We start from the raw sequence: 230,686 nt of genomic DNA, 5'->3' as shown, positions 1-230,686 counted from the left end.
CCGGCCGCGCAGCTCCAGGAAGCGCACCGACTCGGGCAGGCCGCGCCGGACGACGACGGCGTACACCGCCGGCACCGCGCCCAGCGCCAGCGCCCACCGCCAGCCGTCGTCGCTGCGCGGCACCACGAGGTAGCCGATCAGCGCGGCGAGCACCCAGCCCACCGCCCAGAACGCCTCCAGGGCGACGACCAGCCGGCCGCGGATCCTGGCCGGGGCGTACTCGCTGACCAGGGTGGAGGCGACCGGCAGCTCCGCCCCCAGACCCAGCCCGATGAGGAACCGGAACACCAGCAGCGCACCCACCGACCACGACAGCGCGGCCGCGCCGGTGGCCACGCCGAACACCAGCAGGGTGAGGGCGAACACCTGGCGGCGGCCGATCCGGTCGGCCAGCAAGCCGCCGAGCGTGGCCCCCAGCGCCATCCCGACGAACCCGATCGAGCCGATCCACGACAGCTCCGTCGTCGACAGCGACCACTGGGTGGCCAGCGCGGCCATGACGAACGAGATGAGCCCGACGTCCATGGCGTCCAGCGCCCAGCCCACGCCGCTGCCCACGACCAGCCGGCCGTGCTCGCGGTTCAGCGGCAGCCGGTCCAGACGCTGGGCGCGGGACAGCGGGGCGGGGTCGGCGGTCACGGGATGCTGTGTACCCGGTGGGCCCCGCCGGCGCACCGTGCTGGGCTCGCCGTGCGCGCGGTCAGGCGGCGGAGCCGCGCACGTGCGCGGTGACGAGCTCGCCGATCCGGTCCGCGGCGAGCTCGGGAAGCCAGTGGTCGGCGTCCTCGAGCACCTCCAGCGCGTACGCGCCCTCGACGTACCCGCGGGAGGCCTCGATGGCGGCCCGGCCGAGGAACGTGTCGCGGGCACCCCACACGTGCAGCGTGGGCACCCGCACCGTCCCGATCGGCGTGCCGGAGGCGAACGGCAGCGCCCGGTACCAGTTCAGCGCCGCGGTCAGCGCGCCCGGCTCCCGCATCCGCTGGACGTACCGGTCGACCAGGTCGTCGGGGAGCCCGCCCTGGCGCAGCGACCGGCGCAGCAGCGCGCCGCCGTTGGCGAGCAGCACGGCCTCGGGGACGGCCGGCACCTGGAAGAACGCCATGTAGCTCGAGCGGAGGGCCTGGTCGCTGTGCACCAGCGCCTGGGTCATCGCCGCGGGGTGCGGCACCGACAGCGCGGTGAGCGTCCGCACCCGCCACGGGTGCCAGGCCGCGAGCGCCCAGGCCACGATCCCGCCCCAGTCGTGACCGACCACGTGGGCGCTCTCCAGCCCCGCGGCGTCCAGCAGGGCGAGCACGTCGTCGACCACCTCGCGGGTCCGGTACGCCGACCGCCCGGTCGGCCGCGCGCCGGGGGAGTAGCCGCGCTGGTCGGGGGCGAGCGTGCGCAGCCCGGCGGAGTGCAGCGCCGGGGTCAGCCGGTCGAAGGAGGAGGCGTCCTGCGGGAAGCCGTGCAGCAGGACGACGGGCTCACCGTCGACCGGGCCGGAATCGTGGACGTCGAAGACCAGGGGACCGCGCCGGAAGGTGTCCATGCCGCTGTTCCTGCCCCGTCCCCGGCGCCCTTACTGCTGGAACGGCGACCCTGGGGGAGGATGGGGGGGTGGTGGCACCCCCGACGGTGGAGATGATCGTCCTGGTCGACGAGTCCGGGACGGCGATCGGCGCCATGCCCAAGGCCCAGGTGCACCACGGTGAGACGCCGCTGCACCGGGCCTTCTCCGCCTACCTGTTCGACGCCGACGGGCGCCTGCTGGTGACCCGCCGGGCGCCGGACAAGGCCACCTTCCCCGGGATGTGGACCAACACGGTCTGCGGGCATCCCGGACCGGGCGAGGACGACGCCGACGCGATCGCCCGCCGGGCCCGGTTCGAGCTGGGCCTCGGCGTCGCCGACCTGCGACCGGCGCTGCCCTCCTACCGGTACCGCGCGGAGTTCCGCGGGGTGGTGGAGAACGAGGTCTGCCCGGTCTACCTCGGCCGCTTCACCGGCACGCCGCAGCCCGACCCCACCGAGGTGGGGGAGTGGGCGCTGCTGGACTGGGCGGAGTTCCGCTCGCGGCAGGAGATCGAGCAGCGCGACGCGTGGTCGCCGTGGTGCCGCGAGCAGGCCCGCCTGATCGAGGCCGCCGGGCTTGTGCCGCCCAGGTGACGTGCCGGAGCGGCCCCGCTGCAGGGTCCCCCCGCGAGCGTGCGAGTGGAGGGGGCAGCGGGGTCCTGCTAGGCGTTGACGACGAGGCGGACCGTGCACCCGGCGCCCGACTCGTCCGCGGGCCCGGCGGTGAGCCGGTCCACCGACCGCCGGGCCAGCCACAGCCCCATGCCGCCCACCGCCATGTCGCCGTGCGCCGGGCCGTAGCCGACCAGCGGGTCGTCGAAGGCGGTGCCGCGGTCGGTGACGGCGCACAGCACCCGCTGCGGTGAGCACCACAGCTTGACGTCGACCGGCGGGATGCCGTGCTCGGCGGCGTTGGCGGTGACCTCGTCGATCGCCAGCACGAGGTCCTGCGCGGCGTCGGGGGACAGGGAGGTGTCGGCCAGCACCCGGTTCAGCGCCCGCCGCAGCGTCCGCATGTCGTCCAGGTCGATGAGCGCCAGGTCGGGCTCGGTGGACTCCAGCGGGTCGGGCGTGAGGGTCTGCCGGGCCTCGCGCAGCAGCTCCGCCGGCGGGCGGTAGTCGGGGTTGCGCACCGTCCCCTGCTCGGTGAGCACCCACGGGTGGGTCGCCCGGACCACCGCGTCCGGGTCGCGGTCGCCGTCGTCCGCGGGCTCGAGCAGGCAGAGGTGGTCGACCGGTCGGTCGGCGAGCACGTGGTTCAGCAGCGCCTCGACCTCCGTCCAGGTCGACCAGTCGTCGAGCTGGCCCGGTCCGACGACGAGGTGCAGGCGCCGGCCGTCGGCGGGCAGCTCGCCGTCCACCATCCGGCCGATGGCGGCCAGCGCGTCCGGCGGACGCTCCTGCAGGGCCTCGGGCGAGGCGACGCGCACGTCCGCGGGGTCGCCGAGGGCGGCCAGCAGCGTGCCGGTCAACGGCTCGGCGCAGGCGATCACGACCGGCTCGCCGGCGGCGACGGCCCGGCGGAGCACCGGCCCGACGACCGCGGTGAGGTCGTCGTCCGGTCGCAGCACGTAACCGACGTGCCGGTAGCCGTCGTGCGCCTGGCGTGGGTGGTCCACCGTGTCCGCTGCCCCTCGGTCGTCTGCTCCGACGTCGGCTCTGTGCCCGCCGACCCCTGGCCGGAACCATCCACCGGGGGATGTCACACGGCGGCCCGGGGTTTCGGTCGGGGACGTCCGGGTCAGCGACGAGGTCATGAGCGCCCCGCCGACCGAGCTCCTCGTGCGCGCCGGGTGCCCGAAGCGGATGGTGTTCGGTCCCTGCGGCGGGGTGCGGGACGACGGCAGCTGCGAGGTCGCGGCGCACCCGTGCGTGTTCCTGGAGCCGCCGCTGCCGCGGTGGACCGGACCCGCGCCCGCGGTCCCCGCCCCGGCGGCGGGCGGGCTGATCGAGCGGGCCCGGCGGCATCCCGTCGTCCTCACCGACCTGTCGGTGCGGCCCTTCGACCGGGCGTCGGTGCGCGCGGTCGTCGGAGTGCTCGCGCCGGTGAGCGACGGGCTGCTCGTGGGCGAGCACGCGGGGCGCCCGGACCTGCCGCCCACGTTGCTGGCCGCGGAGGTGCTCGCCGCCGGCGGCCGGCCGTGGACGACGCTGGCCTGCCGGGACCGCAGCCGCGTCGTGCTCGAGCAGGAGGTCGCCGGGCTGGCCGCGATCGGGGTCGACGGCGTCCTCTGCGTGACCGGGGACGCGCGTGGCCCCGGCGTCCGGCCGGACACCACCCAGGTCTTCGACCTCGACGGCACGCGGCTGGCCGCGCTGGCGGCGGCGGCCGGGCTGTCCGTCGCGGTGCCCGAGTCGCCCGACTCGCCACCGGTCGGGCTGCGGCCGGCGCGGGTCGCGGAGAAGCAGCGCGCCGGGGCGCGGCTGTGCGTGCTCAACCACGTCCGCGACCCGGCCCGGCTGGCCGCGTTCACCACGGCCGCGCGGACGGCCGGGGCGACGCTGCCGTTCGTCGCCGCGGTCGCGGTCTACACCGACGAGCCCTCGGCCCGGGTGCTGCAGCGGTTCCCCGGGCTGCACCTGGACGCGGGCGTCGTCGAGCGCGTGCTGGCCTCCCCCGACCCGGCGGCGGCCGGCATCGCGGCCGCGGTGGCGGAGGCGCGGGCGCTGCTCGCCGTCCCCGGGGTGGTGGGGGTGAACCTCTCCGGGCTGGCCTCGGCCCGCGGCGAGGAGACGGCGGCCGCGGTCAAGGCGGAGGTCGCCCGGCGGATCAGGGAGGAGGCGGCATGAGCGAGCTGTCCAGCGAGGCGATGGAGTCGGAGTTCGGCACGGTCGCGGGATGGACGGAGGAGGCCGTCCGCGCCCTCGGTGCGGAGCACGCCGTCCCGGCCGGCTGCCGGGGCAGCGGCAGCGAGGGGGCGCTGCGCTGGCTGGCCGACGCCCTCGCCGTCCGGCCCGGACAGCGGGTGCTCGACTCCGGCGCCGGGGTCGGCGGCCCGGCCGGGTGGCTGGCCGCCGCGCGGGGGGTGCGGCCGGTCTGCGCCGAGCCGATGGGCGAGGCGGTGCACGCCAGCCGGGCCCTGTTCGGGCTGCCGTCGGTCGTCGCGTTGTCGCAGGCGCTGCCGTTCCGCGACGGGTCCTTCGACGCGGCCTGGTGCCTCGGGGTCGTGTGCACGACGGAGGAGAAGGCCGAGCTCCTCGGGGAGCTGCGCCGGGTGCTGGTGCCCGGCGGCCCGCTCGGGCTGCTCGTCTTCGCCGCCGTCGCGCCGCTCCCCCCACCGCTGCCCGAGGGCAACAGCTTCCCGACCCCCGACGAGCTCGACGCGCTGCTCGCCGGCGCCGGGTTCACCGTCACCGCGACGGCCACCGCGGACCTGTCCGACAGCCCGCCGGAGTGGCAGGAGCGGGCGGACGCGGTCGACGCCGAGGTGGAGCGGCGGCACGGCACGGACCCGCGGTGGGCGGAGGCGCAGGAGCAGTCCCGGCGGGTCGGCCGGCTGATCGGGGACGGCGTCCTGGAGCCCCGGCTGATCGCCGCCGTCGCCTCCACCTGATCAACGCCGCGGCGGGTGGGCATGGGCGCGCGGCCGCCGGCGTTGCAGTGGGGATGAAGACGGACGTCGTGGTCATCGGAGCGGGGCAGGCCGGGCTGTCGGCCGCCTACGAGCTGCGGCGGGCCGGCGCCGACTTCGTCGTGCTCGACGCCGACGCCGGACCCGGTGGCGCCTGGCAGCACCGCTGGCCGTCGCTGCGTCTGGACCGGGCGCACCGGATCGCCTCGTTGCCGGGCATGGACCTGCCCGCGGCCGACCCGGCGACGCCGGCCAGCGAGGTCGTGTCCGAGTACTTCGCCGCGTACGAGCGGCGCTTCCACCTGCCGGTCCGCCGACCGGTCCGGGTCCGCGCGGTACGCCGGGACGGCGACGGCTTCGTGCTGGACACCAGCGAGGGGCGGTGGACGGCGCGGGCGCTGATCAGCGCGACCGGCACCTGGACGCGCCCCTTCTGGCCGGCCTACCCCGGCCGCGAGCTGTTCCGGGGGCGGCAGTTGCACGCCGCCGACTACCGGGGTGCCGAGGGGTTCCGCGGGCAGTCGGTGGTGGTCGTCGGCGGCGGTACCTCGGCGGTGCAGCAGCTCGTCGAGATCAGCGAGGTCGCGGACACCACCTGGGTCACCCGACGGCCGCCGGTGTGGCGGACCGACCAGTTCGACGAGGACGCCGGCCGGGCCGCGGTCGCCCTCGTCGAGCGGCGGGTGCGGGCGGGGCTGCCCCCGGGCAGCGTGGTCAGCGTGACCGGGCTGGTGGAGACCGACGCGGTGCGGGCGGCCCGGGCACGCGGGGTGCTGACCCGGCTGCCGGTCTTCGACCGGCTGACCGCCGTCGGCGTCGCGTGGGACGACCCGGCGAGGGAGGTGCGGGCGGACGCCGTCCTCTGGGCCACCGGGTTCCGTGCCGCGCTGGACCACCTGGCCCCGCTGCGCCTGCGCGCCCCCGGTGGCGGCATCGCGATGGACGGCACCCGGGTGGTCGCCGAGCCGATGCTGCACCTGGTGGGCTACGGGCCCTCGGCGAGCACGATCGGCGCCAACCGGGCCGGGCGCAGCGCCGTCCGGGAACTGCTCCGCGCGCTGGAGGGCCAGGCCGCCGCCTGAGCAGGGTTCACCGGGTCCCCGGCTCGGTAGGACAGGGGCATGAGCGAGAGCCCCGACAGCGTCCTGCCCGACACGGCGATGGCCACCGGCAACGACGAGGGGGTGCCGGGCGAGCGGAACCCCGCAGCGCTGGACTCCGAGGAGCGGGAGATGCTCGAGGCGCTCGAGCACCCGGAGGGTGGGCCCGCGCAGCCGGCGGTCGAGGACTCCCCGGAGGTGGCCTCCGCCGTCGCCGACGACGCGCCGCTGCCCCCCACCGGGGACCGGGTCGGTCCCCAGGACGACGGGCTGACCCCGACGTTCACCGACGAGTGAGGGGGGACGGGAGCTCCTGTCACCCCCGGTTCCCGGCCGTTCAGGACGGTGGCCGGCGCGGGTCCGGGGTGGGAGGTGCGGTCCCGCCGGTCAGTGCTGCGGGGCGAGACGGACGGCGATCAGCGCGACGTCGTCCTCGTTGCGCTCGGGCAGCAGCCGGGCGAGCAGCTCCTCCGCCACGCCCTCGACGTCCCGGGACCCGACCGCGGCGAGCTCGGCGGCGAGCCGCTCGACACCCACGTCGAACACCTGGTCCCGCCGCTCGACGAGCCCGTCGGTGTAGAGCAGCACCGTCGAGCCGCGCTCGACCGTCACGACGTGGTCGGTCCGGGCCGCGCCGGGCCGCACGCCGAGCAGGAGCTCGGGGCGGTCGCCGGACAGCACCCCCACCTGCCCGTCCGGGGCGAGCACCACCGGCGGCGGGTGGCCGGCGTTGGACCAGCGCAGCCGGGTGACCCCGCGCTCGAACTCCTCCGGGGTCTGCTCCAGCCGGGCGACCAGCACGGTGGCCATGGTCCGTAGCTGGAGGCCCTCGATCGCCCGGTCCAGCCGGCCGAGGACGGCCGCCGGGCCCTCCGCGCTGTCGTAGGCGATCCCGCGCAGCAGCCCGCGCAGCTGGCCCATGCACGCAGCGGCCTCGGTGTCGTGCCCGACGACGTCGCCGATCACCAGCATCGTGCTGCCGTCGGGCTGCTGGAACACGTCGTACCAGTCGCCGCCGACCTGGGCCTCGCGCGCGGCCGGGACGTAGCGCACCGCGAAGCGGAGGTGGTCGGGGTCCGGCGGCTCGGACAGCAGGCTGCGCTGGAGGGTGACCGCCGCCCGGGCCACCCGCCGGGATCGCGCGTACAGCGCTTCCAGCAGGTTGGCGCGCAGGTCACCGGTCTCGGCCAGCTGGGCGGGGCTCCACGGCTCGGAGCGGTTGCGCACGACCTCGCGCCAGCGGTCGAAGGACCTGCGCGGCGACAGCCGGATCCTGTCGCCCTCGCGCTCGGCGATCGCCTTGTTGTGCGGATCGCCGCCCCAGTCGACGGAGTGCACCTGCTCCGCGCGGGTCCAGAGGACGAACTGCCCCTCGGGGAGCGGCAGGGCGAGCACGCCGCAGGCCAGGTCCGCCGGGATGCCGAGCTGCGGCGCGGCCAGGGGCAGCCGGTCGGTGCTGACCACGTCGCGGCCCTGGTCCGCGGCCCAGCCGGCGAGCGCGGTCACGACGTCCGCGGGCAGCGGCACCCCGGCCGCCCCGGTGCTCCCCTGCAGGCTGACCACCACCGAGTCGGCCGGGACGACGTCGAGCAGACCGGGCCGGCCGAGCAGGGTCTCGGCGAGGGGGCGGTCCTCGTCCAGCGCCGCCGCGGTCAGCCAGGCCATGGTGGACCGCACCTGCAGCGCCCGCCGGTGCTCCTCGTCCTCGGCCCGATCGACCAGCCGCAGGGACAGCGTGGACCCGAGGAACTCCGCCGCGGCGCGCGTGGCGTACGGCGGGGCGTGCGGGCCGGAGTAGTGGTGGCAGGCGATGAGCCCCCACAGCCGGTCGTCCCGCAGCAAGGAGATCGACATCGACGCCCGCACCCCCATGTTGCGCAGGTACTCGCAGTGGATCGGCGAGACGCTGCGCAGCGTGGAGTAGGTGAGGTCGAGCGGCTGGCCCGTGGCGGGCAGGTCGACCGGCTCCAGCGGTGCGGGGGTGTACCCGACGTCGGAGATGAGCCGGATCCAGTTCTTCTCGTACAGCGCCCGGGCCTGGGCCGGGATGTCGGAGGCGGGGTAGTGCAGGCCGAGGAAGGAGTTGAGCTCGGGCAGCTTCGCCTCGGCGACGACCTCGCCGTTGTAGTCGGCGTCGTAGCGGTAGACCATCACCCGGTCGAACCCGGTCAGGGTGCGCACCGCCTCCGCGGTGATGTCGTGGAGCTCCTGCAGCGAGGTGGCCCGGTTCAGCTCGCTGATCGTGCCGCGCACCGCCTGGTAGGTGTTCGGGAACGAGAACGGGCGCGGTCCGTACGCCGGCTCCAGCTCCACGACCAGGGTGCTCGCCGGGGTGACGGCGGGCAGGCCGCTCACCGGCGGCCCGGCGTCGGCCGGCGGCAGGCCGACGGTCTCGGGGCCGTGCGCGGCCCGGTGCAGGATCGCGTCGACCGGGCGGGGGGTGCCGTCGCAGTCGAGGACCAGCTCCACGGGGTTGCGCTCGCGCAGGTCGCCGAAGGCGCTCGCGGAGCGCGCGACGGCCTGCGCCGGGACGACGCCGAGCACCTCGGCCAGCGGCCGGCCGAGCGCCGCGTCCCCGGCGACGCCGACCACGTCGGCGAGGTTCCGGGACACCTGGCGGACCACCATGTCCGGTTCGCTGACCGCCAGCAGCACCCCGCGCGGCTGGATGCTGCCCGGGACGTGGATCGGCTCCCGCTCGCAGTTGCTCAGGTCGACCGGCTCGCCCGGCGCGAGCCACGGGCCGGACTGCAGCCGGCCGGTCACGGCCGGCCCGCCCGCGCCCCGCACCAGACGGCGAGCGCGCGGAAGGTCCCCTGCGCCGCGCCGACCAGGCGGTCGACGTCCCCACCGGCGGCCACCCGGTCACGGGTTGCCTGGCGGAAGGCGCGCCACTTCGACCCGGTGTCCTCGCCGTACGGCGAGAAGGCGGCGAGCCGGCCGGCGCCGGCGAACTGGGGGAGCCCGGCCAGGTGCCGGTCGATGAACACCCCGCCGAGCGAGGAGCCCTCCAGCACGTAGAGCCGGCCGAGCGCCTCGTCGGTGTCCGCCACCGGCGGCAGGTCCGGCGTGGGGCCGGGGTCCGACGTGCTCCCGAGGGAGGTCAGGTCGGCGGCGAACAGGTGGCTGCGCCGGCGGCGGGACCAGTCGAGCCGGGCGGCGTCGCCCGGGTGGGCCCGCGCCCAGGCGTCCAGCCCGGCCTCGGCGGCGCGCCAGAAGCCGTGCATCGCGGTGAGCACCTGGACCAGCCGGTCACGGGTGAGCCGCGGGTCGAGCAGGTCCAGGGTCTCCTCGACGGTCCGGTGCTCGGCCGCGGTCGCGGTGCGCAGCCGCCGGAGCACGTCCGTGCCCGCGGCCGGCGCGTGCGCCGTCGTCGTATCTGCCACCCGGTTCCCGTCGTCGCCGGCGCCGGCCCGCATCCGGGGAGCGCGTCCGTCGCTGAGCTCATCAGCGACGACGAGCCTAGGCCACCGGGGAGTTGGGCTCGTCAACCGTCGACGGCCGCCAGCCGGGCAGCGCGCACCCCGAGGTGCAGCAGCAGCCGGTCGGCGCCGTCGGCGAGGTCCAGGCCGGTGAGCTGCGCGATGCGGCCCAGCCGGTAGTACAGCGTCTGCCGGTGCACGCACAGCCGGGCGGCGGTGCGCTGCGGGCTGCCGGCCGAGTCCAGCCACACCGCGGCCGTCTCGGTGAGCACGGGGTCGGTCAGCAGGGCGCCGAGCACCGGGTCCGGCCCCGGCAGGACGGCCACCTGCCGCCAGGCCCCGAGCTCGGCCCAGGACGCCGCAGGGGCGAGGCGGGGGTCGACCGCGGCCACCCGCGCCGCGGTGCGGGCCTCCCGCCACTGACCGGGCAGGTCCGCGCAGCCGCGGCGGGCCGCCGCCACCCCGGCGGTGCTGCCGGTCGGCAGCCCGGTCAGCGCGGAGGCCGCCAACGCCCCGGCCGGGCGCACGTCGCGGTCGTCGGCCAGGGGGAGGAGCACCGCCACCGCGCGGCCGCCGTCCAGCACGGCGCTGATCGCCCCCGCCCCCGGCGGCCGCCAGCCGGCGGGGAGCCCGGGCACGGCCGGGCGCAGCGCCACCACGCTCACCGGTGTCCGCGACCCCAGGGCCGCGTCGAGGGACCGCGCGGCCCGGCCGCCGACGCCGGTCAGCACGTCGGCGAGGTCGGCGGCGAGGTCCGTCGTCCCCGGCCGGCCGGCCGCCAGCAGCCGGCCCGCCTCGGCAGCCAGCGCGACGGCCTCCGCCAGGCCCGGGGCGGCGGGGTCGGTGACGTCGGTGCGCCCGCCGTCGAGCAGCCACAGGTAGCCGTGCAGCTCACCGGCGGCGCGCACCGGCAGGCACAGCCGGGTGAGGATCCCCGCCGCCGGGTCGGCCGCCACCCGCAGCGGGGCGGTGGCCGTGGTGATGCCCCGGCCCTCGAACCACGCGCGGACCTCCGGCGTCGACCCGCGGCCGAGGATCGACCGGGTCCGGACGGCGTCCATCGTGGTCTCGGCGGGAGCCGGGCCGGACTCGTGGGCGCAGAACGCGAGGAGGGTGAAGTCCCGGTCCTCCAGCGTCGCGGGCGCACCGAGCACCCGGGACACCTCGTCCACCAGTTCCTGCAGGTCGTCGCGCACGAGTCCTCCCCGTCGTTCAGACGATCGTACGAAGATGGGGGCCAGAGTCCCGACATCTGTCGCTGGTGCGGCGTGACCCGCCGTCCCTACCGTCGGAGGGACAGCCAGACCAGCCGGAGGTGCCACCGTGCTCACCCAGAAGGCCCTGCTCGCCGCCTCCCGCCGCCCGACGCTGCGGCGGGTGGTGACCGGCACCCCGGTCACCCGCCGGGTCGTCGACCGGTTCGTCGCCGGCGAGACGCTGCCCGAGGCGCTGTCCGTCGTCCGGACGCTGACCGGCGGGGGGCTGGCCGTCACGCTCGACCACCTCGGCGAGGACGTCACCACCCGCGCCGAGGCGCAGGGCACCCGGGACGCCTACCTCGCCCTGCTGGACGCCCTGGCGCCGCTGGACCTCGGGCGCCGGGCCGAGGTGTCGGTGAAGCTGTCGGCCTTCGGGCAGGCGCTGCCGCTCGGCGGGCACGACGTGGCGCTGGAGCTGGTGCGCCCGGTGGCCGAGGCCGCCACCGCGATGGGCACCACCGTCACCCTCGACATGGAGGAGTCGGGCACCGTCGACTCGACCCTCGCCGTCCTCGCCGAGCTGCGCCGCGACCACCCCGGCACCGGGGCGGTCCTGCAGGCGATGCTGCACCGCACCGAGGACGACGCCCGCGCGCTGGCGACCCCCGGCTCCCGGGTGCGGCTGGTCAAGGGCGCCTACGACGAGCCGGCCGCCGTCGCGCACCAGGACAAGGCCGCCGTCGACGCCGCCTACGCCCGCTGCCTGGAGATCCTGGTCCGCGGGCCCGGCCACCCGATGGCCGGCACCCACGACCCCCGCCTGATCGAGCTGCTGCTGACCCTGGTCGCCGAGACCGGCCGCGACCCGGACAGCTACGAGTTCCAGCTGCTCTACGGCATCCGGCCCGAGGAGCAGCAGCGCCTGGCCGCCGCCGGGCACACCGTGCGGGCCTACGTGCCCTACGGCGTCGACTGGTACGGCTACTTCATGCGCCGGCTGGCCGAGCGCCCGGCCAACCTGCAGTTCTTCCTCCGCTCGCTCGCCACCAAGAACTGAAGAAGGACCACCCTTCCCCCCACGCCGCGCACGCTCGGCGCGGGCCCTGAAGGGTGGCCGTCCAGTACGTCACCAAGGAGCCCCCGATGTTGGACGCCGTCACCCAGGTCCCCGCGCCGCGCAACGAGCCCGTGCGGGACTACGCCCCCGGCTCGCCCGAGCGGGCGGCGCTCGAGCAGCGCCTGACCGAGCTGGCCGCCGCGCCGGTCGAGCTGACCGCCACGATCGGCGGCACCCAGCGGATGCCCGCCGGTGAGCGCTTCGCCGTCGTCGCCCCGCACCGGCACGCCCAGGTGCTCGGCACGTCCGCCCACTCGACCGCGACGGACGCCGCCGACGCGGTGCGCAGCGCGAAGGAGGCGGCGCCCGGCTGGGCCGACCTCTCCTTCGACGACCGGGCCGCGGTGTTCCTCAAGGCCGCCGACCTGCTCGCCGGGCCGTGGCGGCAGACGCTGAACGCCGCCACCATGCTCGGCCAGAGCAAGACCGCCTACCAGGCGGAGATCGACAGCGCCTGCGAGCTGATCGACTTCTGGCGCTGGAACGTGCACTTCGCCCGCCAGGTGCTCGCCGAGCAGCCGGTCTCCGGCGCGGGGGTGTGGAACCGCGTCGACCACCGCCCGCTGGAGGGCTTCGTCTACGCGGTCACGCCGTTCAACTTCACCGCGATCGCCGGCAACCTGCCCACCGCACCGGCGCTGATGGGCAACACCGTCGTCTGGAAGCCCGCGCCCACCCAGCAGCTCGCCGCCTGGCACACCATGCGGCTGCTCGAGGCGGCCGGGCTGCCGCCCGGCGTCATCAACATGCTGCCGGGGGACGGGATCGCCGTCTCCGACGTCGTCCTCGCCGACCGCGACCTGGCCGGGATCCACTTCACCGGGTCCACCGCGGTGTTCCAGCACCTGTGGCGGACTGTGGGGCAGAACATCTCCGGCTACCGCGGCTACCCGCGCATCGTGGGGGAGACCGGCGGCAAGGACTTCGTCGTCGCGCACCCGTCGGCCGACGTCGACGTGCTGCGCACCGCGCTGATCCGCGGCGCCTTCGAGTACCAGGGGCAGAAGTGCTCCGCGGCCTCCCGGGCCTACGTCCCGCGCAGCCTCTGGACCCGGATGCGGGACGACCTGATCGGCACCACCGAGTCGCTGCCGATGGGCGACGTCACCGACTTCTCGAACTTCATGGGCGCGGTCATCGACTCGCGGTCGTTCGGGAAGCTGTCCAAGGTCCTCGAGGCGGCCCAGAGCGACGACGCGCTGACCGTCGTCGCCGGGGGGACGGCGGACGACAGCGAGGGCTTCTTCGTCCGGCCGACCGTCATCGAGGGCACCGACCCCGGGCACGAGGTGTTCACCACCGAGTACTTCGGCCCGGTGCTGGCCGTGCACGTCTACGACGACGGCGACTACGACACGGTGCTGAAGCAGATGGAGTCCGCGGCGCCCTACGCGCTCACCGGCTCGGTCATCGCCCAGGACCGGACGGCGATCGCGCACGCCCAGCGGTTCCTGCGGAACGCGGCCGGCAACTTCTACGTCAACGACAAGCCGACCGGCGCGGTCGTCGGCCAGCAGCCCTTCGGTGGCGGCCGGGCCTCCGGCACGAACGACAAGGCGGGCGCGGCGCAGAACCTGATGCGCTGGACCAGCACCCGGTCGATCAAGGAGACGTTCGTCCCGGCGACCGACCACCGCTACCCCCACATGAGTTGAGCAACTCCGGCCGCGGAGCGGCCTCCGGCCCGACGACGGGGGCCGGAGGCCTCCACGAGGAGGGGCGGGCAGCGGCTCAGCGACGGTCGGGGACGGCACCTGGCCGCGGTGGAGGCCGGTAGGCCGACCAGGAGTTCAGCTGGCGGCCTCGCCGCGCTCCGCGCGGAGGGTGGTCAGGAGGTCGGCGACGGTCTGCGCCAGCGGGCCGTCGCCGGGGACGACGCCGCCGGGCTCGTCCTCGCCCAGCGGCTCCAGGGTGGCCAGCTGGCTGCCCAGCAGGGACGGCGGCATGTAGTGCCCCTGCCGGTTCCGCAGCCGCTCGGCGAGCACCGCCTCGGACACGTGCACGTGGGCGAACCACACCGACGGGTGGCCCTCGCGCAGCAGGTCGCGGTAGGCGCGCCGAAGTGCCGAGCAGGTCACGATGACCGAGGAGCCGGCTGCCTCGTGGGCGCCGATCTCCTCGGCGACCCGCCGCAGCCACGGCCACCGGTCCTCGTCCTGCAGCGGGGTGCCGGCGGCCATCTTGGCCACGTTGGCCTCCGGGTGGAGGTCGTCGCCCTCGATGTACTCCCAGCCCAGCTGCCGGGTGAGCTCCTGCGACACGCTGGTCTTCCCGGAACCGGACACCCCCATGACGACGATCGAGGTGGTCGCCGGGATGCTCGCCTCTGGTTTCATGACCCGACCGTAGGGGTCGGCGGGGAGAGCGGGGGAGCGGGCGTGAGGACGGCGGAGCAGCGCGGCTCGCTGTGGCGGCTGCCGGCGGTGCGGTCCCTGTTCGGGCTGAACGCGCTGGGCTTCCTCAGCTACTCGCTGCTGCTCTCGGCGCTGCCCGCGCACGCTGCCGCGCTCGGGTACGGCCTCACCGCGGCCGGGTCGGTGACCACGGTGTTCCTGGTCGCCACGGTGCTCGCCCAGGGCGCGGTGCCCGCGCTGGTGCACCGGTTCGGGCTCGGGCCGGTGCTGCTCGGCGGGCTGCTGGCCCTCGGCGTGCCCTCGCCGCTGTACCTGCTGGCCGAGGACGTGCGCTGGTTCGCCGTCGTCTCCGCGGTGCGCGGTCTCGGGTTCGCCGTGCTGACCGTGCTCGGGTCCATGGTCGCGGCCCAGGCGGTGCCGCCGGAGCGGCGCGGGGAGTCCATCGGCATCTACGGGCTGGCCGTCGCCGTCCCGACGATCGTCGCCGTGCCCGGCGGCGCCGCGCTGACGCTGGCCGGGCACTTCGGCTGGGTCGCGGCCCTGGCGGCGATGCCGGTGGTGGCCTGCGCCTTCGTGCCCGGGCTGGTGCGGGCGGTGGGCGCGCGGGCGGAGCCGGGGCGGAGCGGCACCGGGTCCCGCGCCGCGGTGCGGGCCTCGGTGGCGCCGTCGGTGCTGCTCCTGGTGATCACGCTGGCCGGCGGCGGGTTCGTCACCTTCCTGCCGATCGAGCGGCCTGACGGCTCGCTGGCCGCCGTCGCGCTGCTGCTCTTCGGCCTCACCAGCGCGCTGGGCCGGTGGCAGGCCGGGGTGCTGGTCGACCGGCTGGGGGCGCGGCTGCTGCTGCCCGGGAGCATGACCACGGGGGTGGTCGGCCTGCTGCTCGTGGGGCTGGGCCTGGTCACCGACGGCGGCGCCGGGGTGGCCGCGGTGCTCGCCGGGGCGCTGACTCTGGGCGTGGGCTACGGCGCCGTGCAGAACCTGACCCTGGTGCTCGCCCTGGCCCGGGCCGGGGACGGTTCGACGGCGACCGTCAGCGCCGTCTGGAACGCCTGCTTCGACACCGGGACGGCGATCGGCGCGTTGGCCGTCGGCGCGGTGGCCGCGGGGCTGGGACTCCCGACGACGTACGCGCTCACCGCCGTCCTGCTCGCCGTCGTGCTGCCGCTGGCGATCCCGCTCGGCCGGACTGCGCTGCGCCCCTCAGCCGGCTGAGCCCAGCCGCCGCCGGGCCGCCTCGGCCAGCCGGTGCAGCGTCCGGACCTCCTCGGCCGCCTCGCGCAGCCAGGACCGCAGCCCCTCGGCGTCCCGGCGGTTCCGGTCCCGCACCTGCCCGAGCAGCACCTGGCGGGTGCTCGCCTGGGCGCGCATGGCGGTGGGGAGGGTGCGGCCGGTGCTGCGGGCCAGGGCGGTGAACGCGGCGCCCACGTAGACCAGCTCCCGGGTGTCCTCGAGCCCCGCCAGCAGCGTCTCGGCCTCGGCGGTGCGCCCGGCCGCCACGTGGTCCAGGTACTCGCGGGCGCGGCGGGCACCCAGGGCGGCGGCGTCGACGGCGTCAGCGGGCTCGGTCACGGGTCCACTCTCCCTGCCGGTCACCGGCCCGACCACCGCGGGGGCCGCTTCTCCAGGTGGGCCGCGATGCCCTCTCGGCGGTCCTCGCTGAGGTAGGGGTTGGGGCCGACGTCCAGCCGCAGGCCGGTCGCGAGGGGGAGGTCCAGGCCCTTGACCGCGGTCTCCTTCATCCGGCGCACCGACAGCGGCGCGTTGGCGGCGATCCGCTCGGCCAGCCGCAGCGCCTCGGGGAGGACGTCGTCGGCCGCGACGACGCGGTTGACCAGCCCCCACCGCGCCAGCTCCTCGCTGTCGACGTAGTCGCCGGTGAAGAGCAGCTCCAGCGCCAGGCCGGTGGGGATCCGCTTGGGCAGCACGACGGAGCCGTAGTTGGCGCCCATGCCGATCTTGGCCTCGGGCAGCCCCATCTTGATCCCGGGCGCGGCGATCCGGATGTCGCAGGCCAGGGCGAGCTCGAAACCGCCGGCGACGGCGTGGCCGTTCAGCGCGGCGATGACCGGCACGTAGGTCTCGCCCAGGACCTCGAACAGGTTGCGGCCGGGGCGGTTCATCGGCGGGCGGAACGGCTCGCCCCGGCGGTCGGCCTCGCGGATCTCCTTGAGGTCGAACCCCGCGCAGAACGCCGGGCCGGTGCCGGTCAGCACGACCGCCCGCACGTCGAGGTCGGTGGCGCAGGCCAGGAACTCCTCGACCAGGTCGGCCTGCAGCGCGCCGGACAGCGCGTTGCGCCGCTCGGGGCGGTCGAGGGTGAGCACGCGCACGTGCCCCCGGGTCTCGGTGGTCAGGCCGGAGTCCCGCCGCTGTGGTCCGCTCATGGCCGCGATCCTGCCGTCCGGGCGCCGGCCGGGTCATCCGGGCCGGCGGCCCTGCCCGTCGACGGAGGGGCGTCGCTACGGGATTTTCGACCCTGAGGGCAGACCCCCGCCGCCCAGGAGGGACGCGGGGAAGAACGCGGCAACCGCCCCGCGCTCGATCCTCGAAGCCCTGCGCAACCCTCGCCAGATCCTGCCGGGCTGGGCCACCCGGTCACCCGCTGCACCTGCCCGCCCACGACCATGACCTCGACGGGACGTCGGCCACCGGGTCCCCCCGATCCCGTCGAGCCGGACCGCTGCGGTCGGTCCCTCCACGGCCATCCTGAGCACCACGACGACAGCCGCCGCCACACCCGTCACCCAAGGAGAACGCCATGGCCTACTACCGCCAGCTCGGCCCGGTGCCCCAGCAGCGTCACACCCTGTTCAAGGACGCCGACGGCAACGTCCTCTACGAGGAGCTCATGGGGGAGGAGGGCTTCTCCCTGGACTCCGCCCTGCTGTACCACAAGCACATCCCCTCCGCGATGGTCGGCGCCCGCACGTGGGAGGTGCCGGACCAGACCCTGACCCCCAACGACCCGCTGCTGCCCCGGCACCTGAAGCTGCACGACCTGTTCACCGAGGAGCAGACCCCCGAGGTCGACGCCGTCACCGGCCGGCGGCTGGTGCTGGGCAACGCCGACGTGCGCCTGTCCTACGCCTGGGTGGGGAAGACCTCGCCGCTGTACAAGAACGGCATCGGCGACGAGTGCGTCTACGTCGAGCGGGGGTCGGCGCTGGTCGAGACCCAGTTCGGCCCGCTGGAGGCCACCGAGGGCGACTACGTGATGATCCCGCGCTCCACCATCCACCGCTGGGTGCTGCGCGAGGGCGAGACCGCCCGGCTGTACTTCATCGAGGCCAACAGCCACATCGCCCCGCCCAAGCGCTACCTCTCCCGGTACGGCCAGCTGCTGGAGCACGCCCCCTACTCCGAGCGCGATCTGGTCGGTCCGGCCGAGCTGCAGCTGCGGGAGGAGACCGACGTGGAGGTCTACATCAAGCACCGCGGCCGCGGCACCTCCGGGATCCAGGGGAGCGTCCACGTCCTGCCGCAGCACCCCTTCGACGTCGTGGGCTGGGACGGGTGCCTGTACCCCTACACCTTCAACATCAAGAACTACATGCCGATCACGGGCAAGGTCCACCAGCCCCCGCCGTCGCACCAGGTGTTCGAGGGCCACAACTTCGTGATCTGCAACTTCGTGCCCCGCAAGGTCGACTACCACGAGCTGGCCGTGCCCGTGCCGTACTACCACTCCAACGTGGACTCGGACGAGATCATGTTCTACGTGGACGGCGACTACGAGGCGCGGAAGGGCTCGGGGATCGCCAAGGGCTCGATCTCCATCCACCCGGGTGGGCACCCGCACGGCCCGCAGCCCGGGGCGATCGAGGCCTCGATCGGCGTGGAGTACTTCGACGAGACCGCCGTCATGGTCGACACCTTCCGCCCGCTGGACCTCGGCGAGGCCGCCCTGGCCACCGACGACGGCAGGTACGCCTCCTCCTGGAGCGGAGGCCGGTGGCTCGCCGAGGTCCTGCGGTGACCACCTCCACCACGGACCTCGTCCAGCAGTTCACCGGGTTCTTCGACGACGCGGCCACGTTCCCGCCCGGGCTGGCCCCGCTGGAGGAGGCCGTGGCCGACCACGTGGCACGGTGGGCCGCCCCGCTGGCCGCGGCGGTCGGCCCGGCCGTGCTCAAGCTCGAGGACCTGCCGCGGGCGCGCCGCACCGCCTCCGGTCTGGACCTCGGTGGGCGTGCGGTCGAGGTGTCCGCCGTCGTGCCGGCCGGGCAGCTGACGGCCGCCCTCGACCTCGCCGAGCAGATCGGTCCCGAGCTGCGGATCGTCTCGGTCGAGCTCAAGACCGACCCGTCCGACCAGGAGGTGTGGACGGCGCAGCTCCGGGAGGCCGCCGCGGTGGCGGGCCTGCCGGTCTACGTGGAACTCACCGCCGGGCAGGTCACCAGCGGAGCCCTCGAGCTGCTGCGGGGCACCGGGCTGCGCCTGAAGTACCGCACCGGCGGAATCGCGGCCCACCTCTTCCCGACGCCGGAGCAGCTGGCCGCGGTGCTGGTCGAGGCCGTGGCCGCGGGGATCCCGTTCAAGCTCACCGCCGGGCTGCACGAGGCCGTCCGGTACACCGACCCCGCCACGGGCTTCACCCACCACGGGTTCCTCAACATCGCGATGGCGACCGGGGCCGCCCGGGCGCACGAGCCGGTCGAGCACGTGGCCCGGCTGCTGACCGAGACGGACCCGGCGCCGCTGAGCCGACTGGCGCGGGCCTCGGACGGGTCCTGGCGCGAGTTCTTCACGTCCTTCGGGACGTGCAGCGTGGGCGAGCCCGCCGCCAGCCTGGAGCGGCTGGGCCTGTACCCACCCGGCCTGGCCTGAGCGCCGGCGTCCTGCCACTCCCGGGAGCCCGGGGCGGCCGTGACCCTCACGGCCACGGCCACGGCCACGGCCACGGCCCCGGGCCCCGGGCCCCGGCGGCTCCGTCATCGACCTCGGGGAGTGCACCGCCACCGTCCTGCCCGCGGCGACCGGGACGGCGGCGTCCGCCGGGGACCGCGACGGGCCGTGCGCACCGTCCGGGCGTGACCGTACGGACGCCGGGTGACGGAGTCCCCGGCCCGACGGGCCGTCTCCGTCGCCGGGGGCCCGGACGCCGAACGGCCCCGTCCGAGGGGGACGGGGCCGTTCAGGTGGTGCGCCATCAGGGACTCGAACCCCGAACCCGCTGATTAAGAGTCAGCTGCTCTGCCAATTGAGCTAATGGCGCGTGTCGTTGGCGCACAGCCCGGCGACGTGGGAGAACTGTACACGGCGGTCCCGAGTGGTGACCGTGGGGGTGGGCCACGCGCCTGTGGGCCGACGAACAGTGAACTGTCAGCCCCGACGTGGACACTGGACCACGGCGCTCGGTCCCCGGGAGGGTCCCGGTCGGACAGGTGCCCGTGCTGGAGGCAGGTCTTCGTGGTGTCGTCGGTCAACGGTCGGGGCGGCGTGCGGCGGGTGGCTGCGGTGCTCATCGCCGTGCTGCTCGCGCTCCTCGCCGGGTGCCAGGGGTCGCCGCCCTCGGCCGACGACGCCCCCGCCGGGACGCCCGAGCCGTCGGCGGCGCCCGCGGAGCTCGCGCTGAGCGTGGCCGACGGCAGCGTCGACCTGTCGCCGGCCACCCCGGTGTCGGTGGACGTGACCAGCGGGGAACTGGGTGACGTCGTCGTCACCGACGCCGCCGGGGCCGCGGTCCCCGGCGCCGTGGCGCCCGCGGAGGGCGACCCGACCACCTCGGTGTGGACGCCGGAGGGCCAGCTGGCCTACGGCACGAGCTACACGGTCACCGCCACGGCGGTCAACGAGGACGACGCCGAGACCACCGCCACCAGCACCTTCACGACGGTCTCCCCGGCCACCCTGTCCACCCCGAGCGTCGGCCCGCTCGACGGCACCACGGTGGGCGTGGGCATGCCGATCCGGGTCTTCTTCGACGACCCGGTCGCCGACCAGGCCACCGTCGAGCGCAACCTGCACGTCACCACGTCCACCCCGACGGACGGGGTGTGGAGCTGGCTGTCCGACAGCGAGGTCCACTTCCGGCCGTCGACCTACTGGCCGGCCAACACCGAGGTGACCCTGGAGGCCGACCTCTACGGCGTCGACTTCGGGAACGGCGTGTGGGGCGAGAAGGACCGCACGGTCTCCTTCACCGTCGGCGCCAAGCACGTCTCGGTCGCCGACGCGGGCGCGCACACGCTGACCGTCTACGACGGCGACCAGGTCGTGCAGACCTATCCGATGAGCGCCGGCAGCGAGGAGAACCCGACCCGCAACGGGCCGCACGTCGTCCTGGAGAAGTTCGCCGACATCACCATGGACTCCTCGACCTTCGGCCTCGCCGTCGACGCCCCGGGCGGCTACCGGACCGACGTCGAGTACGCGACCCGCATCTCCAACAACGGTGAGTTCGTGCACGCGGCGCCGTGGTCGGTGGGCTCCCAGGGCTCGGCCAACGTCTCGCACGGCTGCATCAACCTCTCCACCGAGCGGGCGCGGTGGTTCTACGACTTCTCCCAGCCCGGCGACGTGGTCGAGGTGGTCAACTCCATCGGGCCGACCCTCTCCTGGGTCGACGGCGACATCTACGACTGGGCGATCTCCTGGGAGGACTGGAAGGCCGGCAGCGCGCTCTCCTGACCCCCGCTCCCGGCGCGGCCGTCACAGCCGGATGCCGCCGTCGGTGCGCCGGTGGTCACCGGGCAGGGCGGCGGTCACCAGCGTCTCCACGACCGCGTAGACGGCCAGCGCCAGGGTGATGAGCACGGCAGGCGGGACGACGACCGGCGCGGCGAGCACCGAGATCACCAGCACGAGGGGGGCGTCCCGCCACCAGCCCGCCCAGTGCCCGGTGGCCGCCGATCCCCAGCGCACGCCGGTCCACATCAACCAGCGGCGCACCGGGGGCACGTCGAGCTCCCGGAGCACCCGGCGGAACAGGCCGTCGGCGTCCCGGGCGGACACCACGCCGGCGGCCAGCCCCTCCGTGATCAGCCAGTCGTGCAGCACCGCGGCCAGGGTGTAGCGCCCGAAGCGTGGGATCAGCCAGACGACCGGTCGCGGCACGGTGGCGAAGTCGGTGCGGAAGCCGGCCGGGACGACGAAGGTGTCCGAGCGGCCGTGGTAGGCCAGCGGCTCGACCACCTCCCACAGCTCGTCGGACACCCGGCGCACGGTGATGGTGGGGGAGACGAACGGCACGGCGGTCTGTTCCCCCTCCCGGGCCGGTCGGACACCTGCCCGGGCGGACGGCGGTGGATCGATGCCTGCGGACCGCCCCCGGTGGGTAGGCCACCGGGCACGGTGATGCGGGAGCCCGGGTTCCCACATCACCGAGGTCCGGCGGTCCAGGAGCGCGGCCGCCGGACCGTCCTGTGCCGGCCTCCTCCGCCGCGGTCCGCCCGTGCGGCAGCTCGACCGGGCGGCGCGCCAGGTGCGGTCGCGGCGGTGTACGCCGTCCCGGGCCTGACGTAGAGTCCGACCCCCGAACGCCGGGCCGCTGACCGAGACGCAGGAGTTGGAGTGAGTGGATCCGCGGCCTCCCCGATCGGCGCGGAGGCCCTCGCGACCGCCCTCGAGGTGCTGCCCACCCCGGTCGCCGTCCTCGATCGCGACTGGACCATCGGCTACGTCAACCCGGCCGCCGCGCGCCTGCTCGACCGGACCGTCGACGAGCTGATCGGCCGGGACGTCCGGCTGGCGCTGCCCGAGCTCCCGGGCACTGCCCTGCACTCCTTCCTCCTGCACGCCCGCAGCGCGGGCACCCCGGTGACCTGGTCGGGCGACCACCCGCCGGCCGGCTGCCGGCTGGAGGTCACCGCGGTCGTCGTCGACGGCCTGCTGCAGGTGTCCGCCCGGCCGGTCGACGACCGGTCCGGTGGGCCCGTCGCCCCGGCCGGAGGGGCCGCCGGGCGCACCGGGGACGCCGCCCGGCTGCGGTTCCTGGCGGAGGTGTCCGAGGCCATGATCGCCACCCTGGACACGGGGGAGTCGGCCACCCGGCTGGCGGAGCTGGCGTCGTCCTGGCTGTGCGACTGGGCCGTCGTCGCGCTGGCCGGCGAGGACGGCGGCCCGGGGGAGGAGGCGTGGGCGCACCGCGACCCGGCCCGCCGCGCCGACCTGGACGCCTACGTGGCGGGGCGGCTGCGCAACACCGGCGACGACGCCGCGATGGTCGAGGCGCTGCTCACCGGGAAGCCGGTGCAGCTGACCGCGATGGACCAGGACCTGGTCGCGCCCTCGCTGCCCACCGAGGGGGTGCGGGCGGCCTGGCGGCGGCTGGACGCCACCTCGTGCACGATCGTGCCGCTGCGCGCCCGCGGGGAGACCTTCGGCGCGCTGGCGCTCATCAACAGCGGGAACCGGCCGGCCCACACCGAGGCGGAGATCGCCGTCGCCGTCGAGACGGCCCGCCGGGGCGCGCTCGCGCTGGACAACGCCCGCCTCTACGGCCGGCAGCTGAAGGTCGCCGAGACGCTGCAGCACAGCCTGCTCAGCACCCCACCGCCGACCGACGAGCTGGAGATCGCCGTCCGGTACCGGCCGGCCGCGGTCCACCAGCAGGTGGGCGGGGACTGGTACGACGCCTTCCTGCAGCCCGACGGCGGGACGCTGCTGGTGATCGGGGACGTGGTCGGGCACGACGTGGACGCCGCCGCGGCGATGGGCCAGATCCGCAGCATCCTGCGCGGCATCGCCTTCGACCGGCCGGAGAGCCCCGCCCAGGTGCTGACCCGGGTAGACCGGGTGCTCGACGGCCTCCACGTCGGCACGATGGCCACCGCCCTGGTGGCCCGGATCGAACGCCCGGCCCGGGCCGGGCGGCGGATGCTGCGCTGGTCCTCCGCCGGCCACCTGCCGCCGGCGCTGCTCCGCCCCGACGGCACGGTGCAGCTGCTCGACGGCCCGCCCGAGCGGCTGCTCGGCGCGGAGTGCACCGTAGGGCGCAGCAACTCCGAGGTGGGCCTGCACCCCGGCGACACGGTGGTCTTCTACACCGACGGGCTGGTCGAGCACGGTCGCTCCGGCATCGACGACGGCCTCACCCGGCTCTGCGCCGAGTTGGCCCAGCTCGCCGGGGTGCCGGTGGAGAAGCTGTGCGACCAGCTGCTCGACCGCATCGTGACCGGCCGGGCCGACGACGACATCGCCCTGCTCGCCGTCCGCTCCCTTCCAGAGGACGCCGGCCCGCCCGCCTGACCGGGTCGATCAGCGCGGCAGCCGGGCGCCCAGCTCGGCGGCGGGCATCGGCGCGCCGATGAAGTAGCCCTGGGCGGAGTGGCAGCCGAGCTCCCGGAGCCGGGCGAGCTGTTCCGCCGTCTCCACCCCCTCGGCCACGGTCAGCAGGTCCAGTGCCGAGCTGAGCCGGATCACCGCCTCCACGATGGCGGTGCTGGTCGGGTCGTCCCCGAGCCGTTGGGTGAAGCTCTGGTCCAGCTTCACGATGTCCACCGGGATCTGCTGCAGCCAGGCCAGTGAGCAGTACCCGGTGCCGAAGTCGTCCAGGGACACGTGGAGTCCCAGCTCGCGGATGGCCCCGACGGTCTCGATGGTCCGGGCCAGGTCGGCCACCGCAACCCGCTCGGTGATCTCGATCTCCAGCTTGCCGGGGTCGACACCTGTCTCGACGAGCGTGGTCCTGACCAGCTCGAGCATCGTGGGGTCGATGAGCTCCTCGGCGGAGAAGTTGACCTGGACGCCGATCCCGCGGCCGGTCCGCGCCCAGGCCGCCACCTGCTCGGCCGCCGTCCGGAGCACCCACGCCCCGATCGGGAGCAGCAGCCCGGCCTCCTCGGCCAGCGCCAGGAAGTCCGCCGGCCGGAGCAGACCCCGCTCGGGGTGCTCCCAGCGCAGCAGCGCCTCGGCGGAGAACACCTCGTCGTCGGCGAGGCGGAGCTTGGGCTGGTAGAGCACCCGGAGCTGGCCGCCGATCAGGGCCCGGCGGAGCTCGGCCTCCAGGCGGAACCGCTCGCTCACGCTCTCGCTGAGCGCCCCGGAGTAGAGCTGCACCCGGCCGCCGCCCCGGTGCTTGGCCTCGTACAGCGCGGTGTCGGCCTCCCGCACCAGCTGCTCGGCGTCCTGCGGGGGGTGCCCAGACAGGGCGACACCCACCGAGGTGCCGACGAGGAGCTCCGCCCGCCCGTCCTCGAGCCGGTACGGGCCCGCGACCGCGGACACCACCCGCTCGGCCAGGTGGCCGGCCTGCTCGTCCCCGGTGAGCTCCGGCAGGAGGACGGCGAACTCGTCACCACCGAGCCTGGCCACCGTGTCGGCGGGACGGACCGCCCCGCGCAGCCGGGAGCCGACCTGCCGGAGCAGCGCGTCGCCGGCGACGTGGCCGAAGCTGTCGTTGACCAGCTTGAAGCGGTCGAGGTCGCAGAAGAGCACCGCGACCCGGTGCCGGGGGTGCCGGGCGGCGGTGGCGAGCGCGAGCTCCAGGTGGTCGATGAACAGCGTCCGGTTGGCCAGCCCGGTCAGGGCGTCGTGGGTGGCCGCGTACTCCAGCCGGGCACGCAGCTCCACGGGCACGGTGACGTCCCGCCAGTTCACGACGACGGCCTGCACGCCCGGTGTCCCCAGGTGGTTGGAGCCGCGGCCGTGGACCCAGCGCACCTGGCCGTCCTTGCTGCGCACCCGGTGCTCCGCCTCGATCACCGATCCCGGGGGTGCCGCCACGACGTCGGCGAAGGCCTGCTCGACCTGGGCACGGTCGCGGGGGTCCAGCATCAACCGGAAGTGCCGGCCGACCAGCTCCTCGGGCGTGTAGCCGAGGACCTGGGCGGCACCCGGGCTGATGTACCGGGTGATGCCGGAGGCGTCGAGGACGTGGACGACGTCGACGGCGGCCTCGACCAGCGCGCGGAACCCCCGTTCCTGCACCGGCGGGGGGAGGCCCTCCGGGCAGATCAGCCCCACCACCCGGTCGCCGACGCCGACGGCGTCCACGCAGGCCGGGCTCCCGGGGTCCTCGCCCGACGGGAGGGTGAGCCGGGACCAGCCGCCCTCCGTCACCAGCCGGGCGAGTTCCGGCACGAGGTCCTCCGCGTCCGGCCCCGCCAGCTGGCTGATCCGGGTGCCCGGCGCCAGGGCGGGTCCCAGCAGCCGGGCGGCGGCGCCGGTGAACCGCTCGACGACGAAGTCACCGGCCGCGCCCCGCCGGCCCGGGAGGGCCTGGAAGACGACGGCGCCGTGCGCGGGGTGCACCTGCAGAGCGGCCAGCACCGCGGCGTCCGGGTCGCCCTGGTCGGCCATCACCACCTCCCGGGAGACGGGGCCGGCCCCACGCTCGCACAGTTCGGCTGCCGGTTGCCCCGTTCCGACCGCGCGCCCCACCCCCGGCGTCTGTTGCAAACCTTTTGCAATGAGCTGCGGTGCAGGTCAACGGGAGCAGATCCGGCGGAGCGGGGACGACGGGCGGCACAGTGCGTCGCCATCAGGGCGGGTGTCGCGCTCGTGGGGACCGCCTGCGGGGGCGCCGGCACGGACTCCGGCGCGCAGGGGACCGCACCGACCGAGCTGCGGCTGGCGATCGGCGGCGAACCGGAGGACGGCTACGACCCGACGCTGGGCTGGGGCCGGTACGGCTCGCCGCTGTTCCAGTCCACCCTGCTGGACCGGGACGAGCACCTCGACGTGGTCCCGGACCTGGCCACCAGCTGGTCGACCAGCGCCGACGGCCTGGTGTGGACGGTCGACATCCGCACCGACGCGCGCTTCACCGACGGGGAACCGGTCACTGCCGCGGACGTCGCCTACACCTTCACCACGGCCGCCGAGAGCGGCGGACTCACCGACGTCACCGCGCTGGCCGAGGCCGTGGCGGTCGACGAGGACACCGTGGAGCTCCGACTGGAGCGGCCGCGGAGCACGTTCGTCAACCGGCTGGTGTCGCTCGGGGTCGTGCCCGAGCACGCGTACGGCGCGGACTACGCGCGCGACCCCGTGGGATCGGGTCCCTTCCGGCTGGTGCAGTGGGACGTCATCGACCAGCGGCTGCACGCCGATGCGGTGCTCTTCGGCTGGGGCAGTCACGACCCGGCCGAGATGTACAACCTCTACTCCTCGACCCGGGCCGGCGTGGAGTACTGGAACCCGGGCTTCTACGCCTCCCCGAGGGTCGACGCGCACCTCGAGGCCGCGATGACCGCCACCGACGAGGCGACCGCCGTCGAGCACTGGCGCGCCGCCCAGCACGACGGCGAGGGGACCGGCTTCGGTCCCCGCGGCGACGCCGCGTGGGCGTGGCTGGTGAACCTGGACCACACGTACCTCGTGGACGAGTGCCTCGACCTGGGGACCCCCCAGATCGAGCCGCACGGCCACGGCTGGCCGGTCACCGCGGGGATCACGGGCTGGCAGTGGAGCTGCTGACCCGCGGGCCGGCGGTCCTGCGGGCCGCCGGCGGCCGGGCACTGCGGCTGGCCCTCCTGCTGGCCGCGGTCGCGACCGCCTCGTTCGTGCTGATGGTCAACTCGCCGGTCGACCCGGTGGACGCCTACGTCGGCGGGGACATCGCGGCGATCGGGCCGGACCAGCGGGCGCTGATCGCGGAGCGCTGGGGACTGGACGACCCGCCGCTGGAGCGGTTCACCACCTGGCTGGGGCAGGTCGCGCAGGGGGACCTCGGGCAGTCGCTGACCTTCAACCAGCCCGTTGCCGAGGTGATCGGTGAGCGGTTCTCACCAGCCTCGCCCTGATGGCGGTCGCCTGGCTGCTGTCCGGGCTGCTCGGCTTCGCGCTGGGCGTCGCGGCGGGGGTGCGGTCGGGTCGCCCCCTCGACCGGGCGATCTGCTGGTGGGCCTACACCCTGGCGTCGGCTCCGACGTTCTGGGTCGGGCTGCTGCTGCTCTACGTGTTCTCGGTGTCGCTGGGCTGGACGCCGGTGTGCTGCTCGGTCCCGGTCGGCGCGCTCGCCGACGAGGTCCCCCTGCTCGACCGGCTGCACCACCTGGTGCTCCCCGCGCTGACCCTCTCGACCGTCGGCGTCGCCCCGGTGGTGCTGCACACCCGGAACGCGGTGGTGGAGACGCTGGCCAGTGACCACGTCACGTTCGCCCGGGCCCAGGGGGAGTCGACCGCCGGCGTCGTGGTGCACCGGCTGCTGCGCCACGCGGCGGGCCCCCGCGGTGCTCCTGCAGTTCGCCGCGCTGGGGGAGCTCTTCGCCGGTGCGGTGCTGGCCGAGCAGGTGTTCGCGGCGCTCGACCCGGAGCTCGTCGCGCCCTCGTGGCTCGACCGCCGTCCGCACGAGCTCAGCGGCGGCCAGCTGCAGCGGGTGGCCCTCGCCCGGGGGCTGCTCGCCCGCCCGCGCTTCCTCGTCGCCGACGAGATCACCTCCGGCCTCGACGCCGTCACCCAGGTCCGCGTCTGGCACCTGCTGCTCGAACGGTGCCGCTCGGCCGGGATCGGCGTCCTGGCGATCTCGCACGACCGGCCCCTGCTGGAGGCGGTCGCCGACCGGGTCGTCGACTGGCCGCCCCCGTCGGAGGACACCGAGCCCGGCCTCCGACGACCCCTCGAGGTGGCGCAGGCCGGGAAGGCGGCCCGCTGATCGGGGCAGGGATGACCGCACGCGCCGCGCTCCTCGCTGCTGCTGTCCGTCGACGCCGGCGAGCTGCCCGCCGAGCACCTGGGCCCGGCCACCGGTCGCGGACCGGGCTGGCGATGGTCCTGGCCACCGGCGTGCTCGATGCGTGGACCGGCCGGGGCTGAGCCCCGGGAACGGACGAGGTCGACCCGCCACCTCCGCCGGCGAGCGCAAGAGCGCCGGCGTCGCGGGTACTTCCGCTGGCCAACCGGGGGGTCTACGGTCTGTTCCGGTGCGCCGGGAAGCCTGGTCGGCAGTCGTGTCCCCGACTGCCAGGAGCCCGCCATGGCCACCCCCACCTCGTCCGTCCCTGCGCTGCGCGCTGTCGGGCTGAGCAAGCGGTTCGGCACCACCGACGCCGTGGTGGACCTGTCGCTGACCGTCGCCCCCGGAGAGGTGTTCGGCTTCCTCGGTCCGAACGGTGCCGGGAAGTCCACGACGATCCGCATGGCGCTCGGGCTCCTGCGGCCGACCACGGGCACCGTGGAGGTGTTCGGCGTTGCGGCCGCCGACGTCGAGCGGGCGCACCGGCAGCTGGCCTACGTGCCGGCCGACGTCGCGCTGTGGCCGTCGCTGACCGGACAGGAATGCCTGGACCTGCTCGCCGGTGTCGGCCCGGGCACCGACCTGGGCTACCGGGCGGAGCTGGTGGAGCGTTTCGCGCTGGACCCCGACCGGCGGGCGCGGACCTACTCGACCGGCAACCGGCAGAAGGTGGCGCTGGTCGCGGCGTTCGCGACCCGGGCGTCGCTGCTGGTCCTCGACGAGCCCACCAGCGGGCTGGATCCGCTGATGGAGCGGGAGTTCCGGGCCTGCATCGCCGAGGCGGCCGCTCGCGGCCAGGCGGTGTTCCTCAGCTCCCACCAGCTCGCCGAGGTCGAGGCGGTGTGCTCCCGGGTCGGCATCCTGCGCAGCGGGCGGCTGGTGGAGGTGGCCGGGCTCGCCGCGCTGCGCCGGCTGCACCGTGCCGAGGTGGTTGCCGACCTGGCCGCGCCGGCCCCCACCTTGCAGGGGCTGGCCGAACTGCCCGGCGTCACCGATCTGCGGTGGCCCTCGCCGGTACGGGTGGAGCTGTCGCTGACCGGCCCGCCCGGGCCGGTGCTGCGGGCGCTGGCCGACGCCGACGTCGCCCACCTGGAGGTCCGGGAGCCGTCGCTGGAGGAGATCTTCCTCGACTACTACGGCCAGGCCGGAGCATGACCACGCGGACCACACCCGGCCAGGCCGCGCTCGCCGCGCCGCGCCCGGCGCCGGCCTGCTCGGCCGGCCGCACGGCGACCGTGGCCGCAGCCCGGCAGGTGCGCCGCGGCACCGCGATCGTCGCGGCCGTGTGCGGCGGGATGACGGCACTGGTCGTCTCGCAGTACCGCGGGCTGGACGGCGCCCTGGGCGCGGAGTCGCTGGCGGCGCTGGCCGAGAACCTCGCGATCCGCACCCTGTTCGGGCCGCCGGTCGGGCTGGACGACCCGGGCGGCTTCGCGGTCTGGCGGACCGGCACCGTGCTGGCCGTCCTGGTCGGGGTGTGGGCGGCGCTGACCGCGACCGGGCTGACCCGCGGCGAGGAGGAGGCCGGCCGGGTCGACCTGCTGCTGGCCGGGCGGCTGGGGCTGCGGTCGCTGACGGTACGCATCCTGGTCGCCGTGCTGGCCGCCAGCGTGATGGTCGGCGCGGCCGGCGGACTGGGCCTCGTGCTGGCGGGTGCCTCGACCACGGGCTCGGTGCTCTTCGGTGCAGGCCTGGCGGGAACCGGGATGGTCGGTGCCGCGGTCGGCGTGCTGGCCGCGCAGCTGTTCACCGACCGACGCTCGGCGTCCGGGTTGGCGGTCGCCGTCGTCCTCGGCGGCGTGCTGGCCCGCATGGTGGCCGACGGGGTGCCGGCGCTGGCCTGGCTGGCATGGCTCAGCCCGCTGGGGGTGCTGGGCCGCACCGCGCCGTTCGTCGACGACCGGGCGGCACTGCTGCTGGTCCTCGCCGTCCTCGTCGCAGTCCCTGCCGTCGCTGCCGTCGTGCTCGCCGCGGACCGCGACGTCGGCAGCGGCCGGATCGCCGGGCGCAGGCGGCGGACCGCGCACAGCCGCTTGCTGCGCAGCCTGCCCGGACTGGCGGTGCACCGCATCCGCCGGCCGACGATCAGCTGGGCCGCCGGGCTGATGTCCTACTTCCTGCTGATCGGGCTGCTGGCCACGTCGATGACGGACTTCCTCCGGGACAACCCGTCCTTCGCCGAGCTGGCCGCGCAAGCCGGCTTCGCGCGGCTCGGGTCGGTGGAGGGCTACGTGTCGGCGCTGTACACGCTGCTGGCGGTACCGATCGGGGCGTTCGCCGCCGTCCGGATCGAGGCACTCGCCGCGGACGAGGCCGCCGGGCGGCTGGCCCTGCTGTACGGGCTGCCCGTCGGCCGGGTCCGGTGGGCGGCCACCGAGGCCGCCACCGTTGCCGCCGCCTGCGTCCTCCTGGCTGCCGCGGCCGGTGCGGCCACCTGGGCCGGCACGCTCTGGGTGGACGCCGGGCTCGGCTTGGCCGACGCGCTGGCCGGAGCGCTGGGCGTGGTGCCTGTCGCGCTGCTGTGCCTGGGCGCGGCCTTGGGGGCGCTGGGGTGGGCGCGATCGGCTGTACTCCCGCTGGGGGTGCTACCCGCGGCCGGCGGGTACCTGCTGCTCGTGCTCGCCGACACCTTCGGCTGGCCGGCGGCGGTGCGCTGGTGGTCGCCGTTCGCGCACCTGGCCGCGGTGCCGGCCGAGCCGTGGCACCCCGCCGGGGCGGTCGGCATGCTCGCGGCCGCGGGGCTGCTGGCGGTCGTCGGATGCCGCCGCTACAGCCGCCGGGATCTGACCGCCTGACCGGGTTCTTCGTGGACCGGCAACGCCGCAGGCCAGCGCGCCTCGCGCGACGCCGCACCTCGCCGCTACGGATCCAGCAGCCATGCGAACCGGACCGCGCGGGCGTTTGCCGATGAGCGGAGGCTCTGCGGCGTTGCGGGGTCCGCCACCGATCAGCGCTCCGGGTGCAGGTTCTCGGCGCGGTCCTCGACGGCCCCGTGACGCAGCAGGCTGGCGACGGCCAAGCCGAGGCCTCCCCAGATCACGACCATCGCCACCACCATCATCACGATCGCGGCCGTGCTCATCGGTGTCCTTCCTCGTCGTGACCGGTCTCCCGGTGGTCGCCGGGGCTGGGGTCCGTCGTGGCGGTCGCGTGCAGCGGCGCCGCCGGGTCGGAGCCGGGCGGCGGCCCGTCCAGGTGGGTCCCGGCACGCCACGGCAGCCGGGCGAGGAGGAAGCCGACGAGGGGCAGCGCCGCGACCATCAGCCAACCGAAGACCAGCAGCAGCCAGGTGGGGTAGCCCTCGTAGGGGGCGGCGAGGTCGTCCCGCAGACCGAGAACGAGCACGATGGCCAGGCCCGCCGGTGCGACGACGCTCGTCAGCACGCGCCAACCGGTCCCGACCCGGGGGCGGCCGTGGACGTTGAGGTGCTCGCCGAGGCCGACCAGCGCCCGGAGCCCCCAGGCGACGACCAGCATGCTGACCAACGCCACGACGAGGATCCCGTACTGGTTGACGAAGTGGTCGACGACGTCGAGCACGTAGATGCCGCTCGTGGTGCTGAACAGCACCAGGCTCAGGACCGCCACGGGGACGACGACCCCGAGGGTCGCGGTGAGGCGCCCGGTGTCGAGCTTGTCGCGGACGGCGGAGATCACCACCTCGATCACGCTGACCAGCGAGGTGAGGCCGGCGATGACCAGCGACCCGAAGAACAGGACGCCGAGGACGGCGCCGGCCGGGGCCTCGTTGATGATCGCCGGGAAGGCGATGAAGGCCAGACCGATCCCATCGCTGGCGACCTCGCCGACCGCGACGCCGTTGGCCTGGGCCATGAAACCGAGGGCGGCGAACACGCCGATCCCGGCGAGCAGCTCGAAGCTGGAGTTCGAGAAGCCCACGACGAGGCCCGAGCCGATCATGTCCTCGCGGCGGCGGACGTACGAGGCGTACGTGATCATGATGCCGAAGCCGACCGACAGCGAGAAGAAGATCTGACCGAACGCGGCGGCCCAGACCGAGGGCTCGGTGAGTGCCGACCAGTCGGGTGTGAACAGCGCGTCGAGGCCGGCCCCTGCGCCAGGCAGCAGCAGCGCCTGCACGACGAGGGCAGCGAAGGCGAGCACCAGCACCGGGATGAAGACCAGCGAGGTCGCACCGATCCCGCGCTGGACGCCGAGGGCCATGATCACGAGAACGAGCAGCCAGACCAGCGCGAGGGGCACGAGCACCCCCGGCACCACGTCGGCGGTGACCCGGACGTCGCCGGCTTGGAGGAACTCACCGAAGAAGAAGCCCTCGGGATCGGAGCCCCACGCCCGGTCGACCGAGAAGACGGTGTAGCGCAGCGCCCAGGCGAGCACCGCCGCGTAGTAGATGGCGATGACGAAGCAGATGCCCACCTGCCACCAGCCGAGTCCCTCGGTGCCGCGGCGCAGTCGGGCGAAGGAGAGCGGTGCAGAGCCGCGGTGGCGGTGGCCGATGGCGTAGTCCAGCAGCAGGAACGGGATGCCGGCGGTCAGCAGGGCGACCAGGTAGGGCAGCACGAAGGCGCCGCCGCCGTTCTCGTAGGCGACGTAGGGGAACCGCCAGATGTTGCCGAGCCCGACAGCCGACCCGATCGCCGCCAGGATGAACACGCGCCTGGAGCTGAACCCGCCGCGGCGGCGCTCTACGTCCGCCTGTTCCGCAACGTGCCCCGCCGACGCGCCCATGTGACCTCCTGAGTCGTTTTCCGCCGAGCCGGCAACCACCTGGACCGCCGGTCGACGTCGCACCGGTCCAGAGAGGATGGCAGGGCTCAGGCGTCTCCGCTGTCGGAAGTCCGAGACCAACGGTCGAGCCGTGGTCCGACGCCGCGAGCCGGCCGTGCGACGAACTGCGCGGCCCGGTCACCGACGTGGCAGGGCAAGTGGCAGCGGGCGGCAGGCCCGCGCGGCGCTTGCGCCAGGACACGCGGTGCTGCTCGCCGCGCTCCTCGATCCAGGGGGTGGGGGCTCGACGGGCACGAGGTGGACTCCGTGCGGTTGGTCGGGATGGACCAGCCGCACCGTCGGGAGCCGCGCGCTGCGCAGCCGCCCCACCGTTGGCCCCAGCGAAGGGGCAGCGGCGTCCCGATTGCCGTCGTGCACCGCGCCGGAACAGATGGAGGCCCTGGCCAGCGAACTGCCCAGGGCCTCCACCTCGTGGGGTGAGTGACGGGACTCGAACCCGCGACATCCAGGATCACAACCTGGCGCTCTACCAGCTGAGCTACACCCACCGTCGCTCGCCGCCACCGGGGTGGCCGCGCGAACCGACGCAACGATACCCGGCCCGGTTCAGCTCGCGGCCGGGGCCTCCGCCTCCGGCGTGCCCTCGACGGTCGCACCGGCCGCGAGCACCGGGGCGAAGGCCGTGACGGCGGCCGCCGACGCGGCCTGGGCCTGTTCGCTCGAGGGCCCGGGGTCGGGCACGAACAGGGTCTGCCGGTAGTAGGCCAGCTCGCGGATGGACTCGAGGATGTCGGCGAGGGCCCGGTGCGCCAGGCCCTTCTGCGGCTGGGCGAAGTACACCCGCGGGTACCAGCGGCGGGCCAGCTCCTTCACCGAGGACACGTCGACCATCCGGTAGTGCAGGTGGTCGTCGAGCTCGGGCATGTCCCGGGCGAGGAAGCCGCGGTCGGTGCCGATCGAGTTCCCGCAGAGCGGGGCGCTGCGCCGCTCGGGCACGAAACGCCGCACGTACTCCAGGACCTGGGCCGAGGCGTCCTCGAGCGTCACCGTCGAGGCACGCACCGCCTCGGTGAGCCCGGACCTGGCGTGCATCTCGGCGACGACGTCGACCATCCCCGCGAGGTCCTCGTCGTCGGCGTGGACCACCAGGTCCAGCCCGGGGTCGAGGACGTTGAGCTGGGAGTCGGTGACCACGACGGCGACCTCGATGAGCTTGTCGCGGACCAGGTCCAGTCCGGTCATCTCGCAGTCGATCCAGACCAGGTTGCTCGGCGGGGTGTCAGCCACGTCGCGCCACCCTACGCACCGGTGCACCCCGACGCTCGGGCCCGCGGGTGCAGCCCGGGGTCCCGGTCGGATGCGGCCGGCGGATCACCGCGCCCACCGCGCGGCGCGCCCCCGCGGTGGGCCCGGGGCGCGGGGCCGATGACGTACCGTCGTCCGGGTCCGCCCGTGGGCCCCGTGCCGGGCGGCGACCGTGTGGCCGGGGTCGCGCCCGGGCTGCGCCGCCCCTGTCGTCTGCGCCCGGGAGAGTCCGTGCTGATCCTCACGCCGACCCCGCTGGAGACGGCGGCAGAGCGTGCGTTCTTCGCCGAGCTCGCCGACTGGGACACCGGCGGCGGCGTCCGGGGAGCGGTGATGGCCTCCCGTCCGGTGGTCGAGGGGCCGATGCGCCGCCGGCTGTCCGACGCCGTCCTCTTCGTGCCCGAGGGCATCGCCGTCGTACGGGTCGTCGAGGTCGAGCGCCAGTCCGGCATCGTGACCGCGACCCCCGACGGAGCCTGGACGATCGGCCCGGGGAACGTGCCCGGCGACGTGCTCCAGCTGTCCGGCGGCGGCTCCACACCGCTCGACGGGCTCATGCGGGCGGGCATGGAGGCCGCGGTGACGCTCCGCCGCGCGGGCCTGGGTCCGGGGCGCATCGCCCGGTTGACCGTCCTCGTCGGCGCCGTCACCGGCATCGACCCGCCGGACGGCGACCTCGGCGAGGGTGACCAGGTGGCGCTGCTGGACCCCCGCTCGCTGCTGCTCGGCGTCGCCCGCGCCAGCCGCTACTCCGGCACCGACAACCCCCGGCTGTGGACGACGGCCGACGTGCGGGCCGCCATCGAGGCCCTCGGTGTGCCCGGCCGGACGCCGACCGTGGAGGAGCTGAACGGCGAGGGCTTCCCCTACTCGCCCTACGTGCTGCGCCGCCCAGACCTGCTGACCCCGGCGACCCTCAACGCCAAGCCGGCCCGGGTGGCCGCCGAACCCGCTCCGGACGCCCCGGACCGCGCCGCCCCGGCCGGCCCGATCGTCGACCCGGCCGCCGCGGCCCGGGTCGCCGCCGCCGCGGTGGCCGCGCAGGCCGAGGCGGAGGCCGCGGCCGCGCCGGCGCAGGAGGACGCGACCCCGGTCGTCATGACCCCGCCGATGACCACCCCGGGTCCGCCGACGGGGCAGGACCGGGTCGCCGCTGCGCCCGCGCCCCCGGCCGTTCCGCCGCCGACCCCGCGGGTGCCCGTGACGGGTGCCCTCCCGACGCAGCTGCAGCAGGGCCGTTCCGGCGACACCGTCGCGCTGGTGTCCGAGCCCGGCGGCGCGCGCCCGGGGGAGGAGACCGGCGGCATCGGCGGGCTGTTCGCCGCTCCGGCACCGGAGGCCGCCGGGTCCGTGCCGCCGTCCGTGCCGCCGTCCGTGCCGCCGCCGGTGCAGCGCGAGCTGCCCCCGGAGCTGCGGCCCCGCCGCACGTCTCCCTCGGCCGACGACCCGGCGGAGCAGGAGCGACCCCGGCGCACCCGCTCCGTGCTCCTCGTCGCCGCCGCGGTGGCCGTCGTGCTGGTCCTCCTGGTGGTCGGCGTCCTGACGTACACCGGCGGGGACGACGACGCCCCCGCCGACCGGGCCGGCGCCACCACCGCGGCCCCGGACACGTCCGCGCCCGCCGCCGGGCCGACCCCGGGCGCGGTCGAGGTGGTCAACGGGATCCCGTTCACCCTGCAGGCCCGGCAGAGCGACACCAGCTGCCAGGGGCACTCCTACAGCTCGGTGGCCGCGTTCTTCGGCAACACCGACTGTGCCGCGCTCGACCGGTCGCTCTGGTCGGCCGATGCCGACGGCCGCCCCGCGGTCGTGTCGGTGGCCCGGGTCGAGATGCCCGACGCGGCCGGGGCCGGCGCGCTGCGGTCGCTCGCCGACACCGACGGCAGCGGCAACGTCAACGACCTGCTGCGCGAGGGGGTCAGCTGGGACGGCGGCCCGGACCGGCTGCGCAACGCCGAGTACGCCAGCTCCCAGCAGGGCAGCACGGTCACCATCGTGGAGACGTCCTGGACCGGTGAGGCTGGGGCGACCTCCGCGCTCGACGCCCTCGCCAGCGCGGCGCTGTCCCTGCCGCCGACCGCCGGCTGATCCCGCCGTCGACGGGGTCGCTCAGCTCACCGGCGCCGTCGCCGCCGCCTCGGCCATCCCGGTGAGCAGCCGGGCCATCGCCGGCCGGGCCAGCCGGCCGGCGCTGTGCGGCGTGGAGTTGATCAGGCCGAACAGGGCGTGCGCCCGGGCCCGGCAGGCCGCCGTGGACGCCCCGGGGTGCAGCCGGGCCAGCACGCCGACCCACTCCTCGACGTAGCGGCGCTGCAGCTGGCGCACCCGGCGGGCGTCGGGCTCGCTCAGCACGCCCAGGTCCCGGTCCTGCACGGTGATCAGCGCGGGGTTGTCCAGGGCGAACTCCACCTGGAACGCGATCAGCGCGCGCAGCTGGCCGGCGGCGTCGTCCCCGGCGGCGGCCACCACCTCCGCGCTCCCGGCCAGCAGCCGCTCGCTGATCCGCAGCAGCATCTCGGCGAGCATCGCGTCCTTGCTGGCGAAGTGCCGGTAGATGGCCGGGCCGGTGACGCCGACGGCCGCGCCCACGTCGTCGACCCCCACCGCCCGCGCGCCGCGCTCGGCGAACAGCTGGGCGGCGGCGCGCAGGATCTGCTCGCGGCGGGAGGGCCGCGCGGCGTCGTCGGACAGGGCGGTGTCCGGGGTGGACGGCACCCGCTGAGGTTAACCGCTGTTCACATCGGGGCGGGAGTCGTGGTTGACTCCGCTCGTGGACGCACCGGTGCTCTCCACCGCCTCCCCGGCGGACCCGGACGCGGCTGCCCGCAACGCCGGCCACCACCGGCGCCTGGCCGCCGACCTGGCCCAGCAGCTGGCCCGGGTCGCCCAGGGCGGCGGGGACCGTGCCCGGCAGCGGCACGTCGGCCGCGGCAAGCTGCTGCCCCGCGAGCGGGTGGACGCCCTGCTCGACCCGGGCAGCCCGTTCCTCGAGCTGTCGCCGCTGGCCGCGCACGGCCTCTACGACGACGAGGCGCCGGCCGCCGGGATCATCACCGGGATCGGCCGGGTCGCCGGCCGTGAGGTCGTCGTCGTCGCCAACGACGCCACCGTCAAGGGCGGCACCTACTACCCGATGACGGTCAAAAAGCACCTGCGCGCCCAGGAGGTGGCCTGGGCGAACCGGCTGCCCTGCGTCTACCTGGTCGACTCCGGCGGCGCCTTCCTGCCGCTGCAGGACGAGGTCTTCCCGGACCGGGACCACTTCGGGCGGATCTTCTACAACCAGGCCACGCTGTCCGAGGCGGGGATCGCCCAGATCGCCGCCGTCCTCGGGTCGTGCACCGCCGGCGGCGCGTACGTGCCGGCCATGAGCGACGAGGCGGTCATCGTCCGCGGCCAGGGCACGATCTTCCTCGGCGGCCCGCCGCTGGTGAAGGCGGCGACGGGGGAGGAGGTCACCGCGGAGGAGCTCGGCGGCGGCGAGCTGCACTCCCGGGTCAGCGGGGTCACCGACCACCTGGCCGAGGACGACGCGCACGCGCTGCAGATCGTCCGGCAGATCGTCGGCACCCTCGGCCCGCGCACCCCCCGGCCCTGGGACGTCGAGCCGGTCGAGGAGCCGCTGCACCCCGCGGAGAGCCTGTACGACGTCGTCCCCGTCGACACCCGCACGCCCTACGACGTGCGCGAGGTGATCGCCCGGCTGGTCGACGGCAGCCGGTTCGCCGAGTTCAAGCCGCTCTACGGGGCGACGCTGGTGACCGGCTTCGCCCGGCTGCACGGCCACCCGGTCGGGATCATCGCCAACAACGGGGTGCTGTTCAGCGAGTCCGCGCTCAAGGGCGCCCACTTCATCGAGCTGTGCGACCGCCGGAGGATCCCGCTGCTGTTCCTGCAGAACATCAGCGGGTTCATGGTGGGCCGCGACTACGAGGCCGGCGGCATCGCCAAGCACGGCGCCAAGATGGTCACCGCCGTCGCCTGCGCCCGGGTGCCCAAGCTGACCGTCGTCATCGGCGGCTCCTTCGGCGCCGGCAACTACTCGATGTGCGGGCGGGCCTACGCGCCCCGGTTCCTGTTCACCTGGCCGAACTCACGGATCTCGGTGATGGGCGGCGAGCAGGCGGCCAGCGTCCTGGCGCAGGTGCGACGGGACGGGCTGGCCGCCCGCGGCGAGGAGTGGACAGCCGCGGACGAGGAGGCCTTCAAGGAGCCGATCCGCGCCCAGTACGAGGACCAGGGGCACCCGTACCACGCCACGGCCCGGCTGTGGGACGACGGCGTCATCGACCCCGCGCAGACCCGCACCGTGCTCGGCCTGGCGCTGTCCGCCTGCGCCAACGCGCCCCTCGAGGAGGTCGGCTATGGCGTCTTCCGCATGTGACCGTTCGTCCGGCCATGTTGGCCAACATGGCCGGACGAACGGGTCAGGCGCCGACGCCGGCGATGGACGGGGCGGTCGGGTCGGCCGCCTCGGGCTTGACCTCGCGCAGCACGTAGTCCTCGATCGTCTCCAGGTCGTGCGTGGAGCGCTTCACGATGGCGAGCAGGTCGCTCATCTTGCTGACCTCCTCGACCTGCTCCTTGATGAACCACTGCATGAACTGGTCGGAGGCGAAGTCCATCTCCTGCCGGGCGACCGCGGTGAGCCGGTTGATCTGCTCGGTGACCCGCTTCTCCTGGTCCAGCGCGAGGGCGACCGGGGCGACCACGTCGGGGAAGTCGGTGATCGGTGCCGGGATGCCCGGGATGGTGACCAGGGCGTCGGCGTCGAGCAGGTAGCGCACCATCATCATCGCGTGGTTGCGCTCCTCGACCGCCTGGTCGAAGAACAGCTGGGCGGTCTGCGGCATCGTGAGCTGGTCGAAGTAGATGGCGCAGGCGACGTACTGCTGGTGCGCGGCGAACTCGTGGCCGATCTGGGCGTTGAGCAGGTCGATGAAGGCATCGGCGGCCATCGGGACTCCCGGGTCTGTCGGACTTCGTCCCGCGCACGGTATCTGGCGACACGCCCGAGGCGGTGGCCCACCCACCAAGGCATGGCTAACCTCACCGCGTGCCCAAGGACAAGCGCGCGGCGGCGAAGCAGCGCATGCCCAAGAAGAAGTGCTGCGAGGACAAGCCCCGGTGCAAGCGCTGCCCGCTGCGGGCCCTCGCTGAGGGCAACCTCCCCGACGGCTACACGGTCAAGAAGCGCCGGCTGGTCCGGCTCGAGAAGGCCGACGCCGTGCTCGCGAAGAGCACCCGCAAGGCGGCCTGACCCCCTCCCTCCGGACTTCGGGGCGGTAGAGGCCGCTCCTCACTCCGGCCATCGGGGCGGTAATGGCCGCTCGGGCGGGGGATGGTGAGCGTGTTCGACACCGTCCTGGTCGCCAACCGCGGGGAGATCGCCGTCCGGGTGATCCGCACGCTGCGGGAGCTGGGCATCCGGTCCGTGGCCGTGTACAGCGAGGCGGACGCCGGCGCGCTGCACACCCGGCTCGCGGACGTCGCCGTCCCCATCGGCCCGGCGCCCGCCGCGCAGAGCTACCTGTCCATCGATCGGGTGATCGACGCCGCCCGCCGCACCGGCGCGCAGGCCGTGCACCCCGGCTACGGCTTCCTGTCCGAGAACGTCGACTTCGCCCGCGCGTGCGAGCGGGCGGGGATCGTCTTCATCGGCCCGCCGGTCGCCGCGATCGAGGCGATGGGCGACAAGATCCGCGCCAAGCAGACGGTCGCCGCCGCGGGCGTGCCGGTGGTGCCGGGACGCACCGAGCCGGGCATGGACGACGACGCCGTCGCCCTCGCCGCGGTCGAGATCGGCTTCCCCGTGCTGCTCAAGCCCAGTGCCGGCGGCGGGGGCAAGGGCATGCGGGTGGTCCGCGACGCCGGGGAGCTGCCCGGGCAGATCGCCGCCGCCCGGCGCGAGGCCCGCGGCTCCTTCGGCGACGACACCCTGCTGGTCGAGCGGTACCTCGGCCGGGCGCGGCACATCGAGGTGCAGGTCTTCGGCGACAGGCACGGCACGGTGATCCACCTCGGCGAGCGGGAGTGCAGCCTGCAGCGCCGGCACCAGAAGGTCGTCGAGGAGGCGCCGTCCCCGCTGCTGGACACCGCCGGCCGGGCCGCCATGGGGCGCGCCGCGGTCGAGGCGGCCCGCGCGGTCGGGTACACCGGCGCCGGCACGGTCGAGTTCATCGTCGACGCCGACCGGCCGCGCGACTTCTACTTCCTGGAGATGAACACCCGGCTGCAGGTCGAGCACCCGGTCACCGAGTGCATCACCGGCCTGGACCTCGTGGAGCTGCAGCTGCGGGTCGCGGCGGGGGAGCCGCTGCGGATCGACCAGAGCGACGTCACCCTCGACGGGCACGCCATCGAGGCCCGGGTGTACGCCGAGGACCCGGCGCGCGGGTTCCTGCCGCAGACCGGCACGGTCGTCGGCCTGGTCGAGCCGGCCGGCACCGGGGTACGGGTGGACAGCTCGCTGGCCGTGGGCTCCGTCGTCGGCACCGACTACGACCCGATGCTGGCCAAGGTGATCGCCTGGGGGCCGGACCGGGAGACCGCGCGGGCGCGGCTGGTGAGGGCACTCGGGGACACCGCCGTCCTCGGGGTGGTCACGAACACCACCTTCCTGCGCGACCTGCTGGCCGACCCCGACGTCGTCGCCGGCCGGCTCGACACCGGGCTCATCGAGCGCCGGGGCGAGGCGCTGACCTGGTCGGAGCCCCCGCCGCCGCACGTGTACGCCGCCGCTGCGCTCGCGCTGCAGCTGGAGGCCGAGCCCACGGGGTGCCTGGTCGACCCGTGGGAGGTGCCCTCGGGTTGGCGGCTGGGCGAGCCGGCGTGGACGCGGCTCCGCCTGCAGGCGGCCGGCGGGAACCCGGTCGACGTGCGGGTGCGCGGCCTGGCGGCCGCCGCCGAGGTGCGGGTGGGGGACGGCGAGCCACTGCCGGCGTGCGCCTCCCGGGACGGTGACCGGCTGAGCGTCACCGTCGGCGCGGTGAGCACCCGGTTCACCGTCGTCCACTCCGGCGGGACGGTGTGGCTCGCCGTGGACGGGCACGTCGCCGCGCTGCGCGAGCACGAGCGGCTGGCGTCGACCGCCGCGTCGGCGGCGTCCGACGGCGCGGTGACCGCCCCGATGCCCGGCACGGTGACGCTGGTGCAGGTGTCCCTCGGCGACCAGGTGGAGGCGGGGACCCCGCTGCTGGTCGTCGAGGCGATGAAGATGGAGCACGTGCTGACCGCCCCGGTCGCGGGGACGGTCACCGAGCTCCCGGTGACGGCGGGCCGACCGGTCCGGCTGGACGAGCGGGTGGCCGTGGTGACCCCACTGCCGCCCGGCGGAGGGGAGTGACCCAGTGCTGGACTACCGGCTCGACGAGGAGACGGAAGCGCTGCGGAAGGTGGTCCGCGAGTTCTCGCTCGACGTGGTCGCCCCGCAGATCGGCGGCTTCTACGAGCGCGACGAGTTCCCGACCGAGATCGTGCGCCAGATGGGGGAGCTGGGCCTGTTCGGCCTGCCCTTCCCCGAGGAGTACGGCGGCGCCGGCGGCACGTACTTCACCCTCTGCGTGGCGCTGGAGGAGCTCGCCCGGGTCGACAGCTCGGTCGCCATCACGCTCGAGGCCGGCGTCTCGCTGGGCGCGATGCCGCTCTACCGGTTCGGCACCGAGGAGCAGAAGCAGCGGTGGCTGCCCCGGCTGTGCGCCGGTGAGGCGCTGGGGGCCTTCGGGCTCACCGAGCCCGGCGGCGGGTCGGACGCCGGGGCCACCCGGACGACGGCGCGCCTGGCGGACGGGCACTGGGTGCTCAACGGGTCGAAGGCGTTCATCACCAACGCCGGCACCGGCATGACCGACCTGGTCACCGTCACGGCGGTCACCGGCACCAAGGCCGACGGGGGCAAGGAGATCTCGACGATCGCCGTCCCCAGCGACACCCCCGGCTTCACCGTCGGCCAGCGCTACAAGAAGGTCGGCTGGAACGCCTCCGACACCCGGGAGCTGGTCTTCAGCGACTGCCGGGTGCCCGAGGAGAACCTGGTCGGCGAGCGCGGTCGCGGCTACGCGCAGTTCCTGTCGATCCTCGACGAGGGCCGGATCGCGATCTCCGCGCTGGCCGTCGGGCTCGCGCAGGGCTGCGTCGACGAGAGCGTGAAGTACGCGGGGGAGCGGGAGGCGTTCGGGCAGCCGATCGGCCGCAACCAGGCCGTCCAGTTCATGATCGCCGACATGGAGATGCGGGCCTCCACCGCGCGGCTGGCCTACTACCGGGCGGCGGAGAAGATGCTGCGCGGCGAGCCGTTCAAGCGGGAGGCCGCCGTCGCCAAGCTCTACAGCTCCGAGGTCGCGATGGACAACGCCCGGTACGCCACCCAGGTGCACGGCGGGTACGGCTTCATGACGGAGTTCCCGGTCGGCCGGTTCTACCGGGACGCCAAGATCCTGGAGATCGGCGAGGGCACCAGCGAGGTGCAGCGGATGTTGATCGCGAGGTCTCTCGGCCTCGGCTAGGCCGAGTGAGCAGTTCCGGTCGTCCAGGACGGCGCGCTCACGCATGTCGGCGGCCGGAACCGCTCGCTCGGCCTCGGCTGGCGACCCTGGTGGTTCAGTTTCTCGCACCACTCGTCGAGGGAGGTCGCATGTCCATCACCGCCAGCGAGGCTCGGCAGCGACTGTTCCCGTTGATCGAGGAGGTCAACGACGACCAGATCGCCGTGGAGATCGTCTCCAGGAGGGGACGGCGTTCCTGGTCTCCGCCGACGAGTACCGCTCGCTGAAGGAGACGGTCTACCTGCTGCAGTCGCCCGCCAACGCGCAGCGGCTGCGGGAGAGCCTGGCCGAGGCCGCTGCCGGCCGTGCGGAGCCGCACGAGCTCACCGAGTGAGGATCACGTCCACCTCGCACGGCCGGGCCGACTACACCAGCTGGGCCGGGGACCGGAAGACGCGGCTGCGGGTCAACCGGCTGATCAGCGAGGCTGCCCGTGACCCCAGTAGCGGAACGGGCAAGCCCGAGCGGCTCAGCGGCAACCTGTCCGGCTGCTGGTCCCGTCGCATCGACCAGGAGCACCGGCTGGTCTGCACGGTGGACGGCGACCAGCTCGTCGTCCTGCAGGCGCGCTACCACTACTGACCGGACCGCGTCGTTCAGGCGGTGACGTCGACGAGCACCTTGCCGACGGCGCCGTCCTGCACCGCCTGGTGGGCCCGCGCCGTCTCGGCCAGCGGGTACACGTGCAGCGGCAGCCCGGCCTCCTCGCCGACCCGGACGGCGCCGTCCAGCACCGCGGCGTTGACGTCCTCGACGCCGATCTCCTTGGCCCGCGCCGGCTCGGTGTAGACGAGCACGAACTGCCAGCGGGCGTTCGGGTTCATCTGCGAGCGCACCGGGACGGTGACCTCCGCGCCGCCGTCGTCGGCGTACATGGCGACCGCACCGTGCAGGCCGATCACCTGCGCGTCGGCCGCGGCGTTCTGCGCGGCGTTGACCTCGACGATGGTGTCGACGCCCTTGGGCGCGACCTTGCGCACCTCGGTGACGACGTCCTGCTGCCGGTAGTCGACGACGTGCGAGGCGCCGGCCGCCGCGGCCAGCTGCGCCTTGCGCGGGGAGCTGACCGTGGCGATGACGGTGGCCTCGGCCCAGCGGGCCAGCTGGATGGCGGCGTTGCCGACCGCGCCGGCGCCGCCCTGCACGAGCACGGTCCGGCCGTGCAGCGAGCCGGGGCCCAGCCGGTCGGGCAGCGACTCGGCGACGGTCAGGCAGCGGTGCGCGGTCAGGAAGGGGATGCCGAGCGCGGCACCCAGCTCGAAGGAGGGCCCCTCGCCGAGCAGCACGGTCTGCCGGGCGGGGACGACGGTGTACTCCGCGGCCGTGCCGTGCGGGCGCTGCCAGGCCGCCTCCCACACCCACACCCGCTCGCCCCGCAGCACCGGGTCCACGCCCCGGCCGACCGCCTCGATGGTGCCCGAGCCGTCCTGGTTGGGGACCTTCCCCCCGGGCCCGGGGTCGGCGGTGCTCCGGGCCTTCCAGTCGGTCGGGTTCACCCCGGAGAAGGCCAGGCGCACCCGCACCTCCCCGGGGCCGGGGTCGGGGGTGGGCCGGTCGACGAGCTGGAGGACGTCGGGACCGCCGGGCTGGGTGTAGGTGATCGCTCGCACCGGGCCTCCCTACCCCCGATGCCGCTCCTCGACCACCCCCGGCTCGTCGCGCTCTCGGGCCGCCCGAGCCGTCACCCACTTCGTGACGCGGCCGAGCACCGCGGGCTCGACCGGGCGGCGGACCTCCTGCTTGTAGGCGCGCAGCGACGCGGCGCCGGGCTGGGTGCGCAGCAGGTGGCTCACGTCGGGGGCGCACCAGGTCTCCACCGGCCCCGGCACGGCCTCGGCGATCGCGGCCAGGTCGGCCGGGTCGACCTGCAGGTCCTTGCTGCCGGTGACGGCGAGCACGGGCAGGTCGAGGCGGGACAGGTCGGCGCGGGGGTCGTGGTCCAGGTACTCGCGGAACCACTTGGCGTTCACCGTGGGACCGCCGATGCGGGTCACGTCGGTGGTGGTGGCGCGGATCTTGTCGTGGTTGCGGCTGACCTTGCTGATCAGGTCGACCCGCAGCAGCCGCAGCAGGGCGCGGACCGGGGCGGGCAGCGTGGGCGCGATCACGGCCGCCTGCCGGCGCAGCACGGCGTCCCCGCGCTGCGCGGCGCCGGACAGCAGCACCACCCCGGCCGGGCGCGGGCCGGACGGCCCGGTGAGCAGCCCGGCGGCGGCGTGCGCGACCAGCAGGGCGCCCTCGCTGTGCCCGACGATGAACAGCCGGCCGGGGTCGGCCTCGGGCCGGGTGGCCAGCGCGGCGAAGGCGGCGGCGGTGTCCGCGGCGTTGTCGAGCAGACCGACCCGCTTCCAGCCGTTCCGGCCCTCCGTGGTCCCGTCGCGCAGCGACCGGCTCTCCCCGACGCCGCGCTTGTCGTAGCGCAGCGAGGCGATGCCGGCCGGGGCGAGGGCGTGCGCCAGCTGCCGGGTCGAGTCGATCGGCATCCGCGGCGCGTTCGAGTTCCGGTCCAGCGGGCCGGAGCCGCTGACCAGCACCGCCGCCGGGAACGGGCCGTCCCCCACGGGCACGGTGAGGGTGCCGGCCAGGTCCCGGTCCGGGCCGGGGAAGCGCAGCTGCACCTCGCGCGGGCTCACCGCGCGGCCCGGATGCGCGCCGCGAGGTCCTGGGCGTCGTCGTCCCCGAGCAGGACCGAGGCCAGCCGGTGCCCGGAGAGGGTCAGGCGCACACCGGCCTGGCCGCGGTGGGTGGTGACGAACTCGGCGCCGCCGCGGGTGCGCCAGGTGCCGATCTTGCGCCGGCCGGGCAGCTGCAGGCCCGGGGCACGCAGGCCGCGGGTGGCCGTCAGCGCGTCCGGGACGACCTCCACGTCGGTGATGGCGGCCAGCGGGATGCGGACGTCTCCGTGCAGGCCGGCGATCTTCTCGGCACGGGTGAGCTCGACGCGGAGCTCCTGGTCGGTGAGGTGGACAGCGCTCATGCAGTGTAGTGTTCTCAATGACAAGAACGATGTCAAGGATGAGAACAGTCAGGACGATGTGACGCACATGACGACGGCGGAGTTGCTGCTGCACCCGGTGCGGCTGCGGATCGTCCAGGCGTTCCTCGGCGACCGGGAGCTCACCACCGGTCAGCTGCGCGAGCTGCTGCCGGACGTGTCCGCGGCGACCCTCTACCGCCAGGTCGCCACGCTGGCCGCGGCCGGCGTGCTCGAAGTCGCGGGAGAGCGACGGGTGCGCGCCGTGTCCGAGCGCACCTACCGCCTGCACGCCGAGGCGGCCTCGATCGGCCCGGCCGAGGCCGCCGAGCTCACGCCCGAGCAGCACCGGCGGGCCTTCCTGACCTTCGTCGCCGGGCTGCTCGCCGACTTCGACCGCTACCTCGACCGCGGTGAGGTGGACCTCGGCCGGGACTTCGTCAGCTACCGGCAGATCGCGCTGCACCTCACCGACGAGGAGATGCTGGAGCTGCTCACCGAGGTCCGCGGGGCGTACGCGCGCCGGACGTCGCTGCCCCCCGAGGGGCGCCGGCGGCGGCTGCTGACCACGATCCTGCTGCCGGCCGACCCGCCCCCCGGCCCCTGACCTCCCCGGCGGATCACATCCGGGCCAGCTCGGCGGCCAGCGGGGCCAGGCCCAGCGGGCCGAGGTCGAGCGCGGTCCGGTGCCAGGCCTTGAGGTCGAACTCGTCGCCGCCGCGCCGCTGCGCCTCCTCGCGGCAGGTCAGCCAGACCCGCTCGCCGACCTTGTAGACCGGCGCCTGCCCCGGCCAGCCGAGGTAGCGGTGCAGCTCGTCGACCCGCATGGCGTCCTCCATGTTCACGTGCGAGCGGAGGAAGTCCAGCGCGACGTCGTAGGTCCACCGGTCCCCGGCGGCCCGCCCGGCCGGGATCGGCAGGTCCAGGTGGACGCCGATGTCCAGCACGACGCGGGCGGCCCGCAGCTCCTGGGCGTCGAGCATGCCCAGCCGGTCGCCGGGGTCCTCGAGGTGGCCGAGCTCGCCCATCAGCCGCTCGGCGTACAGCGCCCAGCCCTCGCCGTGCCCGGAGCACCAGCACAGCAGCCGCTGCCAGCGGTTGAGCAGCGCGGCGTTGTAGACGGTCTGCGCGATCTGCAGGTGGTGGCCGGGGACGCCCTCGTGGAAGACCGTCGTCGTCTCCCGCCACGTGGTCATGTCGCTGACGCCCTCGGGCAGCGACCACCACATCCGCCCGGGCCGGCTGAAGTCCTCGGTCGGGCCGGTGTAGTAGACGCCCTCGCCCGAGGTCGGGGTCAGCCGTCCCTCGATCCGCTTGATCGGGGCGGGGATGTCGAAGTGCACGCCGTCCAGGGCGGCCATCGCCCGGTCGGCGGTCCCCTGCAGCCACTCCTGCAGCGCCTCCCGACCGCGCACCTGGCGGGCCGGGTCGGCGTCGAGTGCGGCCATGGCGCCGGCGATGCCCTGCCCCGGGGCGATCCGCTCGGCGACCGTCTCCTTCTCGGCGACGATCCGGGCGAGCTCGTCCCACCCCCACGCGTAGGTCTCGTCGAGGTCGAGGTCGATGCCCGCGTGGTAGCGGGACTCCAGCGCGTACCGCTCCCGGCCGACGCCGTCCCGCTCGGGGGCGCCCGGCAGGAGTTCCCGCTCGACGGCGTCGGCGAACTCGACCAGCGCCCGGGCGGTGGCCTCGGCACCGCGGTCCAGGTCGGCCCGCACCCCGTTCCCGACCTCCGCCCGGCCGACGAACTGCGCGTAGAAGCCCGGCTTCTCCGGGGTGCCGGCCCAGCGCCGGGCGATGCCCGCGGCCAGCCGCACCTGCCGGGCGGCGGACACGTGCCCGGCGTCGGCCGCGGCGCGCAGACCCTGCCGGTACCCGGCCAGCGCCGCGGGGAGCGCGGTGAGCCGCCGGGCGATCGTCGCCCAGTCCTCGTCGGTCTCGGCGGGCATCAGGTCGAACGTGGACCGGAAGTCCTGCAGCGGGCTGGCGATCGTGTTCAGCGAGGACGAGGTGAGCCCGGCCTCGTGCAGGGCGAGCTCGGCGCCGAGGCGCTCCAGCATCGCGCTCCGGGCGACGTCGTCGCGGCGCTCGGCCGGGTCGGTCCGCTCCACGGCGGCGACGGTGCGGCGCAGCAGCTCCGCGGTCGCGGCGTGCCCGTCGGGGGTGAGGTCGGGCCACTCGTCGTCGTGACCGGGAACGCCGATGTAGGTGGCGACGGTGGGCTGGTCGGCGGCGTACTCGTCGACGAAGCGGTCGGCCAGCTGGTCGAGGTCGGACGGCGGACGCGTGGGCTCGCTCACACCCGGACGCTATCCGGGTCAGGCCGGTGCTGCCGGGGCCACCCGCGACGGCAGCTCCGCCTGCACGCGGCGCCAGTGGTAGACGTACAGCGGCCCGGCGATGAGCAGCGTGGTGGCCCCGCCGACCATGTCCAGCACCGACTGCCGCTGCTGGGAGTCCCGGGCGAGCTCCTCCTGCCGCTGCTGCTCCTCCTCGGTGAGCTCGTCGCCGGGCGCCTCGTAGTAGTAGCCGTGGTAGCCCGGGTCCGGGTACAGCAGCGACACGGTGCTGCGCACGAACTGCACCGCGGCGAAGATCGACACCACCAGCGTGATCAGGCAGACCAGGTAGAGGTAGAGGCTGCGCAGGTTGAAGCGCTCGGGGAGGGCCACGGTTGCTCCTGTCTGGGTGCGCCGATGCCGGTCGGGGAAGCATGGTGCCGTCGCCGGGCCGCCCGGCCCACACCCCGGGCCCTCACGCTGCGCAAGCGTTATCGAACGGTCCCGCGGGGCGGCGCCGACGGGACGAGCCTGAGGACGACGAGCAGCCAGGGCACGGCGAACGCGACGCTGCCCATCACATCGGTGGGGAAGTGGGCGCCGCGGTAGATGCGCGCGACGGCCACCACCGCCACGACGACGATGGCGGCAGCCAGCACCAGCCATCGCCACCAGGCCCGGGTCGCGGCCAGCACCAGTGCCGCGATCCCGCCGTAGAGGCAGATGGCCGCGGCCGTGTGCCCGGACGGGAAGCTGGAGGTGGGCGGGAGCTCGGCGTCGAGGTGCACCACCGGCGGCCGCGGCCGGTCGATCAGCGCGGTCGTGGTCAGGAAGATCGCCAGCTCACCGCCGAGGGCGAGTGCGAGGACCACGGCCGGACGCCAGTGCCGGACCGCGAGCGACCCGGCCGCCGCGGCGACCACGCCGACGCCGAGGACCACGGCGGTGTTGCCGAGCTCGTCGAGCGTGTCCGAGGCGGCGTCGAGGGTCGGCGTCCGGCGGTCGGCGAACCACTCGTCGGCACCGGAGTCCACCTCCTCCACCGCCGTCCCCGTCTCCGCCCGGGTGACCAGCAGGCCGATCCCCACGGCCAGACCGAGCAGGAGGACGGCGGCGAGCAGCAGCCCCAGGGCCGTCGTCGCGGGACGACGGCCGACCGCACGGCGAGACCTCACCGACGGAGGGTGGCGCATCCGCCCGCTTCCCGGGGCATCCCCGGCGCCGGTGCGCGGCGGAGCGGCTCAGGGCTCGGCGTACCAGGCGAACCCGAGTCCCGGCACGACCAGCCCGCCGTGCTCCACCCGCAGCGGGCCGTCGCTGCCCAGCACCAGGTCATAGGTGCCGAAGCCGGTGACCGTGTCGGCGTCCACCACCTCCAGGTTCGGGAGAAGGGAGCCGCAGACCTGGCGACTGCGCGCCGGTCCTGCTCTGATTGAACGCCGTCGGCGCGAGGCCCGGCCACCGGTACCGCCCCGCTGCCGCGGAGCCACGGGCCGGGCCGGCGCGAGCGAGCTGCGGGCTGAGCGGAGGCGGTCGGCATGACGATCCTGGAGTCGGGCAGCGAGATCGCAGGGTACCGGATCGAGTCCCTGATCGGCCGTGGCGGCATGGCGGTGGTCTACTGCGCGGAGGACGTGCGCCTGGGCCGCAAGGTCGCGTTGAAGCTCCTCCCGCCTCAGCTGTCCGACAACGAGCAGTTCCGCAAGCGCTTCATCCGCGAGTCACGGCTGGCGGCATCGCTGGAGCACCCGAACATCGTGCCGATCTACGGGGCCGGGGAGGCCGAGGGGCAGCTGTTCATCGCCATGCGGTACGTCCTGGGCAGCGACTTGAGGGGCCTGCTCTCGGAGCAGGGCGGGCCCCTGCCGCTGGACCGGATGCTGCGGCTGTTCGGCCAGATCGGGGACGCGCTGGACACCGCACACCAAGCCGGGCTGGTGCACCGGGACGTCAAGCCGGACAACTTCCTCATCGCCGCCGGCCACCACCGCCCAGGTCAGCCGCCGGGCGACCACTGCTACCTGACCGACTTCGGGATCACCAAGCGCACCACCGAGCTGTCGGGCGGGCTGACGGCCAGCGGGCAGTTCCTGGGCACCGCCGACTACGTCTCGCCCGAGCAGATCCAAGGCAGACCGGTGGGGCCGACGGCTGACATCTATGCGTTGGGCTGCGTGTTGTACGAGTGCCTGACCGGGCAGCAGCCGTTCCGCCGGGACGACGAGGCCGCGCTGCTCTGGGCGCACCTCGTCGACATGCCGCCGCCGATCACCGGGATCCGCCCCGAACTGCCGGCGGCGGTCAACGCCGTGCTGGCGCGGGCCATGGCCAAGGAGCCCGCGGACCGCTACGCGTCCTGCCAGCAGCTGGTGAACGAGCTCGCGCAGGCCCTCGGCAGGCAGCCGCCCGTGCCGTCGGCGGGTGGCCGGTCGACGGGGAACGGCGGAGTGGCCCCGCCTCGCGACCAGGCCACGCCGGACGTCCTCCGGGCGGCACCGGTACCGGGCGTCGGGGACGTGCCCGGCCCGGGTCTGGACCCGCCGTCGCCCCCGGACCGGCCCGCGCGAGCGCGCGTCTCGGCGGACGCCTCACCCGGGACCGCCCCACCGGCGGTCGCCGCAGCGGAGGTCGAGGACCCGCTCGACGTCCCGCTGGAGGTGCGCGTCGGGGACCGGCGGTGGGTCGTACCTCCGCAGGAGACCGTCACCCTCGGTCGCGACGCGGAGGTCGGCGGACCCATCACGGACGGGCGGGTGTCCCGTCGCCACGCGACCGTCCAGCACGGCGCGGCGGGGTGGGTGCTCAGCGATCACAGCCGCAACGGCGTCTTCCTGGCGGGCCGGCGCACACCGCAAGTCGTGCTCACCGGTTCCACGGTCGTCATGCTCGGGCACCCCGTCGAGGGTGTCGCGGTCACCTTGACCCCGCTCGCCAGCACGCGTGACGTGCCCGGCGGGGCGCCTCCGACGCATGCGGCGCTGTCCGCCGTGCACCACCTCCCGCCGGAGCGGCTCGCCATCGGGCGCTCGCCGGACAACGACGTGGTGGTGGACGACCTCTTGGTCTCCCGTCACCACGCCGTTCTCGAGCGGACCCCGGGAGGCTGGCGGCTGCGGGACCTGGACAGCGCGAACGGGACGTTCCTGAACGGCCGGGGGATGGACGAGGCGCTCGTGGCCGAGCGGGATCTCATCGGCGTCGGACGCACCCTGCTGCAGTTGGCCGGTGATCGGCTGGTGCAGTACGAGGACCGGGGGGACGTCGACATCGAGGCCGACGGCCTGGTCGTGATCCGGGACGGCCGACGACTGCTGGACGGGGTGGGCTTCCGCCTGCCGGGCCGGAGTCTGATGGCGGTCCTGGGTCCGAGTGGCTCGGGGAAGTCGACCCTGCTGGGCGCGCTGACCGGGACCCGCCCGGCTGACTCGGGCGGCGTCAGCTACGGGGGCCGCGACCTCTACGACGAGTACGAGGAGCTGCAGCAGCGGATCGGGGTCGTCCCCCAGGACGACATCCTGCATCCGCAGCTGACCGTGCGTCGAGCGCTGTCGTACGCCGCCCGCCTCCGCTTCCCGCCAGACGTCCCGGCCATGGTCCGGGAGCAGCGCATCCAGGAGGTGCTCGACGAGCTGGGGCTGGCCGAGCGCGCCGACCTGCGGATCGACCGCCTGTCCGGTGGCCAGCGCAAGCGGACGAGCGTGGCCCTCGAGTTGCTGACCCGCCCCTCCCTCCTCTTCCTCGACGAGCCCACCTCGGGACTGGACCCAGGGCTGGACAAGCAGGTGATGGGGAGCCTGCGGGACCTCGCGGACGGTGGTCGCACCGTGGTCGTGGTCACGCACAGCGTGGCCAACCTGGACGTGTGCGATCGGCTCCTCATCCTGGCCCCGGGAGGTCGGGTCGCCTACGACGGCCCACCGCGCCGGGCGCTCGACCACTTCGGCGTCACTGACTTCGCCGACGTCTTCACGCAGCTGGAGGACGACTCGGCGACCGATTGGGCCGCTCGGTTCCGCAGCTCGGACATCGCCCCCCGGCAACCCGCCCGGTCGGTGCCTCGAGCGGCTCCTGCCGCCCCGGCGCCACGACGGCGATCGGGCTTCGCCCAGTTCCCCGTCCTGTGCCGTCGGACGTTCGACGTGATGATGGCCGACCGGACGTACTTGATCTTCCTCGCGTTGCTGCCGGTCCTGCTGAGCGGCGTGGCGCATGCCCTGCCCGCCCCCCATGGGCTCTCGACCGCGCCGGGTGATGTCACCGCGACGCAGCTCCTGCTGGTGCTGACGATGTCCGGCACATTGATGGGCACCGCCTCATCGATCCGTGAACTGGTCAAGGAACGGACCATCTACGAGCGCGAGCGATCGATCGGGCTGTCCAGCACCGCCTACCTCGCCGCCAAGCTCACCGTCCTGGGTCTGGTGACCGCTGTCCAGGCAGCCGTGTTCTGCGCCGTGGCGCTGCTGGGCCGAGCAGGTCCCGACGGCGCGACGACCCTCGGGTCGGGGCGCCTGGAGATCGGGGTCAGCGTGGTCGCGGTGACGTGCGCGTCCATGGTGCTGGGCCTGGTGATCTCCACGGCGATCGGCAACGCCGATCGAGGCATGCCACTGCTGGTCCTCACGGTGATGGTGCAGCTGGTCCTGGCGGGCGGGCTGTTCCCCCTCGTCGGTCGGGCCGGTCTCGACCAGCTCTCCTGGCTGCTCCCGTCGCGCTGGGGCTTCGCGATGGGAGCAGCGACCATGGACCTGGGCAAGGTGCCTCCGCCGGTCGACGACCCGCTGTGGCGGCACAGCTCCAGTGCCTGGACCGCCGATCTGCTCGTCCTCGCAGCACTGGCCCTCGTGATGACCTGCGTGGTCGCGTGGGGCCTGTGGCAGTCCGATCCCACCCGACGGCGTCGTTCGGCCCGCCCACGCCGCAGGTTCACGCGGGCCGACTCCCGACCCGGAGTGACCGCGGCGTAGCCGAGCGGCCCCGTAGTGCGACGGCCTGACCGGGCGAAGACGTTCCGTTGCGGCCGTCGCGGCTCCGAGGCGCGGATGCACCTTCCAGAACTGGACACTCGTGCCGGCCGACGACCATGCCAGCCCGCGGCGCGATGAGCGGCACCGAGGTCTCTGGAGGAACCGTGGACCCACAGACCTTCGGTCCGTACCGGCTGGAGGCACTCATCGGCCACGGCGGTATGGGCGAGGTCTACCGGGCCTACGACACGGTGCGCGAGCGGACGGTGGCGCTCAAGCGGCTACGCCCCGAGCTCGTGGCCGACGAGCGGTACCGCGCCCGGTTCCTCAGGGAGTGCCACGCTGCCGCCGGGCTGACGGAGGCCCATGTCATCCCGATCCACGACTTCGGGGAGATTGACGGCCGGCTCTACCTTGACATGCGACTGATCGAGGGCCAGGACCTCGGTGAGCTGCTGGCAACCCTGGGTCCGCTGCCGCCTGACTCGGCGGTCGACGTCGTGGCTCAGGTCGCGGCCGCGCTCGACGCCGCACATCGCGCGGGACTCGTGCACCGCGACGTAAAGCCGTCGAACGTGCTGCTCGGTGGAGACGCTCCCGTCCGCCACTGCTACCTGGCCGACTTCGGACTGACGGGCAAGGTCGGCCACGGCAGCGTCTCGCTGACCGCGACCGGCACCACGGTCGGGACGCTGGACTACATCGCGCCCGAGCGGCTGATGGGTCGCCCCAGCGACCACCGGGTGGACGTGTACTCGCTGGCCTGCCTGCTGCACGAGGCGCTGACCGGGCACCCGCCGTTCGAGGCCGACGAGCTGCCCGCGATGATCCACTCGCACCTGAACCTGCAACCGCCCCGGGCCTCGGCGCTCGTGGCGGGGGTACCGGCGACCCTGGACGCGGTCATCGCGCGGGGCATGGCCAAGGACGCTGACGCCCGCTACGCGAGCGCCGGTGAGCTGGCTGCTGCCGCTCGGGCGGGCCTCGGTGGACATGCCGCGCCCTCGCCGATGACGGATGCAGTGGAGGCGGGGGCCGCCGGGTCCGGGTCGGTGCTGCCGCCGGCGACCGGCTCGGCCGAGACTCGATCCGCCGAGCTGGGGGCGGTGATCTCGCCGACGTCCGGCTCGGCCGAGACGGGGATCGCCGAGGTCGTCCCCGCGAGAGCATCCCGTGTCCGGTCACCCGCTCCGCGGCGCCGGCGCCGGCGCCTGGTGTCCAGGTTGCTCGTCCTCGGTGTCCTGGTCCTCGCCCTGGGGGCGGTCATCGAGGCGGTGACCCTGTTCGGTTCGGATGACCCCACGGTCGTGCGGGCCGAGGCCGCCGGCGAACCCGGGGAGGCTCCCTTCACTCCACCCGCCAGCCAGGAGCAGCCTCAACCGGCGGCCTCGCCCGGGGCGAGCGGCAGCGTGTCCGGCGATGCTCCGGGTCTCTACGGCGGCTCGGGGACCGAGGAGTGTCACCCCGAGGACATCGCCTCGTTCCTGGACGCACATCCGGATCGGGCGGCGGCCTGGGCGGAGGCGCAGGGGATCGAGACCAGCCAGATCCGGTCGTTCCTCGGCCGGCTCACCTCGCTCACACTCCGCGCCGACACGGCCGTGACCAACCACGGTTACCGGGACGGTGTGGCCACCTCGTTCCAGTCCGTCCTGCAGGCAGGAACGGCGGTGCTCGTCGACGAGCGCGGGGCACCGCGGGTGCGGTGCGCGTGCGGCAACCCGCTCGGACCTCCGGCACCGCGGACGGCGGTCCGCTACGAGGGTGAGACGTGGTCGGGCTTCTCGCCGCGGGCCGTCACGGTCGTCCGGCCGGCTCCGGCGCCGGTCCAGGAGTTCGTCATCGTGGAGCCGGACAACCAGACGGTCGTGGCCCGTCCCTGCGCCACCACGGGCCAGCTGGACCACCCCGTCGATCAGGCAGCGGTCGAGGCCGCGCTGGCCATGTGGAGCCGCTTGGAGGAGGAGGACTCACGTCCGGCCACCGACGGGTCGAGCTCGCAGTGGGACGAGGACGAGGAGTCGTCCGACGAAGAGAACGAGAGCAGGGAGAACGGGGACGACGGGGGCTCCACCACATCGGGATCGGACGGGGATCCTGTGCCGCCGCCGGACGGGGATCCTGTGCCGCCGCCGGACGGGGATCCTGTGCCGCCGCCGGACGGGGATCCTGTGCCGCCGCCGGACGGGGATCCTGTGCCGCCGCCGGACGGGGATCCTGTGCCGCCGCCGGACGGGGATCCTGTGCCGCCGCCGGACGGGGACCCGGCGCCGCCGCCGGAGGAGGACCCGGCGCCGCCGCCGGAGGAGGACCCGGCGCCACCGCCGGAGGAGGACCCCGCGCCACCGCCGGAGGAGGACCCGGCGCCGCCCCCGGAGTCCTCGCCGGTGAGCGGGCCGACGACCGGGACCGGCTGATGAAACACATGTACACCGACAGCCTCCGGCGGGTGTGACGCCGCCGACGGCTGCACCGACGGTGGCTCAGGGCTCGGCGTACCAGGCGAACCCGAGTCCCGGCACGACCAGCCCGCCGTGCTCCACCCGCAGCGGGCCGTCGCTGCCCAGCACCAGGTCGAGGGTGCCGAAGCCGGTGACGGTGTCGGCGTCCACCACCTCCGGGTCGGGGGAGAAGTTGGCCAGCCCGACGAAGGCCCCGCTGCGCGGGTGCCGGCGCCGCCAGGCCAGCACCCGGTCGCTGCCGGCGTGCAGGACCGACGGCTCGGTGCCGCCGCGCAGGGCCGGCAGCGACCGCCGCACCTGCCCGAGCCGGAACATCCGGGCGTACACCCGGCCCTCCAGGGTGGTGGGGTCGTGCCGCCGACCGGCCGCCGTCCAGTCCATCAGCGGGCGGTGCATCCAGCGGTTGTCCGGCGCCCGGGACGGGTCCTCGAGGTACCGGTCGTCGTTGAGCAGGGCGATCTCGTCGCCCATGTACAGCAGGGGGACGCCGCCGTAGGCGAAGGCGACGGAGTACAGCAGCACCAGGCGCCGGATGCCGGCCTCCACGGCGTCGTCGTCGCCGCGCTCCAGCGCTGCCTCGATCCCGCACAGCGACGCTGCCGACCCGGAGATGCGGGCGTCGCCGGTCAACGCGTTCTCCTGGAACAGCGCGCCCCGGGACGACGACGCCGGGTAGTGCCCGGCGAAGAAGTCGTTGAGGAACCGGCGGTGCGAGTGCCCGCCGACGCCGATCGCGGCGGCGTCCTCGTCGGTGACCGCCCAGCCGATGTCGTCGTGGCCCCGCACGTAGGTCACCCAGCTGGCGCGGGAGGGGATCGGCCGCATCCGGCGCAGAGCGGTGCGGGCCAGCCGGGCGTCCTGGGTGGCCAGGCTGCTCCACAGCAGGACCATGAGCTGGTTGTGGTAGGCCAGCTCGCACTCGGGCCGCTCCCGCTCGTGGCCGCCGAGGTAGGGCACCAGGTCGTCCGGCGCGACGATCGCCTCGGCCTTGAAGACGACGGCCGGCGCGGCCATCCGGGTGAGCCCGTGCAGCAGCTGGACCAGGTCGTGCACCTCGGGCTGGTTCTGGCAGCTGGTGCCCATCCGCTTCCACATGAACGGGATGGCGTCCATCCGGAACACCTCGACGCCCCGGTTGGCCAGCCAGGTGATCTCGCCGAGCATGGCCAGGGTGACCTCGGGGTTGGCGTAGTCGAGGTCCCACTGGTAGCTCCAGAACGTCGTCCACACCCAGCCGCCGGCGCCGCCGCGGGCCTCCGGTACCCAGGTGAACGACCCCGGCGCCCGGTCGGGGAAGACCTCGGGGATGGTCGCCTCGTAGGCGTCGGGCATCGCCCGGTCGGGGAACGCGGTGTAGAAGCCGGCGTAGGCCGGGTCCCCGGCCAGCCAGCCGCGCGCCCAGGGGTGCTCGGCGGCGGTGTGGTTGAGCACCAGGTCGATGCACAGGCTGATGCCGCGCTCGCGCAGCGCCGCCGCCACCGTCTCCAGGTCCGCCATCGTGCCCAGCCGCGGATCGACCTGGCGGTAGTCCGCGACGGCGTAGCCGCCGTCGTTCTCGCCCTCCCGCGGCCGCAGCAGCGGCATCAGGTGCAGGTAGGTGGTGCCCAGCTCCGAGAGGTGGTCCAGCCGGTCGGGCAGCTCGCCGAGCGTGCCGCTGAAGTGGTCGACGTAGCAGACGTAGCCCTGCATCCGCTCGTGCTGGAACCAGCCGGGGTCGATCTCGCGGCGTCGGTCGAGGCGCCGCAGCTCCGCCGGTCGTTCCGCGGCGGCGGCCAGGACGGTGCGCAGGGCCCGGGCGAGCAGCTGGTCGGGATCGGCCGGGTCGCCGTAGAGGGCGACGAGGGGCCCGTGCACGTCGGCCAGCGCCACCTGCACCCGGGTGAGGAAGACCTCGGCCTCGTCGGCGCCGAGCGCGGCGACCGCGTCGACGGCCAGCCCCGGGGACAACCGCTGCCACGCCTCGTCGGCGAGCTGCCCCGCCGACCGCCGGCCGGTCGGGGCCGGAGGATCGGCCGGCCGGGGCGGGGGCTGCACGCGGGCAGTATGCCGTCCGCCGGGCTCCGCCGTGACCTGGACCACGGTCGATGCGTAACAGGGCGGCCGGAAGGGGTAGGTCCGGGATCCCGTAGCCAGTGCGGGTGCCCTGCGACGAAGGAGATGGCCATGAGCACCAAGGTCGAGGAGTCGATCCAGGTCGACGTCCCGGTGAGCACCGCCTACAACCAGTGGACGCAGTTCGAGGACTTCCCCCACTTCATGAGCGGGGTGAAGGAGGTCCACCAGCACGACGACCAGCGCCTGCACTGGACGGCCGAGATCGCCGGCGTCCGGCGGGAGTGGGAAGCCACCATCCTCGAGCAGGTCCCCGACCAGAAGATCGCCTGGGCGGCCACCGAGGGGGCGACGAACGCCGGCGCGGTCCGCTTCGTCTCCACCGGACCGATGTCCACGACCGTGTACCTCACCCTCGAGTACGAGCCGGAGGGCATCGTGGAACAGGCCGGGGACAAGCTCGGCATCGTGGGCCGCCAGGCCAAGGGCGACCTGCAGCGGTTCAAGGAGCTCATCGAGAGTGAGGGCTACGAGAGCGGCGCCTGGCGGGGCACGGTGAACGCGGGCGCCGGCGTCGGGACCCCGGGCGTCGAGGCCGCCGCGACCTCCCGCGGGGACAGCGGCAAGGCGGGGATCTCCCCGACGGCGGTGGTCGCCGGCGCGGCGGCCGCGGCGGTGGCCGGCGTCGCGGCGGCGGCCGCGGCGAAGAGCGGCGGGAGCTCAGAGGGCGAGGCGTCGACCGAAAAGGTCGCGGAGTCCCGGCCGGTCACCGTCACCGAGGAGGTCACCGTCGTCGAGCAGCCGCCGCCGGACACCGTCCGCACCGACGTGCTCGTGGACGAGTCGGGGACGGCGGGCTACTCCACCCCGTCGTCCACGGAAGGCGTCGAGTCCGCGACCCAGCGCCCCGACGACGACCCGATGATCGGCGGCGGCAACCGCTGATCGCTCGCGGCCGGTGGGGGAGCCGCCCCCACCGGCCGCCGGCCTCAGACCAGCTTGAGGGTGAGGGCCCGGCGGCCCGCCTCGGAGCGGGCGGTGGCGAGCCGCTCGGCCGACGGGGTGCCGTAGTCGGTGGTGCGCTGCCGCGCCGGCCGTCCGATCGCGGCGGCCATCGCCTCCAGCTCGGCGACCGTCTTCAGCGAGCCGTTGCCCGAGCCGGCCATCCGGCTGATCGTCTCCTCCATCAGCGTGCCGCCCAGGTCGTTGGCGCCGCCGGTCAGCATCGCCCGGGTGCCGGCGTCGCCGAGCTTCACCCACGAGGTCTGGATGTTGTCGATCCGGCCGTGCAGCAGCAGTCGCGCGACCGCGTGGACGGCCCGGTTCTCCCGGTTCGTCGGCCCGGGCCGGGCCACGCCGGCGAGGTAGATGGGCGCGTTGTGGTGCACGAACGGCAGCAGCACGAACTCCCGGAACCCGCCGGTCTCGTCCTGCACCGCGGCCAGGGTGCGCAGGTGCGCCACCCAGTGGGCGGGGGTGTCGACGTGGCCGTACATCATCGTCGACGTCGTCGGCAGCCCCACCCGGTGCGCGGTCGTGACGATCTCCAGCCAGGTGGCGGTGGGCAGCTTGCCCTTGGTGAGCACCCAGCGGACGTCGTCGTCGAGGATCTCCGCGGCGGTGCCGGGCAGGGAGTCCACGCCCGCCTCCTTCGCGGCCAGCAGGAAGTCGCGGAAGGACAGCCCGGTGCGGGCCGCGCCGTTGACCACCTCCATCGGTGAGAACGCGTGCAGGTGGATGTCCGGCTGCCGTTCCTTCACCGTGCGGGCCAGGTCGAGGTAGGCGGTGCCGGGCAGGTCGGGGTGGATGCCGCCCTGCATGCAGATCTCGGTCGCGCCGCCGGCCCACGCCTCGTCGACCCGGTCGCCGACCTGCTGCATCGACAGCGTGTAGGCGTCGGAGTCGGTGCGCCGCTGGGCGAACGCGCAGAACCGGCAGCCGGTGTAGCAGACGTTGGTGAAGTTGATGTTCCGGTTCACCACGTAGGTGACGTCGTCGCCGTTGACGTCCCGGCGGACGTCGTCGGCCAGCGACGCGAGCGCGGCGAGGTCGGGCCCGTCGGCGCCCAGGAGCGCCAGGTACTCGGCGTCGCTCAGCCCGGCCGGGTGGGCCTCGGCGTGCCGCAGGGCGGCGCGCACCTCCGGATCGCCGACGGTCAGCGCGGTGGACCGGCCGTCCCGCGCGGCGACGGTCCGCTCGCGCAGGTCGGCCCAGTCGCCGTAGACCGCGTCGAAGTCGCTGCGCCGGTCCCCGGTCCGGCCGATCGTGTCGACCTCGACGTGCAGGTCGACCCGGCCCGAGGAGGTCCACGCCTCGTCCGGCTCCTGCCACGGCAGCCCGGTGGGGGTGCGGCCCTCGACGGCGAGCCCGTCGGGGCCGGCCAGCGCGGCGACGTGCGGGCGCACCCGCGGGTCCAGCCACGGCTCGGGCTGCTGCACGAAGCCGGGCTGGGCGGCCAGCCGCTCGCGCAGGGTGAACCCGGCCTCCGCGGACAGCACCGCCAGCTTGTCGATGTTCGGCCAGGGCCGCTCGGGGTTGACGTGGTCGGGGGTGAGCGGGCTGACCCCGCCCCAGTCGTCGACGCCGGCCCGCAGCAGCAGCCCGAGCTCGGTGGAGTCCGACAGGTTCGGCGGCGCCTGCACCCGGGCCCTGGGGCCGAGCAGCAGCCGGGTGACGGCCACGGCGGCGACGTACTCCTGCAGGTCCAGGTCGTCGTGCCCGGCCATCGCGGTGCGCGGCTTGGCCCGGAAGTTCTGCACGATGACCTCTTGCACGTGCTGGTGCCGCCGCGCCGACGCGCGGATCTCCAGGACGGCGTCGACCCGCTCGGCGTAGGTCTCGCCGATGCCCAGCAGCACGCCGGTGGTGAAAGGGACGGCGGAGCGACCGGCGTCCTCGAGCACCCGGAGCCGGACGGCCGGCTCCTTGTCCGGGCTGCCGAAGTGCGGGCCCCCCCGTTCCGACCACAGCCGGGTCGCCGTCGTCTCCAGCATCATGCCCATCGACGCCGACACCGGCTTGAGCCGCTGCAGCTCCTCCCACGACAGCACGCCCGGGTTCAGGTGGGGCAGCAGCCCGGTCTCCTCCAGCACCCGGACCGCCATCGCCCGCAGGTAGGCCAGGGTCGAGTCGAAGCCGTGCGCCTCGAGCCACTCGGCGGCCACCGGCCAGCGGTCCTCGGGGCGGTCGCCGAGGGTGAACAGCGCCTCCTTGCAGCCCAGCGCCGCACCTTCCCGGGCGATGGCCAGCACCTCGTCGGGGGAGAGGAACGGCGCCCGGCCGGCCGCGCGCAGCTGCCCCGGGGTGGTCACGAACGTGCAGTAGTGGCAGCGGTCCCGGCACAGGTGGGTGAGCGGGATGAACACCTTGCGGCTGTAGGTGACCACGCCCGGTCGGCCGGCCGAGGCCAGCCCGGCGTCCCGCACCCGCCCCGCGGCGACGAGCAGCCGGTCCAGCGGCTCGCCGTCGCCCAGGCCGCGGGCGTGCAGCAGCACCTCCGCCTCGGTGGCGTCCAGGGGCTGACCGCGCTCGGCGCGCACCAGGGCACGGCGCAGCGCGGACTCGGACGGGATCAGTGGCGCGTTCATCGAGAGCTGACGCTATCGCGGCCCCCTCGCAGGGTCCCGCCGCGAGCGTGCGAGCGGTGGGGGGCGAGGGGGTCCTCGTTCAGACGTCGCGGCGGGCGAACGACAGAGCGGCGAGCCCGCCGACCATGAGCAGCCAGAGGGCGACCCAGACCAGGTAGGCAGCGCTCAGCGACCCCGCGCTGAGGAACGGGAACGCCTCGCCGCCCGGGCCGATCTGGACCAGCGCGGTCGGGTCCTGGAAGGCGTGCATCGCGCCGCGCCACAGCCCGTCGGTGGGCAGCAGCATCCGGGAGACCTCACCGACGCGGGCGACGCCGTCGTTGTCCAGCGCCTCGCCGACGCCGCCCACGACCCCGGCCACCCAGGTCGCCCCGAAGAGCCCGACGGCCACGATGCCCGAGGCCATGGGGGACACCGCCGTGGCGAGCAGCAGCGCGAGGGTCATCAGCACCGTCGTCTGCACCGCGAGCAGCAGGACGCCGACGACGGGATCGGGTGGCCAGTAGCCGACGGTCGCCCGGACGACGAGGCACTGGGCGAGCCCGGCGGCGACGATGAACCCGCTGCCGAACGCCACCAGGCCCAGCCACTTGCCCAGCAGCACGGTCTCCCGGCGCACGGGCCGGGCGAGCACGGCCAGTGCCATCCCGGACTCGACCTCGCCGGCGAGCGTGGGGCCGGCCAGGAACGCCGTGCCCAGGGCGGCCACGAGGCTGTAGCCGAACATCACCAGGTTGAGCAGCTGCGAGCCGACCAGCCGCGCCTCGCCGCTGGTCAGCTGCCCGGCGCCGGTGTCGAAGGACGCCAGCTTCCAGAACCCCCAGGCGCTCAGGAGGAGCAGCACGACGGTGAGCACCGACAGCGCCCGCAGCAGCTTGCGGCGGGCGGCCTCGCGGAGGGTGAGGCCCGCGACGGTCAGCACCACGCGGGCGGTCGTGCCCGGTGCCGCCGCCGGGGCGTCCTGCGCCACCGCGGTCACGCCGGTGCCTCCTCGTGCCGCAGGATGCCCAGCAGCCGCTCCTCGAGGCTGATCCGCCCCGGCTCGACGGCGTGCACCCGCACCCCGAGGGCGACGAGGTCGGCGACCAGGGTGGGCACCGCCGTCCCGTCGTCGTCGGCGGGCAGGGTGACGGTGTACTGCTCGCCGCTGCGGGTGAGCGCGCCGGTGGCGGCCAGCCGGCGCTCCGCCGCGGCCCCCACCCCGCCCAGGTGCAGCCGCAGCTCCCGCTGACCGAGCAGCTCGCCCAGCGTGCCGGCGGCGGCCACCCGGCCCCGGTCGAGCACGACCACCCGGTCGCAGACCCGCTCGACCTCGCCGATGAGGTGGGAGTTGAGCAGCACGGCCACGCCGCGCTCCCGCAGCGAGAGCACGATGTCGCGGACGTCAGCCCGGCCGAGCGGGTCCAGGGCGCTGGTCGGCTCGTCGAGGACGACGAGCTCCGGGCGGGCCACCAGCGCGACGGCCAGGCCCAGGCGCTGCTGCATGCCCTTGGAGAAGCCGCCCACCCGGTCGCCGGCCCGGTCGGCGAGCCCGACCAGCGCCAGGCACCGGCGCTGCTCCTCCGGTGGGACGTGGCCGCCGGCCAGCCGCACGTGCAGGCCGAGCACCTCGGCCGCGGCCAGCCACGGCTGGTACCGGAAGAGCTCGGGCAGGTACCCGACGCGCTCGCGGGACCGGGGGTCGCGCCCGGGTCGGCCGAGCAGCAGCACCTCGCCGTCGTCGGGCCGCACCAGCCCGAGCAGCATCTTGATCACGCTGGTCTTGCCGGCGCCGTTGGGCCCCAGCAGGCCGACGACCTCGCCGCGGCCGACGGTGAAGGAGACGCCGTCGACCGCGGTCCGCCGTCCGTACCGCTTGCGCAGCCCCGAGCACCACACCGCCGGCGAGGGCGGCAGGTCCGCGAGCAGCTGCTCGGCGGCCCGGACGGCGGCGGTGTCCACGGTCAGCGCAGCCCTCGCGCGACGGTGAGCACCTCGTCCTCGCTCAGCGACCCGGCGACGCCGGTGACGACGCCGTCCTCGACCCACACCACCCCGGTCATCGCCCCGTCGCGGGAGGCCAGGACGGTGGCCTCCTGCCCGTCCACGTCGGCGGTGGAGGTGGTGACCAGCTCGGCCGGGACCGGGAGCGGCAGGGTGCTGCCGTCGGCCGTGAACGCGCGCAGCTGCTCGGCCAGGCCGTCGGGCAGGCCCGGCAGCTCCAGCAGGTAGTCGCGGACCGTCTCGAACGGAACGCCCGAGGAGTACGCCGTCGGGGCGGTGACCCGGGCGACGACCAGCGCGGGCAGCCCGGTCGAGCTGTTCCAGACCTCGGCCAGCCCCGGCCCGGCGACCAGCCGGAACCGGCTGCCGTCCAGTCCGGCCGGCGGGGGCGGCAGCGTCTGCCCGGCCTCGGCGGCGGCCTGGGCCGCGCGGTCGGCGGAGAAGGTGAACTCCGCGACGACCTGGCCGCCGGCCATGAACTGCGGCTCGCCGGTCACCCCGGCCGGCAGCGTGGCCACCTCGGGCGCGTCGAGCCCGGTGATCTCGGCCGCGGTCGCGGCGTCGGCGACCTGCTGCACCTCCGGCTCGTCGACGACCTGGAGGTCGCCGAACGCGGAGAGGTCCGGCAGCGCGACCAGGTCGCCGGTCTGCACCTCGACGGCCTCGACCTGGTCGACCTGGAAGATCTCCAGCCAGTCGGCGGCGGCCGCTGCCCCGGCGCCGCCGAGGACCAGGGCGACCCCCAGCGCCGCCGCGACCGGGCTCTGGCGCAGGGAACGGCGGCGACGCGACCGGGCCGGCACCGGGGCGGGTGGGGCGCTCCCGGCGGTGGCGGTGAACCGCCGCCAGGCCCGGTCGACGTCGGGGGTGGCGGGGGTGGACAGCGCCGCGGCCGCGGCGGTGGCGTCCGCGCGGGCGGCAGCCAGGCCGGCCAGGCAGGTCGGGCAGCCGGCGACGTGGGCGCGGTCGGCGTCGGGCACGCCGGCCGGCTCGTCGACCAGGCGGCGCAGCGTGCCGTCGCCGAGGTGACGGTCAGTTCGTGGACGCATCGGTGCTCAACTCCTTGCGAAGGGCGGACTCGGCGCGGCGGAGTGTCGTGCCGACGCTGCCGGGGGACAGGTCGAGGGCGGCCGCGACGTCGGCGTAGCTCAGGCCGCTGTGCCGCAGCACGAGGGCGACGGCCTGCGTGCGCGGCAGCCGGGCGAGCGCGGCGCGGACCCGGCCGTGCTCGTCGCGGGTGAGGACGGTGTCGGCGACGTCTGGGGTGACCGTGTCCCCGGAGGCGACGGCCTCCTCCCGGCTGGCGCGGCGCCGGTCGGAGCGGAGGTGGTTGAGCGCGGTGTGCGTGGCGGCCACGCAGAGCCAGCCGGTCGCCTCCTCGGCCGGGACGGTGCTCCGCCCGAAGGCCAGGAAGACCTCCTGGGCGACGTCCTCGGCCTCGTCGCGGGAGCCCAGCACGCGGGCCGCCACGCCGACGACCCGGGGGTAGTCCTCCCGGAAGACCCGCTCCAGGTCGGACCGAACGACCCCCGGCGAGCCGGTCACCGCGGCGCTGCCCCTCCGTGCGGTCCGCAGCGCGGCGAGGGGTGCCACCCGACCCTGCCCGACGACGTCCACATCCCTAGAGCACCACCGGCGCCCCGGATGTGACACCACCGTCCGGCAGAATCGCGACTTCGGCCGCACCGAACGGCTCAGGGACGGCGGAGCGGGCCCCCCGACCCGTCGGCCCAGCGCCCCCGCAGCCGCAGCAGCGGGTCGCCGTCCCCCAGCGCGGGCACTCCCTCCACCGCGAGCAGGACGACGACGTGGTCACCCGCTCCGACCACGGAGGCGACCCGGCAGTCGAGCGCGGCCAGCCCGTCGTCGAGCACGATCGCGTCGCTGACCGGGGCGCGGTGCCACGGCACCGACCCGAGCAGGTGCCGGGCGCTGGGCCGGCCCGCGGAGGCGAAGCGGCTGGCCAGGATCGCGTGCTCCGCGGCCAGCACGGTGACCGCGCCGGTGCCCACCGACTGCAGCACCTCCGCCGGGTAGCCGCCGGCGGCCAGCCCGATCGCGATCAGCGGCGGATCGGCGGAGACGCTCATCAGCGAGGTGACCGTCGTCCCGACGTCGTCGATGTCGTCCCGGACGGTCAGCAGCACCACCCCGGCGGCGTACTGGCGCAGGGCGGCGGCGAACTCACCGGGCTCGACGGGCACGGGTGCCAGTCGACCACAATGCCCAGGTGACCACTGCGGAGCAGACCTTCGACGTCGTCGTCCTGGGCGCCGGCTCGACCGGGGAGAACGTCGCCGACATCGCCGTCCGGGGCGGGCTGAGCACCGTCCTGGTCGAGAGTGACCTGGTCGGCGGGGAGTGCTCGTACTGGGCCTGCATGCCGAGCAAGACGCTGCTGCGCGGCAGCGAGGCGCTGGCCGAGGCGAGGTCGGTCCGCGGCGCCGCCGCGGCGGTCACCGGCGAGCAGGACGTCGCCGGCACCCTCGCCCGCCGGGACGGCGCCACCCATGACTGGGACGACGCCGGGCAGGCGCGGTGGGTCGAGGGCGCGGGCATCACCCTGGTGCGCGGCCGGGGTCGGCTGGCGGGGGAGCGGCGGGTCACCGTCCGGACGCCGGACGGCGATGTCGTGCTCACCGCCCGGCACGCGGTCGCCGTCTGCACCGGCTCGCGCGCCGCGATGCCGCCGGTCGAGGGCCTGGCCGAGGTGGACCCGTGGACGCCGCGCGAGGCGACCAGCGCCGGCGAGGTGCCGGGCCGGCTGCTGGTGATCGGCGGCGGCTACGTCGGCTGCGAGATGGCCACCGCCTGGCAGCAGCTGGGCTCGACGGTGACCCTGCTGCAGCGCGGCGACCGGCTGCTGACCGGTGCCGAGCCGCAGGCCGGGGCGGCGGTCGACGAGTCGATGCGCCGGCTCGGCGTCGACGTCCGGCTGGGCACGCAGGTGCGCGCCGCGCGGCGGGACGGCGCGGAGGTCGTGCTGACGACCTCCGCCGGTGAGCTGCGCGGGGACGAGGTGCTGGTCGCCGCCGGGCGGGCGGCCAACACCGGGGAGATCGGGGTGGACACCGTCGGCCTCGAGCCCGGGGAGTACCTGGACGTCGACGACTCGCTGCAGGTCCGCGGCCTGCCCTGGCTGTACGGCGTCGGCGACGTCAACGGCCGGCGGCAGCTCACCCACATGGGCAAGTACCAGGCGCGGCAGGCCGGCAACGCGATCGTCGCCCGCGCCCGCGGCGAGCGGGTGGACCTCACCGACTGGTCCCCGTTCGTGGCCACCGCCGACGCCCGGGCCACGCCCAGCGTGGTCTTCACCGACCCCCAGGTGGCCGCGGTCGGGATGACCAGCGCCGAGGCCGCGGCGGCCGGGCTGCCGCACCGGGTCGTCGAGTACCCGATCGGCGACGTCGCCGGCGCGAGCGTCTTCGCCGACGGCTACACCGGGACGGCGGTGGCCGTGGTCGACACCGAGCGGGAGGTGCTGCTCGGGGTCACCTTCGTCGGCGCGGGGGTCGCCGAGCTGCTGCACTCGGCGACCGTCGCGGTGGTCGGTGAGGTGCCCATCGCCCGGCTCTGGCACGCCGTCCCCTCGTACCCGACGATCAGCGAGGTGTGGCTGCGTCTGCTCGAGACGTGGCGGGGCTGACCGTGCGCGACGGCAACCGGATCGGCCTGGTGCTGCACCCGCAGCGCGACTGCTCCACTGCGGCGGCGCAGGTGGCGGGGTGGGCCGACCGCCACGACGTCGAGCTGGTCGCAGCCGCCGGCGACGTCGCCCGGCTGGGGCTGCAGGGGGTGCGGCCGGTCGGCGTGGAGGAGCTGGCCGGCAGCTGTGACGGGCTGATCGCCCTGGGCGGGGACGGCACGCTGCTCGGCGCGATGCGGCTGGTGGCGCGGCGTCCGGTGCCGGTGCTCGGGGTCAACTTCGGCCGGCTGGGTTTCCTCACCGAGGTGGAGGGGCGGGAGCTGACGGCGGCGCTGACCGCGATGGCCGAGGGCCGCTCGACGATCGAGTCGCGCAGCTGCCTGGTGGTGCGGGGACCGGGCTGGGAGACGGTCGCGTTCAACGACGTCGTCCTGGCCCGCGTGCCGGGGGAGGGCCTGGTCGACGCGACGCTGTCGGTCTCCGGACGCCGGTACGGGCACTACCGCAGCGACGCGCTGATCGTGGCCACGCCGATGGGCTCCACCGCCTACAGCTACGCCGCCGGTGGCCCGGTGATGTCCCCGGGCGCGGAGGGCGTGCTGGTCACGCCGTCCGCGCCGCTCAGCGGCATCGACCGACCGCTGGTCCTCGGTCCCGACGAGCCGCTGCACCTGGCCCTGCCCGCGGGAGCCGGGCGGCCGGCCGTGGAGGTCGACGGACTGGTCCACGGCCGGCTCGGACCCGGCGACGAGCTGCACGTGTCGACCCGCCGGGACGCCGGGCTGCTCGTCCGGCTCGACGACTGGGTGGCCGCCGACCGCAGCCGGGTCAAGCTCTCGCTGCTGGACCTGCCGCTGCTGCCCGAGGAGCTGCTCGAGCTGCTCCCCGAGGACCTGCGCCGCCGCCAGCCCGCCGGCGTCCCGGAGCCCGGCAGCGCGCCGGACGCACCGGGCCCCCGCTGACCGTCGTCAGAAGACGCGGACGGCGACCTCCGCCGGTGCCGCCAACAGCTGCTCGATCTCGTCGTCCAGCCGAACGAGGGTCAGCGAGGCGCCGGCCATGTCCAGCGAGGTGCAGTACTCGTTGACGTAGCTGCGCCCGACCGTGATGCCCCGCTCCTCCAGCTGCTGGTGCGCCCGGCGGAACAGGATGTACAGCTCGCTGATCGGCGTGCCGCCCAGGCCGTTGACCATCAGGGCGACCCGGTCGCCGGACCGGTAGGGCAGGTCGGTGACGACGGCCTCCAGCAGCTCGTCGGCGATCTCGTCGGCGCCGGCCAGGCTCCGCCGCTCCCGGCCGGGCTCGCCGTGGATGCCCACCCCGACCTCCATCTCGTCGGGGCCGAGGTCGAACAGCGGTGAGCCCTTCGCGGGGGGCGTGCAGGCGGTGAGCGCCAGGCCCATGGTGCGGGTGACGTCGTTGACCTTGCGGCCGATCCGCACCAGCTCGTCGAGGTCGGCGCCCGCCTCGGACGCCGCGCCGACCGCCTTCATCACGAAGAAGTTCCCGGCCACGCCGCGCCGGCCCACGGTGTAGGTGGAGTCCTTGACCGCGACGTCGTCGTTGATCGTGAGGATCTCGACCTTGATCCCCTCGGACTCGGCCATCTCCCGGCCCATGTCGAAGGCCATCCGGTCGCCGGTGTAGTTGTTCACCAGCAGCAGCACGCCCTTCGGCGAGGCGAGCAGCTTGGTGGTCTCGTACACGTAGTCCATCGGTGGGGCGGCGAAGACGTCGCCCGGGCAGGCGCCGTCGAGCATGCCGCGACCGACCACCATGACGTGCGCCGGCTCGTGCCCGGAGCCGGACCCCTGGACGATCGAGACCTTGTCCTCCCGCGGGGCGTCCGCCCGCATGATGAGGTTGTACTGCGGCACGTACCTCAGGGTGTCCGGGTTGGCACGCGCGATGCCCTCCAGCATCTCCGGCACGAAGTTCTTGGGGTCGTTGACGAACTTCTTCATGAGGACGCTCCCTGTGTCTCCCAGGCCTTGCTGACCCGATCGGTGATCACGGCCACCGCCATCGCCCCGGCGTCGACCGAGCCCCTGCTGCGCTCGCCCGTGTAGGACGCGCGTCCCCGCTTGGCGACCATCCCGAGGGTGGCCTCGGCCGCCTGCCGTGCCGTCTCGGCGGCGGCGGCCAGCGCCGCGGCGCCGTCGGCGCCGGAGCGCAACTCCTGCTCCAGCCGGTCGGTGAAGGGGATCAGCGCGTCCAGCAGGGTCTTGTCACCGAGGTCGGACTGGCCGCGGGCCTTGATCCCCTCGGCGGCCGCCCGGAACATGGCCACGACCTGGTCGCCGTCCAGGTCGGTCGCGTCGCCGGCCGCCATGCCGGCGCGCATGAACGCCGTTCCCCAGATCGGGCCGGAGGTGCCGCCGATCCGTGAGGTGATGACCATCCCGGCCTTCTTCAGGAACATGCCCGGGGTGCTGCGGTCGAGGTCGTCCCAGCCCTCCAGCAGCTTCTCGAAGCCGCGGGCCAGGGAGTAGCCGAAGTCGCCGTCGCCGACGACGGAGTCCAGGTCGCCGAAGTACCGCTCGTTCTCGACGGCGGTCTCGGCGATCGTGCGGACGACGATTTCCACCCGTTGCTGGGCGCTGGTCACGCGGGTCCTCCCTCTGCCGGTTCCTGCACCTCTCCGCGGGGCGGGCCGGAGCCGGTCGGCACCGCTTCCGGGACGAGGCACGCCCGGAGGTCGTCGAGGGTGATCAGTGCGCCCGGGTCCGCGGCGCCCCGGTTGGCGAGCACCTCCACCGTTGGCCGGCCGGGGTCCCCGAGCTCGGAGACGACGAGCACGGCTTCCGCGAAGTCCTCCTCGCGGGTGTAGCCGTTGACCGTGACCAGGCAGCGCAGCCCGGCGCGGGTGGCGGCCAGGAGCCCGTTGCGGGAGTCCTCCACGACCAGCGTGTCGGCCGGGTCGAGCCCGAGCCGCTCGACGGTGAGCAGGTAGATGCCGGGGTCGGGCTTCTTGGCCGGTACCACGTCCCCGGCGAAGACCGGCACCTGCGCGGCGGCGTCCGCCCCGACGGCGTGGGCGAGCACCGCGCGCACGGACTCCTCGGCCGAGGTGGAGGCCACCGCCACCGTCCAGCCGGCGTCCAGGGCTCCCGCGATCACCCGCGCGATGCCGGGGCGGGCGGGGATCCGGCCGTCGGCCACCAGCTGCTTGAACTGGGCCGTCTTGTACCGGTGCCAGCCGGCCAGCAGCTCGGCTCGCGCCCTCTCGTCGTCCGGGACGCCCACCGCGCGGGCGAACTCCGGGTCTGCGAAGAGGCTGGCCATCCGCTCCTTGCCGCCGCCGATCCGCAGCTTCTCCGCGTAGTCGTCCTCGCTCCACCGCACCGGGAGCCCGAAGTGCTCGAAGGTCGCGTTGAACGCCGGCAGGTGCCCGTCCCGCTCGGTGTCGGCGAGGACGCCGTCGCAGTCGAAGACGAGCGCGGTCACCAGGCCCGCCCCGAGCTGCCGAACAGCCTGATGTGCGAGCGGGCCATCTCCACCACGGCGGCCCGCTGGTGCCGGAGGAGCGAGGGCGGGTCCCACTTGTCCTTCTGCTCGGCGCCCTTGAGGAACTCCAGCGCCGACTTCATGAACGCCTCCTTGAGGGCGGTGGAGATGTTCACCTTGGCGCACCCGCGGGCGATCAGGTCGGTGAACTGCTCGTCGGACAGGCCGGTCCCGCCGTGCAGCGCCATCGGCACGCCGGTGGCCTCGACCAGGTCGGACACCCGCTGGGCGTCCAGTGTCGGGGCGGCCTTGTACTGCCCGTGCGCGTTGCCGATGGCCGGGGCGAAGCAGTCGACCTCGGTGCGCTTGATGAAGTCGACGGCGACCTCGAGGCTCTGCACCCGCGAGGCGGCATCGGAGCCGACGCCGTCCTCGACGCCCTGGATCCCCTCGATCTCGCCCTCCACGTGCGCCCCGTACCGGCGGGCCTCGGCGACGACCTCCTGCGTCTGCCGCAGGTTCTCGGCGACGTCGAGCTCGTGGGCGTCGAAGAGCACGGAGTTCCAGCCGCCGGCGAGGCAGTCGCTGATCACCGACCGCTCGGGGCAGTGGTCGAGGTGGAGGGTGACCGGGACGGGGACGTCGTGCGCCAGCGCGGTGAAGATCCCGAACAGCTGGTCGCGGCCGTACTGGCGGACGGTCTTCACCGAGGTCTGCAGGATGACCGGGGCCCGCTCCTCGGTCGCGGCGGCGAGCACGGCCTCGACGGTCAGGTCGTTGAGGATGTTGAACGCAGCGACGCCGTACCGGTCGGCCAGCGCTCGGTCGAGCATCTCCTTCATCGGGACGACGGGCACCGCGGCCTCCTGGGTCTCCGCGGGCCGAGGTGCCTGGGGTCCGGCCTGGGCTCGGCCACGCAGCCCGGGACCGTATGACCCGGGTCACAGCCGGTACAGGTCACCGTCCAGCAAGGCGGACACGCTCGGCGCTGCGACAGCGCTGCGTGCCTGGGAGGCGACGGCGCGCCAGGGAGTTCGTCCTGCGGGGCTCAGGCCAGCGCGAACGGCTCGTCGCTGGGGGCGGGCAGGTCGCCGTCCACCGTGGCGGTGACGGTGATCGACCCGAACCGCGCCTGCCCGCCGAACAGGGACAGGAAGGCGGTGTCCGCCGCGTCCCGGCCGGAGCAGATGCGGACCAGGGACGACGTGGGCGCCAGCCGGGTGGCGTCGACGGTCTGCCAGACGCCGTCCACGTCGGCCTCCACGACCGCGTGGAAGTCCATCGGGTCCAGGCCCGGCGCGTAGACGGCGACCAGCCGGGCGGGCACCTCCAGCGCGCGCAGGAGGGTGATCGTCAGGTGCGCGTAGTCCCGGCAGACGCCCTGGCCGAGCAGCAGGGTGTCGACGGCGGTGTCCACCGGGCGGCTGGAGCCGGCGGTGTAGACCAGCCGGTCGTGCACCCATCCGGCCACCGCGGCGACCAGCTCGGCCCGCGGCCGGGTGCGGTCGAACTCGGCGGCGGCGTACCCCTCCAGCTGGTCCGAGGGGCAGTAGCGGCTGGGCCGCACGTACTCGGCCCAGTCGGCCGGGGTGACCTCCCGCGGGCGCCCCGTGGAGTCCACGCGGCCGGTGTAGGTGATGGTCGTGTCGCCGGCCGGCAGCCGGAGGCGGTGCACCCGGGCGCCGGGAACGGCGATCTCCTCCGCGTCGACCGGCCGGCCGTCGGTGAGGACGGTCAGCTGCTCGCGGTCGGGCGCGGCCAGCGCGACCTGCAGCAACGCGGTCGCCGGTGCGGGGGAGGAGACGGTCAGCGTGCAGGCCACGTCGGTGCGCATGACCGCCGATCCTGACGCCGTCGGATGTCGGGCGCGCGACGGGCGCATGTGTGTTCGCGCACGCTTGTGCTCTGAGTCGCCTGCCGACTCAGAGCACAAGCGTGCCGGACCCCACGTGCGGGGCCGGTCCGCGGCGTGGTGCAGTGGAGTCGTGCAACCAGGCAGTGACCGACGTTCGTGGCAGCGCTACATCGCGGTGGGGGACTCCTTCACCGAGGGCCTCAGCGACCCCGATCCCGGCACCCCGGACGCCTTCCGCGGCTGGGCCGACCGGCTGGCCGGGCACCTGGCCGCCGCCTCGCCGACCGGCACCGTCGAGTACGCCAACCTCGCCATCCGCGGGCGGCTGCTGGCCCAGGTGCTCGACGAGCAGGTGCCAGTCGCGCGCGCGGCGGAGCCCGACCTGGTCAGCCTGGTCGCCGGCGGGAACGACCTGCTGCGCCCGGGCGTCGACCCGGACCGGCTGGCCGCCGACCTCGAGACCGCGGTCGCCGCCTTCCGGGAGGCCGGGGCCGACGTCCTGCTGGCCACGGGGGTCGACCCGCGGCAGACGCCGATCATCCGGCGCACCCGGGGCCGGGTCGCGGTGTTCAACAGCCACCTGTGGTCGATCGCGGCCCGGCACGGCGCCGTCGTCCTCGACCAGTGGGGCGCCGCCTGGCTCCAGGACCTCCGGATGTGGGACCCGGGCGACCGCATCCACCTGACCAGCGAGGGGCACCGCCGCACGGCGCTGGCCGCCGCGGCCGCGCTCGGCGTGCCGGTGGCCGGGGACGACGGCTGGCGGACCCCGATGGAGCCGGCGCCGCCCCGGCCGGCCCGTGAGGTGGCCGCCCAGGAGCTCGCCTGGGTGCGCGGCTTCGTGCTGCCCTGGATCGGGCGGCGGCTCACCGGCCGCTCGTCCGGGGACGGCCGCACGGCCAAGCGGGCCACGCCGCAGCCGTTGTCCGCCGGGCTGACCGTGGAGGACGTGGTCCGCTGAGCCCGACGGTCAGCGCTCGTCGCCGGAGCCGGGGCCCCAGAACGGCGAGCGGGTCGGGCGCTGGAACGACGGGTCGGACCGGGGCTGCGGCTCTGCCTCACCGCGGTCGCCGGACTCCGCGGCGTCCCGGGGCTCCGGCACGCCACCCTGGCGCGAGGCCGCGGACAGCAGCGCCTGCAGCTCGGAGAAGGCGGTCGAGTCGGAGAACACCGTCGGGTCGAACGAGCGGGCCGGCTGCTCCGCGGTGGCCGGGGCGGGCAGCAGGTCCGGCACGACCCGCAGCCGGGGGAAGCCGGCCGGGGCGGGCCCGTCGGCGGGGTCGACCTCGTCCTGCGGCTCGGCGAAGTCGCGCGGCGCCGGCTCCGGCACCAGCCCGGCCGACACCGGGCCGAACGGGCTGGGCGGCAGGACGGCGAACGCGTCCAGCTGCGGCACCGCGGCGGTGCCCGGCTCGACGTCGATCTCGGCGTCCAGGTCCAGCTCGAGCTCGTCGTCGAGCTCGCCGTCCCCGTCGGCCGGGAGCTCGGTGACCGGGGCCTCGTCCTCGTCGTCCTCCGGCTCGTCGACCAGGAGCGCCGGCAGGTCGACCAGGTCCTCGAGGTCGGCGTCCTCGGTGATCTCGTCCAGCTCGCGGGCCGGCAGCGGCGCCGGGCGGCCGAACGCGTAGCCCTGGGCCATCGCGCAGCCGTGCTCCCGCAGCCAGCGGGCCTGCTCGCCGTCCTCGATGCCCTCAGCGATCACCTGCAGGCCCATCCCCTGGCCGAGCTGGAGCAGCCCCTGCACGAGCGCGGCGGTGGCCGGCTGGGTGACCACGTCGGCCACGAAGGACCGGTCGATCTTCACGGTGTGGATCGGCAGCCGGTGCAGCGCGGTGATCGCCGAGTAGCCGGTGCCGAAGTCGTCCAGCGCCAGGGTCACGCCGCTCTCGGTCACCGTGTCGACGGCGTTCAGGGTGGCGTCGGCGGCGAACAGCGCCGTGGACTCGGTGATCTCCAGCTCCAGCCGCTCCGGCGGCAGACCGGACTCGGCCAGCGCGTCGGCGACCAGCTCGGCGAAGCCGGGCTCGGCCAGGTGCCGCGCGGAGATGTTCACGTGGACGCGCAGGTGCGGCTCCCAGCCGGCGGCGTCCCAGCACGCCTGGTGCAGCACCCACTCGCCCAGCCGGGAGGTGAGCCGGTTGTTCTCGGCCGCGGACAGGAACGCCGCCGGGGGCAGCAGCCCCCGGCTCGGGTGCTGCCAGCGGATGAGCGCCTCATAGCCGAGCAGCCGCTCGTCGTCGAGGGAGACGATCGGCTGGTAGAACAGCCGCAGCTGCCCGGTCTCCAGCGCCTGCCGCAGCTCGGTCTCCAGCTGCAGCTGGTCGACGTAGCCCTCACCGAGGGCGCCGTCGTGCACCTCGACCCGGCCGCGACCGCCGCCGGCCTTGGCCCGCGCCAGGGCGCTGTGCGCCTGGCGCAGCAGCGCCTCGGGGGCGAGGTCGGAGCCGAGGGTGACCCCCACGCCGGCGGAGAGGATGACGTCGCGGCCGCCCACGTGGAAGGGCTCGTCGAGGACGCTGAGCAGCCGGTCGGCGAGGGCGCGCAGCCCGTCGACGTCCTCGATCTCCTCCGCCAGGACGAGGAACTCGTCGGCGCCGAACCGGACGGCGGTGTCCTCCACCCGGGTGCTCCAGCGCAGCCGGTCGGCGACCTGGCAGAGCAGCTGGTCGCCCCCCTCGTGCCCCAGCGAGTCGTTGACCGCGGTGAACCGGTCGAGGTCGAGGTGGAGCAGTCCGACGCTGGTTCCGCGGCGCCGGGCGATCGCCAGCGCGCGCTGCAGCCGCTCGGTCAGCGCCCGCCGGTTGGGCAGCCCGGTCAGCGGGTCGGTGTAGGCCCGCCGGACGAGGTCCTCCTCTGCCCGGCGCCGGTCGGTGGTGTCGACCAGGGACAGCAGGAGGAACTGGGGCTCGCCGTTGGTGCGGTGCACGAGCTCCTGGCTCTGGTGCACCCAGATGCTCTCGCCGTCGGCCCGACGCAGCCGCCGTTCACCGGTGACCTCGAGCTGGGGGTCGAGCAGCGGCGTGCCGGGCACGTGCTCGGTGGCCCGGTCCTCGAGGGGGACGTCGTCGGGGTGGGTCAGCAGGTCCAGGTGCCGACCGACCAGCTCGCCGGCGGTGCGGCCGGTGAGCTCGCAGAAGGCCGGGTTGACGACGAGCATCCGGCCGTCGGGGGCGACGACGGCCTTGGCGATGGGGGCGGCGAGGAACAGGGCGCGGAACAGCTGGCCGCGGTCGGCCAGCAGCACGTCGGCCGCCGTCAGCCGCTGTCCGGGGGCGCCGTGGTGCCCGGAGGCGCTCGGCGACTCGGGTGCTGAGGTCGTCACGCCCACAGGGTCGCTCATCGGACGCCCGGGATCGCGGAACCCGCACGGCGACGTCGTGTTCGTGCCGTCACAGAGGGTGAGGAAACGGGTCAGGCGGTGGCATTGCGGCGAGCGAGACGCATGGTGCGCTCGACCCGGGGATGCAGCTCGCGGCGGGCAGCCAGGTCGATCGCCGCCTGGGGTGCCTCCGTCCCGGTCAGGCAGTCGAGCCCGGCGAGGGCGAGCAACCGGCCGACGCACCGGCTGGCCCGCAGGACACGCAGGTCGCGTCCGCCCGCCTGCAGGAGCCGGCGGCCCACGACGAGCGCCCGCAGGCCGCCCGCGTCGCAGAAGGTGACGTCGGCCGCGTCCACGCCGAGCTCGCGATGGCCGGTGACCGCCAGGGCCTCGAGGGCGTCGAGCAGGTGGTGGGCGGAGTCCCGGTCCAGTTCGCCGGACAGCAGCACGACGCCGCGGGGCCAGTCGACGGTGACGGCCAGCGCGGACGACGCGGACGTGGTCGGGATGTGCACGGCATTCCCCCTGGAGCGCATCGGAGGGGAACGGAGCGGCGAGCCCCGCACACCGACCGACGCCTTGGCGTGCGGTGTGAGGCCGGAGCTTCGACCTGTGGCAAGACGCTAACGCGCTGTGCCCGGCCTTGTCGAGACCTCCCAGGGTCAGGCGGAGCTGGGTCCGAGGTGGCGTGTCGCCGGGAACACGGAGGCCGGCGGCGACGCTGCCCCGGTCCGGAGCGAGAGAGGTGAGGGCCCATGGAGAAGCGGATCGGCTTCCTGTCCTTCGGGCACTGGCAGCCCGTCCCCGGGTCGCAGGTGCGCACCGGGCGGGACGCACTGGTGCAGAGCGTCGAGCTGGCGGTGGCCGCCGAGGAGCTCGGCGTCGACGGGGCGTACGTGCGGGTGCACCACTTCGCCCGGCAGCTGGCGTCCCCGTTCCCGCTGCTCGCGGCGATGGCGGCCCGCACGAGCCGGATCGAGTTCGGCACCGGCGTCGTGGACATGCGCTACGAGAACCCGCTGTACATGGCCGAGGAGGCCGCCGCGACCGACCTGCTCGGCGACGGGCGGCTGCAGCTCGGGGTGAGCCGTGGGTCGCCGGAGACGGCGCTGCGGGGCTCGGAGGCGTTCGGCTACGTGCCGGCCGAGGGCAGCAGCGACGCCGAGCTCGCCCGCGAGAAGACGGCGCTGTTCCTCGCCGTCATCAGCGGGGCCGCGGTGGTCGACGCCGATCCGCGGATGACCGGTCAGCGCGGCGGCCGGCTGGCGGTCCAGCCCCAGTCGCCCGGGTTGCGCGAGCGGATCTGGTGGGGCTCGGGAACCCGCGGGACCGCGGTGTGGACGGCGCAGCAGGGGATGAACCTGATGAGCTCCACGCTGCTCAGCGAGGACACCGGGGTGCCCTTCGACGAACTGCAGGCCGAGCAGATCGCGCTCTTCCGGGCCGCGTGGAAGGAGGCCGGCTGGGGATGGGAGCCGCGGATCTCGGTGAGCCGGTCGGTCCTGCCGATCACCACGGACCTGGACCGGCAGTACTTCGGCGACGACCGGGAGAGCCGCGACCAGGTCGGGCTGCTCGAGGGCGTGCGGGCCCGGTTCGGGAAGAGCTACGCCGGCGAGCCCGACCAGCTCGCCGAGGAGCTGGCCAAGGACGCCGCCGTCCGGGAGGCCGACACGCTGCTGCTGACCGTGCCGAACATGCTCGGCGTCGAGTACAACGCCCGCCTGCTGCAGACGATCACCGAGCACGTCGCCCCGGCGATCGGCTGGGTCCACCCCGCGCGGCGGACCGCGGGCTGACCTCCCGCTCCGCCCCGGGGTCAGCCGGCCGGGAGGTCGCTGCAGACACACGCGGTCGATAGCCTGCCGGGGGTGGTGGCCCGCGAGCTCGTCGTCCTCGGCACCGCGAGCCAGGCGCCGACCCGCCACCGCAACCACAACGGCTACTTCCTCCGCTGGGACTCCCTCGGCCTCCTGTTCGACCCGGGGGAGGGCACGCAGCGGCAGATGCTGCTGGCCGGGGTGCCGAGCAGCGCGGTCGACCGGATCTGCCTGAGCCACTTCCACGGTGATCACTGCCTCGGGCTGCCCGGTGTCGTGCAGCGCCTGTCCCTGGACCGCGTGGCCCACCCGGTGCACGCGCACTACCCGGCCTCCGGGCAGGAGTTCTTCGACCGGCTGCGGCACGCGTCGGTGTTCCACGAGGTCGCCGACCTGCGCCCGGCGCCGGTCGCGGACGACGGGACGGTGGCCACCGGCCGGTTCGGGACCCTGGAGGCGCACCGGCTCAGCCATCCGGTCGAGTCCTTCGGCTACCGCCTCGTCGAGCCGGACGGGCGGCGGATGCTGCCCGAGCGGCTCGCCGCGCTGGGGATCGCCGGTCCCGACGTGGGCCGGCTGCAGGCCGCCGGCTCGCTCGCCGTCGGAGGCCGCACGGTGCGGGTCGAGGAGGTCAGCCTGCCCCGGTCCGGGCAGCGGTTCGCGTTCGTCATGGACACCCGGCTCTGCGACGCGGTGTTCGCGCTGGCCGACGGCGCCGACCTGCTGGTCGTCGAGGCGACCTTCCTCCAGGAGGACGCCACGCTCGCCGAGCAGTTCGGCCACCTGACCGCCCGCCAGGCGGGCCGGGTCGCCGCGCGGTGCGGGGTGCGGCGGCTCGTGCTCACCCACTTCTCGCAGCGGTACCGGGACCCGGCACGGTTCGCCGAGGAGGTCCGGGCGGAGTTCGACGGGGACGTCGTCGTCGCCGAGGACCTGCAGGTCGTGCCCGTGCCGCGCCGGGTCTGACGCCGTCCGCAGTCCGGGTCAGCCGGCGCCGGCCAGCCGGACCGGCGTGCCGCAGCGGGCAGACCGGTCGGCGGCCTCCGCCAGCGCATGGGTGCGCAGCGCCTCGTCGTAGGAGACGCGGACAGCGCTCCCGACGCCGCGCAGCACGTCGAGGAACTCCTGGTCCTCGCGGGCCACCGGGTCCTGGTCGGACGGCAGGACCTGCTCACCAGCAGGCGTGCGCACCCGCAGCTCGTGGTCACCCAGGCCCCGCTCGAGCAGCTCCACCACGACGTCCTCCGCGACCAGGTGCAACCCCACCCGGTGCCGCCAGGCGAGCGCGCAGGTCGAGGAGATGGTGCCCAGGGCGCCGGAGGAGAACCGCAGCGTGGTCGTGCTGGCGGTCGGCACGTCGGCGTCCGGCAGGCGAGCCCGCGGGACGGTCACCTCGACCGCGGACACCGCCTCGACCTCGCCCACCAGCACCCGGGCGAGGTCGAACAGGTGCGTGGTCTGCTCGACCACCTGGCCGCCGGACCGGTCGCGGCGCGCCCACCACGGCGCGGCCGGCGTCCCGTCGAGCCAGTGACCGACGGCGAGCTGCACGGTCCGCCCGGCGAGGGCGTCGGCCGCCTGCTGCACCACGTCGAGGTGCCGCCAGTGGTAGCCCACCGCGGTGAGGAGGCCCGTCTCGCGGACGCGTGCGGCGATCGCCGTCGCGGTGTCCAGGTCGGTCGCGAGCGGCTTCTCCACGAAGAAGGGCAGCCGCCGGGCGATCGCGGCCTCCTCCAGCGCGCCGTGCGCGAAGGGCGGGACGCACAGCCAGACGGCGTCCAGCTCCTCGTGCGCCAGCAGGTCGAGCCCGTCCTCGTACGCCCGCGCCCCGTACCGGTCCGCGGCCTCCCGGGCCCGGCCGTCGGCCGGGTCGGCCACGGCGACGACCTCGACGTCGGGGAACGAGGCGAGCGCCGCCAGGTGCCGGCCGGCGATGAACCCGGTGCCGACGCAGCCGACCCGCAGCCGGCTCACCCGCGGTCCACGGACACGCCGGCCAGCGCCTCGTCGTACACCGCGAGCGTCTGGGCAGCCATCCGCGCGCTCGTGTGGTGCCTCAGGTAGTGCTCGCGCCCGGCAGCCGCGTACCGGCGGCGCAGCCCCGGATCGGCGAGCAACTCGCCGATCGCCTGTGCCAGCGCGCCCGCGTCCTGGGGCGGGACCAGCAGTCCGGTCTCCCGGTGGACGACGACCTCTGCGCTGCCGTAAACGCGGGTGGCCACCACCGGCAAGCTGGCGTCCATGGCCTCCAGTGCGGCCAGCGGCATCGCCTCCTGCCGGGAGGGCAGCGCGAAGACGTCCGCGGCGTCGAGCAGCATCCGGGCGTCGGCGCGGTAGCCGGGCAGGTGCAGGTGGTCGGCCACGCCGAGCTCCGCTGCCTGCTCGCGGAGCCGCTCCCGAAGGGTGCCCTGCCCGATGATCACGACGGCGACGTCGGGGAAGCGGCGGACGAGCTCGGGCAGGGCCTCGACCAGGTAGCGGTGACCCTTCTGCCCCATCAGCCGGCCGATGGTCAGCACGACGGGCCGGGTGTCGTCGAGGCCGAGGGAGCTCCGGGCGGCGGCGCGGCCGGGGCCGGGTCCGCGCGACCGGATGCCGTTGGGCACCGTGCGGAGCAGCTCCCGCGGGACGCCGATCCGCTCGTACGTCCGCCGCTGCAGCTCGGAGACGGCGATCAGCCGGTCGACGGGCTCGATGGAGGCGAAGAAGGGGACGCGGTGCTTCGGGCTGCCCATCGCCCAGGGCAGGTGCACCGTCTCCACCACGGCGCCGACGCCGGCCGACCGGGCTGCGCGGGCGCCGTCGAAGTCCTCCCGCCCGGTGCCGACGTGGAGGTGGAACACGTCCACCGGGTGCTCGCGCAGCCGTTCCTCCACCGTGCGCCCGAACGCGGGGTCGCGCGGGTGCGGGAGCGGGACCGGTGTCGCGCCCACCGCCGACGCCTCGGCCAGCAGCCGCTCGCCCGCCGGCGTCCGCCACGCCATGACGGTCACGACGACGTCCGGCTGGTACTCCGCGGCCAGGTCGACCATGTGGGAGCCCATCCCCGAGGGGTCCACCGAGGGGGTGTAGAGGCACACCGACAGCCGCCGGCGGTGGCTGCCACCGGGAACGGGCCGCCCGTCCTGGGCTCCCGCCGGAGCGGACGGCGGTACGAGCACGGCGGCACCCGTGGACGGTGGCGGCACCGGACCCCCTCTCCAGGACCGCACCGGCCGGATCGCGGCGCACTCGTCGGTGGACCTCGACGGGGGTGCCGTCCAGGTGGTGCGGTGATGGTGGTCGGTGCGCCGCGGTCGGGCAAGCCGGGCGCCGCGGTGGACCCGCGACGGGGAGCCCTCATCGTCCCGTCCGCCCTGCGCGCGCGGCTCGGCGGTGCGGTGGGTGTGCCGACGGCAACGCAACGTGAGCCGGCGGCGGGGCTGTCAGCGCGCCCGGCAGGGATCGAACCTGCGACCAAGTGCTTAGAAGGCACCTGCTCTATCCGCTGAGCTACGGGCGCTCGGCCCTGATCATCGCACCGGCTCCTCGGCGCTGTGGGGCAGGTGAGGCCTCATCGGCCCGGTCTGCCGCGCTCCGCCGGGCTGCGGCGCGGCGGCCTACCGGAACGCGGCGGGGGAGGGCCGGTCGCCGTCCACAGCCGGGGGCGGTGTCCACAGAAGCCGTCGTCGGGCCCCGTGGAGGAGGTCCGGCCAGCACGGTGGTCGCAGCCCGGCAGGCGCCGCGGCACCCACCGCACCCGAGGAGCACCGTGTACGAGACAACCATCCACGTCGTCGGCAACGTCGTCGACGTCCCCCGCCGCACTCGGACGAGCAACGGCACCGTCACCAACTTCCGCATGGCCTCCACGAGCCGCCGCTGGGACGAGGACGCCAAAGGCTTCGTCGACGGTGCGACGCTCTGGATCGACGTCGCCTGCTGGGGCGAGCTCAGCGGCAACGTCTCCCGCAGCGTCAGCAAGGGCGACCCGGTGCTCGTGGTCGGCAACCTCGCGACCGAGTCGTGGGACAGCGAGTCCGGCCGGCGCAGCGCCAACCGCATGAAGGCCATCGCCGTCGGGCTGAACCTGGCCCGCGGGTGGGCGGAGTTCAAGCGGCCCGCCCGCGCGGAGCAGGCGCCCGACGTGCCCGGACCCCAGGAGTCGGACGGGAACCCGTACGCCGCACGGTCGACGGACTACATCGGGGGGGAGGAGACGTTGCACATGACGGACTCCGACGTCAGTGAGCAGGAACCGGCGCTGACGTGAGCCTCCCGAACTGGGAGGATCGGAGGTGAGACCGCCGGGGGCGGGGCCGGTACGCACACGGCTGCGCCGGCCCGTCCCCGATCGCGACCTGACGGAAGGCTCGACACCCCAGTGGCCCAGTACATCTACTCGATGGTCCGTGCCCGCAAGGCGCACGGCGACAAGGTGATCCTCGACGACGTCACCCTGGCGTTCCTCCCGGGCGCCAAGATCGGTGTGGTCGGCCCGAACGGCGCCGGCAAGTCGACCGTCCTCAAGATCATGGCCGGCCTCGAGCACGCGTCCAACGGCGACACCACGCTCGCCCCGGGCGCGACGGTCGGCATGCTCCAGCAGGAGCCGCCGCTCAACGAGGACCTCGACGTGCGGGGCAACGTGGAGGAGGCCGTCAAGGACCTCCGCGCCGCGCTGACCCGCTTCGAGGAGGTCAGCGCTGCCATGGGCGAGCCCGACGCGGACTTCGACGCGCTGCTCACCGAGCAGGGCGACCTGATGGAGGTCATCGAGAACGCCGACGGGTGGGAGCTCGACAACCGCATCGAGCAGGCGATGGACGCCCTGCGCTGCCCGCCCGGCGACGCCGACGTGAAGGTGCTCTCCGGTGGTGAGCGCCGCCGCGTCGCGCTGTGCAAGCTGCTGCTCGAGGCGCCGGACCTGCTGCTCCTCGACGAGCCCACCAACCACCTGGACGCCGAGAGCGTCGCCTGGCTGGAGCAGCACCTGGAGAAGTACGCGGGCACCGTCATCGCCGTCACCCACGACCGGTACTTCCTGGACAACGTGGCGCAGTGGATCATGGAGCTCGACCGGGGGCGGGCCCACGGGTACGAGGGCAACTACTCGACCTACCTGGAGACCAAGGCCGCTCGGCTCAAGGTCGAGGGGGCCAAGGACGCCAAGCGCGCCAAGCGGCTGGCCGACGAGCTGGAATGGGTGCGCTCCGGCGCCAAGGCCCGTCAGGCCAAGAGCAAGGCCCGTCTCGCCCGGTACGAGGAGATGGCCGCGGAGGCCGACAAGTTCCGCAAGCTCGACTTCGAGGAGATCCAGATCCCGCCGGGTCCGCGGCTGGGCAGCGTGGTCATCGAGACCCGCAACCTCGCCAAGGGCTTCGGCGACCGCCTGCTGATCGACGACCTGACCTTCACGCTCCCCCGCAACGGCATCGTCGGGATCATCGGGCCCAACGGCGTCGGCAAGACCACGCTGTTCAAGATGCTGGTCGACGAGGAGAAGCCCGACGACGGCGAGATCAAGGTCGGCGAGACCGTCAAGATCAGCTACGTCGAGCAGAGCCGTGGCGGCATCGACCCCAACAAGTCGCTGTGGGAGGTCGTCTCCGAGGGGCTGGACCACATCAAGGTCGGCAACGTCGAGATGCCCTCACGCGCCTACGTGTCGGCGTTCGGGTTCAAGGGCCCGGACCAGCAGAAGAAGGCCGGCGTGCTCTCCGGTGGCGAGCGCAACCGGTTGAACCTGGCGCTGACCCTCAAGCAGGGTGGCAACCTGCTGCTGCTCGACGAGCCCACCAACGACCTGGACACCGAGACGCTCACCAGCCTGGAGAGCGCGCTGCTGGAGTTCCCCGGCTGCGCCGTGGTCGTCAGCCACGACCGCTGGTTCCTCGACCGCGTGGCGACGCACATCCTCGCCTACGAGGGCGACTCCAAGTGGTTCTGGTTCGAGGGCAACTTCGAGGACTACGAGAAGAACAAGGTCGAGCGGCTCGGTCCCGAGGCGGCCCGCCCGCACCGGGCGACCTACCGCAAGCTCAGCCGCGACTGAGGAAGGTAGAAGGACCCCTTGCCCCCGGCACTCGCGAGCTCGCGCCGGGACCCTGCAAGGGGGCCTTGCCCACGCCTCGCAGGCCCGCGGCGGGACCCTGCGGAGGGGCCGTTCCAGGCCGTCACGATGGCCGGTCGGAGCAGTCGCTCCCGCCGGCCGTCGGCGTGTCAGGGGGTGAACCGGACGACGAAGCCCCGCTGGGCGGGGGTCTCGACCGCTCGTCGCCGGTAGTGCTCGCGCACGAAGGCCACCGCTTCCCCGGGCGGGACGCCGTCGAGCACCGCCAGGCAGGCCAGCGCCGTCCCGGTGCGCCCGGTGCCGCCCCCGCAGGCCAGCTCCACCCGCTCGCCGGTGGCCCGCTCCCACGCGTGGTGCAGCGCGGTGCGCAGCTCGGCCGGGTCGGCGGGCAACCGGAAGTCCGGCCAGCGCACCCAGCGGCTCTCCCACGGCTGGGGATCCGGCCGGCCACCCAGCAGGTACACACCCAGCTCCGGCACCGGCCCCGGCGGCAGCGGATCCCGCAGCCCGCGGCCGCGCACCCGCCGTCCCGAGGGGAGGGTCAGCACGCCCGGTGCGCCCGGGTCCCAGGCCTGGCCCATGCCCGCGAGGGTAGGGCCGCGTGCGGCAGGCCACGCGGCGGTAGGGCAGGGTGACCGCGTGAGGCACACCGTCGCCGTCCCGATGCGCTGGTCGGACATGGACGCCTACCAGCACATCAACAACGTCGCCTTCCTCGGCTACTTCGAGACGGCCCGCGTCGACCTGTTCTTCGACCACCCCACGCACGACGCGGCGACCGGCCTCCGCCGCGGCCTCGTCGTCGTCGCGCACGAGATCGCCTACAAGCGCTCCGTCGAGTACGACGCCGAGCCGCTGCAGGTGCAGATCTGGGTCTCCGACGTGCGGGCGGCGTTGTTCCAGTGCCACTACGAGCTGTTCGACCACGGGGTGCTGGCCGTCACCGGCAGCACGCGGCTCGCGCCGATCGACTTCGCGCTCAACCGCCCGCGCCGGCTCACCGTGGAGGAACGGGACTTCCTCGCGAAGTACCACGACGACTGATCGCCGTTCCAGCCGGAACGGCGATCAGGTGGGCAGCGGGACGACCCGGGGCACAGGTCGGTCGGCTCCGGTCGGCGCTCCGCGGCGCGCGGCCTCGGCGTCGTCCACCGGCCGGACGGCGTCCCCCTCGGCGACCGTCCCCCCGGTGAACACCGCCGCGTTGATCCCGCCGCGCGGGGCGAGCGGCTTCACCAGCCGCATCCCGGTCAGCCGCTCCAGGTGGGCGCACGGCGGGCAGCGCTTGGTGCCGAACAGCAGCACGTCCCCCACGAGGAACCAGCGCCCCACCAGCGCGGGCAGGTCGATGCCGCGGGTGACCACGTTGCGGCGGGTCTGCCCGGGGGACAGCTCGACGCCGGCCACCCGGGCCACCTCGGCCACGTCGTCGGCGTCGATGAGCGTCACCTGCTTCTCCTGCGCCGGGTACCCCGCCCACGTGCCGCCGCCCAGGGCGTAGCGGTCACCGGCCAGGCCGCTCCCCGGCAGCGCCGCCACCGCGGGCCGCCGCACCATCGGCGCCGCGGCGGCCGGCGCGGTCCAGATCTCCAGCACGGACCCGGTCACCCGCGCATCCTCCCCGACCGGGCCTCGTCGTCGTCGGCGCCCCGCGCGTCCAGCGCCTCGGCCGTGGTGTGCGCGAGCTGCAGCACCTGCACCAGCAGGGGCACCACGAGCGTGACCAGCCCGCGCACGCCGCGCACCCTCCCGCCACGGGCGGCCTGGGCCTCCCGCACCCGGTCGGCCCGCTCGGCGACCAGGGGGATGAACCGCAGCGTCAGCGCGATCAGCAGCCCGATCCGGGCGGGTCGCACGCCCACCAGCCGCAGCGGCGCGCACACCCGCTCCACGACCGCGACGAGTTCGCTGACCCGCGACGTCGCGGTGACCACCGCGGCGGCCAGCACCAGCGCCAGCAGCCGCAGCGTCACCAGCGCCGCGCTCGCCACGCCGCCCACGACCGCGGTGACGACGGCGAGGGCGACCAGCCACACCCACACCGCCCGCACCTGCCGGGCCAGCACCGACACCGGGAGGCGGGCGGCGACCACCCCGACGGCCAGGACGGCGGCGAGCGCACCGGCCGCCACCGGCACCGTGGGGACGGCGAACAACAGGACGCTCAGCCCCGCGAGGGCCAGCAGCTTGAGCCCGGCGGGGGACCGGTGCACCGGGCTGGTGCCCCGCACGTAGAGCGCGAGCGCCGTCACCTCGGGGTCCCGTGCGGTGCGCTCACCGGCCGGCCATCAGCGCCCGGTAGGCGGCCACCGCGGGTGCCGGGGCGTCGTCGGCGACCACTCGGCCGCCGTCGACGACGAGCACCCGGTCGAAGCCGTCGAGCAGGTCGAGCTGGTGGGTGACGACGACGACCTGCTGCTCGAGCTCGGCGACCACCTGCGCCACCCGGCGGGCGTTGACCAGGTCCAGCAGCGTGGTCGGCTCGTCGAAGACGATCCGCGCCGGCCGCATCACCAGCACCCCGGCGATGGCCAGCAGCTGCTTCTGCCCGCCGGAGAGCAGGTGCGCCGGGTGGTCGGCGTGCCCGGCGAGCCCGTAGCGCTCCAGCACGGCCGCGACGCGCTCGGTCCGCTCGGGCGGCGGCACCCCCTGGTTCTCCAGTCCGTAGGCGACGTCCTCGGCGACCGTGGGGTGGACGATCTGCGCGTCGGGGTCCTGGAAGACGAACCCGACCCGGCGGCGGACTGCCCGCACTTGAGTGGCGGTGTCCAGCCCGTCGACCAGCACCTGCCCGGCGCTGGGCTGCACCAGGCCGTTCAGCAGCCGGGCGAAGGTGCTCTTGCCCGATCCGTTCGCGCCGATGACCCCGATCCGGTGCTCGGTCAGCTGCAGGTCCAGGTCGGAGAGCACGGTCCGCTCGCCGTAGCTGTGCCCGACCCCGCGCAGCTCGATGCCGCGTGCCGGGTCCGCGATCGGCTCCGCCCGCCGGCCGGGCAGGCGGCGTCTCACGAGGTCGCGGCCGCCCCGCGGGGCCGCTCGATGACCGGGTAGGCGCGGCGCACCTGAACGGCGATCAGCGACGCGACCGCGACCTTGATCGCGTCGCCGGGCAGGAAGGCCAGCGAGCCGGTCAACGACTGCGCCAGCGTCACCTCGTCGGCGTACACGGCGACGAACGGGATGCCCACGGCGTAGATCACCAGCACCCCGCCGACCACGTTGGCCAGCGCCGCCCACGCGAGGTTGAACCGCCGCCAGGCCAGCTCGGTCACCAGGCCGACGACGAACGCGCCCAGCGGCCAGGCGTACAGGTAGCCGGCCGTGGGGCCGACGAAGACGCCGAGCCCACCCCGGCCGCCGGGCAGCAGCGGCAGGCCGACGGCGACCAGCAGCAGGAACAGCAGCAGCGCCAGGAAGCCCCGCTTGGCACCCAGCACCGAGCCGGCCAGCATCACCCCGAGGGTCTGCGCGGTGACCGGCACCGGGCCGACGTTGATCGCCGGCAGCAGCCCGAGCACCGCCGTCAGCGCGGCGAAGACGGCGATGTAGGCGAGGTCACGGGTCTTCACGACGTCTCCTCCACGGGCCACGGGCCACGGGCCGGTGCCCGCGCGTCCCGGCGGAAGGTACCCGAGGCCGGCGGACGGCCTCCCGCTCCGGTACCGCCGATCACGTGGCGGTCGGTGTCTGCTCGCTCACCAGGAGGAACGCCCGTCGGTTTGCCTGCCCTGCCCGGGACGTGTTGTCTGGGGTTCCTGAGCCCCTCGGCGAAGGCGGATCAACGGCATGGCAACCGGGTGGTGGGCGTCGCTGTGGTCGCGGGGGCGCTCGCAGCCGCAGGACTCCTCCCCGGAGCCCTCACGGGAGCGGGAGCCGGAGCGGGAGCCGGACAGGGTGCCCGACGACGGCTCCCGGTCGGCGGAGCAACCCACGCCCGACCCGTCACCCGCCGGAGGCCAGGCGGCTCCCGACCCCCCGGCCGGTGCGACGCACGCCAGCGTGGCCCTGCCGGAGCGACGGAGTCCCGTGTCCGCCCGGACCTCCGGGCCGACGCGGCCATCAGGGTCACACCCCGACCCGGTGCGCAGCACCCCGCTGCGTCCCCCACCGAGAACGACAGGAGACCCCACCGTGGCACAGCTCGACAACGTCATCGCCGACCTGCTCGCGATCGAGGGCGCCACCGGCGCCGCGATCGTGGACGTCGACAGCGGGATGGCCCTGGCAGTCGGCGGCACCCCCGGCTTCGACCTCAACGTCGCGGCGGCCGGCAACTCCAACGTGGTCCGCGCCAAGCTGCGCACGATCTCCGACCTGGAGCTCAAGGACGAGATCGAGGACGTCCTGATCACGCTGCAGGGCCAGTACCACCTGATCAACGTCCTCCGCGGCCAGGGCAACGCCGGCCTGTTCATCTACCTGGTGCTCAACCGCGTGACGGCGAACCTGGCGCTGGCCCGGCACAAGCTGCGGGCCGTCGCCGGTACCGTCAGCGTCTGATCGAGGCCCCCGCTCTCCCCACCCCTCGCAGGCCCGCGGTGGGCCCTGCAGCGGAGCCGGCCGCGCCGGCGCCCTTCCCGGAGGGCGTCGGCGCCCCGCCTCAGGCGGCGGTGGCCGCGACGATCCGGTCCCGCACGGTGTCCAGGGCCTGGTCGCCGGTGTCGATCCAGCGCTCCACCCGGCCGCCGGACACGACGCCGATCCGGTCGCAGCACTCGGCCAGCTCGTCGGGGTCCACCGACACCACCACGACGGCCTTGCCCAGGGCGGTCGCGTCGTCGAGCAGCTGGCGCACCTGCTGGCGGGCGCGGACGTCCAGGCCCCGGGTGGGCTCGTGCAGGACGACGACGTCCCGCGCCGCGTTCGCCATCCACCGGGCCAGCGCGAGCTTGTGCTGGTCACCACCGGACAGCGCGCCGACGGCGGTGCGGATGCTCAGCGTCTTCACGTCCATCCGGTGGACGGTGCGGATGACGCCGCGCAGGGTGTCGATCTCCTTGCGCAGGTCGGTGAGCGCGCCCCACCGCTCCTGGCTGAGCGTCCGGGCGATCGTCTCGCCGGGGTCGACCCCGTAGGCGTCCTCGTCGGGGCGGTAGGCGGGCAGTCGCAGGGCGTCGTCCTCGGGCCGCGCGGCCAGCAGCCGGGGCTCGCCGTGCAGCAGCACCTCGTCGGTGATCGCGGGCAGCTCCCCGGACAGGGCGGCGGCGATCTCGGACAACCCGGAGGACCGGGGCCCGGTCAACCCGACGACCTCGCCGCGGTGCACCAGCAGGTCCACGCCCTCGACCGCGCCGGGCACCCGCAGGTTGCGGACCAGCAGCGCGACCTCGTCCGAGCGCGCCGGTCGGGGCACGGCCGGTGCGCCGGCGTCCGCGTCCCCGATGGGCTGCGGCACCGGGGCCATCCGTCGCGCGGGCGGCGCGACCGGCCCGCCCACCGTCTCCGCGGCCAGCCGGACCGGGTCCAGGGCGCCGGCCGGGCTGTCCAGGGCGATGCGGCCCTCGCGCAGCACGAGCACCCGGTCGACCACCTCGAGCATCTCCGGCAGCCGGTGGCTGATGTAGAGCACGCCGCGGCCCTGGCGGCTGAGCCGGCCGGCGACGGCGTGCAGGCCGCTGACCTCCCCGGGCAGCAGCGCCGCCGACACCTCGTCGAGCACCACCAGGTCGGTGTCCTCGGCGAGCATGCGCGCGATCTCCACCAGCCCGTGCACGAAGTGCGGCAGCTCGCCGACCGGGGTGTCCGGGCCCAGGTCGAGACCGACCTCGGTGAGCAGGACCTGCGCCTGCTCCCGCAGCTCGGCCTGGGGCCGCCCGGCCTGAGGCGTGCCCCGGAAGACGGCCTGCGCGACGGTGAGCCCTGGGTCGATCCGCACCAGCTGCTCGATCCCGCCGACGCCGAGGTGCCGGGCGTCCGCCGCCGACAGCGGCGCGTACGGGTGGCCCTTCAACGTCATCGTCCCGGCGTCGGCGGCGGTGATGCCGGCGAGGATGTCGCCCATGGTCGACTTGCCCGCCCCGTTGGTGCCGACCAGCCCGACGATCTCCCCCTCGTCGATCCTGAAGGAGACGTCCCGCAGGACGCGACGGGCACCGAAGGACTTCTTCAGGCCGTCGACCTGCAGCACCGTCATGGGCGCGCGAGCCTCCCCGGAGAAGGTCCCCGACACCGGTCGGCGGACGACGATCCCAGCGTCCGCACGACGCTGTGTCACCGGCCCGATGCTACCCGCAGCCCGGGAACGGGGCTCCCGGGACGGCGAGTCGGAGCGCGCGGAGAGCTGGGTCAGATCGGGGACAGGTCCCCGCCGGCGGCCTCCGCCCAGCGGTTCTGCATGCTGCGCGCGGCCATCTCGAGGTAGCCCCACAGCGTGGCGTCCTGCTCGGGGGTCAGCTCGAGCGAGTCGACGGCGTCGCGCATGTGCCGCAGCCACGCGTCGCGCGCCGCCTCGTCGACCGCGAAGGGCGCGTGCCGCATCCGCAGCCGCGGGTGCCCGCGGTTCTCCGAGTACGTCCGCGGGCCGCCCCAGTACTGCTCGAGGAACAGCCGCAGCCGGGTCTCGGCGCCCTCCCAGTCGTCGGCCGGGTACATCGGCCGCAGGATCGGGTCCTCCCGCACGCCTGCGTAGAAGCGCGTGACGAGCGCCCGGAAGGTGGGCGCGCCGCCGATCTCGGCGTAGAAGGTGCTCGCCGAGGGCAGCGACCGGCTCGTCTCGCTCATGTCCCCGATCGTCCCTCAGCGCGGGCCTCGGCGGCCACGTGTCCCAGGTCTCCCCCCGGTCCGGGCTGCCCGCCGGCCGGCCGGGTGCGGTCCAGTGCCAGCAGCGGGCCGACCACGGCGACCAGCCCGAGCGCCCCGCACAGCACCACCACGGTGCTGGGCAGCAGCCGCTCGGCGGCGAGGCCGGCCAGGATCGCGCCGACCCCCTGGACCCCGGACAGGCCCGCGACCGCCACGCCGAACGCGCGCCCCCGGTAGGCCGACGGCACGGCCTGCACGAAGGCCACGTTGAGCGGGATGGAGCAGGCGCTGCCCACCCCGCCGAGGAAGAGCAGGCCGAGGACGACGGCGAAGCCGGCGCGGCCGGTGCCCAGCACCAGCGGCGCCAGGCCCGCCAGCAGCACCGCGCCGACGGACAGCACGACCAGCGGCGGGAGCAGCCGCTCGCGCATCGCCGGCGGGCAGAACCGGCCGACCAGGATCCCGCCCACGGTGGCGCCGGCCGGGTTGGCGGCCAGCAGCAGCCCGGTGGTGCCGATCCCGCCCAGCAGCTGGACGGCCAGCGGAGCGGAGATCGCCTCCGGCGCGCTGCTGAAGAGGGCGGCCACCCACAGCACGCCGACGATCGCCCGCAGGCGGGGAGCGCCGGCGACGAAACGCAGCCCGGCCGCGGTGTCGTGCCACAGGGACCGGCTCTCCCCGCCGGTCGGCGCCGGGGCCGGACGCCGCCGCAGCCGGGCGGTCAGCCAGGCGGCGGAGACGGCGAACGTGGCCGCGTCGATCAGCAGCGCCGCCGACGGCGACAGCGCGATCAGCAGCGTGCCGCCCAGCAGGTAGCCCAGCAGCTGCGCGACCTGCTGGGTGACGCCGGTGACGGACGTGGCCACCGCGTAGCGGTCGCCGTCGAGCACGTCGGCCATCAGCGCCGACCGCGCGGCCTCGAACGGCGGCGCGCACATCGAGACGATGAGCAGCAGCACGAGCAGCACGCCGAGCGGGACGCCGGGCAGCGCCATCACGGCCACCAGGACGGCGCGCACCACGTCGCTGGCGATGAGCACCCGGTGCCGCGGCAGCCGGTCGGCCAGCGCGGCCAGCACCGGCCCGCCGAGCAGCCAGGGGAGGTAGCTGATCGCGAAGGTGACCGCCGACAGCAGCGCCGAGTCGGTGCGCTGGTACACGAGGATCGTGAGCGCGACCCGGGCGAGCTCGTCGCCGATCGTGGACAGCAGGTAGGAGCCGAACAGCGGCCGGAACTCGCCGACGGCGAAGACCTCGCGGAACGTGGCCGGGCGGTCGGCCACGGCGCGGGTCAGCGGGCCCCCGCGTCGGTGCGGGACCCGGGCGGGCCGGCGGTGCCCCGGACGAGGACGGCGACGTGCCAGACGGCCGCGGGCACGACCGGTGCGCTGTCCATGGCGCGGTAGTCTCCCAGGTTTTCCGTGACTGGTCGATCACTCCACGCGTTGACCCGCACACGATCGGGCGTGTCCGGCTCCCCGCGCACGTGCGGTCAGCCCCGCGACGGCTCCAGACCGGTGTGTGCGGCGAGGAAGGCCAGCTGGTCGGCGGCCAGCCCCACGGTCCGGCTGACCGCCCGGGCACCGTGACCGACGGCCAGCTCGCGGCGGAGCACGATCGGCGCCTCCGCCGTCGTCGCGTGCTGCAGCGCCGCGGCGAGCTTGCGGGCGTGCAGCGGGTCCACCCGGGTGTCGGACTCGAAGGTGGTGAACAGGACGGCGGGGTACGCCGTCCCCTCGACCACCCGGTGGTAGGGCGAGTACCCGAGCAGCCAGCGCAGCTGCTCGGGATCGGCGGCGGTCCCGTACTCGTCGTTCCAGGTGCGGCCCAGGCCGAACAGCTCGTACCGGACCATGTCCAGCAGCGGCGCGCTGCAGACCACCGCGGCGACCAGGTCGGGGCGCTGGGTGGTCAGCGCGCCGACCAGCAGGCCGCCGTTCGAGCCGCCCATCACCGCCAGCCGCGGCGGCGTCGTCCAGCCGTCGGCGACCAGGTGCTCGGCCGCGGCGGCGAAGTCGTCGAAGACGTTCTGCTTGCGCTCCCGCATCCCGGCGCGGTGCCACTCCTCGCCGTGCTCGGAGCCGCCGCGCAGGTTGGCCACGACCCACACGCCGCCGGCCGCCACCCAGGCCAGCGCCTGCGCCGAGTAGGCCGGGGTGAGGGGGACGTTGAACCCGCCGTAGCCGTAGAGCACGGTCGGGCGCGGGGTGTCGGGGGTGCCGGCCGAGGACAGCACGAAGAGGTGGACCGGCGTCCCGTCCGGAGAGGTGGCGTGCGTCTCCACCACCCGCACGTCCGGCACCTCCCCGGCCACCGGGGCCTGCTCGTAGGAGGCGAGCGCCGCCGGGTCGGCGGCGTCCCACCGCAGCACCGAGGGCGGGGTCGCGTGGTCGGTGAAGCCGACCCACGCCGAGGTGCCGCCCTCCGGCGGTGCGCTGACCGCGGAGACGCTGCCCGGGCGCAACGCGGTCACCTCGGCCAGCCGGCCGCTCCCGTCGCCAGCCCACAGCGAGAGCCGGTCGGTGGCGTCCACCGCGTGCACGGCGAGCACGCCGAGGCCGCCGTCCGGGCCGTCGACCAGCGCGACGTCGGACAGCACGCCGTCGGCCTGCTGCGGGACGACGTCCCGCCAGGCCGCCGGCACCCACGTCGCCGGGTCGGCCGGGTCGGTGACCGCCAGCCGCCCGCGCGGCGCGTCCCGGTCGGTGTGCAGCCACAGCCGTCCGTCCCGGGCGACCCAGGCCGACAGCTGCGCGTCGACGCCGACCTGGAGCTCGCGGAGCACGCCGTCCCCGGCCAGGTCGGCCAGCCACACGTCGTCGCGCGGCGCGGTGCCCACCGACGCCGAGACCACCAGCCAGCGGCCGTCGGCGCTGGTGCGCGCGCCGAAGTAGGTGGCCGGGTCGGCGCCCTCGCCGTGCACCAGCACGTCGGTGTCCGGGTCGGTGCCGACCCGGTGGCGCCACACCCGGCGGTGGAACTGCTCCTCGCCGGCGGGCACGAGGTCTGGCGCGAGCCGGCGGACGTGGAACAGCTCCTCACCGCCGGGCAGCCAGGCGACCGGGGAGTAGCGGCACCGGTCGATCGGCCCCTCGAGCACCTCGCCGGTGGCGACGTCCAGCACGTACAGCTGAGACTCCTCGTCCCCGCCGACCGAGAGCTGGTAGGCCAGCCGGTCCCCCTCCCACGACGGTGACCACGCGTCGAGCGTGGTGGTGCCGGCCGGGTCGAGCGCCATCGGGTCGACGAGCACCCGGACGCTGCCGTCGGGCTCGGTCACCCGCAGGACGGCGTGCTCCTGCCCGGGGTCGCGGCGGGTCGAGAACGCCCGCCCGGCGCGCCAGACCGGGACGCCGACCGCGCCGGAGCGGACCAGCTGATCCAGCCGCGCGGCGAACGCGGGGCGGCCGGGCAGCCCGGCGAGCAGCCCGGCGGCCAGCTCGTCCTGGGCGGCGGCCCACGCCTGGGTGCGCGGGTCCTCGGCGTCCTCCAGCCAGCGGTACGGATCGGCGACCCGGAGGCCGGAGAGCTGCTCGACGAGGTCCAGACGGGGGGCGTCGGGGTAGCGCACGTGCCGACCGTAGCGCCGCTCGCCGGGCCGCCTCCCCGGGTCCCTGCGATACCACACCGGTACGGTGCACGATGAAGGGGCCCGGGAGACGTCGAAGCCGTCGGCGTGCCGGGCGCTCGGAGGTGTCCCGTGTCGATCACCGTCCTCGGGTCCCCGTCCGTGCCCGGCCGTCCGGGCACGCACGCCGACCCGTCCCCAGGTCCGTGCGCGCCTGCCCCGCCGCCGGTGACCACCGCCGCCACCCTGCTCCTGAACGCCACCTACGAGCCGTTGTGCGTGGTCTCCAGCCGCCGCGCGATCGTGCTCGTGCTCGGCGCGAAGGCCGAGGCGGTCGACGTCACCGAGGACTACGTCCACGCCGAGCGGCTGGCACTGGCCGTGCCGGTCGTGGTCCGGCTGACCCGCTACGTCCGGGTGCCGTACCCGGTGCAGGTGCCGCTGTCCCGGCGCGCGGTCTTCACCCGCGACGGGCAGACCTGCGTCTACTGCGGGGCCTCGGCCACCAGCATCGACCACGTCGTGCCGCGCAGCCGGGGCGGCACCCACACGTGGGACAACGTCGTGGCCGCCTGCCGCCGCTGCAACCACCAGAAGGCGGACCGGTCCCTGGCCGAGATGGGGTGGTCGCTGCCGCACCCTCCACGGGCGCCCAGCGGCGCCGCGTGGCGGCTGCTGGGCCACCGGACCGTCGACCCCCGCTGGCGCGAGTGGCTGGGCGTGCCCGACTCCGTGAGCGCCTGAGCGGGTGAGCTCACCCGCGACCGCCCGCCGCCTGTGGGCGCTGGGCGAGCCCTTCCATGCGCTGACCTACTTCGCGGCCGAGGCCCGGGAGGCCTTCGCGGCAGTGGGGCTGCCCGGCTTCTGGGCCGGCTACTTCGCCGGCCGCGCCGCGCCGCTCGGTCCGGTGGGCGCCGCGGTGGTCACGGCGACGTTCGGCTCCTTCGCGCCGGGATTCGTGGCGCGGCGTGTGCCGGAGGTGTGGACGGCGGTGACACCGGCCGGCGCCCTGGCCGCTCGGCTCGCCGGGGTGGACGCCGCGGTGCAGCGGGTGCTGCCGGGGTGGGCGGGGTCCAGCGACGCCCGGGAGGCGGCGGCCCTGGCCCGGAGGGCCGCGGAGGCCGTCGACGTCCTGGGACGACCGCTGGCCGCGGCGAACACCGCGGTCGGCTGGCCCGGCGAGCCGCACCTGGTGCTCTGGCAGGCGCTCACCACGCTGCGCGAGCACCGCGGCGACGGGCACCTGGCCGCGCTGCTGCAGCGGGAGTTGCTCGGACTACCGGCGCTCGTCCTCGCTGCCGTGGCCGGCACGACCTCGGCCGAGTGGCTGCAGCGGGCGCGGGGCTGGACGCCGGAGGACTGGGCCGTGGCCGCCGAGTCGCTCGCCGAGCGCGGGCTCCTGGCCGACGGGGAACTGACCGCGGAGGCGCTCGCCGTCCGGGCCGCCGCCGAGGCCGACACCGACCGGCTCGCGCTGCGTCCCTGGCGGGTCCTCGGCGACACCGGCTGCGCGCGGCTGGCCGAGTTGCTGGTCCCGGTACGCCGGGCGGTGGTGACCGCCGGCGACTGGCCGGCCGGCAACCCGATCGGCGTCCCCGACCCCCCGTGACCTGATCGCCATTCCAGCTGGAATGGCGATCAGGTGACGCGGCTTCGCTCGGTCGGGTACTGCTGCCAGCTGCCGTCCTCGAGGAGCGCGCGCAGCCGGTCCATCGCGTCCCAGACGTCGACGAACCGGGTGTAGAGCGGCGCGGGCCCCAACCGCAGCCGGTCGGGCGTGCGGAAGTCCGGCACCACGCCGCGGTCGATGAGGGCCTGGGTGAGCTGCCACGCCCCCGGGTGCCCCAGGCTCACGTGCGAGCCGCGGCGGCCGGCGTCCCGCGGGCTCGCGACCGTCACGCCGTGGCCCGCCGGCCAGGCGTCGGCCAGGCCGACCACCAGGTCGGTCAGCCGCCGGCCCTTCTCCGCCAGCCGCTCGACCCCCGCCTCCGCGGTGAGCCGCGCGCCGACCTCCACCGCCGCCATGGCGAGCACCGGAGGAGTGCCGACCGCGAACCGGTCCACCCCCTCGGCCGGGTCGTAGGCCGCGCCCATGGCGAACTGGTCGCGCTGCCCGAACCAGCCCCAGATCGGCTGCCGCAGCTGCGGCTGCAGCTCCCGGCGGACGTAGAGGAACGCCGGCGCCCCGGGCCCGCCGTTGAGGTACTTGTACGTGCAGCCGACGGCGAGGTCGGCCCCGGCCGCGGTGAGGTCGGCGGGAACGGCGCCGGCACCGTGGCTGAGGTCCCAGACCACCAGCGCACCGGCGTTGCGGGCCAGCCGGGTCACCGCCGCGATGTCGACCAGCGCGCCGGAGCGGTAGGCCACCTGGGAGAGGACGACGACCGCGACCCGCTCGTCCAGCGCCCCGGCCAGCACGTCCAGGTCCAGCCCGGCGTCGATGTGCGCCGCCACCTCGCGGACCGTCATGCCGCGAGCGGCGGCGACCCCGGCGGTGACGTACCGGTCGGTCGGGAAGTCGTCGGCGCAGCACACCAGGACGTCGCGTCCCGGCCGGGCGTCCGCGGCCGCGACCACCAGCTTGTAGAGGTCCACGGAGGTGCTGTCGCCGACCAGCACCTCGCCGGGCCGCGCCCCGAGGACGCCGTCGGCCAGCAGGTCGCCGATCCGGCGGGACTGCTCCACCCAGGTGTCCCAGGAGCCGACGAGCCCCCGGCCCCACTCCTGCTCCACCACCCGGGTGATCGCGGCGGGGGTGTCCACCGGCAACCGGCCCAGCGAGTTGCCGTCCAGGTAGAGCAGCCGGTCGGGACGGTCGTCGTCGGCGCCGGTGAAACGGGCGCGGAACGCGGCCAGCGGGTCGGCGTCGTCGGCGGCCGCGGACGCGGCTCGGGTGAGGTCCACACCGCGATCCTGCCGGGGCGGCGCTAGCGTCCGGCGGTGACCTCTCGTCCCGGCACGCACCTGCACGACCTCACCGCCCTGGAGCAGGCGGCCGCCGTCCGGGCGCGGGAGGTCAGCCCCACCGAGCTCGTGGAGCACTCCCTGGCCCGGATCGAGGCGCTGGACGCCGAGCTGGGCGCGTTCCTCACCGTGACCCCCGAGCGGGCGCGGGCCGCCGCGGCGGCGGCCGACCGGGCGGTCCTGTCCGGCGGTGAGCTGCCCGCCCTGTTCGGCGTCCCGACGGCGATCAAGGACCTGAACAACACCGCCGGCGTGCGCACCACCTTCGGGTCCGCCGTCCTGTCGCAGTTCGTGCCGCAGGTGGACGACGTCGTCGTCACCAAGCTCGCCGCGGCCGGGACGATCAGCCTGGGCAAGACGAACACCCCCGAGTTCGGCTTCCCCTGCTACACCGACAACGACCTCGTCGGCCCGGCCCGCTGCCCGTGGGACCCGTCGCTGCTGGCCGGCGGCTCCAGCGGCGGCGCGGCGGTGGCCGTCGCGGCCGGGCTGGTGCCGTTCGCGCAGGGCTCGGACGGCGGCGGCTCGATCCGCATCCCGGCCGGCGTCAACGGCCTGTTCGGCATCAAGACCAGCCGGGGGCGGGTCAGCAACGGCCCGCTGGGCAGCGAGGTCACCGGGCTCGGCGTCCAGGGTCCGCTGGCGCGGACGGTCCGGGACGCCGCCGCGATGCTCGACGCGATGGCCGGTCCGGTGCCCGGCGACCCGTACTGGGCGCCGCCGCCCCCGGCGGGGGAGACCTTCCTCGGGTACGCCGACCGGCCGCCCGGGCGGCTGCGGATCGGCCGGTACCTGGAGTCGGGCATGCCCGGCGCCGAGCTCGACCCCGAGGTGCGCGCGGCGTTCGAGGACGCCTCGGCGCTGCTGGCCGCACTCGGGCACGACGTGGAGGACCTGCCCACCCCGCCGATGACCGAGGGGGTGTTCCCCGCCTTCGAGACGGCGTGGGCGCTGTCGGCGACCACGCTGCCGGTCCCCGCCGACCAGGTGTCCCGGCTGCGGCCGCTCACCCGGTTCCTGCGCGACCGCGGCCTGGCGCTGCGCGCGAAGGACGCGATGGAGGCGATGTTCACCCTGCGCGCCTTCGCCCGCCGGTTCGTGCAGGCCACCAGCGGCTACGACGTGCTGCTCGCGCCGCTGTGCACGCTGCCGCCGCGCCCGGTGGGCTGGTTCAGCGCCGACGGCGCCGAGGACTTCGAGCAGCAGAAGCGCTACGCGGCGTTCCCCGCCGTCTACAACGTCACCGGTCAGCCGGCGGTCAGCGTCCCGCTGTGGTGGACGGCGTCCGGGCTGCCGATCGGCACCATGCTGGTGAGCCGCCCGGCCGACGAGGCGACCCTGATCTCGCTGTCCGCGCAACTGGAGGAGGCGCGGCCCTGGGCGCACCGGCACCCGGCGCTGTGGTGACCCCGGCTGGCCGGGCCGCCGGTCGCCGGTCCCGGTAGATTCCCGGGCATGCCCTGGTACGAGACCGTGCTCATCTACGGCGTCATCCCGCTGGCGGTCTTCCTGCTGCTCGCTGCGGCCACCCTGCTGCCCGGCCGCGGGAAGGACAGGACCCGTTACCGCCCTGGTCAGCCCTGGGAGCACGAGACGGTCTGGTACGAGCCGCACCCCGGCGTCCCGGGCGTCCCCGGTGGGCACGGGGACGACCACGGCGACTCCCACGGCGACTCCCACGCCCCCAGCCTGGGGGCCACCGCCGCGGCCCTGGCGATCGGCGAGCACCCGCACGCGACCGATGCGCACCGGCGCACCGCTGCCGGTGGCGCCCGCGGCACCTGGTGAGCCACGTGCCCGTTCCCGCCGCACCGACCCGTTCGACGCCGACCGGAGGCACCCGCTGATGACCCAGCAGCTCGAGCACGGGCCCAGCGCCACCAAGGACACCCGGAACACCGCGGTGACCGAGCCGGGGTCCGGCCCGTTCAGCTACCGCGACCTCGCCCGGATCGACGAGGCCCTCACCCTGTCCTCGAAGGAGACCGGGCTCCGCTTCACGCTGTACCTCGGCGACCTGGGCCGGGACACCCGCGCCACCGCCGAGGACCTGCACTCGCGGTCCGGCGGCGACCCGTCGAACACCGTGCTGCTGGCGCTGTCGCCGGGGCAGCGGGTGCTGGAGATCGTCACCGGGACGGCGGCGGCCCGCCGGCTGCCCGACCGGGCCTGCGCGCTCGCCGTCCTGACCATGACCGGCCGGCTCGGCGCCGGCGACCTCACCGGCGCCATCGTCAACGGCCTGCGCCAGCTGTCGGACTCCGCCGGCCACCCCTCGCGCCGCCGCGCCCACTGAGGAAGGACCCCTCCGGAGAAGGACCCCGTCCTCCCCACCCCTCGCAAGCTCGGGGCGGTGCCCTGGACGGGGCCGCTCCAGCACGTCACCAGGCTCGGCGCGGGCCCCTGCGGAGGGGCCGTTCCAGCACCACCTTCAGGCGCCGGCGGCGTCCCGCTTGCGGGCCCAGAGCGCGCGGGCCACGCCGTCCCGGCCCTCGCTGACCAGCCGGCGCAGCGGCGCAGGGGCGTCCCGCTCGCCGGCCAGCCAGGCGTCGGCCGCCTGCAGCGTCTCCTGCTCGACGACCTTCGGGAACAGGTACTCGACGGTGTTCTTGGCGACCTCGCCGGGACGGCGCTCCCAGATGCCGCGGATCTCCGTGAAGTACCGCGGCACGTAGGGGGCGGTGACCTCCTGCTGAGCGGGGTGCCAGAAGCCGGCGACCATCGCCTCGTGCACCGCGTTGGGGATCGACTCGTCGGTGAACGCCCGCTCCCAGGTCTCCGCCTTCGACTCGGCGGTGGGGCGCAGCGCCCGCGCGGTGGCCGCCCGGCGGGCCCCGGTGGCGGTGGCGTCCCGCTCGGCCTCGGCGTCGATCTCCGCGTCGCCGGCCGCACCGACCGCGACCAGCCCGTGCAGGAAGGCCCAGCGGGCGTCCGCGTCCACCGCCAGCCCCTGCACGACCAGGGAGCCGTCGAGCAGCCCCCGGAGCGCGGCCACGTGCTCGCCGGTGCGGGCCGCCGCCGCCAGCGTGCGGGACCACTGCAGTTGCATGTCGCTGCCCGGCTCCGCGGAGCGCAGCGCGGCCAGCGCCTTACCGGCCAGCATCGACCAGCCGGTCGGGGACCACGCCGGGTCGACGTAGGAGGACAGCGAGGTCTGCACCCGGGCCAGCAGTGACTGGACGACGCTGATCTCGCTCTCCGCGTCCACCCCGGCGAGCACCAGCTGCACCCAGTCGCGGGCGCGCGCCTCGCCGTCGCGGGTCATGTCCCAGGCCGCCGACCAGCACAGCGCGCGCGGCAGCGAGTCGCGCATCGTGCCGATGGCGCTGCCCAGCGTGGCCAGGGACCGGTCGTCGAGCCGGAGCTTGGCGTAGGTCAGGTCGTCGTCGTTGACCAGCACCAGGTCAGCGGCCGGGTGACCGACCAGCTCGGCGACCTCCGTGCGCGCGCCGTCGACGTCCAGCTCCACCCGGTGGGTGCGGGTGAGCCCGTCCGGCCCGGAGCTGTACAGCCCCACCGCGAGCCGGTGCCGGCGCAGCACCGGGTGGGCGGGCACGGCGCTCTGCTCGATGGCGAAGGAGAGGTAGCGGCCGGCGTCGTCCAGCTCGTACGCCGGGCGCAGCGTGTTGACCTGGCTGGTCTGCAGCCACTGCTCCGCCCACGCGGTGAGGTCCCGGCCGGTGGCCTCCGACAGCGGGCCGAGCAGGTCGGCGAGCGTGGTGTTGCCGTACTCGTGCTTGCGGAAGTACCGCCGCACGCCGGCCAGGAACTCGTCGCGGCCCACGTAGGCGACCAGCTGCTTGAGCACCGAGGCGCCCTTGGCGTAGGTGATGCCGTCGAAGTTCACCTCGACGGCGGCCACGTCGACCATGTCCGCGGCGATCGGGTGGGTGGTGGGCAGCTGGTCCTGCGCGTACGCCCAGGCCTTCTCGGTGTTGGCGAACGTCGTCCAGGCGGTCCGGTACTCGGTGGCCTCGGCCTGGCAGAGGGTCGAGATGTAGGTGGCGAACGACTCGTTCAGCCACAGGTCGTCCCACCAGCGCATGGTCACCAGGTCGCCGAACCACATGTGGGCCAGCTCGTGCAGGATCGTCTCGGCCCGGCGCTCGTAGCGCGCCCGGCTGGTCTTGGACCGGAAGACGTAGTCCTCCAGGAACGTCACCGCGCCGGCGTTCTCCATCGCCCCGGCGTTGAACTCGGGGACGAACAGCTGGTCGTACTTGTCGAACGGGTACGGGTAGTCGAAGACCCGGTGGTAGAAGTCGAACCCGGCCTTGGTGACGGCGAAGATCGCCTCCGGGTCGAGGTGCCGGGCCAGCGAGGCGCGGCAGTAGATGCCCAGCGGGATGCCGTCGTGCAGGTCGGTGACCCGGGCGTACGGGCCGGCGACGAGGGCGACCAGGTAGGTGGAGATCCGCTTGGTCGGGGTGAAGTGCACCAGCTGGGAGCCGGCCTCGCCGGCCTCGATCGTGCGGTCCCCGGTGTTGCTGACGACCTGCCAGTCGAACGGCGCGGTCACGTGCACCGTGAAGGTCGCCTTGAGGTCGGGCTGGTCGAAGCAGGTGAACATCCGCTTCGCCTCGGCCGGTTCGAAGTGCGTGTAGAGGTAGACCTGCCCGTCCTCGGGGTCGACGAAGCGGTGCAGGCCCTCGCCGGTGCGGGAGTAGCGGCAGTCGGCGTCGACGACGAGCTCGTTGGTCGCGGCCAGGCCGGGCAGCGGCAGGCCACCCTCCTCGGTGTAGGTGCTCACGTCGAGCTCGACGCCGTTGAGCGTGGCGGAGTGGACGCGCTCGGCGACGAGGTCGACGAAGGTGCCGGCCCGGGGGTCCCGGGCGTCGAACCGGATGGTGGTGACCGAGCGGAAGGTCTCCTCGCCGGGACGGCCGTGGCCGTCGGTCACGTCGAGGGAGAGGTCGTAGCTGTGGACGGCCAGCAGCGCGGCGCGGGCCGCGGCGTCGTCACGAGTCAGGTTGGGAACTGCCACGCCGGGCAGCTTCCCATGCGGGTCCAACAGGCTACGCCCGGTGTGCCCTCGAGAACAGTGGGGAATGAGTGAGGCAGAGCGCAACTTGCTCTCACTGAGTGCCGACGCCACGGCGCACCGAAACGACCGAGGAGCACCCGTTCATGACCGAGGCAGTGCAGAGCGCGCCCGTCAAGGCCCGCGTCGACTTCTGGTTCGACCCGCTGTGCCCGTGGGCGTGGCTGACCAGCCGCTGGGTCCTCGAGGCGGCGAAGGTCCGCGACATCGACCTGCACTGGCACGTCATGTCCCTGGCGGTGCTGAACCGCGGGCGTGACCTGTCCGAGGACTACCAGGAGATGATGGCCAAGGCCATCGGCCCGGTCCGGGTGGCCATCGCCGCGGCGCAGGAGTTCGGCGACCGCGTGCTCGGCGACCTCTACACCGCGATGGGCACGCTGCGGCACCACGAGGGGATCGACATCGAGGACGTCATCGTCCCCGCCCTCGAGCGCGTGGGCCTGCCTGTCCGCCTCGCCGACGCCGCCGGCTCCACCGACTTCGACGAGGCCCTGGAGGACAGCCACGCCGCGGGCATGGACCCGGTCGGCGAGGACGTCGGGACGCCGGTCATGCACATCGACGGCGTGGCCTTCTTCGGCCCGGTGATCAGCAAGGTCCCGACGGGCGAGGACGCCGGGCGGGCCTTCGACGGCGCCGTCCTGCTGGCCAACCTGCCGGACTTCTGGGAGCTCAAGCGCACCCGCACCGCCGGCCCGGACATGTCCTCGGTGCCCGCGGACACCCTGGAGCTCACCAACCCCCGCTGACGCTCCGGCCATGTTGGCCAACATGGCCGGTCTCGCCCACCGCCGGCGGGGACGCTCGGCCATGTTGGCCAACATGGCCGCCCTTGGGGTCGGGCTTGCGGCACGATGACCCGGTGCCGCACCCCGTCCGTCAGCGGATCTTCATCACCGGTGCCAGCGCCGGCCTCGGCCGGGGCATGGCCTGCGAGTTCGCGGCCCGCGGCCGTGACCTGGCGCTGGTCGCCCGGCGGCTGGACCGCCTGGAGGAGCTGCGCGCCGAGCTGGTCGGGCGGCACCCCGGCATCCGGGTGGTCGTCGGGCAGCTGGACGTCGACGACCCGGACGCCGTCGCCACCGTCGTCCCCGCGCTCGCCGCGGAGCTCGGCGGCATCGACCGGTTCATCGCCAACGCCGGGCTCGGCAAGGGCACGCCGGTCGGCAGCGGGCACCCCGGGCCGAACCGGCAGGTGCTGGTCACCAACGTGCTGGGCACCCACGCCTGCTGCGAGGCCGCCGTGGCGCTGTTCCGCGCCCGGGGCGCGGGCCACCTGGTGGTCGTCTCGTCGGTCGCCGGGGTGCGGGGGATGGGTGGCACCCGCACCGCCTACGCCACCTCCAAGGCCGCCGACGCCGTCCTCGCCGAGGGCATCCGGGCCGACCTGCTGGGCGACCGGCGCACCCGCGGGATCCGGGTGACCACGGTCCACCCGGGGTTCATCGCGACCGACATCAACGTCGGCCGCCGCGGCCCGTTCACCGTCGACCTGCGGACCGGCGTCACCGCGCTGACCTCGGCGATCGAGCGCGAGCCGGTGCGGGCCTACGTGCCGGAGTGGCCGTGGCGCCCCGTCGCCGCGCTGCTGCGGGTGCTGCCGCTCCCGCTGGTCCGCCGCCTGGCCTGAGCCCGGGGCGCCGGCTCAGTCGGGCCGGACCCCGCGATCGGGAGCGCTCATGTCGCCCGTGCCCGGGGTGCCCTCCGCGAGCCCGTAGCGCAGGTACACGGTGCCCGTCGGACTCGCCACGGGCGGTTCGAGGAGCGTCACGTTCGTGGGCACCGCGCCCCCGTCGAACACCTTCTTCCCGACGCCGAGCACGATCGGGTGGACCCACAGGTCGAGCCGGTCGAACAGCTTCTCCCGCAGGAGGGTCTGCACCAGGTCCAGGCTCCCGACGACCTTCACGTGCTCGTGCCGGTCCCGGACCTCGTGCACCGCGGCGGGCAGGTCCGGGCCCAGCTGCGTGGACCCGGCCCACGAGAGGTCGGGCCGGCCGCGGGAGGCCACGTACTTCGGGACGCTGTTGAACAGCCTGGCGATGTCGTCGTCCTCACCGCCCTCCTGGTGCGGCCAGTGGGCGGCGAAGATGTCGTAGGTCCGCCGGCCGAGCAGGAGGGCGTCGGTGCCCTCGTACGCGGCACCCACCTGCGCTCCGGCGGCCTCGTCGAGCAGGGGCGCCTGCCAGCCGCCGAACGGGAACCCCTCCGGGTCCTCCTCGGGGCCGCCGGGTGCCTGCCCGACGAGGTCGAGGGTCGCGAACAGCTCGATGTGGATGAGGCCCATGCCCTGCTCCCGGTGGTCTGGTCGTCCCTGTCAGGAGGTAGACCGCTGGACGCCGCCGGACTCAGCGCTGCGACGGCAGGCGGGCACGGGCGGTGGCCCGGGTGACGTCGTCGAAGACCGGCGGCGACCCCGGCTCGGTGAGCCAGCGGGCCAGGCCGGCGAGCTCGTCCCGCTGGGTCGCCACGTAGCCGGCGTCGACGACGGCGCCGTGCCCGGGCACCACCGGCCCCCGCACGTGCGCCAGCAGCGCGGTCAGCGTCGCGGCCCACTCCAGCGGGAAGGCGTCGTCCATCGCCGGCGGCGCCCCCTCCTCGACCAGGTCCCCGGCGAACAGCACGTCGTCGACGGCGACGACCAGGTCACCGCCGGTGTGCCCCCGGCCGAGGTGGCGCAGGGTCACCGCACGCCCGCCGACGTCGAGGACGGCGACGTCGTCCACCAGCCGGTCGGGCGGGTCGATCGGCGCGGTCGCGACCAGTTCCGCCGCCGGGTCGCCGTCCGCCAGCAGGCTCGCGACGACGGCGGCGCGCTGCATCTCGCCGGTGGCCGCCAGCTCGTCCGCGCAGGCGCGCGAACCCCAGATCGGGGCCGGCCGGAAGGACGCGTTGCCGAAGCAGTGGTCGTGGTGGGCGTGGGTGTTGACGACGGTCCACGGGTGCGGGGTCACCGACCGGACCGCCTCGGCCAGCGCCCGCCCCTCGCCGAGGTGCGACCGGGTGTCGACGACGAGGCAGCCGCCGTCCCCGACGACCAGGCCGCAGTTGAGGTCCAGCGCCGCGTGCCGCCGGACGAAGACGCCGTCCCCCACCTCCCGCCATCCGGCGGCCTGCGCGCCGCTCACCAGCAGATCCGCATCGGTCGGCCCAGGCGGTCGGTGGACCCGTTCCCGAGGCACTCAGCCCGCCCCCCGGCGAGCCGCCGCGCGGACCACGCGGCGGCGCAGGCGTCCAGCGCGTCGGCGGCCGGCACCCGCGCCGGGGCGTCGGCCAGCGCGTCCAGGACGTCCATCACCGGCTCCAGGGCCCGGATCCGCTGGGCCAGGCCCCGGGCCGTCGCCTTCGGGGCGACCACCCGCGGGTCGAGCGCGCGGAAGGCGAGCTCCGGGTGCACCTCGACGACCCGGTCGTCCGGCGGGACGCCCAGGGCGGCGTCCAGCGAGCGGACCGCCGGCACGAGGTTCCAGGCCTGCACCGACAGCGCCCTGCCCGAGGCGGCGCGGGAGACCGCGCAGGCCTCGGCGTAGCTGCCGGCCTGCAGCACCGGGCGCACCGGCGCGGGGAAGACCGAGCTGCCGGCCCGCGCGAGCCGGCGGCGGGCGAGCACGTCGCACTCGCGGGCGCCGTCGTCCGACAGGCCGATCGGCATGTCGATCGCGACCAGCTCGACGTCGGCCTCGGCGAGCACCGCGGTCGCGTCCGGCAGGACGAGCAGGGTGACGCGGCGGCCGTCCAGCCGGGCGCCGACCCACGCACCCCGCCACCCGTCCACGCCGAGCACTGCCACGGGGGCAGCCTGCCAGGCGGCCTGCGAGGATCGGGGCATGCGCGTCTTCCTCGGGACCGACCACGCCGGCCTGGAACTGAAGTCCCACCTGCTCCGGGTGCTCGCCGACGAGGGCTTCGAGCCGGTGGACTGCGGTGCCCACGAGTACGACGCGGAGGACGACTACCCGCCGTTCTGCTTCGCGGTCGGGGAGCGGGTGGTCACCGAGCCCGGCTCGCTCGGCGTGGTGATCGGCGGCTCGGGCAACGGCGAGCAGATCGCGGCCAACAAGGTGCCCGGGATCCGCGCGGCGCTGGTGTGGAACCAGTCCACCGCGAAGCTGGCCCGCCAGCACAACGACGCGAACGTCGTCTCGGTGGGCGGCCGGCAGCACTCCGTCGAGGAGGCCACCGAGCTGGTGCTGACCTTCCTGCGGGAGCCGTTCAGCGGCGAGGAGCGGCACGCGCGGCGGATCGCGCTGATGGCCGACTACGAGCGGGACCGGCACCGCCCCGCCGGGGGCCTGCCGACCCGCACGCCGTGACCGTCGGCGGGGCCGAGGTCCGCGCCGCGCTGCGGGCCGCCTCCGGTGTGCTGGCCCGCGACCCGGACGGGACGACGGCGTTGCCGGCGACGGGCCTGGCCCCGTCCGGAGGCTCGGCCCGAGCCTGCGAGGGCTGAGGGGAACGGGGTCCTTCGACTGGTACGCGCAGGACCTGGTCGTCGGGCCGGTCGAGACCTCCGGGTTCGAGCTGTCCCACCGTCCGGGGGCGGACCGGGGTGAGCTGCGCCGCCAGCTCGCGGCCGCCGCCGAGGTGCTGGCCCGGGTGGTCGACAGGTCCGGACCGGCCGACCGGGGCGTGCACGAGTGGGGCCTGGCCGACGCGCCCGGGTTCGCGGCGATGGGCTGCGCGGAGCTGCTGCTGCACGCCGCCGACGTGGCCGACGCGCTGGGACTGACCGGGTGGGCGCCGCCGGCCGACGTCACCGGGCCCAGGCTCGCGGCTTGTTCCCGTGGCCCCCGGCCGACCCCGACCCGTGGACCGCGCTGCGCTGGGCGACCGGCCGGGGCGACCTGCCCGGTCGGGACCGGGTCACCTCCTGGCGCTGGCACTGCGCCCCCTCGACGACTGGGACGGCCACCAACCTCCGTGACGTGCTGGAGCGGCCCAGCCGCAGGGTCCCGCCGCGAGCCCGCGAGTGGCGGGGGGAGACGGCCTCCCTGCAGGGGCCCGACGCGAGCTCGCGAGCGGTGGGGGGCAGGGAGGTCCTTCCACCTTCTAGAACTCGTCGGGGCACCACGGGGTCACCGGCCAGCGGAACCCGGTGGAGGCCTGGACGACGGCCCCCGGGCTGACCTCGGTGACCCGCCCGGCCGCCTGCAGCGTGGCCAGCGAGACCCCGCCGAGGAAGGCGGCGCTGAGCGCCTCGACGTCCAGGACCAGGTCCGGGTCGCGATCGGTGCGGTCGCAGAATGCCCCGGCCGGGTGGCCCCACAGGTGCCAGCGCCCGTCGTTCCAGTCACAGAACCGATCGCGCACCTCGAGCACGAGGTCCAGCGGCGCGGGGTAGCGGCGCGCGGAGAGCGCGGCCCCGACGTCGACCAGACGCACCCACAGCGCGTCGACCGGCCGCGCGTGCCACGCGCGCGGGTCGGCCAGCAGGTGCCGCAGCGGGTCGTCGGCCGAGGCCATCGGCGCCTGCACCGTGCGCACCAGGTCGTGGGAGAGCAGGAAGCGCCACAGCGCGGCGTAGGCGGCCGGCGTGGTGGACCGCACCTCCCCGACGGTCAGCGTGCCCGTCGGCTCGGCGGTCTCCGACCAGGAGGCCTTGAGCCGGTAGGTGGCGTAGCCGGTGACCGCCCCGTCGGCCTCGCGGTGCAGCACGAGCTGGCGGGGGGTGCCGCCACCGTGCTGCTCGGGGTCGTCGCGGAGCACCCGGTCCCACCACCGCTCGTCCCGGGCGAGGTTGCCGGGGACCCAGCGGCGCACCTGCTCGTACAGCGCGACGGCGGCCGGCCGGAACTCCGCCACCTCGACCAGCCGTACCGTGCCGGTGCCGCAGTCGACGTCCGGGCGCAGCCGCAGCCGGTCCGTCGTGCCGGACCAGCTGCCGCGCCAGGACGCGGGTGCGTAGCCGAACCGGCCGTAGATCGACGACTCGGCCGCCCACAGCGCGGCGACCGGCTCGCGGCCCGCCGCGCGGACCTCGTCCAGCTGCCGCCGCATGATCGCGGTCAGCACGCCGCGGCGCCGGTGGGTGGGGGACACGGTGATCCAGGTGATGCCGGCGGTGGGCACCACGGCGCCGGGCACCGCCATCTCCAGGCTGTAGATGCCCGCCGTGGCGGCGACCCGGTCGGCGTCGAACAGACCCAGCGACCGGTCGAGCTCCGCGACCGGCGAGGGCTCGTCGACGTACGGGCCCCGCGCCTCCTGCCCGAAGGTCGTGCTCATCGCCCGGATGAACCGCGGCCACTCGTCGGCGGTGATCGGGCGCAGCTGGTGCTCGAGCTCGGACACGGGGGATGTCTACCGGGTGGGGCCGACGGTCCGCCATCGAGTTGCGATCATGACGGGATGACCACGCGCAGCTGGGCGGAGATGCTCACGGCGATCGAGGAGCGGCTGGTCGCCGGTACCGGCGACGGCGTCGCGGCCTGGTCGGCGCGGGTGCGGGAGACGGGCCTGGGCACCGAGCCGGAGGTGCGCGCCTGGCTGGCCGAGCGGGGCATCACCGGCTACGGGCAGATGCTGCTGGTGATGGAGCGCTTCGGGTACCCGGACTTCCTGACCGCCACCGCGGACCAGCTGGTCGACGGGCAGTACGCCGACCGACCCCAGCTGCGCCCGGTCTACGAGGCGGTGGCGGCGGCCGCGCTGGGCCTGCCGGACGTGCACCTGCAGGCGCGCAAGGGCTACGTCTCGCTGGTCGGCCCGCGGCGCACCTTCGCCGTCCTGCAGGCCTCGACCCGGACCCGGCTCGACCTGGGGCTGCGGCTGCCCGGCCGCGAGCCGGGTGGCCGGCTGCTCGCCGCCCGCAGCATCGGCAACGGGGACTGCTCGGTGCGGGTTCCGCTGACCACGCTGGACGACGTGGACGACGAGGTGCTGGACCTGCTCGCCGAGGCGCTCGCGGCCAACCGCTGAGCGGTCCGCCCGCGGGCGGCCGGTCCGACCGGCAACGGCGACGTCACCTGCCGACGCTCGTGCTCTGGGTGCGCTGCGCACTCAGAGCACGAGCGTGGCGGGAACAGGTCCCGACGGGCCGGCAGCGGGGTGGGGAGCGGTCAGCCCGCGGAGACCCCGTCGGCCTCCAGGTCCAGGTCCCCGCAGGTCACCGACCGGGCCATCTGCTGCCGCACCTCGTCACCGGCCGGCGCCGCGAACGCCGCGCCGGGGCGGGCGACACCGCCGTCCAGCTCGACGACGGTCTGCTGGACCACCGCCTCGCTGGTCGCGTCGGTGGGCGGCTGCAGCAGCAGGCCCAGCAGGTCGCGGGTGCCGTCGTCGTCAGCGTCCTCGCACGCCACCCCGGTGCCGGAGCCGGCGGATCCCAGGTCGAAGGCGAAGGGCCGGCCCTGCTCGTCGCGCACCGCGGTGAGGGCGCAGTCGGCGACGGTGTAGAGCAGCACCTGCCGGCCGTCGCTGGCCAGCGCGACCACCTCGCCGTCCCCGGTCACGTCGGCGAACAGCACCGACCGCTCGGCCGGGCTCACCGAGGCGAACAACGCGCCGGCCGTTGCCCCGGAGGCGGTGGTCACCCCGAACGGGACGCCGCCCTCGCCGGTCGACCCGTCGGCGATCCAGGCGGTGTCCGGCGCGCCGTCCCCGTCGACGTCCACGGTCGGCGCGGTGGAGACGTCGGTGGGAGCCGGGTCGTCCGTCGCCGGGCAGCCGCCGGACGGGGAGGGCGACGGCGACGCGGACGAGGACGGGGCGGACGACGAGGTCCCCGGGGCTGCGTCGTCCTCCTGCCCGTTCCCCGCGCAGCCGGCGAGCAGCAGCGGGACGAGCCAGAGGACGACCGTCGGTCGGCGCATGGGCCCACCGTCGTCCGGCCGGTTGCCGGCGGCAACCGCGCGCCGCTCAGCTGCGCAGGTACGCCAGCGTGGCCAGCACGCGGCGGTGCTGGTCCTCGTCGGGGGCCAGGCCGAGCTTGGCGAAGATGTGCTGGGTGTGCTTCTCGACCGCGCCGGGCGTGACCACCAGCTGCCGGGCGATCGCGGTGTTGCTGTGCCCCTCGGCGATCAGCCCGAGGACCTCCCGCTCCCGCGGCGACAGCGCCTGCACCGGGTCGTCACGGCGGCGGCGGGCGAACAGCTGGGCGACCACCTGGGGGTCGAGCACCGTGCCCCCGGCGACGACGTCGTCCAGCGCGGCGAGGAACTGGTCGACCTCGGCCACCCGGTCCTCGAGCAGGTAGCCGACCCCGCCGGCGCCGTCGGCGAGCAGCTCGTCGGCGTAGGCGACCTCCACGTACTGGGAGAGCACCAGCACCGCCGTCGACGGGACGGCGCGGCGGGCCTCGACCGCCGCGCGCAGCCCCTCGTCGGTGTGCGTCGGCGGCATGCGGACGTCGACGACGGCGACGTCGGGACGGTGCTCGACCACCGCCCGCACCAGCGACGGGCCGTCGGCGACCGCGGCGACGACCTCGGTGCCCACCTCGCCGAGCAGCCGCACACCCAGACGACCAGCAGGCCGGCGCCGACGGCGAGCCCGGTGACGGCCAGGACGAAGGACGCCAGCGCCAGCGGGAAGCCGACCAGCACGTACCCGGTGTCGATGCCCAGCTGCCGCCACCACGGCCGGTGGACGGTGTCCTCGGGCCGGACGGCGGGGAGGACGGCGGTCTCCGCGATCATGCCGACCAGCCTGCTCGCGGGGGGCGGCGCACCCCAGCCCGCTGGCTGGCCAGTGCGACTTCGGGCTGGCCCGACCTCTGCTCATCCATCTCACCGGTGGTCGTCCCGGCCCTGCGCGGCCTCGTCCAGCACCGCGGCGGGAGGTCGGGCGGACGCCACCCGATATGGTCGCCCGGGTCCGTCGCGGGCCGGGATCCGGACCGCCGACCACCTCCCGGAGGGATGGCGCCGATGCGTCCCATCGCCGTGCACGGAGCCGCGCTGGCCGCCCTGGTGCTGGTCGCCGGGTGCACCTCCGACCCGCAGGCCGCGGCGGAGGACGAGGCGCCCCCGGCGGTCGTGGCCACCACCGCCCCCGGCTCGCCGCGCACGGTGATCGCCGACGCCGACCCGGTCGCGGCGTCCGTCTCGGCCAGCCGTGCCCTCTTCGCCCGGTCGCCGGTGGTCGTGCTGGCCGACGCGGCGGACCCGGCGGCCGGGCTGCTCGGTGCCTCCGCCGCCGTCGGTCTCGGCGTGCCGCTGCTGCTGGGCGGGGAGGCCGCGGGCGACGTGCTGGCACCGGAGCTGGACCGGCTGGGCGTCACCACGGTCCTGGCGGTCGGCGAGGAGGTCGGCGCCGTGGACGGCGGGCCCGAGGTGCGGACGGTGCCGGCCGAGCCCGACGCGGTCGCCGCCGTCACCGGGCTGGACCTCGTGCCGGCCGACCCGGTGGCGGAGGACGCCCGGGTCGCAGCCGTCGCGGCGCTGGACCCCGCGGCGCCCTCCGCGCTGAGGCCCGCCGGCGCCGCGAGCCCGTCGTCGACGCCCGCCCAGGACGGCGCCGCGCTTCCCCAGGTGCGGCGCGGGGAACCGCTGGCCGGGACGCTGGTGGTGACCAGCGGCAGCGCGGAGACGCTGGCCGGGGTGGCGTCCGCGCGGGCAGCGGGCGCCGAGGTCCAGGTCACCGGCGGGGCCACCGACCCCCGGGCGTCCGCCGAGCTGGGGCAGCGGCTGGGCGGGGCCGCGTCGGTCGTCGTCCTGGGTGCCGACCTCGCCGCGGAGCCCGGGCTGGACTGGAAGCTGGACACCGCGGCCACCGGGACGCAGCTGCCCGGCGGGGGGCAGGTCCTGTTCCCCGGCCGGATGATGGTCGCGCTCTACGGGATCCCGGGCAGCGCGGCCCTCGGGCTGCTCGGCGAGCAGGACCTGCCGGGCGCGATCCGCCGGGCGCAGGACATGGCCGCCCGGTACCAGCCGCTGGTCGGCACCCCCGTCGTCCCGGCCTTCGAGATCATCGCCACGGTGGCCTCGGCCAGCGCCGGGCCCGACGGCAACTACTCGAGCGAGGGCGACGTCGAGACGCTGCGGCCGTGGGTGGAGGCGGCCGGGCAGGCCGGCCTGTACGTCGTCCTGGACCTGCAGCCGGGGCGGACCGACTTCCTCACCCAGGCCCAGCTCTACCGGCCGCTGCTCGAGCTGCCGCACGTCGGCCTGGCGCTGGACCCCGAGTGGCGGCTGGGGCCGGGCGAGGTCCACCTGACCCAGATCGGCCACGTCGGCATCAACGAGGTGAACGCGGTGGCCACCTGGCTGGCGGACCTGACCCGCGAGCTGCGGTTGCCGCAGAAGCTGCTGGTGCTGCACCAGTTCCAGGTCCGGATGATCCCCGACCGCGAGCAGCTGGACCTCTCCCGCGACGAGCTCGCGGTGATGGTGCACGCCGACGGGCAGGGCGGGCAGGCCGCCAAGCAGGACACCTGGCGGGTGCTGCACCAGCAGGCCGACCAGCCGGGGCTCGCCTGGGGCTGGAAGAACTTCATCGACGAGGACGTCCCGATGCTCACGCCGGAGGAGACCGTGGCGCAGGTCCAGCCCACCCCGCAGCTGATCACCTACCAGTAGCGCGGGCCCTTGGTTCTGTCAGAGGCCTCCGGCAGGATCGCCCGGGTCGGAGGGCAGTCGGAGGGAGTCGCGCGATGACCGGTGTGATCGTCGAGAGGCCGGAGGCCGGCGTCCCCGCGCCCGGTCAGGCCGCCGAGCTCGAGCCCCGGCTGGCCGAGCACCGCCGGGAGCTCACCGGCTACTGCTACCGGATGCTCGGGTCGTCCTTCGACGCCGAGGACGCCGTGCAGGACACGATGGTGCGGGCCTGGCGGTCGCTGGACCGGCTGGAGGGGGCCGGGGCGCTGCGCTCGTGGCTGTACCGGATCGCCACCAACGTCTGCCTCGACCAGCTCGACGGCCGCAAGCGCCGGGCGCTCCCCGTCGACCTCTCGGCCGAGCCGTACGCCCCGGTCGAGTCCTCGCTTGACGGCGTCCTGCCCGACAGTGCGTGGGTGGAGCCGGCGCTGGACCGGCAGCTGATGCCGGTCGGTGGCGACCCGGCGGAGCTCGCGGTGCAGAAGGAGTCGGTGCGGCTGGCGTTCGTCGCCGCCCTGCAGCACCTGCCCCCGCGGCAGCGGGCGGTGCTGATCCTGCGCGACGTGCTGCGCTGGAAGGCCGACGAGGTGGCCACGCTGCTGGAGACGTCGGTCGCGGCCGTGAACAGCGCGCTGCAGCGGGCGCGCGCCACGCTGGCCACCCGCCAGGGCGAGGACGCGCCGGCCCCGGCCGTCGCCGACGAGCACGCCGAGCTGCTCGAGCGCTACCTCGACGCCTTCGCCCGCTACGACATCGACGAGCTGGTGCAGCTGCTGCACGAGGACGCGGTGATGGACATGCCGCCGTACGCGATGTGGCTGCGCAGCGCGGCCGACATCGGCGCCTGGATGCTCGGCCCGGGGCACGGCTGCCGCGGGTCGCACGTGGTGCCGCTGTCCCTCAACGGCAACCCGGGCTTCGCGCAGTGGCGGCCCAGCGGGCCGGGCGGGTCCTTCGAGCCGTGGGCGATCCACGCGTTGGAGGTGGTGGACGGCAAGGTCGTCCGGCAGACCGCGTTCCTCGACACCCGGCTGTTCGAGCTCTTCGGCCTGCCGCGGCACCCGACGCCGTAGCGCTCGACCTGCCGCGAGGACGGCCCTGGACGGGGGTGGGCGAGGGGGTCACTGTGGTCCCGGGTCCACGGCCCGCCGGCCGGGGGGCCGGGCCCTCGCGAGAGGAGGACGGCTGTGGCCAGGAAGACGATGGACTGCCGGTCGCTGCCGAGCGAGCGCAACTGCACCGTGGTCATCTCCGGCGAGGAGGACGAGGTCCTCGAACTGGCCGCCGCGCACGCCGTGGCGGCGCACGGGCACACCGACGACCCGGAGCTACGGGAGGGTCTGCGGGCCGCGCTGCGCGACCAGCAGGACCTGGACCTCGAAGAGGGTGCGTTCGTCCAGCTCATCGAGTTCCACGCCCGGGACCTCGGCGGCTTCCAGGAGCTGACCGAGCAGTGGCGGGAGCGGATCGGGCGGGAGGGCACCGCCCGGTGGGCACTGCTCAGCGCGGACCGGGACCGGCCGGACACCTTCGTCCAGCTGGTCGCGTTCCCGGACTTCGCGGCAGCGATGCGCAACTCCGAGCACCCGGTCACCACCGAGTTCGCCAAGCGCATGCAGGAGGTCACCGAGGGCGAGGCGGGGTTCCGCAACCTCGACGTCCGGCAGGTCATGCGGATCTGAGCGCTCCCGCGGGGTGCCGCGCCCACGGCACCCCGCACTCCCGAGCGATGAGTCCGGCGCGTGCGGCGGGTCTCCATGGCATGACCTCACCCCTGGCCGACAGCCATGCGTTCAGCGGCTTCTCCGTCGACGACCTCGACCGTGCCCGCGCGTTCTACGAGGAGGTGCTGGGGCTGCGCACGTCCTCGGAATCCGGCGGGATCCCGGGGATCCTGCGGCTGCACCTCGCCGGGGGCAACGACGTCCTGGTGTACGCGAAGGGGGAGGGGCACACCCCGGCGACGTACACGGTGCTCAACTTCCCGGTGCCCGACGTCGACACCGCGGTCGACGAGCTGGTCTCACGAGGGGTGGAGTTCCTGCGCTACGACGACCCGCCCACCGACGAGAAGGGCGTCATGCGCGCGGGTGGCCCGCTGATCGCCTGGTTCGCCGATCCGGCCGGCAACGTCTTCTCGGTGATCGCCCAGGACTGATCGCCCTGGACGGCAGGCGCTGCGCAGCCGGGGGGCTCAGGCGGCCAGCGCGTGGTGGTGGCAGCGCCCGCCGGTGGTCCGGGCGCCGCACGGGGCGCCGGCCTTCGTCCGGCCGCCGCTGTCCCCGCACCGAGCCGGCGACGCCGGCAGCGGCTGGAGTGCCGGTCCGGCGACGACCGGGCGGGCGAACGGCAGGACGACGGCGTCCTGGGTCCCGGTCGAGAGGAGGGCATCGGTGGCGATGGGCGCGGTCGCGGGCAGGCGGCCGGCGAGGCGGCGCAGGGCGGCCGCAGTGGTCAGGCCGGCGATGAAGGCAGCGAGCGCGGTGGTGGCGTGGCTGGTGCGCATGCGTGTCGTATCGGCAGTCGGGGAGTCCGACGGGACCCTGACCGCTCGATCGTCCCGCTGAGCGCCGGGCGGAGCTGTCGGGTTGCCCGCGTGCCGTGGTCTCGGCGACCATCGCGGGGACGCCGTCCCAGGGAGTTCTGATGCGCGGTCGCGAGCCCGGTGACGGTCCGCTGCGCCGGCCGTGCGGGCCCGGCGACACGGTGCAGGTGCCGGGCGCGGAGTTCTCCGTCACCACGTGCCTGCCGGACCTCACGACCGCCGGGCTGCTGCAGGCACCCGAGGGGCAGTTCACCGACCGGACGGACTGGATCACGCTGCACGCACCGGGCACGACCAACCCGAGCGGGGTGCCGGGGCTGCAGGTCGACGGCTACTTCCCGGACAGCTCCACCTTCAACACGACGCACGGCTGGGACCACGACAGCCAGTTCGTGGTGCGCATCCCGGACGACTGGAACGGGAGCCTGGTGGTGGCCGGCGCGCCGGGCGTCCGCAAGCAGTACGCCTGCGACTTCCTCTTCTCCGACTTCGTCGTGGCGCGGGGCTTCGCCTACGCCTGCACGGACAAGGGCAACAACGGTCCGGACTTCTACCGGGACGGCGACCGGCCCGGCGACGCGGTGGCCGAGTGGCACGAGCGGGTGACCCAGCTGACGATCGCGGCGCGGGGCGCGCTGGGGGAGCGCTTCGGTCGCCCGCCGCAGCGCACCTACCTGGCCGGCATCAGCAACGGCGGCTACCTGGTGCGCTGGCAGCTGGAGAACCGCCCGGAGCTCTACGACGGGGGCGTCGACTGGGAGGGGACGCTGTTCACTCCCGACGGGCCCAACCTGTTCACGTACCTGCCGACGGCGGTGCGCTACACCCTGGGCCTGGCGACCGCCGAGGACATGTACGCCGCCGGCTTCGCGCGCGGCTCGGAGCCGCTGTGGCCGTACCACCAGAGCTTCTACTGGGGGGTGACGCAGAAGACCTACCGGGCCGGGTTCGACCCGGAGTTCGACCCGGCCTGCCCGGGGGCGTCGGCGGGCGCGAGCCTGCCCGAGATCTTCGCCCCGTGCCCGAGTGACGCGGCCTACGACGCCTGGTTCGCCGACCCGCGGTCCCAGCCGGTGCACGAGGCGCTGGGCCGGATCAGCCTGACCGGCGCGATCGGCAAGCCGCTGCTCACCCTGCACGGGACGCTGGACACGCTGTTGCCGATCGGCCTGCACGGTGACGTCTACACCCGGATGATCACCGACGCGCAGCGGGCCGACATGCACCGCTACTACCGCATCGAGGGCGGCAACCACGTCGACAGCCTGATGCACCTCGACCCGGAGCACCTGCGTCCGATGCTGCCCTGCTTCCGGACCGCCTTCGACGCCCTGACCGCGTGGGTGGAGGACGGCGAGGAGCCGCCGCCCAGCGGGACCGTCCCGCGCCCGGCCGGCAACGGCGCCACCGACCCGGCCCTGCTCGACACCTGCTCCCTGCGCCCTGAGAGTTGACCGCGGACTGCCCGGCACGGCCGACGCGGAGGGCGTCCCGGTCGACGTCCGCGGGTCGGTGCGGTCAGCGTCCTCGCCGCAGGCCGCGACCGGGCAGGGCCCCCGTGTGCCGGCCGCCATCGAGGACCACGGTGCCGTTGACCACCACGTACTCGATCCCCGTGGACAGCTGCCGGGGGTCGTCGTAGGTGGCCAGTGCGCGTACCCGGTCGGCGTCGAAGACCGTGATGTCGGCCATGGCGCCGTCCCGGAGGGTCCCGCGGTCGGTCAGCCCCAGCCGCTGCGCCGGGAAGGAGGTGAACTTCCGCACCGCCTCCGGCAGCGACAGGAAGGACTCCTCCCGGACGAACTCCCCGAGGATGCGCGGGAAGGAGCCGTAGGTGCGCGGGCTCGGCTTGTCCCCGATGAAGGTGGAGTCGGTGCCGACCATGCCGAGGGGGTGGCGGACGAACTTCGGCAGGGTCGACTCCGTCGGCCCGGGGTGGACCTCGGTGATCCCCAGCTCCTCCTCGATCAGCAGGTCGAAGAACGTGTCGACGACGTCGGCGTCCCCTCGGACCCGGGAGATCCCGGACACGAGCATGCTCTCCCAGCGGTGGTTGGCCGGGGTGCGGAAGTGCCCCACCCGGACGCGGTCGAGGAACCGCCGCCACTGGTCGGTGGAGTCGGTAGCGGCCAGCTCCTCCTTGAAGCGATCCCGGCAGGCCGGGTCGGCCAGCCGGCGCAGCAGGTGCTGCGGGCCTCCGCGCTGGATCCACTGGGGCAGGAAGATGGTCAGCCGCGTGCTGCTCCAGGGGTAGGGGTAGCCGTCGAAGGTGACGTCGGCTCCCGCGTCCACCTCGGCCTCCAGCAGGTCGAACAGCGGGCCGGACCCGGTCCCGTAGGCCGCCTTGTAGTAGAAGTGCGTCAGGTGCAGCGGGCAGTCACCGATCCGGGCGATGGTGAACGCCTCCCGGAAGGGGTCCAGCACCCTGTCGCCGAGGTCGTAGCGCACGTGGGTGTGGTAGATCGCGCCGACCCGGGCCGCCTCCCGGCTGAGCTGGCCGAGCTCCTCGGTGGAGGCGTAGCTCCCGGGCGGGTAGTCCAGCCCCGTGGACAGCCCGAAGGCGCCCTCCTCCAGCGCCTCGCGCAGCATGCTCCGCATGCTGGCCAGGGCGGCCGGCGACGCGGGGTCGTCGTCCCAGCCGACCTGCGCGATGCGCAGCGCCGAGTTCCCGACCAGCAGCGCGAGGTTGACCGAGGTGGTGCCGTCGAAGCGCCCGAGCAGGGAGGCCACGGTGTCCCAGTCGTAGGGCAGGTCGGGACGGCCGTCCAGGCCGGCGTTGACCGTGGCGAAGTCGAGGAGGTCCTGCCGGGAGGGGAAGGGGGCGTAGGAGTTGCCGTCGACGCCGATGACCTCCGTGGTCACCCCTTGCGTCACCTTCGGCAGGTGGGTGGGGTCGGAGAGGATCATCAGGCCGCTGTGCGAGTGCATGTCGATGAAGCCGGGCGCCACGACCAGCCCCGAGGCGTCGATGGTGCGAGCTGCCTCGGGTAGCTGCCCCGTACCCCGGAGGAGGTGCACGCGCCCGTCGCCGACGCCCACCGCCGCACGGAAGCCGGGGTTCCCGGTGCCGTCCAGCACCTTGCCGCCGTGGATGATCAGGTCCAGCATCGCTGCTCCTCCGGTCCGGCCCGGCCCGCTGGCATGATGGCGGCGTGATGCCGCCTGCGGCCACCACCGGCCACGGGACGGGACCGGCGGGCCCCGCGTACACCGGTGCGACGATCGCCGACGTGCTCGCACGCGTGGGCTCCGGGCTGCTGCGGCCGGTGACGACCTCGGTGGCCCTGCTGAGCCGCCGGGTCAGCGGGGTGTGCATCCACGACGGGGCCACGGCCGACGCGCTGCCCGGCGAGCTGCTGCTGGCCGTCGGCATCGAGGCGACCGAGGCCGCCGTGGCCGAGCTCCTGGAGCGGGCGAGCGCCCTCGACCTGGCCGGCGTCGTGCTGCGGACCGGTCGCCCGCTGGATCCTGTCCTGGGGGCGCACGCGGAGGCGCAGGGCGTCGCCCTGCTCGTGGCCGCTGCGACGCCGTGGGCCCACCTGGCGATGCTGCTGCGCGCCGCCGTGGCCAGCGGGTCCCCTGGCCCGGCGGACCGACCCGACCGGGCAGTTCTCGGCGACCTCTTCGCGTTCGCCACCGACCTGGCGCGGCGGGTGGGCGGGGCCGTCACGATCGAGGACCCCGGTTACCGGGTGCTGGCCTACTCGAGCATCCGCGCGGAGGTCGACGAGCCACGCAAGCAGACGATCCTCGGCCGGGCGGTGCCCAGCCCGTTCGTGACCCTGCTCGAGCAGCGGGGCGTGTTCCAGGTGCTGCGGTCCACCGACCGGGTGGTGCACACCGAGCCGGTCCCCGACCTCGGCCTCGGGCCGCGGTGGGCGACCGGGATCCGTGCGGCCGGGGAGTTCCTGGGCTCCCTGTGGGTGGCCGAGTCCGGCGGGCCGCTGCGCGAGGACCACGAGGCGGTGCTGCAGGAGGCGGCCCGCACCGCGGCGCTGCACCTGCTCTACCACCGGCTCGAGCTGCAGGCCGACCAGACCCGCGTCCAGGACGTCGCCCGGGAGCTGCTCGCCGGCGGCAGCCCCGCCGACCTGCTCGCGACCAGTGCCGGCCTGCGCCTGGACGACGACCACTGGGTGATGGTCCTGGAGTCGCAGGAGGCCCTGCCGGCCCGCGCGCGGCTCGCCCGGGCGGTGACCACGTACTGGGCCACGCTGGGCCGCCGGGGACTGGTCGTGGAGCAGGGGCCGCGGGTCTACTCGGTCGTCCCCGCCGGCGGGAAGGGGCGGGCCGAGGCAGCGGCCGAGGCCGCGGCCGCGCTGCGGGTGGCCGCCGACGCGGCCCGGTACGCCTCCCGCGCCACCGGCCTGGAGGTCCTCGCATCGGTGGGCTCGCTGGCCACCGAGCCACGGGAGATCGCCGTGTCCCGCCGCCGGGCCGACAGCGCGCTGCGGGTGCTGCGGCACGGCATGGTCGAGCAGTCCGTCGTCACGTACGCCGACGTCCGGAGCCAGGTGACCCTGCTGGACCTCGTGGACCTCGTCCGCGAGCGCGCCGACCTGCGCGGGGGCAAGGTCCAGACCCTGGTGGAGGCCGACCGCAGCGGCGTCCTCGTCGGCACCCTTGCGGCCTACCTGGACTGCTTCGGGGACGTCCGCGCGGCCGCCCAGCGCCTGGGCGTGCACCCGAACACCTTCCGGTACCGCCTGCGCCGGCTGCAGGAGCAGGTGGGGCTGGAGCTGTCCGACCCCTCCGAGCGCATCGTCGCGGCGCTCCAGCTGCGCGCGCTCCCGCCCGGCTGACCGGGCCGGCGTCACCCGGCGGTCAGCTCCTCCCGGCTGGTGGTGACCTCGTCCAGGAAGTCCGTGCGGGGTGCCACGCCCAGGCCCGGCCCCTGCGGGACGGCGAGCTGCCCGTCCTCCAGGACGAACGGCTCGGTGATGTCCTCGACGTAGAAGCGACCCGAGCCGGAGGTGTCACCGGGCAGCGTGAAACCGGGCAGCGACGCCAGTGCCACGTTGGCCGCCCGGCCGAGCCCGGTCTCGAGCATGCCGCCGCACCACACGGGGACGCCCAGGGCCGTGCACACGTCGTGCACCCGGGCCGCCTCGAGGTAGCCACCCACCCGCCCGGCCTTGATGTTCACCACGCTGCAGGCACCGCGCCGGATGGCGTCCGCGGCCGAGGCGGCGGACACCACGGACTCGTCCAGGCAGACGGGCGTCCGGATCGCCCGGCTGAGGACGCGGTGGGACTCCAGGTCCTCCTCGGCGAAGGGCTGCTCGATGAGCAGCAGGTCGAACTCGTCGAACCGCGCGAGCCGGCGCAGGTCCGTCGTCGTGTACGCGGTGTTGGCGTCCACCTGCAGCAGCAGGTCCGGGCCGAACTCCGCCCGCACGGCGGCCAGGGGCTCGACGTCCCAGCCGGGCTCCACCTTGAGCTTGATCCGCCGGTACCCCTCCTCGACGTACCCGCGGACCTCGTCGACCAGCTCCGGGACGGAGGGCGCGATGCCGACCGAGACGCCGCAGTCCACCCGGTCGCGGACGCCGCCCAGGTAGGTCGCCAGTGACATCGACGCCGCGCGCAGCTCGGCGTCGAGCAGCGCGGTCTCCAGGGCCGCCTTGGCCATCCGGTGCCCGATGACCGCCGACACCCGGTCGGCCATCCGCCGGGCCGAGGCCAGCGGGGCGGCCAGCACCTGCGGCGCCAGGTACTCCCGGAGCACCTGCTGGGCGCCCTCGACGTACTCGCTGCTGTACACCGGGTCGGCCAGGGCGACGCACTCGCCCCAGCCCTCGCCGATGTCGGTGACCACGCGCACCAGGAGGATGTCGCGCCGGGTCTGGGTGCCGAACGAGGTCCGGAAGGGGCGTCGCAGCGGCATCGCGATGCGGCGCAGCTCCACCATCTCGATCTTCACGTCGGGTCCTCCGGGGAGTCGTCTCGGGTGAGTGCGCGGATGAGGGCGGCGACCAGGACGGCGCGCTCGGGCAGCGCCGCGACCGACGCGCGCTCTCCGCGGGCGTGTGCGCCACGCCCCACCGCCCCCAGTCCGTCCAGGGTGGGGACGCCGATGCCGGCGGTGAAGTTGCCGTCGGAGGCGCCACCCACCGCCTGCCCCGCCGGCAGCGGGATGCCCAGCTCCGCGGCGCAGCGGGCGGCACGGGCCATCAGCGCCGCGGAGGCGGAGGACTCCAGCGGCGGCCGGTTCACCCCGCCGAGCAGGTCGAGCGTGGCGCCGGGGAGGGTGGGGGTGAGCGCGCGCAGCCCGGCGTCGACGCGGTCCTGCTCCTGTGCCGTCCACGCGCGGACGTCGACGGCGACCTGGGCCTGTGCGGGCACCGTGTTCGACGTCGTCCCGGCACGAGCGACGGTCGGGGTGACCGTCGTGCCCGCCTCGGGCGCCTGCAGCGAGTGGATGGCGGCCACCTGGGCGGCCAGCTCCACCAGGGCGTTGACGCCGGCTTCCGGTTCCAGGCCGGCGTGACTGGCCCGGCCGTGCACCCTCAGCGTGTACATGGACACGCCCTTGCGGGCGGTCTTGGGCGCCCCCTCGACGCCGGGTTCCAGCACGAGGACCGCCCGGGCCCGGGCGGCTTCCCGCTCGATGAGGAGGCGCGACGTCGGGGAGCCGATCTCCTCGTCGCTGGTCACCAGCAGGTCCACCCCGTCGGCCCCCGCCGCCCGGGCTGCGTGCAGCCCCTGGACCAGGCCGGCCTTCATGTCGAACACGCCGGGGCCGGTGGCCCAGTCGCCGTCGACGGAGAACGGCCACTCCGCCGTCGTACCGGCCGGCCAGACCGTGTCCAGGTGGGCGAGCAGCAGGACCGGGCGTCGAGCGCCCGAGCGCAGCAGCAGGTGGGTGCGCCCCTCGACCTCGAGCCGGTGCGGTCGCTCGCCGAGGACGTCGTGCACCAGGTCGCCGACGAGGTCCGCGCACCGCGTGGTGAGGGCGGTGTCGTCGCTCGGCGACTCGGTCATGACCAGGCGCTCGACCTGCTCCAGCATGGTCGCGCCATCGGGCCGGACGAGGACGTCGGGTGCGGGCTCATGCACGGGCGCGCTCTCCTCCCTGGGGGGCGGCAGGCCGGAACACGTACCCCTCGCCCGAGGCCGCCCACAGCGGGCGCAGCCCGGCGTTCCAGTGGGCGGCCAGCTGGGCCCGCACGCGCTCCCGCCACCGCCGCGCCGTCGCGGGGTCCGTGCGGCGGAGGGCGTCGTAGTCCTCGGGGAGTACGACGAGGCCCGCGGGACCGGCCAGGACGGCAGGCGTCCCGAGGAGGGCGGCGGCGACGTCGTCGGAGTCCAGGAGCCAGCTGACCTCGAAGCGGTCGCTGTGGTCTCCCGCGTTGACGATGTCGTCCATCTCGCCGTAGAAGTCGGGCCGGTAGTCGATGACCCGGGCTCCCAGCTTCACCAGGTTGAAGTAGGCGTTGCGCCGCACCAGCGGGTCGAAGGTCCAGCGGATCTCCGCGATGCCGTTCTCCAGGCAGGTCGCCCGCTGCCACAGCTTCATGGCGTAGCCGACCCCGGCGGTGCGCGCCTCGGCGCGCACCGCGGCCATGTGCGAGTGCAGGTGCACGCCGCGGTTCCAGCCGAGGAACCCTACGCAGGCGCCGACCGGCTCCCCGCCACGGACGGCGGCCGCCACGGTGCCCCCTGCGTGCGCCATCGCCCTGAGCAGGTTGGCCTGCAGTCGCTGTCCCGGACCCCAGACGGTGGCCACGATCTCCTGCACGGCCTCGACGCCGCCCAGCGTGGCCGGGTGGATCTCGACGCCCGCCCCCCGGGCGGCCGCTTCCGCGTCCCGCCACGCGGCCTCGACCAGGGAGCCGGCGACCCCGGTCGCCGAGCCGTTCACGGCCCTGCCGGCGTCAGCCGGACGCCGTGCCGCTTCCCCACGTAGGTCCCGCCGTCGACAGCCGGCCGGCCTCCGACGAAGACGTGGCGGATGCCACGGGCGGGGCGGACCGGATCGGCGTAGTCGGCCTCGTCGTGGACGACGGCGGGGTCGAGGACCACGAGGTCGGCGACCGCACCGGGCCGGAGCTCCCCGCGTCCCTGCAGGCCGAACCGCCGCGCGGGCAGGGAGGTCATCTTGCGGATCGCCTCCTCCAGCGACAGCACCCCCGTCTCCCGGACGTACCGGCTCAGCACCCGGGGAAAGGTGCCCCACATGCGGGGGTGGGGCTTGCCGCCGCCGCCCGGGGGCAGCCCGTCGGAGCCCACCATCGTCAGCGGGTGGCGGAGCGCCTCGACGAGGTCCTCCTCCTGCATCGAGAAGATGATCATGCTGGCCTCGAGATCCTCCGCGCGCAGCACGTCGATCAGTGCCTGGAGGGGCTCCACCCCGGTGTCGTCGGCGATCTGCTGGAGGCTCTTGCCGTCGTGGGTGTGGCTGCGCGTGGAGGCCACCACGATCCCGCTCCACCCGCAGGCGGTGACGTGGTTCTCCCAGGTGCCGTCGTCGGACTCGATGTCGCGGCGCAGCCGGTCCAGGCTGGCCGGTTCCTCGAGCCGGCGCAGCACCGCGGGGTTGCCGCCCTCCTGGAACCACGGCGGCAGCGTGGCGGTGAGCATGGTGCTGCCCGCCAGGTACGGGTAGACGTCGTGGGTGACGTCGACGCCGCGCTCCCGCGCGGCGTCCAGCAGGCTGAGCGCCTCGCCCATCCGGCCCCACACCGCGCGCCCCGCCGCCTTGAGGTGGGAGACCTGCACCGGCCGACCGGCCGCCTCGCCGATGCGGATCGCCTCGGCGATGCTGTCCAGCAGCATCCGCCCCTCGCCGCGCATGTGCGTGACGTAGGGCCGGTCGGCCGGCATGACCTCGGCGAGCGCCTGGATCTCCGCGTCGGCGGCGAACAGCCCCGGCGGGTAGATCAGGCCGGTGGACAGGCCGAACGCCCCGGCCTCGAAGGCCTGCTCCGTGGCCCGGCGCATCGCCGCGAGCTGCTCGGCGTCCGGTGCGCCGTCGGCCATGCCCATCGCCGCCACCCGGAGGGAGTGGTGCCCCACCAGGGGGGCGTAGTTGGTGACGTAGCCGGCGGCGTCGGTGGTGGCGAACAGCTCCGGCAGCGTGCTCCAGTCTGCCTCCAGGGGCGGGAAGATCCGGCCCATCAGCCCGCGGAGGGCGTCCCGGTGGGCGTCGGAGATCGGCGCCAGGCTGAACCCGCAGTTGCCGACGACCTCGGTCGTCACGCCCTGCGTGATCTTGGACTGGTCGTCCTCGGTGAGCAACGGCGCGTTGTCCGCGTGCGAGTGCACGTCGATGAAGCCCGGGCAGACCACGGCGCCGCCCAGTTCGCGCACTTCCGCGGTGTCCTCGCTCAGCCGTCCGGGCGCCTCCACCGCGGCGATCACGCCGTCCTCGAGGAGGACGTCGGCCGGGGTGGCGGGGCTGCCCGTGCCGTCGACGACCAGCCCGCCGCGAAGCAACGTCCGCTCGCTCATCGCGACCCCACGCGGGCCTCGTAGGCGGTCGGCACGACCGGCGGCGGACCGGCGTCGATCGGCCACCAGTGCTCGACCAGCGCGCGCCCGACGAGACCGTTGAGGACGGCGCCCTCCGCTTCGGGGAGGAAGGAGACGTCGGAGGCCTCGTGGTTGGCCACGGCGTAGACGAACCCACCGCCGGCACCGAACCGGACGATGCCGGCGTCCACGCGGGTGCCCGTGAAGAAGCCGGTCTTGCTGGCCACCGACAGCGGCGCGACCAGGCCCAGCTCGCGGGCGTAGGGGTTGGCCAGCGTGTACCGCATGGCCTGGTCCAGGTACTGCTGGGTCGCGAGGATCTCCTCGGCCGTGGCGCTCACCTCTTCCCCGAACGCCTGCCGGGTGGCGATGAGCCGGCCGAGCTCGCAGAGGTCGCGCACGGTGGCCTCACCCAGCCTGCGCACGTCGTCCCCGATGAGGTCGAAGTCGACCGCGTTGTGCAGCCGGATGCTGTCGAGCCGCAGTTCGGTCATCGCCCGGTTGACCGGCTCCGGACCGCCGATCAGGTCGAGCACCATGTTGGTCGCGGTGTTGTCGCTGACCGCGACCATCAGGGTCGCGACGTCCCGGACGGTGGGCTGCAGCCCACCGTCGAAGAGCTTGAGGACACCGGAGCCGCCGACCCGCTCGGAGGCCTCGAGGGTGACCCGGTCGGCCAGGTCCACCGCGCCGGCCTCGACCGCCCGCAGCAGGGCGATCAGGATCGGCTCCTTGATCACGCTCGCGGTGGGCAGCAGCAGGTCCGGCTGCCACTCGATGCGCTCACCGGTGGTCAGGTCCTCCGCCGAGACCGCCAGCTGGCCGGTGAAGTCCCCGGCCAGGTCGGCGATGCGGGCGACGACGTCGCCGGCGCTGGTCACAGGCCCGCCACCTCCCGCACGTACTGGAGCACGCCGCTGTCCTCGAGGAACTGGTTGTCGTCGACCAGCGGGGGCAGCTGGGAGACCTCGACGCTGCCCGGCTCGTGGTACTGGTCCACCGTCTCCTTGTCGAGCACGATCTGCGGCAGCGGCGTCACGTCGGCCGGCGGCTCGGCGCCCTCGGCGACGGCCTTGGCCATCGCGGCGGCGTAGGCACCCCACCACGAGACGAAGATGTCCCCCTCGGCGACCCAGCGCGGGTCGTCCCGGAGCGCCGTGATGCCGGTCTCGTCCCCGCCGAGGCCGCCGATGAGCAGCGTGTCCTCACCGCCGCGGCCGGCCTCCTCGAGGGCCCGCAGGGCGCCGGCCGTGGAGTCGTTGTTGACCGTGTACAGGATGATGTTGTGGTCGGCCGGGATGCTGGGCAGCAGGTTGCTGACCGCCTCGAAGGACGGCTGCAGCGTCGAGGCCCCGTCGAACTGGATGGCGTTCGCGCCGATCGACGTCGTGGTGGGCGTGATGCTCTTGGGATCGACCTCCTCCATGCCCAGGATCGGGGCGATGGTCGTGTAGAAGTACCGGACGCAGTCGTTGACCTGCTCACCCGAGGCCGCGTTCTGGCCGATGATCACGGTGGTGTTCGACGCGTTCCAGCCGCGCTCGGCGGCGGTCCGGCCGACGATCTCGGCGGTCTGCTCACCGAGGGCCCGGTTGTCGATGTTGAGGAAGTCGCACGCCTCGGTGTCGAGGTTGACCGAGACGCAGGGGATGCCGCTGTCGCCGAGCACCTGGGAGATGCCCTGGGTCGCTGCCGAGACGGGGTACATCACGATGGCATCGGGCTGGGCCTGGACCATGAGCTGGGCGTTCTCGGTCATCTTGGCCGGGTCGCCGGCGTTGTCGTACCAGGAGACCTCGAGGCCGGAGTCCCCTTGGGCGAGCACGTCGTCGAGGTTGGTGTGGATGACCCGGAACAGCGGCGCCGCCTCGGTGAAGTTCGCGAAGGCGATCTCGAAGGTGTCGCCGCCTCCGGATCCGCCGCCGGCACCACCGGAGCCGCCGGAGTCCCCGCCACCGCATGCGGTGAGCAGCAGCAGGAGGGATGCGGCGGATGCCGCCGTCGTCCGTGTACGGGGGGCACGGCTCATGGTGCGGTCCTCTCGGTTGGGGGATGGGCGGGTGTGGTGGCGCCTGACGGGTGCAGGTCAGGAGGCGCTGCGACGGGAGCTGCGGAACTGGCTGATGCCGACGGCGAGCAGGAGGACGGCCCCGGTGGCCATCGTCTGGTAGAAGGACGGCACGGTGAGGATGGCCATCCCGTTGGACAGCGCACCGAGGATGAGGACCCCGATGAGCGTCCCGGGGACACCGCCGACGCCTCCGGAGAGGCTGGCGCCGCCGAGGATGACCGCCGTGATCGACTGCAGCCCGCTGCCGGTGCCGGCGGTACCGGACCCGGTGAGCAGCTGGCTGGCCAGCACGGCGCCGGCCAGGGCGGCGAGGGCACCGGAGATCACGTAGACGCTGATCGTGACGAGATCGACCCGGATGCCGGCCAGGCGTGCGGCCTGCTTGTTCCCGCCCACGGCGTAGAGCTGCCGGCCGTAGGAGGTGTAGCGGAGGACGGCGAACATCACGAGCGCCAGCCCCAGGAAGATCCACACGTGGTTGTTGATGTCGAACAGCGACCGCCGGGTGAGGATCCCGTCCGTGACGTCCTCGAAGGGCACCTGGACGCCGTCCGCGAGGGTGAGGGCGAGCCCGCCGGTCACCGACAGGGTGCCGAGGGTGGCGATCAGCGGGTTGATCCGCGCCTTGGCGATGAGCAGACCGTTCACCACACCGCACACGGCGCCGAACGCGATGACGACCAGCAGCGCCGTGGGCACGGAGTAGCCGGCGTTGACCAGGAGGGCGAATGTCACCGCGCCGAGGGGCACGATGCCGCCGACCGAGAGGTCGAAGCCGCCCGAGATGAGGGCCAGCAGCTGCCCCATCGAGACGATGCCGATCACGCCGACGTTGACCAGGATGTTCAGCCCGTTCCTCGTGCTGAGGAAGTCGGAGTCCTGCGAGGTGAAGTAGGCGGCGATCAGGACGAGGAACGCGAAGAGCAGCAGCGTCTGCAGTGCGCCGTCGCTCATCGACAGCCGGCGCGTGCGGCTCGCGCCCTGCGTGCCGGTGGCCGCACCGACCTCCGGGGCGGGGGTGTCGGTCGTCGAGCTCACTGGGGACCTCCTGCGGCATGCAGCGCTTCGGACTGGGACGCGAGGCTGGGGCGGGCGATCTCGTGGACGACCTGACCGTCCCGGATGATGAGCAGGCGGTCGCTGAGTCCGACGGCCTCCTCGATGTCCGAGGTGACCAGCAGCTGGCCGGTCCCCTCGTCGGCGAGCGCCCGCAGCAGACGGTGCAGCTCGAGTCGGGCGCCGACGTCGACGCCGCGGGTCGGCTCCTGCAGGACCAGCACCTTCGGCTTGACGGCGAGCCGGCTGCCGACCAGGACCTTCTGCTGGTTCCCGCCGGAGAGCTCGCCCACCGGCTGGTTGAGGCTCCGGGCGCGCAGGAGGACCTGCTGGGCGAGCCGGGCGGCCAGGGCGGACTCCCGCCGGCGCCGGACGATGCCGAACCTGGTCAGCGAGTGCAGCACCGTCAGGGACAGCGAGGAGACGATCGGCATGATGGAGACCAGTCCCTGCGACTTCCGGTCGGCCGGGACGTAGGCGATGCCGGCGCGGCGGGTGGTGATCGGGCCGGTGATCCGCTTGATCTGACGGCCGTCCACGACGGTCGAGCCGCTGACGTCGTCGTGCAGGCCGCCGAGCGCCTCCGCGACGGTCTCGGCCCCCGACCCGCGGACCCCGTAGAGCCCGACGATCTCGCCCGCGCCGACGGTGAGCGACACGTCCCTGAGCGTCGGCGTCCGTTCCCGGTTCCATGCGGCGAGCTCGAGGACCGGGCGGGTTGCGGGGCGGTCCTCCGCGGTGAAGTCGGCCTCCTCCGGGGGGCGCCCGAGCATCTGCTCGATCACCTCGTGCGGTGAGGTGTCCTGCACCGGGGTGGACTGCACCAGCCGGCCGTTGCGGAGGACGTGCGCGGTGTCGCACGCGCGGAACACCTCGTCGAGGCGGTGGCTGATGTAGAGGATGGCGACGCCGCGGGCAGCGAGGGTGCTGGTGAGCTGGAGGAGCTGGTCGCTGTCGCTCGAGGAGAGCGCGGCGGTGGGCTCGTCCAGGAGCAGGATGCGGGAGCGCCGGGCGAGCGCCTTGAGGATCTCGACCTGCTGCTGCTGCGCCAGGGGCAGGGAGTCCATGTCCCGGTCCAGCGGCAGGTCGAGGTTGAAGGTCCGGGCCTCCTCCTGGGCCCGTCGGCGGATGGCCCGCGGGCTCGTCGCCCCCAGGCGACCGGGCACCCGCCCCAGGCAGATGTTCTCCGCCACGGTCAGCCGCGGGACGTAGATGAGCTCCTGCGGCATGAAGGAGATCCCGTGCTGGATCGCCGCGCGAGGGCTGCTCAGCGGGACCTGCCGCCCCTCGACGGCGATGGTGCCCCCGTCCGGGGTGATCGCACCGGCGAGCAGCTTGGCCAGCGTGGACTTGCCGGCGCCGTTCTCCCCGAGGAGCGCGGCGACCTCACCGTGGCGGAGCGAGAACGAGACGCCTTCGAGCACTCGCTGGCGGCCGTACTGCTTCATGAGTCCGTCGACGGACAGCGCGGCGGCTTCGCTCTGCATCGCACCCCCTGTGGCTCGATGGGGCAAACGTAGGGCTGGCGGTTCGACCCGATCTACGTCGAGTCGGACGAAGGTCGTCCATCTGATTCGTCCTGCCGGACGAAGAACGTGGGGCTGGGGTGACGTGGAACGTAGGCGAAGCACGCCTGCAACACCCGGCATGAGGAGCTCGCACGGCACCGCTCCTGATGGCAGCGCCGGAACCAAGTGACCACGCAGCTGATCGGCGGGGGTGGCGTCCCCGTCTGGGGTGTCGGTCCAGGTCACCGTTCGCGTGGCTGATCACGCGAGGGGGCCATCGCGTGATGGTCTTCCGCCTCGGCCACGAGAAGGTCAACGGACGACGGGTCGGTGTGTGGAGCGGGTGACCGGGATCGAACCGGCATGGCCAGCTTGGAAGGCTAGTGACTCCTGGGGCCATACTCGCTGGTCAACGGCGATTCAGGCGGGTGTCGTGCCTTCCGCGTGCCTCACAGCGCCACATGGCCGGTCATGGGACTTGCGGCTCGCCTGGGCGGCCAGGCGGTCCCCGCGTGGCGAACGTCGATCCGGCGGATCGTGCGTGGCATGGGGTTCATGGTCGCGGCCGAGGACGGAGGATGCGCGTATCGTTGTGATCGCCGGCATGCGCCGGATCGCGGCCTTCATGCCCGCCCTTCCTCGACCAGATGGAAGCCGAGGCGGTCGACGCTGCGGGCGGTGTTGGACAGGACCACCGCCGCGGTGCCCCGTTCCGGAGCGAAGCCGGCGAAGGCGCGGAAGCCCCACGTCCCGCCGCTGTGCCAGACCACCCGCGGGTGCCCACGTCTCGCCAGGACGACCCAACAGAGCCCCATCTGCAGTCCTCGCCCCAAGGGTGCGTGAGGCCGCTGGGCGAGGTCCAGGGCGCGGCCGAGCGAGCCCTCGGGGGCCTGCAGGCAGGCGCCGAGGAAACGGAGCATGTCCTCGACGGTGGAGCGAAGGGCGCCCGCCGCCGGCATGAAGTCCTCGATCGGCGGCCGCGGGCGGCCGCGGGGGGAGTGCCCCTGGAGAAGGCTGTGCGCCCGGCCGGGCGGAACGGTGACCCTGGTGTCGCTCATCCCCAGCGGCGTCAGCACGCGCTCGGTCACCAGTTGCTCGTACGACGTCCCGGCGCGGGCGGCCAGCGCGTCACCGAGCAGGCCAACGGCCATGCTGGAGTAGCCGACCCGCCCCCGGGGGCGCGTCGCGGTGACTCTCGAGCCACCAGGGCGTGGTAGTCGGCCTCGCTGATCCCGGCCCACGGATCCCGTCGCCCGAAGCCGAGGGCATAGGTCAACTCACGGCGCGACAGACCTTGGGGGTATTTGGCAACCCGCTGCGGTGAGTCGCCAGTTCCAGCAGCGTGGGTGCCCGGTGCCGCCACGCCGGCTGCGGGCCGGGAAGGTGCTGGGACAACGGGTCCTCCAGGGATACGTCCCCGCGCAGGACCATCTCGGCGAGCAGCACCCCGGTGACGGCCTTGGTGACCGAACCGATCTCGAACAGCGCCGAGTCGTCGGGCGCGCTGCCCTCACGCGCCCATCCGCGGGAGAGTCGCCGGCCATCGGCGAGGACGCCGGCCACCACCGCATGGTGCCCCTTGCGCCCCAGGTCCTGCAGGCGACGGTCGAGGTCCGCGACGACCGCGCTCACGGCTCGCGCCCCGTCCCGAGGAGGCCGCGGCCGCGGTGCTTGTGGTGCACCGCCTGCTTGGAGACCCCGAGCTGCGCGGCGACCTCGGCCCACGAAAGGCCCTGGTTGCGGGCCCGGCGGACCAGCTGGGCCTCCATGCGCTCACTTGTCCGGCGCAGCTCAGCGGCCGCCCGCAGAGCCACCCGTGCATCCCCGTCACCGGCAGCCTGCGCCGAGGCCATCAACTCGTGCACCACCATGGCAAGCACCTCGATGAGCGTCGTCACCCAATGTTGACGACAACGTAGATCCGGCAAGACGGTCCGAGCTCCGCTTCCGGCTGCCACCCCCGGCCGTAGCTCCCGCCGTGCCTGTGCCGCGAGTGCCCGAGGCGGCCCCGTCGTCGGCGTGGGTGACGGTCATCGACACGGGCGGCCGCCGCTGTGGCGCAGCAGCATGTAGCGGTAGAGCTGGGTACCCGGCGGCGGTCCAGGTGATCGTCGGGAGATGCAGCCTCAAGTGCACGCGCGGCGGGGCGTCCCCGAAGGTCGGCCTCGTCGAGGAGCTCGTCATGCGATTCTTCGCCGACTTGCTCGTACCTCGGAGGCTCGTACACCTCCAAGCGGCCTCGGCGGGTTCGCGGGGCGGATGCACTGCCGAAGCTGGGCGGCGACCCGCTGCGGTCCTTGTAGTTGACCCAGCGCAGGCTGGCGCGGGTCAGGTTCACGATGCAGGTCTGCACGATGGTGTCCGGCCGGACGGCGGTGATCGCCTCGGGCAGCCGGGTGAGGCCGTCGCCAGACCACGATCGGGACGCGTCCGACGCCGCGGACCTTGAGTTCGTTCATCACCGGCAGCCAGACCTTCGCGCCGTCGGTCGCCAGCCAGATGCCAGGACTTCCTGCTGGCCGTCGGTGTCGCCCCCGACGGCCAGGCGCGCGGCCTGTTGCGCACGGTGCCGTTGTCGCGGACCTCGCGGACCACCGCGTCGAGGAAGCTCACCGGCCACATGCGGTCCAGCGGGCGGGACTGCCACTCGCCGACTCCTCGAGCACCGAATCGGTGATCTTGGAAATCGGGTCCGGGCTGACCGTCACGGCGTAGATCTCGGGAGGCGTGGGCCCTCGGGTTCTCGCCCTGGCAGGTCGTCAGCAACTACGCGCTGAGGGGGCCGATACGGGCCGTACTCCTAGGTGTGGGGAGGGGCTCAGGTTCCCTCACTTACCAGGCGTCCCGAGGGTCATGCGCCCAGCTGCGTGTACTGGTCCCCCTGGAGTCATTCGGGACTCAACGACGCACTTTCCGACCACCGGTTGACCTTCTCAACACGTTCTTAGAGCTCCGCGTCGATCCACTCCTGCCGTTCCGGATTTGCTATCCCCAAGTCGTCGACGGCTTCGACGATGGTGTCGTTTTCGCAGATTTTGTCGACGAAGAAGTCCCTCCAGAACGCGCCACGCACCTTGGCTCGTTGTTCCGGCGGAGAGTTGACGACCAACTGCTTGATGTCCGGATACCGCACCGGGGTCCACGAGGCACCCGGCAGCCTGTCCAGAAGCAGCAATTGCCGTGCGAGATCGATCCGCCAGGTCACCACAATCTCCAGCATCGTCGGCCACAGTGGGTTGACCAGGCGCCTGAGTCGGGTGCCGAAACGTTCGTGATCGATGAACAGCGCTTGTTCGTGAGGAGTGAGGCGACGCAGCGTCTCGACGATCGGTCTGTTCTCCTCGACCGAGCCGTCGGTCAGCGCCTCAAAGCTGTGCAGATTGGGGCGTGTATTGACGGCGGCGAGCCGTGTGCCATCGACGTACCGCGCCGCCGGCGGCGGCGGCTCTGCCGGGATCTCCCCGGTCACCTGCAATGTGCTGAAGAGGGCACCCAGTCGCATCCCGTAGCGCCAGCGATCAGCGGGAGTCACCAGGTTGCCGGTGAAAGGCGGAACGTCGTTGACTCGACGGCCCGGGCCGCTGAGCGCGCGCTCGGTTATCTCGTCCTCGACCCACCAGGCGCCGACGCCACTGCGGAAGTTCGCTCGGCTCGCCAAGCTGCGCGCGAGTTGCAGATCGCGTGCCGGCAACAGCTCGTAGAGGGGCTGAATGAGCGACTGCTCCTCGGACAAGATCTGCGAATCCCAGTCGATGGCGGCCTGATCCTTCAGCTTGTCGGACCTGATCGACAACGCATGAAGTTTGGGTAGCACATCGTCGAAGATGACCTGGTTGCCCAGACGCAGCATGCTCTGGAACCCATCGGTCACCAAACCCAATAGCTTTCCGGATTCGCTCGACGGATTGCTGCCGATGTACGCCTGTGTCGCGACGACGCTGGCCGCCAGCGGCCACCGCACCTCGTGGCCGAGCCGTTGGCATTCGTCGTAGAAGAATCGGTAGAAATCTGCACGCTCCCCGACCTCCCAGTAGACCCCGGGAGTTAGATCGGCCAGGACCTTGCGGTGGGCTTCGTCTCGAGCGCGCTGGCTCTGCTTGGCGGCCGCCAGAACGACCTGCTGTGTGCTGATGGCCGCGGCGAGCGCAGGGTTGGTCATGGTGACCCCTTCATGTTCCGCCGTCCGGCCCGACGGGTCGCTGTGTGCCTTGGTGCTGTCCAGCCCTTCAGTTTTTTTCGGTCCCGTGGTTCAGTCAAGGCCCCGTACAGTCGGCAGGCAGGGGCTCGCCGATGACCGAGAGTGCGCAGGCGCGCCTGTTTGCCGAGCTCGCGAGGTGGGCCCAGCCGCTGCGCCTCGTCGCCGATGATCCTGTCTCGGCCCGCGGTGAAGTGTTCGCCGCGTTGGGTTGGGCGCTGGATGGCCAGCCGACCGAAGTGTTGGAGCAGCTCGACGAAGCGCTCGGGGCGCTTGCGACGGCGGCTGAGGTAGCCGGCGAGCTCGCCGAGTCGCCCCCCGAGAGTCTGGAGGACCTCGCCACCGCGCTGCATTCCGCGGCAGGACTGGCAGGCTCGCTGTCGGATCTACCCGCCCTGCTGACGCGACTGCCCTCCGAGCTCATCACGGATCTTCCTCAGCGGCTGTTGGAGCACCTCACCCTGCGGTGGCTGTACAGCGCTCATCCGCTGGCTGCCGCTGTCCTCGAGGTCCTCACCTTGATCGAGCCGGGCGGCCAGCGGCCCAGCGAACCCGAGCTGCGTGACGGAGCCCGCCTGATGCGCATCTCCGGCTCCCGGGCGCGGCTCGCCCTGGACCAGGTCGGAGACCTGCTCCGTGATCCGGCCGACCATTTTCGTCGCTATTATCTTGCCCCGGGAACGTCCGGTGAGTGGGACTCGGCCGCGGCGGCGGCACGCCTGTTCCCGCGCCTGGCCTCCCTTCTTCGCGCCTTGCACTTCAATGCCTGGTACCCGCCGCCGTTGGCGGCCGGGGCACCGCCCGAGGAGGGTGCCTTCGCCGCCCGCAGCGTCCTGACCACCGGCATCTCGGGCTTCGACAGCGCAAGCTTGATCGTTTCGCTCGCGGGACCGGACGCGGGTGACCTGGGCGTCGTCTGCGCTCCGTTCGGTATGGCGACGCGCGATTTCGAGGCGCGCGACTGGCAGGTGCGTGTGACCGTGGGTGTGTCGGTTGCGGGATTCGCCTTCGGACGCAATGGACTCGTCCTGCCGGCCGGCGACTCCGGCACGGTGCAGGTGGAGGTCGAGGCGGCCAAGACATCGGCGGCGAGCATTCCGGCCGTGCTCGTCGGCAGCACGACCGGCACCCGCTTGGAGATCGGTTCACTCACACTGGGAGCGGCGGCAAGGCTCGGCGACGGAACCGATGACGTGGCCCTGAGAGTGGAGATCAGGACAGCGGCCATCGTCATCGCCGGCGGCGACGGTGACGGCTTCCTCGCCCAGGTGCTCCCCGCGGAAGGGCTACGGGCCGCCTTCGAACTGGTGGTCGTCTGGTCGCGCCGCACAGGACTGCACGTGCGCGGAGCGGCTGGGCTCGAGGCGACCCTGCCGGTTCATCTGGACCTCGGGCCGCTGAAGGTCCCCTCGATCTTCGTGCGGCTGAGCGCAGGCGAGGACGGGATCCGGGTCGCGGCGGCCGCCACGGCAAGCGTGATCCTCGGCCCGGTGCGGGCCACCGTCGAGCGTGTGGGCCTGGAGGCCCTGGTGACGTTCCCCCCGACCGGCGGCAACCTCGGACCCGCTCAGTTGGAGCCGGGGTTCAGGCCGCCGGACGGCGCCGGGCTGGTGATCGAGGCCGGACCGCTCGTCGGCGGCGGGTACCTGTTCTTCAGGCCCGCGGCAGGCGAGTACGCCGGTGTCCTGCAACTGGAGTTCAAGGGCATCGCGCTCAAGGCCGTCGGGATCATCACGACCCGGATGCCGGACGGGTCCGAGGGCTTCTCGCTGCTCCTGATCATCTCCGCCGAGTTCACGCCGATCCAACTGGGCTACGGGTTCACCCTCAACGGCGTCGGCGGGCTGGTCGGCGTCAACCGCACCGTCGTGATCGACGTGCTGCGTGCGGGTATCAAGACCGGCGTCCTGAACTCCATCATGTTCCCCACCGACCCCGTGGCCAACGCCCCCCAGCTCATCGCCGATCTCTCCGCGGTGTTCCCACCCGCGCCGGGGCGCTTCGTCATCGGCCCGATGGCGCGGCTGGGCTGGGGCGCGCCGACGCTGCTGACCTTCGACCTCGGGGTGATCCTCGAGCTGCCCGCTCCGGTCCGGCTGGCCGTGATGGGCCGGCTGCGGATGGCGTTGCCCCGGGACGAGAGCGCCATCGTCGAGATCAACATGGATGTGCTCGGCGTCGTGGACTTCGAGCGCGGCGAGGTCTCGATCGACGCATCCCTGTACGACTCACGGATCGCCGGGTTCACCCTCACCGGGGACATGGCCTTGCGGGCCGGCTGGGGGGACCGGCCCGGCTTCGCCCTGGCCGTGGGCGGGTTCCATCCCCGGTTCCAGCCGCCGCCGGCCTTCCCGAAGCTGGCCCGGCTGGCCCTGAGCCTGTGCACCGGGGACAACCCCCGGCTGCGTCTCGAGTCCTACCTGGCGCTGACCTCGAACTCCGTGCAGTTCGGCGCCCGGCTGGAGCTCTACGCCGCGGCGCTCGGGTTCAGCGTCGAGGGGATGCTCGCGTTCGACGCGCTGTTCCAGTTCGACCCGTTCCTGGTGCTGGTGGACATCGCGGGGTCGGTGTCGCTGAAGTTCGGATCGCGGGTCCTGATGGCGATCAGCGTCCAGCTCAGCCTGTCCGGCCCGTCGCCGTGGCGGGCGGTCGGCCGGGCCCGCTTCCAGATCCTGTTCCTCTCGGCCGAGATCGGCTTCGACGTCCGGCTCGGAGCCGGCGCACCGCCGCCGCTGCCGGCGTCCACCGACGTCGAGGCCCTGGTCGAGGCCGCGTTGCGGGACCCCCGGAACTGGAGCGCCCAGCTCCCCCCCGACGGCGAGTCGTTGGTGACCTTGCGCGAGATCCCCGCGGCCACCAACATGCTGCTGGTCCACCCGCTCGGCGTGCTCGCCCTCACCCAACGCGTGGCGCCGCTGGGGATCGAGCTCCAGCGGTTCGGCACCTCTAGGGTCACCGGCGCCACCACGATGAGCCTCGGCCCGCTCCGCGTCGGCGCCACCGAGGCGGTCACCGAGCCGACCGAGGAGTACTTCGCGCCGGCCGAGTTCCTCGATCTCACCGACGACCAGAAGCTGTCCCAACCGTCGTTCGTGCGGTGGGTGGCCGGGCGCCGCGTAATGGTGGCGGGTGTGGACCGGGACACCAGCCCGCCGGTCGAGGCCGTCCTCGCGCCGCGCACCGTCGTGGTCGACGAACCGGACGGTCCGGTGCGGAAGGACCTCCCGGTGCCGGTGGACCCGGACACTCTGCGGAGGACGATGGCCGTTGGCGCGGCCGCCGACGCCCTGACCCGCCGCACCGGTCCGGGGCGTTTCGCGGGCCCCGTACTCGACCTGCAGGTGCTCGGATGAGCGGCCTGACGTTCCTGTCCTGGGCACGGGGTGGGCCCCGGCTCGACGCGGCGACCGAGGATCCGCTCGACGGCGCACTGCCCGGCCACGGCGCGTTGACGCTCGGGGTGAGCCTCAACGCGCGGCCGGAGATCGCGCTGCCCGCCCGGATGTACGGTCCGGGCGACGTCACCGGGCTCGATCCCCGCCAGATCATCCGGACCCACCCGGCGGCCGGGGCGGACGCGGAACCGACGTTCTTCCCGCTCGTCGAGTTCGATCGCCCGGATCTGCCGTGGCTGCTGACGCCGGCGAGGGCCCGCGGCGGAGAGCGCCTGCGTCCCTGGCTGGTGCTGGTGGTGGTCGACGCGGCGGAGGCCACGGTCGGACCCGAGCCGAACGCCCTCCTGCCCGTGCTGCGCTGCCCTCTGCGAGAACTGCCGGATCTGCGCGACTCGTGGGCGTGGGCGCACGCCCAACTCGCCACGGACGGCGATCTCAGCCGGAGCACGCTCGACGCGCTGCTCGCCGGGCCGCCCGAGCGCTCGCTGTCCCGCCTGCTCTGTCCCCGGCGACTGCGCACCGGGGAGCGCTACCTGGCCTGCGTCGTGCCGGCGTTCGAGGCCGGCCGCAAGCGGGGCCTGGGGGTGCCGCTGGAGGCTGCCGACGAGAACAGCCTGCGGCCCGCGTGGAGCGCTGACGGTCAGGACGGCGGCAGCGAGATCGCCCTCCCGGTCTATCACCACTGGGCATTCGGGGCCGGCCCGGAGGGGGACTTCCTCGCCCTGGTGCGCCGGCTCCGACCGCGCGCCATGCCGGACACCCTCGGGCTGCGCCCCGTCGACGTCAGCCGGCCGGCGCAGGGGTTCCCACCGGTCGACCCGCAGTCACCGGCGGCGGTGCTCGGGTTCGAGGGTGCCCTGCGCGGGCCCGAAACGGTTCCCTCGGTTTGGCCGGCGGCGGCCGCCACCGCCTTCGCTGAGGCGTTGGCACCGCTACTCGACCACCGACCGGGGAAGCTGGCGGCGCCCCTCTACGGCGCCGGCCCGGCCGGTGTCACGGCCCTCTCCAAGGCGCCCCGGTGGATGCGCGAGCTCAACCTCGACCCGCGCTCGCGCGCCGCCGCCGCATACGGCGCCCAGGTCGTCCGGCAACAGCAGGAAGCGCTGATGGCCGCGGCCTGGGCCCAGGCCGCGGCGGTGGCCCGGACCCGGGAAACGCTGCGGCAGGGCCAACTGGCCCGCACCGTCGGCCTGCCGGCGTACCGGCGGCTGGCCGCCGACGACGGGGTGGGCGTCGAGCGCCTGCTGCAGATCAGCGAACCCGCCCACGCCGCCCTCGCCGTCGACGCATTGGTAGCGCCGAACGCCGAGGTCCGTGCCGCGTTGTCGCCCGCCTTCCGCCGGGTGACCAGGTCGTCGTCGGTGCTGGCGCGGCGGGCCGTCGCGGCGGCGGAGCCGTGGGCACCGCCGATCAACCTGTTGGCCGGCCGGGACCTTACGGTCAACCCGGCGTTGCGGCCCGCCCCCGGCATGGTCGCCCTGAAGGCGCTCAGCGGCGGTGAAGGGGTGCGGGATCTGCGGGCCGACCGCATCAAGGAGCCCTGGTGGGTGCGGACGGAACCGGTCGTGGCGGAGCGACCGGAGCCGTTCACCCCGAACCTCCTGCACGTCGGGGCGGCCATGCCCAACCGGGTCTTCCTGGTGACCGAGACCGGGCGGCTGCTCTCCCGGGTGGACGCACCGGTGGCCTGGCACGACCACGGCCCCCCGCCGGGAGGCATCGCGGTCGACCAACCGGTCGCCATCAGCGACCTGCATGCCTTCGTCCGCACGGCGGACGGCCGGGTCTGCTCGCTGCACTGGGACGGGGACCGGTGGGCGTGGCTGGACCACGGGCGGCCCGACGGCCACGTCGTCGGCGGCCCGCTGCTGGCGCTCGCGCGAGGCTCCATCCCGATCGGGAACGGGCTGTTCCGCTCCGGCACCTTCTACAGCGTCTACGCGACCGCCGCCGACGGACACCTGTGGGACCTCTCAGGGAGGGACGACCGCTGGGGCTGGTCGGACCTGGGCACACCCCCGGGCACCGGCGCGACCGGAGCGGTCGGCGGTTCCGGCTGGGAACTGATGGTGCACGGCCAGAACGGCCAGGTCTACCGGCACAGCTACGACGGCGGGTGGAGCTGGACGCAGATCGCCTTCGCCGGCGTGGCGGTCGACCCGTCGACCCCGCCGACGACGTTCGGCGGCCTCGTGCTGATCCGGATGGCTTCCGGGGGGCTGAGCTACCCCCTGAACCTGGGGTTCATCTCGATCTGGATGGACTACGGCGCTCCCGAGCCGGTCGGCAGGCTCCTCGGGGCGGGCGACGAGCTGCTGGCCGTGGGCACGTCCGGCCGGCTGCTGCGGGCTCGCGTGCAAGGCGACGGCTCCCGCGCCTGGGACGTGTTCGATCCCGGCGGCCTCCCCGCCGGGGGCTGCGCGCTGCGCTCCGGGGAGCTCTGGGCCGCTGTCGCGGGCGGGCTGTCCGTCCTCGGTCCGGGCGCGGCACGGTGGGAGCACCGGGGCTCGCCGCAGGCCGCCGGCAGCGGGGACCCCGACGCGCTACCCCCGCAGCGGTCGGAGTGGCGCGGGGTCGTCGGGCTTATGGGCCACCTGGTGGTCGGTCAGCTGGAGGCGCCGGGGCCGAACAGCGCCACCCAGCTCTCGATCGGCCGCGACCTGGGCTTCGCGGGGGAGGTCCGCGGCGGGTGGGCGACACCGGCGGCCACCCCGACCGGGACCGCGGACCGGACGCAGTGCGCCGGACTGGCCCTCACCGATCTCGCCGGCGACGGCAGCCAGGACGTCCTCCAGCTGCGCATCGACGAGGTCGGCTTCCTCGGCAACCTCGGTGTCTGGCGGATCGGTCGGACCGGTGCCGCGGGGGAGATCACCTGGGATCCGCCGGGGCAGGACCGCCGTACCCCCACCCCGATGAGCACCACGACGGGGTCGAGCGGCGCGCTCACCATGCGGTACGACGTGCAGGCCTGCGACGTCGCCGTCGGCGACCTCGACGGCGACGGGCGGCCGGAGCTCGTCCTGGCCTACGTCTCCGGCATCCCCGACCAGGAGCGGATCTACTACCGGATCGGCTGGGGTCTGGACGCCGCGGGAGCCGTGACCGGCGGCTGGACCGAGTCGGAGGAGATCCCGTGGCCGGGCCGGCCCGTCGCCGGCCAGCCCGGCGCGCCGCGCGTCCTCGGGCTGGGCCTCGCGCTGACCGATGTGGACAACGACCTGCGCCCCGAGCTCGTCGTGCTGCTCGTCGAGCAATTGCCCGCCGGGATGCGCACGGCCTACCGGATCGGCTGGCGGATCAACGGCAGGGGCCGGGTGGTCGGCGGCTGGAGCGACGTCGTCAGCGTCGGCGGCCCGCCCGTGTCACCGACCGTCCGGGGGGCCGGCCTGGCGGTCGCGGACTTCTCCGGCAGCCAGTCGCCCGATCTGGTCGTCGCCCACGTCGAGGGCGTCCCGGGCGCCACCGCGGTGGGGTACCGCGTCGGTCTCGACCTGGGGGTCGACGGCGTGGTGCGCGAATGGGTGGGGGTGTCGCCGGTTCCCGTGGCCGGGGGAGCGGCCTCGACGCTGGCCGGTGTCGCCGTGGGAGACCTGCACGAAGGGCTCGCGCTGACCGTGCGCAAGCGCGAGTTCGCGGAGGCGTTCGGCGCCGCCGCCACCGCGCACCAGGAGATGATCGAGCGCGGCCAGGCGATGACGCGCGCCGACGAGGAGTCCGCGGTGCCCGCGCAAGCCGTCGCCGCCGCGGTCCGGCAGCGGCTGGACCCGGGGCTGACCGTGCCCGCCCGGGTCATCGAGCGGGTGCGGGGAGTGGACTTCGCCGGCCTCCCGGACACCGCCGATCCCCTCGATCCGCTGGTGGTGTCGCCGAGCTTCCCCCAGGCCATGTTCGCGCCGCTGGCGGAGCTGTCGCAGGACCTTTTGCTGCCCGGGGTCGACGGCGTGCCGACCGACACCTTGACCCTGGTCCGGGCGAACACCACGTTCATCGAGGCCTACCTGGTCGGGCTGAACCACGAGTTCGCCCGCGAGCTGCTGTGGCGCGAGTTCCCGGCCGACCGGCGGGGGACCTCCTTCCGGCAGTTCTGGGACGCGCGCGGTGGGGACCCGGCCCGTGGGCCGCTTGTGGACATCCCGCCGATCTCCACCTGGGCGGAGGGCGACCGGGGCCTGGGCGCGCACGCCATGGCGGTCGGCGGCCCCGACATGGCGGTCCTGCTGGTGCGCGGTGAGCTGCTGCGCCGCTACCCGAACGCCCGCGTCTTCGCCCGGCGGGCGGCCTGGCGTGGGGGGCCGGACCGCACGCCGCGAGTCCTCACCGACGAGGTGGTCGGGCCGCAGTTCCTCGCCTCCCTCCCGCCGGATCTGACGTTCTTCGGTTTCCCGTTGACCGTCGCACAGGCCCGCGGCAGCGACACCGACGCCGGCTGGTTCTTCGTGCTCGCCCAGCATCCGGCGGCGCCGCGCTTCGGCATCCCGGACCCGCCGGAACGCGACGCCGTGTTCGCCGCGGCCCCACTGCACTGGCAGGCGCTGGACTGGGCCCGGTTGGCGGCCGACGCGACCGGCCTGGCGCAGCTCCGCTACCCGCCGCTGAACCCGCCCTTCGGCTCCGTCACCCTGCCGGACCACGCCGACGGCGGGGCTCACGAGTTCACCTGGCCCCGCAACAGCGCTCACCTCGCCCACATCACCGTGCGCCGCTCGATCGAGGTGGCGGTGCACGCCACCGACCTGCTGCCGGCCGTCGCGGACGACTGGCAGGTCACCGGCGTGCGGCTGCGCGACGACCCCGACCCCCGGCTGCGGGTGACCGACGTCGGCGGGAACCAACCCGACGGGCGACCCTGGCGGCGGACCGTCGAGCAGGTCGTCGAGGCCCTCCGCCGCCAGGAGCAGTTCTGGCTGCGCGACGGCGCGGACACCCGGTGGGAGGTCCGGGCGGCGCAGACCGTCGCCGGGGTTACGTACCTGACCACCGCGGCCGACGACGACCAGACCCACCTCCTGCTGTCCCTGCCGGTGTTGCCCGATGCCTGAGTTCGCGCTGCCGGCCGACGTCCCGGTCGCCCTGCTCCCGGTGCGGCTGGAGACCCGCTTCGCGGGGACGACGTTGAAGATCCGGGTCTTCCCCGACCAGATTCATATCGACACCCACGAGGCGGACCTGACCGCCGAGGAGCGGGCGGCCGGCCGGCAGTACTGGAACGCGTTCTGGACCGCCGCCGACGACGCCGCCGAGCAGGCGGCCTGGGACACCCTCGCCCTCCGCTTCGGAGCCGAGCGCGGCTCGTGGATCGCCCGCGCGCTGCGGCCGACCAATCCGCAGCAGCGACCTGCCACGCCGCCGCAATTCCCGGTGCTCACCGAGCCGCCACCCGAGTCCGCGTGGACCCGTGCGCCGCTGGCCCGTGCCCTGCCCACCCGGTGGCGCGCCGTCGGGATCCCGATCGGCCACGAGCAGCTGCGGGCCCGCGCGGACGGGAACGAGATCGCCCCCGACCTCGCAGTCGGCCCGTCGCCCCGGTTCGACGTCGGCGCCTCCCCCAACGACGCGCCGCCGGTCGACGACGCCAGCCGTTGGCTGGTCGACTTCGACGCCGCCGAGGCCCGCGGGATGGCGCTGACCCTCGCACCGCCCCCAGACCTGCCCGCCGGGGAGTTCCGCGGCTACCGCCGGCTGCTAGTGTACGGGCTGCTCGAGACGGCGGACGGCCAGGTCGGTGCGCGCACGTTGACCGAGCTCCTCACCGCCCACCACCACACCCACGGGTTCACCTACCTGCCCCAGGGCGTCGCCACCAACAACACCCGCGGTTCGCGAGCGGCACCGTCCCGCCGGGACCGTGCGTATCGCGATGCCCATCGCCCCGGTCTCACCCCGCCGCCGCCGGTGGCCGCGGACGCGAACGCGGCGGTGCTTACCCGCGCCCTCGGCCTGCCGCTGCACCCGGCGCTCGCCGAGGCACCCGGTGCGCGCGACCGCGAACAGCCCCGCGCCCGCTGGATGCAGACCGCGCTGTGGCAGCTGACCTGGGGATACTTCCTCACCACGATGATCGGGACGGCCATCCCGGACGCGGAGGTGCGACGGGTCCGCCGGCACGTCCTGGACCACGTGCGCCCGGCCGGCCCGCTGCCGGCCCTGCGGGTGGCCGGACAGCCCTACGGAGTCCTCCCGCTGCTGGCCACGTCGGCGTACACCGAGCGGGAACGCACCCCGCGGACCGCCGACGTCCTGGGTGCGGGCACGCTGGACCTCCTGCAGCGGCTGCGGGCCCGGATCTGGGAGCCCTCGATCGCGTCGGTGCCGCGGGCCGCCGACCGCAAGGGGCCCGAGACGGTCGTGCGCATCCTCGGGATGGGCGCGCACGCGCAGGCCTACTACGCGCGCAGCCTGCTCGGGATGGACTACATCGCCTACCTGTGGCGCTTCCTCGACCCGCCGCTGGCCCTGGGCGCGGACTGGCGGACCGACCTGCTGTCCGCGACCGCGCGGCTGGGGCAACGCCTCGACCTCGGCCCGTGGGAGCCACGGGTCGGGCGCAACGTCTTCGCCGACGAGTCGTTCCGGATCCCCGGGCCGATCGTCGAGGCGCCCGGCGCGACCCCGGCGTCCGCCTACCTGCGCCGCCTGGCCGCCCCCGACCTTGGCCAGGGTGCGCTCAACGCCGCACTCGACGTCGACGCCCCGGCCGGCACGCCGCTGCTCTACCGGTTGCTGCGGCACGACCTGTTGCTGGAGCACGCCGCCGCGGCCGAGCGGGTCCGGCAGCGGGTCGGACGGCCGCCCGCCGACCCGGAACCTGAGCTCGTCGACATCGTACCCGGCCCACCGACCGACACGGTGTGGCGGCGGCTCGGCGAGGACGCGCGCTGGGCGACCTCGATCGCCGACCGCACCCCCAACCAGCACTGGGACCTGCTGGCGGGGGCGTTGTACTTCCTGGGCTTCGCGCAGTGGGAGGCGGGGGATCGGGCGGGCGGGGTGCGGTCGTTGCGTCGTCGGGTGGGGGTGTACGAGCGGTTGGCGGCGGCGGATCGGCCGGAGGCGGAGCGGCTGCGGTACCGGCCGTTGGTGGGGCAGGCGTTGGTCGATCTGACCGGCTTCCGGCAGGAGGATCCGGCGGGTGCCGTGGTGGCCGGGCGGCGGGCGGTGGAGGTGATGGCGGAGCTGGCCGGGGTCGTCGATCTGGACGACGTGTCGGGGGTGGTGCCGAACCAGCACTGGGACCTGTTCGCGGGGGCGTTGTACTTCCTGGGCTTCGCGCAGTGGGAGGCGGGGGATCGGGCGGGCGGGGTGCGGTCGTTGCGTCGTCGGGTGGGGGTGTACGAGCGGTTGGCGGCGGCGGATCGGCCGGAGGCGGAGCGGCTGCGGTACCGGCCGTTGGTGGGGCAGGCGTTGGTCGATCTGACCGGCTTCCGGCAGGAGGATCCGGCGGGTGCCGTGGTGGCCGGGCGGCGGGCGGTGGAGGTGATGGCGGAGCTGGCCGGGGTCGTCGATCTGGACGACGTGTCGGGGGTGGTGCCGAACCAGCACTGGGACCTGCTGGCGGGGGCGTTGTACTTCTTGGCGCACGCCCAGCGCGACACCGGGGACCGGGCGAGTGCGCTGACCTCGATGACCCGACGGGTCGGGGTGTACCGCCGACTGGTGGCGCCCGACCGCCCCGCCGCCGAGCGGGAACGCTACCGCCCCGTCCTCGCCACCGCGCTCGTCGAGGAGGAGAGCTTCCGATGACCACCGTGAGGAGGTGACCCGATGCCCCTGCCCGCGCCGGTGCCGGGTGACCACCCCATCCCGGCCGACTACGACCGTGACGGGGTGGTGGACCCTGCGGTCTGGCGATCGAGCGACGCGACGTGGTACGTCGAACCCTCCGCCGGCGGGCCGACCTGGGCCCGCGCCATCGGGTCCGCCGACACACCCACCTCGCCCGGCGAGGCCGCCGAGCTGAGCGTGCTCTCGGGCGCGTTGTCGACCCTCATGTGGGAGCTGTGGCGGACCGGGGCCCGGACGGAGGCGGTGACGGCGGCCCGGGCCCGCGTCGCCGTCCACGACCGGCTCGCCGGCGCCGACCCGGACCGGTTCCGCAGTGCGCTGGCCCAGGCCCTGATCGACCAGGCGCAGTTCCGGACCGCCGATCCGGCCGGCGCTGTCGCGGCCGCACAGCGCGCGGTGACGATCATGCAGGAGCTCGCGGGGATGGCCGGCGGCGACTACGAGGCGCCGGCGAGCGAGCGCCTGGACGCCTACGTCGCGCGGGCCGCCGGGCTGGACCCGGCCCTCGACGATCTCGTGGAGACCCGAGCGGCCCTCGCCGCACTCGCCGACGTGCCGGCGGAGGATCTCGAACGGCTGATGGCGCAGACCGTCGACCTGGCGTCGCACCGCCTCGACGCGTGGATCACCTCGTTCGCCACGCAGCGGCTGAGCTGGCTGCGCCGCCCGGGCGGCCCCGCCGCGGGCGCCGGGCTGGGGCTCGGCGGCTACGTGTGGGTCGAGGACCTCGAGACTCGTGCGGCTGCGACGGAAGCCGGTCCGGTGCCCGACGAGCCCGGTCCTCTCCGGCAGGACCCGCTCGGGGCCGGCTACGTGCACGCCCCGTCGGTGGCGCACGCCACGACCGCGGCCGTCCTGCGGGGCGGGTACCGCGCCTACGCGCGCGACGACACCAGCCCGTTCGCGATCGACCTGCGGTCCCACCGCGTGCAGCTGGCTTCCTGGCTGCTCGACGGCGTGCGGAACGGTCAGCCGCTGGGTGCCCTGCTGGGCTACCGCGTGGAGCGCGCGCTGCACGAACATCCCCGTGTGGGGTTGGCGGCGTTCCTGCCCGCGCTGCGCGACCTGTTCCCTCGCCGGGCGACCGCGGTGTCGGCCGAGGAGGGAACCACGGGCCCGGCCGTCACGGCCGAGGTGCTGGACGGGCTGGCGCTGCATCGCGCCTGGTCGGAGGACCGGCTGAACCTGCAGACCGATCTCGGTGCGACGCACGCGGACGACCGCGCGGCCCTCCGGCAGGTGCTGACCGTTCTCTCCGACACGGTCGACGCGGTGTCCGACGCCCTGCTCGCCGAGGGCGTGCACCAGGTCGTGCAGGGCAACCCCCTGCGCGCCGGCGCCACCCTCGACGCCGCCGACCGCGGGGAGGCTCCACCGCCGGAACTGGACGTCGCCCGCACGCCGCGCACCGGAGTGGCGGTGACCCATCGACTGCTGGTGCTGCTCACTGACGGGGCGGCACCCGCCGACTGGCCGCTGAACCCGGACGTCCAGGCCCGCGCCACCGTCGCGCCGGAGCTCAACGCCTGGGTGGCCGCGCTGCTGCCGGCACCGGACCGGGTCCGGTATCGGGCGCAAGCCGTGCGAGCACCCGGGGGAGACGTGGTGCGGCTCGACGATCTCACCCTGGCCGCGCTGCGGGTGTCACCTCTCGATCTCCTCGCCCTGCCCGATGCGGACGACGACGCGGCGCCGGCCGAGCTCACGGCGCGGTTGCAGGCCGCGGTGCGGGCCCGGCCGGACATCGGGCAGACCGCCGAGGTCCGACTCGACCTCACCCGGGACAGCTCCTGGGACGTCGACACCGTGAGCGTCGGCGAGTTGCTGGACCTCGTCCGTGGCGTCCGGACCCTGGTCGGCGGCGCGCGTGCGCTGGCCGGGCCGGACCTCGACACGCCCGACGCCCCGCTCGTCGAACCGGCCGTGGATGCGGCCCTGGCCGCCCGGGCCGCCACCGCAGCGACCCTGTTGCAGCGGGCCGAGGCCGACCTGGCGCCCGGAGCCGACGACGCCCGCCTGCGCCGCGGCTTGATGCGCAGCGCCCACCTCGGCGTCCCGGCCGCGGTACCGGGCGCCGGGTCGTTGCGCGACCAGGCCGACGTGGTGGCGCAGGAGCTCGCCCGGCGGCAGGCGGCACTGGCCCAGGTGACCGCGGACGGCGTCCAGCCCGACATCGACCGGCTGCGGGCGGTGTTCGGCGCGGCGTTCACGGTGTTGCCGACGTGCGCGGTACCGCCTCCCTTCCGGACCGCGCTGGCGGGCTCGACCGCGGCGCAGGGCGGCGACTCCCGGGCCGCTGCGGGATGGCTGCACCGCGTGGCCCGGGTGCGTCGCGGGGCCGACCGGTTCGTGACCGCCCTGAGCTGCGCCGAGGCATGCGACACCGGCGCGTCGCTGCGGCTGTCCGTGGTCCAGCTCCCCCACGCCGCGGGCGAGCGCTGGCTCGGTCTCCCCCTCGCCGGCGAGCCGCCGGGCAGCCGCCTGTCCCTGCTCGTCCACGCCCCGGACGGAGCCGGCGGCGACTCGGCCGTCGGGCTCGTCGTCGACGAGTGGACCGAGGTCATCCCGTCGACGGCCGAGACCACCGGAGTCAGCTTCCACTTCGACGCACCGGGCGCGTCGGCGGCGCAGGCGGTGCTGCTGGCGGTGAGCCCGGACGAGCGCGGCCGGTGGAGCACCGAGCTGCTCGAGGACACCCTGTTCGAGGCCCTCGCGCTGGCCCACCTGCGCACCGTGGACCTGGAGGCACTGCGCCCCACAGAGCCCGACGCCATGACCGACGTCGGGCAGCTGCTCCCGGCCGCCCACCTGGCGGCCAACGTGGAGGTCGGCGACGCGATCGCCACCGACCTGACCCGCGGAGGCGAGTGACGATGCCGTCCATCACCACGTGGAACCGGTTGGAGCCCCGGGCACGCAGCGGCGACATGCGGCCCGGGCTCGAGGCCCGCCTGCAGGACCCGTTGTGGCTGCTCGCGCGCCAGTGGCAGGTCGGCGAGTTCCAGGGGGAGGACGTCGGATCCCCGGTGTCGGTCCGGGTGCGGGCCGCGGTCGCCCCGATCGGCGCGCCGCGCGCGGCTGGAGGGGAACTCGCCGACGACGGCTCGTCGATGCCGCTGGAGGTCGCCGTCGAACGCGACCGCGACGAGCCGGACCTGCGGTTCGCCGCCGAAGCAGGGCTGCACCTGCTGCGGCTGCTCGACGACGAGGGCGTCGGGGGCTACCGGACCGCGTTCCGCGACGCCCCGGCGTACCGACTGCCGGCGCTGCCGGACGACGTCGACGCTGCCGCTCGCCGCTACGCGCAGCTCCTGCGCGGCCGCGCGCCGGACGGTCGCGCGCTGGCCGCGGCCCTGCGTACCGGACTCCCCCCGGAGATCACCGTGCGGGTCGAGGACCGGGCCGCGGTGACGCGGGCGGCGACCCGGTTCCTCGCCTGGTTCGACGACCTCGTGCGCACCGCACCGAACGACGTGACATCGTGGCAGCCGGAGCGCTTCGAGCACCGGTTCGCGATCGCGGCCGACGCCGGCGGTCAGGGCGTCACCCTCAATGCTCCTGAGTACGGCGGCGGAGCCCTGGACTGGCACGCCTTCGTCCACGACACCGACGCTGCACCGGTCCCCGTGCCGCAGGCCCACGACGTGGTGTCGACGACGCTGCCCGCGCCGGCGGGTTTCGCCGGGATGCCCGCGGCACGCTACTGGGAGTTGGAGGACCGGCAGGTCGACTTAGGCGGCGTAGAGGCTGCCGCCACCGACCTGGCCCGGATGCTGGTCCTCGACTTCGCGACGACCTACGGCAACGACTGGTTCGTGGTCCCGCTGCCGCTACCGCTCGGGACGCTGACCCGGATCCGTTCCCTCGTGGTGACCGACAGCTTCGGCACCCGGTGGCTGGTGCCACCGGCCGGCGCCGAGCCCGGGTCCGACCCGAACCGGGCGACCTCGTGGTCGATGTACCAGCTCACCGCCACCGGCTCGGCCGCGGCTGCCGCCGGGGAACGGTTGCCCGGCCTGTTGCTGACGCCGGCGCTGGTCGCCGGGCTGGAGAGCGAACCGGTCGAGGACGTGCTGCTGATCCGCGATGAGGGGGCCAACCTCGCGTGGGCCGTCGAGCACACGGTGGAAGGCCTGGCCGGTCACCGGGTGGACCGCGCCGAGGCGTGGCACCGGACGCGACACTCCGACGCGTCCGGGCGGCCCGGCTCCCCGCGGCAGCTCGCACCGCTGGTGTACCGGCTCGCCGGCGAGGTCCCCGAGCACTGGATCCCGCTGGTACCCGAAGCCGACGGCGTGGGCGGCACCGCGCTGCGGGTGTCCACGTTCGACCGCCTGGGCCCGGACGGACCGGTGCCGGCCCTGCCCCGCGGCCGGCTCCTGTACCCGGGGCGACCACTGGTGATCCCCGAGGAGGAGGTGCCGCCCGAAGGTGCGCGCGTCACCCGGGCCTGGCAGTACACCCGAGGTCCGGACGGCTCTACCCACCTGTGGTCGGCCCGTCGCAAGCAGGCGGGACGCGGCCCGGGGACCAGCGGCCTCGCCTTCGACCTCGTCGAGCCCTGGCGACCGCCCGGATCGTTGGTCCACGAGACGGTAGACATCCGCGTGACCGCCGGCGCGCTCGACCCGACCCCGAGGGACCTGCATGGCATCGGAGCCGGCGAGACCGCCGCCGTCCGCTGGGTGATCCGCAACGTCGGCGCCGAGACGTGGCTCCGCGGCGGCCCCGGAGCCCTACGGCTGGGCACCTCCGACCCCCGCGATCACGCCGGTCGTCTGGTCACGGCCGGCTGGTTGGAGAGCACCCGCCCCGCCGCGCCCCTGGAGCCCGTGATCGAGCCCGGACAGGTCGCGACGTTGCTGTTCGAGATCGCCGCACCAGCCACGCCCGGACCGTTCGAGGAGGCCTACGAGCCGGTGAGCGAAGGCCGCGGCTGGGTGAAGGGGCCTGCGCTCCGTCTCACCGGAAGGGTGGCCGGTTGACCCGGGTTCGCGGCCGACCCTCGACAGCGGGTTGCGGCCGGTCGTTGCCCGCCGCCTCGGCAGTCAGCTGAGGGCCGGGACGTTCGCGGGGTGACGCCCGAGAGGACCGCCGGCCACCCGTCGGTCCACCTGTGGCGCGGCCTGTTGCTCGTCCGCTCGCCGGCGTGAGGTTGGGGACCATCGGTCCGGCAGTGCAGCCCCGTCCACGATGGCTCGGGATTGTCACCGCTGACCATCTGTGCCTACCGGGCCATCGTGGCGGTGACGGTCCTTGTCCGACCGATGTGCCGCCGCCACCCGCCCGCCGTCGTCGGCGCCGCACCCTTGGCTGTCTCGGAGGCGCTCAACGGGTGAGGACGACCTCGCGGCGGTGCCGCACTCGACGTCGCTCGTCGCCGGTGTGCTCCTCGGGTCCTCCCGGGGACGTCGCAGCGTCGTCCGGTGTCGGTTCGGTCGGCGTTGGCGGCAGGGGCTCCGGTGACGTCAGGAAGATCTCTGCCCGGATGGTCGGCGCCCGGAGGGCGTCCGGATCGATGCCCGGGCCCGCCGCCACGCTGACACACAGGTCCTGCTCCTGGTCCACGGTCTGCCCACCTGCGTGCTCCCCGCCAGCGGACTTCTCCCGCGACCTGCGACTGGACCAATCCGGGACTACTGCCGCAGCCCCCCAACATCAACGATGTCGCGGGACACCTATGAACGGCGTCCCGCGACATCGCGGCGGAGCGGGTGACGGGAATCGAACCCGCACAGTCAGCTTGGAAGGCGAAGGACTTCTGGTGCCATCTGGGCTGCTCAGCGCCAAGTCAGGTGCAGGCCGTGCCTTCGACGTGCCTTAGCGCCGAAGATCGCGGCCGGAGAAGCGGCGCCTCGCTGTCGCTCGGCCCGTTGGCAGGTGAGTACTGCGGCCCGCGGACGCAACTGGGGCCGCCGGGAGCGGCTGATGAGGCCGGAGTGTCGTCGGCCAGGCGTTTGGGGTTATCGCTGGGGCGGCCACGAGCAGGGCGGTGCCGGGGCTGGCTCCGTGTGCCTGGAGGAGTCGCGGGTAGGTGGTGGCCGCGCCGTGCTCACAGCGCTGGCCCGCATCACGAGCCGCTTGAGCCTCGAGCCGCGCGTGGACCTCGACGGCACCGTCTACGTCCGTACCGTCCGGAGCGACGCTTCGGGCCGCTGGGGTGGTGAGCCCAGTACGGTCTTGCGGCTCCGGGCAAGCCTGCACCGTCCGACCCGCCCGGGACGCCGCGGGGCGGGTCACCGGCAACCTACTGGCCTGCCTGAACCTCCGGGAGCTGGTGCAGCTGACCCCACCCGCACCTGAGGCGGCAGTCGCTCACTGCCGCGACTGCCAGTCAGACCACGCGATGGTCGCCCCAGCATGTCGATAACGCGGGGATCCCCGCGTTGGCGGGTCTTCATCGGCCTCAAGGACGAGGACGGCGACCCAAAGATCACCCGGTACGAGGGCGAGTTCGACGACTGGCACCACGCCCGTAGGCGACTGGCCGACAGCCTCGTCAGGTGCTTGAACGACCCATGCTCTGAAGTGACCCCCGTCAGCTGAACACCTCCAGACTTGGCAGCAGCCAAGGAGGGAGGGCCCGGGTGGGCCGACGGAGCAAGTACCCCGAGGAGTTCCGGCAGCGAGCCGCGCAGCTGGTCCTCGACAGCCGCCGCAGCGTCCGTGACGTCGCCAGCGAGCTCGGGATCAGTCACGAGACGTTGCGCAACTGGGTCGCCGCCGAACGACGGGCGAGAGCCGATGGGCCGGCCTCGCTCACTGCCGACGAGCGCCTCGAACTGGCCCGGCTGCGGCGCAAGGTCGCCGAGCTGGAATCGAGCGGGAGATCGTGAAAAAAAGCTGCGGTCTTCTTCGCCCGGGAGACGGGGCGGTGAGCCGCGGCCTGGTCTGCGAGTTCATCGCCGCGAAGAAGACGACCTACGGCGTGCGCCGTCTCTGCCGAGTGTTCGGCATCAGCCCCACCACCTTCTATGCCTGGGCCAAGCGGACCGGTGGGCCGACCGAGGCCGAGCTGCAGGAGGCCTACGCCATCCACGCCGCGCGGACCGCCTGGATCGAGCACCGCCGCGTCTACGGCGCCCGCCGGCTGACCGCCGAGGTCCGCGACCGCGGGCACACCTGGAACCGCAAACGGGTCGCCCGGCTGATGCGCCTGGCCGGGATCGAGGGTGCGCACCGCCGGCGGCGCGGCAAGTACGGCCGCCGCGCCAACTCCACCGCGACCGCACCGGACCGGGTGGAGCGCCACTTCACCGCCGCCGCACCCAACCGACTGTGGGTCGCCGACATCTCCTACTTGCGCTCCTGGGAGGGCTTCGTCTACCTCGCTGTGGTCGTCGACGCCTTCAGCCGGAAGGTCGTCGGCTGGGCGATGGCCGACCACCTGCGGACCGAACTGGTCCTGGACGCCGTCGGCATGGCGATCACCACCCGCAAGCCGCCGGCCGGCACGGTGCACCACACCGACCGCGGCAGCCAGTACACCTCCTACGACTTCGGCAAGGTGCTGCGCGCCTCCGGACTGCTCGCCTCGATGGGCAGGGTTGGCTCGGCCTTCGACAACGCCATGGCCGAGTCCTTCTTCGCCACGCTGAAAGAGGAGCTGATCTCCGCCGGTCCTGGCCGACCAGGCACGAGCTGGAGATGGAGGTCTTCTCCTACATCGAGGGCTTCTACACCCCCCGCCGTCGGCACTCCAAGCTGATCAAACCTCAGCCCCGCCGACTACGAGAACATCCATCTGACACGCAACGAGGTGTCCGCCTGACGGGGGTCACTTCAACAGTGAGGCGACGCACGGCTGCCTATCCCCGCAGCGCAGCGCGCGCCACACTGAGCGGGGTGGACCTGATCACCTCCAGCGTCGCAGGCGCACTTGCTCAGGCCACCCTGTCGGCCATGTCCGCCCGGGCCAGAACGTCGCTCGGCGGCGAGTTCGAACCCGAGATCCGACAAATCCTGACCGGTGTCCAGCGGATGCGACAGTGGCTAGCCGAGGATCGGCAGGCGCTGCTTCAGGACGGGTTCTCCTTCATCCTGCAAGACGATCTCGACGCGGCCCGGCGAAGCCTCACCCAGGCCAAGAACCGAGAACCACGGAGCGCGGTTGTGCGCTACTGGCTCTCGCTTGTGCTCGCGGTGCAGGGCCGCGCCGGAGCGGAGACCGAGATGCGCGAGGCCATGGAACTCAACCCCTACCTCGCCTCTCCAGCAGCCGCTCGGCCGGGAGACAGTCGTCCCGGCCCTCCCGAAGGGCAACGGCCGGTCTGGGTCCAGCGCCTGACTGGGCGAGAGGCGGGCGTCACCCTGGGGGCGGTAGGAGCCTCCTTTTGGACGTCCCCGGGACGCTGGATCGCCGGACGGGTCGCCAGGCGTGCGTCGGAACGTCTGGAACACAGGCTCTTCTCGGGAGCGCATCTTGATTTTCGGAAGTCCAGTTCGATCGCGACAATCTCCTTGGGAACTGGCAATGCGCTCGCGGCTTGGGCGTTCCAGCCGCTAGGGAACCCCGAATCTGTCGGCTACGTCCAGAGGCTGGGCCTGTTGTCGATGTTCGAAACCGAATCCGGGCACCTGCTCTGGCACCGGATCTGGGACACCGTTGACCGGCCGTTGTTCGCAACGCCCAGAATGATCGTCCAGCGCCGGGGCGACCAGTACGGTCTCTATGCCCCGGCTACTGGTATGCTTCTAGAAATTCTGCCTGCTACATACGTCGAGACTCTCATCGTCCCGCCCTACGTCTGGGAGTCAGAGGGCTACGCCGCCGCGCACGCGACCACCAAGCACATGGATCTCGCCTGGCCGGAGCACGTGACAACTGTCGTCCGTCGGCCACCCCAGCGCGTGCCGCGTCGGTCTCCGTTTGCCGAGTGGTTCACTGTGCAACCGCCCACCGTAGCGTGGCCTGCGGTATCGGAAGCCGCACACAGCAGGCGGCTCTTCCTCACCGCAGTGAATGAGTATCGGATGATCGGAAAGCGGGTCAATGATCCCATACTGTGCCGGTCTGGGATCCTGCTTTTCGACACTGCCGCGTCCCCACAGGCGGAACCGGTCTGGAATCCGGCAACCCTGCCCAGTCAGCAATCGAATTAGGCCGGTCAGCGTTGCGACGACCAAGCGAATCCGCCCTAGAACTCGCCTGCCGCCAGGGGGTCAGTTTTCAGGTGCCGCCGACAGCCTTACTGCTCAGGGCTCGATCGGTGCTATTCGCCTGCCGGAGGCAGTTGGCCCTGCCCGGTCCGCATCACCCAGCCGTTGCGCGTTGCGGCCAACGCGCTGTGCCGGCTGGTTGATATGGCAGCAGCAGAGGCGTGAGCCCGCACTCTGTCTCGCCCCGGGTTAAGTGGAGGCTCGGAACTGACGCGGCGACGGTAGTCGCCGCGGTGTTGTGCCGGTAGAAGTTGTCCTCATGCTCGGCCGGTGGGATCAAGCCGATCTCGCCGTGCAGGCGTCGGTGGTTGAACCAGTCGATGTACTCGGCCACGGCGATCTCGAGGTCGTCGATGCCCTTCCAGGGGCCTTATTGCGGACCAGTTGGCCCCTTCAACCTCAGCCAGCGCTTTGTCATTGGAGTCGCCGGTCGAGCCGACCGCGCCGGCCTCGGCCGGGCGCTGGGTGTACTGCACGGCGACGCACTGACGCCGTTGTCCGATGTCGGATCAGCCGGACGGGCAAGCGTCGGACGGATGCGACGTCCGGCTGCTCGCGCGAACCCCGTTGTCCACTGCCATCCATTGCGGCCTTCTCGGCAACACTACGTCTCCGACCACGATAATTTACTGACCGTCATCGGGATTCTCGGCCGAGTCAGGCCGGTGCCAGCCTAAAAGCCATAAGGACGTTGGCGAGTGCGGCGGCAACCTATCGGCCAGCGGGGGCGGCCACCCTCGAGTGGCGGTGCCTTACTCGGGCCAAGCGTTCAGGCCGCCGAGGTCGGTCTCGGCTTCAGCCGCTCCCGGCCACGCTGGGGTTGTGAGAAGCAGTAGATGAAGCGGACTAAGCCCGGTAGCGCGAAACTGAAACGGTATGTGTGGGCGGATCGCCACGCTCATATCCGCCATAAGTGCAAGGCGGGTTGGCTGATCCGTCGCGTTTGGGCTATCCCAGCGTGCGAGTTCTCCATGCCCGGCGAGTATGTACCATACCTCGGTGACCGAGCGGTGGCGTACAGCGCCGGTGCGCTGACCTGGCGGAAGCATGCAATGGGCGACGCCGCCGACTGCGGTGGACACACCTAAGCGCATCTCAGAGCCGTCGGGCGCAGCGTAATCAGCGACCAACGGCAGGTCTCGGACCGCGGTGGGCTCGATCGGTCCTCGCGGCGGATGGCTGCGGCTCGACTCATTACCTGGCGCGCTCGCGGGCCAATGCTCTTGGTCGGCTTGGTGGGCGGCGTCGGGCCGCCACTGCGGTGCAGCAGCCAACAACGCAATCAGGTCCACTTGTGGATCACTGCGGTACTGGAAGACAGAATAGGCCGGGATGCGCACCGCCCGGCCTGGTACAAGTCGGACCTCCTCGGCACGCACGCCATCGTCGATCCACAACAAGCCAGTTCCGGCCAGGATGAACCACATCTCGGTTATGTCATCCAGCCAAGCCGACCGAGCCGTCTTGTTTGGCGGTACCCGGACATGGGTAATCTCTCCGCCCGAATGGCGGTGCATTTGCCGAATCTCGGCGACTCCCCCAGGAGATATGTAGTCGTAGGCGCTAGGCAAGCGGAAGGGCGTCGCTAGATCTGGAGCGACCGGCAGCTCGACCATGCCTTGCCCTCCCCTTCAGTGAGTCAGTAGGGGCATCTGCGACTGAGGCGCGACTCGGCGGTTCTAGGACCTTAGCTGCCACATCCTCATGCTGTGAAGGTCATTTTCCCGTGGCCCCATGCTTTTGTCGATCGCCATCAGTTGATCCCACAGGTTGCGGGACTCGACAGTTGGACCCCTCGCGTTGGCGTGATCGACTCCCTGGCGGCAGTCGATCGCCCCCTGGCCGCCGTTCTATGCCCTGCCCACCTGCTACGAACGTCGAGCCAACCTCAATCGAGGGCCGGCGCGTCGTCTAGAACCTTCGCCGTCCTCGCCGTCGCCCTCGGCCGGCTGGCCGCCCGGCCCCCGGTGGCCTGGGCCGATGCCCTCGTCGCCGTGTGGCGTCCCCACGATCTGTTGTCATTGCCCAGCTGGTGCGGTGCTGTGGCCGCTGGCGGCTCCTGTCCTGTCGCTCGTCGCCGTGGTCCTCCTCGGTGACAGCACCGGAGATCGGGACCGAGGCATCATCCCTTCCCTACAGACGTCCGAGAGCGGCAGCATGCACGAGACGTCCGAGAGCGGCAGCATGCACGCTCGAGAGGCGCCAGGGGGACCCATGATCGACGCGATATCCGAGACCGTCCTGATCTCCGCGAGCGGATCTGAGGGCGACGCCCGCATCTTTGCGACTCGTGAGCTTGAGCGGATGGCAAGCGACATTGACCGAGAGGAGGCGCGACTGAAGCCGGTCTCCGACGTCTTCACCGCGTATTTCTTCCCTCGGGGCGCTGAACGGCAGGTCGGGAACCAGGCGCCGGCACATCTCATCCCAGTGAACTTTCCCTGGGCGGACCCGGTTCTCCTGGCGCGCAGTATGCGGCGGGAGGTCGACCACGTCTACTCGGTGTATGGCGCCGACAAAGCGTGGCAGATGCCGCTCGAGATCGACTACACCGCCCGGATCCAGGACATTGACGACGGTGTCACCGAAGCTTACCGACCGTGGCGCAATGTCATTCCATGGACCTCAGCCGAACAGGCCGCCCAGGCCGCCAGGAGAACTCGGCAAGCTTGCGTTCTGGCGGTCAGAGACGTACTCGCTCGGGCCGAGGAGTCCCTGCTCTCAATTGAGAAGGCTGCCGCGGATCTCGCTCGTACGAGCCTGGGCGATGCCCAAATCGAGATCCGCAAGGAAGCCACCCGTTACCTCGACATACCTGGCCTCGGCCATCGGGCCAGCGCGGACGAGATCCTCACCGCAGACGTCAAGGAGTCCTCCGCTGTACTCAAGGGGCCGGATCTGCCAGGCCTCGTCGGAGCTCTGCGTCGGATCCACGAACGCCGCCGCGCCTTGGTGGCGGCCGTCGAGGGTGAGGAGTCGGCGAAGCGCGCCGGCTCAGTCGCGGCGCTCGCCATGGCCGAGGTCGTCGAAAGCGCGTCGGCCGACCTGACCCTTCAGGTCATCGTGGAGTCGGCGGCCTTCCCTATTCTGCCCCGGGTATGGCAGGTTCCGGATCTCACGGGCGCACAAATGACGTTGCACCGTGACCGCGAGCCCATGCTCGAAACCCTTCCTCTGCAGCGACCCGCTGCGGACGCCCCGTCCGCGATCAGCGTGCGGACCGAGGCGGGCACCTCGATCGCCGCGCTTCGGCACGCCATCTGGTCCACCCTCCGCGGCGCGTGGCGCGCGAACGTTTCCTTCGCTGCCGCAATTGCCGGAGGAACCCACCGGGTCTGGCGGTACCGGCCGTTGATCGCCCGCGCCTTGGACGAACTGGAGGTCCGTGACCCGTCGGTGCAGTTCCGCGCGGCCCTCGACCGGGTCGACGAGGAATCCGGCTTGTCCGTGCTCGCGGAGCTCAATCTCGTCGTCGCCGGGCTGTCCGTGGCTGCCTGGATGGCGGGCGCTGTGCCGCCGGTCGCAGCAGTGCTCGCCGTCGCCGGCGCCGGGCTCGGGCTCGTTGAGACCGCGTACGACTTGTGGAAACGGTTGGAGCAGAACGCCGCCTACAACGCGGTGCTGGACCCCAGCAGAGCAGTCGCGTCACCGACCGGCTATGTCGGGGTGGCCGTGGCGGTCGCCTTCTCTGTGCTGGACATCAAGGGAGTGAAGGACGCGCTCACTGCAGTCCGCGCGGCCCATGGCATCGCGGCGACTGCGGCCGACCTGGTGACCCCGTGACTCCGCCGCATGGTCTGACCGCAGTAGTAGCCGCGGAAGGAGTGGCGGAGACGACGGGCCGCTTCGTCCTGCGAACGCACGCCGCTGAAGTACGGCCCTTTGCGGGCCTGCTCGTCCGCTTCGGCAAGGCCGCTGTGCGCGACGTGCAGATTCTGGACGAGGTGCTGTCCCTGACGCGCAGCGCGCCGTCCGAGGCAGCGCTCGGCCGCGGCTGGTCGGCTGTCACGAGGCTCGCGGAGAAGGCTCGCTCGCTGCCGCCCGGGCGCGAGCGCAACCTCGTCGGCATCGAGGTGGAGCGGGCGATGCAGGCCCTGCTCGCACGCGACGCCGACTTCGCCATTGGATTTACGGAGGCGATCGAACACGCCGCCGCGCAACTGCGCGCCGTCCGAGCTGAGGCGGCGATCAAGGCGGCCGGGACACTGGTGCGGTTCCCCGCACCCACCGAGGGAGGGAAGGTCCTGGCTCGGCTCGCGCGCCGCCTGGACGCCGCGGCCCCGGAGCTGCAGCGGCTGTGGAGTCGCCTCGAGGCAGCATCGGAGAGCGCGAGATCGATCCAGGCGGCAGCCGATGCGGCCGCGGAGCGTGCTCCGGCGATACTGAAGGTCCTACGGGAGCGCGGCCTGACCTCGCAGCAGCGGCTGTCCCAGATCTGGGGCCACCTGTCCGGTATACGGGGTCCCCTCGGAGAGGGTTATGGCCTCGGCAACCGCGTATGGCTGGCACGGCGTGCCGAGGAGATGGCGCGGGCACGGGCGCTGGCGGCAGCCATGGGGCCTGGGCACACCGTCGAGTACCTCACCCAGGTGGCCAACAACCTGCAGGTTAACGGCCGCGAGGGTCCGGACGCGATGCTGTTGATTGTCGATCAGCGCGCAAGGCGGACCTACAATTCGATGCGAGCGCAGGTCAAGGTCGCCGCTGTGAGCGAGGGCGCTCAGCAGAGCGGTAACGACGTGCTCCGGTCCCTCGGCGTCGAGTCCGGCCGCGTGCCCGTGCCTGCCACCGTCACGTACACCCCCGGCCCGGGAGAGACCCCGGTGACGCTTCTTCTCAGCAGCCATCCAGAGGTACGCACCCGCCTCCACCTCATCAACGCTGCCGGCAGCCGCATCCCCGAGGCAGACATCCATGCCTTGCGGGAGTTTGGCTTCGCCATCGATGAGCTGCAGCTCGACCTCACCGTCACCCACTTCACGCATCTCGCGCTCTCGGTCGCCGAGAGCGCTCTGGATCTGCTCAAGAGCGTGCGCTGATCGGAGGCATCGCCATGGACATCGCCGAGTTCGCCCTCATGCGGCCTGCTCGCGCCGTGGACCCCACCCGCGTGGCGCGACCGCCGACGCAGATCTTGGTCCCTCGCAGCCGCGGCAGGTTACGCACTCACGTGCCGGCGCCCATCAAGCTGGATGCACAGTCCCTGCCGAGCACCTTGGGCGACCGCGACGCGGACCCGCTCACGCCATACGTCTCGATCGAGAGTGCGACGGTACTCGAACGCATCCTCGCCGTACTGCGGGACATCGAGCGCGCCCTGGCCGCTGCCGGGGACCGGCTCGACGAAGCAGCCTTGAGCAACTCCGTCACGGCGCAGCTGGGCCGCCAGCGGCTCGACACCGAGGACTGGGCGACGCTCCTCGGAGGCGCCGTCGGCAGCGAAGTTGTCTTCCCGATCGCACAGCTGGTGGTACATGCGGCGTTAGTCCAGGAGATGACCGCCAACGCACCGGATCACGACCGGGCGGTGAGGCTGACCCGCCTTGCCCTCGTCGCCGACCTGCTCGCCGTGCCCCGTCCGGGTCTCACGAACAAGCAGACGTATGACCTGCTGCATCGTCGGCCCCTCGTGCTGCCGCAGATGCCCGCGAACACCATGGCGCCGAATGCGCGGATCGCACTGATCCGTGACGTCACGGTCCGGGATCTCCAGGTCGTTCGGCGTGAGTGGGCTGGCTACCTAGCCGGGGAGATCGCGTCGGTACGGAATGTGATGGCCGGGGAAAGCTTTAGCCAGCACGAGTTGTCTGTGACCGAGGCGGAGACCACGACCACCACGACGATCGAGCGAACCGAGCAGAGCGAAAGCACATCGGAGACAAAGCTGACGAGCGAGCTCAGTGCGTCTTTGAGCACCGAGCTAGGGGTCACCGTCAACGGTCATGCGGAGGCATCCGCGGAATTCAGGTACCCGGTCGTGACAGCCCGGATCAGCGGAGGCATCGACGCTGGCCTCAGCCTGCAACGAAGCGAGACCCAGGCCAGCAAGATCGCTCGGGAGGCGGTGTCCAGGGCAACCAGTCGGGTCGATGCGACGACCCGGGAGACCCGGGCGCGGCGCGAACTGGCGCACAACGAGCAAGGCTACGAGTACTCCCTCAAGAACACCTCTAAAGAACACAAGCACGGCATCTACCGATGGGTCGACCGGGTCGACACCTACCAACTGTTCCGATACACGGATCGGCTTCAATTGGAGTTCCAGATTCCCGAGCCAGCGGAGTTCTTCCGGTGGCGTCACGGGCGTGCGGACGCCGCGGCCAGCTCTGTCGACGCACCGCCCGCGTGGTCGCTACAACCCGGTGATATCACCCCGGACAAGCTGATCAACTTGGCGGTCAAGTATCGGGCGACCAGTCTGCCCACACCCCCCGACCCCACCATCACCGTGGTGCGCCCGTTGGTCGTGGACATACCCAGCCCCGCCACCGGCGACCGGCCGTGGAACCCGCCCGTCGGCAGCAAGGAACTGGAGATACCCATCCCCCCTGACTACGTCACCGAAAGCGTGCAGTACACGGGTGAGGGTTTCCCGATCGCAGGCCAATGGAAGGACGAGAATGGCAAGGACCGTGACGGCATGCGGTCAGGCTTCGCCACGGTCGCCATCGGAGGGGACAGCACGCTTTACTTCAACGGCGGCCTCAAGCAGCATCCTCTCAAGTTCTATGCCACGCACGGCGACATCACCGATGTCGGCACGGTCAACTCCGTGCAGGCGGGCAAGGTTCCGTACGGCCGCGGCTTCTTGCCCATCGGTGCCGACGCGGCATTGGACCCCGGCCCGGTCACCGTCGCCCTCGAAGGAGCAGTGAACGTGCTCAAGGTCGCAGTGGGAACGCTAGGCCTCCTGTCGTGCACGGTGACGTTTTCGGTCAGATGCAAGCTCTCGGCCTCGGCGGAGCACTCGTGGAAGCTGGGCGTCTATGACGCGCTGTTCTCCGCGTGGTCACAATGGAAGCGGGACCACGAGGCGGGTGCGGTGCGCAAGACGCTCCTCGGCCAGACGAATGCCATCGACGCCGGCAGTTCGCAGCGCAACGACCAGGTCATACGGGAGGAACTGAAGCGCTTGCTGGTCGCGTGGCTGCTAGACGACGCCGCCTTCGCCGGCAAACCCGCACTGCAGCCACGGCCGAAGGACGACCAGGGCAAGGAGACGGGCTTCGCGGACATGGACGTGCCGCGCGCTATCGCCGATGCGCCGACGATGCAGTTCCTGGAGCAGGCGTTCGAGTGGACCAACCTGTCGTACGCCTTCTACCCGTATTTTTGGGCCGATCGGTCCAAGTGGGAAGAACTCTCTCAGGTCACATCAAACGATGCAGAGTTCGAGCGCTTCCTGCGCGCTGGCTCCGCCCGTGTCATTGTGCCCGCACGGCCCAACTTCGAGGACGCGGTGCGAAATTGGCTCGTCAGGGGCGTTCCATTCATCACCGGACAGCTGCCGAGTCCGGATGACGACCTGTTCGTGTCACTCGACACCGAGGTGCGAGAGATGACCTCACCGCAGGACGACGGAATCCCCGGCGACGACTGGCAGACTAGAATTTCTACGACGATGCTCCACCTCGACGCCGCCGATGGCCTTCCGTTCAAGAATGACACCCACCGGCTCCCTGCGCCCGCGGGGCTGCCCTACACCCCCGGCCCAATCGTCGATCTCGATCACGCGTAAGTCGTGCTGCTGACGAAGCGATGAAGTCTTCGCGCCGGCGGAGGTCATCGCCTCGGTGTGCCGGGTGGACCCGTGCTCGCCGACGCGGTAGTCGCCGCGCGAACCCGCCGGAGCGGCGTCTTCTTCGGCCTCGGGAAGCGCTCATCGACGTCGCGGTTCCGTCGTCGGCGGAGGGCGAGTTCCCGCGAGCTCGCCGTCTTCGAACGGCCGCTAGATTCCGGCTTCCGGCGGCAGGACGCCGTGGACGGCTGCGTAAGCGGCCGTGCTGCCGCACTCCACAACATCACGCTGCAGCGGACCTGCGGCGTGTCCTGCGCCGGGTTTGATGGACGCCCTTATTCGCCGACGGGGGACTCGTGGCGGCAAGGCGGACCCCATAGTAGACCGTGTCGGGAGATACCGTTGAACGATGTCCGGCGACAGCGGAATAGCGCGGGTGACGGGAATCGAACCCGCACAGTCAGCTTGGAAGGCTAGGTTACCCATCAGCTGTATCGGCTGCTCAGAGCGGTGTTGGTCCCTCACCGTGCCTTCTACGTGCCTCTGTATGGCGCGCAGTCAGCGGCCCGTCATCAGCATGCCCGACAGGCCCCGGCTGGTTGGGGTTGACGCAAACCCGGATAGTCGAGACTCGATGCAGTCGCTAGTTCGGCAGTGCCGTTCGGAGCGGCGCTGAGCGCGCAGGCCAAGCGCTCGTTACGGTTCCGCCGTGGCGGACGCGGGGCAGGTGCCCTACTGGGTTGCCATTCTCACCGGCCTGGGTGGAGCAGGGGTCACCGCTATGGGCGCCACGATCGCTGCGAGAGTGACAAGTAAGGGCAGCGAGCGAAACGCTCAGGCGGCCTTGCAGGCTGCGCGCGAAGCGGCTGTCCGTGACGCGATGAAGGAGGACGCGGCCCGTGCCGAGCGGTTCATCCACGAGGCCCTGCGCCTAGCGACTGACCCGAAAGCCACCCCGGGGCAGCGCGAGGCTGCGAGGGTGATCCTGAAGAACCTCTCACAGCAAGTGGGGTTGCCGTCGGACATGGCAGTCATGGCTGGCTCGCTCGTCTACCTGACTGCTGGCAACCAGCTCGAATCCGCAGGGGTGGCCTTCGCCATGGGTGAGGAGGTCGTCTTTTACGTAGACGTTGCCGAAGATCAGGACGACCATGGTGCCGAGGAGGTCTGAGCGATGACGCGCTACATCAAGGTCACACCTGAGCAGGTGGAGGCTGCGCGCATCCACGTCCAGGCCTACCGATCTGCCGGCATCGACCCGGACCCACTCGTCCGGAGGATGGCCCAGGCTGAGGCCCGGTCACAGACGTGGGTCGATCAGCACGACCGCCAGCGGATCGCTGAGCGGACCAACGCTCGCCGGCTAGAAGCCGACAAAGCGGCTGTGAACGCAGCCCGGTCGGCCGCGTTCCCCCACCCTCCTCAGGCAGCCGTTGCGCCCGCAAAGCCAGGGACTGCACGTGACGACGAGGCAACCACCCGCCGACTGCGTGAGGAGCGCCTCGCTCGTGAGCGGGCGGACCGCAACCGGGGGCGCGAGCTGTAGGTAGGGCGGCTACACGCGCCGGTTCGATGTTGAGTCCCCTCCACCCCGTGGGACGTGGCGGGACCTGACGGAAGTGGCTAGCCGATCCGGCACACGCCGTGGTGGCCCTGCTCGTTCGAGACGCCTCGCGGAAGGCGCCTTGGGTTGTCCGAACATGTCGGCCCCGGCGGCGGAGTCAGGCCGCCGACGCATGAGACAGTCCAGTCGTGACAGCAGCGGGACCCCCAACGGGGCGTCGAACGCGAAGCCTGGTGCCTCTGTCGATCTTCATCCTGGTCGCGCTAGTCGGCGTCTTCGTGGGCATGTGGAAGTTGCCGGCGCTCTTCGTCGACGAAGCCAGCTTGGTGAAGTTCAACGGCGACCGCGACGGAGAAGCCATCCAGACGGCGTACAACGCAGCTCGTGTTCCCATCGGCGTCGTCCTGGCGTCCCTGCTAGCTGCTGCCGCAGCCGGGGCCGGCGTCATAACGACGCGGCGCTCCATAGCGGTCACCCAGGCAGGGGTCGAGCTGAACCGTATGACCCTAGAGAGCGCGGAAGCACGCCACCAGCTGGATCGCGAAGACGCTCGAGCGAAGGACGAACGAGACCGGCTGCAATGGCGGCAAGAGCAACTGCCCCAGCGTTTCCAGGACGCCTCGGCGCAGCTTGGGAGTACACGGGCCGCAGTCCGCCTGGCCGGGGTCTATGCCCTGGCGCGTCTAGCTGATGACTGGGAGGAACAGCGCCAAGTCTGCATTGATGTGCTTTGTTCCTACTTGCGGATCGTGGGCCAAGACGACGACGGTGGCGAAGATCAGGTGCGCGCGGCAATCCAGGTTGTCCTCAAGCGGGGCTTGGAGCCGAACGAGTCCGGGCTGAGCGGTTGGCCGGACATGCGGTTGGATCTGTCCAAGACAGAGTTGCGCGACTTCGAACTAACCGGCTTCTCGGTGCATTGGATTTCGCTTGTTGGTGCCGCAGTGATAGGGAGATGCGCTCTGGCCGGCGAGTCGCGCGTCCCAGCCGATCTGGACGGGATGCACGTGAAGGGAACCCTTCAGCTGTCGGGACTCGGGCTCTTGGGGGCTAACATGCGGAACATCACGTACGAGGAAAGCGACGGCCGGTACTCGATATGGGAGTTCGAGCCACGGCCCCGGACGGGCACAGGAGTAAGCCTTGAGAAATACAGGCTTCACGATATGAGGGGCTTCAGGCTCCTGTCTGGCAATTTGCAACTCGACGCTGGGGGCTATCGTGACTTTCCGCGGCGCGGGAGGATAGAGCTGTATGACGCCTTCATCGCCCCCGGCACGACACTCTCTGTATCGGGCCGGTTGCCCCGTGACGACGAGAGGTCGGTGGATGAAGTAATTGCCTCGGTCTGCACGGCGAACGCCGACATTCAGGGCAAATTGAAACTCGATCGAGGCTTGGCGCACGTACCTTCCCACTGAGCGGCGTTCGTCAGGTGACGCTCATCTTCGTGGACTACGCGGGCAGGTCCAAGTGGGCACCGAAGTGGGCTCCTCAAGATCCCGGTCGGAACGAGTGACGGTGTGTCGGGCTCGGCACGCCGTACGACCCCTTGTTGCGCTGTCTGGGAGACCGCTAGGTTCCGCGAGCCCCAAAGCGCCGGCCAACACATGGGGGATGACATGAGCGTTCGGTGCTCGTCGACAGGCGCAGTACGGTGTTGTCGACGTCGGCCGTCGCGAGTGCTGAGTCGCCGGACACGCCCGGGGAGGACGGCGTCCATGGGTGCCGAGGCCATCTCTGGAGCGGCTAGGACGCTGAAGCCTAGGACCACAGCGAGATGGCTAGCGGCACTGCACCGATCGTCGACGAGCACGCGGAGTTCTTCGCCTCCTTGTGCCGATAAGGAGCGGGGATCTCGAAGGCAACTTAGCTTGCTGCGCTAGGCCGTCTCGCCGACGGCCAGCTGCAAGATTGGAGGTAGGGCTTGCCTTGGCAGCGAGCTGAAAAGATTAGCGCTGGGGCTCTGGCTGTAGCCATGGCTGCCCTAGGACTACAGGCAGCACCCCTACTCCGGGAATGGCTGGCGACGGAGACCGACTGCGATAATGCATCGGGCTTGACCCGCGTGCGCGATGTGCGAGTGGAGGCGTCCAGTACCCTAGAACCTCAAGCTGGCTTCCAGTACGGGGCTGGCAACATCACCGACGGTGACACGACCACGGCTTGGATACCCGCCCGCGGTCAAGGAGCAGTCGGCTCACAGGTGACCCTGGTACTTCCGGAGTCGTCCGATGTGCAACTTCTATGCCTCGTCAATGGATATGTTAAGGACGAAGACACGTACGTCAAAAACGGTCGCGTCAGAGACGTGACAGTGTCCACAGACGTTGGATCCGCGACAGGCTCTCTACGTAATCTGGCTCCCGACGAATATAACACCTTCCAAGAGGTTGCCCTTGAGGAAGGGCCCACGAGCACCATCACTATTACCATCAACGGCTACTATTCAGGCCTCGCATCCGCAGGCGAGGACGCTCGCGATACCGCGATATCTGAGATCAGCGTCTATGTAGAGGGCGATTAACGAGTGGTGAGGTCAGCTCACCCGGCAAGCTGCGCGTCGATCGCCAGCATGTGAGTGCGGACGAGCTCCGGCGCTGCAGCCCGCTGTGCCGGCGTGAGCTTGAGGCCGTCGAGGATGCCGCGCACCGCCTGGGCGAGCATGAGCGCTTGGGCTTCGATCACCCGGACTTGCCGCTCAGCCACACCGGCGTCGGGCGCAAGCTCCACAGCCTGCTCTTGCAACTCCGGGGAGTAGCTGCTCGGTCGGACCCATCAGGACCCCTTCCTCGGACGAGACGCCCAGGCTCAGGTTGTCCACCGAAGCGGGTCAAACTCCAAAGCTCCAACACGCCCTAGGGGTAATCACCCGCTGGCGCGTCAGAAGTGGGGCGCATCGGCGATTCAGCAACGTCGTACGGCCGACGGCGTCGGGCAGCTCAGGCACGCGTCGTGTCCTCCGGCGGCTTCAGCGCCGCGCTCATGGCGGCGGCGAGAGCGGCGTCTCGTTCCTGCTCTGCACGTTGATAGCGCAGCGCCGCGGTGGGGGAGGCGTGCCCGAGTCGGTGCATTAGTTCCTTCGTGGTGGCTCCTTGCCGGGCCGCGATCGTGGCGCCCCAGCCGCGCAGGTCATGCATGTGAGAGCCGGCCGGGAGTCCAGCTGCTGCTGCCGCAGGAGCCCAGATGCTCGACGAGAAGTTGTTGCGCCGGATCGGTCCGCCCTTCGGGCCCACGAAGACCAGCCCGTCCGCTCCCGGCTGGGCGTACCTCGCGAGATGGTGTTCCAGGTCGCCGATGATGTGCGGCGGGATTGCGACAGTTCGTCGGCCAGCGGCCGACTTCGGTGGTCCGTAGGAGCGTCCCTGGCCGGTGACGTCAACGACGGCGCTCCTCACGCTCACCGTGCCTGCCTCCAGGTCGAGGTGTCCCCGGCGCAGGGCGGATAGCTCACCGATGCGGAGGCCTGTCCAGGCGGCCAGGAGGATCAACGCTCGCCAGCGGTCGTCCACGGCATCGGCCAGCGCCTGGACCTGCGCGACCGTGAACATCGGTCGCTCGCTGGACCGTTCCTGCCCTGCCCCACGGATGGAGCACGGGTTTCGAGCGATGAGGTTGTCGTCCACGGCCGTGGTGCAGATGGCACGCAGCAGCCGGTAGCACTTGGCCGCGGTGACCTGGCCCGGCCCGCTTGGGCCGTTGAGCCTGCCGTACCAGGCCCGGATGTCAGACGCCTCGAGCTGGCGCAGTGGCGTCGATCCCAGGGCCGGCAGGATGTGATTCTTGAGCTGCGCCCGGTAGAGCTCCGCCGTGCGGGGGGCCAGCGGTCGACCACGGACGAGGCGGGTCTCCACCCAGCGCTCGGCATAAGCCGCCAGCGTCTCCTTGCCCGCCTTGGGGTCGATCCAGCGACCCGAGTCCATCTCGGTCTGCGTCTTGGCGAGCCATCGATCGCCGTCAGCCTTGGTCGCGAATGTGTGCGGTGCCGAGACCTGCCTGCCCGAGCCGTCCAGGTAGCGGGCTTGGTAGCGCCCCGAGGGCAGCCTGCGGACCGTGCCCCACGCCCTGCGCCCCATGACGCGACCTCCTCACGCCGTTCTTAGTGCGAGTGAGATTCGCGCTGCTTCCGGCGGGGGCGACCACTCGCGGTGCAGATCGGCCATGGCCTTCCCCAGCCTTCGGCGACGGTCTTGACGTCCGCTGCAAGGCGTGCCTCCCGAGTGATGAGAAGATGCGAGCGTCAGCCCGACTGCACACAGGACCCGCTGCGACCGAGTGAAGGGACCCTTCGTCCACCTCGGCATTGAGGCCGGCCGTATGAGACTTGACCCCCGTCGCTGCCGTGGTCGGCGCGGACGGGCGGGCCGTCACAGGGATGCGTGGTGATGGACGCTCCCCTTGCGCCGCAGGGTGAGCTACCCGTCGCTCCCGACACGTCCGGCCGCGATGTATTCGTCGAGGGTCGAGCGCTGGAGCCTGACGTACTTGCCGAGCTTGACGTAGGTGATCCGCCGTTGAGCGATGAGCCGCCGGATGAAGCGTTCTCCTGTTCCCAGGTAGTCCGCGGCTTGGGCGACGGTCAGCAGCTGATCGTGTTGTTCATGCAACGCCACGCGTCCCGAGGTCGTCCCAGGCATCAGGAACCGACCTGCGGACTGAGAAGGGAGCGTGCGCGGCTGGTGCGGTCGGCGTCACCGATCGGGATGCACCGTGGCCGGTGTGGACGGAGACGCGGCCGCGGATGGGCTGCAGGTGTCATGGCCGAGAGTCTTCGGCGGACTGTTCCAGTTGTCCTGCAGTCCCCGGGCCTTGGCGCGGACGTGGCCCATGGGGCGGCCGGCTCACCGTAGGCAACGTGACCATGTCACGGGGTCCCTACCGCGGACACTGCAGGCGGGACCTGAAACGACGCCTACGGGGCTCACAAGGAGGCGGCACAGAATCTGGGGCGGTTCAGACCCGGCCCCCGTCGGTACGAGCAGGAATCCAGTGGAAGAGCCGGGCAGACCGGCGGATACCACCACGCCCAGCCACCATCACTCGCCCGACGACCGGATCAACCGCCCTCACCGGCTCATCGGTGGATCGAGGCTTAGTGAGCCACCCGAAGCCGCTTCTCTGTTCCCACAAGAGTTCGGCCGAGGGACGCCGGCTACTCAGCGAGCTTGGCTAGCGTGTCCCGGCTGCTCGGTAGATGAATCCAGCCCTCCGTGGTGGCGCGGCTGGACAGGTGATCCGGCGGTCCGGCGGTCAGCCCGAGGTGGACGGCGCGGGCGACAAGTGCACAAAGGACAGCGTCGAGGGCGTCGTCCGCCCGGCGACACACTGCGTCGTGGCCGGCCCAGTCAAGGTCGGGCAGTGCTCTCTGCAGTTCATCGACGAGCAGACCCAAGGCCGCCTGGTTGCTGGTGCCCTTGTAGGAACGGCTGGCGAGGCCCCAGACCCTGAGTGCAGCGGCCGGGTAGACCTCAACGAGTAGCCCGAGGCCACTGCGATCGACCGGCCTCCCGGTGTCTGCGAGAGCCGCGAGAAGCCCGGCGGCTCGCATGGCGACCGCGGCGATCTTGTCCGCCGAGACCGCGAGGGGCACGACGCCTGCGGTCTGCGCTACGTGCAGGTCTGTGGCTCGGCGGGACAGCGCACGGCGCCATGCGAGTCCCGACTGACCGGTTGGCGCTGGGGCGCGGCCAGCCCGGTGAGCTATGAGGAAGTCGACGAACGGTTCGGGCCACCCGAGCGGACTGTCAATGGCCGCTCGGTCTGCGCCTTCGAGTGCTGCCAGGACCGCTGCATCGTCTGCGCCGACTCTTACCTCGCTTAGCAGGCCGCCCCCGCTATGCCAGTCGATGGTCGCGACGCCGGTGCCCCGGGCCTCCGCGGACAAGTCCACGCCGATGGTCCGCATGGGGTCACCGTAGCGAGCGGCATTGGCAACAGCTTGGAAGCTGGACTGAACGTCGGCGTCTAGATGTCTCATAGTGGGCCGCTAAGGGACAGCCCAATGCGCTTCCGGGGCTACCTGTCTGGCCGTTCCGCGGGAGAGACCCCTACAGGCGGGGTGCCTTGCGGCGGCTGTCCCGTGAGCGTCCGGTGACGATCCTCGTATGGGGGCGTCGGGCGGGACGCCCGTGGGGGACCTGTCGTGGTCCTGGAGGGCGCCGAGGCGATCGAGTCGGCGTCGAGCACGGCCCGGTGGACGATGCCGGGCGGCACGCCGAGGGCCTCGGTGACCCGGTGGATGTGGGCCAGCCACCGGCTGGGTGGCAGAGCGATGATGACGGCGGCCACGTCCTGCAAGGCTGCGGAAAGGTTCGCGGTGCTTCGGTCGTGCAGGGCCTGGGTGAGGCGCGCGTTGAGCAGGGTGTCGGCGAAGCTGCTCGAAGTGTCGATGGCCGTCTGTAGCGCGGTGGCGCGGTCGCGGTGGAAGAGGTCGGCGGGATCCAGCCCGTCGGAGACGGCGAGTCGGCGCGGGTCGTCGCCGCGGGCGGTGAGCTGCCAGTAGATGCGCTCGGCGGCTTGCTGCCCCGCGAGGTCGTTGTCGGTGGCCACGAGAATGCCGGGACCGTCGAGGCGGATGTAGGGGTGGAGCAGGTCTGCTTGCCGGTCGGTGAGGGTGGTGCCGAGGATGGCGACGCCGACGGTCTGCCCGGCACCGGCCAGGCTGAGGGCGATGGCGTCCAGCGGTCCCTCGACGAGGGCTGGGGTAGCGCCGGCGGCCAGCGCGGACCGGGTCTCGTGGAGCCCGAACAGGTGCTCGCCCCTTGCGGTACAGGTCGGTGCCCGGGGTGTTGAGGTACTTGGGCCCGGCGCGTCTGTCGTCGGGCGCGGTGGGGTTGCGGCGGGCGATGAAGCCGACGATCGCGCCGTCGTGGTCGTGGATGGGGAAGGCGAGCCGGTCGCGGAACCGGTCGATCAGCGCGCCGGTGCGGGCGCGCTGGGCGAGGCCGGCGGCGAGCAACTCGTCCTCGGTGGCGCCGAGGCCGTGTAGGTGGTCGACGAGTGCGGTCCAGCCGGCGGAGGCGTAGCCGGGGGTGAACCACCGGTCGCCGGTGAGGTCGGTGCCCAGCCGGTCACGCAGGTAGCCCGGTGCCCAGGAGCCGGGGTAGGAGTCGGCGAAGAAGGTGGCGGCCTGGGTGTTGAGCTCGATGAGCCGGTCGCGGCCGGCGACGGCGGTGGCCCAGAAGTGCTGCTCGAGCAGGTAGTCGGCGTCGTCGGCGGCAGTGACCGCGCCGGTGACGGTGAACGGGTCCAGTGTGCGATACCGAGGCGGCCACGCCGGGGGAGGGGTGTCGGAGTCGGGGACGAACGGCGCCTCCTCGTCGTCGGGCAACACGTCCGCCAACGGGGCGGTGGCGGTCGTGAGGGCGTGCACGGGCGTCAACAGGTGTGCGTCGTCGGGTGGCTGCAGATCGGCCGGCAGGGGTTCGGGCTGGTGCACGGGGGCGGGGTCGGTAAGGGCGGCGATCCGGAAGACCAGCGCCTCGATTAGCCCGGTCGCGTCGCCGGTCACCGCGGGTGGCAGGCCAGCGAGTGCGGCGGTGAGCAGGTCAGCGGGACGCCAGCCGGTGCGGGTCCCGGTGGTGACCGCGGCGACCAGCGCCGGCCATGCGGGGTCGGCCGGCACACGTCGGGCCTGCTCCTCGGTGAGCAGGGCCAGCAGGGTGGCGCACCAGCCCGGCCGCGGTCCTGCTGCGCCCGGCCCCGCGGGATCGGTGGCCGGGGCGACGTGGGGCGCCAGCCGCCACCACAGTGCCGCGGCGGGCAGGTCGTCGGGCAGGGGGCGTCGTGTGGCGACGGCGGCGAGCAGTCCGGCGGCGTCGAGACCGGCGCGGTCGGCGGCCGTCAGCCGGTCGGCGAAGACCGGCCAGTGCTCGTCACGGCGGATGCGGGGGTCGATCCCGTCGGCCAGCGCCGCCCACACCGAGCTGTCCCAGGCGGGGCCGGCGGCGGTCACGGCCTCGTCCAGCCGTGCCTGAGGTCGGCGTTCCGGAGTCGGCCGTCGGGGTGGTCCGGTAGGGCGCCGGTCACGGTCGGGGACGGCGAGCGCGGCGCGCCAGACGGCGAGGTCGGCCCGCAGGGCCTCGTGGTCAGGGCCCAGCAGGGGCTTGGCCCAGGTGGGTGCGGTGGCCGCGGTCATGTCGGCGGCGGCGTCGGCGACCCGTGTGGCGCACGCGGTCAGGTGCTCGGCGCGGGCGGTCAGGTAGGGCCCCCACCGTGGATCGTCGACCAGGGCCGCCGGTATGCCGGGCAGCCACGGCAGCGGGCCGGCCGGACCGGACACGGGCAGCCGGTGGTCGAGGACGGCGGCGGGGTCGGTCGCCGTGTCGAGTTCCCGCGCCTGGACCGCGGTCCTCAGCACGGTGAGGGGGTCCGCGCCGGTGAGCGCGAGCAGGGCCAGGTGTCCACGCAGGGTCGGCCAGGCCGGCGCGCTGGTCAGCCCGGCGTGCAGGCGCTCGGCGGCGTTCTCCAGTTCTTCTGCAGTCGCCGCTGGGAGGCGGTGGTCGGCGGCGACGCGGAGCGCGTCGGCGTACCGGATGGCGGCGGCGCGCAGCTGCTCGGCGGGGTCGGCCAGCGCCCGGCGGGCGCCGGCCGCGGAGGTCTGGGCGCCGTCGCGGGCCAGCATCCCGACCAGCAGGTCGGTGGCGGTGGGCGGTGACACGGCGGCGGGGGTGACGATGCTGTGCGGGTCTCCGTCGCCGACGGTGGCCAGGTACAGGTGGTTGGCGGCGCGGCCGCGGGAGAGCGCCACGTAGAGCAGCTGCCGGGACTCGGTGCCGCCGAGCACGGTGTGGCAGACGTCGGCGGTGACGCCCTGGGCGCCGTGCACCGTGGTCGCGTAGCCCAGCTGCACGTGCTCGGCGGCGTAGCCCGCAGGCAGGGTGATCCGCCGTCCGGTGCGCGTGTGGACGACGTCGAGGCTCCGTCGCCGCGGACGGCCCGGACGGTGAAGCGGTCACCGTTCTTCACCCACTCGGTGGCGGTGATCGGCAGCTGCCGGTTGTTGGCGCGGGTGATGATCGGGTCCCCGGCGCCGGCCCGGGTGTCGTCGGCCAGCTCGGCTTCCGCGCCCGATGAGGCGGCGGCGTGGGTGAGCCGGTCGGCTCGGGCTCGCTGGTTCAGCTGCGCGACCAGCTCCCGGGTGCCGGCCAGCAGCAGCGCGTCCACGCCTCGGTCGCGGTCGGCGGCCCAGGCGGCGTAGGCCTGCTCGGCGCAGGTGGCCAGGTCCCCGACGTGCACGCGGTCGGAGTCGAGATAGAAGCCCAGCCCCAAGGTGTCGCCATCCCGGATGGCGACGGTGGCCGCGGCCTCGGCCGGGTCGGTGAAGCGCACCAGCTGGGTGAGGGTGACCGCGCCATGGGTGGCGGCGATCTCGGCCAGCACGCCGCCGGCGGCGACCGAGGTCAGCTGCTGGTGATCGCCGACCAGCCGCACCGATCCGCCGCGGCCCAGGACGAACTCGACCGCGCGGGCCAGCTCGCGGGTGCCGGCCATGCCGGCCTCGTCGACGACCACCAGCGTGGTCGGCCCGATGCCGGCCACCAAGTCGGGGAGATGCCCGGCGTCGAGGCACCAGGTGAGCTTGGTCAGCGTGTCGCAGGGAGCCCCCAGGCAGGCGCGCAGCCCGGCGGTCGCCACGGCGGACGGAGCCAGGCCGAGCACCGTCCCGCCGCCGGCGGTCCAGGCGCGGGCCAGGGTGGCCAGCGCGGTCGTCTTACCCGCGCCGGCCGGGGCGAGGGCTAGCTGCACCCGAGCGCCGCTCCCGGCCAGCTCGCGCACGAGTTGCGCCTGGCCGGGATTGAGCTCGGCGCCGTTTGCGGTCGACTCCAGCAGCGCCAGCTCCACCATGGCCGGATCGGTACGGCACCCATCAGTGCACCCCGCGGCCGCCAGCAGCAGCGCCTCGGCGTCCATCACCGCCCGGCTGCTGTACAGCTGCGCGCCGGCGACGGTGTAGACGCTGGCCCCGTCCGAGCGGCGCAGCTCCGGCGGCTCGACCACCGGATCCGGTTCGCCCAGCGGAACGGACAGGCTAGGGGAGAGCACCTCCTCGGTGACCCGGGTGACCGCGACGTCCACCTCGGCGGGGGCCAGGGCGGCGGCGCGCACCACCCGCTCGGCCTCGGCGCGCACATGCCAGATCTGCCAGGTGGCCCGCGCACCCGAGACGATGTCCAGCGCTTGGATGGCGGCCGACCGGACCCAGGCCTCGGTGACCCGCGGGCGCGGGGACCCTCGAGCGCCCAGCACGCGGCCGAGCATCCGGTCGACGCGGTCCGCCCCGCCGAGGACGGCGCGGGCTTCCCGCCGCCAGGTCGCGCGCTGCTCGGCGAGGGAGCGCGGTTGGTGCTTGGGTCCGCGGGTCTCCAGGGTCGCCCGCTGCGCCAGTGCGATCGCCTCCACCGCCGTGGGCGGCCGGCCGTGGTCGCGCTGGAAGTCGCCGGTCAGTACCGCACGGCGGGCGTCGATGTCCCGACGCCGCGACGACCACGCGCTCAGCAGACCTTCGTCCATGCCGGCGATCTCCCGCACCGTCCGCCGGCCCCGCTTCGGGCCGGAGCGGTCCGTGAACCCGACGCCCAGGCGCGTGACCAGGTGCGCCTCCAGTCGGTTGTCGTAGCGCTCGGAGGCGGCGACGGCGGCCTTGTGCAGCACCCGCCCGTCCAGCGCCCGCCAGTGCCCGTCGCGGGTCTGCACCTTGTTGCTCACCGCCACGTGGCTGTGTAGATCGGGGTCACCGGCGCGGGAGTCGCGGTGGGTGAACACCGCGGCGATCAGCCCGGTGGTCTCCACCTGCCGCACCCCGTCGGTGCCCAGCCGGGTGAAGCACGCGTTGTCCTCCAGCCAGGCCAGGGCGTCGGCGACCGCGGCGGCATGGGCGGCCTCGATTTGCTCGGCCACCGCCCGCGGCGCCAGCGCCCACAACGCTGACACGGACTTGGCCGGGGAGAAGGCCAGGTCGTAGCCGGCCACCGCCGTCGTCGCCGGCCGCGAAACTCGGGCGAGGAACCCCGACAACTCGCGGGTATCGCGCGCGGCGCGGCCGTAGGCCTCGGCGAACATGGCCCGGGCGAGGTCGCTGCGGATCCGCGCCCGGTCGCCGTCCCGAATCGGGGCGGTGGCCGGCCGTCCGCGAGCCGTGTTGAACGCGGCAAACTCCTGGGCGCACCGCGCCCGAAAGCCGTCGGGGCGGGGTGCGAAGGCGAAGAAGGGCCGCCCGAGGGTGCCTACCGCGCGCGCCTGCTGCGGCGTCCGTCCCTGAGCCAGGGCCTCCTTCTCCAGCGCTCGGCGTCGGGATGCCGTCCCTCCCCGAAGAGCGACTTCATCTGCTCTTCGGCGATGGGGTGACCGGCGAGTACCCCGCTGAGCCCGCCTATGCCGTTGCCGGTCCACCTGCCCGGGGACTCGCCGCGCTGGGAGTAGTAGTCACCGAGGCCGGCGTGACCTCGCTCCGTCGCGTCGAACGCTGCCACCTGCCGCGTCAGGTACGTGTAGCCGTCCCCGGCGGTCAGCTTGTGCAGCGTCATCACGGCCGCGGACCGTAGGAAGGCCGCCTCCACTTCGGCTGCCGCATTTCTCCAGTGGCTGGTGGCTCGAGGAGGTCGGCCTGGCCCCTGGACGATCGCGTAGCCGGGGGGCTGACACAGATCCCCGCGCGCGACGACCAAGGCATCGCTCACGAACCCTCAGGCCTCGCCCGGGCGTCGACGCGCGTCACCTGCCAGCAGACGCCAGGGACCGGCTGCCCGAAATGCAAGACGTGTGTGGCACTTGATCTTGCGCCTTCTCCAGTGCCCAGAGGTCGTGACGAGCCAGGGTGCTGTGGCCGGGACTGGGCGCTAGATGGACCGAGCAAGAACGTCGGTGATGGCGGCCGCGTCGACTGATGGCATGTTGTCCCGGTTCCACGCCACGCCGCTTGTCGAACCTTTGTGCGAGCACCTGCTGGGCCTGATGAGCCGCTCGCCTTACATCATCGGGTGTGGACGCCGACCTCGGATGAATTGCAGGCGGCCGAGCTACAGGCCGACGTTGACTCGGCGTCGATGGCGTCGACCTTGCCGCGCATCTCGGCAGCGCCGACTGCGGAAGCTAGCTTCGTCGCCAGGCGAATGCCCGGCGCGACGGCGCTGTGCGGAGCGACGAGTTGCCTCAGTCGCTCAACGCCCCATGTGGATCGGCCAACTGGCCAGACCGGGGGTACTGGGGGCCGCAGCACGACCTCGGCAGGCTGAGGGTCAGGTTCGCTGAAGCGGTTCGGCGAGGTGCCGCAGTCGGGCAGTGCCGCCTGGCAGCATCCCGCACGTGACTGCGAAGGAAGCTCGGCGGTGACCGAGGGCATGCCCCCTCCGTGGGGCAGGAACATCTTTGATGGGGCCGAGATGACGGCGGTGACCCTTGTTGACGCGTGGGCCGGCGAGGTGCGCCGTCTGGTACCTGAAGTTCACGAGCTGCGCGAGTGGTACGTCCAAGGCCAGATGCGGTTCGACGAAGGCGATGAGGAGACACTCACAGAACACCAGCTGTACGTGGGATGGATTCGGCTGTGGGCTGCGCAGCACCACCTGGTGTGGGCGGCCTACCAACTTGAGCGTTGGGTGGCCCGACTAGCCCGCGAGCGCGGCACGACGGCACCGGCTATCGACCCCGTGCTTGCCGACCTGCGCCACGCCCTTGAGCACCTCGACGAGGCGGTTTTGGATGACGGGGGCTTTATGACTCCCGGGGAGCGCAGCCGGTCGCTGCGGAGGCTGCCTGGTGCGCGACTCCAGATCGATACAAGTCACTCGTTGGCCTTCTTCGACGTCATCGACGCCGAGGACCTCGAACGCCGGGCACTCTCGATCATGACGACCTCGGACTGGCTGATGCAGCGGGCAGCCGAGGACTGGGCCGAGCAGCAGCGCCCCGACGAGCAAGGGCCGGCGGATGAGGACGGCCAGGTCTTGTGAGTCCGACCAACGCCGTCGGCAATTCGCCACTCGGGCGGACCAGGCGGGAAGCCCTGGTTTGGCGGTCCGTTCACCGGCCCGGGGTTGCTGACTACGCCAGGCGTATCTCTCCCCATCGGCGGTCGGCAGCACCCAACCTTGGGGCGGCTGCACCTTGGCGGAGGTGTCGACGTCAACGCATGAGGATCGCTGAGGGGCCGACTGTGGCTGACGTGATGGCCGAGCTGGCGGCCGTCCGACCGGTCTTTCACTCGGAGGCCGACTTCCAGCACGCCTTCGCTCAGGTTCTTCACCGCCTTGCTCCTTCGTTCGGCATCCGTCTGGAGACGCCACAGGGTCACTCGCCGCAAGGTCGGCTCGAGCATGTGGACCTCTGGACTATTGGACCGCAGGGGCGGACCGCGATCGAGTTCAAGTACTTCAAGGCGTCGTGGAGCGGCACCGTTCCGGCCGGCGATGGCCTGGGTGATGAGGCGTTCAAGCTAAGTGATCATTCGGCCACGGATGAGGGTCGTCGCGACTATGTATTCGACATCGCGCGCCTTGAGCGCCTGTGCGAAGCGCAGCCGGGGGCCAATGGCGTCGCCATCATGCTCTCGAACGCTCAGGGACTCTGGCTGCCGCCCAAGGTCGTCCCGCGGACCCGAGACCGCGAGTTCCGCATCCACGAGGGCGCCATCTTGTCCGGCACGCTCAGATGGGGTGGCGGCGACTACCCAAACAACGCGCGCAATCTATCTGGCTCCTATCCGATGGCCTGGCAGCCCTATTCGAACCTCCCAGGAACGCGCGGCGAATTCAGGTGGGTTGCGGCCGAGATTGCCCCCACCGTGCCCTCCGCATAGTCGGCCCGACCCAGGTCGATTCTTGATCCGTTAGCCAACGTGACCGGCTCCGTCATCCGCCCCGCTGGCGCATCCTTGAGCGGGAGAGATTAGGCATCCGCTGCTGGCAGGTCCCGTAGGACAACGCCTCGGACAGCGATCCCGATCGGCGGTGGGTGACGTCACACGATCGGATGCTAGGGATTTCACCCCCTCGGGGGACGCCACCGCCGCAACCGCCGCCAGTGGCCGCAAGAGGGTTACGGTCCGTCGCATCTGCCGAGATGGGAAGCGGGGTTTGATGGGGCGGCCGGACAGCGGATCGACGCGAGGGCGCCGGGATACGGCCACCGGCTCAGTGCCCCTTCCGCGTTTGCCACGCGCAGCAGGGACTGGACGCGCGATCCCGCAACCGTTATGGACACCCCGGGCCGAGGCAAGTTACGCGGCAGCTTCCGCCGGTCTCCGCCACAGAGTGGTCCGCGTAGTTCGGACGGCGCTGCGCCGGTACGGGACGCAAACGGACTGGTATGACGGTAAGAAGACCGTCCAAGGACTCAAGCAGAACGTCTACGAACTGCGCGCAACTCACGCCCATCGGGTTCTCATCCAGGAGTATCAAGACACCCTTGTCGTCGTGGACCTCGGCGATCACGGCGTCGTGGATCGCTACGTCAGCCGCTCTGCTCAGCAGCGGCGTACGGATCTCGCCGCCGCAACCGAGGCGCCAGTGGGATTTCATCCAGCTGTTGAGGTGCCTCTGTTCGTCAACATCGACGATCTCGTAGAGCCCAGCTACGATGCGGAGCTCGATTCCGGCTGGCTGACCTTCCTGAGTGAGGAACAGTCCGTCGTCGGGAACGAGCTGGCCACGTCCATCGCCGCTCAGTGGGGACGGGACGATACCTTCGTTGCGTACCTGCGCGGTGGCGCTGGTACGGGCAAGACCGCCATTGTCCTGAATCTGGCGCTTCGCGTGCTTGATGCCGGGATACCGGTACGCCTCGAGTGCTCATCTGCGCTGGCCAAACATCTGACTCAACACACGAACGTGAACGTCCGCCACCTGCAACAGGAACTGATGCAGGGAGGAGTGCTGCTCGTCGACGATCCCTCTAGCCCAGCTGCGGCACAGGCCGCCGTCTCGAGAGCTCGCGATGCAGGAGCCAGGGCGGTGGTCGTTGGGTACGACCCACTGCAGTGGCGACACAAGCGACTGCGCCAAGCCATGGCCGGCTTACCGACACCGGACTTGGATTACCGCCTCTCAACCTGCTACCGGCAGGCGAGCAGCCTCGCTCAGCAGGCGATCGAAATGGTGGCCGCAGTTCACGACCGGTCGTCTTGGCGAGTTGACCCGAAGCTCATTGCGGAGGAACGACTACTCTTGAAGGAGCTTGAAGCCGAGTACCTTGCGGGGCTTTGCTTCGTGAAGCCGGGCGGTCGTGTCCGGGTGATCGAACCTAGCGAGGTGAACTCAGCCTTTACGGCAGAGGCCGAAGCGCTCCGCACGCGGTGGGACCGGTGGACGGACATGCCGTGCTTATTGCTCCTCGAGGACCGCGATCACGGAGTCCAGTTGACCAAAGGCGCACGCGCCGGCCTGAGGGGCATTGCTCGCCAGACGAACAAACTTCAAAACGTCGACGCCTACCGCGGCCTGGATTTTCAGGCGACCTGGATTTTCATGAGCAAAGACTTCTACGACCGAATTCAGGAGGGAAAGGCTGGGCTTGGCACCGCGGAATGGGAGTCGTTGCGTGACCTCCATGTGGCCTTCACGCGCGCTAAGGATGAAACGTTGCTGTTCCTGGTGTAACGAGTGAGCTGTCATCCGGCGAGGACTCGATCCGCGCGCCCTCGTCCACTTACTTCTCTGCCACGACTCGACGGCATGACCGACCGCCCCGTAACCGTTCGCGGCGGGACGGCAGCCGCGCCAGCACCTCGAGGCGGGTGCCAGCCCATGAGGGGCGTGGGTCACCGGTCGCGAGGGATAGACCAGCCCACCTACAGTCCGGGAGTGGCGGACAGCGGCGACCTCGACTCCTTTAACGATGCCTGGCGCTACTTGGAGACCCTCGCCAGGCGGATCACCGACGCCAGGGACACCGACGGCGCGATCGACCAGCTAGCCCGCCGAGGTGAGATTAGCGATCGGGAACGCGCTCAGCTGCACGGCGCCCGCCTGATCCGTAATGCGTTGTCGCACACACCTCCGTTGCCGGGGGCGGTGCCGCTGGCCGTGCCCACGGCCGCGCTCATCGAACTGCTGCAGATCGTCGGCAGCCGCCTGAGCCACCAGCCGCCACTGATCGGCGAAGTCGCCGTTCCGGCGCACCAAGTGGCCGGCGACATGCCGGTGCACACCGCGCTTCAGGACCTCTATGAGCGAGACTTCAGCCAAGCGCCCTACCGGGCGCCCGACGGGGGATGGCTGCTGTTCACCGCCGAGCAGGTGGCACGCTGGCTCGCCTTGCATGACGGCCTGGTCGACCTTGGCGGCGTGACGGTTGCCGAGCTGGCCGCCTTCGGTCCGGCCGCTCCGGCGGCGGAGGTGAAACCCACCAGGTCCACGCAGGCGGCCGTTGACCTGCTCGTCAAAGCGCTGGGCGGGCAGCCGGGCGGCGTCGTACCGGTTCTTCTCATCCGCGATCGCCGAACCCCGGATCTGCGCCTGTTCACCCCCGCAGACCTTCCCCGAGCTCAGCCGCTGGTCCGGCCGATCGGCCTCGCTCCGGAGGAGGCTTGATGGCGTCTGCCATGGGCCGGTTCCCGTTGGCCCGTCCGTCTCGCGATCATGTCGGTCGCCTTCCTACGGTGCCGCCCTGCGCAGATGGTTGAGCGGCGCTGAAGATGGCGGTGCGTCCACGGTCGGGGGGGGGGGGGGGCAGCCCAGCTGCTCGTCGGGGAGCTCCACGATCAGGACGATAGTCATCCAACGCCTCTCGCTCGGAGGCGTTCTCCGGCCGCTGCGACGTCTGCGGCCTGTTCGACCGCCTCTCGTACGCCACGTTTGAGCTGTCCCTTCCGATGCAGGCGTTTCCGCCCGGAGCCGACAGTGGTCGCAGGCGTTTCCCGGCCGCCCTGCGGTACCCGCGACGGGCGCGCCGGGAGTTCCTTGACGCTGCCCGCGCGATCGTCACCCGATCAGGACGAGCCATCTTCACGATGGCCGACGCTCTCGCCGAGACGCGACGGCGGGGCGCCGGCTGTGCCGAGAGCACCATCCGCAGGATGATCATCTCGCACCTCTACGCCGAGGCCACTGGCCCGGGTGTCACCCACTACGCCGGCCTGCTCTGCGTCGGGCGCGGGCTGTATCAGCTCACCGGCACGCGCTGACTTCTCCGCCGAGGCGGCGTGTGCCAGGCCGTCGATTCGAAGCGTTCGCTGTGAGACTGGTCCCGACGCAGCGAGATGGTTGGGGTCAGTCGTCCACGATTTGAAGCTGTCGAAGGCGTTCGGTGATCTGGGGCCAAGGGATCGTGCCGGTCATGTGGCACCAGGACAAGCGAATAGCGCCCGCGACGCGCTCGTCTGAATACCCGGCGGCGGTCAGTACATGGCTGGGCTTGTAGCTCTGGGCGGTGCACGCCGAGCCATTTGACAAGGCCACGAGGTCCCTCAAGGCAACGATGGCCGCTTCCGAGTCGATCGCAGGTATCGAGAAATTGATGGCGTTGGGCAGGCTGTGGTCGGGGTGACCGTTGAAGGACGCGCCGAGTGACGTGAGCATCGCCACGGCCTCTCGTTTGAGCGCCGCGTTGTGTGCCGTGCGCTCCTCGTGTTGCTGTAGTGCCAGTCGAGCGGCGGTCCCCAAGCCGGCGATAAGTGCCACCGGCAGCGTGCCGGGCCGCAGACCGCGCTCTTGGCCGCCGCCGTACATCAGGGGGGTCAATGGTGGCCGCGTGAATCCGCGCCGCCGGGCGATCAGGGCGCCGACGCCCTTGGGGGCGTACAGCTTGTGCCCGGATGCGGAGATGAGATCGATCCGGCGGCTGCGCAAGGGATTGATGACCTTGCCGAACGCCTGTGCCGCGTCGACATGGAGGAAGGCCTCGTGGTCAGTGAGAGACGAGGCGATCAGCTCGATCGGCTGAATGACGCCGGTCTCGTTGTTCGCGGCCATGACCGACACCAGCAGTGTGTCTGGGCGCAGGGCGGCTCGCACCGCTTCGGCTTCGATCCACCCGTCTGCGACCGGTGGGAGCAGGGTGATGTCGAAGCCGCGAGCGCCGAGGGCCTCCAGTGGTTCCAGGACCGCCTTGTGCTCGATCTGCGTGCTGATGATGTGTCGGCGGCCGGTGCGTTCTCCGTGTGCGGCCAGGCCGAGGATGGCCAGGTTGTTGCTCTCGGTGGCGCCGCTCGTGAGGGTCACCTCTTCGGGCTGAGCGCTGACGACGGCCGCCAGCTCCGCCCGTGCCCGCTGGACGCGCTCCTTCGCGGCCTGGCCGTAGCTGTGCGTTCGGCTGCCGGCGTTCCCGTACTCCTCGCTCAGGTAGTGCATCACCTCGGCGAGGACCGCGGGCTCGACCGGTGTGGTGGCGTTGCAGTCGAGGTAGACGGGGCGGCCGTGGTCGCCGCCCACCAGCCGGTGCTCAGTCATGTCGGTGCTTGGCGCTACCGTCCTCATGGCTTGCAAGGTACGGCAACCGGGCGACAAGAGTTCGGACACGCCGGGCCTCTGTACGGAACTTGCGATCCGTACATCGGGCGGGTAGACACTTCGGCATGGCCGCACCGCGTGTCAGTTCCGCGGCCCCCGCCAGGTCGCGGGCGTCCGCCTTCGAGTACGTCTTCCCGGCGATCCGAGGCATCCAGGCCGGTCGCGAGTACTACGTCACGATGTGCCCGCTGCGGCTCATTCCCCGCCTGTTCGTCTTTGACGAGGAGGAGCTGACGCCGGAGCTGCGGGCGCAGCGCACCCTTAACAAGGCGCGCGTCCCGGAGATCGCCCGCTACATCTTGGACAACCCGACCAGCTACGTGTTCTCGGCCCTCACCGCGTCGGTCAACGCCGATGTGCGATTCGAGGCCTTCGACGCCGAGGGGCGCGGCGGCGAGCGGCTCGGAACCCTGACCATCCCGATGGAAGCCAAGTTCGTCATCAACGACGGGCAGCACCGCCGGGCCGGTATCCAGCAGGCGCTGGCCGAGAATCCGGAGCTTGGGGACGAGAGCATCGCGATCGTCATGTTCTTGGACATCGGGCTGCAGCGCTCGCAGCAGATGTTCGCCGACCTGAACCGCTACGCCATCCGGCCGGCCAAGTCGATCGGCGTGCTCTACGACCACCGGGACGAGATGTCGGCCATCTCCCGGCTGGTCGTGTTCCGGTCGGACCTGTTCAACGACCTGACCGAGACCGAGACGAGCAACCTGTCGGCGCGGTCCCGCAAGCTGTTCACCCTGTCGGCGTTCTACAACGCCAACCGTGCGCTGCTCGAGGACGTCGAACCCGATTCGCTGGAGCGGCGGGTTGATCTTGCGACTGCCTACTGGGAGGTGGTCGCCGAGCAGTTTCCGGAGTGGACGATGGTGCGGCAGCGCGAGCTGAGTGCCGGTGAGATCCGACGCGACTTCATTCACAGCCACGGCATCGTTCTGCACGCCCTCGGCATCATCGGCAACAGCCTGCTGCGAGCGAGCCCGAGCCGGACGAGCTGGCAGAAGACCCTGAAGGGGCTGCGGCAACTGGACTGGCACCGGGGGAGTGTTGCTTGGGAGGGCCGCGCCGTCCTCGGCGGCAAGGTCTCCAAGAGCCGCGCCAACGTGCTGTTGACGACGGCGGCCATCCGCAACGCTCTTGGCCTTCCGCTGCCGCCTGATGAGCAACAAATTGACGACAACTTCCGACGAGGAGACGCATGACGCGCAGCCTGCCCATCCGGCCCCGCTCCGCCTTCGACGGGTCCGGCTTCGCGGCCAGCGTCGAGACCCTGGTGGGGCAGACGCAGCAGCTCTACCTCGCCGACAGCGTCCCGTGGGTGGTCGGGTACTCCGGTGGCAAGGATTCGACGGCGGTCCTGCAGCTGGTGTGGCTGGCCCTTGCCGGGTTGCCGGCGGAGCAGCGCACCAAGCCGGTGCACGTGATCAGCACCGACACGCTGGTCGAAAACCCGGTTGTTGCCGCCTGGGTGACGCACTCGCTGGGGGTCATGGCGGAGGCTGCTCAGGCTGCCGGCCTGCCGCTGACGCCGCACCGCCTGACGCCGGCGGTGGCCGACACCTTCTGGGTGAACCTGATCGGTCGCGGCTACCCGGCACCGCGGCCGAAGTTCCGCTGGTGCACCGAGCGGCTGAAGATCAAGCCGTCAAACACCTTCATCCGCGAGATGGTCCAGGCCCACGGCGAGGCGATCCTCGTGCTGGGGACCCGCAAGGCCGAGTCGGCTGGCCGCTCGCACCGGATGACCGCCCTGGAGGGGCGCCGGGTGCGTGATCTGCTCAGCCCCAATGACTCGCTGCCGAACTGCCTCGTCTACTCGCCGGTCGAGGACTGGTCGAACGACGATGTCTGGACCTTCCTGATGCAGGTCAAGAACCCCTGGGGCTACTCCAACAAGGAGTTGCTGACCATGTACCAGGGCGCCTCGGCCGATGGCGAGTGCCCGCTGGTGGTCGACGCCAGCACGCCGAGTTGCGGCGACAGCCGCTTCGGGTGCTGGACCTGCACGCTGGTCGACCAGGACAAGTCGATGGCTGCCATGATTCAAAACGACGAAGAGAAGGAGTGGATGCTGCCGCTGCTGGAGCTGCGAAACGAACTGGACGTGGCCGACGACCGGCACTTGCGCGACTTTCGGCGGATGAACGGCTCTGTGCAGGTCTTCGGTAAGGACAACAGGCTGATCCCCGGGCCCTACACCCAGGCGTCACGCGAGCGCTGGCTGCAGCGGCTGCTCGAGGCGCAGACCTGGATTCGGGCCAACGGCCCCGACTACGTGCGCCAGCTCGAGCTCATCACTCTCGCCGAGCTGGAGGAGATCCGTCGTCTCTGGGTGGTCGAGAAGCACGAGTTCGAGGACCACCTGCCAGGCATCTACGAGCGTGCCAGTGGCACGCCATACCCCGGCCGGCCGCTCGATGAGCACCTGCCGCTGGGCCCCGCCATGGTCGAGCTGCTCGCCGAGGTGGTGGGGGAGGACCGGCTGCACTTCGAGCTCGTGCGCGAGCTGCTTGACGTCGAGCAGCGCCACCGGGCGCAGGCGCGTCGCTCTGGCCTCTTCGATGCAATCGAGAAGGCGCTGCGCCGCGGCTTCTACGACGACGAAGCGGACGCCGTGCTGCGGGTTCTGCAGAGGCAAGAGGCCGCTGAACGTCCTGCGGGCGACGCGGACGCCGCTGAGCCGGATCCGCTGGACGTGGCCGATGGCTATGTGCAGCTGGCGGCCGAGCAGGTTGCGCCGTGATCCTCGACGAGCTCGTCCTGCACAACGTCGGCACCTTCGCCGGGCGCCACGCTATTGAGCTGACACCTCCCTCGCCAAGCAAGCCGGTGGTGTTGATCGGCGGTCTCAATGGGGCCGGCAAGACAACACTGTTGGAGGCCATCCACGTCGCCCTGTACGGGGCGCTGGCACCGGTCTCTGGCCGACGCTCGAGGAGCTACGAGAACTACTTGCGTGGCCTCATCCACCGCGGTTTGCCGCACAGCGAAGGTGCCGCCATCGAGTTGGCTTTCCACGCTCACCAGCAGGGCCAGGAACGCCACTACCGCGTTCGCCGCAGCTGGCGCAGCACCGGCAAGTCGCTCCGCGAGATCCTGCTCGTGTCGGTGGACGGCCGTCACGACAGCGCCCTGACCGCGACCTGGAGCGACTACGTCGAGACGTTTCTGCCGCGCGGCATTGCCGGGCTGTTCTTCTTCGACGGCGAGCAAATTGAGGCGCTGGCCGACTTGGACCGGTCGCGCCAGGTGCTGGCCTCGGCCTTGGCCGCGCTGCTCGGGCTCGATCTGGTGGACCGGCTGAGCACAGATCTCGCCGTGCTGAAGCGCCGGCACCGCGCCCAGCAGGTTCCCGCCGAGCTACGCCAGGCGATCGACGAGCGCCGGATGGCCGTGACAGCGGTCCGGCAAGCCGAGGAGGCTGCGACGGCTGCCGTTGCCGCGGCCCGGGTGGAAAAGGAACGGGCCGACAAGCAGGCTTTCGAGCTGACCGAGCGCTACCGGGCCTCCGGCGGCGAGCTGCTCGACCAGCGGGAGGCGGCCGAAGCGCGGGCCAGCGTGCTAAAGAGTCAGCTGGCTGCCTATGAGCTTGAGCTGCGCACCGAATCGGCCGAGGCTGCACCCTTGCTGCAGGTCACCGCACTACTGGGGCAGGTTGCCAGCCAAGCCCAGGCCGAGACGGTAGCGGGCCGCCAGCGGATCGTTGCCGCGGCCTTGGACGAGCGCGACGCGGCGCTCGTGGCGCAGCTGCGCACCGACAATCTGACGACTGAGGCGCTCCGGGCGGTGGAGCAGCGTCTGGCTGCCGATCGTGACGCGCGGGCCAGCGCCGCTGACGTGCCGATCGTCACGGGTCTGCCCGAGGCGGTCGGCATCGAGCAGCTGGTCAGGGCCACGCTGCCTACGGCGCAGCGGCGGCTCGCCCAGCTCGTCCACCGCCGGGCGGAGGTGCGAGCCGATCTCGACCAGGCTGAGCGCGTCGTCGTCGCCATACCTGACGCCGCCTCGTTGGCGCCGCTGCTCGCCGAGCGCGATGCCGCCGCGGCTGAGGCACTGCGGCTGGACGCCAAGCTGACGCAGCTGGAAGAACAGTTGGCCGCCCTTCGTCAGGAACGGGCCCGCGCCGACGCCACGTATGAGACGGCCTTGACCAAAGCGGCGCAAGCTGGACTGGTGGCCGACGACGGCCGCCGTCTCGTCGACCACGTTGACCGTGTCCAGGCCACCCTTGAGCAATTGCGGGAGGCCGCCGTTCGTCGCCATCTCAACGGCATCGGTGCTCTGGTCCTGGAGGCCCTCGGGCGGCTGCTGCGGAAGTCGAACCTGATCACGGACGTGGTGATCGATCCGCAAACCTATGCCGTGCAACTGACTGGAACAGACGGGCAAGTTTTGCCGGCTGACGCCCTGTCGGCCGGGGAACGCCAGCTGCTGGCCGTTGCCCTGCTCTGGGGCCTCGCCCGCGCCGCCGGCCAGCCACTGCCGGTCGTCATCGACACGCCACTCGGCCGGCTCGACGGGAGACACCGCGCACACCTGCTCGAGCGCTACTTCCCGCACGCCAGCCACCAGGTAATCCTGCTGTCGACCGACACCGAGATCGACGATGCTGCCCACCGTCGGCTGGCCCGGCACGTCGGCCGCAGTTACCAACTCGCCTTCGACCCGACGACCAACGCCACGGCCGTCGCGCCCGGCTACTTCTGGGAGTGAGTCCGCGTGCCCCTTGAACACATCCGGCTGTCGCAGGCGGCGCGCGACCAGCTCATCACGCTGAAGCGCCGCACCGGCATCATGCACTGGAATGTCCTGTGCCGCTGGGCGTTCTGCCGCTCGCTGGCCGAGCCGGCGCCGCCCCCCGCCGTCAAGCTCAGCCTCGACAGCAACGTCGAGATGACCTGGCGCGTCTTCGCCGGCGACTACGGCGACGCGCTCTGGGCCCTGCTGCGCTCCCGCTGCCACCAGGATGGCCTGGCACTGGACGAGGAGACGCTGGCGCAGCAATTTCGGCTCCACCTGCACCGCGGCATCGGCTACCTCTTCGGCGATCCCCGGGTAACGGATGTGGCCGGCCTGGCCAGCTTGTCGCTGGAGGAGGTGGCCGCCGCATGATCCCGGCGGTCGCGCGCCACCGGACAGCGCTGGTCCGCACCCACCTGTCACGGCCGCTCGCGACCGCCCTGGCCGACAACCTGCTCGGCCCATCCCAGACGCTGCTCGACTACGGCAGCGGCCGCGGCGACGACGTGCGCCACGCCAAAGCGCTCGGCATTCCGGCTGTGGGCTGGGATCCGGTCCACCAGCCCGACGGGCCCCGGGCCGCCGCCGACGTCGTCAACCTCGGCTACGTCGTCAACGTCATCGAGGACCAAGCCGAGCGCGCCGCCTGCCTGCGCCAAGCCTGGGAGCTGGCCAACCGACTGCTCGTGGTCAGCGCGCGCCTCACTTGGGACGCCCGTGACCTCGTCGGCCGGCCCTTCGGCGACGGACTGCTCACCCGGACCGGCACCTTCCAGAAGTTCTACGAACAGACCGAGCTGGCTAACTGGATCGAACAGACCCTCGAAGTTCGATCGGTTGCCGCGGCGCCCGGCATCTTCTATCTGTTCCGGGAGCCCTCCGCCGCGCAAGACTTCCTGGCCCGCCGCGTGCACACCTACAGACCGCGCGTCCGCATCGAGCCGCAGGCCATCTACGAATCTAACCGCGAGCGGCTGGAGCCGCTGCTCGACTTCATGACCGCCCACGCCCGGCCGCCGCGTCCCTCCGAGCTAAGTCGGGCGGCTGAAGGAGATCTCACGACGGTCTTCGGCACCATCGGCCGGGCGGTCCGGCTGCTGCAGCAGGTAACTGATGCCGACCTCTGGCAGCAAGTCACCATCCAACGCCGCTCGGAGCTGATGATCTACATCGCCCTGTCGCGCTTCGGCCGACGGCCTAGTTACAACCAGCTGCCGGCCAGCCTGGCCACGGACATCCGGAGCCTCTTCGGCACTTACCAGGCGGCCTGCGTGCAGGCGGACCGGCTGCTGCTCTCCTGTGGCGACCCGGCCATCGTGCTCGTCTCGGCGCGCAGCGCCTCAGTGGGTAAGCAGACGCCGAGCGCCCTCTACGTCCACCGCAGCGCGCTGGGCCATCTGCCCCCGGTACTGCAGGTCTACGAAGGATGTGCACGCGTCCTGGCAGGGACCGTCGAGAACGCCAACCTCGTGAAGCTCTCGGTCACCCAGCCTCAAGTTTCCTACCTCTCGTATCCGACGTTCGAGCGCCAGGCACACCCGACCTTGGCAAGCGCGGTCACGGTCAATCTCCGAAACCTAACAGTTGACTGGCGCGACTACCGCCAGGTAGACAACCCGCCGCTGTTGCATCGCAAAGAGGAGTTCGTCGGATCAGATGATCCGCGGCGGGAGCTGTACGCCCGCTTGACCAAGGCGGAGCACCGTAAGGGTCTTTACGCCGATCCCAACCGCATCGGCACGCGGTCCGGCTGGGAGTCGGTGCTGGCGCAGGCCGGGGTCACAGTGCAGGGCCACCGGCTGGTGTGTCGGTCAGCTAGGACCAGTTCATCCCACTGAGCAACTCCTCCACCGAGACAGGCTTGGCGCCTCCACTGGCGGACAACGCCTCCGTGACGAGGGCGTCGACGACGAGGGCTGCCGGCTGGTGCCGGAAGTTGACCTGCTCCTGAAGGTATTCCAGCCCGCCGTTGGCGTACTCCTCGAAAATCTTGACTCGCTCCTCGATGCGGGTGGCGTCCATGATTTCGGGATCGTCGGTCAACACGTTGGCCGCAATCATGTTGACCAGCGCCTCGCTGAACATCGGGGCCGTCAGGGTGTCGTATCGAATCGGGTCACCCGACGCGGCCGTGAACGGCACGCGGCGATCGTTGTGGAAGCCGAGTGCCGCCGCGAACAGCAGCACGTCGCGGAAGTAGGGAAACCGCGACTCGGTCTGCAGCTCGAGCAGCAGGGCCTCGTGCTGCTGTGGCCGGCGGATCCGAACGTCGACGAGGGGTGTCGTCACTTGATCTCCTTCAGCTCGGAGTGGTCGGTGCTCGCCGGCCGGATGTAGGGGTAGGCGACACCCTTGATCTCGATGTCGTCGGCGACATCACCCGTCGCAGTCGTGTGCGTTTCGATGACCCCTAGGTGGCTGACGTAGGGCATCAACTCGGTGACGACTCGGCCGAGGCCCTGGCTCTTGCTGACCAGGACAACCAGCTGCGGGGCCATCTGCGCCAGGGCGCGGGAGACGGCCTGCTGGTAATCCTGGTCGAGGGAGCCGAACGCGGCGTCCATGACGATTGGATAGATGCCCGCATCGGGGTGCGCCTCGCCCTCGGCTCGGCGCTCCTGGCGAATCTCGCGAGCAAGCTTGGAGACCGCGGCCACGAAGCTCAGGCTCAGGATTTGGTTCTCACCAGTCGACTTCGGCACCTGCAGCTGCACGCCGTCGACGTCCTTGTGGAGCGTCAGCTCGAAACCCCGGTTGAGCGACGGGATGTGGTTCTGGTGGGTGATGCTCCGGAACACCGTCTTGAGCTCGGCATCGAGACGACGCCGCATGTCTTCCTCGCGGATGGCGAGGATCTCCTCCAGCGCCTGCTTCACCGATTGCACAAGGTCCGATCGGGCTCGGGCCTTGGCGGCCAGCTCGTCCGTCACCTCCGCGGTGCGGCGCTCCTTGGTCTTCTGCTCGATCTCCCTCACCAGGCGTTCCAGCTCCGACCGTACCGAGCCGATCCGCTGTTGCTTGAGTCCGAGCTGCGTGTCCAGGTCGATCCGCTTGCTCTCCAGTGCCTGCACGTCTTCAAGCCGGCTGTCGCGGAGCTTGCCGTCGAGTTCCGACTTGTGCTCGACAAGGCGGTCGACGCGGTCGCGCTCGGCGTTGATCCGCGTCATGAGCGCCGAGAGGTTGTCACGCAGTTCAAGGCGGGCCGACGCCAGGGGACCGATCTGGCCGCTCAGCTGCTGCCACGCCGTCTCGACGGCTTGGAGGCCGGCCTTCTGGCGCCAGTCCTTCACGTGCTCCCACGGCTCGGAGTGCTCGGTCAGCGGCGTGCCGCAGATGCAGGTGCCGTCTTCAAGCAGCTTGTCGACAAATTCTCGCTTCAGCGGGGAGGGCAGCTTGCCCTTCTCGTACAAGCTGTCGGCCATCGCCTGAGTCGTGTCGGCGAGCGACTCGGTGAAGGCCAGGAAGCCGCGCGTGGCGATGATGTGCTGCCGCTCGGCTTGGGCGGCTGCAAGGGCGTCCTTAGCCTCTTCTAGGTCGCGTGAGACAGCGTCCCGACGCTCCTGGATGGGCCGTGCCTCGTTGTGTTGCCGCAGCACTCCCAGCACCGCGTCGCGTTCCTCGGCGAGCGCCGCCAGATCGCCTTCCAGCAGTTTCAGGTCGTCGCGCGCGGCGGTCTCGCGCTCGCGCAAGTCGTCGATGGCTTCCTGGATTCCGCTCGCCTTGTCTCCACCGTGTCTCTTTAATTCGGCGGTGAGCTTGCGATCGACCTTGGGTAGGTGCACGAGCGAGCGTTCGACCTGCTCGAGGTCGAGCAGCATCTTGATGTCCTGCTGGACCTCGGCGTAGGCACCTCTCTTGACGAGGTTCTCGATCCGCTCCCCGTTGAAGAAGAAGAAGCGGCTCACGTGGCGGGGCAAAATCGTGTAGATCTTCTCTTGCGGTGCACCCACAACCTCCGACGAGCCATCGGGAGCGGTCGTCCACAGCTGCAGCTCGGGTGCCGGGCTCGTCTGGTGGTCAGACTGCTTGTGCACACTGGCTCGGCGCAGGAGCCGGTAGTCGTGACCCTCGTGGTCGAATCGGAGTTCGACGGCGACCTCCGCGGAGTGGCCGATCGGCAGCGCGCGCCACACGTTGTCGCTGACCATGCGCTCCTGCTGTTCGACGTCCTCTGACATCGCACCGTGCAGCGCCCACGTGAAGGCGTTCAAGAAGGTGGTCTTGCCTGCTCCGTTCGCGCCGAAGAGGAGCGACACGGGGCGGATGGCGTCGGAGGTCAGGTCGAAGGTCTGCACGCCCTCGAACTGGCGGAAGTTTGTCAGCGTGATGGACTGCAGCTTCACGGAATGATCTCCTTGACCGCGGCGAGCAAGTCGTCCGTGGCGTCGTAGGCGCTCAGATGGAGCTTGGCTCGCTCGATCTCCAGGACGCGCTTGAGCAGGGCGCGCTCCTCGTCGCCAATCTCCTCAAGCACCTGTTTCTCAGTGCGACCGGCATCGGTCACTGATGTCTCCCTTGCCGTGGTGGTTCCGTAGTGGGCTGCCGCTGCTACATGTCGAGGAGCTGATACCGCTCTTTCAGCGGCCGGAGCACCTGGAGCGTGCTCGCATAGTTCTCCGACAACGTGCCGAACTCGTGTGCCCGCTGCAGCTCACGCGCGAGAAGGGCTCGTTCGACATCGAAGTTGACCGGTGCCCCGGCCGGCGGCACTGCCAGGTAATCCAGGATCTCGGCTCGCTCCTTGTCGGGAGAACGGCGCAGCAGGCGACCGCGCCGCTGAATGAACTGGCGTGGATTGCTACTGCTGGCCAGCAGGTAGCCGATGCGGGCATCGGGAATGTCGACGCCCTCATCAAGACAGCGCATGGCGACCAGTACCCGTAGATCGTCACCCGTGCCGAAACGGCGCAGCAGCACTTTGCGCTGTGGACGGGAGACACCATCGACGTAGGAGTGGGCCGGCAACTGCAGCCGGTGGCCCACCAACTGCATGACCTCATCGAGCTGGTTGGGCCCCGGCGGGTCACCCGGCTCCGTCGGTCGCCGACCCTCGGCGCAGTACACAAGCTGGAACCAAGAATCTCGGCGTGCGGTCAGGTCCTGTTGGAGCGCCGCCAGCTTGCCCTCGGCATGTCCCAGGACGCCGGCGCGCTGCCGCAGCAAGAAGCCGATGGGGGAGTCAGGGTCGGCGTCTTGCACGCTGTCACCCGCGGCGATGCGCTTGGCAATTTGCGTCGTGAGGTCGACGTACAGATTGGTCTCGTAGTCGTTCAGCTCCACCAGCCGCGGGACGTAGGTGTAGCGGCACAGCGCCCGCATCTCGATCGCCTTGGCGAGACCGAGCTCGAAGACGATGGGGCCGAAGTAGTCGATGAGTGCGTCGGTGCCTGCATCGTCGAACCAACGCTCCGGTGTCGCCGAGAGGGCCAGGCGGTAGGTGGCGCCTGGGGGGAGTGCCGTGCGATACGTCGACGAGCCGAGGTTGTGCGCCTCGTCGGCGATGACCAGCAGCGGCTGCGTGATGCGGGACAGCACCGCCTGGAACCTGTCACCGGCGAACGACTTGTTGGTGGCGACCATGATCACCACCGGGCGCTGGCCGAGACGGGCTTCGGCCAGTTGGTCTTCGACGACGCGCATCCACTTCTGGCTCGCCTCGTAGATGGCGATCGGGCGCACGCCGAAGTCTTCGACCTCGGTGATCCACTGGTCGACCAGGTGCTGCAGCGGGGCCAGGATGAGCACGACAAGGGGTTCCTCGCGTTGCCGCAGAACGTTGCTGAGCTGGGTGGTGGCGATCATGGCCGTCTTCGTCTTGCCGGTGCCGGTGGCCATCTTGAGGATGCCGCGGCCCTGCTGGCGACCCCATGCCTCGACCGCCTGCCGCTGGTAGTCGCGGACGTCCAACCAGCTGGGGATGCGCAGCCGGATCGGCTCGGAGACGGTCGGCGGGGTGGGCGTCAGCGCGTCGTCGCGACCCGGCACCGGGCGATGCGGACGTTCGGTGCCGAGCTTGATCAGCCGCTCGCGGGCAATGTCCGGGAAGCGCTCAACCGCGAGGTTCGGCGTCTGGTTGGCCCAGAGCGCCTGAAAGTCACTCTCGAGCCGGAGCGCCCGCGCGCCGTCCCCTGCCACCCAGCCGCGATACACCTCGACAGATTCGAAGTTGGCCATGAGGCCGCCGTAGGTCTCGTTGCTGCTGCCCGTGAAGCCCACGAGGTCGCCGAAGTCGTCGCGGAAGACGCCGATCTTCTCGTGGTAGATGCCAACGCGCCCGGCTTGCGCGACGAATGCCAGCTTGATGTCGAGTTGGCCTTTGGCGATCAGGCGGCCCAGCATGCCGAGTCCGTCGAGGACCGGTTCCCGATCCTCGTGCTCCAGCTGGCGCATGGTCGCCCGTTCGATGACCACGCGGACGTCGTACCCGCGTTCGATGTCGACGATGTCGTCTTCGCTGAGATGCGGAGAGGCGACTACCTGCATCGTGCCGCCCCGCGCGGCGAACGTCTCGATGCCGCGGGCATAGAGGGCGAGACTGCTGGAGGTGAAGTAGCCCACTGCCCGGCTGTAGCTAGACGCGACGGTGAAGGCTGGCACGTAGAAGGTGGCGACGACGTCTTCCTGATCGCTGCGATAGCGGTCATGCAGGGAGAGTGACCGCAGGCCGCGGGGCCACGTGGTCACAGCAGGTCCAAGATGTCATCGACTGCGGCACGGTGCGTGGGAGACGGCTGGGGGTGGCCCGCCTCCAGGGACTCGCGGACGCTCGTCAGGAGGTCTGCGATGTCGCTGTCGCCACGTTCGCGGTAGGTGCCGATCACGCTCGTGACGGGCGCGGCCGCTGATAGCCCGACGGCTGCAGCGAGCAAGCTGCGGGCTTCGTCGCGGTCGTCGGTCACTGGCGCGCCGATCAAGCTGAGGGCGTCCATGAGCGGGTTGCCGGTCATGTCACGGGCCGGCTCGAAAGAGAACGAGCCGTCGTTGTGGATCATCAGGAACGCTTCGGTGTCAACGGCGATATCGCCGGCCAGCAGGAAGCGGCGGATGGTGCCGAAGGATGGCTGGATGGCGGTCCACGCGATGGTCTGCGGACCCAGCGGCGATGTGAGCTGACGCGTGTCACCGAACTGAAGACTGAGGAGGCTGGCAATTGCGACTGGAGCTGCTGAGCCGCTGCCCCTCAGGTGGTCGGCGGTGATGCGTACGCGGTATGCCCAGGCGTCCGGACGGCGGAAGAGGCGGCGGGTCTGCTCGGGCGTCTTGCGCACCTCGCGGTCGTCGCTCGCGAGAGTGACCACGCCGCCTTTGCACTGGAACGGCGGTGAGCTGGCGTACGCCGCGACGCTACTGGCGGTGACGGAGTAGCGGCCGGTGATGTACTCGACCAGGTCTTCGAGCTGGGCGCGCCCGCCGCTGCGCGCCACCCGTTCGCGGATTAAGGAGCGGACACCGGCATAAGCTTCCATGCCCCATTCCCGGAGCGCCCAGCGGTCTCGATCGACACGCTCGAAGCGGTCGTCGCCGCTCATGGCGTTGCGCAGTGAGGCGGCGCTGCGTTCGGTCAGGAAGCGGTCGACGATCTCCTGGGCGCTGAGCGGCGAGCCCAATATCGACAGCACCGCCGCGCCGTAGTCCTGCACCGATTGCGTCCGGGTGAGGACGAAGTCGCCGTCGACGACGTAGCCACAGTGCGTCAGCCAGGCCGCTGTCAGTACGGTCCGGCGCTCGAGTTGGCTGATTTCGACGAGACTGAGGTTGTCGATCCGGGCGACACCGTAGCGGTCAACCCGTTCCTGGAGCTGGGTTTGCGTGATGGTCCGCGCCGCGGTGAGGGTCGGCACGACACACCAGCCATCCTCGATCTCGTAGGCGTCCTCGAGGCGATCGAGGACCCGCCACGCCGGTTGGCCAACCGACGCAACCGCCTTCCCGAGGCTTGGCATGAGGGCCAGTAGATCGTCCAGCGGCCGGATGGTGCCGATGAGGGTCCGGGCGGCTTCGGCGACCATGGCGAGCTGCCCACCGTCACCGACCAAACCGAGCAGCGCGCCGCGCGCCTTTCCCTCGATCTGTCGAATGCGTTCTCTCGTGACACCGTGGTCGCGCCCGATCTCATCCAGCGTGCGGGCGTCGTCGGCGAACAGCCGATCTGCCAGGACTTGGACCGCCCGCGGATCGAGTGTCGCGAGGGCCGCCTCGAAGCGGCCGGCGACATCCGCTTTAGCAGCATCGTCGGGCAGGACGTCGCCCGCACACAGGGCATCGAGGCGGAGGCGAGCCTTGACGACCTCGTCCGGCGTCCCGGGGGCGAGCGCTGCTCCCAGCAGCGGTCGCTCGGGCTGCCCGATCGTGGCGTACCAAGTCGCGACTTGGCCGAGGTCGTCGAGGAGCGACGCTATCCAGTCCGGCAGGCGCGCCTCGCTGCTCGGCTGCACAGCCGGCGCGGCACCGTAATCGAAGGCGTTCACGCGCGGTGTCGCCTGCGAAGTTGAGACGTCCGCAAGCGCTTGGAGAATGGCGTCTACGGTACCGACGCCTACCTGTTGCCACTCCATCACCGCGCGCAGGGTGACGCCGAAAAGATCAGCTCCTTTCAGGCACCCGTACCGGGCCAGCGCGTTGCGGGCCCGCACCGGCAGTCGGAGCTGCAGCAACTCGGTCTCTGGCGATAACCCGGGAAGGATTTGTCCGATGGTCCACTGACTGAGTCGTGCCATCGCCAGTTCTGCGATCTGTGCGATGCGCTGCTGCCTGAGAACAACGCCGGCATCGCCGATGAGCTCGTCCCACCACGGGTGGTCCGATACGTCGGCAGCCCCCTTGATCCATGGAAACGCCTCGAGCCACGTGCACGGACGCAGGTCGCCGAACGCAGCTTCTTCGGACACGTTGGCGGCTCCTCCGGGGTCCAAATTCCAAGCGAGCGGCAGCGTCCGACGACGATCCACCAGCTCGGGTGGTGCGGGCAGCTGGCTGATTACGGATGCAGCGTTCGCCAACGCCGCCGCGGGCCAACCGCCTACCGACGGCGTGCCCCTGGTTGTCATCGCGTCTCAGTCCGGCTCAGGGCTGGATACAGGACCGGTGTCGTCACCGTTCACATCATCCTGATCTTGTTGTTCATTGACGGCCTCGGTTGTCGTAGTTCCCGCATCGGACTCCAACCAGGCATCAATATCGGCAGCGGCGATGTCGAACCACCTGATGAGGGCATGGCGGACCTCCTTTCGGGCGTCTTGGAGGCCGCGCTCCTTGCGTTCGGTTTCGGTCAGACTGGCCTGTGTCGTCTTCAAGGCTCGCGCCTTCTCCCCAGCCACGTAGGCGATGTATGCGCGACGAGCCTCATCACGCAACTCCCCGAGCCGTTCCCCATAGACAAGGCCAGAGAGACTTGCCGCTGCCTGAGGGGAGGCCAAGATTTCAAGCCAGAAATAGCGGAACTGGACCGCCCGTGGTGTGTCCATGTTCGCGACCATGTTTAGGGCGTGCTTCGGGAAGTCCTCACGGCGTTTCGCGAGCGCCAAGCGCCGGTCGTAGTCACCCGTGGTCTTGCTACTCATCCAGGCATTGATGCCGGCGGCTATTCCTACGGCGAGCTGCACTACGGTCGTATCGCCCGCCTTGGCACGTCGGAATAGCGTAGCCAATGTCAATGCCACCCCGAGCTGGCAGGCGTGGGTATTCATTGCCTGGAAGACTAGATTGGCCGACTCTCTGCGTGACTTGCTGCCCAGCAGCTGCTCGGCTCGCAATTGCTCGAAGTCGCCCTGCTTCGCCACAATCATGTCCCAGGCGTGAACGACGTCAGGCTTTGTCGTCCGTCCGCCGGGATGTTCGTCCCGCTGCCAATGCAGGGCTGACTCTCGCAGCGTCCAATACATGCCAACGCCGCTGAAGAGCGCGTCATGCGCCAACGTCGCAATCGCGTCGTCGACGAGCCAGTTCTGCTTCAGCTGCGAGAGGGCACGAGCATGTGCCGCCCAAGGCTCAACCCTGCTGAGCAGGATAAGAATGGCACTGCTCCAGGTGTCACGGTACCGTTCCGCCAGTGGTCCGGCCGCGGCTTCCGGGAAGTCGGTGTCCCCCAGCTGGTCACGCGAAAAAGGCTCGTCCCCCTCGATCTGGGCGGGAAAGAGCGACGCGACGTCGAGCTGGGAGCGCATGAACGAGTTCCGCTGCTCCTTGTCCTCCCGACTGCCGAAGGCAACGTCAACCCTGTTGATGTATTTTCCTGGGCCGAAAACGGTCCGCGTGACCATCTGCTTCAGGGCGTGGATGTTGGTAAGCGCTGACCAGCGCGCAGACTGGGTTGTCTTCGTGTCAGGGTTGTCGTACTCGACACAGTAGAGCGGCAGGTAGACGTTGTCGTCCTGGTTGCGTAGCTGTGTCAGCGTAGTGCGGGTCAGAATGTTTACGAGTTCGCCGTCGGACAGCAAGATCAGGCGTGATTCGCTGGGGGTCCGCGCTTCCTTGTTGACGTCGACAAACAGCTTGCGGGCAGCCTTGTGAGGCTGCTTGCCCTCACCGAACAATTCCGGGAACCAGAGCAGTGTGACCGGCACCTCAATGTCGTCGATGGTTCGGTTGCGCAGCGCTTCTTTGATGCGTGCCTCGTAGAAGTAACGGTAGCGGGCGCCGGAACTTCCTTGCCAACTGTTTCGAATAGTGCGGTCGATAGCGAGCAGAGCCATGGCCCGATGTTGGCCGTCGATTACGACGATGCGACAAAACTCGTCATTCCAAGAAACCTGCCCTAAGGCCACGGCACTTGGCTGCCCATCGTCCATGAGGAGTCGACGGACACGAAAATGCTGACCAGCATCCTGCTGGCGCCAGGTCAGGCCGTCCTGTACCTGGGTCGCCGCGCCGAGCCCCGGAAACTCAGACGGCTGTTGTCCGGAGAACGGCAGGGCGATCGCCACAATAGGAGGGAAAAAGGCCGGGCCGGTCCAGTCGTTGCTGAGAAGGTACGGCACAAGGTTGACGGCCACCCGGTGGTCGTCAAGGTCACGTTGCAGGAGCTGGTTGAAGTCCAACTCCTCGACCGGAATCACCTCACGCACCGGCACTAGGTGTCGAGTTAGACGACGCTCCGGGTCGGCCGCGTCCTGTCCCAAGCGTGCCTTCGTCATCAGGTACGAGACCCTGCCGGCTGGCGTGACGAACTCACCAATCGTGCCGTGGGCGTGATTTTGGAACGCGGGCGCGCTCCCAAGTTGACTAAGGCTCATCTCTATTGCCTCCCGAGGACCGGTAGAAAAATGCGCTGAAGAATCCATTCGGCCGTTTCGGCGACGCCTCTCGCGGTCGTTGCGGAGTCGGCATGCTCACGGCCGCTACTGGGAGCAAAATTGGCTGGCATGAGCCAGCAGTGTAAATGTTCCAACTGCAGACCCGTCGCGGCCAGACGGGCGCCGAATGATGGGCCCTCGAACTGTGTTCGTGCAGCGGCGGAGGGGTCTAGGCGAAGTGCCTCTCTAGTTCCCTCGTATGCGACTCGATGCTCGGCCAGTCGCGTGCGAAGATTCGTTGCGACGCCGATATATAGTGGGCTAGCGAAAACTGGTACTGCGGTGCGGAGTAGGCCAATGAGAAGCTGACGTACCACGGGTTCATCTGCGAGGTCGCCGAGCCGCGACTCAAGACTCATGCCGTCGCCGTCGCCAGTCGTGTCGGCAATGGATGCGCGCCGCACTGTTCCGGACCAGTTCAGTCGGTAGGTTCCCTCGCCCTTCAAGTTGATTGGGTTCGGCTGGTGAGCGCGCGCATAGTCGGCAACTGCCCTGTGCAAATAGCTGGCGGCGAGGTCGGCGCCGTCTCTGATTTGAGGCTTCCAGTCATCGTTGGACAATGGCAGTCGGGCGTACCAGGCGTAGATACCTGGAGCGTCTGGGGCCATGTCAAGATCGAGGGCGCTCAGCTGCATGACTTGCGTGCGAGGGCTTTCGTTCAACTCAGGCACTGACGGCCACTTTGGGGTTGGAGATGAACGCTGAAGCCGAGCTGGCGGCGTCCAGCGCCATTATTGCCATCGATGGACGGTCCGCCACGGCGCTGCCTCCTGAGGGGGCAGTGGGCGCGACTGGCATGGGTGCAGCCCTCCCGCTCGTGAGATTGATCCTGTGCTCGCCGCCGGGGAGGTTAGCTGCCGCACTGCTGCGTGCTCGACATTCGGATGGGGGAGACACGACGGGAGTGGCGGCTGTGACAGGCGTTGCAGCCGCGAGCATCGCTACGTCCGGAGAGTTGCCGACTCGATCGCGCGGCCGTCCGGTCGGAGCTTGATCGGCAGCCCGGGTTCCCTAACGCGATGTCAGGCGACACCCGTGATCGGTGCATCTGCGGCCCTGGGTTCGACCCGGTCTCCCCGTCGAACCCAGGGGTGGGGGTCTTGACTCGGCGCCGGACGGACAAGCGTGCCTCATGCCTTCCCGCAGTGGACCGCCGATCCGGATGGCTCGACTGGTGGGACGTCCGCGCCGGGGGTGACGTCCCCGCTGGTGGTGTAAGTCCAGGGCACCGGTTGCGTGGGTGATCAGGTGAGGGGGCCATCGTGTGATGGTCAGCGAGACCACGCCAATGGTTCTCGCGGAAGGACACAGCACACGACGGCCTTGGACCAGTCCGCCGTGCTCGAGGTGCTGGAGGCACTGAAGGCCGCCGATGTCGATGACCGGATCCGGTCGGCGGCGACCACGATTTATCAGGCGTTGATCGAGGCCGAGCTGACCGCGGTGATCGGCGTCGCGCCGCACGAGCGCACCGATGCCCGGACCGCGCAGCGCAACGGCTCCCGGGCGCGGATCCTCACGACGACGGCCGGGGATCTGGAGCTGCGCATTCCGAAGCTTGCGCCGGGTCGTTCTTTCCCTCGCTGCTGGAGCGGCGGCGGATCGATCAGGCTCTGTTCGCGGTGGTGATGGAGGCCTATCTGCACGGCGTCTCCACCCGCGAGGTCGATGACCTGGTGCGGGGGGAGGAGCCCACTCTGCGAGCTGCTGCCACCGGGCGGCCGCTCCTGGGGTCCCGCCCGTGCTCTTAGCAGGGTGAGCACCGCCACTCCGGCGAAGCACAGCAGCGCCGGGACGCCGAGCACCGCCCGCAGGTCCTCAGCGGACACCCACGGTCAGGTCCGTCGGCAAGTGCAGGGCTATTGGTTCGAGTCCAACCGGGGAAGCAAAGACGGGATACGTTCCAGCTGTGTCGACGGACTGGGTCTGTCCACGTCGTGCCTCAACCGTGCCTTAAGCACCGGCCAAAGCCGGTGGTCAGCGGTCAGCAGGGGTCAGCACCCTCAAGGCACGGGAGCGGCGCCAAGGCCGCGCTGAGCTGCGCAGACGGGCATACGAGCTGGTCAGTGCGTGGAGCGGGTGACCGGGATCGAACCGGCATGGCCAGCTTGGAAGGCTGGGGCTCTGCCATTGAGCTACACCCGCGTGCACCCGAGGGTGCCTGGACAGGGTACCGGCACGCCCTGGTGCCTACACTCAGCCCGCCACGGGGTGTGGCGCAGCTTGGTAGCGCACCCGCTTTGGGAGCGGGGGGCCGTGGGTTCAAATCCCGCCACCCCGACCGTCGAGAGACGTATCTAGACTCGTGGGGAGCTGCGGCGCCCATCGGGTGCCGCCTCCCACCGTCTGTACCCCGTCATGAGGAGCGCTGCGCTGTGAAGAGCACCATCGAGAACCTGGGCCCGACCCGGGTCCGGCTCGCGATCGAGGTGCCGTGGAGCGACCTCGACCACGCCTTCGGTGAGGTCTACAAGGAGCTCCGCAACCAGGTGCGCGTCCCGGGCTTCCGTCCCGGCAAGGTCCCGAACCGGGTCCTCGACCAGCGCGTCGGCCGTCCCGCCGTCCTCGAGCAGGTCGTCCAGCACGCCGTCCCCGAGGTCTACTCCGAGGCCGTCCGAGAGAACCAGGTCCGCGTCATCAGCCAGCCCGAGGTAGAGGTCACCCGCCTCGAGGACGGCGAGTCCCTGGCCTTCACCGCCGAGGTCGACGTCGCCCCGCAGCTCGAGCTGCCCGCGCTGGACGCCCTGGCCGTGACCGTCGAGGACGTCGAGGTCACCGATGAGGAGATCGACCAGCAGGTCTCCGTCATGCGCGAGCGCTTCGCCACCCTCTCCGGCGTCGAGCGCGCCGCCGAGGACGGCGACTACGTCTCCATCGACCTCGAGGCCACGCTCGACGGCGAGGTCCTCGAGGACGGCAGCACCACCGGCATGTCCTACGAGGTCGGCTCCGGCAACCTGATGGCCGGCCTGGACGACGCCGTCCGCGGGCTGTCCGCCGACGGCACCGCCACCTTCACCACCCCGCTGCTCTCCGGCCCGAACGCCGGCGAGGAGGCCGAGGTCACCGTGACCGTCCGCTCGGTGAAGGCCAAGGAGCTGCCCGAGCTCGACGACGAGTTCGCCACCATGGCCAGCGAGTTCGACACCCTCGACGAGCTGCGCGAGGACGTCCGCACCCGGCTGGCCCGCACCAAGGTCCTGCAGCAGGGCGCCCAGGCCCGCGACAAGCTGGTCGAGCAGCTGCTGGAGGCCACCGAGATCCCGGTGCCGGAGAAGCTGGTCGAGCAGGAGCTCTCCTGGCGCAGCCAGGCCATGGAGCGCGAGCTCCAGCAGGCCGGCATGGACTGGGACGCCTACTTCTCCGCCGCCGGCATCGAGAGCCGTGAGGCGTACGACGCCGAGACCCGGGAGAACGTCGAGCGCGCGGTCAAGACCCAGTTCCTGCTCGACGCGATCGCCGACGCCCGCGAGGTCACCGTCGACAACGAGGACCTCTCAGCGCAGGTCATGGCTCAGGCCCAGCGCAACCGGATGAGCCCGGAGCAGTACGCCCAGCAGCTGCAGCAGGGCGGCAACATCGCCGACTTCGTCGCCGACGTCCGCCGCACCAAGGCGCTCGCCCAGCTGCTCGAGGAGACCACGATCACCGACGCGTCGGGCAACGTCGTCGACCTGGAGGCGCTGCGCCCGCAGACCGTGGCGGCCGGGGACGACGCCGCGACCGACGAGGCCGACGAGGCCGACGAGGTCGAGGACGAGGACGAGGACCCCACGGCCGCCGAGGTCGCCCAGGTCGAGGCCACCGACGCAGCGGTCGCCGCCGCTGACGAGGACGTCGCCACGGCCGGCGACAAGGCCGCCGACAAGGCCTGATCCACCCCCTCGACGCCGCCCGCACCCGCCCCGGGTGCGGGCGGCGTCGTCGTTCCCAGCGGCACGACGCGCGACCCGGCTGCGCCCACGGCGAACACCGGCCCCGACCGGGAAGATGGGTCAGGGGTGCGCGTTAGGGTCGACGTGACACCGACGCCCTCACCGCACCCGAGTCCGGACGCCCCCGGTGCCCGCCTCGTCGGCGAGGACGTCGAGCGCACCCGAGTCCCCCGACCCACCCGTTCCACGACACAGACTGCCGCGCAGTCCTACGGAGGTCACCGAACCCGTGAGCACCACTGACCCGTACCTGGCGAGCACGCCGCTGCTGCGTGCGTCCGCCGGGGGGATGAACCTCAACGACTCGGTCTACGAGCGCCTGCTCCGCGAGCGGATCATCTTCCTGGGCAGCCAGGTCGACGACCCGATCGCCAACCAGCTCTGCGCCCAGATGTTGCTGCTGTCCGCCGAGGACGGCAAGCGCGACATCCACCTGTACATCAACTCGCCCGGCGGCTCGGTCAGCGCCGGCATGGCCATCTACGACACGATGCAGTTCATCGACTGCGACGTCGCCACCTACGGGATGGGCCTGGCCGCGTCGATGGGCCAGTTCCTGCTCACCGCGGGCACCAAGGGCAAGCGCTACGCCCTGCCGCACGCGCGGATCATGATGCACCAGCCGTCCGCCGGCGTCGGCGGCACCGCAGCCGACATCGCCATCCAGGCCGACCTGTTCCGGCGCACCAAGGCCGAGCTCAACGAGCTGCAGGCGCTGCACACCGGTCAGCCGGTCGAGCGGATCGCCGAGGACTCCGACCGCGACCGCTGGTTCACCGCGAAGGAGGCGCTCGAGTACGGGTTCGTCGACCACGTGGTGACCCGAGCCGAGACCATGACCGAGACCGACAACCCGGTCACCGACGGACCGGAGAAGTGACGATGAGCGACTTCCAGATGCCCTCCAGCCGGTACATCCTGCCCTCCTTCGTGGAGCGCACGAGCTACGGCATGAAGGAGAGCAACCCGTACAACAAGCTCTTCGAGGAGCGGATCATCTTCCTCGGGGTGCAGATCGACGACGCCTCGGCCAACGACGTGATGGCCCAGCTGATCACGCTGGAGTCCAACGACCCCGACCGCGACATCACGATCTACATCAACTCGCCCGGTGGCTCGTTCACGGCGCTCACCGCGATCTACGACACGATGATGTTCGTCCGCCCCGACATCCAGACCGTCTGCATGGGCCAGGCCGCCTCCGCGGCCGCCGTCCTGCTCGCGGCCGGGACGCCGGGCAAGCGGCTCGCGCTGCCGTACTCGCGCGTGCTCATCCACCAGCCCTCGGGCGAGGCCGGCGGCCAGGTCACCGACCTGGAGATCCATGCCGCGGAGATCGAGCGGGTGCGCACGCAGATGGAGCAGATCCTGGCCCGGCACACCGGCCAGAGCCAGGAGCAGGTCCGCAAGGACATCGACCGCGACAAGATCCTCACCGCCCAGCAGGCGAAGGACTACGGCATCGTCGACGAGGTCATCGCGAGCCGGAAGCTGAACGCGCTCCCGGCCTGAGGCACCGACCGGGGCGGGCCGGGGCCGCGCGTGTCGCGTCCTCGGCCCGTACCGTTCACCCAACCGCGGCGCTGCGGCCGGCAGTGCCACGGGGAGAGCCGGGGCGGGTGTTACGGGCCGGACGACCGGGGTGAGTCCATCCCCGAGAAGGTCGGCCCCGCCGGGTAGGTTCGGCGAACGCCCGATTCCCCGGTCACTACCGCAGGGTTGTCACCGCAGGGACGATGGGATGCCTGGAACGAAGGCGTCGACAGGGCACCACGCAAGCACGTAGAGGGGACGACGGCGTCGTCCCCACCCGATCTGGAGGTCAGCCAGGTGGCACGTATCGGTGAGAGCGGCGACCTGCTCAAGTGCTCGTTCTGCGGGAAGAGCCAGAAGCAGGTCAAGAAGCTCATCGCTGGCCCCGGGGTCTACATCTGCGACGAGTGCATCGACCTCTGCAACGAGATCATCGAGGAGGAGCTCTCGGAGTCGTCGGACCTCAAGTTCGACGAGCTGCCGAAGCCGAAGGAGATCCACGCCTTCCTCGAGCAGTACGTGATCGGCCAGGACAAGGCCAAGCGCACCCTCGCCGTCGCCGTCTACAACCACTACAAGCGGATCCAGGCCGGCGGCGAGCGCGCCCGCGACGAGGGCGTCGAGCTGGCCAAGTCCAACATCCTGCTGATGGGCCCCACCGGATGCGGCAAGACCCACCTCGCGCAGACGCTGGCCCGGATGCTGAACGTGCCCTTCGCGATCGCCGACGCCACCGCGCTGACCGAGGCCGGCTACGTCGGTGAGGACGTCGAGAACATCCTGCTCAAGCTGATCCAGGCCGCCGACTACGACGTGAAGCGCGCCGAGACCGGCATCATCTACATCGACGAGGTCGACAAGATCGCCCGCAAGAGCGAGAACCCGTCGATCACCCGCGACGTCTCCGGTGAGGGCGTGCAGCAGGCGCTGCTGAAGATCCTCGAGGGGACGACGGCGTCGGTGCCGCCGCAGGGCGGCCGCAAGCACCCGCACCAGGAGTTCATCCAGATCGACACCACCAACGTGCTGTTCATCGTGGGTGGCGCGTTCGCCGGCCTGGACAAGGTCATCGAGCAGCGGATCGGCAAGCAGGGCATCGGCTTCGGCGCCGAGGTCCGCGGCAAGGCCGAGATCGAGGAGGCCAACGCCTTCGCCGAGGTCATGCCCGAGGACCTGCTGAAGTTCGGGATGATCCCCGAGTTCATCGGCCGGCTGCCGGTGATCACCAGCGTGCAGAAGCTGGACCGGGAGGCGCTGATCAACATCCTCACCGAGCCGAAGAACGCCCTGGTGCGCCAGTACCGGCGGCTGTTCGAGCTCGACGGCGTGGAGCTGGAGTTCACCGACGACGCGCTCGAGGCCATCGCGGACCAGGCGATCCTCCGCGGCACCGGCGCCCGTGGCCTGCGGGCGATCATGGAGGAGGTGCTCCAGTCGGTGATGTACGACGTCCCCAGCCGGGACGACGTCGCCACCGTCGTCATCACCAAGGACGTCGTCCTGGAGCACGTCAACCCGACGATCGTGCCCCGCAAGCCGGCCCGCGCCCCGCGGGAGAAGAGCGCCTGACGGCCACCTCTGCGCACGGAGGCCCATGACCCTGTCGGGTCATGGGCCTCCGTGCGTCCGCGCCCGTGGTGCGGCCAGCTCGGCCCGCAGCGACTCCTGCACGTACGTCATCGCCGCCTGCGCGGCCGGGTCGGCGAAGCGGGCGGCGAGCTCGGCGGCGGCCACGTCCGCGAAGCGCTCGTGCAGCCACCACAGGTGCCCCTGCGGGTCCCGGACCCGTGCGACCCGCTCGCCGAACGCCAACTCCGTCGGATCGGTGACGGCGCGCGCCCCGGCCGCCACGGCCCGGTCGAACGCCGTCCGCACGTCTGCCACGTACACCCGCAGGTGCGCGGGGGTGGCCGGCCAGTCGGCGGCGCTGTCGAAGAGCAGGACGACCGCGTCCCCGATCTCCACCTCGGCATGGCCGATCCGGCCGTCGGGGCCGAGCATCCGCGACCCCGGCGTCTCCCGAGCGCCGAACGCCGCGCCGAGGAACGCGATCTCCGCGGCGGTGTCCCGGCTGATGACCCAGGGGTCGACGCGCGAGTACCGGGCGGGGACGCGGACCGCCGCCTCGTGGTCATCGATCATGGCGGGACGGTCCCACGACCCACCGACGACGACGAGGGGTCCGGCCGGCCGCATGACACGCCGCCGGTGCGGGAACAGGATCGGTGAGTTGCCCGCTGTTCATCTGGAGCCGCCGAGCGAGCAGGGAGATCAGCGCTGATGCCGATGCTGCTGCAGGACCGGGACGTCCAGGGCCCGACCACGACCCGCCGGCCGCGCGGCCGTCGTCTCCTCGCGGCGGGGATCGGGGTGGCCGTCGCCGTTCCGCTCGCCGGGCTGGCGGTCGACCGGTTCACCGGCTGGGACCCGTTCGGGCAGGAGGTCGTCGACCGCAGCACGACCCCGTTGCTGCTGGCGCTGGACGACCTGCACGAGTACCACGCCGCGACCGGCACCTTCCAGGTCGTGATCGACCAGGAGCGCGACACCCCCTACGTCCCGTCGGTGCTCAGCGGCGAGCGGACCACCCTGCTGGCGACCGGGACCGTCGACGCCTACGTCGATCTCGAGGACCTGGGCGCGGACCGCGTGACGCTCTCGGCGGACGGCGGGTCGGCGACGATCGTGCTGCCGGCGCCGCGGCTGGCGGAGCCGCGGGTCGACCCGACCGAGAGCCGGGTGCTCGACCGTGACCGCGGGCTGCTGGAGCGGGTCGGTGACGCGATCGAGGACGATCCGGTCGACGACAGCGCGCTGTACGCCGAGGCCGAGCAGCGGCTGGCCGCTGCGGCGGCGGAGAGCGACCTGACCGACCGCGCGGCGGACAACACCCGGACGATGCTCACCACCCTGGCCGGGTCGCTCGGGGTGGAGGACGTCACCGTGACGTTCGAGCCCGCCCCCGGCGCCGCGGGCTGAACCGCGCCTGCTCTGAGGCGTGCGCTGAGGCCGGGTTCCTCGACGGGTAACCCGGCCTCAGCGCACACCGTGGAACGGGGGGTCAGGACTCCGCGGGCTCGGCGAGGACGACGTCCACGGTCAGCGGCCCCTCACCGGCGACCACGCTCAATGAGGCGATCCGCCCGGCCGAGGTGAGGTCCACCCGGGCCGCCTCGACCAGCGCCACCTGCGCCTCCGGGGCGCTCACCGTGGCCGTGGCGACGTCGGCCCGCATCGACTGCTTGGCCTCGGACTTCGCCTTGCGCACCGCGGCCAGCGCCTCGGCGGCCACCGTGGGCACCGCCGGGTCCCCGCCGGCCGGCAGCTCGGCAGCCGTGGGCCACAGCGCCCGGTGCACCGAGCCGCTCTGCCACCACGACCAGACCTCCTCGGTCACGAAAGGCAGCACCGGCGCGAACAGCCGCAGCTGCACCGACAGCGCCAGCGCCAGCGTCGCCTGGGCCGAGCGGGCGGCGTCCCCGGTGGAGTAGGCGCGGGACTTCACCAGCTCCACGTAGTCGTCGCAGAACGACCAGAAGAACGCCTCGCTGACCTCCAGGGCGCGGGTGTAGTTGTAGGCCTCCATCGCCGCGGTGGCCTCCTCGACCACCGTAGCCAGCGTGGCCAGCAGTCCCCGGTCGATCGGCTCGGTGACCTGCTCGGCCGACAGGCCCGCCGAGGCGCCGAGCCCGAGCACGAACTTCCCGACGTTGAGGATCTTGATGGCCAGCCGGCGGCCGACCTTCATCTGCGCCTCGTCGAACGGCGAGTCCGCCCCCGGCCGGGCACCGGCGGCCCGCCAGCGCACCGCGTCGGAGCCGTAGCGCTCCAGCACGTCCAGCGGCGTGGTCGCGTTGCCCTTGGACTTGGACATCTTCTTGCGGTCGGGGTCGACCACGAACCCGGAGATCGCCGCGTGCGACCACGGCACGGTGCCGAACTCGTAGTGCGACCGGACGACGGTGGAGAACAGCCAGGTCCGGATGATGTCGTGCGCCTGGGGCCGCAGGTCCATCGGGAACACGTGCGCGAAGAGCTCCGGGTCGGTGTCCCAGCCCGACGCCACCTGCGGGGACAGCGACGAGGTGGCCCAGGTGTCCATGACGTCCGGGTCGGCCATGAACCCGCCCGGGACGCCGCGCTGGGACTCGTCGAAGCCGGGCGGGACGTCGGACGACGGGTCGACCGGCAGCGACGCCTCGTCGGCGAGGATCGGGTCGTCGTACGAAGGCTCGCCCTCGGGGTCCAGCCGGTACCAGACCGGGAACGGGACACCGAAGAACCGCTGGCGGCTGATCAGCCAGTCGCCGTTGAGGCCCTCCACCCAGTTCTCGTACCGGTGCCGCATGTGCTCGGGGACCCACTGGATCTCCCGGCCGCGGGCCAGCAGCGCCTCGCGCAGGTCGGCGTCCCGGCCACCGTTGCGGATGTACCACTGCCGCGTGGTGACGATCTCCAGCGGGCGCTCGCCCTTCTCGAAGAACTTCACCGGGTGGGTGATCGGCGTCGGGTCGCCGTCCAGGTCGCCGGACTCCCGCAGCAGCTCCACGATCCGCTGCTGCGCGCTGAACACCGTCTTGCCGGCCAGCTCGCCGTAGACCCCCGAGGGCACCCCGGCCGGCGGGTCCGCGACCAGCCGGCCGTCCCAGCCCACCACCGGGCGGGTGGGCAGCTGCAGCTCCCGCCACCAGGTGACGTCGTTGAGGTCGCCGAAGGTGCAGATCATCGCGATGCCCGAGCCCTTGTCCGGCTCGGCCAGCCGGTGCGCCACCACGGGCACCTCGACGTCGAACAGCGGCGTCCGCACGGTCTGCCCGAACAGCGGCTGGTAGCGCTCGTCGTCCGGGTGGGCGACCAGCGCGACGCAGGCCGGCAGCAGCTCGGGGCGGGTCGTCTCGATGAACACCGGGCCGTCCGCGGAGGAGAACGAGATCCGGTGGTAGGCACCGGGGCGCTCGCGGTCCTCAAGCTCGGCCTGGGCCACCGCGGTGCGGAAGGTGACGTCCCAGAGGGTCGGGGCCTCCTGGGCGTAGGCCTCGCCGCGGGCCAGGTTGTGCAGGAACATCCGCTGGGCGGTGGCCCGGGAGGACGCCGAGATGGTCCGGTAGACGTTGTTCCAGTCCACCGACAGCGCGACCCGCCGCCACAGCTCCTCGAAGGCGGCCTCGTCGACCGCGGTGAGCCGCTCGCACAGCTCGACGAAGTTGCGCCGGGAGATCGGCTGCTGGTCCTTACCGGGCTTGGCGGGCGGCTCGAACCCCGGGTCGTAGGGGAGCGAGGGGTCGCAGCGGACGCCGTAGTAGTTCTGCACCCGGCGCTCGGTGGGCAGGCCGTTGTCGTCCCAGCCCATCGGGTAGAAGACGTGCCGCCCGCGCATCCGCTGGTAGCGGGCGACGATGTCGGTGTGCGTGTAGCTGAACACGTGCCCGACGTGCAGCGACCCGCTGGCCGTCGGCGGCGGGGTGTCGATGGCGAAGGTGTCCTCGCGGGGGGCGGCCAGTGCCGCCGCCCGGTCGAAGCCGTAGGTGTCCTCGGCGGCCCAGCGGGCGACCCACTTGCCCTCGAGGCCGTCCAGGGAGGGCTTCTCGGGTACGGCGCCCGACGCTCCCGGGGCGGTGCTGTCCGGGGCGCGGGTGTCGGTGACCATGACTGGCATCCTAGGAGCGGTGAGCACCTCCACTTCCCCAGGGCAGGCAGCCGCGGGCCCCGAGCTGGCCAGGGTCGAGCAGGCGCTCCTCGCGCGCTGGCCCGAGAGCCGGCTTGAGCCCTCGCTGGCCCGCATCACCGCGCTGGTCGACCTGCTGGGCTCGCCGCACCGCGCGTTCCCCGTCGTCCAGGTCACCGGCACCAACGGGAAGACGACGACGGCCCGCATGATCGACGAGCTGCTGCGCGGCTTCGGGCTCCGGGTGGGCCGGTTCACCAGCCCGCACCTGGAGTCGATCCGCGAGCGGATCGTGATCGACGGGGAGCCGATCAGCGCGGAGCGCTTCGTCGAGGTGCACGACGACGTCGCCCCCTACGTGCAGATGGTCGACGCGGGCGGTGACGTCCCCATGTCGTTCTTCGAGGTCATGGTGGCGCTGGCCTACGCCGCATTCGCCGAGACGCCGGTGGACGTCGCCGTGGTCGAGGTGGGCATGGGCGGCACCTGGGACGCCACCAACGTGGTGGACGCGAAGGTCGCCGTCGTCACCCCGGTGGCGCTGGACCACGCCGAGTACCTGGGCCCCGACGTGGCCACGATCGCCACCGAGAAGGCCGGGATCATCAAGCCCGAGTCGATCGCGGTGCTCGCCCACCAGCCGGCCGGCGCCCTGGAGGCCCTGGTGCGCCGGGCGATCGAGGTCGAGGCCACCGTCGCCCGGGAGGGCACCGAGTTCGGCGTGCTGGAGCGGCGGGTCGCCGTCGGCGGCCAGCAGGTCCGCCTGCAGGGGCTGGGCGGCGAGTACGACGAGGTCTACCTGCCGCTGTTCGGGGCGCACCAGGCGCAGAACGCCGCGGTCGCGCTCGCCGCGGTCGAGGCGTTCCTCGGCGCCGGGGCGGCCAGCGGGCCGGTGGCCCAGGACGTCGTCCAGGAGGGGTTCGCCGCCGTCCGCTCGCCCGGCCGCCTGGAGCGGGTGCGCAGCTCGCCGACCGTGCTGGTGGACGCCGCGCACAACCCGGCGGGGATGACCGCGACCGTCGAGGCCGTCCGGGAGTCCTTCGACTTCACCCGGCTGGTCGGCGTCGTGGGCTGCGTCCGGGGCAAGGACGTGTCCGGGATCCTCGAGGCGCTCGAGCCGCTGTGCGCCGAGCTCGTCGTGACGCAGAACAGCTCCACCCGTGCCCTGCCCGCCGACGAGCTGGGGGCGCTGGCCGTCGACGTGTTCGGCGCCGACCGGGTCAGCGTCTCGCCGCGGCTGCCCGAGGCGCTCACCGAGGCGATCGAGCTGGCCGAGGCCGGCCCGGACGACGCCCTGGGCGGATCCGGCGTGCTGGTGACCGGCAGCGTGATCACGGCGGGGGAGGCCCGCACCCTGCTGGCCGGCCGGCGCACGTGACCGAGCTCGCGAGGTCACGCATGAGCACAGCACCTGGGGTCACGGTCGCGACGAGCTGGGGGCACCTCCCGCTTGCGGGGGACAGCGAGGAGCGGTCGTGACCTCGCCGGACAAGCCCCGGGCCGCCCGCGCGCTCGGCGGTGGCGCAGCGGCGATCCTGCTGCTGGAGGGCATCGCCGTCCTGTTCGTGCCGCGCGGCATCGCCCAGACCGGCGAGGGGCTCACGACCACCCGGCTGGTCCTGCTGCTCACCCTCGCGGCGCTGCTGGTGCTGGCGAGCGGGGTGCAGCGCCGTCCGCAGGGCCTCGTCATCGGCACGGCGCTGCAGGTGCCGCTGCTGCTGACCGGCCTGCTCGGCTCGGCCATGTGGCTGGTCGGCGGGGTGTTCGTGCTGATTTGGTTGTACCTGCTGCAGATCCGCAAGGAGCTGGTCGGCAGCCCGTTCGGCCCGCCGCCGGCCGATCCGCCGGCGGCGGGCTGAGCCCAGGCGGCGGGCTCAGGCGGCGGACGAGTCGCCGAGCTGCCCCTCGAGCGACCCGCGGGCCACCCCGAGCTCGGCCAGGACCCGCTGCACCAGCGGGTCGGCCACCGCGAGGACGCCGAGCAGCACGTGCCCGCTGTCGATCGCCCCGCCGCGGCGGCGGCCACGGCGCAGGACGGCGCGCAGCGACTCCTCCAGGGCGCGCTTGCTCCCGTCGGCGAACGGGATGTGCCCGCCCGGCTCCGGCTTGCCCTGCTCCAGCGCACCCGGCCCGAACGCCGCCTCGGCCGCGGCGCGCACCTGCTCCAGGTCGATCCCGAACGCGGCCAGGGCGTCGGCGTCCAGCGGGCTCCCCGCCCGGACGACGGCGGACCGGGCCGACTCGTGGTCGACGCCGCACGAGCGCAGCGCGGCACCGCCCCTGCTGTCGTCCTCGGTGAGCGCCAGGAGGAGGTGCACCGGCTCGATCTTCTCGGCGCGCAGCTCACGGGCCTCGGCCTGGGCGCCGACGACCACGCGCCGGGCCTCCTGCGTGAAGCGTTCGAACACCTCAGTCGTCCTTCCTGCTGCGGGCGTGCTTCTTGTGGACGGCCTGCCGGGTGACGCCGAGGGCCTCGGCGATCTGCTGCCACGACCAGCCGCGTCCCCTGGCGTTGCCGACCTGGAGGACCTCCAGGCGGTCGGCGAGCTCGCGGAGGGCACGGATGGCGCGCAGGCCGACCGCTGGGTCGTCGGCGGCGGCCGCGGTGGTCACGTCGGTGGTGGGTCCGGCCATGACGTCAACATAGGTTGACGTAGCGCAGATGTCAACATGGGTTGACGTGCGGGTTCCCGTACGCTCCCGCAGCGTGTCCGCACCCAACGCTGAACGCACGCTCGTCCTCGTCAAGCCCGACGGCGTCGCCCGCGGCCTGGTCGGCCAGGTGATCGCCCGGCTGGAGGCCAAGGGCCTGCGCCTGGTCGCCGCCGAGCTGCGCACCCTGACCGCCGAGGTCGCCGAGACCCACTACGCCGAGCACCGCGAGCGGCCGTTCTTCGGCTCGCTCGTGGAGTTCATCACCAGCGCCCCGCTGGTGGCCCTGGTCGTCGAGGGTCCGCGCGCCATCGAGGCGTTCCGCGCCCTCGCCGGCGCAACCGACCCGGTGAAGGCCGCGCCCGGCACCATCCGCGGCGACTTCGCCCTCGAGGTCCAGTCCAACATCGTGCACGGCTCGGACTCCCCGGAGTCCGCGGCCCGGGAGATCGAGCTCTTCTTCCCCGGCCTCTGAGCCCAGGGGCGGCCATGTTGGCCAACATGGCCGCCCGGGACCGGGGGGAGGGGGCGGCTACCCTGGACAGGTCATGACTGGTGAGTCCCTGTACCCCCGCCTCGAGCCGTTGCTGGCCCAGGTCCAGAAGCCGATCCAGTACGTCGGCGGTGAGCTCAACGCCCAGGTGAAGCCCTGGGACGACGTCGCCGTCCACTGGGCGCTGATGTACCCCGACGCCTACGAGGTGGGGCTGCCCAACCAGGGCCTCATGATCCTGTACGAGGTGCTCAACGAGCGCCCCGACGCCCTCGCCGAGCGCACCTACGCGGTCTGGCCCGACCTCGCCGCCCTCATGCGCGAGCACGGCGTCGGGCAGTTCACCGTCGACGCGCACCGGGCGGTCCGCGACTTCGACGTGCTCGGGGTCAGCTTCGCCACCGAGCTGGGCTACACGAACCTGCTCGAGGCGCTCGACCTCGCCGGGGTCCCGCTGCACGCGGTCGACCGCGACGAGAGCCACCCGGTCGTCGTCGCCGGCGGCCACGCCGCCTTCAACCCCGAGCCGATCAGCGACTTCGTCGACTGCGCGGTGCTCGGGGACGGCGAGCAGGTGGTCGGCGACATCACCGACGTCGTCGCCGCCTGGAAGCAGCAGGGCCGCCCCGGTGGGCGGGTCGAGCTGCTGGCCCGGCTGGCCCGCGTCGACGGGGTCTACGTGCCGCGCTTCTACGCGGTCACCTACAACGGTGACGGCGCGATCGCCGGGGTGCTGCGCACCCGCGACGACGTCCCGGCCCGGGTCGGCAAGCGCACGGTGATGGACCTCGACGAGTGGCCGTACCCGAAGCAGCCGCTGGTGCCGCTGGCCGAGAGCGTGCACGAGCGGATGAGCGTGGAGATCTTCCGCGGCTGCACCCGCGGCTGCCGGTTCTGCCAGGCCGGGATGATCACCCGCCCGGTGCGCGAGCGCACGATCACCGGGATCGGCTCGATGGTCGAGCAGGGGCTCCAGGCCACCGGCTACGAGGAGGTCGGGCTGCTCTCGCTCTCCAGCGCCGACCACTCGGAGATCGGCCAGATCGCCAAGGAGCTGGCCGACCGCTACGAGGGCACCAACACCGGGCTCTCCCTGCCCAGCACCCGGGTCGACGCGTTCAACGTCACCCTGGCCAACGAGCTGTCCCGCAACGGCCGGCGCAGCGGGCTCACCTTCGCCCCCGAGGGCGGCAGCGAGCGGATCCGCCGGGTGATCAACAAGACCGTGTCCAAGGAGGACCTGGTCCGCACGGTCACCACGGCCTACGCCAACGGCTGGACCCAGGTGAAGCTCTACTTCATGTGCGGTCTGCCCACCGAGACCGACGAGGACGTGCTGGAGATCGCCGACCTGGCGGTCGAGGTCATCCGGGCCGGCCGGGAGGCCAGCGGCCGGAAGGACATCCGCTGCACGGTCTCCATCGGTGGCTTCGTGCCCAAGCCGCACACCCCGTTCCAGTGGGCCGGGCAGGCCAGCGCCGACACCATCGACTCCCGGCTCAAGCTGCTCCGGGAGGCGATCAACAGCGACCGGCGCATCGGCCGCTCCATCGGCCTGCGCTACCACGACGGCAAGCCCGGGGTGATCGAGGGGCTCCTCTCCCGCGGCGACCGCCGCGTGGGCCGGGTCATCGAGCGCGTCTGGCGGGACGGCGGCCACTTCGACGGCTGGAGCGAGCACTTCTCCTACGACCGGTGGACGACGGCCGCCACCGAGGAGCTGGCGCCCTTCGGCGTCGACCTGGACTGGTTCACCACCCGCGAGCGCACCGAGGACGAGGTGTTGCCCTGGGACCACCTGGACTCCGGGCTGGACAAGGAATGGCTCTGGGAGGACTGGCAGGAGGCGATCTCCGAGGAGGAGGTCGGCGACTGCCGTTGGACCGGCTGCTACGACTGCGGGGTCTGCCCGACCATGGGCACCGAGATCCAGATCGGCCCCACCGGCCGGAGCCTCTTGCCGCTGACCGTGGTCGGGCGCTAGTGGCCCGCCAGCCCGACGGTCCGCCCCCGCCGCCCACCGTCCAGCGGCTCCGGCTGCGCTACACCAAGCGCGGCCCGCTCCGCTTCGCCTCCCACCGGGACCTGGCCCGGGCGCTGGAGCGGGCGCTGCGCCGGGCGCAGGTGCCGATGGCCTACTCCGCGGGCTTCAGCCCGCACCCGAAGATCAGCTACATCGGGGCGGCGCCGACCGGGGCGGCGTCGGAGGCCGAGTACGTCGAGATCGGCCTGGCCGGCCGCCGGGATCCCGAGGCGGTGCGCGCCGCGCTCGACGCGTCGCTGCCGCCGGGGATCGACGTGGTCGAGTGCGTGGAGGCGGTCGAGGGCAGCGGCTCGCTCGCCGACCGCATGGAGGCCACCCGCTGGCGCGTCGACCTGCCCGGGGTCGAGCCGGAGGCGCTGGTCGCGGCGGTGGAGGAGTTCCTGGCGCGGGAGGTCGTGCTCGTCGCCAAGCGCACCAAGAACGGCACCAAGGACGTCGACACCCGCGCCGCCGTCGTCCGCGCCCGGGTCTCCGGAGAGGCAGGTTGTGCCATACTGCACATGGTCGTACGGCAGCTCACGCCGACCGTGCGGCCGGACGACGTGATGGCCGCTCTGGCTGCCGTCGCCGACTTGCGCCCGCACACGCCCCCCCGGGCCGTGCGAGAGGCGCAGGGCCGGCTCGACGACAGCGGTGACGTCGCCGATCCGCTCGGGCCCGACCGTGCGGTGCGCTCCTGCTGCCAGGAGGAGCGCGCGCAGGTCTGACCGGCGGAGCCGGAGGCCGGGCGTCGTCGCCGGCACCACGTCTGCCAGCCGTGGCGCACCCCAGATCTCCGCACCACCAGCACCACCCCGCACCACCAGCACGCTGCACCACCGGGTCCCAGCCGCACCGGCCGGGGCGCGACCAGACTTCGCGGGGCCGGGCCGCCGCAACCGCTGCGGCCGCCGCCCCGCCCAACCCGCGTTCCTGCGCGGCCGCCAGTCGGAGACGATCGGCGCCCGGGAGCGCACAGGAGGCGAGCCCTTCGTGGCCGACCGCATCGACGAGAACGACAGCGCGACCGAGCCGGCGGCAGCCGACCCGTCGCCCCTCGGCACCGAGGAGCCGGCCGCGCCGGACCTCGGCACCCCGCCGGAGGACACCCCCGAGCCGCCGGCCGAGGCCCCCGAGCTCCCGGCCGAGGACGAGACACCCGACGACGTCGCCGGCACCGATCCGGCCGCCGCGGACGAGGCGGACGCCGAGGCGCCGGCCGAGGCCGTCGCCGAGCCAGAGCCCGCCATCGGGGCCGAGCCGGCCGCCGAGGCCCAGCCCGCCGCCGAGGCTCAGCCCGCCGCCGAGGCTCAGCCCGCCGCCGAGGCCGAGCCCGCCGCCGAGGCCGAGCCCGCCGCCGAGCGCACGCTTGAGCCCGAGCCCGAGGGCCCGCGGTTCGGCGCCCAGTTCAGCTCGCCCGAGCCCACCACGGTGACCGCGCGGCCACGGCGCCGGGCCACCCGCCCGGCGCTGTCCGCGGACCCCGAGTCCGTCGCTCCGCCGGTCGCCGTCCCGCCGCCGGTGGTGCCCGCCTTCATCACCTTCGTCGCGCCCGAGCCGGAGGTCGCCGCACCGCGCCGGCGCAGCCGCCGCGCCCAGCCGGAGTCGCCCGCCGAGACCGACGCGTCCGCCCCCGCCACCGAGGAGCGGGACGCCGACGCGCCGCCGCCCCGGCGCTCGCGCAACCGCCGCCGGGAGGCCGTGGAGGCCGAGGACGGCGTCGCCACCGCCGAGGACACCGGTGCCGTGGTGGCCGCCGTCGACCTCGACGACGTGGACGTCGACACCGACGTCGACGAGCAGGACCTGGAGGACCGCGACACCGAGGACGGCGGGGGTGCCGGCAGCCGCCGTCGCCGCCGCGGCCGCCGGGGTCGCGGTCGCGGCCGGACCGGCGACGACGGTGCCGAGGGCGACGAGGACGCCCCGGACACCGCCCCGGCCGAGTCGGCCGACGACGAGGAGCCCGCGGAGACCGAGGACGCCGACGAGGGCGACGACGCCGAGGCCGGCGCCGGCTCGACCACCCGCCGTCGGCGCCGCCGGCGGCGCCGGGGGACCAGCGTCGAGGGCGCGGCCGACGAGCCCGCCGAGGACGCCGACGACCGGCCGGAGCGGGCCGGCCGCAACGGCCGGGTCAGCAGCGACGACGACGTCCGCGGCGTCGCCGGGTCCACCCGGCTGGAGGCCAAGCGGCAGCGCCGCCGGGAAGGGCGGGACGGCGGCCGTCGCCGCGCCCCGATCCTCAGCGAGTCGGAGTTCCTGGCCCGCCGCGAGGCCGTCGACCGGGCGATGGTGATCCGCCAGCAGGGCGAGCGCACCCAGATCGCCGTCCTCGAGGACGACGTGCTGGTCGAGCACTACGTGACCCAGGCGCAGGCCACCTCGTTCGCCGGCAACGTCTACCTGGGCCGGGTCCAGAACGTGCTGCCCAGCATGGAGGCGGCGTTCGTCGACATCGGCAAGGGCCGCAACGCCGTCCTGTACGCCGGTGAGGTCAACTGGGACGTCGCCGGCCTGACCGGCAAGCAGCGCTCCATCGAGCAGGCGCTCAAGAGCGGCGACAAGGTCCTGGTGCAGGTCACCAAGGACCCGATCGGCCACAAGGGCGCCCGGCTGACCCAGCAGATCAACCTGCCCGGCCGGTTCCTGGTCTACGTGCCCGGCGGCTCGATGACCGGCATCAGCCGCAAGCTCCCGGACAAGGAGCGCACCCGGCTCAAGGACGTCCTCAAGAAGATCGTCCCCGACGACGCCGGTGTGATCATCCGGACCGCCGCGGAGGGCGCCTCGGAGGAGGAGCTCACCCGCGACGTGGCCCGGCTGCAGGCGCAGTGGGAGGTCATCCAGACCAAGGCCGCCTCGACCAGCAACGCGCCGACGCTGCTCTACGGCGAGCCCGACCTCGCGATCCGGGTCATCCGCGACGTCTTCAACGAGGACTTCAAGCGGCTGGTCGTGCAGGGCGACGACGCCTGGGACACCGTCGAGGCCTACGTGGCCCACGTGTCCCCGGAGCTGTCCGAGCGGCTGCAGCGCTACACCGGCACCGGTGACGTCTTCCGCGACCTGCGGATCGACGAGCAGCTGGCCAAGGCGCTGGACCGCAAGGTGTGGCTGCCCTCGGGCGGCTCGCTGGTCATCGACCGCACCGAGGCGATGACGGTCGTCGACGTCAACACCGGGAAGTTCACCGGCTCCGGCGGCAACCTCGAGCAGACCGTCACCCGGAACAACATCGAGGCCGCCGAGGAGATCGTCCGGCAGCTCCGGCTCCGGGACATCGGCGGGATCATCGTCATCGACTTCATCGACATGGTCCTGGAGAGCAACCGGGACCTCGTGCTGCGGCGGCTGACCGAGTGCCTGGGCCGGGACCGCACCAAGCACCAGGTCGCCGAGGTCACCTCCCTGGGCCTGGTGCAGATGACCCGCAAGCGGGTGGGCCAGGGCCTGCTGGAGGTCTTCTCCGAGCCCTGCGAGCACTGCCGCGGGCGCGGGGTGCTGGTGCACACCGATCCGGTCGACGAGAAGCGGCGCAGCTCCGGGAGCGGGAACGGCGGCGGCAACGGCCGCAGCCGCGACCAGAACCGCGGCGGCGGCGACGCGGGCAAGCCCGCTGAGCCCGCCAGGCCGGCCGAGCCGGTCAAGGCCGCCGAGCCCGTGCCGGCTCCCGAGCCGGCCGGCGAGGCCGCTGCGTCCCCGGAACAGGCGGGCGAGGCCACGGGCGAGGGGCGCAGCCGGCGCAACCGCGGCCGGCGTGGCCGCGGCCAGTCGGGCGAGGCCCGCGCGGCCGAGGACGCCGCCGTGCTCGCCGGGGTCCTGGCGGACGACGAGCCGGCGGAGACGCCCGGCGACGAGCCGACCGCGGAACCGGTGGACGACGCCGTCCCGGCGGGGGAGACCGTGCCCGAGGAGGCCGCGACCGAGGTCGAGCCCGCCTCCGACGTCCAGCCCGCGGTCGACGCGGAGCCGGTGGCCGACGCCGCGGAGGCCGAGCCGGTCGCCGAGTCGCCCACCCCGGACGGCCTGCTGGCCGCGCGGATCGCCGAGGCGGCCGCGACGGGGACCAGCGTGACCCCGGTGGCGGTCGAGCCGGCCGCGGAGCCCCCGGTCGTCTTCACCCCCCAGCCGGTGGCCGAGCCGGTCGCCGGGGACGAGCCCGCGGTGGCCCGGCCACGGCGGCGCCGGGCAGCGACCCGCCCGGCAGGCCCGCCGGCCTGACAGCGGACCGCGTTCGACCCGGCCGCGCGGACTCGGGTACGCTGGTCGGGTTGCTGCGCCACGGGCAGTGCACCAGCCGGTGCCGCCTGGGAGGCGCGGGCAGCCCGTCCAGCACTCGGCCCCGGGCCGGTCGTGCGCGCAGGACACAGGTATTCGATCGAGGAGTCAGTGGTGTACGCAGTCGTCAAGGCCGGTGGAACGCAGCACAAGGTGGGTGTCGGTGACACGTTCACCATCAACCGCCTCGCCGGCGAGGCCGGTGACACGATCACCCTGCCGGCCCTCCTGCTGGTCGACGGCGACACCGTCACCACCGACGCGCAGGCGCTGGCCGGCGTCACGGTGACCGGCGAGATCGTCGAGCACGGCAAGGGCCCGAAGATCAAGATTCACAAGTACAAGAACAAGACCGGGTACCACAAGCGGCAGGGGCACCGTCAGCCCCTGACCAGCGTCGTGGTCCGCGACATCACGAAGGGCTGACGACGACATGGCACACAAGAAGGGCGCCTCGTCCTCCCGCAACGGCCGCGACTCCAACGCGCAGCGCCTGGGCGTCAAGCGCTTCGGCGGTCAGGTCGTCAAGGCCGGCGAGATCATCGTGCGCCAGCGCGGCACGCACTTCCACCCGGGCCTGGGCGTCGGCCGGGGCAAGGACGACACGCTGTTCGCCCTCGCGCCCGGTTCGGTGACCTTCGGTCAGCGCCGCGGCCGCCGGGTCGTCTCCATCGAGGCCGTCGAGACCGCAGCGGTCTGAGGAAGGGGCCTCCCTGCCCCGCCACTCGCAGGCTCGCGGCGGGACCCTGCAGGGAGGCCAACAGCTCCACCCGGGTGGCGGCGCCGTACGGCGCCGCCACCCTTTGCATTGACAGACACAGCCACATCCACAGGCAGTAGCAGAGAGGCGGCGACCATGGCCGCTTTCGTCGACCGGGTGACGGTCCACGTGGCCGCGGGCAACGGGTCCCACGGGGTCAGTTCGGTGCACCGCGAGAAGTTCAAGCCGCTGGGCGGTCCCGACGGGGGCAACGGCGGCGACGGTGGGGACGTCGTCCTCGAGGTCGACCCGAACGTGCACACCCTGCTGGACTTCCACCACTCCCCGCACCAGAAGGCCGGCAACGGCAAGCAGGCCGCCGGGGACTTCAAGAACGGCGGCCGCGGCGAGGACCGGGTGCTGCGGGTCCCCCCGGGTACGGTCGTCTCGGTCGGCGGCGAGGTCATCGCCGACCTGATGGGTGCCGGCACCCGGCTGGTGCTGGCCCGCGGCGGCAAGGGCGGGCTGGGCAACGCCGCGCTGGCCAACTCGCGGCGCAAGGCCCCCGGCTTCGCGCTGCTCGGTGAGCCCGGCGAGACGGTGGACGCCGTCCTGGAGCTGAAGTCGATCGCCGACGTCGGCCTGGTCGGGTACCCCTCGGCGGGCAAGTCCTCGCTGGTCGCCGCGATGTCCGCCGCCCGCCCGAAGATCGCCGACTACCCGTTCACCACGCTGGTGCCGCAGCTGGGCGTGGTCCGGGCCGGCGACGTCACCTACACGATGGCCGACGTCCCGGGTCTCATCCCCGGCGCCTCGACCGGCAAGGGCCTCGGGCTGCAGTTCCTCCGGCACGTCGAGCGCTGCGCGGTCCTGGTGCACGTGGTCGACATGGCGACGATGGAGCCCGGGCGCGACCCGGAGAGCGACATCGAGGCCCTCGAGCACGAGCTGCGCGAGTACGGCGGCGACGAGCTCGACCTGGTGGGCCGGCTGCGGATCGCCGTCCTCAACAAGATCGACGTCCCGGACGCGCGGGAGCTGGTCGACCTCGTGCGCGACTCGCTCGAGGCGCGCGGCCTGCAGGTCTTCCCGGTCAGCGTGGCCACCCACGAGGGTCTCGGCGAGCTGGGCTTCGCGCTCGCCCGCGAGGTCGAGCAGTACCGCGCCTCGCTGCCGGAGGTCGAGCCGGCGCGGATCACCCTCACCCCGCGGGCGGTCGACGACGGCGGCTTCACCGTCGAGCCCGACCCGCGCACCGACGGCTGGCTGGTGCGCGGCCGCAAGCCCGAGCGGTGGGTCGTGCAGACCGACTTCACCAACGACGAGGCCGTGGGCTTCCTCGCCGACCGGCTCAACCGGCTCGGCGTCGAGGAGGCACTGGCCGCGGCCGGCGCCGTCCCCGGCGACGCGGTGACCGTCGGGGACGTCACCTTCGACTGGGAGCCGACGCTGCCGGCCGGCACGCTCACGATCGAGGAGTCCGCGGGTCTGGGTGGCCGCGGCACCGACGTCCGGCTGGAGACGAACACCCGGCGCGGCGCCGAGGAGCGGCTGGCGGCCAAGAAGGCCCGCCGGGTGCCCTACGAGGTCGCCGAGGACGACGGCTACATCGACCAGTCCCTGCTCGAAGACCCCGACGAGCACCGGTGAGCACCCGGCCGGAGATCGCCGGGGCGCAGCGGGTCGTGGTCAAGGTCGGCTCCTCGTCGCTGACCACGCTGCCCGGCGGGCTGGACGGCGAGCGGCTGCGGTCGCTCGTCGACGTCCTCGCGGCACTGCGGGCCGCCGGCCGCGAGGTCGTCCTGGTCTCCTCCGGGGCGATCGCGGCGGGCCTCGCGCCGCTGGGCATCGAGACCCGGCCGCGGGACCTGGCGACCGCGCAGGCGGCGGCCAGCGTCGGGCAGCTGCGGCTGGTGCAGACCTACGCCGACGCGTTCGCCACGCACGGCATCACCGTCGGCCAGGTGCTGCTCACCGCCGACGACCTGACCCGGCGCGGCCACTACCGCAACGCCCGGCAGACCGTCGAGCGGCTGCTGGCCCTCGGGGTGCTGCCGATCGTGAACGAGAACGACACGGTCGCCACCGAGGAGATCCGCTTCGGCGACAACGACCGGCTCGCCGCGCTGGTGGCGCACCTGGCGGTCGCCGACGCGCTGGTGCTGCTCTCCGACGTCGACGGCGTCTACGACGGGGACCCGCGTTCAGGTCCGGCGCGGCTGGTGGAGACCGTGCGCGGCCGCGCGGACCTGGCGAGCGTCGCGCTCGGCTCGGCCAGCCGCAACGGCGTGGGCACCGGCGGGATGGCCACCAAGGTCGAGGCGGCGTTCATCGCCTCCGCGGCCGGGGTGCCCGTCGTCGTCACCTCGACGCCGCAGGCCGCCGCCGCGCTCGCGGGGGAGCGGGTCGGGACGCTGTTCGCGGCGTCGGGCCGGCGGCCCTCGGCGCGGCAGTTCTGGCTCCGGTACGCCAGCCGGCCACGGGGTCGCGTGCTGCTCGACGAGGGGGCCGTCCGCGCCGTCCGCGAGCGGCACGCCTCGCTGCTGGCGGCGGGGGTCACCGGGGTGAGCGGGGACTTCCTGGCCGACGACCCCGTGGAGCTGGTCGGCCCGGACGGGGTCGTCGTCGCCCGTGGCCTGGTCGCCTACGACGCCCGGGAGATGCCGGACCTGGTCGGCCGCAAGACCGGCGAGCTGGACCCGGAGCACCGCCGCGAGGTCGTGCACCGGGACGAGATGGTGCTGGTCGGGCGCCGAGTCCTCGGCTGACAGACTGCACCGGTGAGCGTTCGACCCATCCGCGAGATCGGTGATCCCGTCCTCCGCACGCCCGCCGACCCGGTGCGCGCCTTCGACAAGGACCTGGCCGCGCTGGTGCGCGACCTGGAGGAGACGGTCGACCACCCCGGCCGGGCCGGGGTCGCCGCGCCGCAGATCGGCGTGGGCCTGCGGGTCTTCTCCTACAACGTCGACGGCGTCATCGGCCACCTGGTCAACCCGGTGGTGACCGAGCGCTCGGCGGAGACCCAGGACGACGACGAGGGGTGCCTGTCCATCCCCGGCCTCTACGCCCCCACCGTCCGGGCGATGCACTGCGTGGCCGAGGGCTTCGACGTGCACGGGGCGCCGCTGCGCCTGGAGGGCACCGGGCTGATGGCCCGCTGCCTGCAGCACGAGGTCGACCACCTCGACGGGAAGCTGTTCGTCGACCGGCTGACCGGGGACGCCCGCAAGCGGGTGCTCCGGGCGCTGCGCGGCTGATGGAGGCGTTCCTGTCGCCGGTGACCCTGTCCGGGTCCCTGGTCACCCTCGAGCCGCTGTCCGCCGGCTCCGTCGACGAGCTGGTCGGCGCCGCGTCGGACGGCCGGCTGTGGGAGCTCTGGTACACCAGCGTCCCGACGCCGGAGGGGATGGCGGCCGACGTCGCCGCCAAGCTCGCCGCCCGGGACGCCGGGACGATGCTGCCGTTCCTCGTGCGCCGCACCGCCGACGGGACGGCGGTCGGGGTGACCACCTACTGCAACGTGGAGCCCGAGGTGCCGCGGCTGGAGATCGGCTACACCTGGACCGCCGCCTCGGCGCAGCGCAGCGGGGTGAACGCGGAGAGCAAGCTGCTGCTGCTCACCCACGCCTTCGAGGTGCTCGGGTGCATCGCGGTGGAGTTCCGCACCCACTGGCACAACCTGCAGTCCCGGACGGCGATCGCCCGGCTCGGCGCCAAGCAGGACGGCGTGCTGCGCAACCACCGGCGGCAGCCGGACGGCTCGTTGCGGGACACCGTGGTCTTCTCGATCCTCGACAGCGAGTGGCCCGCAGTGCGCGCCGGCCTGCGCCACCGGCTCGCCCGTTCCTGACCCCGGGCGCCGCGTAACCTCGACCCGTGTCCGAGGCCGACTTCCCGCTGATCGGGGCCGCTGCCCACCGCGCCCGTGAGGCCGCGCGTGTGCTCCGCACCCTGCCCACCGCCACCAAGGACGCCGCGCTCGCCGCGATGGCCGACGCGCTGCTGGAGCGGGCCGACGAGGTGCTCGCGGCCAACACCGCCGACGTCGACGCCGCGGCCGCGGAGGGGACGCCGTCCTCGCTGCTGGACCGGCTGCGCCTGGACCGGACCCGGCTGGCCTCGGTGGCCGACGCGCTGCGGCAGCTGATCGCCCTGCCGGACCCGGTCGGCGACGTCGTCCGCGGGTCCCGGCTGCCCAACGGCCTGCAGCTGCGGCAGGTGCGGGTGCCGCTCGGCGTGGTCGGGATCATCTACGAGGCCCGTCCGAACGTGACCGTCGACGCCGCCGGGCTGTGCCTGAAGAGCGGCAACGCGGCGCTGCTGCGCGGGTCGGCCTCGGCGCACCGCACGAACACCGCGCTGGTCGCCGTCCTCACCGAGGCCGCGGAGAAGGCCGGCCTGCCGGCCGGGTCGGTCGCCCTGCTGCCGGCCGACCGGGCGTCGGTGGGGGAGCTGCTGAACGCGCGCGGGCTGGTGGACGTCGTCATCCCGCGCGGGGGCGCCTCGCTGATCCAGCGGGTGGTCCGCGAGTCCACCGTCCCGGTCATCGAGACCGGCGTCGGCAACTGCCACGTGTACGTCGACGCCTCGGCCGACGCGGCCATGGCCGAGGCGATCGTGCTCAACTCCAAGACCCACCGGGTCAGCGTCTGCAACTCCGCGGAGACGCTGCTCGTGCACCGCGACGTGCCCTTCCTGCCGCGGCTGCTGGCGGCCCTCGCCGACGCGGGGGTCACCCTGCACGGCGACGAGGCCGCGCAAGCGGCCGCCGAGGGTGTCGTCCCGGCCACTGACGAGGACTGGGCGGCCGAGTACCTGTCGCTGGACATGGCCGTGCGGGTGGTCGACGACCTGCCGGCTGCGCTGGACCACATCGCGCGGTGGGGGAGCGGGCACTCCGAGGCGATCGTGGCCGACTCCGCGGGAGCCATCGCCGACTTCACCGCCGGGGTGGACGCGGCCGCCGTCCTGGTCAACGCCTCCACCCGGTTCACCGACGGGGGCGAGTTCGGGTTCGGCGCGGAGATCGGCATCTCCACCCAGAAGCTGCACGCCCGCGGCCCGCTGGGGCTGCCCGAGCTCACCTCCACCACGTACGTCGTCACCGGCAGCGGGCACACCCGCTGAGGTCGCGGGCGCCGACGCGCACCGCCCGGTTCGCCGATCTGGCGGGCGTGACCCGGCGGTCGCCTCGGCGGCGGCCACCGGCACCGGGCTAGGCTCGATCGGTGGCAGCACGTCGACTGGGAGTGATGGGCGGGACCTTCGACCCCGTCCACCACGGGCACCTCGTGGCCGCCAGCGAGGTCGCCGGGCTCTTCGGCCTCGACGAGGTCGTGTTCGTCCCGACCGGCCAGCCGTGGCAGAAGTCCGAACGCGGGGTGAGCCCGGCCGAGGACCGCTACCTGATGACGGTGATCGCGACCGCCTCCAACCCGCGGTTCTCGGTGAGCCGGGTGGACGTGGACCGGCGCGGCCCGACCTACACCATCGACACACTCAGCGACCTGCACCGCGAGCACCCGGACGCCGAGCTGTTCTTCATCACCGGCGCGGACGCGCTGGCCCAGATCATGAGCTGGCGGGACACCGACCGGCTCTTCCAGCTCGCCCACTTCGTCGGGGTGACCCGCCCGGGCTACCACCTGGCCGACGCCGACCTGCCCGAGGGCGCGGTCAGCCTGGTCGAGGTGCCGGCGCTGGCGATCAGCTCGACGGACTGCCGCGAGCGCGTGCACCGCGGGATGCCGGTCTGGTACCTCGTCCCCGACGGCGTCGTGCAGTACATCGAGAAGCGCGGCCTCTACCGCGGCGACCGTACGGTGGTACGGGACCGTGCGGGTCATCGCAGCCCCCGGCCGGACGGCGCCCGTCCCCAGGCGGGACCACCCACGGACGAGCAGCCGGACAAGCCGACGCTGCCCGACCACCCAGCCCCCGGGGACACCACGTCCCCCGATCTGCAGGAGATGCCCCGATGACCGCCTCGGCCGAGGCCCGAGAGACCGCGCTGATCGCCGCGCAGGCCGCCGCGGACAAGCTGGCCACCGACGTCATGATCGTGGACGTCAGCGAGCGACTGGCGATCACCGACGCCTTCGTGCTGGCGTCCGCACCCAACGAGCGTCAGGTGCAGTCCATCGTCGACGAGGTCGAGGAGCGGCTGCGCGAGCACGGCGCCAAGCCGGTGCGCCGGGAGGGGGTCGCCGAGTCCCGCTGGGTGCTGCTGGACTTCGTCGACATCGTCGTCCACGTGCAGCACGCGGAGGAACGCGCCTACTACGCCCTCGAGCGGCTGTGGAAGGACTGCCCGGTGATCCCGTTCGTGGACCGCTCGCTGCCCGGCAGGGCGGCCGGCACGGCCGGTGGGGACGGTGCGCCGGAGGCGGCCGCGCCCGCCGAGGGCCCCGCGGCGGCCGGGGACACCGGCCCGGCCGCCGCCGGCCAGCAGTCCGACGCGGAGACCGACGAGACCCACCGGTGACCGACCCGCTGTCCGCCCCCTCGATCCGTCGCCTGCTCGTCTGGCGGCACGGCCGCACCGAGTGGAACGCGGCGGGACGGTTCCAGGGGCAACTGGACCCGCCGCTGGACGCCGAGGGACGCGCCCAGGCGGCGCGGACCGCCCCGCACCTCGCCGCGGCGCTGCACGGCACGGAGGCGGTGCTGGTCTCCAGCGACCTGCAGCGCGCCGCGGACACCGCGGCGACGCTCGCGCCGCTGCTGGGCGTCGAGCTGAGGGTGGACGAGCGCCTGCGGGAGCACGGGCTGGGCTGCTGGGAGGGACTGACCCGGGACGAGGTCGCCGAGCAGCTCCCGGACCAGTACGCCGACTGGCAGGCCGGACGGCCGGTGCCCGGCCGCGGGGGAGAGGCGCAGGCCGACGTCGCGGCGCGGGTCCTGGCGGCCGTCGCCGACCTGCCGCCGGTGGACACGGCGGTCCTTGTGACCCACGGCGGCACGGCGGGGCGGCTGCTCGAGGCGCTGCTCGGTCTGGGCCCGGAGCACCGGCGGGTCTTCGGACCGCTGGGCAACTGCCACTGGAGCGAGCTGGCGTTCCACTCGTCGGGCTGGCGGCTGATGCGGCACAACCTCGCGGTGCCGGGCCCGGGACGGGTCGAGGGACTGCGGGACGGCCGCTCGGGGACCGACGTCCCGGACGCCCCCCACGCCGGGGCGAGCCCGGAGGAGGGCGCGCCGGCTCCCGCACAGGACGCCGACGCCGTCTGACCCCACCGCGCCCCCGTACCCGGGGGCGCGGGGTGGCCCCCGGGCCGCCCGGCCAGCGGGTTAGCCTCCGGCCATGCCCGTCGCCGTGGTCACCGACTCCACGGCCTACCTGCCTCCCGACCTGGTCGAGCGGCTGCGCATCGAGGTCGTGCCGCTGTACGTGGGGCTGGCCGGCCGGTCCGGACGCGAGGGCACCGACGTCACCCCCGACGAGGTGGCCCGGGCGCTGAGCACCCGCGGCGGTCACGTCTCCACCTCCCGGCCGACGCCCGGTGACTTCGTCGCCGTGTACCGGCGGCTGCTCGGCGCCGGGGCCGACCGGATCGTCTCCATCCACCTGTCCGCCGAGCTGTCCGGCACCCACGACGCGGCGCGGCTGGCCGCGGCGCAGGTCGGTGAGCACCTGGTGACCGTCCTGGACTCCCGTTCGGCGGCGATGGGCAGCGGGTTCGCCGTCCTCGCCGCGGCCCGCGCGGCGGCCGCCGGGCAGCCGGCCGGGGCGGTGGCGGAGGTCGCGCGGTCCACCGCCGCCGCGACCCGCACGTTCTTCGTCGTGGACACCCTCGAGCACCTGCGCCGGGGCGGCCGGATCGGCTCGGCCGCCGCGCTGCTGGGCAGCGCGCTGTCGGTGAAGCCGCTGCTGCACGTCGCGGACGGGCGGGTCGTCGCGCTGGAGAAGGTCCGCACGTCGAGCCGGGCGCTGCACCGGCTCGTCCAGCGGGCCGCCGAGGCGGCCGGGGACGCGCCGGTGGCGGTGGCGGTGCACCACCTGGCCGCGCCCGAGCGGGCCGCCCGGCTCGCCGAGCAGCTCCGCGGACGACTGCCCCGGCTGACCGCGCTGCACGTGAGCGAGCTCGGAGCTGCGGTGGGAGCGCACGTGGGGCCGGGTGCCGTGGGTCTGGTGGTCGACCCCACCGAGCAGGAGCACGGTGAGGAGCCGCAGCAGGGCTGAACGCGGGGCCGGGATCACCCGCGCACCGTGGCCGGTCGACGCGTCCGGTGCGTTCCGTCGTCCACAGCCAGGACGGTCGTCCACAGCCTGGCGCAGGCCGTGGCGCCGACCGGTCGGGCCTCCCTAGCGTCCGGCAGGTGCGTTCCTCCGCCCGCCGCCGCCGCGATGACGACGACGTCATCCGCGCCCGGTTGCGGGCGTTGCTGGCCGAGGGCCGGGGCCCCGCCGGCGGGTGGGTGCCGGACGACGAGGACGAACCGCCGGCGGCCGGAGCCTGGCCGGACGACCCGGCGGAGACGGTGCCCGTCCCCCTCGAAGCGCCTCCCGAGCTGCCGGCCCCCGCGGGACTCGGGCGTCACCGGCTGCCCGGCCCGGCCGCCCGGCTGGACCCCGGGCGGCGGGGTGCCTGGTCGCTGTGGGCCGCGGCCGTGCTGGCCGCGCTGCTGGTCGCCGGCTGGACCTGGGCCGACCGGCCCGCCGTCGAGCGGGTGACCGGCGCCGCCCCCGTCGGGGCCGAGGTGCCGGCGGGGACGTCGTCCGCGCCCCCGACCGCGTCGGCGCCCGAACCGGTCGTCGTGTCCGTCGTCGGTGCGGTCGCCGCTCCCGGACTGGTCACCCTCCCGCCAGGAGCGCGGGTGGCCGACGCGCTCGCCGCGGCCGGCGGGCTGCTGCCCGACGCGGACCCGGCGTCGGTCAACGCCGCCGCGGTGCTCGTCGACGGTGAGCAGGTCGTGGTCGCCCGGCCGGGGGCGGCGCCGGCGGCCGCGGGCGCCGGCGCCGCAGCGGGAGGAGCGCTCGACCTCAACACGGCCACGGTCGCCGACCTGGACGCGCTGCCGGGCATCGGCCCGGTGCTGGCGCAGCGGATCGTCGACCACCGGACCGCCCAGGGTCCGTTCAGCAGCGTCGAGCAGCTCGACGACGTGGACGGCATCGGCCCGGCGATCTACGCCGAGGTGCAGGACCGGGTGACGGTCCGGTGACCTCGCCGTCGGGATCCCGCCGGCCCGCCGAGGTGCGGCGGGTGCGCACCGACGCGCGCTGGGCCTGGGTCGACCTGCGGCTGCTGCCGGCGGCGGCGACCGTCTGGGTGGTCACGCTGGTCACCCCGCACCTCGCGCCGGTGCTCAGCCTCGCCGTGGGTGGGGGTGCGGCGGTCGTGGGGGCCGTCCTGCTGACCGGGTGGCGGAGCGCCAGGGCCGGCCGGGCCGCGGTGCTGGCCGGCTGCCTGGCCGCTCTCACCGTGTCCGCCGTGCTGGGAGGCGTCCGCGCCCAGCTCGACGGGACCTCGCCGTTGCGTCCCCTCGCCGCGCGGGAGGCGGTGGTGCCGGTCGTGTTGCGCGTGGACGACGACCCCCGGCCGCTGTCGGGAGCCGGCGCACCCCGGGTGCTGGTCGCCGCGACGGTGCAGGAGGTCGAGGGCTCGCCCGTCCGCGCCGCGCCGGTGCTGCTGTTCGGGCCGGCGGACGCGTGGGCCGAGCTGCTCCCCGGGCAGGTCGTCGGGGTGCGCGCGGCCGTCCGCCCCGCGGAGCCGGGGGACGAGGTCGTCGCCGTCCTGTCCGCCCGGGCGCCGCCGGTGCCCACCGGCGGACCGGGAGCGCTGCAGGAGGCCGCCGGCACCCTCCGGGCCGAGCTCGCCGAGTCGGCGGCGCGCACCCTGCCGGCCCGCCCGGCCGGCTTGCTGCCCGGGCTGGTGGTCGGCGACACCCGGGCGATGGACGACGTGCTGACCGACGAGTTCCGCCGGGCCGGGCTCGCGCACCTGACCGCCGTGTCCGGGGCCAACGTGGCGATCGTCGTCGCGTTCCTGCTGTGGCCGCTGCGGGCCCGCGGCACCGACCGGCGGGTCCAGGCGCTGGTCGGGGTCCTCGGGATCGCGCTGTTCGTCGTGCTGGCCCGGCCGGGGGCCAGCGTGCTGCGCGCGGCGGCGATGGGCGGGGTGGGTCTGCTCGCGCTCGCCTCCGGGCGTTCCCGGACGGCGGTCCCCGCGCTGGCGGCGGCGGTCGTCGTCCTGCTCCTGACCGAGCCCGGGCTGGCCCGCGACGGCGGTTTCGCGCTGTCGGTGGTGGCCACCGCGGCCATCGTGCTGCTGGCGCCGCCGTGGTCGCGGGCCCTGCGGCGGCGCGGCGTGCCCCGCCTGCCGGCCGACGCGCTGGCGGTCAGCGCCGCCGCAGGTCTCGCCACGGCTCCGCTGGTGGCCGCCCTCTCCGGGGTGGTCAGCCTCGTCTCCCTGCCGGCCAACCTGGTCGCCGCGCCCGCGGTCGCCCCGGCCACCGTGCTCGGGCTGGTCGCGACGCTGCTCTCCCCGGTCGCGCCCGTGCTGGCCGACGCGGCCACCTGGCTCGCCGGCTGGCCGGTGCGCTGGCTGGTCGGCGTCGCCGAGCGCGCGGCCGCGGTCCCCGACGGGGCGGCCGGCTGGCCGGCGGGCGCGGCGGGAGCCGTCCTGCTCGCGGTGCTGCTGGCCGTCGGCGGCTGGGCGCTGTGGCGCTGGCCCCGGTGCCGGGCGCTCGCGCTGGCGGTGCTCGTGGGCGTCGTGGTCCTGGGCTGGCCGCTGCGGCAGGCCACCCGGGGCTGGCCCGTGCCCGGCTCGGTGGTGGTCGCCTGCGACGTCGGTCAAGGTGACGCGCTCGTGGTGCCGACCGGCGCGGGGGCCGGGGTGCTGGTCGACGCCGGTCCCGACGGGCCGGCGGTCGACGCCTGCCTGACCCGGCTGGGCGTCGACGAGCTCCCCCTGGTGCTCCTGTCGCACCTCGACGCCGACCACGTGGCGGGGCTGGCCGGCGCGCTCAGCGGCCGCCGGGTCGGCGAGGTGGCCACCGGGACGCTCGCCCCGGGCGACGACCGGCTGCCCGCGGTCTCGGAGGTGCTGCACGGTGTCGGAGCCCGGCACGTCGTGCTGGTCCCCGGCGACCGGCGGACCGTGGGCAGCGCGACGTTCGAGGTGCTCGCGCCCGACCCGGCCGCAGCGACCGCCGCGGCCGAGGCCAACGACCTGTCGCTGGTGGTGCGCGCCAGCCATCGGGGCCTGCGGGTGCTGCTCACCGGTGACCTCGGCGCCGAGGCGGAGGCCGGCCTGGCGGCCGCGGGGACCGACCTCACCGCCGACGTGCTCAAGGTGCCGCACCACGGCAGCGCCGACGCGGACGCGGGGTTCCTGGCCGCCAGCGGCGCCCGGGTGGCCCTGGTGTCGGTCGGGGCGGACAACTCCTACGGGCACCCCGCCGACCGGCTGCTCGACCTGCTGGCCGCCCAGGGGATGCGCACCTACCGCACCGACCGGGACGGCGACGTGGCGGTGGTCGGCCGGGCGGGGGAGTGGGGGGTCGCCATCCGCGGTCCCGACGCCGTGCTCCGCGCCGGCGCGTCCGGTCCGGGGGCACCGTTCCCGGCGCCGGTCGCGGCGCGGTCCGGTCAGCTCCGCGTGGCAGCATGGCCGCGTGGCAGCCGCACCCCCCGCACCGACGTCCCGGCTGCGGCTGGTGGTGGGCGAGGAGGAGCTGCTCCGTGCGCGAGCCGTGACCGCCGTCCGGGCCGCGGTCCGCGAGCGCCACCCCGACAGCGAGGAGCACGAGCTCGCCGCGGCCGGGCTGCCGGTGGGGCAACTGGCCGACGTGCTCGCCCCGTCGCTGTTCGGCGGGCACCGGCTGGTGGTGGTGACCGGCGTCCACGAGGCCGCGGCCACGCTGGCCGAGGCGCTGACGAGCTACACCACGGACCCGGACCCCGACCTCACGCTCGTCCTGGTGCACGCCGGCGGAAAGCGGAACGAGGCGCTGCTGAAGACGTTCAAGGCGGCGGGCGCGGCGGTCGACGACTGCCCGAGGATCAGCTCTCCGGGGGACCGGATCGCGTTCGTGCGCAACGAGGTCCGCGCCGCGGGCGGCAGGATCACCCCGGACGCGGCCGTCGCGTTGCTGGACGCGGTGGGCAACGACCTGCGGCAGCTGTCCTCGGCGGCCAGCCAGCTCGTCTCCGACTTCGGCGGCACGATCGACGCCGACGCCGTCGCCCGGTTCCACCGCGGGCAGGCGGAGGTCTCCGGGTTCACCGTCGCCGAGCGGGTGCTGGTCGGGGACACCGCCGGGTCGGTGGAGATGCTCCGCTGGGCGCTCGAGCGCGGTGTGGCCCACGTGCTCATCGCCGACGCCCTCGCCGACGGGGTGCGCACCGCCGCGCGGGTGGCGTCGCTGAACACCTCCAACATCGGCGACCTCGCGCGGCAGCTGAAGCTCCCGCCGTGGAAGGTGAAGAAGGCGCAGGCCCAGGCGCGGGGCTGGACGATCGACGCCCTGCAGCAGGCGATCGGTGTCACGGCGGAGCTGAACGCCGACGTAAAGGGCGCGGCCGCCAGCGCCGACTACGCGCTCGAGCGCGCGGTCCGGCGGATCGTGGAGATCCGGGCCACCTCGGGCAACCGCCCCCGCGGCCGCTGAGGGGCACGCAGAGCGGC

Annotated in this window: 191 protein-coding genes, 5 tRNA genes and 4 pseudogenes (1 of these 200 cut by a window edge); 105 read left to right on the top strand and 95 right to left on the bottom strand. The window is 73.1% G+C overall.

The features are described from left to right. Positions 1 to 639: the start of an MFS transporter gene (locus tag HL189_RS11075; RefSeq protein WP_369133743.1), read on the bottom strand. It extends 723 nt beyond the left edge of the window; 639 of the gene's 1,362 nt are visible here — the first part of the coding sequence; its start codon is at positions 637 to 639; its stop codon lies off the left edge, out of view. Between the two features lie 61 nt (positions 640 to 700). Beyond that, positions 701 to 1,537: an alpha/beta fold hydrolase gene (locus HL189_RS11070; protein WP_369133742.1), complete on the bottom strand. Its 837-nt coding sequence runs from the start codon at positions 1,535 to 1,537 to the stop codon at positions 701 to 703. A 68-nt stretch (positions 1,538 to 1,605) separates the two neighbouring features. Between HL189_RS11070 and idi the strand changes: the two genes are divergently transcribed. Further along, positions 1,606 to 2,154 (top strand): isopentenyl-diphosphate Delta-isomerase, encoded by a 549-nt coding sequence (gene idi / locus HL189_RS11065; protein ID WP_369133741.1) that lies wholly within the window; start codon positions 1,606 to 1,608, stop codon positions 2,152 to 2,154. Between the two features lie 68 nt (positions 2,155 to 2,222). On the opposite strand, the gene HL189_RS11060 is transcribed toward idi, so the two are convergent. Continuing rightward, on the bottom strand, positions 2,223 to 3,179 hold the full coding sequence (locus tag HL189_RS11060; RefSeq protein ID WP_369133740.1) for an ATP-binding protein: 957 nt from the start codon (positions 3,177 to 3,179) through the stop codon (positions 2,223 to 2,225). Positions 3,180 to 3,315: 136 nt separating this feature from the next. Between HL189_RS11060 and HL189_RS11055 the strand changes: the two genes are divergently transcribed. The 4 genes from HL189_RS11055 to HL189_RS11040 are packed head-to-tail and all read left to right on the top strand — an operon-like array spanning position 3,316 to position 6,529. Further along, on the top strand, positions 3,316 to 4,350 hold the full coding sequence (locus tag HL189_RS11055; protein ID WP_369133739.1) for a methylenetetrahydrofolate reductase C-terminal domain-containing protein: 1,035 nt from the start codon (positions 3,316 to 3,318) through the stop codon (positions 4,348 to 4,350). Beyond that, positions 4,347 to 5,114: a class I SAM-dependent methyltransferase gene (locus HL189_RS11050; protein ID WP_369133738.1), complete on the top strand. Its 768-nt coding sequence runs from the start codon at positions 4,347 to 4,349 to the stop codon at positions 5,112 to 5,114. The genes HL189_RS11055 and HL189_RS11050 overlap by 4 nt, the downstream gene beginning before the upstream one ends. A 53-nt stretch (positions 5,115 to 5,167) precedes the next feature. Further along, positions 5,168 to 6,214 (top strand): FAD-dependent oxidoreductase, encoded by a 1,047-nt coding sequence (locus tag HL189_RS11045; protein ID WP_369133737.1) that lies wholly within the window; start codon positions 5,168 to 5,170, stop codon positions 6,212 to 6,214. A gap of 39 nt (positions 6,215 to 6,253) precedes the next feature. Beyond that, positions 6,254 to 6,529, top strand: a complete 276-nt coding sequence (locus HL189_RS11040; RefSeq protein WP_369133736.1) for a hypothetical protein — start codon at positions 6,254 to 6,256, stop codon at positions 6,527 to 6,529. A gap of 90 nt (positions 6,530 to 6,619) precedes the next feature. Here the strand turns inward: HL189_RS11040 and HL189_RS11035 are convergent, their stop codons facing one another. From HL189_RS11035 to HL189_RS11025, 3 genes are all read right to left on the bottom strand, one after another. Next, the gene (locus tag HL189_RS11035) at positions 6,620 to 8,998 is read right to left on the bottom strand and encodes a SpoIIE family protein phosphatase (protein WP_369133735.1); all 2,379 of its coding nucleotides are present in this window, start codon (positions 8,996 to 8,998) and stop codon (positions 6,620 to 6,622) included. Further along, positions 8,995 to 9,651 (bottom strand): biliverdin-producing heme oxygenase, encoded by a 657-nt coding sequence (locus HL189_RS11030; protein ID WP_369133734.1) that lies wholly within the window; start codon positions 9,649 to 9,651, stop codon positions 8,995 to 8,997. The genes HL189_RS11035 and HL189_RS11030 overlap by 4 nt, the downstream gene beginning before the upstream one ends. A 68-nt stretch (positions 9,652 to 9,719) precedes the next feature. Beyond that, positions 9,720 to 10,850, bottom strand: a complete 1,131-nt coding sequence (locus HL189_RS11025; RefSeq protein WP_369133733.1) for a PucR family transcriptional regulator — start codon at positions 10,848 to 10,850, stop codon at positions 9,720 to 9,722. A 127-nt stretch (positions 10,851 to 10,977) separates the two neighbouring features. Here HL189_RS11025 and HL189_RS11020 point away from each other — a divergent pair, with 127 nt between their 5' ends. Next, a complete protein-coding gene (locus HL189_RS11020; RefSeq protein WP_369133732.1) occupies positions 10,978 to 11,910 on the top strand; it encodes a proline dehydrogenase family protein in 933 nt (310 codons plus the stop codon). A gap of 86 nt (positions 11,911 to 11,996) precedes the next feature. Beyond that, positions 11,997 to 13,625, top strand: coding sequence for an L-glutamate gamma-semialdehyde dehydrogenase (pruA, locus tag HL189_RS11015; RefSeq protein WP_369133731.1), 1,629 nt, complete (start codon positions 11,997 to 11,999; stop codon positions 13,623 to 13,625). Positions 13,626 to 13,760: 135 nt separating this feature from the next. Here the strand turns inward: pruA and HL189_RS11010 are convergent, their stop codons facing one another. Further along, the gene (locus HL189_RS11010) at positions 13,761 to 14,306 is read right to left on the bottom strand and encodes a gluconokinase (protein WP_369133730.1); all 546 of its coding nucleotides are present in this window, start codon (positions 14,304 to 14,306) and stop codon (positions 13,761 to 13,763) included. Positions 14,307 to 14,348: 42 nt separating this feature from the next. Between HL189_RS11010 and HL189_RS11005 the strand changes: the two genes are divergently transcribed. Then, complete coding sequence (locus HL189_RS11005) at positions 14,349 to 15,536, top strand: MFS transporter (RefSeq protein WP_369133729.1); 1,188 nt, start codon at positions 14,349 to 14,351, stop codon at positions 15,534 to 15,536. On the opposite strand, the gene HL189_RS11000 is transcribed toward HL189_RS11005, so the two are convergent. Together HL189_RS11000 and HL189_RS10995 are read right to left on the bottom strand one after the other, a co-directional pair. After that, positions 15,525 to 15,893 carry a hypothetical protein gene (locus HL189_RS11000; protein ID WP_369133728.1) on the bottom strand — a complete coding sequence of 123 codons (369 nt, stop codon included), beginning with the start codon at positions 15,891 to 15,893 and terminating at the stop codon, positions 15,525 to 15,527. The two genes, HL189_RS11005 and HL189_RS11000, sit on opposite strands and share 12 nt — an antisense overlap. A gap of 20 nt (positions 15,894 to 15,913) precedes the next feature. Continuing rightward, a complete protein-coding gene (locus HL189_RS10995; protein WP_369133727.1) occupies positions 15,914 to 16,708 on the bottom strand; it encodes an enoyl-CoA hydratase/isomerase family protein in 795 nt (264 codons plus the stop codon). A 374-nt stretch (positions 16,709 to 17,082) separates the two neighbouring features. Between HL189_RS10995 and HL189_RS10990 the strand changes: the two genes are divergently transcribed. Together HL189_RS10990 and HL189_RS10985 are read left to right on the top strand one after the other, a co-directional pair. Beyond that, the gene (locus HL189_RS10990; protein ID WP_369133726.1) at positions 17,083 to 18,300 is read left to right on the top strand and encodes a homogentisate 1,2-dioxygenase; all 1,218 of its coding nucleotides are present in this window, start codon (positions 17,083 to 17,085) and stop codon (positions 18,298 to 18,300) included. Then, a complete protein-coding gene (locus HL189_RS10985) occupies positions 18,297 to 19,151 on the top strand; it encodes a hypothetical protein (protein WP_369133725.1) in 855 nt (284 codons plus the stop codon). Before HL189_RS10990 ends, HL189_RS10985 begins: the two co-directional genes overlap by 4 nt. Positions 19,152 to 19,463: 312 nt before the next feature. Here HL189_RS10985 and HL189_RS10980 read toward each other — a convergent pair. Next, a tRNA-Lys gene (locus HL189_RS10980) sits at positions 19,464 to 19,539 on the bottom strand. Positions 19,540 to 19,736: 197 nt separating this feature from the next. On the opposite strand from HL189_RS10980, the gene HL189_RS10975 reads away from it, so the two are divergent. Continuing rightward, complete coding sequence (locus HL189_RS10975; RefSeq protein ID WP_369133724.1) at positions 19,737 to 20,954, top strand: Ig-like domain-containing protein; 1,218 nt, start codon at positions 19,737 to 19,739, stop codon at positions 20,952 to 20,954. A 21-nt stretch (positions 20,955 to 20,975) separates the two neighbouring features. Here the strand turns inward: HL189_RS10975 and HL189_RS10970 are convergent, their stop codons facing one another. Next, entirely contained in the window at positions 20,976 to 21,515 is a 540-nt protein-coding gene (locus HL189_RS10970; RefSeq protein WP_369133723.1) for a DUF1353 domain-containing protein, read from the bottom strand. Between the two features lie 321 nt (positions 21,516 to 21,836). Here HL189_RS10970 and HL189_RS10965 point away from each other — a divergent pair, with 321 nt between their 5' ends. After that, entirely contained in the window at positions 21,837 to 23,513 is a 1,677-nt protein-coding gene (locus HL189_RS10965) for a SpoIIE family protein phosphatase (RefSeq protein ID WP_369133722.1), read from the top strand. 9 nt (positions 23,514 to 23,522) lie between these two features. On the opposite strand, the gene HL189_RS10960 is transcribed toward HL189_RS10965, so the two are convergent. After that, on the bottom strand, positions 23,523 to 25,565 hold the full coding sequence (locus tag HL189_RS10960; protein WP_369133721.1) for a putative bifunctional diguanylate cyclase/phosphodiesterase: 2,043 nt from the start codon (positions 25,563 to 25,565) through the stop codon (positions 23,523 to 23,525). 201 nt (positions 25,566 to 25,766) lie between these two features. Between HL189_RS10960 and HL189_RS10955 the strand changes: the two genes are divergently transcribed. The 6 genes and pseudogenes from HL189_RS10955 to HL189_RS10930 all read left to right on the top strand — a co-directional run bounded on the left by HL189_RS10955 (position 25,767) and on the right by HL189_RS10930 (position 30,738). Further along, complete coding sequence (locus HL189_RS10955; RefSeq protein ID WP_369133720.1) at positions 25,767 to 26,684, top strand: ABC transporter substrate-binding protein; 918 nt, start codon at positions 25,767 to 25,769, stop codon at positions 26,682 to 26,684. Beyond that, positions 26,672 to 27,010, top strand: a complete 339-nt coding sequence (locus HL189_RS10950; protein ID WP_369133719.1) for a hypothetical protein — start codon at positions 26,672 to 26,674, stop codon at positions 27,008 to 27,010. Before HL189_RS10955 ends, HL189_RS10950 begins: the two co-directional genes overlap by 13 nt. Beyond that, positions 27,010 to 27,408: pseudogene (locus HL189_RS10945) on the top strand (ABC transporter permease subunit); the annotation flags it as partial. The gene HL189_RS10950 and the pseudogene HL189_RS10945, both read left to right, overlap by 1 nt. A 31-nt stretch (positions 27,409 to 27,439) precedes the next feature. Further along, a complete protein-coding gene (locus HL189_RS10940; protein ID WP_369133718.1) occupies positions 27,440 to 27,862 on the top strand; it encodes an ATP-binding cassette domain-containing protein in 423 nt (140 codons plus the stop codon). A 321-nt stretch (positions 27,863 to 28,183) separates the two neighbouring features. Continuing rightward, entirely contained in the window at positions 28,184 to 29,098 is a 915-nt protein-coding gene (locus HL189_RS10935) for an ATP-binding cassette domain-containing protein (protein WP_369133717.1), read from the top strand. Continuing rightward, positions 29,095 to 30,738, top strand: a complete 1,644-nt coding sequence (locus tag HL189_RS10930; protein ID WP_369133716.1) for a hypothetical protein — start codon at positions 29,095 to 29,097, stop codon at positions 30,736 to 30,738. The genes HL189_RS10935 and HL189_RS10930 overlap by 4 nt, the downstream gene beginning before the upstream one ends. 152 nt (positions 30,739 to 30,890) lie before the next feature. Here the strand turns inward: HL189_RS10930 and HL189_RS10925 are convergent, their stop codons facing one another. From HL189_RS10925 to orn, 4 genes are all read right to left on the bottom strand, one after another. Further along, complete coding sequence (locus HL189_RS10925; RefSeq protein ID WP_369133715.1) at positions 30,891 to 31,025, bottom strand: methionine/alanine import family NSS transporter small subunit; 135 nt, start codon at positions 31,023 to 31,025, stop codon at positions 30,891 to 30,893. Beyond that, positions 31,022 to 32,656 carry a sodium-dependent transporter gene (locus HL189_RS10920; RefSeq protein ID WP_369133714.1) on the bottom strand — a complete coding sequence of 545 codons (1,635 nt, stop codon included), beginning with the start codon at positions 32,654 to 32,656 and terminating at the stop codon, positions 31,022 to 31,024. Before HL189_RS10920 ends, HL189_RS10925 begins: the two co-directional genes overlap by 4 nt. A gap of 472 nt (positions 32,657 to 33,128) precedes the next feature. Continuing rightward, positions 33,129 to 33,204: transfer RNA gene (locus tag HL189_RS10915), tRNA-His, on the bottom strand. Between the two features lie 58 nt (positions 33,205 to 33,262). Continuing rightward, positions 33,263 to 33,943 (bottom strand): oligoribonuclease, encoded by a 681-nt coding sequence (orn, locus tag HL189_RS10910; RefSeq protein ID WP_369133713.1) that lies wholly within the window; start codon positions 33,941 to 33,943, stop codon positions 33,263 to 33,265. A gap of 249 nt (positions 33,944 to 34,192) precedes the next feature. Between orn and HL189_RS10905 the strand changes: the two genes are divergently transcribed. Then, positions 34,193 to 36,049 carry a hypothetical protein gene (locus HL189_RS10905; RefSeq protein WP_369133712.1) on the top strand — a complete coding sequence of 619 codons (1,857 nt, stop codon included), beginning with the start codon at positions 34,193 to 34,195 and terminating at the stop codon, positions 36,047 to 36,049. A 21-nt stretch (positions 36,050 to 36,070) separates the two neighbouring features. Here the strand turns inward: HL189_RS10905 and HL189_RS10900 are convergent, their stop codons facing one another. After that, complete coding sequence (locus tag HL189_RS10900) at positions 36,071 to 36,676, bottom strand: TetR/AcrR family transcriptional regulator (RefSeq protein WP_369133711.1); 606 nt, start codon at positions 36,674 to 36,676, stop codon at positions 36,071 to 36,073. 55 nt (positions 36,677 to 36,731) lie between these two features. Here HL189_RS10900 and HL189_RS10895 point away from each other — a divergent pair, with 55 nt between their 5' ends. Next, on the top strand, positions 36,732 to 38,345 hold the full coding sequence (locus HL189_RS10895) for a carboxyl transferase domain-containing protein (protein WP_369133710.1): 1,614 nt from the start codon (positions 36,732 to 36,734) through the stop codon (positions 38,343 to 38,345). A 43-nt stretch (positions 38,346 to 38,388) separates the two neighbouring features. Here HL189_RS10895 and HL189_RS10890 read toward each other — a convergent pair whose 3' ends face one another. After that, positions 38,389 to 38,919, bottom strand: coding sequence for a ferritin (locus HL189_RS10890; protein WP_369133709.1), 531 nt, complete (start codon positions 38,917 to 38,919; stop codon positions 38,389 to 38,391). A gap of 98 nt (positions 38,920 to 39,017) precedes the next feature. On the opposite strand from HL189_RS10890, the gene HL189_RS10885 reads away from it, so the two are divergent. The 6 genes from HL189_RS10885 to HL189_RS10860 all read left to right on the top strand — a co-directional run bounded on the left by HL189_RS10885 (position 39,018) and on the right by HL189_RS10860 (position 43,086). Further along, entirely contained in the window at positions 39,018 to 39,221 is a 204-nt protein-coding gene (locus HL189_RS10885) for a hypothetical protein (protein WP_369133708.1), read from the top strand. Positions 39,222 to 39,302: 81 nt separating this feature from the next. Next, entirely contained in the window at positions 39,303 to 41,306 is a 2,004-nt protein-coding gene (locus HL189_RS10880) for a biotin carboxylase N-terminal domain-containing protein (RefSeq protein WP_369133707.1), read from the top strand. A 4-nt stretch (positions 41,307 to 41,310) separates the two neighbouring features. Beyond that, on the top strand, positions 41,311 to 42,465 hold the full coding sequence (locus HL189_RS10875; RefSeq protein WP_369133706.1) for an acyl-CoA dehydrogenase family protein: 1,155 nt from the start codon (positions 41,311 to 41,313) through the stop codon (positions 42,463 to 42,465). Positions 42,466 to 42,593: 128 nt separating this feature from the next. Continuing rightward, entirely contained in the window at positions 42,594 to 42,731 is a 138-nt protein-coding gene (locus tag HL189_RS10870; protein ID WP_369133797.1) for a type II toxin-antitoxin system prevent-host-death family antitoxin, read from the top strand. Further along, a complete protein-coding gene (locus HL189_RS10865) occupies positions 42,701 to 42,838 on the top strand; it encodes a type II toxin-antitoxin system Phd/YefM family antitoxin (RefSeq protein WP_369133796.1) in 138 nt (45 codons plus the stop codon). The genes HL189_RS10870 and HL189_RS10865 overlap by 31 nt, the downstream gene beginning before the upstream one ends. Continuing rightward, on the top strand, positions 42,835 to 43,086 hold the full coding sequence (locus HL189_RS10860; protein ID WP_369133705.1) for a Txe/YoeB family addiction module toxin: 252 nt from the start codon (positions 42,835 to 42,837) through the stop codon (positions 43,084 to 43,086). Before HL189_RS10865 ends, HL189_RS10860 begins: the two co-directional genes overlap by 4 nt. Positions 43,087 to 43,100: 14 nt before the next feature. Here the strand turns inward: HL189_RS10860 and HL189_RS10855 are convergent, their stop codons facing one another. From HL189_RS10855 to HL189_RS10845, 3 genes are read right to left on the bottom strand one after another with little or no spacing between them, the layout of a single operon-like run. Beyond that, a complete protein-coding gene (locus HL189_RS10855; RefSeq protein WP_369133704.1) occupies positions 43,101 to 44,114 on the bottom strand; it encodes an NADPH:quinone reductase in 1,014 nt (337 codons plus the stop codon). 9 nt (positions 44,115 to 44,123) lie between these two features. Beyond that, entirely contained in the window at positions 44,124 to 45,137 is a 1,014-nt protein-coding gene (locus HL189_RS10850; RefSeq protein WP_369133703.1) for an alpha/beta hydrolase family protein, read from the bottom strand. After that, on the bottom strand, positions 45,134 to 45,481 hold the full coding sequence (locus HL189_RS10845; RefSeq protein WP_369133702.1) for a hypothetical protein: 348 nt from the start codon (positions 45,479 to 45,481) through the stop codon (positions 45,134 to 45,136). Before HL189_RS10845 ends, HL189_RS10850 begins: the two co-directional genes overlap by 4 nt. A gap of 67 nt (positions 45,482 to 45,548) precedes the next feature. On the opposite strand from HL189_RS10845, the gene HL189_RS10840 reads away from it, so the two are divergent. After that, the gene (locus tag HL189_RS10840) at positions 45,549 to 46,085 is read left to right on the top strand and encodes a helix-turn-helix domain-containing protein (protein WP_369133701.1); all 537 of its coding nucleotides are present in this window, start codon (positions 45,549 to 45,551) and stop codon (positions 46,083 to 46,085) included. A 13-nt stretch (positions 46,086 to 46,098) separates the two neighbouring features. On the opposite strand, the gene HL189_RS10835 is transcribed toward HL189_RS10840, so the two are convergent. From HL189_RS10835 to HL189_RS10820, 4 genes are all read right to left on the bottom strand, one after another. After that, positions 46,099 to 47,778 carry a DUF885 domain-containing protein gene (locus HL189_RS10835; RefSeq protein ID WP_369133700.1) on the bottom strand — a complete coding sequence of 560 codons (1,680 nt, stop codon included), beginning with the start codon at positions 47,776 to 47,778 and terminating at the stop codon, positions 46,099 to 46,101. Positions 47,779 to 47,796: 18 nt separating this feature from the next. Continuing rightward, on the bottom strand, positions 47,797 to 48,150 hold the full coding sequence (locus HL189_RS10830; RefSeq protein WP_369133699.1) for a hypothetical protein: 354 nt from the start codon (positions 48,148 to 48,150) through the stop codon (positions 47,797 to 47,799). Positions 48,151 to 48,248: 98 nt separating this feature from the next. Then, positions 48,249 to 48,932, bottom strand: coding sequence for a phosphatase PAP2 family protein (locus HL189_RS10825; protein WP_369133698.1), 684 nt, complete (start codon positions 48,930 to 48,932; stop codon positions 48,249 to 48,251). Positions 48,933 to 48,998: 66 nt separating this feature from the next. Next, complete coding sequence (locus HL189_RS10820; RefSeq protein ID WP_369133697.1) at positions 48,999 to 49,127, bottom strand: hypothetical protein; 129 nt, start codon at positions 49,125 to 49,127, stop codon at positions 48,999 to 49,001. A gap of 168 nt (positions 49,128 to 49,295) precedes the next feature. On the opposite strand from HL189_RS10820, the gene HL189_RS10815 reads away from it, so the two are divergent. Together HL189_RS10815 and HL189_RS10810 are read left to right on the top strand one after the other, a co-directional pair. Then, complete coding sequence (locus HL189_RS10815) at positions 49,296 to 52,724, top strand: ATP-binding cassette domain-containing protein (protein WP_369133696.1); 3,429 nt, start codon at positions 49,296 to 49,298, stop codon at positions 52,722 to 52,724. A 164-nt stretch (positions 52,725 to 52,888) separates the two neighbouring features. Next, entirely contained in the window at positions 52,889 to 55,141 is a 2,253-nt protein-coding gene (locus tag HL189_RS10810; RefSeq protein WP_369133695.1) for a DUF6777 domain-containing protein, read from the top strand. 66 nt (positions 55,142 to 55,207) lie between these two features. Here the strand turns inward: HL189_RS10810 and HL189_RS10805 are convergent, their stop codons facing one another. After that, positions 55,208 to 57,220 (bottom strand): alpha-amylase family protein, encoded by a 2,013-nt coding sequence (locus HL189_RS10805; RefSeq protein ID WP_369133694.1) that lies wholly within the window; start codon positions 57,218 to 57,220, stop codon positions 55,208 to 55,210. 129 nt (positions 57,221 to 57,349) lie between these two features. Between HL189_RS10805 and HL189_RS10800 the strand changes: the two genes are divergently transcribed. Beyond that, complete coding sequence (locus HL189_RS10800; protein WP_369133693.1) at positions 57,350 to 58,183, top strand: SRPBCC family protein; 834 nt, start codon at positions 57,350 to 57,352, stop codon at positions 58,181 to 58,183. Positions 58,184 to 58,227: 44 nt separating this feature from the next. On the opposite strand, the gene HL189_RS10795 is transcribed toward HL189_RS10800, so the two are convergent. The 6 genes from HL189_RS10795 to HL189_RS10770 all read right to left on the bottom strand — a co-directional run bounded on the left by HL189_RS10795 (position 58,228) and on the right by HL189_RS10770 (position 65,012). Then, positions 58,228 to 60,825, bottom strand: coding sequence for a bifunctional FO biosynthesis protein CofGH (locus HL189_RS10795; RefSeq protein ID WP_369133692.1), 2,598 nt, complete (start codon positions 60,823 to 60,825; stop codon positions 58,228 to 58,230). A gap of 79 nt (positions 60,826 to 60,904) precedes the next feature. Then, entirely contained in the window at positions 60,905 to 61,804 is a 900-nt protein-coding gene (locus tag HL189_RS10790; protein WP_369133691.1) for an ABC transporter permease, read from the bottom strand. Further along, entirely contained in the window at positions 61,801 to 62,766 is a 966-nt protein-coding gene (locus tag HL189_RS10785) for an ATP-binding cassette domain-containing protein (protein WP_369133690.1), read from the bottom strand. The genes HL189_RS10790 and HL189_RS10785 overlap by 4 nt, the downstream gene beginning before the upstream one ends. Before the next feature lie 2 nt (positions 62,767 to 62,768). After that, complete coding sequence (locus tag HL189_RS10780; RefSeq protein ID WP_369133689.1) at positions 62,769 to 63,857, bottom strand: hypothetical protein; 1,089 nt, start codon at positions 63,855 to 63,857, stop codon at positions 62,769 to 62,771. Next, positions 63,841 to 64,401: a sigma-70 family RNA polymerase sigma factor gene (locus HL189_RS10775; protein WP_369133688.1), complete on the bottom strand. Its 561-nt coding sequence runs from the start codon at positions 64,399 to 64,401 to the stop codon at positions 63,841 to 63,843. The genes HL189_RS10780 and HL189_RS10775 overlap by 17 nt, the downstream gene beginning before the upstream one ends. A gap of 101 nt (positions 64,402 to 64,502) precedes the next feature. Next, positions 64,503 to 65,012 (bottom strand): flavin reductase family protein, encoded by a 510-nt coding sequence (locus HL189_RS10770; protein ID WP_369133687.1) that lies wholly within the window; start codon positions 65,010 to 65,012, stop codon positions 64,503 to 64,505. Positions 65,013 to 65,038: 26 nt separating this feature from the next. On the opposite strand from HL189_RS10770, the gene HL189_RS10765 reads away from it, so the two are divergent. Continuing rightward, positions 65,039 to 66,457 carry an NAD(P)/FAD-dependent oxidoreductase gene (locus tag HL189_RS10765; protein WP_369133686.1) on the top strand — a complete coding sequence of 473 codons (1,419 nt, stop codon included), beginning with the start codon at positions 65,039 to 65,041 and terminating at the stop codon, positions 66,455 to 66,457. Then, complete coding sequence (locus tag HL189_RS10760; RefSeq protein WP_369133685.1) at positions 66,445 to 67,419, top strand: NAD(+)/NADH kinase; 975 nt, start codon at positions 66,445 to 66,447, stop codon at positions 67,417 to 67,419. The genes HL189_RS10765 and HL189_RS10760 overlap by 13 nt, the downstream gene beginning before the upstream one ends. Positions 67,420 to 67,425: 6 nt before the next feature. On the opposite strand, the gene dhaK is transcribed toward HL189_RS10760, so the two are convergent. From dhaK to HL189_RS10735, 5 genes are all read right to left on the bottom strand, one after another. Further along, positions 67,426 to 68,421, bottom strand: a complete 996-nt coding sequence (gene dhaK, locus HL189_RS10755; RefSeq protein WP_369133684.1) for a dihydroxyacetone kinase subunit DhaK — start codon at positions 68,419 to 68,421, stop codon at positions 67,426 to 67,428. Then, positions 68,418 to 69,065: a dihydroxyacetone kinase subunit DhaL gene (dhaL, locus tag HL189_RS10750; RefSeq protein WP_369133683.1), complete on the bottom strand. Its 648-nt coding sequence runs from the start codon at positions 69,063 to 69,065 to the stop codon at positions 68,418 to 68,420. Before dhaL ends, dhaK begins: the two co-directional genes overlap by 4 nt. After that, positions 69,062 to 69,904 carry an HAD-IA family hydrolase gene (locus HL189_RS10745; RefSeq protein ID WP_369133682.1) on the bottom strand — a complete coding sequence of 281 codons (843 nt, stop codon included), beginning with the start codon at positions 69,902 to 69,904 and terminating at the stop codon, positions 69,062 to 69,064. The genes dhaL and HL189_RS10745 overlap by 4 nt, the downstream gene beginning before the upstream one ends. Next, complete coding sequence (locus HL189_RS10740; protein ID WP_369133681.1) at positions 69,901 to 70,761, bottom strand: ketose-bisphosphate aldolase; 861 nt, start codon at positions 70,759 to 70,761, stop codon at positions 69,901 to 69,903. Before HL189_RS10740 ends, HL189_RS10745 begins: the two co-directional genes overlap by 4 nt. Positions 70,762 to 70,952: 191 nt before the next feature. Then, positions 70,953 to 71,738, bottom strand: a complete 786-nt coding sequence (locus HL189_RS10735; RefSeq protein ID WP_369133680.1) for a transglutaminase family protein — start codon at positions 71,736 to 71,738, stop codon at positions 70,953 to 70,955. 151 nt (positions 71,739 to 71,889) lie between these two features. Between HL189_RS10735 and HL189_RS10730 the strand changes: the two genes are divergently transcribed. Beyond that, complete coding sequence (locus HL189_RS10730; RefSeq protein ID WP_369133679.1) at positions 71,890 to 72,720, top strand: SGNH/GDSL hydrolase family protein; 831 nt, start codon at positions 71,890 to 71,892, stop codon at positions 72,718 to 72,720. Between the two features lie 9 nt (positions 72,721 to 72,729). Here the strand turns inward: HL189_RS10730 and HL189_RS10725 are convergent, their stop codons facing one another. Both HL189_RS10725 and HL189_RS10720 read right to left on the bottom strand, forming a co-directional pair. Beyond that, positions 72,730 to 75,081: an EAL domain-containing protein gene (locus tag HL189_RS10725; RefSeq protein WP_369133678.1), complete on the bottom strand. Its 2,352-nt coding sequence runs from the start codon at positions 75,079 to 75,081 to the stop codon at positions 72,730 to 72,732. Positions 75,082 to 75,170: 89 nt separating this feature from the next. Further along, positions 75,171 to 75,593, bottom strand: a complete 423-nt coding sequence (locus tag HL189_RS10720) for an STAS domain-containing protein (RefSeq protein WP_369133677.1) — start codon at positions 75,591 to 75,593, stop codon at positions 75,171 to 75,173. 240 nt (positions 75,594 to 75,833) lie between these two features. Between HL189_RS10720 and HL189_RS10715 the strand changes: the two genes are divergently transcribed. Both HL189_RS10715 and HL189_RS10710 read left to right on the top strand, forming a co-directional pair. Beyond that, positions 75,834 to 76,877 carry an LLM class flavin-dependent oxidoreductase gene (locus tag HL189_RS10715; RefSeq protein WP_369133676.1) on the top strand — a complete coding sequence of 348 codons (1,044 nt, stop codon included), beginning with the start codon at positions 75,834 to 75,836 and terminating at the stop codon, positions 76,875 to 76,877. Positions 76,878 to 76,949: 72 nt separating this feature from the next. Beyond that, positions 76,950 to 77,864 (top strand): ribonuclease Z, encoded by a 915-nt coding sequence (locus HL189_RS10710; protein ID WP_369133675.1) that lies wholly within the window; start codon positions 76,950 to 76,952, stop codon positions 77,862 to 77,864. 18 nt (positions 77,865 to 77,882) lie between these two features. Here HL189_RS10710 and HL189_RS10705 read toward each other — a convergent pair whose 3' ends face one another. The 3 genes from HL189_RS10705 to HL189_RS10695 form a co-directional block, all read right to left on the bottom strand. Continuing rightward, complete coding sequence (locus tag HL189_RS10705) at positions 77,883 to 78,872, bottom strand: Gfo/Idh/MocA family protein (RefSeq protein WP_369133674.1); 990 nt, start codon at positions 78,870 to 78,872, stop codon at positions 77,883 to 77,885. After that, positions 78,869 to 80,086 (bottom strand): glycosyltransferase family 4 protein, encoded by a 1,218-nt coding sequence (locus tag HL189_RS10700; protein WP_369133673.1) that lies wholly within the window; start codon positions 80,084 to 80,086, stop codon positions 78,869 to 78,871. Before HL189_RS10700 ends, HL189_RS10705 begins: the two co-directional genes overlap by 4 nt. A gap of 241 nt (positions 80,087 to 80,327) precedes the next feature. Further along, positions 80,328 to 80,400, bottom strand: a tRNA-Arg gene (locus tag HL189_RS10695). A 249-nt stretch (positions 80,401 to 80,649) separates the two neighbouring features. On the opposite strand from HL189_RS10695, the gene HL189_RS10690 reads away from it, so the two are divergent. Continuing rightward, positions 80,650 to 81,150 carry a single-stranded DNA-binding protein gene (locus HL189_RS10690; protein WP_369133672.1) on the top strand — a complete coding sequence of 167 codons (501 nt, stop codon included), beginning with the start codon at positions 80,650 to 80,652 and terminating at the stop codon, positions 81,148 to 81,150. Positions 81,151 to 81,261: 111 nt separating this feature from the next. Continuing rightward, complete coding sequence (gene ettA / locus HL189_RS10685) at positions 81,262 to 82,932, top strand: energy-dependent translational throttle protein EttA (protein WP_369133671.1); 1,671 nt, start codon at positions 81,262 to 81,264, stop codon at positions 82,930 to 82,932. Between the two features lie 167 nt (positions 82,933 to 83,099). On the opposite strand, the gene HL189_RS10680 is transcribed toward ettA, so the two are convergent. After that, complete coding sequence (locus tag HL189_RS10680) at positions 83,100 to 83,531, bottom strand: phosphatase (protein ID WP_369133670.1); 432 nt, start codon at positions 83,529 to 83,531, stop codon at positions 83,100 to 83,102. 58 nt (positions 83,532 to 83,589) lie between these two features. Here HL189_RS10680 and HL189_RS10675 point away from each other — a divergent pair, with 58 nt between their 5' ends. Continuing rightward, positions 83,590 to 83,994: an acyl-CoA thioesterase gene (locus HL189_RS10675; RefSeq protein WP_369133669.1), complete on the top strand. Its 405-nt coding sequence runs from the start codon at positions 83,590 to 83,592 to the stop codon at positions 83,992 to 83,994. A gap of 24 nt (positions 83,995 to 84,018) precedes the next feature. On the opposite strand, the gene HL189_RS10670 is transcribed toward HL189_RS10675, so the two are convergent. From HL189_RS10670 to HL189_RS10655, 4 genes are read right to left on the bottom strand one after another with little or no spacing between them, the layout of a single operon-like run. After that, entirely contained in the window at positions 84,019 to 84,558 is a 540-nt protein-coding gene (locus HL189_RS10670) for an MOSC domain-containing protein (protein WP_369133668.1), read from the bottom strand. Continuing rightward, on the bottom strand, positions 84,555 to 85,202 hold the full coding sequence (locus HL189_RS10665; RefSeq protein WP_369133667.1) for a CbiQ family ECF transporter T component: 648 nt from the start codon (positions 85,200 to 85,202) through the stop codon (positions 84,555 to 84,557). Before HL189_RS10665 ends, HL189_RS10670 begins: the two co-directional genes overlap by 4 nt. Before the next feature lie 22 nt (positions 85,203 to 85,224). After that, positions 85,225 to 85,959 (bottom strand): energy-coupling factor ABC transporter ATP-binding protein, encoded by a 735-nt coding sequence (locus tag HL189_RS10660; RefSeq protein ID WP_369133666.1) that lies wholly within the window; start codon positions 85,957 to 85,959, stop codon positions 85,225 to 85,227. Then, positions 85,956 to 86,519, bottom strand: a complete 564-nt coding sequence (locus tag HL189_RS10655; RefSeq protein ID WP_369133665.1) for a biotin transporter BioY — start codon at positions 86,517 to 86,519, stop codon at positions 85,956 to 85,958. The genes HL189_RS10660 and HL189_RS10655 overlap by 4 nt, the downstream gene beginning before the upstream one ends. 562 nt (positions 86,520 to 87,081) lie before the next feature. Between HL189_RS10655 and HL189_RS10650 the strand changes: the two genes are divergently transcribed. Further along, positions 87,082 to 87,450 (top strand): hypothetical protein, encoded by a 369-nt coding sequence (locus HL189_RS10650; protein ID WP_369133664.1) that lies wholly within the window; start codon positions 87,082 to 87,084, stop codon positions 87,448 to 87,450. Between the two features lie 100 nt (positions 87,451 to 87,550). Here HL189_RS10650 and HL189_RS10645 read toward each other — a convergent pair whose 3' ends face one another. The 4 genes from HL189_RS10645 to HL189_RS10630 all read right to left on the bottom strand — a co-directional run bounded on the left by HL189_RS10645 (position 87,551) and on the right by HL189_RS10630 (position 93,262). Beyond that, a complete protein-coding gene (locus HL189_RS10645; protein ID WP_369133663.1) occupies positions 87,551 to 89,083 on the bottom strand; it encodes an ATP-binding cassette domain-containing protein in 1,533 nt (510 codons plus the stop codon). A gap of 152 nt (positions 89,084 to 89,235) precedes the next feature. Beyond that, on the bottom strand, positions 89,236 to 89,670 hold the full coding sequence (locus HL189_RS10640) for a globin (protein ID WP_369133662.1): 435 nt from the start codon (positions 89,668 to 89,670) through the stop codon (positions 89,236 to 89,238). After that, positions 89,667 to 90,974 (bottom strand): MFS transporter, encoded by a 1,308-nt coding sequence (locus HL189_RS10635; protein WP_369133661.1) that lies wholly within the window; start codon positions 90,972 to 90,974, stop codon positions 89,667 to 89,669. Before HL189_RS10635 ends, HL189_RS10640 begins: the two co-directional genes overlap by 4 nt. Before the next feature lie 209 nt (positions 90,975 to 91,183). Further along, a complete protein-coding gene (locus HL189_RS10630; protein WP_369133660.1) occupies positions 91,184 to 93,262 on the bottom strand; it encodes a prolyl oligopeptidase family protein in 2,079 nt (692 codons plus the stop codon). 225 nt (positions 93,263 to 93,487) lie between these two features. Here HL189_RS10630 and HL189_RS10625 point away from each other — a divergent pair, with 225 nt between their 5' ends. Then, positions 93,488 to 94,003 (top strand): HNH endonuclease, encoded by a 516-nt coding sequence (locus HL189_RS10625; protein ID WP_369133659.1) that lies wholly within the window; start codon positions 93,488 to 93,490, stop codon positions 94,001 to 94,003. Between the two features lie 4 nt (positions 94,004 to 94,007). Next, positions 94,008 to 94,868, top strand: coding sequence for a hypothetical protein (locus HL189_RS10620; protein WP_369133658.1), 861 nt, complete (start codon positions 94,008 to 94,010; stop codon positions 94,866 to 94,868). 29 nt (positions 94,869 to 94,897) lie between these two features. Here HL189_RS10620 and kynU read toward each other — a convergent pair whose 3' ends face one another. Beyond that, positions 94,898 to 96,163, bottom strand: a complete 1,266-nt coding sequence (gene kynU, locus HL189_RS10615) for a kynureninase (protein WP_369133657.1) — start codon at positions 96,161 to 96,163, stop codon at positions 94,898 to 94,900. A 36-nt stretch (positions 96,164 to 96,199) separates the two neighbouring features. On the opposite strand from kynU, the gene HL189_RS10610 reads away from it, so the two are divergent. The 3 genes from HL189_RS10610 to HL189_RS10600 are packed head-to-tail and all read left to right on the top strand — an operon-like array spanning position 96,200 to position 98,519. Then, the gene (locus tag HL189_RS10610; RefSeq protein ID WP_369133656.1) at positions 96,200 to 97,630 is read left to right on the top strand and encodes an amidase; all 1,431 of its coding nucleotides are present in this window, start codon (positions 96,200 to 96,202) and stop codon (positions 97,628 to 97,630) included. Positions 97,631 to 97,678: 48 nt separating this feature from the next. Further along, entirely contained in the window at positions 97,679 to 98,011 is a 333-nt protein-coding gene (locus HL189_RS10605; RefSeq protein ID WP_369133655.1) for a hypothetical protein, read from the top strand. A 58-nt stretch (positions 98,012 to 98,069) separates the two neighbouring features. Next, positions 98,070 to 98,519 (top strand): DUF5130 family protein, encoded by a 450-nt coding sequence (locus tag HL189_RS10600; RefSeq protein WP_369133654.1) that lies wholly within the window; start codon positions 98,070 to 98,072, stop codon positions 98,517 to 98,519. 135 nt (positions 98,520 to 98,654) lie between these two features. Here HL189_RS10600 and pepN read toward each other — a convergent pair whose 3' ends face one another. Then, positions 98,655 to 101,207 (bottom strand): aminopeptidase N, encoded by a 2,553-nt coding sequence (pepN, locus tag HL189_RS10595; RefSeq protein WP_369133653.1) that lies wholly within the window; start codon positions 101,205 to 101,207, stop codon positions 98,655 to 98,657. Between the two features lie 143 nt (positions 101,208 to 101,350). Between pepN and HL189_RS10590 the strand changes: the two genes are divergently transcribed. Together HL189_RS10590 and HL189_RS10585 are read left to right on the top strand one after the other, a co-directional pair. Further along, the gene (locus HL189_RS10590; protein WP_369133652.1) at positions 101,351 to 102,016 is read left to right on the top strand and encodes a DsbA family protein; all 666 of its coding nucleotides are present in this window, start codon (positions 101,351 to 101,353) and stop codon (positions 102,014 to 102,016) included. Between the two features lie 113 nt (positions 102,017 to 102,129). Next, the gene (locus HL189_RS10585) at positions 102,130 to 102,897 is read left to right on the top strand and encodes an SDR family oxidoreductase (RefSeq protein WP_369133651.1); all 768 of its coding nucleotides are present in this window, start codon (positions 102,130 to 102,132) and stop codon (positions 102,895 to 102,897) included. 15 nt (positions 102,898 to 102,912) lie between these two features. Here HL189_RS10585 and HL189_RS10580 read toward each other — a convergent pair whose 3' ends face one another. The 3 genes from HL189_RS10580 to HL189_RS10570 form a co-directional block, all read right to left on the bottom strand. Then, entirely contained in the window at positions 102,913 to 103,554 is a 642-nt protein-coding gene (locus HL189_RS10580; protein WP_369133650.1) for a dihydrofolate reductase family protein, read from the bottom strand. Positions 103,555 to 103,615: 61 nt separating this feature from the next. Further along, positions 103,616 to 104,395 carry an MBL fold metallo-hydrolase gene (locus HL189_RS10575; RefSeq protein WP_369133649.1) on the bottom strand — a complete coding sequence of 260 codons (780 nt, stop codon included), beginning with the start codon at positions 104,393 to 104,395 and terminating at the stop codon, positions 103,616 to 103,618. Then, positions 104,392 to 105,057: a DUF429 domain-containing protein gene (locus tag HL189_RS10570; protein ID WP_369133648.1), complete on the bottom strand. Its 666-nt coding sequence runs from the start codon at positions 105,055 to 105,057 to the stop codon at positions 104,392 to 104,394. Before HL189_RS10570 ends, HL189_RS10575 begins: the two co-directional genes overlap by 4 nt. A gap of 37 nt (positions 105,058 to 105,094) precedes the next feature. Here HL189_RS10570 and HL189_RS10565 point away from each other — a divergent pair, with 37 nt between their 5' ends. Further along, complete coding sequence (locus HL189_RS10565; protein WP_369133647.1) at positions 105,095 to 105,580, top strand: ribose-5-phosphate isomerase; 486 nt, start codon at positions 105,095 to 105,097, stop codon at positions 105,578 to 105,580. Then, positions 105,577 to 105,717: a hypothetical protein gene (locus HL189_RS10560; RefSeq protein ID WP_369133646.1), complete on the top strand. Its 141-nt coding sequence runs from the start codon at positions 105,577 to 105,579 to the stop codon at positions 105,715 to 105,717. Before HL189_RS10565 ends, HL189_RS10560 begins: the two co-directional genes overlap by 4 nt. Positions 105,718 to 106,316: 599 nt before the next feature. Here HL189_RS10560 and HL189_RS10555 read toward each other — a convergent pair. Continuing rightward, complete coding sequence (locus HL189_RS10555; protein WP_369133645.1) at positions 106,317 to 107,558, bottom strand: GNAT family N-acetyltransferase; 1,242 nt, start codon at positions 107,556 to 107,558, stop codon at positions 106,317 to 106,319. Between the two features lie 57 nt (positions 107,559 to 107,615). On the opposite strand from HL189_RS10555, the gene HL189_RS10550 reads away from it, so the two are divergent. After that, entirely contained in the window at positions 107,616 to 108,185 is a 570-nt protein-coding gene (locus HL189_RS10550; protein ID WP_369133644.1) for a DUF5655 domain-containing protein, read from the top strand. Between the two features lie 140 nt (positions 108,186 to 108,325). Here HL189_RS10550 and HL189_RS10545 read toward each other — a convergent pair whose 3' ends face one another. Both HL189_RS10545 and HL189_RS10540 read right to left on the bottom strand, forming a co-directional pair. Beyond that, positions 108,326 to 109,078, bottom strand: coding sequence for a hypothetical protein (locus tag HL189_RS10545; protein WP_369133643.1), 753 nt, complete (start codon positions 109,076 to 109,078; stop codon positions 108,326 to 108,328). Between the two features lie 46 nt (positions 109,079 to 109,124). Beyond that, on the bottom strand, positions 109,125 to 109,721 hold the full coding sequence (locus tag HL189_RS10540; protein ID WP_369133642.1) for a LuxR C-terminal-related transcriptional regulator: 597 nt from the start codon (positions 109,719 to 109,721) through the stop codon (positions 109,125 to 109,127). 413 nt (positions 109,722 to 110,134) lie between these two features. Here HL189_RS10540 and HL189_RS10535 point away from each other — a divergent pair, with 413 nt between their 5' ends. The 4 genes from HL189_RS10535 to HL189_RS10520 all read left to right on the top strand — a co-directional run bounded on the left by HL189_RS10535 (position 110,135) and on the right by HL189_RS10520 (position 113,960). Continuing rightward, entirely contained in the window at positions 110,135 to 111,784 is a 1,650-nt protein-coding gene (locus tag HL189_RS10535) for a hypothetical protein (protein WP_369133641.1), read from the top strand. Positions 111,785 to 111,858: 74 nt separating this feature from the next. Next, on the top strand, positions 111,859 to 112,875 hold the full coding sequence (locus tag HL189_RS10530) for a sigma-70 family RNA polymerase sigma factor (RefSeq protein ID WP_369133640.1): 1,017 nt from the start codon (positions 111,859 to 111,861) through the stop codon (positions 112,873 to 112,875). A gap of 114 nt (positions 112,876 to 112,989) precedes the next feature. Next, the gene (locus HL189_RS10525; protein ID WP_369133639.1) at positions 112,990 to 113,484 is read left to right on the top strand and encodes a DUF1059 domain-containing protein; all 495 of its coding nucleotides are present in this window, start codon (positions 112,990 to 112,992) and stop codon (positions 113,482 to 113,484) included. Between the two features lie 80 nt (positions 113,485 to 113,564). Further along, positions 113,565 to 113,960, top strand: a complete 396-nt coding sequence (locus HL189_RS10520; RefSeq protein ID WP_369133638.1) for a VOC family protein — start codon at positions 113,565 to 113,567, stop codon at positions 113,958 to 113,960. Between the two features lie 36 nt (positions 113,961 to 113,996). On the opposite strand, the gene HL189_RS10515 is transcribed toward HL189_RS10520, so the two are convergent. Then, positions 113,997 to 114,308 carry a hypothetical protein gene (locus HL189_RS10515; protein ID WP_369133637.1) on the bottom strand — a complete coding sequence of 104 codons (312 nt, stop codon included), beginning with the start codon at positions 114,306 to 114,308 and terminating at the stop codon, positions 113,997 to 113,999. Positions 114,309 to 114,448: 140 nt separating this feature from the next. Between HL189_RS10515 and HL189_RS10510 the strand changes: the two genes are divergently transcribed. Continuing rightward, positions 114,449 to 115,801, top strand: coding sequence for a tannase/feruloyl esterase family alpha/beta hydrolase (locus HL189_RS10510; RefSeq protein WP_369133636.1), 1,353 nt, complete (start codon positions 114,449 to 114,451; stop codon positions 115,799 to 115,801). 64 nt (positions 115,802 to 115,865) lie between these two features. Here HL189_RS10510 and HL189_RS10505 read toward each other — a convergent pair whose 3' ends face one another. Next, a complete protein-coding gene (locus HL189_RS10505; RefSeq protein WP_369133635.1) occupies positions 115,866 to 117,455 on the bottom strand; it encodes an amidohydrolase family protein in 1,590 nt (529 codons plus the stop codon). 122 nt (positions 117,456 to 117,577) lie between these two features. On the opposite strand from HL189_RS10505, the gene HL189_RS10500 reads away from it, so the two are divergent. After that, complete coding sequence (locus HL189_RS10500; protein WP_369133634.1) at positions 117,578 to 119,149, top strand: PucR family transcriptional regulator; 1,572 nt, start codon at positions 117,578 to 117,580, stop codon at positions 119,147 to 119,149. An 11-nt stretch (positions 119,150 to 119,160) separates the two neighbouring features. On the opposite strand, the gene menC is transcribed toward HL189_RS10500, so the two are convergent. The 13 genes from menC to HL189_RS10435 form a co-directional block, all read right to left on the bottom strand. Next, positions 119,161 to 120,270: an o-succinylbenzoate synthase gene (menC, locus tag HL189_RS10495; RefSeq protein WP_369133633.1), complete on the bottom strand. Its 1,110-nt coding sequence runs from the start codon at positions 120,268 to 120,270 to the stop codon at positions 119,161 to 119,163. After that, on the bottom strand, positions 120,267 to 121,406 hold the full coding sequence (locus HL189_RS10490; protein WP_369133632.1) for a M20 family metallopeptidase: 1,140 nt from the start codon (positions 121,404 to 121,406) through the stop codon (positions 120,267 to 120,269). Before HL189_RS10490 ends, menC begins: the two co-directional genes overlap by 4 nt. Beyond that, positions 121,399 to 122,211: a GNAT family N-acetyltransferase gene (locus HL189_RS10485; RefSeq protein WP_369133631.1), complete on the bottom strand. Its 813-nt coding sequence runs from the start codon at positions 122,209 to 122,211 to the stop codon at positions 121,399 to 121,401. The genes HL189_RS10490 and HL189_RS10485 overlap by 8 nt, the downstream gene beginning before the upstream one ends. Continuing rightward, entirely contained in the window at positions 122,208 to 123,800 is a 1,593-nt protein-coding gene (locus tag HL189_RS10480) for an amidohydrolase family protein (RefSeq protein WP_369133630.1), read from the bottom strand. The genes HL189_RS10485 and HL189_RS10480 overlap by 4 nt, the downstream gene beginning before the upstream one ends. Next, complete coding sequence (locus tag HL189_RS10475) at positions 123,797 to 124,702, bottom strand: serine hydrolase (RefSeq protein WP_369133629.1); 906 nt, start codon at positions 124,700 to 124,702, stop codon at positions 123,797 to 123,799. Before HL189_RS10475 ends, HL189_RS10480 begins: the two co-directional genes overlap by 4 nt. Next, complete coding sequence (locus tag HL189_RS10470) at positions 124,699 to 125,850, bottom strand: sugar ABC transporter substrate-binding protein (RefSeq protein WP_369133628.1); 1,152 nt, start codon at positions 125,848 to 125,850, stop codon at positions 124,699 to 124,701. The genes HL189_RS10475 and HL189_RS10470 overlap by 4 nt, the downstream gene beginning before the upstream one ends. A gap of 57 nt (positions 125,851 to 125,907) precedes the next feature. Continuing rightward, positions 125,908 to 126,930, bottom strand: a complete 1,023-nt coding sequence (locus HL189_RS10465; protein ID WP_369133627.1) for an ABC transporter permease — start codon at positions 126,928 to 126,930, stop codon at positions 125,908 to 125,910. After that, a complete protein-coding gene (locus tag HL189_RS10460) occupies positions 126,927 to 128,435 on the bottom strand; it encodes a sugar ABC transporter ATP-binding protein (RefSeq protein ID WP_369133626.1) in 1,509 nt (502 codons plus the stop codon). Before HL189_RS10460 ends, HL189_RS10465 begins: the two co-directional genes overlap by 4 nt. 644 nt (positions 128,436 to 129,079) lie before the next feature. Next, positions 129,080 to 129,697, bottom strand: a complete 618-nt coding sequence (locus HL189_RS10455; protein ID WP_369133625.1) for a serine hydrolase domain-containing protein — start codon at positions 129,695 to 129,697, stop codon at positions 129,080 to 129,082. Positions 129,698 to 129,728: 31 nt separating this feature from the next. After that, positions 129,729 to 130,088 (bottom strand): serine hydrolase, encoded by a 360-nt coding sequence (locus HL189_RS10450; RefSeq protein ID WP_369133624.1) that lies wholly within the window; start codon positions 130,086 to 130,088, stop codon positions 129,729 to 129,731. Further along, entirely contained in the window at positions 130,085 to 130,309 is a 225-nt protein-coding gene (locus tag HL189_RS10445; protein ID WP_369133795.1) for a helix-turn-helix domain-containing protein, read from the bottom strand. Before HL189_RS10445 ends, HL189_RS10450 begins: the two co-directional genes overlap by 4 nt. Before the next feature lie 481 nt (positions 130,310 to 130,790). Beyond that, the gene (locus tag HL189_RS10440; RefSeq protein WP_369133623.1) at positions 130,791 to 131,078 is read right to left on the bottom strand and encodes a hypothetical protein; all 288 of its coding nucleotides are present in this window, start codon (positions 131,076 to 131,078) and stop codon (positions 130,791 to 130,793) included. A gap of 322 nt (positions 131,079 to 131,400) precedes the next feature. Further along, positions 131,401 to 132,615, bottom strand: coding sequence for a hypothetical protein (locus tag HL189_RS10435; RefSeq protein ID WP_369133622.1), 1,215 nt, complete (start codon positions 132,613 to 132,615; stop codon positions 131,401 to 131,403). Positions 132,616 to 132,746: 131 nt separating this feature from the next. Between HL189_RS10435 and HL189_RS10430 the strand changes: the two genes are divergently transcribed. From HL189_RS10430 to HL189_RS10395, 8 genes are all read left to right on the top strand, one after another. Then, positions 132,747 to 136,004 carry a DUF6603 domain-containing protein gene (locus HL189_RS10430; protein ID WP_369133621.1) on the top strand — a complete coding sequence of 1,086 codons (3,258 nt, stop codon included), beginning with the start codon at positions 132,747 to 132,749 and terminating at the stop codon, positions 136,002 to 136,004. Further along, positions 136,001 to 141,088 (top strand): hypothetical protein, encoded by a 5,088-nt coding sequence (locus HL189_RS10425; RefSeq protein ID WP_369133620.1) that lies wholly within the window; start codon positions 136,001 to 136,003, stop codon positions 141,086 to 141,088. The genes HL189_RS10430 and HL189_RS10425 overlap by 4 nt, the downstream gene beginning before the upstream one ends. Further along, a complete protein-coding gene (locus tag HL189_RS10420) occupies positions 141,081 to 143,789 on the top strand; it encodes a hypothetical protein (RefSeq protein WP_369133619.1) in 2,709 nt (902 codons plus the stop codon). Before HL189_RS10425 ends, HL189_RS10420 begins: the two co-directional genes overlap by 8 nt. 21 nt (positions 143,790 to 143,810) lie before the next feature. Next, positions 143,811 to 146,702 carry a hypothetical protein gene (locus tag HL189_RS10415; RefSeq protein WP_369133618.1) on the top strand — a complete coding sequence of 964 codons (2,892 nt, stop codon included), beginning with the start codon at positions 143,811 to 143,813 and terminating at the stop codon, positions 146,700 to 146,702. Positions 146,703 to 146,704: 2 nt separating this feature from the next. Next, on the top strand, positions 146,705 to 148,816 hold the full coding sequence (locus HL189_RS10410) for a hypothetical protein (RefSeq protein ID WP_369133617.1): 2,112 nt from the start codon (positions 146,705 to 146,707) through the stop codon (positions 148,814 to 148,816). A gap of 1,602 nt (positions 148,817 to 150,418) precedes the next feature. Next, positions 150,419 to 150,667, top strand: coding sequence for a transposase (locus HL189_RS10405; RefSeq protein ID WP_369133616.1), 249 nt, complete (start codon positions 150,419 to 150,421; stop codon positions 150,665 to 150,667). After that, positions 150,664 to 151,539: an IS3 family transposase gene (locus tag HL189_RS10400; protein ID WP_369133615.1), complete on the top strand. Its 876-nt coding sequence runs from the start codon at positions 150,664 to 150,666 to the stop codon at positions 151,537 to 151,539. The genes HL189_RS10405 and HL189_RS10400 overlap by 4 nt, the downstream gene beginning before the upstream one ends. 137 nt (positions 151,540 to 151,676) lie before the next feature. Further along, on the top strand, positions 151,677 to 152,933 hold the full coding sequence (locus HL189_RS10395; RefSeq protein ID WP_369133614.1) for a tetratricopeptide repeat protein: 1,257 nt from the start codon (positions 151,677 to 151,679) through the stop codon (positions 152,931 to 152,933). A gap of 151 nt (positions 152,934 to 153,084) precedes the next feature. Here HL189_RS10395 and HL189_RS10390 read toward each other — a convergent pair whose 3' ends face one another. Then, a complete protein-coding gene (locus tag HL189_RS10390) occupies positions 153,085 to 153,345 on the bottom strand; it encodes an IS3 family transposase (protein WP_369133794.1) in 261 nt (86 codons plus the stop codon). 1,859 nt (positions 153,346 to 155,204) lie between these two features. On the opposite strand from HL189_RS10390, the gene HL189_RS10385 reads away from it, so the two are divergent. From HL189_RS10385 to HL189_RS10360, 6 genes are all read left to right on the top strand, one after another. After that, the gene (locus tag HL189_RS10385) at positions 155,205 to 156,773 is read left to right on the top strand and encodes a hypothetical protein (RefSeq protein WP_369133613.1); all 1,569 of its coding nucleotides are present in this window, start codon (positions 155,205 to 155,207) and stop codon (positions 156,771 to 156,773) included. A gap of 41 nt (positions 156,774 to 156,814) precedes the next feature. After that, positions 156,815 to 158,029 carry a hypothetical protein gene (locus HL189_RS10380; protein ID WP_369133612.1) on the top strand — a complete coding sequence of 405 codons (1,215 nt, stop codon included), beginning with the start codon at positions 156,815 to 156,817 and terminating at the stop codon, positions 158,027 to 158,029. A 14-nt stretch (positions 158,030 to 158,043) separates the two neighbouring features. After that, positions 158,044 to 160,728, top strand: coding sequence for a hypothetical protein (locus tag HL189_RS10375; RefSeq protein ID WP_369133611.1), 2,685 nt, complete (start codon positions 158,044 to 158,046; stop codon positions 160,726 to 160,728). A gap of 709 nt (positions 160,729 to 161,437) precedes the next feature. Next, positions 161,438 to 161,899, top strand: coding sequence for a hypothetical protein (locus tag HL189_RS10370; RefSeq protein WP_369133610.1), 462 nt, complete (start codon positions 161,438 to 161,440; stop codon positions 161,897 to 161,899). Positions 161,900 to 161,902: 3 nt separating this feature from the next. Further along, positions 161,903 to 162,274 carry a hypothetical protein gene (locus tag HL189_RS10365; RefSeq protein WP_369133609.1) on the top strand — a complete coding sequence of 124 codons (372 nt, stop codon included), beginning with the start codon at positions 161,903 to 161,905 and terminating at the stop codon, positions 162,272 to 162,274. Positions 162,275 to 162,525: 251 nt separating this feature from the next. Further along, positions 162,526 to 163,713, top strand: coding sequence for a hypothetical protein (locus HL189_RS10360; protein ID WP_369133608.1), 1,188 nt, complete (start codon positions 162,526 to 162,528; stop codon positions 163,711 to 163,713). 1,123 nt (positions 163,714 to 164,836) lie between these two features. Here HL189_RS10360 and HL189_RS10355 read toward each other — a convergent pair. The 8 genes and pseudogenes from HL189_RS10355 to HL189_RS10320 all read right to left on the bottom strand — a co-directional run bounded on the left by HL189_RS10355 (position 164,837) and on the right by HL189_RS10320 (position 173,817). Beyond that, positions 164,837 to 165,025, bottom strand: coding sequence for a hypothetical protein (locus tag HL189_RS10355; RefSeq protein WP_369133607.1), 189 nt, complete (start codon positions 165,023 to 165,025; stop codon positions 164,837 to 164,839). Positions 165,026 to 165,234: 209 nt separating this feature from the next. After that, complete coding sequence (gene xerC / locus HL189_RS10350) at positions 165,235 to 166,368, bottom strand: tyrosine recombinase XerC (protein ID WP_369133606.1); 1,134 nt, start codon at positions 166,366 to 166,368, stop codon at positions 165,235 to 165,237. 339 nt (positions 166,369 to 166,707) lie between these two features. Beyond that, positions 166,708 to 166,905, bottom strand: a complete 198-nt coding sequence (locus tag HL189_RS10345) for an excisionase family DNA-binding protein (protein WP_369133605.1) — start codon at positions 166,903 to 166,905, stop codon at positions 166,708 to 166,710. A 539-nt stretch (positions 166,906 to 167,444) separates the two neighbouring features. Beyond that, positions 167,445 to 168,197, bottom strand: coding sequence for a DUF429 domain-containing protein (locus HL189_RS10340; protein ID WP_369133604.1), 753 nt, complete (start codon positions 168,195 to 168,197; stop codon positions 167,445 to 167,447). Between the two features lie 110 nt (positions 168,198 to 168,307). Next, entirely contained in the window at positions 168,308 to 168,952 is a 645-nt protein-coding gene (locus tag HL189_RS10335) for a toprim domain-containing protein (RefSeq protein ID WP_369133793.1), read from the bottom strand. 154 nt (positions 168,953 to 169,106) lie between these two features. After that, positions 169,107 to 170,429, bottom strand: a pseudogene (locus tag HL189_RS10330) (TrwC relaxase); the annotation flags it as partial. Positions 170,430 to 170,725: 296 nt separating this feature from the next. Beyond that, the gene (mobF, locus tag HL189_RS10325) at positions 170,726 to 173,557 is read right to left on the bottom strand and encodes a MobF family relaxase (RefSeq protein WP_369133792.1); all 2,832 of its coding nucleotides are present in this window, start codon (positions 173,555 to 173,557) and stop codon (positions 170,726 to 170,728) included. Beyond that, positions 173,518 to 173,817 carry a relaxase domain-containing protein gene (locus tag HL189_RS10320; RefSeq protein ID WP_369133791.1) on the bottom strand — a complete coding sequence of 100 codons (300 nt, stop codon included), beginning with the start codon at positions 173,815 to 173,817 and terminating at the stop codon, positions 173,518 to 173,520. The genes mobF and HL189_RS10320 overlap by 40 nt, the downstream gene beginning before the upstream one ends. A gap of 801 nt (positions 173,818 to 174,618) precedes the next feature. Here HL189_RS10320 and HL189_RS10315 point away from each other — a divergent pair. From HL189_RS10315 to HL189_RS10300, 4 genes are all read left to right on the top strand, one after another. Next, on the top strand, positions 174,619 to 175,242 hold the full coding sequence (locus HL189_RS10315; RefSeq protein ID WP_369133603.1) for a hypothetical protein: 624 nt from the start codon (positions 174,619 to 174,621) through the stop codon (positions 175,240 to 175,242). Positions 175,243 to 175,445: 203 nt separating this feature from the next. Next, the gene (locus tag HL189_RS10310; protein ID WP_369133602.1) at positions 175,446 to 176,087 is read left to right on the top strand and encodes a hypothetical protein; all 642 of its coding nucleotides are present in this window, start codon (positions 175,446 to 175,448) and stop codon (positions 176,085 to 176,087) included. Between the two features lie 616 nt (positions 176,088 to 176,703). Further along, positions 176,704 to 177,885, top strand: a complete 1,182-nt coding sequence (locus HL189_RS10305; RefSeq protein WP_369133601.1) for an AAA family ATPase — start codon at positions 176,704 to 176,706, stop codon at positions 177,883 to 177,885. Positions 177,886 to 178,089: 204 nt separating this feature from the next. Then, positions 178,090 to 178,818: a hypothetical protein gene (locus HL189_RS10300; RefSeq protein WP_369133600.1), complete on the top strand. Its 729-nt coding sequence runs from the start codon at positions 178,090 to 178,092 to the stop codon at positions 178,816 to 178,818. A gap of 678 nt (positions 178,819 to 179,496) precedes the next feature. Here the strand turns inward: HL189_RS10300 and dndA are convergent. Next, positions 179,497 to 180,675 (bottom strand): cysteine desulfurase DndA, encoded by a 1,179-nt coding sequence (gene dndA / locus HL189_RS10295; protein ID WP_369133599.1) that lies wholly within the window; start codon positions 180,673 to 180,675, stop codon positions 179,497 to 179,499. Positions 180,676 to 180,800: 125 nt separating this feature from the next. Here dndA and dndB point away from each other — a divergent pair, with 125 nt between their 5' ends. The 5 genes from dndB to HL189_RS10270 are packed head-to-tail and all read left to right on the top strand — an operon-like array spanning position 180,801 to position 187,316. After that, entirely contained in the window at positions 180,801 to 181,940 is a 1,140-nt protein-coding gene (gene dndB / locus HL189_RS10290) for a DNA sulfur modification protein DndB (protein WP_369133598.1), read from the top strand. Then, positions 181,937 to 183,481 carry a DNA phosphorothioation system sulfurtransferase DndC gene (gene dndC / locus HL189_RS10285; RefSeq protein ID WP_369133597.1) on the top strand — a complete coding sequence of 515 codons (1,545 nt, stop codon included), beginning with the start codon at positions 181,937 to 181,939 and terminating at the stop codon, positions 183,479 to 183,481. Before dndB ends, dndC begins: the two co-directional genes overlap by 4 nt. Next, the gene (gene dndD / locus HL189_RS10280; RefSeq protein WP_369133596.1) at positions 183,478 to 185,451 is read left to right on the top strand and encodes a DNA sulfur modification protein DndD; all 1,974 of its coding nucleotides are present in this window, start codon (positions 183,478 to 183,480) and stop codon (positions 185,449 to 185,451) included. Before dndC ends, dndD begins: the two co-directional genes overlap by 4 nt. A 6-nt stretch (positions 185,452 to 185,457) precedes the next feature. Continuing rightward, positions 185,458 to 185,850: a DNA sulfur modification protein DndE gene (gene dndE / locus HL189_RS10275; RefSeq protein ID WP_369133595.1), complete on the top strand. Its 393-nt coding sequence runs from the start codon at positions 185,458 to 185,460 to the stop codon at positions 185,848 to 185,850. Beyond that, positions 185,847 to 187,316 (top strand): DNA phosphorothioation-associated putative methyltransferase, encoded by a 1,470-nt coding sequence (locus HL189_RS10270; RefSeq protein ID WP_369133594.1) that lies wholly within the window; start codon positions 185,847 to 185,849, stop codon positions 187,314 to 187,316. The genes dndE and HL189_RS10270 overlap by 4 nt, the downstream gene beginning before the upstream one ends. Here HL189_RS10270 and HL189_RS10265 read toward each other — a convergent pair. From HL189_RS10265 to HL189_RS10240, 6 genes are all read right to left on the bottom strand, one after another. Next, a complete protein-coding gene (locus HL189_RS10265; RefSeq protein ID WP_369133593.1) occupies positions 187,294 to 187,767 on the bottom strand; it encodes a DNA phosphorothioation-associated protein 4 in 474 nt (157 codons plus the stop codon). The two genes, HL189_RS10270 and HL189_RS10265, sit on opposite strands and share 23 nt — an antisense overlap. Next, the gene (locus HL189_RS10260; protein WP_369133592.1) at positions 187,764 to 189,821 is read right to left on the bottom strand and encodes an AAA family ATPase; all 2,058 of its coding nucleotides are present in this window, start codon (positions 189,819 to 189,821) and stop codon (positions 187,764 to 187,766) included. Before HL189_RS10260 ends, HL189_RS10265 begins: the two co-directional genes overlap by 4 nt. Continuing rightward, complete coding sequence (locus HL189_RS10255) at positions 189,818 to 189,982, bottom strand: hypothetical protein (RefSeq protein ID WP_369133591.1); 165 nt, start codon at positions 189,980 to 189,982, stop codon at positions 189,818 to 189,820. Before HL189_RS10255 ends, HL189_RS10260 begins: the two co-directional genes overlap by 4 nt. Positions 189,983 to 190,026: 44 nt before the next feature. Next, positions 190,027 to 192,162, bottom strand: a complete 2,136-nt coding sequence (locus HL189_RS10250) for a DEAD/DEAH box helicase family protein (protein WP_369133590.1) — start codon at positions 192,160 to 192,162, stop codon at positions 190,027 to 190,029. After that, the gene (locus tag HL189_RS10245; protein ID WP_369133589.1) at positions 192,159 to 194,366 is read right to left on the bottom strand and encodes a sigma factor-like helix-turn-helix DNA-binding protein; all 2,208 of its coding nucleotides are present in this window, start codon (positions 194,364 to 194,366) and stop codon (positions 192,159 to 192,161) included. The genes HL189_RS10250 and HL189_RS10245 overlap by 4 nt, the downstream gene beginning before the upstream one ends. 165 nt (positions 194,367 to 194,531) lie before the next feature. Then, on the bottom strand, positions 194,532 to 196,610 hold the full coding sequence (locus HL189_RS10240; RefSeq protein ID WP_369133588.1) for a hypothetical protein: 2,079 nt from the start codon (positions 196,608 to 196,610) through the stop codon (positions 194,532 to 194,534). A 1,395-nt stretch (positions 196,611 to 198,005) separates the two neighbouring features. Here HL189_RS10240 and HL189_RS10235 point away from each other — a divergent pair. Next, positions 198,006 to 198,520 (top strand): annotated as a pseudogene (locus HL189_RS10235) (transposase). 320 nt (positions 198,521 to 198,840) lie between these two features. On the opposite strand, the gene HL189_RS10230 reads toward HL189_RS10235, so the two are convergent. Then, positions 198,841 to 198,914, bottom strand: a tRNA-Gly gene (locus tag HL189_RS10230). Positions 198,915 to 198,976: 62 nt separating this feature from the next. On the opposite strand from HL189_RS10230, the gene HL189_RS10225 reads away from it, so the two are divergent. The 5 genes from HL189_RS10225 (at position 198,977) to clpX (ending at position 203,806) form a co-directional block, all read left to right on the top strand. Beyond that, a tRNA-Pro gene (locus HL189_RS10225) sits at positions 198,977 to 199,050 on the top strand. A 94-nt stretch (positions 199,051 to 199,144) separates the two neighbouring features. Then, complete coding sequence (gene tig / locus HL189_RS10220) at positions 199,145 to 200,644, top strand: trigger factor (RefSeq protein WP_369133587.1); 1,500 nt, start codon at positions 199,145 to 199,147, stop codon at positions 200,642 to 200,644. 349 nt (positions 200,645 to 200,993) lie between these two features. Beyond that, positions 200,994 to 201,584, top strand: coding sequence for an ATP-dependent Clp protease proteolytic subunit (locus tag HL189_RS10215; RefSeq protein WP_369133790.1), 591 nt, complete (start codon positions 200,994 to 200,996; stop codon positions 201,582 to 201,584). Between the two features lie 2 nt (positions 201,585 to 201,586). Next, positions 201,587 to 202,216 carry an ATP-dependent Clp protease proteolytic subunit gene (locus HL189_RS10210; RefSeq protein WP_222268517.1) on the top strand — a complete coding sequence of 210 codons (630 nt, stop codon included), beginning with the start codon at positions 201,587 to 201,589 and terminating at the stop codon, positions 202,214 to 202,216. A 318-nt stretch (positions 202,217 to 202,534) separates the two neighbouring features. Then, positions 202,535 to 203,806, top strand: a complete 1,272-nt coding sequence (gene clpX, locus HL189_RS10205; RefSeq protein WP_369133586.1) for an ATP-dependent Clp protease ATP-binding subunit ClpX — start codon at positions 202,535 to 202,537, stop codon at positions 203,804 to 203,806. Positions 203,807 to 203,845: 39 nt separating this feature from the next. On the opposite strand, the gene HL189_RS10200 is transcribed toward clpX, so the two are convergent. Beyond that, positions 203,846 to 204,379 (bottom strand): VOC family protein, encoded by a 534-nt coding sequence (locus HL189_RS10200; RefSeq protein WP_369133585.1) that lies wholly within the window; start codon positions 204,377 to 204,379, stop codon positions 203,846 to 203,848. A 138-nt stretch (positions 204,380 to 204,517) separates the two neighbouring features. Here HL189_RS10200 and HL189_RS10195 point away from each other — a divergent pair, with 138 nt between their 5' ends. Further along, complete coding sequence (locus HL189_RS10195) at positions 204,518 to 205,216, top strand: DUF4230 domain-containing protein (protein ID WP_369133584.1); 699 nt, start codon at positions 204,518 to 204,520, stop codon at positions 205,214 to 205,216. An 82-nt stretch (positions 205,217 to 205,298) separates the two neighbouring features. Here the strand turns inward: HL189_RS10195 and valS are convergent, their stop codons facing one another. After that, on the bottom strand, positions 205,299 to 207,884 hold the full coding sequence (valS, locus tag HL189_RS10190) for a valine--tRNA ligase (protein ID WP_369133583.1): 2,586 nt from the start codon (positions 207,882 to 207,884) through the stop codon (positions 205,299 to 205,301). 19 nt (positions 207,885 to 207,903) lie between these two features. On the opposite strand from valS, the gene HL189_RS10185 reads away from it, so the two are divergent. Both HL189_RS10185 and HL189_RS10180 read left to right on the top strand, forming a co-directional pair. Next, complete coding sequence (locus HL189_RS10185; RefSeq protein ID WP_369133582.1) at positions 207,904 to 209,280, top strand: folylpolyglutamate synthase/dihydrofolate synthase family protein; 1,377 nt, start codon at positions 207,904 to 207,906, stop codon at positions 209,278 to 209,280. Between the two features lie 97 nt (positions 209,281 to 209,377). Further along, complete coding sequence (locus HL189_RS10180; protein WP_369133581.1) at positions 209,378 to 209,761, top strand: DUF4233 domain-containing protein; 384 nt, start codon at positions 209,378 to 209,380, stop codon at positions 209,759 to 209,761. Between the two features lie 15 nt (positions 209,762 to 209,776). Here the strand turns inward: HL189_RS10180 and HL189_RS10175 are convergent, their stop codons facing one another. Together HL189_RS10175 and HL189_RS10170 are read right to left on the bottom strand one after the other, a co-directional pair. Then, entirely contained in the window at positions 209,777 to 210,310 is a 534-nt protein-coding gene (locus tag HL189_RS10175; protein ID WP_369133580.1) for a Clp protease N-terminal domain-containing protein, read from the bottom strand. Position 210,311: 1 nt separating this feature from the next. Further along, positions 210,312 to 210,536, bottom strand: a complete 225-nt coding sequence (locus HL189_RS10170) for an RNA polymerase subunit sigma-70 (protein WP_222268532.1) — start codon at positions 210,534 to 210,536, stop codon at positions 210,312 to 210,314. Between the two features lie 73 nt (positions 210,537 to 210,609). On the opposite strand from HL189_RS10170, the gene ndk reads away from it, so the two are divergent. From ndk to holA, 18 genes and pseudogenes are all read left to right on the top strand, one after another. Then, complete coding sequence (gene ndk / locus HL189_RS10165; RefSeq protein WP_369133579.1) at positions 210,610 to 211,029, top strand: nucleoside-diphosphate kinase; 420 nt, start codon at positions 210,610 to 210,612, stop codon at positions 211,027 to 211,029. Positions 211,030 to 211,102: 73 nt separating this feature from the next. Next, entirely contained in the window at positions 211,103 to 213,031 is a 1,929-nt protein-coding gene (locus HL189_RS10160) for a TIGR03960 family B12-binding radical SAM protein (RefSeq protein WP_369133578.1), read from the top strand. Beyond that, complete coding sequence (locus HL189_RS10155; protein ID WP_369133577.1) at positions 213,031 to 213,798, top strand: TIGR03936 family radical SAM-associated protein; 768 nt, start codon at positions 213,031 to 213,033, stop codon at positions 213,796 to 213,798. Before HL189_RS10160 ends, HL189_RS10155 begins: the two co-directional genes overlap by 1 nt. A gap of 265 nt (positions 213,799 to 214,063) precedes the next feature. Then, positions 214,064 to 217,294 (top strand): Rne/Rng family ribonuclease, encoded by a 3,231-nt coding sequence (locus tag HL189_RS10150; RefSeq protein WP_369133576.1) that lies wholly within the window; start codon positions 214,064 to 214,066, stop codon positions 217,292 to 217,294. Between the two features lie 171 nt (positions 217,295 to 217,465). Further along, positions 217,466 to 217,777 carry a 50S ribosomal protein L21 gene (rplU, locus tag HL189_RS10145; protein WP_369133575.1) on the top strand — a complete coding sequence of 104 codons (312 nt, stop codon included), beginning with the start codon at positions 217,466 to 217,468 and terminating at the stop codon, positions 217,775 to 217,777. 7 nt (positions 217,778 to 217,784) lie between these two features. Beyond that, complete coding sequence (gene rpmA, locus HL189_RS10140; protein WP_369133574.1) at positions 217,785 to 218,051, top strand: 50S ribosomal protein L27; 267 nt, start codon at positions 217,785 to 217,787, stop codon at positions 218,049 to 218,051. Positions 218,052 to 218,207: 156 nt separating this feature from the next. Continuing rightward, entirely contained in the window at positions 218,208 to 219,701 is a 1,494-nt protein-coding gene (obgE, locus tag HL189_RS10135; protein WP_369133573.1) for a GTPase ObgE, read from the top strand. Then, on the top strand, positions 219,698 to 220,819 hold the full coding sequence (gene proB / locus HL189_RS10130) for a glutamate 5-kinase (protein WP_369133572.1): 1,122 nt from the start codon (positions 219,698 to 219,700) through the stop codon (positions 220,817 to 220,819). The genes obgE and proB overlap by 4 nt, the downstream gene beginning before the upstream one ends. A gap of 12 nt (positions 220,820 to 220,831) precedes the next feature. After that, positions 220,832 to 221,311, top strand: coding sequence for a peptide deformylase (gene def / locus HL189_RS10125; protein ID WP_369133571.1), 480 nt, complete (start codon positions 220,832 to 220,834; stop codon positions 221,309 to 221,311). After that, the gene (locus tag HL189_RS10120; RefSeq protein ID WP_369133570.1) at positions 221,311 to 221,904 is read left to right on the top strand and encodes a GNAT family N-acetyltransferase; all 594 of its coding nucleotides are present in this window, start codon (positions 221,311 to 221,313) and stop codon (positions 221,902 to 221,904) included. The genes def and HL189_RS10120 overlap by 1 nt, the downstream gene beginning before the upstream one ends. 26 nt (positions 221,905 to 221,930) lie before the next feature. Continuing rightward, the gene (locus tag HL189_RS10115; protein WP_369133569.1) at positions 221,931 to 223,181 is read left to right on the top strand and encodes a glutamate-5-semialdehyde dehydrogenase; all 1,251 of its coding nucleotides are present in this window, start codon (positions 221,931 to 221,933) and stop codon (positions 223,179 to 223,181) included. Positions 223,182 to 223,282: 101 nt separating this feature from the next. After that, a complete protein-coding gene (nadD, locus tag HL189_RS10110) occupies positions 223,283 to 224,035 on the top strand; it encodes a nicotinate-nucleotide adenylyltransferase (RefSeq protein ID WP_369133568.1) in 753 nt (250 codons plus the stop codon). Next, positions 224,032 to 224,538: a ribosome silencing factor gene (gene rsfS, locus HL189_RS10105; protein ID WP_369133567.1), complete on the top strand. Its 507-nt coding sequence runs from the start codon at positions 224,032 to 224,034 to the stop codon at positions 224,536 to 224,538. Before nadD ends, rsfS begins: the two co-directional genes overlap by 4 nt. After that, positions 224,535 to 225,284, top strand: a complete 750-nt coding sequence (locus HL189_RS10100) for a histidine phosphatase family protein (protein ID WP_369133566.1) — start codon at positions 224,535 to 224,537, stop codon at positions 225,282 to 225,284. Before rsfS ends, HL189_RS10100 begins: the two co-directional genes overlap by 4 nt. Positions 225,285 to 225,357: 73 nt before the next feature. Continuing rightward, complete coding sequence (locus HL189_RS10095) at positions 225,358 to 226,236, top strand: DegV family protein (protein ID WP_369133565.1); 879 nt, start codon at positions 225,358 to 225,360, stop codon at positions 226,234 to 226,236. 137 nt (positions 226,237 to 226,373) lie between these two features. After that, positions 226,374 to 227,219, top strand: coding sequence for a helix-hairpin-helix domain-containing protein (locus tag HL189_RS10090; protein ID WP_369133564.1), 846 nt, complete (start codon positions 226,374 to 226,376; stop codon positions 227,217 to 227,219). Continuing rightward, a pseudogene (locus tag HL189_RS10085) lies at positions 227,216 to 229,363 on the top strand (ComEC/Rec2 family competence protein); the annotation flags it as partial. The gene HL189_RS10090 and the pseudogene HL189_RS10085, both read left to right, overlap by 4 nt. Before the next feature lie 310 nt (positions 229,364 to 229,673). Beyond that, entirely contained in the window at positions 229,674 to 230,669 is a 996-nt protein-coding gene (gene holA / locus HL189_RS10080; protein WP_369133563.1) for a DNA polymerase III subunit delta, read from the top strand. The last annotated feature ends 17 nt before the right edge of the window (positions 230,670 to 230,686 follow it).

The sequence above is a fragment of the Modestobacter sp. I12A-02662 genome (assembly GCF_041028325.1).
Lineage (GTDB): Bacteria > Actinomycetota > Actinomycetes > Mycobacteriales > Geodermatophilaceae > Modestobacter.
This window is presented reverse-complemented; position numbering and strand designations above follow the sequence as displayed.

Coding starts and splice junctions, on each gene's coding strand:
- HL189_RS11070 (WP_369133742.1), bottom strand. CDS start 1,537: ATGGACACCTTCCGGCGCGGTCCCCTGGTCTTCGACGTCCACGATTCC.
- HL189_RS11055 (WP_369133739.1), top strand. CDS start 3,316: ATGAGCGCCCCGCCGACCGAGCTCCTCGTGCGCGCCGGGTGCCCGAAG.
- HL189_RS11050 (WP_369133738.1), top strand. CDS start 4,347: ATGAGCGAGCTGTCCAGCGAGGCGATGGAGTCGGAGTTCGGCACGGTC.
- HL189_RS11045 (WP_369133737.1), top strand. CDS start 5,168: ATGAAGACGGACGTCGTGGTCATCGGAGCGGGGCAGGCCGGGCTGTCG.
- HL189_RS11040 (WP_369133736.1), top strand. CDS start 6,254: ATGAGCGAGAGCCCCGACAGCGTCCTGCCCGACACGGCGATGGCCACC.
- HL189_RS11030 (WP_369133734.1), bottom strand. CDS start 9,651: ATGCGGGCCGGCGCCGGCGACGACGGGAACCGGGTGGCAGATACGACG.
- pruA (WP_369133731.1), top strand. CDS start 11,997: ATGTTGGACGCCGTCACCCAGGTCCCCGCGCCGCGCAACGAGCCCGTG.
- HL189_RS11010 (WP_369133730.1), bottom strand. CDS start 14,306: ATGAAACCAGAGGCGAGCATCCCGGCGACCACCTCGATCGTCGTCATG.
- HL189_RS10995 (WP_369133727.1), bottom strand. CDS start 16,708: ATGAGCGGACCACAGCGGCGGGACTCCGGCCTGACCACCGAGACCCGG.
- HL189_RS10990 (WP_369133726.1), top strand. CDS start 17,083: ATGGCCTACTACCGCCAGCTCGGCCCGGTGCCCCAGCAGCGTCACACC.
- HL189_RS10960 (WP_369133721.1), bottom strand. CDS start 25,565: ATGGCCGACCAGGGCGACCCGGACGCCGCGGTGCTGGCCGCTCTGCAG.
- HL189_RS10935 (WP_369133717.1), top strand. CDS start 28,184: ATGGCCACCCCCACCTCGTCCGTCCCTGCGCTGCGCGCTGTCGGGCTG.
- HL189_RS10930 (WP_369133716.1), top strand. CDS start 29,095: ATGACCACGCGGACCACACCCGGCCAGGCCGCGCTCGCCGCGCCGCGC.
- HL189_RS10925 (WP_369133715.1), bottom strand. CDS start 31,025: ATGAGCACGGCCGCGATCGTGATGATGGTGGTGGCGATGGTCGTGATC.
- HL189_RS10920 (WP_369133714.1), bottom strand. CDS start 32,656: ATGGGCGCGTCGGCGGGGCACGTTGCGGAACAGGCGGACGTAGAGCGC.
- HL189_RS10890 (WP_369133709.1), bottom strand. CDS start 38,919: ATGGCCGCCGATGCCTTCATCGACCTGCTCAACGCCCAGATCGGCCAC.
- HL189_RS10880 (WP_369133707.1), top strand. CDS start 39,303: ATGGTGAGCGTGTTCGACACCGTCCTGGTCGCCAACCGCGGGGAGATC.
- HL189_RS10870 (WP_369133797.1), top strand. CDS start 42,594: ATGTCCATCACCGCCAGCGAGGCTCGGCAGCGACTGTTCCCGTTGATC.
- HL189_RS10845 (WP_369133702.1), bottom strand. CDS start 45,481: ATGAGCGCTGTCCACCTCACCGACCAGGAGCTCCGCGTCGAGCTCACC.
- HL189_RS10840 (WP_369133701.1), top strand. CDS start 45,549: ATGACGACGGCGGAGTTGCTGCTGCACCCGGTGCGGCTGCGGATCGTC.
- HL189_RS10815 (WP_369133696.1), top strand. CDS start 49,296: ATGACGATCCTGGAGTCGGGCAGCGAGATCGCAGGGTACCGGATCGAG.
- HL189_RS10800 (WP_369133693.1), top strand. CDS start 57,350: ATGAGCACCAAGGTCGAGGAGTCGATCCAGGTCGACGTCCCGGTGAGC.
- HL189_RS10795 (WP_369133692.1), bottom strand. CDS start 60,825: ATGAACGCGCCACTGATCCCGTCCGAGTCCGCGCTGCGCCGTGCCCTG.
- HL189_RS10780 (WP_369133689.1), bottom strand. CDS start 63,857: ATGCGTCCACGAACTGACCGTCACCTCGGCGACGGCACGCTGCGCCGC.
- dhaK (WP_369133684.1), bottom strand. CDS start 68,421: ATGAAGAAGTTCGTCAACGACCCCAAGAACTTCGTGCCGGAGATGCTG.
- HL189_RS10735 (WP_369133680.1), bottom strand. CDS start 71,738: ATGCGCACCGACGTGGCCTGCACGCTGACCGTCTCCTCCCCCGCACCG.
- HL189_RS10715 (WP_369133676.1), top strand. CDS start 75,834: ATGGAGAAGCGGATCGGCTTCCTGTCCTTCGGGCACTGGCAGCCCGTC.
- HL189_RS10680 (WP_369133670.1), bottom strand. CDS start 83,531: ATGGGCCAGGCCTGGGACCCGGGCGCACCGGGCGTGCTGACCCTCCCC.
- HL189_RS10645 (WP_369133663.1), bottom strand. CDS start 89,083: ATGACGGTGCTGCAGGTCGACGGCCTGAAGAAGTCCTTCGGTGCCCGT.
- HL189_RS10640 (WP_369133662.1), bottom strand. CDS start 89,670: ATGAGCGAGACGAGCCGGTCGCTGCCCTCGGCGAGCACCTTCTACGCC.
- HL189_RS10605 (WP_369133655.1), top strand. CDS start 97,679: ATGCCCTGGTACGAGACCGTGCTCATCTACGGCGTCATCCCGCTGGCG.
- HL189_RS10600 (WP_369133654.1), top strand. CDS start 98,070: ATGACCCAGCAGCTCGAGCACGGGCCCAGCGCCACCAAGGACACCCGG.
- HL189_RS10590 (WP_369133652.1), top strand. CDS start 101,351: ATGACCGAGGCAGTGCAGAGCGCGCCCGTCAAGGCCCGCGTCGACTTC.
- HL189_RS10580 (WP_369133650.1), bottom strand. CDS start 103,554: ATGGGCCTCATCCACATCGAGCTGTTCGCGACCCTCGACCTCGTCGGG.
- HL189_RS10565 (WP_369133647.1), top strand. CDS start 105,095: ATGCGCGTCTTCCTCGGGACCGACCACGCCGGCCTGGAACTGAAGTCC.
- HL189_RS10550 (WP_369133644.1), top strand. CDS start 107,616: ATGACCACGCGCAGCTGGGCGGAGATGCTCACGGCGATCGAGGAGCGG.
- HL189_RS10545 (WP_369133643.1), bottom strand. CDS start 109,078: ATGCGCCGACCGACGGTCGTCCTCTGGCTCGTCCCGCTGCTGCTCGCC.
- HL189_RS10535 (WP_369133641.1), top strand. CDS start 110,135: ATGCGTCCCATCGCCGTGCACGGAGCCGCGCTGGCCGCCCTGGTGCTG.
- HL189_RS10530 (WP_369133640.1), top strand. CDS start 111,859: ATGACCGGTGTGATCGTCGAGAGGCCGGAGGCCGGCGTCCCCGCGCCC.
- HL189_RS10520 (WP_369133638.1), top strand. CDS start 113,565: ATGACCTCACCCCTGGCCGACAGCCATGCGTTCAGCGGCTTCTCCGTC.
- HL189_RS10515 (WP_369133637.1), bottom strand. CDS start 114,308: ATGCGCACCAGCCACGCCACCACCGCGCTCGCTGCCTTCATCGCCGGC.
- HL189_RS10510 (WP_369133636.1), top strand. CDS start 114,449: ATGCGCGGTCGCGAGCCCGGTGACGGTCCGCTGCGCCGGCCGTGCGGG.
- HL189_RS10505 (WP_369133635.1), bottom strand. CDS start 117,455: ATGCTGGACCTGATCATCCACGGCGGCAAGGTGCTGGACGGCACCGGG.
- HL189_RS10480 (WP_369133630.1), bottom strand. CDS start 123,800: ATGAGCGAGCGGACGTTGCTTCGCGGCGGGCTGGTCGTCGACGGCACG.
- HL189_RS10470 (WP_369133628.1), bottom strand. CDS start 125,850: ATGAGCCGTGCCCCCCGTACACGGACGACGGCGGCATCCGCCGCATCC.
- HL189_RS10460 (WP_369133626.1), bottom strand. CDS start 128,435: ATGCAGAGCGAAGCCGCCGCGCTGTCCGTCGACGGACTCATGAAGCAG.
- HL189_RS10445 (WP_369133795.1), bottom strand. CDS start 130,309: ATGGCCTCGGCGCAGGCTGCCGGTGACGGGGATGCACGGGTGGCTCTG.
- HL189_RS10440 (WP_369133623.1), bottom strand. CDS start 131,078: ATGTGGCCGGTGAGCTTCCTCGACGCGGTGGTCCGCGAGGTCCGCGAC.
- HL189_RS10435 (WP_369133622.1), bottom strand. CDS start 132,615: ATGACCAACCCTGCGCTCGCCGCGGCCATCAGCACACAGCAGGTCGTT.
- HL189_RS10430 (WP_369133621.1), top strand. CDS start 132,747: ATGACCGAGAGTGCGCAGGCGCGCCTGTTTGCCGAGCTCGCGAGGTGG.
- HL189_RS10425 (WP_369133620.1), top strand. CDS start 136,001: ATGAGCGGCCTGACGTTCCTGTCCTGGGCACGGGGTGGGCCCCGGCTC.
- HL189_RS10420 (WP_369133619.1), top strand. CDS start 141,081: ATGCCTGAGTTCGCGCTGCCGGCCGACGTCCCGGTCGCCCTGCTCCCG.
- HL189_RS10415 (WP_369133618.1), top strand. CDS start 143,811: ATGCCCCTGCCCGCGCCGGTGCCGGGTGACCACCCCATCCCGGCCGAC.
- HL189_RS10410 (WP_369133617.1), top strand. CDS start 146,705: ATGCCGTCCATCACCACGTGGAACCGGTTGGAGCCCCGGGCACGCAGC.
- HL189_RS10385 (WP_369133613.1), top strand. CDS start 155,205: ATGATCGACGCGATATCCGAGACCGTCCTGATCTCCGCGAGCGGATCT.
- HL189_RS10375 (WP_369133611.1), top strand. CDS start 158,044: ATGGACATCGCCGAGTTCGCCCTCATGCGGCCTGCTCGCGCCGTGGAC.
- HL189_RS10365 (WP_369133609.1), top strand. CDS start 161,903: ATGACGCGCTACATCAAGGTCACACCTGAGCAGGTGGAGGCTGCGCGC.
- xerC (WP_369133606.1), bottom strand. CDS start 166,368: ATGGGGCGCAGGGCGTGGGGCACGGTCCGCAGGCTGCCCTCGGGGCGC.
- HL189_RS10340 (WP_369133604.1), bottom strand. CDS start 168,197: ATGCGGACCATCGGCGTGGACTTGTCCGCGGAGGCCCGGGGCACCGGC.
- HL189_RS10320 (WP_369133791.1), bottom strand. CDS start 173,817: ATGACGCTGCACAAGCTGACCGCCGGGGACGGCTACACGTACCTGACG.
- dndA (WP_369133599.1), bottom strand. CDS start 180,675: ATGACTGAGCACCGGCTGGTGGGCGGCGACCACGGCCGCCCCGTCTAC.
- dndB (WP_369133598.1), top strand. CDS start 180,801: ATGGCCGCACCGCGTGTCAGTTCCGCGGCCCCCGCCAGGTCGCGGGCG.
- dndC (WP_369133597.1), top strand. CDS start 181,937: ATGACGCGCAGCCTGCCCATCCGGCCCCGCTCCGCCTTCGACGGGTCC.
- HL189_RS10270 (WP_369133594.1), top strand. CDS start 185,847: ATGATCCCGGCGGTCGCGCGCCACCGGACAGCGCTGGTCCGCACCCAC.
- HL189_RS10240 (WP_369133588.1), bottom strand. CDS start 196,610: ATGACGAAGGCACGCTTGGGACAGGACGCGGCCGACCCGGAGCGTCGT.
- HL189_RS10215 (WP_369133790.1), top strand. CDS start 200,994: ATGAACCTCAACGACTCGGTCTACGAGCGCCTGCTCCGCGAGCGGATC.
- HL189_RS10210 (WP_222268517.1), top strand. CDS start 201,587: ATGAGCGACTTCCAGATGCCCTCCAGCCGGTACATCCTGCCCTCCTTC.
- HL189_RS10200 (WP_369133585.1), bottom strand. CDS start 204,379: ATGATCGATGACCACGAGGCGGCGGTCCGCGTCCCCGCCCGGTACTCG.
- HL189_RS10195 (WP_369133584.1), top strand. CDS start 204,518: ATGCCGATGCTGCTGCAGGACCGGGACGTCCAGGGCCCGACCACGACC.
- valS (WP_369133583.1), bottom strand. CDS start 207,884: ATGGTCACCGACACCCGCGCCCCGGACAGCACCGCCCCGGGAGCGTCG.
- HL189_RS10170 (WP_222268532.1), bottom strand. CDS start 210,536: ATGGCCGGACCCACCACCGACGTGACCACCGCGGCCGCCGCCGACGAC.
- HL189_RS10160 (WP_369133578.1), top strand. CDS start 211,103: ATGACTGGTGAGTCCCTGTACCCCCGCCTCGAGCCGTTGCTGGCCCAG.
- rpmA (WP_369133574.1), top strand. CDS start 217,785: ATGGCACACAAGAAGGGCGCCTCGTCCTCCCGCAACGGCCGCGACTCC.
- obgE (WP_369133573.1), top strand. CDS start 218,208: ATGGCCGCTTTCGTCGACCGGGTGACGGTCCACGTGGCCGCGGGCAAC.
- HL189_RS10120 (WP_369133570.1), top strand. CDS start 221,311: ATGGAGGCGTTCCTGTCGCCGGTGACCCTGTCCGGGTCCCTGGTCACC.
- rsfS (WP_369133567.1), top strand. CDS start 224,032: ATGACCGCCTCGGCCGAGGCCCGAGAGACCGCGCTGATCGCCGCGCAG.
- HL189_RS10095 (WP_369133565.1), top strand. CDS start 225,358: ATGCCCGTCGCCGTGGTCACCGACTCCACGGCCTACCTGCCTCCCGAC.